226 protein-coding genes, 4 tRNA genes, 14 pseudogenes and 1 riboswitch (1 of these 245 only partly in view) are annotated in these 225724 nt (G+C 64.6%); of the genes and pseudogenes, 112 read left to right on the top strand and 132 right to left on the bottom strand.

Annotation, left to right across the window (positions count from 1 at the left end; translation table 11 throughout):
• Positions 1-56 precede the first annotated feature (56 nt).
• The 3 genes and pseudogenes from H7K34_RS13325 to H7K34_RS13320 all read left to right on the top strand — a co-directional run.
• The gene (locus H7K34_RS13325) at positions 57-1001 is read left to right on the top strand and encodes an IS481 family transposase (RefSeq protein WP_264062407.1); all 945 of its coding nucleotides are present in this window, start codon (positions 57-59) and stop codon (positions 999-1001) included.
• The gene (locus H7K34_RS26925; protein WP_372510760.1) at positions 905-1123 is read left to right on the top strand and encodes an integrase core domain-containing protein; all 219 of its coding nucleotides are present in this window, start codon (positions 905-907) and stop codon (positions 1121-1123) included. Before H7K34_RS13325 ends, H7K34_RS26925 begins: the two co-directional genes overlap by 97 nt.
• Positions 1124-1152: 29 nt before the next feature.
• Positions 1153-1605: pseudogene (locus H7K34_RS13320) on the top strand (hemin transporter); the annotation flags it as partial.
• A gap of 49 nt (positions 1606-1654) precedes the next feature.
• Here H7K34_RS13320 and H7K34_RS13315 read toward each other — a convergent pair.
• Both H7K34_RS13315 and H7K34_RS13310 read right to left on the bottom strand, forming a co-directional pair.
• Complete coding sequence (locus H7K34_RS13315; protein WP_264062406.1) at positions 1655-2494, bottom strand: MBL fold metallo-hydrolase; 840 nt, start codon at positions 2492-2494, stop codon at positions 1655-1657.
• A complete protein-coding gene (locus H7K34_RS13310) occupies positions 2491-3222 on the bottom strand; it encodes a cysteine hydrolase (protein ID WP_264062405.1) in 732 nt (243 codons plus the stop codon). The genes H7K34_RS13315 and H7K34_RS13310 overlap by 4 nt, the downstream gene beginning before the upstream one ends.
• 201 nt (positions 3223-3423) lie before the next feature.
• On the opposite strand from H7K34_RS13310, the gene H7K34_RS13305 reads away from it, so the two are divergent.
• Both H7K34_RS13305 and H7K34_RS13300 read left to right on the top strand, forming a co-directional pair.
• The gene (locus H7K34_RS13305) at positions 3424-4356 is read left to right on the top strand and encodes a LysR family transcriptional regulator (RefSeq protein WP_264062404.1); all 933 of its coding nucleotides are present in this window, start codon (positions 3424-3426) and stop codon (positions 4354-4356) included.
• A gap of 224 nt (positions 4357-4580) precedes the next feature.
• Positions 4581-5612 (top strand): helix-turn-helix domain-containing protein, encoded by a 1032-nt coding sequence (locus tag H7K34_RS13300; RefSeq protein ID WP_108924694.1) that lies wholly within the window; start codon positions 4581-4583, stop codon positions 5610-5612.
• Positions 5613-5674: 62 nt separating this feature from the next.
• Here the strand turns inward: H7K34_RS13300 and H7K34_RS13295 are convergent, their stop codons facing one another.
• The 3 genes from H7K34_RS13295 to H7K34_RS13285 all read right to left on the bottom strand — a co-directional run bounded on the left by H7K34_RS13295 (position 5675) and on the right by H7K34_RS13285 (position 9131).
• Positions 5675-6061, bottom strand: coding sequence for a group I truncated hemoglobin (locus H7K34_RS13295; protein WP_264062401.1), 387 nt, complete (start codon positions 6059-6061; stop codon positions 5675-5677).
• A gap of 160 nt (positions 6062-6221) precedes the next feature.
• On the bottom strand, positions 6222-7298 hold the full coding sequence (locus H7K34_RS13290) for a GGDEF domain-containing protein (RefSeq protein ID WP_264062399.1): 1077 nt from the start codon (positions 7296-7298) through the stop codon (positions 6222-6224).
• A gap of 336 nt (positions 7299-7634) precedes the next feature.
• Positions 7635-9131 carry a potassium/proton antiporter gene (locus tag H7K34_RS13285; RefSeq protein ID WP_264062398.1) on the bottom strand — a complete coding sequence of 499 codons (1497 nt, stop codon included), beginning with the start codon at positions 9129-9131 and terminating at the stop codon, positions 7635-7637.
• A 185-nt stretch (positions 9132-9316) separates the two neighbouring features.
• On the opposite strand from H7K34_RS13285, the gene H7K34_RS13280 reads away from it, so the two are divergent.
• Positions 9317-10051: a potassium channel family protein gene (locus tag H7K34_RS13280; RefSeq protein ID WP_264062397.1), complete on the top strand. Its 735-nt coding sequence runs from the start codon at positions 9317-9319 to the stop codon at positions 10049-10051.
• A 68-nt stretch (positions 10052-10119) separates the two neighbouring features.
• Here the strand turns inward: H7K34_RS13280 and H7K34_RS13275 are convergent, their stop codons facing one another.
• On the bottom strand, positions 10120-11601 hold the full coding sequence (locus tag H7K34_RS13275; RefSeq protein ID WP_264062396.1) for a DUF4185 domain-containing protein: 1482 nt from the start codon (positions 11599-11601) through the stop codon (positions 10120-10122).
• Positions 11602-12078: 477 nt separating this feature from the next.
• Positions 12079-12315, bottom strand: coding sequence for a hypothetical protein (locus H7K34_RS13270; protein ID WP_264062395.1), 237 nt, complete (start codon positions 12313-12315; stop codon positions 12079-12081).
• A gap of 238 nt (positions 12316-12553) precedes the next feature.
• Between H7K34_RS13270 and H7K34_RS13265 the strand changes: the two genes are divergently transcribed.
• From H7K34_RS13265 to H7K34_RS13250, 4 genes are all read left to right on the top strand, one after another.
• Positions 12554-13900 carry an MFS transporter gene (locus H7K34_RS13265; RefSeq protein WP_264062476.1) on the top strand — a complete coding sequence of 449 codons (1347 nt, stop codon included), beginning with the start codon at positions 12554-12556 and terminating at the stop codon, positions 13898-13900.
• A gap of 228 nt (positions 13901-14128) precedes the next feature.
• Positions 14129-15355, top strand: coding sequence for an acetyl-CoA acetyltransferase (locus H7K34_RS13260; RefSeq protein WP_264062394.1), 1227 nt, complete (start codon positions 14129-14131; stop codon positions 15353-15355).
• Between the two features lies 1 nt (position 15356).
• Complete coding sequence (locus H7K34_RS13255; protein WP_264062393.1) at positions 15357-16871, top strand: carotenoid oxygenase family protein; 1515 nt, start codon at positions 15357-15359, stop codon at positions 16869-16871.
• A gap of 31 nt (positions 16872-16902) precedes the next feature.
• The gene (locus tag H7K34_RS13250; RefSeq protein WP_264062391.1) at positions 16903-17394 is read left to right on the top strand and encodes a VOC family protein; all 492 of its coding nucleotides are present in this window, start codon (positions 16903-16905) and stop codon (positions 17392-17394) included.
• Positions 17395-17398: 4 nt separating this feature from the next.
• On the opposite strand, the gene H7K34_RS13245 is transcribed toward H7K34_RS13250, so the two are convergent.
• The 7 genes and pseudogenes from H7K34_RS13245 to H7K34_RS13215 form a co-directional block, all read right to left on the bottom strand.
• Positions 17399-17824, bottom strand: a complete 426-nt coding sequence (locus H7K34_RS13245; RefSeq protein ID WP_264062390.1) for a hypothetical protein — start codon at positions 17822-17824, stop codon at positions 17399-17401.
• A 78-nt stretch (positions 17825-17902) separates the two neighbouring features.
• Positions 17903-18988, bottom strand: a complete 1086-nt coding sequence (locus tag H7K34_RS13240; protein WP_264062389.1) for an SAM-dependent methyltransferase — start codon at positions 18986-18988, stop codon at positions 17903-17905.
• Between the two features lie 142 nt (positions 18989-19130).
• Entirely contained in the window at positions 19131-19604 is a 474-nt protein-coding gene (locus H7K34_RS13235) for a type II toxin-antitoxin system Rv0910 family toxin (RefSeq protein ID WP_264062388.1), read from the bottom strand.
• A gap of 3 nt (positions 19605-19607) precedes the next feature.
• Positions 19608-19796: an antitoxin gene (locus H7K34_RS13230; RefSeq protein WP_108924668.1), complete on the bottom strand. Its 189-nt coding sequence runs from the start codon at positions 19794-19796 to the stop codon at positions 19608-19610.
• A gap of 94 nt (positions 19797-19890) precedes the next feature.
• The gene (locus H7K34_RS13225; protein ID WP_264062387.1) at positions 19891-22284 is read right to left on the bottom strand and encodes a cation-translocating P-type ATPase; all 2394 of its coding nucleotides are present in this window, start codon (positions 22282-22284) and stop codon (positions 19891-19893) included.
• On the bottom strand, positions 22281-22604 hold the full coding sequence (locus tag H7K34_RS13220) for a DUF3471 domain-containing protein (protein ID WP_264062475.1): 324 nt from the start codon (positions 22602-22604) through the stop codon (positions 22281-22283). The genes H7K34_RS13225 and H7K34_RS13220 overlap by 4 nt, the downstream gene beginning before the upstream one ends.
• 153 nt (positions 22605-22757) lie before the next feature.
• A pseudogene (locus H7K34_RS13215) lies at positions 22758-23606 on the bottom strand (serine hydrolase domain-containing protein); the annotation flags it as partial.
• A 304-nt stretch (positions 23607-23910) separates the two neighbouring features.
• Here H7K34_RS13215 and mug point away from each other — a divergent pair.
• On the top strand, positions 23911-24444 hold the full coding sequence (gene mug / locus H7K34_RS13210; protein WP_264062386.1) for a G/U mismatch-specific DNA glycosylase: 534 nt from the start codon (positions 23911-23913) through the stop codon (positions 24442-24444).
• On the opposite strand, the gene H7K34_RS13205 is transcribed toward mug, so the two are convergent.
• Together H7K34_RS13205 and H7K34_RS13200 are read right to left on the bottom strand one after the other, a co-directional pair.
• A complete protein-coding gene (locus tag H7K34_RS13205) occupies positions 24422-25540 on the bottom strand; it encodes an MBL fold metallo-hydrolase (RefSeq protein WP_264062384.1) in 1119 nt (372 codons plus the stop codon). The two genes, mug and H7K34_RS13205, sit on opposite strands and share 23 nt — an antisense overlap.
• A 5-nt stretch (positions 25541-25545) precedes the next feature.
• Entirely contained in the window at positions 25546-26274 is a 729-nt protein-coding gene (locus tag H7K34_RS13200; RefSeq protein WP_264062382.1) for an enoyl-CoA hydratase, read from the bottom strand.
• Positions 26275-26301: 27 nt separating this feature from the next.
• Here H7K34_RS13200 and H7K34_RS13195 point away from each other — a divergent pair, with 27 nt between their 5' ends.
• Positions 26302-27774 (top strand): carboxyl transferase domain-containing protein, encoded by a 1473-nt coding sequence (locus H7K34_RS13195; protein ID WP_264062380.1) that lies wholly within the window; start codon positions 26302-26304, stop codon positions 27772-27774.
• 31 nt (positions 27775-27805) lie between these two features.
• Here H7K34_RS13195 and H7K34_RS13190 read toward each other — a convergent pair whose 3' ends face one another.
• The 3 genes from H7K34_RS13190 to H7K34_RS13180 all read right to left on the bottom strand — a co-directional run bounded on the left by H7K34_RS13190 (position 27806) and on the right by H7K34_RS13180 (position 32522).
• The gene (locus H7K34_RS13190) at positions 27806-28594 is read right to left on the bottom strand and encodes an SDR family NAD(P)-dependent oxidoreductase (RefSeq protein ID WP_264062378.1); all 789 of its coding nucleotides are present in this window, start codon (positions 28592-28594) and stop codon (positions 27806-27808) included.
• Between the two features lie 116 nt (positions 28595-28710).
• Entirely contained in the window at positions 28711-30651 is a 1941-nt protein-coding gene (locus H7K34_RS13185) for an ABC transporter ATP-binding protein (protein ID WP_264062376.1), read from the bottom strand.
• Complete coding sequence (locus H7K34_RS13180; RefSeq protein WP_264062474.1) at positions 30648-32522, bottom strand: ABC transporter ATP-binding protein; 1875 nt, start codon at positions 32520-32522, stop codon at positions 30648-30650. The genes H7K34_RS13185 and H7K34_RS13180 overlap by 4 nt, the downstream gene beginning before the upstream one ends.
• A gap of 230 nt (positions 32523-32752) precedes the next feature.
• Here H7K34_RS13180 and prrA point away from each other — a divergent pair, with 230 nt between their 5' ends.
• Together prrA and H7K34_RS13170 are read left to right on the top strand one after the other, a co-directional pair.
• Positions 32753-33463 carry a two-component system response regulator PrrA gene (prrA, locus tag H7K34_RS13175; protein WP_108924650.1) on the top strand — a complete coding sequence of 237 codons (711 nt, stop codon included), beginning with the start codon at positions 32753-32755 and terminating at the stop codon, positions 33461-33463.
• A gap of 24 nt (positions 33464-33487) precedes the next feature.
• Positions 33488-34828, top strand: coding sequence for a sensor histidine kinase (locus tag H7K34_RS13170; RefSeq protein ID WP_264062375.1), 1341 nt, complete (start codon positions 33488-33490; stop codon positions 34826-34828).
• 16 nt (positions 34829-34844) lie between these two features.
• Here H7K34_RS13170 and H7K34_RS27050 read toward each other — a convergent pair whose 3' ends face one another.
• The gene (locus H7K34_RS27050) at positions 34845-34991 is read right to left on the bottom strand and encodes a sunset domain-containing protein (RefSeq protein WP_264991793.1); all 147 of its coding nucleotides are present in this window, start codon (positions 34989-34991) and stop codon (positions 34845-34847) included.
• Positions 34992-35136: 145 nt separating this feature from the next.
• Positions 35137-35709 (bottom strand): channel-forming protein ArfA/OmpATb, encoded by a 573-nt coding sequence (gene arfA / locus H7K34_RS13165; protein ID WP_264062374.1) that lies wholly within the window; start codon positions 35707-35709, stop codon positions 35137-35139.
• Between the two features lie 108 nt (positions 35710-35817).
• Here arfA and H7K34_RS13160 point away from each other — a divergent pair, with 108 nt between their 5' ends.
• Together H7K34_RS13160 and H7K34_RS13155 are read left to right on the top strand one after the other, a co-directional pair.
• A complete protein-coding gene (locus tag H7K34_RS13160) occupies positions 35818-36081 on the top strand; it encodes a DUF2630 family protein (RefSeq protein WP_264062373.1) in 264 nt (87 codons plus the stop codon).
• 2 nt (positions 36082-36083) lie between these two features.
• A complete protein-coding gene (locus H7K34_RS13155) occupies positions 36084-37673 on the top strand; it encodes a phytoene desaturase family protein (RefSeq protein ID WP_264062372.1) in 1590 nt (529 codons plus the stop codon).
• Here the strand turns inward: H7K34_RS13155 and H7K34_RS13150 are convergent.
• The 3 genes and pseudogenes from H7K34_RS13150 to pdxH all read right to left on the bottom strand — a co-directional run bounded on the left by H7K34_RS13150 (position 37670) and on the right by pdxH (position 41095).
• The gene (locus H7K34_RS13150; RefSeq protein WP_264062370.1) at positions 37670-38962 is read right to left on the bottom strand and encodes a citrate synthase; all 1293 of its coding nucleotides are present in this window, start codon (positions 38960-38962) and stop codon (positions 37670-37672) included. The two genes, H7K34_RS13155 and H7K34_RS13150, sit on opposite strands and share 4 nt — an antisense overlap.
• Before the next feature lie 131 nt (positions 38963-39093).
• A pseudogene (locus tag H7K34_RS13145) lies at positions 39094-40345 on the bottom strand (MFS transporter).
• 78 nt (positions 40346-40423) lie between these two features.
• A complete protein-coding gene (gene pdxH, locus H7K34_RS13140; protein WP_264062369.1) occupies positions 40424-41095 on the bottom strand; it encodes a pyridoxamine 5'-phosphate oxidase in 672 nt (223 codons plus the stop codon).
• A 71-nt stretch (positions 41096-41166) separates the two neighbouring features.
• On the opposite strand from pdxH, the gene H7K34_RS13135 reads away from it, so the two are divergent.
• Together H7K34_RS13135 and H7K34_RS13130 are read left to right on the top strand one after the other, a co-directional pair.
• The gene (locus H7K34_RS13135; protein ID WP_264062368.1) at positions 41167-42288 is read left to right on the top strand and encodes a citrate synthase 2; all 1122 of its coding nucleotides are present in this window, start codon (positions 41167-41169) and stop codon (positions 42286-42288) included.
• Between the two features lie 128 nt (positions 42289-42416).
• Positions 42417-42875, top strand: coding sequence for a VOC family protein (locus H7K34_RS13130; RefSeq protein WP_264062367.1), 459 nt, complete (start codon positions 42417-42419; stop codon positions 42873-42875).
• On the opposite strand, the gene H7K34_RS13125 is transcribed toward H7K34_RS13130, so the two are convergent.
• Positions 42872-44560: an FAD-dependent oxidoreductase gene (locus H7K34_RS13125; RefSeq protein WP_264062366.1), complete on the bottom strand. Its 1689-nt coding sequence runs from the start codon at positions 44558-44560 to the stop codon at positions 42872-42874. The two genes, H7K34_RS13130 and H7K34_RS13125, sit on opposite strands and share 4 nt — an antisense overlap.
• A gap of 17 nt (positions 44561-44577) precedes the next feature.
• On the bottom strand, positions 44578-45603 hold the full coding sequence (locus tag H7K34_RS13120; protein ID WP_264062365.1) for an AurF N-oxygenase family protein: 1026 nt from the start codon (positions 45601-45603) through the stop codon (positions 44578-44580).
• A gap of 247 nt (positions 45604-45850) precedes the next feature.
• On the opposite strand from H7K34_RS13120, the gene serC reads away from it, so the two are divergent.
• Both serC and sepH read left to right on the top strand, forming a co-directional pair.
• Entirely contained in the window at positions 45851-46969 is a 1119-nt protein-coding gene (gene serC / locus H7K34_RS13115) for a phosphoserine transaminase (RefSeq protein ID WP_264062364.1), read from the top strand.
• Between the two features lie 123 nt (positions 46970-47092).
• On the top strand, positions 47093-47863 hold the full coding sequence (gene sepH, locus H7K34_RS13110) for a septation protein SepH (protein WP_264062363.1): 771 nt from the start codon (positions 47093-47095) through the stop codon (positions 47861-47863).
• Here the strand turns inward: sepH and H7K34_RS13105 are convergent, their stop codons facing one another.
• From H7K34_RS13105 to H7K34_RS13095, 3 genes and pseudogenes are all read right to left on the bottom strand, one after another.
• Positions 47864-48151, bottom strand: coding sequence for a DUF2537 domain-containing protein (locus H7K34_RS13105; protein ID WP_264062361.1), 288 nt, complete (start codon positions 48149-48151; stop codon positions 47864-47866).
• Positions 48148-48982, bottom strand: a pseudogene (locus H7K34_RS13100) (TrmH family RNA methyltransferase). Before H7K34_RS13100 ends, H7K34_RS13105 begins: the two are co-directional and overlap by 4 nt.
• Positions 48979-49410, bottom strand: a complete 432-nt coding sequence (locus H7K34_RS13095) for an Rv0880 family HTH-type transcriptional regulator (RefSeq protein WP_264062359.1) — start codon at positions 49408-49410, stop codon at positions 48979-48981. Before H7K34_RS13095 ends, H7K34_RS13100 begins: the two are co-directional and overlap by 4 nt.
• A 121-nt stretch (positions 49411-49531) precedes the next feature.
• Here H7K34_RS13095 and H7K34_RS13090 point away from each other — a divergent pair, with 121 nt between their 5' ends.
• Positions 49532-49807: a DUF2530 domain-containing protein gene (locus H7K34_RS13090; protein WP_264062357.1), complete on the top strand. Its 276-nt coding sequence runs from the start codon at positions 49532-49534 to the stop codon at positions 49805-49807.
• 267 nt (positions 49808-50074) lie between these two features.
• Here H7K34_RS13090 and H7K34_RS13085 read toward each other — a convergent pair.
• Positions 50075-50869 (bottom strand): annotated as a pseudogene (locus tag H7K34_RS13085) (DUF3027 domain-containing protein); the annotation flags it as partial.
• A 99-nt stretch (positions 50870-50968) separates the two neighbouring features.
• On the opposite strand from H7K34_RS13085, the gene H7K34_RS13080 reads away from it, so the two are divergent.
• From H7K34_RS13080 to H7K34_RS13065, 4 genes are all read left to right on the top strand, one after another.
• The gene (locus H7K34_RS13080; RefSeq protein ID WP_264062473.1) at positions 50969-52624 is read left to right on the top strand and encodes an MFS transporter; all 1656 of its coding nucleotides are present in this window, start codon (positions 50969-50971) and stop codon (positions 52622-52624) included.
• On the top strand, positions 52621-53109 hold the full coding sequence (locus H7K34_RS13075) for a DUF2771 domain-containing protein (protein WP_264062355.1): 489 nt from the start codon (positions 52621-52623) through the stop codon (positions 53107-53109). Before H7K34_RS13080 ends, H7K34_RS13075 begins: the two co-directional genes overlap by 4 nt.
• A 493-nt stretch (positions 53110-53602) precedes the next feature.
• Positions 53603-54787, top strand: coding sequence for an alkane 1-monooxygenase (locus tag H7K34_RS13070; protein ID WP_264062354.1), 1185 nt, complete (start codon positions 53603-53605; stop codon positions 54785-54787).
• Between the two features lie 523 nt (positions 54788-55310).
• The gene (locus tag H7K34_RS13065) at positions 55311-56477 is read left to right on the top strand and encodes a GMC oxidoreductase (RefSeq protein WP_264062352.1); all 1167 of its coding nucleotides are present in this window, start codon (positions 55311-55313) and stop codon (positions 56475-56477) included.
• Between the two features lie 47 nt (positions 56478-56524).
• On the opposite strand, the gene H7K34_RS13060 is transcribed toward H7K34_RS13065, so the two are convergent.
• The 3 genes from H7K34_RS13060 to H7K34_RS13050 all read right to left on the bottom strand — a co-directional run bounded on the left by H7K34_RS13060 (position 56525) and on the right by H7K34_RS13050 (position 59976).
• Positions 56525-57529, bottom strand: a complete 1005-nt coding sequence (locus tag H7K34_RS13060; protein ID WP_264062350.1) for a glutathione S-transferase family protein — start codon at positions 57527-57529, stop codon at positions 56525-56527.
• 13 nt (positions 57530-57542) lie between these two features.
• The gene (locus H7K34_RS13055) at positions 57543-59498 is read right to left on the bottom strand and encodes an acyl-CoA dehydrogenase family protein (RefSeq protein WP_264062348.1); all 1956 of its coding nucleotides are present in this window, start codon (positions 59496-59498) and stop codon (positions 57543-57545) included.
• 70 nt (positions 59499-59568) lie between these two features.
• Positions 59569-59976 (bottom strand): cold-shock protein, encoded by a 408-nt coding sequence (locus tag H7K34_RS13050; protein WP_108924611.1) that lies wholly within the window; start codon positions 59974-59976, stop codon positions 59569-59571.
• Between the two features lie 163 nt (positions 59977-60139).
• Between H7K34_RS13050 and H7K34_RS13045 the strand changes: the two genes are divergently transcribed.
• The 4 genes from H7K34_RS13045 (at position 60140) to H7K34_RS13030 (ending at position 63183) form a co-directional block, all read left to right on the top strand.
• Positions 60140-60544 (top strand): YccF domain-containing protein, encoded by a 405-nt coding sequence (locus tag H7K34_RS13045; protein ID WP_264062345.1) that lies wholly within the window; start codon positions 60140-60142, stop codon positions 60542-60544.
• Positions 60541-61629 (top strand): GTP 3',8-cyclase MoaA, encoded by a 1089-nt coding sequence (gene moaA, locus H7K34_RS13040; protein WP_264062342.1) that lies wholly within the window; start codon positions 60541-60543, stop codon positions 61627-61629. Before H7K34_RS13045 ends, moaA begins: the two co-directional genes overlap by 4 nt.
• Positions 61622-61900, top strand: a complete 279-nt coding sequence (locus H7K34_RS13035) for a MoaD/ThiS family protein (RefSeq protein ID WP_264062340.1) — start codon at positions 61622-61624, stop codon at positions 61898-61900. Before moaA ends, H7K34_RS13035 begins: the two co-directional genes overlap by 8 nt.
• 237 nt (positions 61901-62137) lie before the next feature.
• Positions 62138-62314: riboswitch (cyclic di-AMP (ydaO/yuaA leader) on the top strand.
• Between the two features lie 11 nt (positions 62315-62325).
• Positions 62326-63183 (top strand): transglycosylase family protein, encoded by an 858-nt coding sequence (locus H7K34_RS13030; protein WP_264062338.1) that lies wholly within the window; start codon positions 62326-62328, stop codon positions 63181-63183.
• Between the two features lie 28 nt (positions 63184-63211).
• Here the strand turns inward: H7K34_RS13030 and H7K34_RS13025 are convergent, their stop codons facing one another.
• From H7K34_RS13025 to H7K34_RS13010, 4 genes are read right to left on the bottom strand one after another with little or no spacing between them, the layout of a single operon-like run.
• Positions 63212-63637 (bottom strand): molybdenum cofactor biosynthesis protein MoaE, encoded by a 426-nt coding sequence (locus H7K34_RS13025; RefSeq protein ID WP_264062337.1) that lies wholly within the window; start codon positions 63635-63637, stop codon positions 63212-63214.
• The gene (locus tag H7K34_RS13020) at positions 63634-64116 is read right to left on the bottom strand and encodes a MogA/MoaB family molybdenum cofactor biosynthesis protein (protein ID WP_108925851.1); all 483 of its coding nucleotides are present in this window, start codon (positions 64114-64116) and stop codon (positions 63634-63636) included. The genes H7K34_RS13025 and H7K34_RS13020 overlap by 4 nt, the downstream gene beginning before the upstream one ends.
• Positions 64113-64643 carry a cyclic pyranopterin monophosphate synthase MoaC gene (gene moaC / locus H7K34_RS13015; RefSeq protein WP_264062334.1) on the bottom strand — a complete coding sequence of 177 codons (531 nt, stop codon included), beginning with the start codon at positions 64641-64643 and terminating at the stop codon, positions 64113-64115. Before moaC ends, H7K34_RS13020 begins: the two co-directional genes overlap by 4 nt.
• Before the next feature lie 11 nt (positions 64644-64654).
• Positions 64655-64855, bottom strand: coding sequence for a hypothetical protein (locus H7K34_RS13010; RefSeq protein WP_264062333.1), 201 nt, complete (start codon positions 64853-64855; stop codon positions 64655-64657).
• Positions 64856-64962: 107 nt separating this feature from the next.
• Here H7K34_RS13010 and H7K34_RS13005 point away from each other — a divergent pair, with 107 nt between their 5' ends.
• From H7K34_RS13005 to H7K34_RS12955, 11 genes are all read left to right on the top strand, one after another.
• Positions 64963-67215: a helicase-associated domain-containing protein gene (locus tag H7K34_RS13005; protein WP_264062332.1), complete on the top strand. Its 2253-nt coding sequence runs from the start codon at positions 64963-64965 to the stop codon at positions 67213-67215.
• Between the two features lie 8 nt (positions 67216-67223).
• Positions 67224-68873, top strand: coding sequence for a DNA repair helicase XPB (locus H7K34_RS13000; RefSeq protein ID WP_264062330.1), 1650 nt, complete (start codon positions 67224-67226; stop codon positions 68871-68873).
• Positions 68874-69081: 208 nt separating this feature from the next.
• Entirely contained in the window at positions 69082-69789 is a 708-nt protein-coding gene (locus H7K34_RS12995; protein WP_264062328.1) for a FadR/GntR family transcriptional regulator, read from the top strand.
• A complete protein-coding gene (locus H7K34_RS12990) occupies positions 69786-70694 on the top strand; it encodes a polysaccharide deacetylase family protein (protein ID WP_264062326.1) in 909 nt (302 codons plus the stop codon). The genes H7K34_RS12995 and H7K34_RS12990 overlap by 4 nt, the downstream gene beginning before the upstream one ends.
• Complete coding sequence (locus tag H7K34_RS12985) at positions 70691-70897, top strand: hypothetical protein (protein WP_264062324.1); 207 nt, start codon at positions 70691-70693, stop codon at positions 70895-70897. Before H7K34_RS12990 ends, H7K34_RS12985 begins: the two co-directional genes overlap by 4 nt.
• Positions 70894-72453, top strand: a complete 1560-nt coding sequence (locus H7K34_RS12980; protein WP_264062322.1) for an amidase — start codon at positions 70894-70896, stop codon at positions 72451-72453. Before H7K34_RS12985 ends, H7K34_RS12980 begins: the two co-directional genes overlap by 4 nt.
• Positions 72377-73132, top strand: a complete 756-nt coding sequence (locus tag H7K34_RS12975) for an aspartate dehydrogenase (protein WP_308203157.1) — start codon at positions 72377-72379, stop codon at positions 73130-73132. Before H7K34_RS12980 ends, H7K34_RS12975 begins: the two co-directional genes overlap by 77 nt.
• A 25-nt stretch (positions 73133-73157) precedes the next feature.
• On the top strand, positions 73158-73943 hold the full coding sequence (locus H7K34_RS12970) for an SDR family oxidoreductase (RefSeq protein WP_264062320.1): 786 nt from the start codon (positions 73158-73160) through the stop codon (positions 73941-73943).
• Between the two features lie 37 nt (positions 73944-73980).
• Positions 73981-74655 (top strand): RraA family protein, encoded by a 675-nt coding sequence (locus H7K34_RS12965; RefSeq protein WP_264062318.1) that lies wholly within the window; start codon positions 73981-73983, stop codon positions 74653-74655.
• 90 nt (positions 74656-74745) lie between these two features.
• Positions 74746-75456 carry an alpha/beta hydrolase gene (locus H7K34_RS12960; RefSeq protein WP_264062317.1) on the top strand — a complete coding sequence of 237 codons (711 nt, stop codon included), beginning with the start codon at positions 74746-74748 and terminating at the stop codon, positions 75454-75456.
• A 205-nt stretch (positions 75457-75661) separates the two neighbouring features.
• A complete protein-coding gene (locus H7K34_RS12955) occupies positions 75662-76117 on the top strand; it encodes a RidA family protein (RefSeq protein WP_264062315.1) in 456 nt (151 codons plus the stop codon).
• Between the two features lie 147 nt (positions 76118-76264).
• On the opposite strand, the gene H7K34_RS12950 is transcribed toward H7K34_RS12955, so the two are convergent.
• Both H7K34_RS12950 and H7K34_RS12945 read right to left on the bottom strand, forming a co-directional pair.
• Entirely contained in the window at positions 76265-77410 is a 1146-nt protein-coding gene (locus tag H7K34_RS12950; protein WP_264062313.1) for a thiolase family protein, read from the bottom strand.
• Between the two features lie 14 nt (positions 77411-77424).
• On the bottom strand, positions 77425-77850 hold the full coding sequence (locus H7K34_RS12945; RefSeq protein ID WP_264062311.1) for a Zn-ribbon domain-containing OB-fold protein: 426 nt from the start codon (positions 77848-77850) through the stop codon (positions 77425-77427).
• A gap of 242 nt (positions 77851-78092) precedes the next feature.
• Between H7K34_RS12945 and H7K34_RS12940 the strand changes: the two genes are divergently transcribed.
• From H7K34_RS12940 to H7K34_RS12925, 4 genes are read left to right on the top strand one after another with little or no spacing between them, the layout of a single operon-like run.
• Positions 78093-78893, top strand: a complete 801-nt coding sequence (locus H7K34_RS12940) for an ABC transporter permease (RefSeq protein WP_264062471.1) — start codon at positions 78093-78095, stop codon at positions 78891-78893.
• Positions 78890-79627, top strand: a complete 738-nt coding sequence (locus tag H7K34_RS12935) for an ABC transporter ATP-binding protein (protein WP_264062309.1) — start codon at positions 78890-78892, stop codon at positions 79625-79627. Before H7K34_RS12940 ends, H7K34_RS12935 begins: the two co-directional genes overlap by 4 nt.
• Positions 79624-80640, top strand: coding sequence for an ABC transporter substrate-binding protein (locus H7K34_RS12930; protein WP_372510757.1), 1017 nt, complete (start codon positions 79624-79626; stop codon positions 80638-80640). The genes H7K34_RS12935 and H7K34_RS12930 overlap by 4 nt, the downstream gene beginning before the upstream one ends.
• 18 nt (positions 80641-80658) lie before the next feature.
• Complete coding sequence (locus H7K34_RS12925; RefSeq protein WP_264062307.1) at positions 80659-80952, top strand: putative quinol monooxygenase; 294 nt, start codon at positions 80659-80661, stop codon at positions 80950-80952.
• A gap of 6 nt (positions 80953-80958) precedes the next feature.
• On the opposite strand, the gene H7K34_RS12920 is transcribed toward H7K34_RS12925, so the two are convergent.
• From H7K34_RS12920 to H7K34_RS12910, 3 genes are all read right to left on the bottom strand, one after another.
• Positions 80959-81942, bottom strand: coding sequence for an LLM class F420-dependent oxidoreductase (locus tag H7K34_RS12920; RefSeq protein WP_264062304.1), 984 nt, complete (start codon positions 81940-81942; stop codon positions 80959-80961).
• A 214-nt stretch (positions 81943-82156) separates the two neighbouring features.
• Positions 82157-83539 carry an amidase gene (locus tag H7K34_RS12915; protein ID WP_264062468.1) on the bottom strand — a complete coding sequence of 461 codons (1383 nt, stop codon included), beginning with the start codon at positions 83537-83539 and terminating at the stop codon, positions 82157-82159.
• A 252-nt stretch (positions 83540-83791) separates the two neighbouring features.
• Entirely contained in the window at positions 83792-84328 is a 537-nt protein-coding gene (locus H7K34_RS12910; protein ID WP_264062302.1) for a TetR/AcrR family transcriptional regulator, read from the bottom strand.
• Between the two features lie 70 nt (positions 84329-84398).
• On the opposite strand from H7K34_RS12910, the gene H7K34_RS12905 reads away from it, so the two are divergent.
• Entirely contained in the window at positions 84399-85601 is a 1203-nt protein-coding gene (locus tag H7K34_RS12905) for an FAD-dependent monooxygenase (RefSeq protein ID WP_264062300.1), read from the top strand.
• 53 nt (positions 85602-85654) lie between these two features.
• Positions 85655-86513 (top strand): annotated as a pseudogene (locus H7K34_RS12900) (LLM class F420-dependent oxidoreductase).
• Between the two features lie 44 nt (positions 86514-86557).
• Here the strand turns inward: H7K34_RS12900 and H7K34_RS12895 are convergent.
• The 3 genes from H7K34_RS12895 to H7K34_RS12885 form a co-directional block, all read right to left on the bottom strand.
• Positions 86558-87193: a DUF3159 domain-containing protein gene (locus H7K34_RS12895; RefSeq protein WP_264062298.1), complete on the bottom strand. Its 636-nt coding sequence runs from the start codon at positions 87191-87193 to the stop codon at positions 86558-86560.
• Positions 87194-87269: 76 nt separating this feature from the next.
• Entirely contained in the window at positions 87270-89414 is a 2145-nt protein-coding gene (locus tag H7K34_RS12890; protein ID WP_264062296.1) for a 3-hydroxyacyl-CoA dehydrogenase NAD-binding domain-containing protein, read from the bottom strand.
• A 4-nt stretch (positions 89415-89418) separates the two neighbouring features.
• Complete coding sequence (locus tag H7K34_RS12885) at positions 89419-90630, bottom strand: acetyl-CoA C-acetyltransferase (protein ID WP_264062295.1); 1212 nt, start codon at positions 90628-90630, stop codon at positions 89419-89421.
• A 204-nt stretch (positions 90631-90834) separates the two neighbouring features.
• On the opposite strand from H7K34_RS12885, the gene H7K34_RS12880 reads away from it, so the two are divergent.
• Positions 90835-92016, top strand: a complete 1182-nt coding sequence (locus tag H7K34_RS12880; RefSeq protein WP_264062293.1) for a pyridoxal phosphate-dependent aminotransferase — start codon at positions 90835-90837, stop codon at positions 92014-92016.
• Here the strand turns inward: H7K34_RS12880 and H7K34_RS12875 are convergent.
• From H7K34_RS12875 to H7K34_RS12860, 4 genes are read right to left on the bottom strand one after another with little or no spacing between them, the layout of a single operon-like run.
• Positions 92003-92455, bottom strand: a complete 453-nt coding sequence (locus tag H7K34_RS12875; RefSeq protein ID WP_264062292.1) for an SRPBCC family protein — start codon at positions 92453-92455, stop codon at positions 92003-92005. The genes H7K34_RS12880 and H7K34_RS12875 overlap by 14 nt on opposite strands.
• Before the next feature lie 42 nt (positions 92456-92497).
• Entirely contained in the window at positions 92498-92950 is a 453-nt protein-coding gene (locus H7K34_RS12870) for an SRPBCC family protein (protein WP_264062291.1), read from the bottom strand.
• Between the two features lie 57 nt (positions 92951-93007).
• Positions 93008-94087, bottom strand: a complete 1080-nt coding sequence (locus tag H7K34_RS12865) for a CaiB/BaiF CoA transferase family protein (RefSeq protein ID WP_264062290.1) — start codon at positions 94085-94087, stop codon at positions 93008-93010.
• Positions 94088-94092: 5 nt separating this feature from the next.
• Entirely contained in the window at positions 94093-94536 is a 444-nt protein-coding gene (locus H7K34_RS12860; protein ID WP_264062289.1) for an SRPBCC family protein, read from the bottom strand.
• 65 nt (positions 94537-94601) lie between these two features.
• Between H7K34_RS12860 and H7K34_RS12855 the strand changes: the two genes are divergently transcribed.
• On the top strand, positions 94602-96311 hold the full coding sequence (locus H7K34_RS12855) for an alpha-keto acid decarboxylase family protein (protein ID WP_372510755.1): 1710 nt from the start codon (positions 94602-94604) through the stop codon (positions 96309-96311).
• Between the two features lie 13 nt (positions 96312-96324).
• On the opposite strand, the gene H7K34_RS12850 is transcribed toward H7K34_RS12855, so the two are convergent.
• The 5 genes from H7K34_RS12850 to H7K34_RS12830 all read right to left on the bottom strand — a co-directional run bounded on the left by H7K34_RS12850 (position 96325) and on the right by H7K34_RS12830 (position 100269).
• Positions 96325-96498 carry a (2Fe-2S)-binding protein gene (locus H7K34_RS12850; RefSeq protein WP_264062287.1) on the bottom strand — a complete coding sequence of 58 codons (174 nt, stop codon included), beginning with the start codon at positions 96496-96498 and terminating at the stop codon, positions 96325-96327.
• A 16-nt stretch (positions 96499-96514) separates the two neighbouring features.
• Entirely contained in the window at positions 96515-97138 is a 624-nt protein-coding gene (locus H7K34_RS12845; RefSeq protein ID WP_264062286.1) for a fatty-acid--CoA ligase, read from the bottom strand.
• Positions 97135-98538, bottom strand: a complete 1404-nt coding sequence (locus tag H7K34_RS12840) for a FadD3 family acyl-CoA ligase (protein WP_264062464.1) — start codon at positions 98536-98538, stop codon at positions 97135-97137. Before H7K34_RS12840 ends, H7K34_RS12845 begins: the two co-directional genes overlap by 4 nt.
• Before the next feature lie 32 nt (positions 98539-98570).
• Entirely contained in the window at positions 98571-99761 is a 1191-nt protein-coding gene (locus tag H7K34_RS12835) for an amidohydrolase family protein (protein WP_108925820.1), read from the bottom strand.
• 88 nt (positions 99762-99849) lie between these two features.
• The gene (locus H7K34_RS12830) at positions 99850-100269 is read right to left on the bottom strand and encodes a lipoprotein LpqH (protein WP_264062285.1); all 420 of its coding nucleotides are present in this window, start codon (positions 100267-100269) and stop codon (positions 99850-99852) included.
• 108 nt (positions 100270-100377) lie between these two features.
• On the opposite strand from H7K34_RS12830, the gene H7K34_RS12825 reads away from it, so the two are divergent.
• Positions 100378-101121, top strand: a complete 744-nt coding sequence (locus H7K34_RS12825; protein ID WP_264062284.1) for an enoyl-CoA hydratase/isomerase family protein — start codon at positions 100378-100380, stop codon at positions 101119-101121.
• 71 nt (positions 101122-101192) lie between these two features.
• Positions 101193-101567 carry a hypothetical protein gene (locus tag H7K34_RS12820; RefSeq protein ID WP_264062463.1) on the top strand — a complete coding sequence of 125 codons (375 nt, stop codon included), beginning with the start codon at positions 101193-101195 and terminating at the stop codon, positions 101565-101567.
• On the opposite strand, the gene H7K34_RS12815 is transcribed toward H7K34_RS12820, so the two are convergent.
• Positions 101483-102184: a TetR/AcrR family transcriptional regulator gene (locus H7K34_RS12815; RefSeq protein WP_264062283.1), complete on the bottom strand. Its 702-nt coding sequence runs from the start codon at positions 102182-102184 to the stop codon at positions 101483-101485. The genes H7K34_RS12820 and H7K34_RS12815 overlap by 85 nt on opposite strands.
• A 186-nt stretch (positions 102185-102370) precedes the next feature.
• On the opposite strand from H7K34_RS12815, the gene H7K34_RS12810 reads away from it, so the two are divergent.
• The gene (locus H7K34_RS12810) at positions 102371-103666 is read left to right on the top strand and encodes a cytochrome P450 (protein WP_264062282.1); all 1296 of its coding nucleotides are present in this window, start codon (positions 102371-102373) and stop codon (positions 103664-103666) included.
• 17 nt (positions 103667-103683) lie between these two features.
• Here H7K34_RS12810 and H7K34_RS12805 read toward each other — a convergent pair whose 3' ends face one another.
• The 4 genes from H7K34_RS12805 to H7K34_RS12790 all read right to left on the bottom strand — a co-directional run bounded on the left by H7K34_RS12805 (position 103684) and on the right by H7K34_RS12790 (position 106150).
• On the bottom strand, positions 103684-103965 hold the full coding sequence (locus tag H7K34_RS12805; RefSeq protein WP_264062281.1) for a cytochrome C oxidase subunit IV family protein: 282 nt from the start codon (positions 103963-103965) through the stop codon (positions 103684-103686).
• A gap of 3 nt (positions 103966-103968) precedes the next feature.
• Positions 103969-104490, bottom strand: coding sequence for a cytochrome c oxidase subunit 3 family protein (locus H7K34_RS12800; protein ID WP_264062461.1), 522 nt, complete (start codon positions 104488-104490; stop codon positions 103969-103971).
• 65 nt (positions 104491-104555) lie between these two features.
• A complete protein-coding gene (locus H7K34_RS12795; protein WP_264062280.1) occupies positions 104556-105377 on the bottom strand; it encodes a hypothetical protein in 822 nt (273 codons plus the stop codon).
• Complete coding sequence (locus H7K34_RS12790) at positions 105374-106150, bottom strand: hypothetical protein (RefSeq protein WP_264062279.1); 777 nt, start codon at positions 106148-106150, stop codon at positions 105374-105376. The genes H7K34_RS12795 and H7K34_RS12790 overlap by 4 nt, the downstream gene beginning before the upstream one ends.
• A 105-nt stretch (positions 106151-106255) precedes the next feature.
• On the opposite strand from H7K34_RS12790, the gene H7K34_RS12785 reads away from it, so the two are divergent.
• Positions 106256-106867, top strand: a complete 612-nt coding sequence (locus H7K34_RS12785; protein ID WP_264062278.1) for a TetR/AcrR family transcriptional regulator — start codon at positions 106256-106258, stop codon at positions 106865-106867.
• 37 nt (positions 106868-106904) lie between these two features.
• On the opposite strand, the gene H7K34_RS26920 is transcribed toward H7K34_RS12785, so the two are convergent.
• Positions 106905-107183, bottom strand: coding sequence for a hypothetical protein (locus tag H7K34_RS26920; protein ID WP_372510768.1), 279 nt, complete (start codon positions 107181-107183; stop codon positions 106905-106907).
• Between the two features lie 117 nt (positions 107184-107300).
• Complete coding sequence (locus H7K34_RS12780) at positions 107301-107690, bottom strand: hypothetical protein (protein WP_264062460.1); 390 nt, start codon at positions 107688-107690, stop codon at positions 107301-107303.
• A gap of 211 nt (positions 107691-107901) precedes the next feature.
• Here H7K34_RS12780 and H7K34_RS12775 point away from each other — a divergent pair, with 211 nt between their 5' ends.
• The 3 genes from H7K34_RS12775 to H7K34_RS12765 all read left to right on the top strand — a co-directional run bounded on the left by H7K34_RS12775 (position 107902) and on the right by H7K34_RS12765 (position 109950).
• Positions 107902-108657, top strand: coding sequence for a hypothetical protein (locus tag H7K34_RS12775; protein ID WP_372510752.1), 756 nt, complete (start codon positions 107902-107904; stop codon positions 108655-108657).
• Positions 108654-109295, top strand: coding sequence for a hypothetical protein (locus H7K34_RS12770; protein WP_264062275.1), 642 nt, complete (start codon positions 108654-108656; stop codon positions 109293-109295). Before H7K34_RS12775 ends, H7K34_RS12770 begins: the two co-directional genes overlap by 4 nt.
• A gap of 133 nt (positions 109296-109428) precedes the next feature.
• On the top strand, positions 109429-109950 hold the full coding sequence (locus H7K34_RS12765) for an Rv2253/PknI dimerization domain-containing protein (protein ID WP_264062459.1): 522 nt from the start codon (positions 109429-109431) through the stop codon (positions 109948-109950).
• Between the two features lie 69 nt (positions 109951-110019).
• Here H7K34_RS12765 and H7K34_RS12760 read toward each other — a convergent pair whose 3' ends face one another.
• From H7K34_RS12760 to H7K34_RS12725, 8 genes are read right to left on the bottom strand one after another with little or no spacing between them, the layout of a single operon-like run.
• Positions 110020-111747, bottom strand: a complete 1728-nt coding sequence (locus H7K34_RS12760) for an MCE family protein (RefSeq protein ID WP_264062274.1) — start codon at positions 111745-111747, stop codon at positions 110020-110022.
• Complete coding sequence (locus H7K34_RS12755) at positions 111748-113031, bottom strand: MCE family protein (RefSeq protein ID WP_264062273.1); 1284 nt, start codon at positions 113029-113031, stop codon at positions 111748-111750.
• Complete coding sequence (locus tag H7K34_RS12750) at positions 113028-114449, bottom strand: MCE family protein (RefSeq protein ID WP_264062272.1); 1422 nt, start codon at positions 114447-114449, stop codon at positions 113028-113030. Before H7K34_RS12750 ends, H7K34_RS12755 begins: the two co-directional genes overlap by 4 nt.
• On the bottom strand, positions 114446-115564 hold the full coding sequence (locus tag H7K34_RS12745; RefSeq protein ID WP_264062271.1) for an MCE family protein: 1119 nt from the start codon (positions 115562-115564) through the stop codon (positions 114446-114448). The genes H7K34_RS12750 and H7K34_RS12745 overlap by 4 nt, the downstream gene beginning before the upstream one ends.
• Positions 115564-116586: an MCE family protein gene (locus tag H7K34_RS12740; protein WP_264062270.1), complete on the bottom strand. Its 1023-nt coding sequence runs from the start codon at positions 116584-116586 to the stop codon at positions 115564-115566. The genes H7K34_RS12745 and H7K34_RS12740 overlap by 1 nt, the downstream gene beginning before the upstream one ends.
• A complete protein-coding gene (locus tag H7K34_RS12735) occupies positions 116583-117845 on the bottom strand; it encodes an MCE family protein (RefSeq protein WP_264062269.1) in 1263 nt (420 codons plus the stop codon). Before H7K34_RS12735 ends, H7K34_RS12740 begins: the two co-directional genes overlap by 4 nt.
• Before the next feature lie 19 nt (positions 117846-117864).
• On the bottom strand, positions 117865-118710 hold the full coding sequence (locus H7K34_RS12730) for an ABC transporter permease (protein WP_264062267.1): 846 nt from the start codon (positions 118708-118710) through the stop codon (positions 117865-117867).
• Between the two features lie 7 nt (positions 118711-118717).
• Positions 118718-119536: an MlaE family ABC transporter permease gene (locus H7K34_RS12725; RefSeq protein ID WP_264062266.1), complete on the bottom strand. Its 819-nt coding sequence runs from the start codon at positions 119534-119536 to the stop codon at positions 118718-118720.
• A gap of 88 nt (positions 119537-119624) precedes the next feature.
• Between H7K34_RS12725 and H7K34_RS12720 the strand changes: the two genes are divergently transcribed.
• Complete coding sequence (locus H7K34_RS12720) at positions 119625-119888, top strand: hypothetical protein (protein WP_264062265.1); 264 nt, start codon at positions 119625-119627, stop codon at positions 119886-119888.
• Between the two features lie 21 nt (positions 119889-119909).
• Here the strand turns inward: H7K34_RS12720 and H7K34_RS12715 are convergent, their stop codons facing one another.
• Entirely contained in the window at positions 119910-121115 is a 1206-nt protein-coding gene (locus H7K34_RS12715) for a CaiB/BaiF CoA transferase family protein (RefSeq protein ID WP_264062264.1), read from the bottom strand.
• On the bottom strand, positions 121112-122614 hold the full coding sequence (locus H7K34_RS12710) for an aldehyde dehydrogenase family protein (RefSeq protein ID WP_264062262.1): 1503 nt from the start codon (positions 122612-122614) through the stop codon (positions 121112-121114). Before H7K34_RS12710 ends, H7K34_RS12715 begins: the two co-directional genes overlap by 4 nt.
• A 278-nt stretch (positions 122615-122892) precedes the next feature.
• On the opposite strand from H7K34_RS12710, the gene H7K34_RS12705 reads away from it, so the two are divergent.
• The 6 genes from H7K34_RS12705 to H7K34_RS12680 all read left to right on the top strand — a co-directional run bounded on the left by H7K34_RS12705 (position 122893) and on the right by H7K34_RS12680 (position 127292).
• Positions 122893-123594 carry an SDR family NAD(P)-dependent oxidoreductase gene (locus H7K34_RS12705; RefSeq protein ID WP_264062261.1) on the top strand — a complete coding sequence of 234 codons (702 nt, stop codon included), beginning with the start codon at positions 122893-122895 and terminating at the stop codon, positions 123592-123594.
• Between the two features lie 61 nt (positions 123595-123655).
• The gene (locus tag H7K34_RS12700; protein WP_264062260.1) at positions 123656-123856 is read left to right on the top strand and encodes a ferredoxin; all 201 of its coding nucleotides are present in this window, start codon (positions 123656-123658) and stop codon (positions 123854-123856) included.
• A gap of 14 nt (positions 123857-123870) precedes the next feature.
• Complete coding sequence (locus H7K34_RS12695; RefSeq protein ID WP_264062259.1) at positions 123871-125235, top strand: cytochrome P450; 1365 nt, start codon at positions 123871-123873, stop codon at positions 125233-125235.
• A 98-nt stretch (positions 125236-125333) separates the two neighbouring features.
• Entirely contained in the window at positions 125334-125777 is a 444-nt protein-coding gene (locus H7K34_RS12690; RefSeq protein WP_264062258.1) for a hypothetical protein, read from the top strand.
• A 55-nt stretch (positions 125778-125832) separates the two neighbouring features.
• Positions 125833-126723: a hypothetical protein gene (locus H7K34_RS12685; protein WP_264062257.1), complete on the top strand. Its 891-nt coding sequence runs from the start codon at positions 125833-125835 to the stop codon at positions 126721-126723.
• Positions 126720-127292: a hypothetical protein gene (locus tag H7K34_RS12680; RefSeq protein WP_264062256.1), complete on the top strand. Its 573-nt coding sequence runs from the start codon at positions 126720-126722 to the stop codon at positions 127290-127292. The genes H7K34_RS12685 and H7K34_RS12680 overlap by 4 nt, the downstream gene beginning before the upstream one ends.
• A 6-nt stretch (positions 127293-127298) precedes the next feature.
• Here the strand turns inward: H7K34_RS12680 and H7K34_RS12675 are convergent, their stop codons facing one another.
• The 7 genes from H7K34_RS12675 to H7K34_RS12645 form a co-directional block, all read right to left on the bottom strand.
• Positions 127299-128486: an acyl-CoA dehydrogenase family protein gene (locus H7K34_RS12675; protein ID WP_264062254.1), complete on the bottom strand. Its 1188-nt coding sequence runs from the start codon at positions 128484-128486 to the stop codon at positions 127299-127301.
• A complete protein-coding gene (locus H7K34_RS12670) occupies positions 128470-129468 on the bottom strand; it encodes an acyl-CoA dehydrogenase family protein (RefSeq protein ID WP_264062253.1) in 999 nt (332 codons plus the stop codon). Before H7K34_RS12670 ends, H7K34_RS12675 begins: the two co-directional genes overlap by 17 nt.
• A 127-nt stretch (positions 129469-129595) precedes the next feature.
• Positions 129596-130252, bottom strand: a complete 657-nt coding sequence (locus H7K34_RS12665; protein WP_264062252.1) for a nitroreductase family protein — start codon at positions 130250-130252, stop codon at positions 129596-129598.
• Positions 130253-130311: 59 nt separating this feature from the next.
• Positions 130312-131697: an acyl-CoA reductase gene (locus H7K34_RS12660; protein ID WP_264062251.1), complete on the bottom strand. Its 1386-nt coding sequence runs from the start codon at positions 131695-131697 to the stop codon at positions 130312-130314.
• Positions 131694-133040, bottom strand: coding sequence for a hypothetical protein (locus H7K34_RS12655; RefSeq protein WP_264062250.1), 1347 nt, complete (start codon positions 133038-133040; stop codon positions 131694-131696). Before H7K34_RS12655 ends, H7K34_RS12660 begins: the two co-directional genes overlap by 4 nt.
• A gap of 94 nt (positions 133041-133134) precedes the next feature.
• Positions 133135-133872: an alpha/beta fold hydrolase gene (locus tag H7K34_RS12650; RefSeq protein WP_264062249.1), complete on the bottom strand. Its 738-nt coding sequence runs from the start codon at positions 133870-133872 to the stop codon at positions 133135-133137.
• A 7-nt stretch (positions 133873-133879) separates the two neighbouring features.
• A complete protein-coding gene (locus H7K34_RS12645) occupies positions 133880-134512 on the bottom strand; it encodes a TetR/AcrR family transcriptional regulator (protein WP_264062248.1) in 633 nt (210 codons plus the stop codon).
• 60 nt (positions 134513-134572) lie between these two features.
• Between H7K34_RS12645 and H7K34_RS12640 the strand changes: the two genes are divergently transcribed.
• The 7 genes from H7K34_RS12640 (at position 134573) to H7K34_RS12610 (ending at position 141165) form a co-directional block, all read left to right on the top strand.
• Positions 134573-135997, top strand: a complete 1425-nt coding sequence (locus H7K34_RS12640) for an aldehyde dehydrogenase family protein (protein ID WP_264062247.1) — start codon at positions 134573-134575, stop codon at positions 135995-135997.
• Between the two features lie 30 nt (positions 135998-136027).
• Positions 136028-136420: a carboxymuconolactone decarboxylase family protein gene (locus tag H7K34_RS12635; protein WP_264062246.1), complete on the top strand. Its 393-nt coding sequence runs from the start codon at positions 136028-136030 to the stop codon at positions 136418-136420.
• A gap of 5 nt (positions 136421-136425) precedes the next feature.
• A complete protein-coding gene (locus H7K34_RS12630; protein ID WP_264062245.1) occupies positions 136426-137334 on the top strand; it encodes an NAD(P)-dependent oxidoreductase in 909 nt (302 codons plus the stop codon).
• Positions 137335-137616: 282 nt separating this feature from the next.
• On the top strand, positions 137617-138708 hold the full coding sequence (locus H7K34_RS12625; protein ID WP_264062244.1) for an amidohydrolase family protein: 1092 nt from the start codon (positions 137617-137619) through the stop codon (positions 138706-138708).
• Between the two features lie 29 nt (positions 138709-138737).
• On the top strand, positions 138738-139883 hold the full coding sequence (locus H7K34_RS12620; RefSeq protein ID WP_264062243.1) for an amidohydrolase family protein: 1146 nt from the start codon (positions 138738-138740) through the stop codon (positions 139881-139883).
• A gap of 1 nt (position 139884) precedes the next feature.
• The gene (locus H7K34_RS12615; RefSeq protein WP_108925785.1) at positions 139885-140283 is read left to right on the top strand and encodes a Rieske (2Fe-2S) protein; all 399 of its coding nucleotides are present in this window, start codon (positions 139885-139887) and stop codon (positions 140281-140283) included.
• Positions 140284-140298: 15 nt separating this feature from the next.
• Positions 140299-141165 (top strand): alpha/beta fold hydrolase, encoded by an 867-nt coding sequence (locus H7K34_RS12610; protein ID WP_264062241.1) that lies wholly within the window; start codon positions 140299-140301, stop codon positions 141163-141165.
• A gap of 5 nt (positions 141166-141170) precedes the next feature.
• Here the strand turns inward: H7K34_RS12610 and H7K34_RS12605 are convergent, their stop codons facing one another.
• Positions 141171-141644 carry a hypothetical protein gene (locus tag H7K34_RS12605; protein WP_264062240.1) on the bottom strand — a complete coding sequence of 158 codons (474 nt, stop codon included), beginning with the start codon at positions 141642-141644 and terminating at the stop codon, positions 141171-141173.
• 36 nt (positions 141645-141680) lie between these two features.
• Here H7K34_RS12605 and H7K34_RS12600 point away from each other — a divergent pair.
• Both H7K34_RS12600 and H7K34_RS12595 read left to right on the top strand, forming a co-directional pair.
• Positions 141681-142987, top strand: a pseudogene (locus H7K34_RS12600) (NADH-ubiquinone oxidoreductase-F iron-sulfur binding region domain-containing protein).
• Positions 142984-143280 carry a ferredoxin gene (locus tag H7K34_RS12595; RefSeq protein ID WP_264062239.1) on the top strand — a complete coding sequence of 99 codons (297 nt, stop codon included), beginning with the start codon at positions 142984-142986 and terminating at the stop codon, positions 143278-143280. Before H7K34_RS12600 ends, H7K34_RS12595 begins: the two are co-directional and overlap by 4 nt.
• A gap of 40 nt (positions 143281-143320) precedes the next feature.
• Here H7K34_RS12595 and H7K34_RS12590 read toward each other — a convergent pair whose 3' ends face one another.
• Positions 143321-144193, bottom strand: a complete 873-nt coding sequence (locus tag H7K34_RS12590; RefSeq protein ID WP_264062238.1) for an alpha/beta fold hydrolase — start codon at positions 144191-144193, stop codon at positions 143321-143323.
• Positions 144194-144342: 149 nt separating this feature from the next.
• Between H7K34_RS12590 and H7K34_RS12585 the strand changes: the two genes are divergently transcribed.
• On the top strand, positions 144343-145518 hold the full coding sequence (locus H7K34_RS12585; RefSeq protein ID WP_264062237.1) for an acyl-CoA dehydrogenase family protein: 1176 nt from the start codon (positions 144343-144345) through the stop codon (positions 145516-145518).
• Here the strand turns inward: H7K34_RS12585 and H7K34_RS12580 are convergent.
• From H7K34_RS12580 to H7K34_RS12570, 3 genes and pseudogenes are all read right to left on the bottom strand, one after another.
• Positions 145519-146474: pseudogene (locus tag H7K34_RS12580) on the bottom strand (LLM class F420-dependent oxidoreductase). It lies immediately after the preceding gene.
• 12 nt (positions 146475-146486) lie between these two features.
• Complete coding sequence (locus tag H7K34_RS12575; protein WP_264062236.1) at positions 146487-147230, bottom strand: hypothetical protein; 744 nt, start codon at positions 147228-147230, stop codon at positions 146487-146489.
• Positions 147231-147241: 11 nt separating this feature from the next.
• Positions 147242-148165, bottom strand: a complete 924-nt coding sequence (locus H7K34_RS12570; RefSeq protein ID WP_264062235.1) for an NAD-dependent epimerase/dehydratase family protein — start codon at positions 148163-148165, stop codon at positions 147242-147244.
• Positions 148166-148347: 182 nt separating this feature from the next.
• Between H7K34_RS12570 and H7K34_RS12565 the strand changes: the two genes are divergently transcribed.
• The 7 genes from H7K34_RS12565 to H7K34_RS12535 all read left to right on the top strand — a co-directional run bounded on the left by H7K34_RS12565 (position 148348) and on the right by H7K34_RS12535 (position 154069).
• A complete protein-coding gene (locus tag H7K34_RS12565; protein WP_264062234.1) occupies positions 148348-148668 on the top strand; it encodes a hypothetical protein in 321 nt (106 codons plus the stop codon).
• A gap of 140 nt (positions 148669-148808) precedes the next feature.
• Positions 148809-150467 (top strand): thiolase C-terminal domain-containing protein, encoded by a 1659-nt coding sequence (locus H7K34_RS12560; protein ID WP_264062233.1) that lies wholly within the window; start codon positions 148809-148811, stop codon positions 150465-150467.
• Between the two features lie 7 nt (positions 150468-150474).
• Positions 150475-151356 carry an alpha/beta hydrolase gene (locus H7K34_RS12555; RefSeq protein WP_264062232.1) on the top strand — a complete coding sequence of 294 codons (882 nt, stop codon included), beginning with the start codon at positions 150475-150477 and terminating at the stop codon, positions 151354-151356.
• Complete coding sequence (locus H7K34_RS12550; protein ID WP_264062230.1) at positions 151356-152171, top strand: NAD(P)-dependent oxidoreductase; 816 nt, start codon at positions 151356-151358, stop codon at positions 152169-152171. Before H7K34_RS12555 ends, H7K34_RS12550 begins: the two co-directional genes overlap by 1 nt.
• A gap of 7 nt (positions 152172-152178) precedes the next feature.
• A complete protein-coding gene (locus H7K34_RS12545) occupies positions 152179-152529 on the top strand; it encodes an NAD(P)-binding domain-containing protein (RefSeq protein WP_264062229.1) in 351 nt (116 codons plus the stop codon).
• A 120-nt stretch (positions 152530-152649) separates the two neighbouring features.
• Positions 152650-153855: a cytochrome P450 gene (locus H7K34_RS12540; protein WP_264062228.1), complete on the top strand. Its 1206-nt coding sequence runs from the start codon at positions 152650-152652 to the stop codon at positions 153853-153855.
• Between the two features lie 10 nt (positions 153856-153865).
• A complete protein-coding gene (locus tag H7K34_RS12535) occupies positions 153866-154069 on the top strand; it encodes a ferredoxin (protein WP_264062227.1) in 204 nt (67 codons plus the stop codon).
• 3 nt (positions 154070-154072) lie between these two features.
• Here the strand turns inward: H7K34_RS12535 and H7K34_RS12530 are convergent, their stop codons facing one another.
• The 9 genes from H7K34_RS12530 to H7K34_RS12490 form a co-directional block, all read right to left on the bottom strand.
• Positions 154073-154357 (bottom strand): DUF1330 domain-containing protein, encoded by a 285-nt coding sequence (locus H7K34_RS12530; RefSeq protein WP_372510747.1) that lies wholly within the window; start codon positions 154355-154357, stop codon positions 154073-154075.
• Between the two features lie 30 nt (positions 154358-154387).
• Positions 154388-154576, bottom strand: a complete 189-nt coding sequence (locus H7K34_RS12525; protein ID WP_264062226.1) for a ferredoxin — start codon at positions 154574-154576, stop codon at positions 154388-154390.
• The gene (locus tag H7K34_RS12520) at positions 154573-155856 is read right to left on the bottom strand and encodes a cytochrome P450 (protein WP_264062225.1); all 1284 of its coding nucleotides are present in this window, start codon (positions 155854-155856) and stop codon (positions 154573-154575) included. The genes H7K34_RS12525 and H7K34_RS12520 overlap by 4 nt, the downstream gene beginning before the upstream one ends.
• A gap of 145 nt (positions 155857-156001) precedes the next feature.
• Positions 156002-156517, bottom strand: coding sequence for a hypothetical protein (locus H7K34_RS12515; protein WP_264062224.1), 516 nt, complete (start codon positions 156515-156517; stop codon positions 156002-156004).
• Entirely contained in the window at positions 156514-157131 is a 618-nt protein-coding gene (locus tag H7K34_RS12510) for a TetR/AcrR family transcriptional regulator (protein ID WP_264062223.1), read from the bottom strand. Before H7K34_RS12510 ends, H7K34_RS12515 begins: the two co-directional genes overlap by 4 nt.
• A gap of 114 nt (positions 157132-157245) precedes the next feature.
• On the bottom strand, positions 157246-158394 hold the full coding sequence (locus H7K34_RS12505) for a thiolase family protein (protein ID WP_264062222.1): 1149 nt from the start codon (positions 158392-158394) through the stop codon (positions 157246-157248).
• Positions 158395-158398: 4 nt separating this feature from the next.
• On the bottom strand, positions 158399-159211 hold the full coding sequence (locus H7K34_RS12500; protein ID WP_264062221.1) for an enoyl-CoA hydratase/isomerase family protein: 813 nt from the start codon (positions 159209-159211) through the stop codon (positions 158399-158401).
• On the bottom strand, positions 159208-160374 hold the full coding sequence (locus H7K34_RS12495) for an acyl-CoA dehydrogenase family protein (RefSeq protein WP_264062456.1): 1167 nt from the start codon (positions 160372-160374) through the stop codon (positions 159208-159210). Before H7K34_RS12495 ends, H7K34_RS12500 begins: the two co-directional genes overlap by 4 nt.
• A 72-nt stretch (positions 160375-160446) precedes the next feature.
• Positions 160447-161745 (bottom strand): amidohydrolase family protein, encoded by a 1299-nt coding sequence (locus H7K34_RS12490; RefSeq protein ID WP_264062220.1) that lies wholly within the window; start codon positions 161743-161745, stop codon positions 160447-160449.
• A gap of 418 nt (positions 161746-162163) precedes the next feature.
• On the opposite strand from H7K34_RS12490, the gene H7K34_RS12485 reads away from it, so the two are divergent.
• The 8 genes from H7K34_RS12485 to H7K34_RS12450 are packed head-to-tail and all read left to right on the top strand — an operon-like array spanning position 162164 to position 168212.
• Positions 162164-162697, top strand: coding sequence for a carboxymuconolactone decarboxylase family protein (locus H7K34_RS12485; RefSeq protein WP_264062219.1), 534 nt, complete (start codon positions 162164-162166; stop codon positions 162695-162697).
• 17 nt (positions 162698-162714) lie between these two features.
• Entirely contained in the window at positions 162715-163992 is a 1278-nt protein-coding gene (locus tag H7K34_RS12480) for an aromatic ring-hydroxylating oxygenase subunit alpha (protein WP_264062218.1), read from the top strand.
• Positions 163976-164299 carry a hypothetical protein gene (locus H7K34_RS12475; protein WP_108925760.1) on the top strand — a complete coding sequence of 108 codons (324 nt, stop codon included), beginning with the start codon at positions 163976-163978 and terminating at the stop codon, positions 164297-164299. Before H7K34_RS12480 ends, H7K34_RS12475 begins: the two co-directional genes overlap by 17 nt.
• 3 nt (positions 164300-164302) lie before the next feature.
• Complete coding sequence (locus H7K34_RS12470) at positions 164303-165523, top strand: metal-dependent hydrolase family protein (protein WP_264062217.1); 1221 nt, start codon at positions 164303-164305, stop codon at positions 165521-165523.
• Positions 165501-165935: a nuclear transport factor 2 family protein gene (locus H7K34_RS12465; protein ID WP_108925758.1), complete on the top strand. Its 435-nt coding sequence runs from the start codon at positions 165501-165503 to the stop codon at positions 165933-165935. Before H7K34_RS12470 ends, H7K34_RS12465 begins: the two co-directional genes overlap by 23 nt.
• Positions 165932-167038 carry an acyl-CoA dehydrogenase family protein gene (locus H7K34_RS12460; RefSeq protein ID WP_264062216.1) on the top strand — a complete coding sequence of 369 codons (1107 nt, stop codon included), beginning with the start codon at positions 165932-165934 and terminating at the stop codon, positions 167036-167038. Before H7K34_RS12465 ends, H7K34_RS12460 begins: the two co-directional genes overlap by 4 nt.
• Positions 167039-167040: 2 nt before the next feature.
• Positions 167041-167862, top strand: a complete 822-nt coding sequence (locus H7K34_RS12455; RefSeq protein ID WP_264062215.1) for an acyl-CoA dehydrogenase family protein — start codon at positions 167041-167043, stop codon at positions 167860-167862.
• Between the two features lie 35 nt (positions 167863-167897).
• Positions 167898-168212, top strand: coding sequence for a DUF4190 domain-containing protein (locus tag H7K34_RS12450; RefSeq protein ID WP_264062213.1), 315 nt, complete (start codon positions 167898-167900; stop codon positions 168210-168212).
• Here the strand turns inward: H7K34_RS12450 and H7K34_RS27035 are convergent.
• A pseudogene (locus tag H7K34_RS27035) lies at positions 168209-168670 on the bottom strand (acyl-CoA dehydrogenase family protein); the annotation flags it as partial. The gene H7K34_RS12450 and the pseudogene H7K34_RS27035 sit on opposite strands and share 4 nt — an antisense overlap.
• Before the next feature lie 60 nt (positions 168671-168730).
• Positions 168731-169384: pseudogene (locus H7K34_RS27030) on the bottom strand (acyl-CoA dehydrogenase family protein); the annotation flags it as partial.
• Between the two features lie 242 nt (positions 169385-169626).
• Here H7K34_RS27030 and H7K34_RS12440 point away from each other — a divergent pair.
• A complete protein-coding gene (locus H7K34_RS12440; protein WP_108925753.1) occupies positions 169627-170277 on the top strand; it encodes a TetR/AcrR family transcriptional regulator in 651 nt (216 codons plus the stop codon).
• A 271-nt stretch (positions 170278-170548) separates the two neighbouring features.
• Positions 170549-171388: a mycofactocin-coupled SDR family oxidoreductase gene (locus tag H7K34_RS12435; protein WP_264062211.1), complete on the top strand. Its 840-nt coding sequence runs from the start codon at positions 170549-170551 to the stop codon at positions 171386-171388.
• A 3-nt stretch (positions 171389-171391) separates the two neighbouring features.
• Here the strand turns inward: H7K34_RS12435 and H7K34_RS12430 are convergent, their stop codons facing one another.
• Both H7K34_RS12430 and H7K34_RS12425 read right to left on the bottom strand, forming a co-directional pair.
• Positions 171392-171808 (bottom strand): DUF5313 domain-containing protein, encoded by a 417-nt coding sequence (locus H7K34_RS12430; RefSeq protein WP_108925862.1) that lies wholly within the window; start codon positions 171806-171808, stop codon positions 171392-171394.
• Positions 171809-171817: 9 nt separating this feature from the next.
• The gene (locus H7K34_RS12425) at positions 171818-172309 is read right to left on the bottom strand and encodes a MarR family winged helix-turn-helix transcriptional regulator (protein WP_264062210.1); all 492 of its coding nucleotides are present in this window, start codon (positions 172307-172309) and stop codon (positions 171818-171820) included.
• A gap of 116 nt (positions 172310-172425) precedes the next feature.
• Between H7K34_RS12425 and H7K34_RS12420 the strand changes: the two genes are divergently transcribed.
• Positions 172426-173265: an SDR family NAD(P)-dependent oxidoreductase gene (locus tag H7K34_RS12420; protein ID WP_264062209.1), complete on the top strand. Its 840-nt coding sequence runs from the start codon at positions 172426-172428 to the stop codon at positions 173263-173265.
• Positions 173266-173431: 166 nt separating this feature from the next.
• Complete coding sequence (locus H7K34_RS12415; protein ID WP_264062208.1) at positions 173432-173896, top strand: cupin domain-containing protein; 465 nt, start codon at positions 173432-173434, stop codon at positions 173894-173896.
• A gap of 54 nt (positions 173897-173950) precedes the next feature.
• On the opposite strand, the gene H7K34_RS12410 is transcribed toward H7K34_RS12415, so the two are convergent.
• The 8 genes and pseudogenes from H7K34_RS12410 to H7K34_RS12375 all read right to left on the bottom strand — a co-directional run bounded on the left by H7K34_RS12410 (position 173951) and on the right by H7K34_RS12375 (position 183091).
• A complete protein-coding gene (locus H7K34_RS12410) occupies positions 173951-176374 on the bottom strand; it encodes a CaiB/BaiF CoA transferase family protein (protein WP_264062207.1) in 2424 nt (807 codons plus the stop codon).
• Between the two features lie 61 nt (positions 176375-176435).
• Positions 176436-177563: a M24 family metallopeptidase gene (locus H7K34_RS12405; protein ID WP_264062206.1), complete on the bottom strand. Its 1128-nt coding sequence runs from the start codon at positions 177561-177563 to the stop codon at positions 176436-176438.
• Complete coding sequence (locus H7K34_RS12400; RefSeq protein ID WP_264062205.1) at positions 177553-178797, bottom strand: M24 family metallopeptidase; 1245 nt, start codon at positions 178795-178797, stop codon at positions 177553-177555. Before H7K34_RS12400 ends, H7K34_RS12405 begins: the two co-directional genes overlap by 11 nt.
• Complete coding sequence (locus H7K34_RS12395) at positions 178797-179858, bottom strand: amidohydrolase family protein (protein ID WP_264062453.1); 1062 nt, start codon at positions 179856-179858, stop codon at positions 178797-178799. Before H7K34_RS12395 ends, H7K34_RS12400 begins: the two co-directional genes overlap by 1 nt.
• Positions 179859-180032: 174 nt before the next feature.
• Entirely contained in the window at positions 180033-181277 is a 1245-nt protein-coding gene (locus tag H7K34_RS12390; protein ID WP_264062204.1) for a cytochrome P450, read from the bottom strand.
• Position 181278: 1 nt separating this feature from the next.
• Complete coding sequence (locus H7K34_RS12385) at positions 181279-181473, bottom strand: ferredoxin (RefSeq protein ID WP_108925860.1); 195 nt, start codon at positions 181471-181473, stop codon at positions 181279-181281.
• A gap of 11 nt (positions 181474-181484) precedes the next feature.
• Positions 181485-182150: a TetR family transcriptional regulator gene (locus tag H7K34_RS12380; RefSeq protein WP_264062203.1), complete on the bottom strand. Its 666-nt coding sequence runs from the start codon at positions 182148-182150 to the stop codon at positions 181485-181487.
• 132 nt (positions 182151-182282) lie between these two features.
• Positions 182283-183091 (bottom strand): annotated as a pseudogene (locus H7K34_RS12375) (SDR family NAD(P)-dependent oxidoreductase).
• Between the two features lie 137 nt (positions 183092-183228).
• On the opposite strand from H7K34_RS12375, the gene H7K34_RS12370 reads away from it, so the two are divergent.
• The 3 genes from H7K34_RS12370 to H7K34_RS12360 all read left to right on the top strand — a co-directional run bounded on the left by H7K34_RS12370 (position 183229) and on the right by H7K34_RS12360 (position 186705).
• Positions 183229-184104 (top strand): hypothetical protein, encoded by an 876-nt coding sequence (locus H7K34_RS12370; RefSeq protein ID WP_108925743.1) that lies wholly within the window; start codon positions 183229-183231, stop codon positions 184102-184104.
• A gap of 81 nt (positions 184105-184185) precedes the next feature.
• Positions 184186-184938 (top strand): SDR family oxidoreductase, encoded by a 753-nt coding sequence (locus tag H7K34_RS12365; protein ID WP_264062202.1) that lies wholly within the window; start codon positions 184186-184188, stop codon positions 184936-184938.
• 108 nt (positions 184939-185046) lie between these two features.
• Positions 185047-186705 (top strand): multicopper oxidase family protein, encoded by a 1659-nt coding sequence (locus tag H7K34_RS12360; RefSeq protein ID WP_264062200.1) that lies wholly within the window; start codon positions 185047-185049, stop codon positions 186703-186705.
• Here H7K34_RS12360 and H7K34_RS12355 read toward each other — a convergent pair.
• From H7K34_RS12355 to H7K34_RS12320, 8 genes and pseudogenes are all read right to left on the bottom strand, one after another.
• Positions 186702-187526 (bottom strand): alpha/beta fold hydrolase, encoded by an 825-nt coding sequence (locus tag H7K34_RS12355; protein ID WP_264062199.1) that lies wholly within the window; start codon positions 187524-187526, stop codon positions 186702-186704. The genes H7K34_RS12360 and H7K34_RS12355 overlap by 4 nt on opposite strands.
• The gene (locus H7K34_RS12350) at positions 187526-188518 is read right to left on the bottom strand and encodes a cyclase family protein (RefSeq protein ID WP_264062198.1); all 993 of its coding nucleotides are present in this window, start codon (positions 188516-188518) and stop codon (positions 187526-187528) included. The genes H7K34_RS12355 and H7K34_RS12350 overlap by 1 nt, the downstream gene beginning before the upstream one ends.
• A complete protein-coding gene (locus H7K34_RS12345) occupies positions 188502-189332 on the bottom strand; it encodes a coniferyl-alcohol dehydrogenase (RefSeq protein ID WP_264062197.1) in 831 nt (276 codons plus the stop codon). Before H7K34_RS12345 ends, H7K34_RS12350 begins: the two co-directional genes overlap by 17 nt.
• 6 nt (positions 189333-189338) lie before the next feature.
• Positions 189339-190646, bottom strand: a complete 1308-nt coding sequence (locus tag H7K34_RS12340) for an LLM class flavin-dependent oxidoreductase (protein WP_264062196.1) — start codon at positions 190644-190646, stop codon at positions 189339-189341.
• A gap of 18 nt (positions 190647-190664) precedes the next feature.
• Positions 190665-192361 (bottom strand): annotated as a pseudogene (locus tag H7K34_RS12335) (FAD-binding protein).
• Between the two features lie 11 nt (positions 192362-192372).
• Entirely contained in the window at positions 192373-193290 is a 918-nt protein-coding gene (locus H7K34_RS12330; RefSeq protein ID WP_264062195.1) for a 3-carboxyethylcatechol 2,3-dioxygenase, read from the bottom strand.
• Positions 193238-194950, bottom strand: a complete 1713-nt coding sequence (locus tag H7K34_RS12325; protein WP_264062194.1) for a bifunctional 3-(3-hydroxy-phenyl)propionate/3-hydroxycinnamic acid hydroxylase — start codon at positions 194948-194950, stop codon at positions 193238-193240. Before H7K34_RS12325 ends, H7K34_RS12330 begins: the two co-directional genes overlap by 53 nt.
• Entirely contained in the window at positions 194950-195813 is an 864-nt protein-coding gene (locus H7K34_RS12320) for an alpha/beta fold hydrolase (RefSeq protein WP_264062193.1), read from the bottom strand. Before H7K34_RS12320 ends, H7K34_RS12325 begins: the two co-directional genes overlap by 1 nt.
• 127 nt (positions 195814-195940) lie before the next feature.
• On the opposite strand from H7K34_RS12320, the gene H7K34_RS12315 reads away from it, so the two are divergent.
• Entirely contained in the window at positions 195941-196618 is a 678-nt protein-coding gene (locus H7K34_RS12315; RefSeq protein WP_264062192.1) for an IclR family transcriptional regulator, read from the top strand.
• 14 nt (positions 196619-196632) lie between these two features.
• Complete coding sequence (locus H7K34_RS12310; RefSeq protein WP_264062191.1) at positions 196633-198246, top strand: FAD-dependent oxidoreductase; 1614 nt, start codon at positions 196633-196635, stop codon at positions 198244-198246.
• A gap of 4 nt (positions 198247-198250) precedes the next feature.
• Here H7K34_RS12310 and H7K34_RS12305 read toward each other — a convergent pair whose 3' ends face one another.
• Entirely contained in the window at positions 198251-199453 is a 1203-nt protein-coding gene (locus H7K34_RS12305; protein WP_264062190.1) for a sensor histidine kinase, read from the bottom strand.
• 113 nt (positions 199454-199566) lie between these two features.
• On the opposite strand from H7K34_RS12305, the gene H7K34_RS12300 reads away from it, so the two are divergent.
• Entirely contained in the window at positions 199567-200220 is a 654-nt protein-coding gene (locus H7K34_RS12300) for a response regulator (RefSeq protein WP_108925731.1), read from the top strand.
• Here H7K34_RS12300 and H7K34_RS12295 read toward each other — a convergent pair.
• From H7K34_RS12295 to H7K34_RS12285, 3 genes and pseudogenes are all read right to left on the bottom strand, one after another.
• Positions 200213-201112 (bottom strand): thiamine pyrophosphate-dependent enzyme, encoded by a 900-nt coding sequence (locus H7K34_RS12295; RefSeq protein WP_264062188.1) that lies wholly within the window; start codon positions 201110-201112, stop codon positions 200213-200215. The two genes, H7K34_RS12300 and H7K34_RS12295, sit on opposite strands and share 8 nt — an antisense overlap.
• A 126-nt stretch (positions 201113-201238) precedes the next feature.
• Positions 201239-202126, bottom strand: coding sequence for a methylmalonyl Co-A mutase-associated GTPase MeaB (meaB, locus tag H7K34_RS12290; RefSeq protein ID WP_264062187.1), 888 nt, complete (start codon positions 202124-202126; stop codon positions 201239-201241).
• Between the two features lie 7 nt (positions 202127-202133).
• Positions 202134-202775: pseudogene (locus tag H7K34_RS12285) on the bottom strand (thiolase family protein).
• A 186-nt stretch (positions 202776-202961) separates the two neighbouring features.
• On the opposite strand from H7K34_RS12285, the gene H7K34_RS12280 reads away from it, so the two are divergent.
• Positions 202962-203834 (top strand): proline iminopeptidase-family hydrolase, encoded by an 873-nt coding sequence (locus H7K34_RS12280; protein WP_264062186.1) that lies wholly within the window; start codon positions 202962-202964, stop codon positions 203832-203834.
• Positions 203835-204052: 218 nt separating this feature from the next.
• Positions 204053-204295 (top strand): microaggregate-binding protein 1, encoded by a 243-nt coding sequence (gene mbp1 / locus H7K34_RS12275; RefSeq protein ID WP_108925728.1) that lies wholly within the window; start codon positions 204053-204055, stop codon positions 204293-204295.
• A 36-nt stretch (positions 204296-204331) separates the two neighbouring features.
• Here mbp1 and H7K34_RS12270 read toward each other — a convergent pair whose 3' ends face one another.
• The 4 genes from H7K34_RS12270 to H7K34_RS12255 are packed head-to-tail and all read right to left on the bottom strand — an operon-like array spanning position 204332 to position 208474.
• Positions 204332-205099, bottom strand: a complete 768-nt coding sequence (locus H7K34_RS12270; protein ID WP_264062185.1) for an enoyl-CoA hydratase/isomerase family protein — start codon at positions 205097-205099, stop codon at positions 204332-204334.
• 1 nt (position 205100) lies between these two features.
• Positions 205101-206189 (bottom strand): acyl-CoA dehydrogenase family protein, encoded by a 1089-nt coding sequence (locus H7K34_RS12265; protein ID WP_264062184.1) that lies wholly within the window; start codon positions 206187-206189, stop codon positions 205101-205103.
• On the bottom strand, positions 206176-207081 hold the full coding sequence (locus H7K34_RS12260) for an acyl-CoA dehydrogenase family protein (RefSeq protein ID WP_264062183.1): 906 nt from the start codon (positions 207079-207081) through the stop codon (positions 206176-206178). Before H7K34_RS12260 ends, H7K34_RS12265 begins: the two co-directional genes overlap by 14 nt.
• Positions 207059-208474: a class I adenylate-forming enzyme family protein gene (locus tag H7K34_RS12255; protein ID WP_264062182.1), complete on the bottom strand. Its 1416-nt coding sequence runs from the start codon at positions 208472-208474 to the stop codon at positions 207059-207061. Before H7K34_RS12255 ends, H7K34_RS12260 begins: the two co-directional genes overlap by 23 nt.
• Positions 208475-208643: 169 nt before the next feature.
• Between H7K34_RS12255 and H7K34_RS12250 the strand changes: the two genes are divergently transcribed.
• The 3 genes from H7K34_RS12250 to H7K34_RS12240 are packed head-to-tail and all read left to right on the top strand — an operon-like array spanning position 208644 to position 210597.
• Complete coding sequence (locus H7K34_RS12250) at positions 208644-208946, top strand: 2Fe-2S iron-sulfur cluster-binding protein (RefSeq protein WP_264062180.1); 303 nt, start codon at positions 208644-208646, stop codon at positions 208944-208946.
• 30 nt (positions 208947-208976) lie between these two features.
• Positions 208977-209291 carry a DUF4286 family protein gene (locus H7K34_RS12245; RefSeq protein WP_264062452.1) on the top strand — a complete coding sequence of 105 codons (315 nt, stop codon included), beginning with the start codon at positions 208977-208979 and terminating at the stop codon, positions 209289-209291.
• 40 nt (positions 209292-209331) lie between these two features.
• Positions 209332-210597 carry an amidohydrolase family protein gene (locus tag H7K34_RS12240; protein ID WP_264062179.1) on the top strand — a complete coding sequence of 422 codons (1266 nt, stop codon included), beginning with the start codon at positions 209332-209334 and terminating at the stop codon, positions 210595-210597.
• An 83-nt stretch (positions 210598-210680) separates the two neighbouring features.
• Here the strand turns inward: H7K34_RS12240 and H7K34_RS12235 are convergent, their stop codons facing one another.
• The 4 genes from H7K34_RS12235 to H7K34_RS12220 are packed head-to-tail and all read right to left on the bottom strand — an operon-like array spanning position 210681 to position 214671.
• Positions 210681-211715 carry a CaiB/BaiF CoA transferase family protein gene (locus tag H7K34_RS12235; RefSeq protein ID WP_264062178.1) on the bottom strand — a complete coding sequence of 345 codons (1035 nt, stop codon included), beginning with the start codon at positions 211713-211715 and terminating at the stop codon, positions 210681-210683.
• Entirely contained in the window at positions 211712-212668 is a 957-nt protein-coding gene (locus H7K34_RS12230) for an LLM class F420-dependent oxidoreductase (protein WP_264062177.1), read from the bottom strand. The genes H7K34_RS12235 and H7K34_RS12230 overlap by 4 nt, the downstream gene beginning before the upstream one ends.
• Positions 212653-213093: a cobalamin-dependent protein gene (locus tag H7K34_RS12225; RefSeq protein ID WP_108925719.1), complete on the bottom strand. Its 441-nt coding sequence runs from the start codon at positions 213091-213093 to the stop codon at positions 212653-212655. The genes H7K34_RS12230 and H7K34_RS12225 overlap by 16 nt, the downstream gene beginning before the upstream one ends.
• A complete protein-coding gene (locus tag H7K34_RS12220; protein ID WP_264062176.1) occupies positions 213094-214671 on the bottom strand; it encodes a methylmalonyl-CoA mutase family protein in 1578 nt (525 codons plus the stop codon). It lies immediately after the preceding gene.
• 92 nt (positions 214672-214763) lie between these two features.
• On the opposite strand from H7K34_RS12220, the gene H7K34_RS12215 reads away from it, so the two are divergent.
• The gene (locus tag H7K34_RS12215) at positions 214764-215588 is read left to right on the top strand and encodes an SDR family oxidoreductase (RefSeq protein WP_264062175.1); all 825 of its coding nucleotides are present in this window, start codon (positions 214764-214766) and stop codon (positions 215586-215588) included.
• A 9-nt stretch (positions 215589-215597) separates the two neighbouring features.
• Here H7K34_RS12215 and H7K34_RS12210 read toward each other — a convergent pair whose 3' ends face one another.
• The 3 genes from H7K34_RS12210 to H7K34_RS12200 are packed head-to-tail and all read right to left on the bottom strand — an operon-like array spanning position 215598 to position 218552.
• The gene (locus H7K34_RS12210) at positions 215598-216401 is read right to left on the bottom strand and encodes a methyltransferase domain-containing protein (protein WP_264062174.1); all 804 of its coding nucleotides are present in this window, start codon (positions 216399-216401) and stop codon (positions 215598-215600) included.
• 60 nt (positions 216402-216461) lie between these two features.
• Positions 216462-217151: a M15 family metallopeptidase gene (locus H7K34_RS12205; RefSeq protein WP_372510767.1), complete on the bottom strand. Its 690-nt coding sequence runs from the start codon at positions 217149-217151 to the stop codon at positions 216462-216464.
• Positions 217152-217187: 36 nt separating this feature from the next.
• Positions 217188-218552 carry an FAD-binding oxidoreductase gene (locus tag H7K34_RS12200; RefSeq protein WP_264062172.1) on the bottom strand — a complete coding sequence of 455 codons (1365 nt, stop codon included), beginning with the start codon at positions 218550-218552 and terminating at the stop codon, positions 217188-217190.
• A gap of 124 nt (positions 218553-218676) precedes the next feature.
• On the opposite strand from H7K34_RS12200, the gene H7K34_RS12195 reads away from it, so the two are divergent.
• The 5 genes from H7K34_RS12195 to H7K34_RS12175 all read left to right on the top strand — a co-directional run bounded on the left by H7K34_RS12195 (position 218677) and on the right by H7K34_RS12175 (position 222241).
• Positions 218677-219321: a TetR/AcrR family transcriptional regulator gene (locus tag H7K34_RS12195; protein WP_264062171.1), complete on the top strand. Its 645-nt coding sequence runs from the start codon at positions 218677-218679 to the stop codon at positions 219319-219321.
• A gap of 114 nt (positions 219322-219435) precedes the next feature.
• Positions 219436-220575: an LLM class flavin-dependent oxidoreductase gene (locus tag H7K34_RS12190; RefSeq protein WP_372510745.1), complete on the top strand. Its 1140-nt coding sequence runs from the start codon at positions 219436-219438 to the stop codon at positions 220573-220575.
• Positions 220576-220593: 18 nt separating this feature from the next.
• Positions 220594-221025 (top strand): tautomerase family protein, encoded by a 432-nt coding sequence (locus H7K34_RS12185; RefSeq protein ID WP_264062170.1) that lies wholly within the window; start codon positions 220594-220596, stop codon positions 221023-221025.
• A gap of 195 nt (positions 221026-221220) precedes the next feature.
• The gene (locus H7K34_RS12180) at positions 221221-221718 is read left to right on the top strand and encodes a hypothetical protein (RefSeq protein ID WP_264062169.1); all 498 of its coding nucleotides are present in this window, start codon (positions 221221-221223) and stop codon (positions 221716-221718) included.
• Between the two features lie 67 nt (positions 221719-221785).
• The gene (locus tag H7K34_RS12175) at positions 221786-222241 is read left to right on the top strand and encodes a PPOX class F420-dependent oxidoreductase (RefSeq protein WP_264062168.1); all 456 of its coding nucleotides are present in this window, start codon (positions 221786-221788) and stop codon (positions 222239-222241) included.
• Between the two features lie 15 nt (positions 222242-222256).
• Here the strand turns inward: H7K34_RS12175 and H7K34_RS12170 are convergent.
• The 3 genes from H7K34_RS12170 to H7K34_RS12160 form a co-directional block, all read right to left on the bottom strand.
• Positions 222257-222333: transfer RNA gene (locus tag H7K34_RS12170), tRNA-Phe, on the bottom strand.
• Between the two features lie 26 nt (positions 222334-222359).
• A tRNA-Asp gene (locus H7K34_RS12165) sits at positions 222360-222436 on the bottom strand.
• Between the two features lie 39 nt (positions 222437-222475).
• Positions 222476-222548: transfer RNA gene (locus H7K34_RS12160), tRNA-Glu, on the bottom strand.
• A 111-nt stretch (positions 222549-222659) separates the two neighbouring features.
• On the opposite strand from H7K34_RS12160, the gene H7K34_RS12155 reads away from it, so the two are divergent.
• A tRNA-Lys gene (locus tag H7K34_RS12155) sits at positions 222660-222732 on the top strand.
• 36 nt (positions 222733-222768) lie between these two features.
• On the opposite strand, the gene H7K34_RS12150 is transcribed toward H7K34_RS12155, so the two are convergent.
• The gene (locus tag H7K34_RS12150) at positions 222769-223365 is read right to left on the bottom strand and encodes a cadmium resistance transporter (protein WP_264062167.1); all 597 of its coding nucleotides are present in this window, start codon (positions 223363-223365) and stop codon (positions 222769-222771) included.
• A 55-nt stretch (positions 223366-223420) separates the two neighbouring features.
• On the opposite strand from H7K34_RS12150, the gene H7K34_RS12145 reads away from it, so the two are divergent.
• Positions 223421-223621, top strand: a complete 201-nt coding sequence (locus H7K34_RS12145; protein ID WP_264062166.1) for a hypothetical protein — start codon at positions 223421-223423, stop codon at positions 223619-223621.
• Positions 223622-223674: 53 nt separating this feature from the next.
• The gene (locus H7K34_RS12140) at positions 223675-224484 is read left to right on the top strand and encodes a TIGR04255 family protein (protein WP_372510744.1); all 810 of its coding nucleotides are present in this window, start codon (positions 223675-223677) and stop codon (positions 224482-224484) included.
• Positions 224485-224493: 9 nt separating this feature from the next.
• Here the strand turns inward: H7K34_RS12140 and H7K34_RS12135 are convergent, their stop codons facing one another.
• Positions 224494-225393, bottom strand: coding sequence for a class I SAM-dependent methyltransferase (locus tag H7K34_RS12135; protein ID WP_264062164.1), 900 nt, complete (start codon positions 225391-225393; stop codon positions 224494-224496).
• Positions 225394-225454: 61 nt separating this feature from the next.
• Between H7K34_RS12135 and H7K34_RS12130 the strand changes: the two are divergent.
• A pseudogene (locus H7K34_RS12130) lies at positions 225455-225724 on the top strand (nucleoside deaminase); it runs 291 nt beyond the window's last position.

Here is a 225724-nt window from a genome sequence, read left to right as displayed (position 1 = left end):
TCTAAAACTGACGGACATCGTTGACAGTCCGGGTCTCCGAGCACTAGGAGACCTGCATGAGCGAACCGCTGCTGCCCCGTGAAGTCCGTCGTCGGTTGGCGATCATCCAGCACGCCGAGGAAGTGAGTGGCAACGTCGCGATGACGTGCCGCTATTACGGGATTAGTCGGCCGACGTACTACACCTGGTTGCGGCGCTACCGTGAGCAGGGCATCGATGGGTTGCGGGATCTATCGCGACGACCACACCAGAGCCCTAATGCCACCCATGTCGATGTGGTCGGCAAGATCCTGTACCTACGTCAGAACTACGATTTCGGGCCCGGCAAGATCGCGATGTACCTCAAGCGCTACCACGACGTTGAGGTTTCCCAGTCCGGCGTCTGGCGCATCCTCAAGCGCCTAGACCTCAACCGGCTGCCGGCATCACAGCGCTACAAACGGCTCGACAAACGATGGCAACGCTACGAAAAACAGCTCCCCGGCCACCAGGTCCAAATCGACGTCAAATTCGTTGAGCCACTGAAGACCACACCCCGATCAACCACCCGCCGACGCTCCAAGTACTACCAATTCACCGCGATCGATGACTGCACCCGGCTCCGCGTGCTGCACATCTACCCACGCTGCGACCAGAAAACTGCGATCCAGTTCGTTGACTACGTACTAGAGCGGCTGCCATTCCCGGTGCAGGTCATCCAGACCGACAACGGCCCGGAATTCCAGTCAGCCCTCCACTACCACGTGCTAGATAAAGGGATCGGGCACCGCTACATCAAACCCCGCACTCCCCGCCTCAACGGCAAAGTCGAGCGCTCCCATCGCATCGACGCCGAAGAGTTCTACGCCCTACTCGACGGCATCGTCATCGACGACGCCAAAGTCTTCAACAACAAACTCAGAGAGTGGGAGGACTACTACAACTACCATCGCCCCCACGGCGGCCTCGGCGGCCAGACACCCTACGAACGACTACGCCAGAAAACCCAGACCCGGCCGTAATCGATGACCGTCAGTCGCACACNGAGTGGGAGGACTACTACAACTACCATCGCCCCCACGGCGGCCTCGGCGGCCAGACACCCTACGAACGACTACGCCAGAAAACCCAGACCCGGCCGTAATCGATGACCGTCAGTCGCACACCTTGGAGGTGAGTTACCCCTTCGGGGATGTCGTGCTCAGCGAGGGGCACGAGCCGCTGCTCCTGGTCTCAGCCGGCATCGGATGCACGCCGATCATCGGCATGCTTAATCATCTTGCGGCGACATCCAGTACCCGCAGCGTCGCCGTGCTGCACGCCGATCGGTCGGCTGCCGGTCACGCTCACCGGGCCGAACTGATCGAATTGGTCAAACAACTGCCACATGCACGGCTGCACCGGTTCTACGAGGACCTCGGTGAACGGCAGCCCGACGGCAGCGTGCGTCTAGGTCGGGTCGATCTCGACGCGTTGCCGATCGAGCCCGGCACACGCGCCTACCTATGTGGCCCTTTACCTTTCATGGCCGCCGTCCGCGACGCGCTGATCGCGCAGGGCGTACCGGGGGAAAACATCCACTACGAAGTGTTCGGCCCGAATACTGGGAGCCTCCAGCCGGCATAGCGAAGCCGGCGCTGTCTGCTGGAGGGGTCAGCCCGCAGATGACGGTCCTCTAGCCAGTGGGCGTGAACGTGTAAGTCTCACCATGGGAGAGATAGACGAATTGCGTACTTGCGGTTGAGGATTCGGCAGCCTTCTTGAAGTCGTCAAGTCCGGACATAAACACTGAGAAGTCGTTGTAGTGGATCGGGATCGCGGTGTGGGGCCGCGTGATCTCAACCGCTCGCACCGCCTGCTCGCCGGTCATCGTGACGACTGTGACAAGAAAGGTGGTGCCACCGGCGTGAATCAGTCCGAGGTCGATGTCGGGGTAGCGACGGGGGATGTCCTCGAGGTCGTCGACGAGCATGGTGTCGCCGGTGATGTAGAGACGGTAGAGATGATCGCCGCCACGGTTGAAATCGAGCAGATGCCCGTTAACGGGCATCAGTAGTTCGTCAACGGCGTCGTCTGTGGCGTGTTTGCCCGGCATGGCGGTTATCGTCAGCTCCGCCTCGCCCTTGCGGACCACCAGTGATTCCCAAGTTTCTAGCGGGTAGCCGTGCGTGAAGCCCAACGCAGTCAGCTTGTCGACTGCGTCAGCCGTCGACACGATGGGCAGAGTCTTGTCGAGTTCACGAGCGGCGACGTCATCGAAATGGTCACCGTGGTAATGGGACAAGACGACTAGGTCTATCGGGGGCAGGTCTGAGATCTGACACGCCGGCTCGACCTCGCGCCGGGCCCAAATCCCATGGCCCAAAAAGACGTGCTCACCCTTGTGTAGAAAGGCGGGATCAGTCAGCACAGTCAGTCCGCCGAAGCGGATCAAGGTGGTGGCGTTACCAATAAAATAAACTTCGCCCCGGCTGAAATCCGCAGTCTCACTACTAGTTAGATCCAAAGACTTCATCGCGGTCCTCTCATTTGGATGCAGCCCGGCTCGGCTCGCGTTGCTGAGGCCGCCGCGCCGTGCGGCGCACGTTGGCTCTCGTTTGCCATGGCAGCGACAGCCTCGGCGGTAGACGGAACGGCATGTGCGAGAAATGAGTAGTTGACTAAGGCAGCCCGGTAGCCGTCTCCGCGGGTCGGGTGCCGGGGGCCGGCGGTAGCATCGCGGACCACGGCTACTTCGAATCCCTGCTCGAGCAAGTCCCGTAGGTGCGATTCCACACAGATATTGGCGAGCATGCCGCACAGGACCACCTTGTTGATTCGCCGCTTGCGCAGTTGCAGCACCAAGTCGTTGGTTTGCGGTCCCCACACTTTGTGAGGACTGGCGACGACGGTCGCTGGGTCCTCGATGAACGGCTTGAACTGGTCGAGCCAATCGGCACCTGAATCAACGAAGCCGTCAAGGCGCAGCGGACCAACGCGTGCGAATGTGCTGGTGCGAAGTTCATCTGCCTCCAACGGACCGTTAAACAACCAACGGTGGTCGGTCGGATAGAAGTAGTGCGGAGAGATAAACACGGCGTAGCCGCCCGCCGCGGCGGCTACAAAGATTTCGACGAGGTTCTCGACAGTCCTATTCTCAGTTACACTGGCGCCCAATACATCCCAATTCCTGCCCGAAGGGGAGAGCACGTCGTTCTGCGGATCGATGACAACTACGGCGGTGTCGATGGGGTCGTATTTCACGGTATAGCTCCTTGGCTACATGGGCCTTCAGGGAGAAACGGACCATGCGGACGGTTATGCAACTTCCCTCGTCGCCGTCAATGGGTTTGGATACAGACTGCGATGCCTGGCCGATCGGATAAAGGGCCAATTTCGGATTGCTGTGATCGCCGCCGCCGATTAATCCAGAATGTTTACTTCTAGCGTGGTTAGTATTTGCGAGTGGAGCTGCGACAGCTTGAAGCCTTCGTTGCTGTGGCTACGGAGCTGCACTTCGGTCGCGCTGCACAAAAGCTGCACATCGGGCAACCAACGCTGAGCGATCTGATCCGGCGTTTAGAGCGCGAGCTGGGAGCGGCGCTGTTAACGCGCAACACCCGCCGAGTCGCCTTGACCCCCGCCGGAGCGGAGTTGCTCGACCGCGCCAAAGTCGTTCTCGATGAGGCCGCCGCTGCCACCGCCGCGGTACATCGATTGGCCCAGGGCGACGCCGGCACCGTGCAGTTGGGTATCACGCCGCCAGTCGGGCGGCTTCTCGCACCCCACCTTGCGCAAGCCTTGCGCTCCGAGGCACCCGACGTCGACCTTGCTATTCAGCGGATGTGGCTGACCGACCTCAACCGTGCTGTCGCCGAGGGGACAGTCGATGTCGCAATCACCTGCGGACTGGTGCCAGACCTCCCCGGAGTCGTAGCAGAAGTATTCTGCGGCGAGATCTTGCTAGTCGGACTGAGGACGAATCACCGCCTTGCCATCCGCGAGACGGTAGCTCTGGCCGAATTGGCGGGTGAGACGCTCGGCGTTCACAGTGCGGCACTGTTCCCGGCATGGGCGCTAGCCGAACGGCAGGCCCTTGAGGCTGCCGGGATATCACCGCACACTATCGAGCTCCTAGATTCCGATTTGTCCGCTTGCCAGTGGACGGCGCAGCCGGACGTCGACTGGATCCTTACGACGGGCTCTATTGCCGGGTCCGAGATGACCGCCCCGATGCGGCGCGTGATGCCCATCCAGCTCGTGCCGTACGTGTTGCGATGGAACCCTGAACGGGTCTCGACCGTCGCTGTGCACCGTTTAGTGCACTTGGCGCTTACCATCGATGTGCCCACCGGGTGGGCCACCCTGCCTGACCACTTGAGGCACAACCCACGCTGAATGCGCCGCGGAGCGACGGATCTTCCTGCGCACAATGCAACGGATGACCCCGCGAATGAGGATGACCGGTGTCGTCGGAAATATTTGCCGACGTGACGGCGCTAACACGAAACGCGGTTGCTCTGAGGGTGGTTGAGCTGCACCCACTATGGGTTGGGCTGCCGACGTCATACTGGTTGTCAGTTGGCTGCACGCACGTCGAGAGAGATGATTTAGGGCCTGCTATGAACATAGGGAATCAAGTCGACGTCAAGAAAAGGCGTCGGCCCACACTGACTACGTACGCAGTTGAGCGCAGCGACACCCGCAAAGCGCTCGACGATCCGGCCGGCTACTGGGTCGACCACGTCTGTGCAAATCACGGTTCATTGCACTTCCTCTTTCCCGACAAGGCGATGTTCAGAGCGGGCAGCATCGTTCAGCGCGACGGTGATTACCTACTGGTCGATTTCTGGTCAGAGGGCTTGCACTACGTAAAGACAGCCGCCGACGTGCGGGCCGACGGTGATCGCGGAAGCATGTTGTTCATCGCCCGCACCGGAGTCATCGACATCGAGCAGGACGGCGTCCAGGTACGTCTGCAGCCGGGCCAGGCACTTCTGCTCAGCAAGTCTCGCGCTCTTCGGATCCACCATCGTTCCTGGGCGCGGGGCTGGACGTTCGATGTCGCGGACGCCCGCAGACCCACCAACATGCCGCGCGGCCCGGTCGCCATGGACTTTCGAGGTGGGCTCGGCTCCGTGGTCAGCGCCATGATCTCGACCTTGAGCGGGCAGCATGAAACCCTCGACGACTACGAGTTCTCGCGTTCCTGCGCCACCATCAGTGACCTGCTATCGACTTGCATGCTCGGTCGCGGTGGAGGTCCGGACACTCTCGGTTCGGTCGAGCAGGCAGTACGTGAGCATGTCGCCCGGCACGCAAGCGATCCAGACCTCACGCCACGTAGCGTCGCCCACTCATTGGGATGGTCGGTCCGTCAAATCCAGCTGGCCCTTCAGCGGGCCGGGACCACGACCAGCGACCTGATCCGCTCAACACGGCTCACTCGCGCCGCGGACCTGCTGCGCCAGTCGCCGTCGAATACTTCGATCGACAGCGTCGCCATCGCTTGCGGCTTTCGTTCGAGAAGCACCTTCAACACTGTGTTCAAGAAAAATTTCGGCCACACCCCCAGCGAGGCACGCGCATACGGCGTACTGGAAGAGATTTCCGACCACCGTGCAGATCTCATGTTGCCCGCCACGCGGAATTGATCCACTGCAGATAGGCGTAACCGACTGCGGCTCTTGAGCGTTGCGAAGTAGATGTGCTCGACTCAGCTAATTTTTTCGGCGCCACCGGATGCGATTTCGCTGGCAAGCGGAGCAACGGCAGCGATGATCTGCCCCATTGTTCTCGGCGGAACTCCGGCGGTGGTCAGCGCGTGAACCAAATGCTGAACGACTAAATCGAAGTGGTGCATGGCAATTCCCCGCCCCTGATGCACTTGCTTCATCGATGCGCCCGTGTAGTCCGTGGGCCCGCCCAGCGCAGCAGCGAAAAACTCGACCTGTTTACCCTTCAGACGGCTCATGTTCGTTCCGGTGAAGAATGCTGAAAGTTGGTCGTCGGCAAGCACGCGGTCGTAGAAATCTTCGACCACGCACTCGATAGCCTCGTATCCGCCGATTTGCGTGTAGATGCTTGCTGCGCTCTGAGTCATCCGTTCATGATCTAGGCCCGCCCGAAGGCGCGCCACGACCCAATCACTTCGACGTGAAAGTCCTGACCTACCAGCCTGCTTCAGGGCGTGTATGGGCGGCGTGAACCTGCCGCAAAATGGAAAACCGTTGGACGACACGCCTTGGCATCGGAAGTCGAAGCTAGTGCGCGGCGCGTGGTTCCAATTCCGCGGAGTGAGATACCCGATTGCCCCCGGCACGTTTGGCCTCATACATCGCGGCGTCGGCGGTGCCGATCAAGTCGTCGATGACTTGCATGTCGGGTATCGCCGACAGCTCTGTCAGTGCGATCGCGGATGTCCCGATGCTGGCGGTAATCGGGAAGGGAACGTCGGCTACCGCCTGGCGGAGCCCTTCGGTCATATTCGCGTGCTGCGGCGTGGCGGCGGTATCGACGACGACGAATTCCTCGCCGCCGATACGAGCGATCACCGCAGCCGGCCGGCAGTTCTGCTCGAGAGCCGAGCCGACTGCCACCAACGCCTGATCACCGACGGCATGCCCCTGGGTGTCGTTGATCTGCTTGAAGTTGTCCAGGTCGATCACCGCCGTCACCAGATACGTTCCGGCTGGGCGGCCGTGCAGCGCCATCAGCTCGGACACGGCGTTGTAGAACGAGCGCCGGTTGTGCAAGCCGGTGAGTGAATCGCGGTCAGAACTTCGGAGGTCGTTGCGCAGCGTATGCATCAACGACAGAATGCCAAACGGGACACCGAGATTGAGCACCGCAACGGTTATCAGCCCGGCGCTGATCAAGGCGACATCGCCAGTCTCCACGATGAATCGATGCGCCAGGATCACCGCGCAAGTCGCCGCCACGGCGAAGTTGGTCAGCACGAGGCGAATCGAGTGGAAGTACGCGATGAAGCCACCGAGGACCGCAAAGATCGTGCATCCCATCAGACCGGTGTAGGGGTTGGACAAGAACAAGGACCCGACTGCGATGGCCGCCATTGCCGAAAACGCGAAGAGGATCGACTCTCGGCGGCTGGGCCAACGGATCAGCCACAGCGTTGCGCCGACCAGCCCCAGGGCCGATATCGCGACCGATACCGCCCGCGCGGCCGGCTGGGCAGGCCCGGTAGGGCTGGACAGCAGGATCGCCGGCAGCGCCGACTGCGCGGCAATGACAATGAAATTCGATCTTTGCCAGACGGTTTGCAGACCGCGGTTTTTTAAATAAGCAGTGAGCAGGTCGTAGTGATCGGATTGTTTCACTACCGACCCACCCGTGTGGAGCCAGCGGGAATTACCAGCTGGAGAATTTCGAGTCGCATATGTGAAATCACATTCGTCACTCAAAGAGCGCCACGTAGCGCAGTTGCCGGTGTGCGCTGACAAGTAAATAGGGACCGCGTCGCGGTCCACCCTACGAGGGGGTAGCGCGCTTACCACCCATTGGGGTAGCCGGCATCGAGAAATGGGGTGGCAGCCGCGCTGGTCTCAGCATTCCAGCAGGTTGTGGCCTTGCCGGGTGAGACTGTGGTCGCCTACGAGCACTGCGTCATCACCCCGTCATGACGGGTGCTGCTACGGGAGCAGCCATCGACGGCCTCATTCAACTTCTCCGTATTCGTCGAACCAATAGGCGAGTTTGCCGCGCCGGCTTACTGCACGAAGCCTGGATTCGGCCGCGGCCCGCGTTTTGCTGGTAGTGACGATCAGCAATTCGTCGCCGGTCTTGATCCGGGTGTCGGGAATTGGCACGAAGGTGTGGCCGTCGCGGATGATCAGCGTGATGACGGCAGGGTCGGGTAGCCGGAGTTCGACGATGGTGACACTGTGCAGCCGCGACGGCGCTTGCACCGTCATGGTCAGCAGTTCCGCGTCGAGCATGTCTAGAGGCGCAGCCTCGACTTGGATTTCCCGGGTGGATTCACGGGCGATCAGGCCCAGTCGCTGAGCCACCGGGCGAAAGCTGGGGCCCTGCACCAAGGTGAACACCACGACGAGCACAAACACGATGTTCAGCAAGCGATAGCTGTCGGCCACTCCGGCGACTACCGGAAAGGTCGCCAACACGATGGGGACTGCGCCCCGCAGGCCGGCCCACGAGAGGAATACCTGCTCGCGCCAGGGAACGCGAAACCATACGAGCGAAACCACGACCGACAGCGGCCGGGCGACGAGCAGCAGGACGAGTCCGACGACGACCGCGGCGACCATGTCACCCGCCAGCGCGCTGGGGTTCACCAACAGTCCGAGCAGCACGAACAGCCCGATCTGCGCCAACCAGCCGACTCCTTCGGCGAACGACCGGGTCGCCGACTTGTGTGGCAAGCCTGAGTTAGCCAACACCACCGCGGACAGGTAGGCGGCGATGAATCCGCTCGCATGCGTCTCGCCGGCGGCGGCGAACGCGACAAGCCCCAATCCGAAGGTCGCGATCGGGTACAGACCCGAGGCCGGCAACGCGATGCGTCGCAGCCCGAAGGAACCCAGGTACCCAATGGCCACCCCGATCGCGACACCACCGAGGAGTTCACCGGCCAGGTCGGTGACCGCGCCCTCCGGCTCGAACACGAAGGGCGTGACACTGAACATCAGCACCAGAATCACACCGGGCGCATCGTTGAAACCGGACTCGGCCTCGAGCAGTCCGGCCACCCGCCGGGGCAACGGGAGCACCCGCAGGACCGAGAACACCGCGGCGGCGTCCGTCGAGGAAACAATGGCTCCGAGCAACAAGGCGAGCTGCCAGTCGATGTGAAGGAGTAGGTGCGCCCCCAGGGCAGTGATCACCGTGCTGATGACGACGCCGATTGTGGCCAATGCGGTCGCGGGTGCCAGCACCTTCCGAATGTCGGCGAACCGGGTGGTCAGACCGCCTTCGACGAGGATCACGGCCAGCGCCGCTGTGCCCATGTTCCTGGCTAGTTCCACGTCGTCGAACTGAAGACCGAGCGCGTCCTCGCCCAGCACGACACCGACCAACAGGAAGAAAAGGAGGCTGGGAAACCCGACGCGACTTGCCACCCGAGTGCCGACAATGCTGGCCAGCAGCACGAGGCCACCGATCAGCAACGCCAGATACAGCTGTTGCAAGCTCATTACATTCCCGTCCGGATATGTCCCGGCAGCCGGTGCCGGGTCGGCACTCATCTGCGACGAAGGCACTGCCCTTGGCGTGCTGCCAGTAAATCAGCACCAGGCCGCGCAGCGCTCGGTGTGGTTGGTGAAGTATCCGGACCCTGCCACCCTCGATGAGACAAGATGGCTGAGTGGTGAAGCGAAAAATGCGAATCGCGATTGCCGGCGCGGGCAAGATCGGCCGTTCGATCGCGGGCGAGTTGCTGGAAAGCGGCCACAAGATTCTGTTGATTGAACGCGAACGCAGCAACTTTGAACCAAACACGGTTCCCGATGCGGACTGGCTGAATGCGGACGCTTGCGAGCTGACAGCATTGCAAGAGGCGGGCCTTCAGACGTGCGACGTCGTGATTGCCGCAACTGGAGATGACAAGTCCAATCTGGTGGTGGGCCTGCTGGCCAAGGTCGAATTCGGGGTGCCCAGGGTGGTGGCACGGATCAACGATGTCCGCAACGAGTGGCTCTTCACCCAGACATGGGGTATCGACGTGGCCGTCTCGACGCCGGAGGCCATGGTTGCAGGAATCGAGGGCGCCATCGACGTTGGCCACTTGGTGCGATTGATGGCCCTTCACGAAGGACGAGCAGCACTAACGAAACTGACGCTGCCCGAACGTGACCCACTCGTTGGGCAGCAAGTGCGCGAATTGGATTTGCCTGAGGCCACCGTTTTGGTCACCGTGCTCCGAGGAGACAACGTGATAGTTCCTCAGCCCGGCGAGGTGCTCGAAGCCGGCGACGAGATGTTGTTCGTCAGTAACAACTTCCCGGACCTATCGAGCAAGGCCGACACAGGCGGGCCCCTGTGGGAGACGATCCGAAAAGTCTGGCGCAGGGACGCCCAGCGCGGCCTCGGCTCCGGATCATCGAACGCGAAGTAGTTACCGGCCGGCATACGTTTTGTGCGGCAACTCAATTCACGTTCTGCCGTGCGCAACCCAGGACATGACTACGGCAGCACCGTGTGCATCAGCATCACGTCGTACGCCGACCACAGCGATAGGTTGAAGTAGAGGTCCCGACCCGACGACCAGGGATGGATCATAGGCGCGTAGATACCGCCGGGCATCTGGAACGACGAGACGAGCGGCTGCTCTGGACTCCACGGCCCTTGCGGCGTCGGCGCGGTCCGTGCCACCACGTCGTTACTGCCACCGTTGGTGTACAGCACCAGGTACTGCTTCAAGTAGCTGTTGTACTGGGCCGACATCTCGCCGACCGGCCCGGGCCAAAGCGGCGTCGCCGCGCCCGGGTTGGCCGGGACCCAGTGCCCGCCGTTGTCGCCGTTCCAGTACTGGTACTTGCTCAAGTCCGGCAGCTGACCCGGGGGAACGCGCGACAGGAATGCCGCACCACCACGTCCCGACGGCGTCCCGAAGTTGTAGATATAGCCGTCGTTGCCCTTCATGAAGGCGCCCATTTGAAAGTTCTCATTGCCCGGGGTGAACCCGGCGCCCGGCACGGTGTCGGCGCCGGCAGTGCGGATGCTACCGGGGAATATCCCCCAGTTCTGGCCGTTGTCGTTGGACCTCGCGATGGCCGAATAGTTCGTCGACCATTCGCCGTCATGTCCCCATTGCCGAATCGACATGTAGCTCATGTACTGCGTTCGGCCCAGCGACATGGCCGACGTCGGGATGATTCCCGTTTCGTGACTCGCCTTGTGAATGGTGTTCACGACCTGCTTGGAGAGGCCGTTGGTCCACACCGGGGAGCCGGAGTAGTTGTTGTTGGGCACACCGTCCGCGATGTGGATTCCCTGAGACAAGTCATGGTCATTGCTGCGGAACAGCACGTTGTACCGCCATTGCTGGCCGCGGACCTTGCAGTAGCCGAAGGTGTCACCAAAAGCCATCAGGGCCTGGCGGTTCGTAGGATCGCCGTTGTCCCAGACGATTCCGAGGTCCGTCCCGGAAATGCCGAAACGTTGCAGCGTCTTGTTCGGGCCGTTGGGGCCGGTCACCCAGTCAACCAACGACGTCGGCGCTCCCGCGATCTGGGCCGGAGGCGGGGGTGCCGCCTCGGGAGCCGGCTGTGCCGCCGGCTGCTGACCCGGGGCCGCGTTCGGCCGCAACGGTGTGACGTTGGGTGACTGCGGGCCCCCCGGCGCGGGCGGGTTCGGCCCCGGCGGTGGCACTACACCCGCCTGCGGGACCATCGGAGCCGAGTATCGCTGGCCGGGAGCCGTCGGCGTAAGCAACGAAGCTATCAGCGGCCCCAACTTCGGCAGCGGCGCCTGGTCATTCGCGTGCGAAGGCCTTCGCCCAGTCGGCGGTTGAACAACCGGCTGCGGCGCGGGCATGGCCGGCGGCGCAGCCGGAGGTTCGACGTTCGCCTCGGGTGCACCACATGGCGTGGCGTTTGCTGATGGCGCGGGTCCTGCCGCAACGATGTATGCGATAGCGGCCACCGGCACCAGCGCTAGCGACATAGTCCGAAGAATCCCCGACAAAGTCACACCTTTCCAGGAGCGAGACGCCACATTGACGTTCGCAGTTGGCGTATGTGACAATAGTGACTTAAGGGGCTTCTGTGACTAGCCAGCAGCTAATAGGTATCCATCCGTGACCGGGTCGCAACCCTGGTTTCCAGCGCTCCCTCCGCACGTTTGCTAGCCGACTTCGTCAGGCGCACTCCCGGTGCTTGACGTGGCCGATCGAGCAGCCGCCCCACCAACACACCTCGAAGCGCCGACGAACGGTGCCTGCTCTGCGCATTGTGCTGTTATCCGCGCTACCCGCGGTGCTAACATCACCACATCTGATCCGTATATCGGATTGCAATGGACCGTTATACGGATAATGCTGCCACATCACGAGTAAGGCTCTGACATGACAAGTTCGGATATCCGGCTCATTGCTTTGTTGCCCGCCGCAGGCATCGCCATCACAGCGGCGGTGTGGATCGGTCACAGCCCCGGCGGGATCGTGAGCGCGACGCCCACCACGACGACGCCCTCCGACTCGACAACAACGGCGACGACAACTACGACCACGACACTGACTCCGCCCGAGCCGCCACCGCTGCCGTCGTCTGCGCCCTCGTTGCCGTCCGAGGCGCCGCCGCTACCGTCCTCGGCTCCCCAGGTTCCCCCACCTCCTTCTGCGGCCCCCGCGCTACCACCGGCGCCGCGGTAGCGCCGCACGGCGGGTACGCGCCCGTCAGCCGGCCTGTCGAAATCCGATGGGCCGTCAGGGAATCCTGAGACACCGCCGACAACCTGCGTTGCCAGGTCAGGACGGGTACGCTCCCATCCGCAGCACACCCGGACTCTCGGGTGCGCGCTTCGCCAAGGAGGGCGAGCGGTGAGCACAGGTGATGGTTTGCAGCCCAAACGATTTGGAACCGGACGCGCTTACCTTCGGCGAGTGGTGGCTGCCTCCATGGCTGGCACCGTCGTCGAATGGTACGAATTCTTTCTCTACGGCACCGCGGCCACGCTGGTGTTCGGCAAAGTCTTCTTTGCCCAGGGGGGCAACGACCTTGACGCCATTTTCGCCGCCTTCGTGACTTACGCCGTCGGCTTCGCCGCCCGCCCGCTGGGCGGCATCGTGTTCGGCCAACTCGGGGATCGGCACGGACGCAAGAAGTTGCTGCAGCTGAGCCTGCTGCTAGTGGGTGTCGCCACCTTCGGAATGGGATGCCTGCCAACGTTCGCTCAGATCGGGTACTGGGCCCCGGCCCTGCTGGTGACGCTGCGGTTCGTCCAGGGCTTTGCCGTTGGCGGCGAATGGGGCGGGGCCGTTCTGCTTGTCGCCGAGCACAGTCCGAATGCCAGCCGCGGTTTCTGGGCGAGTTGGCCGCAGGCCGGCGTGCCGGGCGGGAACATGCTGGCCACCGCGGTGCTCCTGATTCTCACCTCGACGCTGTCGAATGCGGAGTTCCTCAGCTGGGGCTGGCGAGTGGCTTTCTGGCTGTCCGCGATCGTCGTTCTGATCGGTTACTACATCCGCACCAAGGTCACTGACGCCCCAATCTTCCTCGAAGCGCAGCGACGAGCAACGCATTCCGAATCGACTCGAGCCGGCGTGCTCGAGGTGTTAAAGCGTTACCCGCGTGGCATTTTCACTGCTATGGGACTACGCGTGGGCGAGAACATCATGTACTACCTGGTGGTCACCTTCTCGATCACCTATCTCAAGGTGCAGGTCCACGCCAACACCAAGGCGATCTTGTGGTGGCTACTGGTCGCGCATGCTGTGCATTTCGCGGTCATTCCCCTATTCGGGCAACTCAGTGACCGAATAGGCAGGCGCCCAGTCTATTTCGCGGGTGCCGTCGCTGCCGGCACCTGGGGATTCTTCGCATTCCCAATGATGAACAGCGGCAACAACGCGATCATCATGTCGGCGGTGGTGACCGGTTTGGTGTTCCACGGAGTGATGTACGCGGTTCAGCCGTCGACCATGGCCGAGATGTTCCCGACCCGGATGCGGTATTCAGGAGTGTCGCTGGGTTATCAGGTCACGTCGATAGTGGCCGGGTCGCTGGCGCCGATAATCGCCGTGCAACTGCTCAAGACCTATAACTCATCGGTGCCCATCGCCTGGTATTTGGCGGCAGCCGCGGCGGTGAGCGCCCTGGCCGCTCTGGCAGCCCACGAGACCAACGGCATCGATCTCGCCGACGTTGATCTTGCCGACTCCCGGCACGCGGCCGCGCTGTCGGATCCCTTTCCCCGGCCTCCGGATGAACCCGAACCGACCGAGCTCGTCGGAGGCGCTGTCTAGTCGCCACCCGCCGCTGAGCAGGGCAATCGTCGTTAGCTCAGGTCAGAGCGGCGTCAGCGAATGATGAGGCAAGTTGTTCTGCCATGTTTGCCCGCGCCCAGGGATGGTAATGCCCCAACAGGGTGTGCGCGTTGGCCGGCCTACGCGCACATCTAGGTCCCGTCGGTTCAGCCCGAGAGCCGACGGGTCCGCCATTTTCCGGGTCATCCAGGAGTACCGTGCGCTGGTATGGATGGCTCGGCAAACGTATGGATTCTGGGCGGCTATCAGAGTGACTTCGCCCGCAATCTCACCAAAGAGAATCGCGACTTCGCCGCACTGACCGCCGAGGTCGTCGACGCCACTTTGGCCGCGGCCAAGGTCGACGCCACAGACATCGGAGTGGTCCACGTCGGAAATGCGTTCGGCGAGATGTTCGCCAGCCAGGGCCACCTTGGCGCCATGCCAGCGACGGTGTGCGACGGGCTCTGGGACACCCCGGCCTCCCGACATGAGGCCGCGTGCGCGTCCGGCAGCATCGCTGCGCTGTCGGCGATCGCGGACCTGCGTTCAGGCGCCTACGACACCGCCCTGGTGATCGGCATCGAGCTGGAGAAGCCCGTGCCCGGGGACATCGCCGCCGTGTATCTCGGCGCCGCCGCCTGGACCGGACACGAGGGTGCCGGCGCTCGCTACCTATGGCCGTCGATGTTCGCCCAAGTCGCCGACGAGTACGACCGGCGCTACGGCTTGGACGACACCCATCTGCGGGCGATCGCACATCTCAACTTCACCAACGCGCGGCGCAACCCCAACGCCCAAACCCGCGGCTGGACTGTCCCCGACCCGATCCCCGACGACGACGCGACCAACCCGATCACCGAAGGCCGGCTGCGGCGATTCGACTGCAGTCAAATGACCGACGGCGGTGCGGGATTGGTCCTGGTGAACGACGCCTATCTGCGGGACCATCCCGATGCCCGCCCGATCGGCCGTATCGACGGCTGGGGGCACCGCACCGTCGGGTTGGGCCTGCAGCAAAAACTGGACCGGTCCGCCGACGACCCCTACGTACTCCCCCACGTGCGGTCCGCGGTGCTCGACGCGTTGCGCCGCGCCCAGGTAACGCTCGACGACATCGACGGGTTCGAGGTGCATGACTGCTTCACCCCCAGCGAGTACCTGGCCATCGACCACATCGGGCTGACCGGCCCGGGCGAATCCTGGAAGGCCATCGAAAACGGGGAGATCGAAATAGGCGGCCGGCTCCCGATCAACCCCAGCGGCGGGCTGATCGGCGGCGGACACCCGGTCGGGGCGTCCGGCGTGCGGATGCTTCTTGATGCGGCTAAGCAAGTCAGCGGCGGGGCCGGTGACTATCAAGTCGAGGATGCAAACACCTTCGGAACGCTGAATTTCGGCGGCAGCACCGCCACGACGGTCAGTTTCGTGGTCAGTACAACCAAAGGCGCGTGACATGGATGTCGAGATCGTCGGCAAGTTCCTGTCGACCCTGCCCGAAGACGACGACCACCCCTACCGCACCGGCCCGTGGCGACCCCAGACCACCGAATGGGACGCCAACGACCTCGTCCCGATGGAAGGGGAAATCCCCAACGACCTCGACGGCATCTACCTGCGCAACACCGAGAACCCGCTGCATCCGGCGTTGAAGACCTATCACCCTTTCGACGGCGACGGCATGGTGCATGTGGTCGGCTTTCGCGATGGAAAAGCCTTCTACCGCAACCGTTTTATCCGCACCGACGGCTTCCTGGCCGAGAACGACGCCGGCGAGCCGCTGTGGCCGGGGCTGGCGGAGCCGGTGCAGTTGGCCCAGCGCGAGGAAGGCTGGGGCGCGCGTACCAAGATGAAGGACGCCTCGAGCACCGACGTCATCGTGCACCGCGGCATCGCGCTGACCAGCTTCTACCAGTGCGGGGATCTGTACCGGATCGATCCGTACTCGGCCAACACACTCGGCAAGGAAAACTGGAACGGGCACTTCCCTTTCCAGTGGGGCGTGTCCGCGCATCCAAAGGTGGACAACAAAACCGGAGAACTGCTCTTCTTCAACTACAGCAAGCAGGACCCGTTCATGCGCTACGGCGTCGTGGACGAAAGCAACGAACTCGCCCACTACGTCGACATCCCGCTGCCGGATCCGCGGCTTCCCCACGACATGGCGTTTACCGAAAACTACGCCATCCTTAACGATTTCCCGTTGTTCTGGGATCCGCGGCTGCTCGAACACGATGTTCACCTGCCGCGCTTCTACCCGGACATCCCGTCGCGCTTCGCGGTGATCCCGCGCCGCGGCTCGACCGCGGACATCCGATGGTTCGAGGCGGACCCGACGTTCGTGCTGCACTTCACCAACGCCTACGAGGACGGCGACGAGATCGTGCTGGACGGCTTTTTCGAAGGCGATCCCCAGCCGCTCGACACCGGAGGAACGAAGCAGGAGAAGCTATTTCGCTTCCTCGCGCTGGATCGCCTGCAGGCCCGGCTACACCGGTGGCGCTTCAATCTGGTCACCGGCGCAGTGAAAGAGGAGCAGTTGTCGGACTCCATCACCGAGTTCGGGACCATCAACTCCGACTACGCGGGCGGCACTTACCGCTACACCTACGCCGCCACCGGGAAGCCGGGCTGGTTCCTGTTCGACGGGTTGATCAAACATGACCTGCGCACCGGAGGCCAGGAAGGCATCTCATTCGGCGACGGTGTGTACGGCAGCGAGACCGCGATGGCGCCGCGGGTGGGTGCCGCCGCTGAAGACGACGGCTACCTGATCACTCTCACCACCGACATGAACACCGACGCGTCCTATTGCGTGGTGTTCGACGCTGCCCGGATAGCCGACGGGCCGGTGTGCAAACTGCAACTGCCGGAACGTATTTCCAGCGGTACCCATTCGACGTGGGCACCCGGGTCCCAGCTGCGACGCTGGGACAGCGCCGAGTCCGCGGCATCGGCCGTGGGGCTCTGAACCCCGCGCCCCTGCGACACGTCACCATAAGATGGCACAGAACAACCAACAGCCCCGTCGGACAACGCACTGGCCCATCCAGCTGGCGCCGATCGGCGCCATTCGCTTCGCCCGCCGGTCGTCGAACTTCGAAGAGACCGTGCGGTTCTACCGCGACCTGGTCGGGCTGCCACTGTTCGAGACATTCGAGGACAGCTATGGCAGCAACGGAGCGATTTTCGGTATGCCCAGCTGGAACCTGACGATGGAGATCGTGCAGGCCCTCGACGGCGACGTCGTGGTCGACCACCACGAGCAACTGTGCCTGTACTTTCCTGACCAGCCGTCGCAGCAGGCGGCGGTCGCGCGATTGCGGGAGGCGGGGCTCGAAGCCGAGCCGCAGCATCCGTACTGGGAGGCGACGGGCGCGGTCACCTACCGCGATCCCGACGGCCGCGAGGTCGTGTTCGCGCCCTTTGTGTTCGGCGTCAACGAGCCCGGCGACAGCTCCGTCTCAGGCAAACACGAGTTCCCGTCGGTCTGACGTCTCACCGCCTGGAGCGACCGGAGACGATGGCGGCGAGCAGCGACGCAACCGAACACACGACCGCGGCGACCCCGCCGACATAGAGTCCGTACTCCGCATTCACCGGCGGATTGACATTGAGCTTGTAGTACCATGCCACCAGCGCCGCGATAAGCAGCGAAATGACCAGCGCAGCAATCGAAGCAAGCCGCACTGACAAGCCACGACCCACCATCGCCCCGGTCACCAACAGGGCCGAGGACAGCAGCACAATGAGCTGGCCCGCGCCGAATCCCGGCGGAAGCTGCAGGCTGCCGTGCTTGCCGCCGATCGCACTGGCCCAGCCACCGCCGCCGACCGACGTCGTCAGCCAGGGCAACCAGGCGCTGGCCGAAACGACCAGGGCAAACAACGCCACCAGCCATCCGGGACGCAGGCGGCGGGTCATGGGTGCGACCTTAATAGGGCGCCGGACCGGCCGCCGCTCGCCACGCGCTACGCCGCGGGTGCGACGGTCACGCCCGGTTCATCCGGCGGGTTTGACGGCGAGGACCTGATCCACGCCCATCCGGCCTTCCTCGAACGCCAGCATGCCGCCGGCCAGATACAACCGCCAGACGCGGGCGACCTCATCGCCCAGCAGGTCCACAAACTCGTCGAAGCGCTCTTCCAGCGTCGCGATCCAGCACTGCGCGGTGCGGGCGTAGTGCTCACGCATCGCCTGGACGGATGCCACCTCGAAGTCCGCATCCTGCAGGTAACGCAACGTCTGCCAGAGCGGTCGCATGTGCATGTCGGCGGCGATGTAGGCCTCGATGAACGCTCCCCCGCCCGGCGCCGCGTCGGCCCGACGCGACATCTGCTGCAGCAACAGCTTCGCGCCGGGTTTGAGCGCGCGGCCAAGGATCCGCAGGTAGACCGGATACCAGTGCTCGCCGACGTGTTCGCCCATCTCGATGGAAGCGACGGCATCAAAGACCCCCGCCGACTCCGGGTCATTGCCGAAGTCGCGGTAATCCTGCAACCGAACCTCGACGCTATCGGCCAGCCCGCGCTCGGCAGCCCGGTCTTCGATGAACTGGCGCTGCTGGCCCGAGAGCGTGATGCCGGTGGCGCGCACGCCGTAGTGCCGCACCGCGTACAGGATCAGCGACCCCCAGCCGCAGCCCACATCGAGGAGCCGCATGCCCGGTTCGAGTTCGAGTTTGCGGCAAATCAGATCCAGCTTCGCGGTCTGTGCGTCGTGCAGCGATTGGCTTTCATCGGTGAAATACGCCGCCGAGTAAGCCATGTGGTCGTCGAGCAGCAGCCGGTAGAAGTCGTTGGACAGGTCGTAGTGATGAGCGATCACCGCTCGATCGCGTCGGCGGCTGTGCCGCCGGCCGGATAGCCGCGCTTCGCTGGCCGGGATTGCAGGCGGCCCTCCAATGGCCCCGAGCCGCGCCGCGCGCGCCGCCGCCACCATCGCGCCCCGGGCGGAGACCGAGGCGACGGGGTGCGAGCGGGTCAGCCGCCAGGCCCGGCGCAGGCCGTCGGCCAGATCGCCCTCGACGTCGATATCACCGGTCACGTAGGCGCGGGCCAGGCCTAGTTCGCCTGGGCGCCAAAGCAATCGGCGCAATGCGCGTCGGGAACGGACTATCAGAACCGGACCCTCTGGCTCGTTTAGCGGGCCGGCTTCACTTCCGTCCCAGGCGCGTAGCCGAACCGGCAGTTCGAGACCGACGGTGGTTGCAAGCAGGTCCGCCAGGCGGTCAGCGGCCGACGCCACGATCTCCGTTGCGGTTGGGATCTGGAGTGGTGAACACGGTGACGAATCTTTCCAGGGATTCGTCGATGTCGCTTCTCAACGCCGCCGCGACGATCATGCCGATCGGCCCGAACAGCGCCGGGCCACCGAGGTGCACGTCAAAGCTGACGACCGAACCGTCGGCTTTCGGCTTGACCTTGGCTATCAGCTTGACCTTGACGCCGCCGACGCCGGCACCGTTGAGCGTCATGCCTTCCGGCGGCTTGTAATGCACGATCGTCCACTTGATCCGATTGAGCATGCCCTTGACCTCGACGATCGATTCGATGACCGTGCCCTTTCGCAGGTCGTCGGGCAGCTTGCTGCGCCACACCCGGTGGATGCTCAGCCAGTCCTTGAAGCGGGACAGATCGGAGGCGTGCTTCCAGGCCTCGTCCGGCGGCAGCGGTACGTCGATCGATCCGGACAGTTTCGCCATGCGCTAGCCCTGCTGGCCGTCCGGGGCATCCGGGTTAGCGGCCTTCTTGGCTTCTTCGGCCACCTTGTGGATGGTGTCGGAGTACTTGCCCTGCGTCTTGTCGTCGACGAACTCGCCGGCCTTGTCGATCGCCGTCTCCACCTTGTCGGCGTTCTGCGCCAACAGGTCCTTCGCCTTGTCCAGGAATCCCATGCGCTGTCCCTTCCCCGCCAATCCCCGGGGCTGCCGGGGATCCTTCTTTGCTGGTAGAACCCTACTGGCCGGAGTCAGGACCATCCTCATCGCCCTAGTCGGCTTCGGCCTGGTCGGCCCGCCACAACCGCGGCTCGATCCCGAGCATCCTGGCCCGGATCCACCAAGTCGCCTCGACCGCCGCGGCGCCCAACACCCCGATCCCTAACGCGGTCGAGGTGATCACCAGATTCGACGGGTCGAGCAGAAACTTCCGCTGCGCCAGCGGGACACTGAAGATCGCGACATAGGCCAGCCCGCAGGTAGCCACCAGCGCGACCCGCCACCACTGGTAGGGACGCGCCACCACCGCGAGCACCCACAGCGCGGTCACCAGCAGCGTGATCAGCGCGGCGGTCGACGCTTGGTCCTGTTCGGCGAAGGTGGCATGGCGGCCCCGGTAGGCCACCAGGTAGGAGACGAAAGTCGCGGTGCCAACGACCAATCCGGACGGCAGCGCCGAGGTCAGCACACGCCGGACGAAGCCGGGATAAGCACGTTCGTTGTTGGGAGCCAGCGACAAGACGAACGACGGGATACCGATGGTGAACCACGCGGCGATCGTGACGTGGATCGGCTGGAACGGATAGAGCAGCGGATCTGCTCGCAGGGTTTTGGACAGCAGACACTCGATACCGACGAACAACGCGAGCAGCACTGAATACACCGTTTTGGTGAGAAACAGGTTGGCCACCCGCTCGATGTTGCCGATCACTCTGCGACCCTCGCCGACGACATAGGGAAGCGTGGCAAACTTGTTGTCCAGCAACACTATCTGTGCTACCGCACGCGACGCCGGGCTACCTGCGCCCATCGCCACGCCGATGTCGGCGTCCTTGAGGGCCAGCACGTCGTTGACGCCGTCGCCCGTCATCGCAACGGTGTGTCCGTGCGCCTGCAAAGCGTGCACGATGGCGCGTTTCTGATCGGGCCGCACCCGGCCAAAGGTCGTGTAGGCGTCCAGTGTGTCGGCAAGTTCGCCGGGGTCGGTGGGTAGTTGGCGTGCGTCCAGCGCCTCACCGGGCAGCCCAAGATTGGCGGCCACCGCACCGACTGAGACCGCGTTGTCGCCGGAGATCACCTTCACCGAAACATCTTGGGCGGCAAAATACTCCACTGTCTCGCGGGCGTCCGGGCGCACCTTCTGTTCCAGCACCACCAGCGCGGCCGGCGTAACTCGACCCGGCGCGCCGGGGTCGTCCATCGCTACCTCGGCCGCGCCGAGCAGCAGTACCCGCATTCCTCGCGCCCCGATCCGTTCGGCCTGCGCAGCCGCCGCCGAAGCCGGGTCGAGCAACACGTCTGGCGCACCGATGACCCAGTTGCCGTGATCGCAGTAGGACACGCCGCTCCATTTGGTCGCAGACTTGAAAGGCGCTGTGGCCGTGGCTACCCAGCCGGGCGGCTGGTCAAAGGTTTCGGCGATCGCCTGCATGCTGGCGTTGGGACGCGGGTCGGCCGCGGCCAGCGCGGCCAGCGCATCCGCGATGGCCGCCGACTGCTGCGCGGCGAGTTCGGCGACATCGCAGACCCGCATCCCGCTTTCGGTCAAGGTGCCCGTCTTGTCGGCGCAGACCACGTCCACGCGAGCCAACCCCTCGATCGCGGGCAATTCCTGCACCAGGCAGCGACGCTGCCCCAGCCTGATCACGCCGACCGCGAACGCGATCGATGTCATCAGCACCAGACCTTCGGGCACCATCGGCACCAGCGCACCCACCGTCCGCAGCACCGACTGCTGCCACCCCGCATGCGTGGTGAACAACTGCGTGTAGATCGTCAGCAGGCCGGCCGGCACCAACAGGTAGGTGATGAACTGCAGAATGCGGTTAATGCCATTGCGCAGTTCGGATTTCACTAGTGTGAATTTGCTGGCCTCGTCGGCGAGCTTGGCGGCGTAGGCCGCCGGGCCGACCTTGGTGGCCCGGTAGGCGCCGGTGCCGGCGACGACGAAGCTGCCCGACATGACCACGTCACCGGCATCCTTGCCGATCGGGTCGGCCTCACCGGTCAGCAGCGATTCGTCGACCTCCAGGTTCTCCTCCTCGAGAACCTCGCCGTCGACCACAATTTGATCGCCCGGGCCGAGCTCGATGACGTCGTCGAGCACCACCTCGCTGGGCGACAGCGTGTGAGTCCCGGATTGCCTGCGCACCAAAGGTTTCGCCTGTCCGACGATCGCGAGGGCGTCCAGTGTCTGCTTGGCCCGAATCTCCTGCACCATCCCGATGACGCTGTTGGCGATGATGAGTAGGCCGAACAGCCCGTTGATCAGCGAACCGGTTGCCAGCACGATCGCCAGCAGCACGCCCAGGATTGCGTTGATCCGGGTGAAGACGTTGGCGCGAACGATGTCCGCGGTGCTGCGGGCGGCGCGGGCTGCAATCGCGTTGGTATTACCTTCGGCTACCCGTTGCGCCACCTCGGCGGCGGTTAGCCCGCCGTTCATCGGGTGAACGTTCCCAGCTTGTCGGTGTCGTAATACTCCAGATTCAGTGTGTTCGGGGAAAACACAGCCTTGGAAATCGTTCCTGGAGGCGCATTTTCGTCCGTTATCGAGAAGGTGAACGTATCGCCATCCCAGTGCGACAGGGCGAACACCTGATTCTTCGGACCCAATGCCAGCTGCAGTTGCCCGTTATTTTGGGTCACGACTGCCGGACCCCAGTAATCGCTGGCGTAGACGCCGAGGTAGTCGGTGAGCGGTCTGGCCGGCGCGGGATTGGCCGGGGGCTGCTTGCCGACCAGCGAGCCCTGCGGGTTGTTCATCCAACCGAGCGCGTGGTTGTACAGACTCACCCAGTTCTCCCGAACTTGGCCGTACTGCACGAGATGCATGAATTGCGCGGTCAGCGCTTCCGGAATCCCATACGGTGCACCATTGGTCAGCGCGATAATGCCGACATCCTCCGACGGCATCACCACAAAGTTGGTCGCCGCGCCCGACGAAAAGCCTCCGGAGTGGCTGTACTCGGTGCGCCCCGACGAGCTCACCGTGGCGTTGAAACCTTGACCATAGGTGCCGGCTCGCGCTTTCGGCGATGACGCGGGCATCGAGATCACCTGCGGCGTGATGGCGGACAGCAACGCCTCGGGCGAGGTGATCTGCTGTCCGTTGTAGGTTCCGTTGGCCATCACCATCGTGAGCCAGCGCGCCATGTCGTTGATCGACGAGCTCACTCCGCCGGCGGGCGTCTGCGCGTCGGCGTCGCGCTGGAAGCGTGGCTCCCACTTGTCCCCGGCCTTGACGTGCAGCACCGCACGGTTGGGCCTGGCCAGATAATCGGCGTACTTGGAACTCGTCAACGCCATACCCAGAGGCCGGTAGAGCGCCTCGTCGGACAGGTCCTCCCAGGACTTGCCCGCCGCGGCCGCCACCGCCTCGGCGGCCGCGGTCAAGCCAAAGTTGGTGTAGGCGTAGCTGCTTCGAAACGGCGCCAGCGGTAGATATTTCAGCCGCTCCAGCACCTGCCGGCGGTCATAGCCGAGATCTTCCAGTTTGTCGCCGGCGTGGTCGGGCAGCCCGGAGCGGTGCGAGTACATGTCAGCGACGGTCACGTGACCGGTGACGTAGGGATCCGACAGCGCGAACCATGGCAGCTTGGCCGCCACTGGCGTGTCCCAGGTGACGACGTTGTTGGTCACCTCGTGTGCCACCACGGTCGCGCCCACCGATTTCGACACCGAGGCAAGCTGGAAAACGGTGTCAGCGTCGACCTCGTTGTCTTGACCCGTGCCTTTACTGGCATCCTTGCGCCGAAGCCCTTGGCGTACACGGCTTTTCCGCCGCGGACAATGGCAACGGACATGCCCGGAACGCCGGTGCTGTGCATCAGGTCGTTGACCAGGCCGTCGACCTTCGAAATGGCCTCGTCGATGCGGCCGGGCGGAATGTCGGTACCCGACACCTCGTTGGGAGGCGCGTCAGACAACGCCGGCGGCGGGCTCGACACGGGTTGCCCAGATCCGCATCCGACCAATGCGAGCAACACCATCACCACAACAGCGGCACGTGCCGCGCGTTTCGTCATGCCCGCAGACTTTAGCGTGCCGGTCCGATGGGAGTATCGGCATTATGGCGTACGAACCAGACATCCTCGCCCCAGCTCTCGACATCGTCTTCTGCGGCATGAACCCCGCGACAACCGCGGCCGTCGACGGCCATAACTTCTCGAACCGGAGCAACCGTTTTTGGTCCGTACTGCACCTGGCCGGATTTACCGATACGCGATTGCGGCCCGAAGATGAGCGCCGGCTACTCGACTACGGCTGCGGTATCACCGCGGTTGTCAGTCGGCCGACTCGACAGGCCAGCGATGTCTCGACGGAAGAGTTCCGGCGGGCCCGACCCGAATTCGAGGCGAAGATGCGCCGCTACGCGCCGCGAGCGATCGGATTCCTCGGGAAACGCGCCCTGGCGGCGATGACCGGCCGACCGAAAATCGGCTGGGGCCCCTACAGTCCCGGGTTTGCCAACACCACGGCATGGGTGCTGCCCAATCCAAGCGGCCTCAACAGAGGATTCACGCTGAACGATCTCGTTAGCGCTTACACCGAACTACGTTGTGCGCTTGGCGAATCCGGTTTTACAACCGCCACCACGGGTTGAATCGCAGGGGCCCGGCGGGGTCAATGCGTTGTCCGGGCGCGGGAATCGCGACCGTGACTTCGGCGGCTTGCGCAGCCGCCAACATCCGCTCCACCGGTCCTGCCCAGGGGTGCGGCGCCAGCCGGAAGGTGCACCAGTGGATGGGCACCAGAAGCCCGGATCCGGCGGCGGTGAGATCCAGGTGGGCTCGCACCGCCTCCTCGGGATTCATGTGCACGTCCGGCAATCCCGGCATATAGGCGCCGATGGGCAATAGTGTCAGATCGAACGGTCCGTGATCGGCGCCGATCTGCTCGTAGCTTTTCGTGTAGCCGCTGTCCCCGCCGAAATAGGCGCGGTGGCTGGGGCCGATGATTCCCCACGATGCCCACAGCGTGGTGTTGCGGTCCAGGAACCGGCCCGAAAAGTGCCGTGCCGGCAGGCAAATCAGGTTCAGTTCGTCGACGTGACCGGTTTCATTCCAGTCGAGTTCGACGACGCGATGACCGGGTATGCCCCACGAGCGCAGGTGAGCGCCCACGCCGAGCGGCACGAAGAACGGCGCCCGCTGAGTGCGGGCGAGTGCGAGGACGGTGTCGATGTCGAGGTGGTCGTAGTGGTCATGGCTGATCACCACGGCGTCGATCGCAGGCAGCGCTTCGAGCTCCAGTGGCGCCGGATGCAGGCGCTCCGGTCCGATCACGTCCGACGGCGAGCAGCGCTGACTCCACACCGGATCGGTAAGCACCCGGTAACCGTCGATCTCCAGCAGGGCAGTGGAATGGCCCAGCCAGCTGACGGCCAATCCGCTGGGGTCGGCGTCGAACGCCCCGGGCGCCGCCAACGGGATTGGCGCGGCCGGCCGGCCCCTGCCGCGTGTACCCACGAACTCCCTCGCAATCAGCGCGAGCTGCTCGCGATCCAAGTTGGGATTCGAGGCGGCTTCGAGGTTGGCGAAGACGCCGTCGCGGACATTCGGCGAGTGCTGCGTCACCGCCCGGATCGACGACGGGTCGGCTCCGAGTGCAGCCGGAGCGCCGTGCAGCGCGCGCAACATCCACCCGCCTGCGGCGAGCGTGACTGTGCCGGCGGCAAGGCGCAGCGCGGCGGGGACCATGACCGTCAGGCCCCCTGGAACCTAGGCGCCCGCTTCTCTATCCGGGCGACCTGCGCTTCGATGACGTCCTGACTGCCCCAGGCCTTGTCGAAGAGCTCCTTGTGCACTTGCCCTGCCTCCTCGATAGCGTCGTCGTTGAGTACCCGCTTGGCGTGCTGGATCGCCAGCGGCGCCAATCCGGCGATCTCTTGCGCCCAGGCCTGCGCATCTTCGAGAGTGCCAAGGCGGTTGGCCATCCCGGTCTGCAGCGCTGTCTCGGCGCTCAGCTTCTCCGCGGTCAGCAGCATCGCCCGGGCCCGGCCGTGACCGACCAACGACGACAGCCGCCGGATGCTCCAGTTATCAAGGGCAAGACCGTATTTCGAAGTCGGAAACTGGAAGAACGCATCCGGGGCGACGACCCGCAGATCACATTGCATGGCCAGCTGCAGGCCCGCGCCGATAGCCGGCCCGTTGATGGCGCCGATCACCGTGATGGGAGCCGCGTCCAGGGCCTTGTGCAGTTCGATGAGCCGGTCCGGGTAGTCGGCGGCGAACGCGTCGCCGCTCAGGTCAGCACCGGCGCAGAACACCGTGCCCTGGCCGGTCAGCACGATCGCGCGGGTGGATCCGTCAGCGGCCTTCAGCACCGCCTCCCGCAGCTCCTCGACCAGCTGCGAGTTCAGGGCGTTGCGACGCTCAGGACGCTGCAACTCGATGGTCATTACGGCTTCGACCTGCGTGATACCGATCATGGGCGCCAGCCTATATAGCCTCAACCCGTGAGTCGCATCACGACCGACCAACTGCAGGATGCGGTGCTGGACGAGGGCTCCTTCGTGAGCTGGGACAGCGAACCGCTGGCGATACCGATTAGCGACGCCTACGCGCGAGAACTGGCCGACGCCCGGGCCGCCACCGGCCGCGACGAAGCGGTGCTGACCGGCGAAGGACGAATATTCGGCCGCCGGGTGGCGGTGGTGGTGTGTGAGTTCAGCTTCCTCGGCGGGTCGATCGGGGTCGCAGCGGCCGAACGCATCACCGATGCCGTGCAGCGCGCCACGGCCGAGCGGCTCCCGCTGCTGGCCTCGCCAAGCTCCGGCGGCACCCGCATGCAAGAGGGCACCGTCGCGTTTCTGCAGATGGTGAAGATCGCCGCGGCTGTCCGGCTGCACAAGCAGGCGCACCTGCCCTACCTCGTCTACCTGCGGAACCCCACCACCGGCGGGGTTTTCGCGTCATGGGGATCGCTCGGTCACATCACCGTCGCCGAGCCGGGCGCGCTGATCGGGTTCCTCGGACCGCGGGTGTACGAGCAGCTCTACGGCGAACCGTTCCCGCCCGGCATCCAGACCGCGGAGAACTTGCAGCGGCATGGGGTGATCGACGGCGTCGTCGCCATCGACGAGCTGCGCCGAACCGTGGATCGCGCGCTGACGGTCATCGCCGACCCGCCCGGGCCGCTGCCCGCCGCGGGGCCCGCCGAATCGATACCCGATGTGCCGGCATGGGATTCGGTGCTGGCGTCGCGGCGGCCGGACCGACCGGGTGTCGGCCATCTGCTGCGACACGGCGCCACCGACCTGGTGCTGTTGTCCGGCACCGGCAGCGGAGAGGCCGCGACCACGCTGTTGGCGTTGGCCCGATTCGCCGGCCAGCCCACGGTGGTCCTCGGCCAGCAGCGCCTCACCGGGGGGCTCGTCGGGCCCGCGTCGTTGCGGGAAGCGCGTCGCGGCATGGCGTTGGCCGCTGAGCTGCGGCTGCCGCTGGTGCTGGTGATCGACACCGCCGGTCCCGCGCTGTCGGCCGAGGCGGAGCAGGGCGGGTTGGCCGGTCAGATCGCCCAATGTGTGGCCGAGCTGGTGACGCTGGATACCCCGACGGTGTCGGTGCTGCTGGGCCAGGGCAGCGGCGGGCCGGCGCTGTCGATGGTGCCCGCCGACCGGGTGCTGGCCGCGCTGCACGGCTGGCTGGCCCCGCTGCCACCCGAGGGCGCCAGCGCGATTGTCTTCCGCGACACCGAGCACGCTCCTGAACTTGCTGCGGCCCAAGGCATCCGGTCCGCAGACCTGCTGCGCTCCGGGATCGTCGACGCGATCGTGCCGGAGCTTCCCGACGCCGCCGACGAACCGATCGAGTTCTCCCAGCGACTGTCGGGTGCCATCGCCGCGGAAGTACATGCACTGCGCGACATCCCGGGCTCCGAGCGCATCAGCGAACGGCTGCGGCGCTACCGCGGCATCGGATTGCCGTGAAGCACTTGGGCGCAGCCAGGTGGCCGACGAATCATACTGTCGAGGATGCGTCGAGGTCCGGCGCCCAGGCGACACCGTTGATGTGCGATCCTCCATCAACGAAAAGGGTGTTGCCGGTCAGGTAGCTGCTGGCGTCGGAGGCGAGGAACACCGCGACCGGGGCAATGTCGTCGTAAGGGTCACCCATCCGGCCCATCGGGTTCGCCATGTCGGCCAGCGCCACAATGTCCGGATTGTCGCCAACGACCTTGAGGAAGGCCGGCGTCTTCGCTGCCGGCGCGATCGCGTTGACGGTCACTCCGGTTGGCGCCCACTCGCGGGCGGCGGTACGGGTCAGTGCGCGCAGCGCTTCCTTTGCGGAGTTGTACTCCAACGAGCCCATGTGGGCGTTGACGCCATTGAGACTTACCATGTTGATGATTCGGCCCCAGCCCCGTTCCCGCATGTGCGGGTAGGCGGCCTGCATCGCCCAAAACGGGGCCAGGTAGCCCATTTCGATGCCGTCGCGCAGCGCTTGGTCCGTCTTGTGTTCAACGCGCCCGATAGCTCCGCCGCTCCACGCGTTGTTGACGACGATGTCGATCGACCCATACCGCTCGACAGCGGTCCGCACGGCCGTCACCACCTGCTCTTTGACTGTGACATCGACGCGTACGTAGAACCCGCAAATCTGGTCGGCCACCCGCTGCCCGGAGTTGGGATCGAATTCGGCGACGACGACACGCGCGCCTTCGTCGGCGAATCTGCGCGCGACCCCCTCGCCGATTCCCGCGCCGCCACCAGTGACCAACGCGACACGTCCGTCCAGTTGCCCTGCCATCACGCCGACATTAGCAACTTGCGGGCATCCTGCGACTCGTTAAGAACATGGGTTGTCGATGGACTATCGCCCAGTCACCTGCCTTCCTGGCCAATTCGAAGCGATCGGCTGCGCCGCTACCGCGGCATCGGATTACCCTGAGGCCCTTGGACGTAACGGCTGTGCGACGGCAGCTGGTGTTGCAGTTGGGCGGCACGAGGTACCGCCGATCGGCCGCCACAACCACAGCGACGCGGCGTTTGCCCGCCGTGGTGGATCAGTTCGGCCGGGGTGCCGTCGGCGACGATCTCGCCGTGCTCGCCCAGCACCAGCACCCGGTCGGCGCTGTCGACCACGTCAAGCCGGTGGGCGATGATAAGGGCGGTGCGGTCGGCCAGCACGGTCTCCAGCGCGTGCTGCACCATCCGCTCGCCGGGGACGTCCAGCGCCGACGTCACCTCGTCGACAATCAGCACCGCCGAGTCGGCCACGAACGCGCGAGACAGGGCAATGAGCTGACGCTGACCAGCCGACAGCGCTACCCCGCCGTTGCTGACCTCGGTCTGATACCCCTCGGGCAGCGCGGCAATGAACAGGTCCGCGCCGATCGCGGCGGCCGCATCCCGGACCTCCGCATCGGTTGCGTCGGGCCGGCCAAACCGAATGTTGTCGGCGATCGTGCCAGTGAACAGGAAGCCCTCCTGCGCAACCAGCACCACATTGCGGCGCAAATCGGTGTGCGCGAGATCGCGAAGGTCGACGTCGTCCAGCGTGATCGATCCCGAGGTCGGGTCGTAGAACCTGGCCAGCAGCTTGGCGATGGTGGACTTTCCCGTGCCGCTGCGTCCGACCAGCGCCACCGTCTGACCGGCCGGTATCGTCACCGACAGACCCGAGAGAACCGGACGTCCCGGCACATAGCTGAAATGTACGTTGTCGAAAATGACTGTGCCAGAAGCAAAGTCTGTTGCCCGCGCGTCACCGGAGCGCGCCAAGGGCATCTCCGGTTCCGCGATCGCCGGGCGCCGGTTGAGCGCGACGGCGAGCTTCTCCAACGCCGACGTCGCGGCTTGAAATGCATTGAAGAAATGCGTGATCTCATGCAGCGGCTCGAAGAACATCCGCAGGTAGAGCAGGAAGGCAGCGAAAGTGCCGATCGTCATATCACCACCCAGCACCCGGCTGCCGCCGTAAAGGATCACTACTGCGGTGGTGACGTTGCCGATCACCTTGACACCGGGGGTGAAGACAGCCATCAGCTTGAACGCCTTCTCCAGGATCGCCCGGTACTGGTGGGCGATGTCCTCGAAAACCACCTGGGCCCGCGACTCGCGCCGGTATGCCTGCAATGCCTTGATGCCCGACATCGTCTCGATGAACTGCATGATGACCAGCGCGGTGCTTTCGCGCACCTCCCCGTAGGTCCTGGCCGAATGGCGACGGAACCACGCGCCCATAACCAACAGGATCGGGAATACCGCCAGGCACATCAGCCCGAGCCGCCAGTCCAGGACGACCAGTAGGACCGCTATGCCCAGCGGGGTGAGCGCAGCGGTGATCAAACAGTCGAATCCCGCGAACAGCATGTCGTCAACGGCTTCGACGTCGTTGGTCAGCCGGGTCACCACCCGGCCGGTGGTGTAGCGCTCGTGAAAGGCGATGTCGAGCCGCTGGAAGTGCCGGAACAGCCGACGGCGTAAGTCCAGCAACACTTTCTGACGGAGCCGTCCGGCCCGGTTCAGGAAAAGCCAGCGGCTGATGCCGTGCACCACCACCACCGCGCACAGCGCGCCGACGACGAGCACCAGTCCGCGCGCCGAGCCACCGTGCGTGACCGCTGGAATTCCATCGTCGATACCCCGCCGCACCAGCATTGGAACCGAAAGCCGCGCAGCATTTTCCACCAAGGCGACGCCCAGCAGCAGCACCAGGGTCAGCACGTGCGGCCGCATCAGCGCACCCAACAGGGCTCGCGCATCCCGGCCGCGAACCTGAGTCGCGTCGAGGGCTGGGTCGTGGTGGTCGTGGTCGGTTTGGTCGGTAACGATCAAAATGGGCCTGGTATCCAGCGTGGTCATTGATGCTCCGTCATCTTCAGTGCGAAATCTCTTGTAGTGCAATCGATGACGTCATTGTCAGAACTCTGGCGGGCGGTCAATAGGTAGCGGTAGCGCGGCACCCGGGCGAAAAGCTCCCGATGCCTGCCGACGTGGGTGATGGTTGGACCGGATTCGCCGTCTTCCAGTAACGCCACTCGATCCGCAAGCAGCACAGTGGACAGCCGGCGCGCGACGATGATGCCGGTGACCCCCTTGAGCGCCACCCGCAGTGCCGCGGTGATCTCGGTCTCGGTATGCGCGTCGAGCCCCGACAGGGCGTCGTCGATCACCAGCAGTTGCGGCGCCGCGACGATGGCCCGGGCCAGGCACAACCGCTGGCGCTGCCCACCGGAGAGCCGCATGCCCTGTTCGCCGATGCGGGTATCGATCCCAAACGGCAGCTCGTAGACAAACCGCGCCGCCGCGATGTCGACGGCCGCGGCCAGCTCCGCATCGGTGGCGTCCGGCCGGCCCATCCGCAGGTTCTCGGCCACCGACATCGAAAACACCGTCGGATCCTCGAAGGCCGTACACACCGAGCCACGCAGCGACGGCAGCGACATCTGGCGAATGTCCTGCCCGTCCAGCAGTATTTGCCCCTCCGAGGCGTCGTAGATTCGGGAAAGCAACGCTGTCAGAAGGGTTTTGCCCGCACCGGTGGCGCCGACGAGGGCCAGCGTCTCGCCGGGCTCGACGGCCAGCGTCACATGGCGGAGCAACCAGCTGTGGCCCGCCGTCGGGTCGGGCACCCGAAAGCCCACATCGCGCAGCTCGAGTCGCCCAGCGCGGACCGGTTCGAGGTTGGGATTGGGCCCGTCGGTGATAGTGCAGGGTGCGTCGAAGATTTCGGCGATCCGGTTTGCCGCCGTCATCGCCTCCTGAGTCATCGAGAGGAGAAAGCCCATCGATGCGACCGGCCAGACCAGCGACAGCGTCATTGTGATGAATGCGGCCAGCGTGCCGATGGTCACCAAACCGTGGCCCGCCGCGTATGCACCGAAGCCCAGCAGCGCAACCAGCGCCACGTTGGGGATGACCTCGAGGATGGTCCAAAACTTCGCCGCCACCGACACTTTGGCGCGGCCGATTTCGTACATCCGGCTGGCTTGCGCGTCGAAGCGCTCGAACACATACTCCTCGCGGCCGAATGCCAGAACCACGCCGCGGCCCAGTGCCGACTCCTCGACATGCGTTGCGAGATGGCCGGATTGATCCTGCGCCTGTCGCGATAGTCGGGTGAACTCGCCCTGGTAATGCAGCACGGTGACCATGATCGGCACGATCGAGGCCAGCACCACGAGGCCCAACGGCCAGTACATCACCAACAGACACACCGTCACCACGGTGATCTGCAGGACGTTGAGCAGCATGAACACCGCTCCGAACGACATCAGATCGCGGATCGTGGCCAGATCATTCATGATCCGCGACACCAGTTGGCCGGTTTGCCACCGATGGTGAAACGACATGGGCATCATCTGCAGGCGGGCGTACAGGTCCCTGCGGATATCCGTTTCGACGCCCATCGTGGCGTGCGCGGTGAACCAGCGGCGGATGAACAACATCACCGCGTCGCCCAGACCAAGGGCTGTCACCCCGATGCCCAGCATCCACAAGCCGCTCTGGTCATGGTGGCGTACCGGCCCGTCGATCACCGCTCGGGTCATGATCGGGATGCCCACCGTGGCAACGAGACTGGCGATCGCCACCGATACGATGACGATCCAGCGCGCGCGGTGCGGAATAAGGTAGGGAAGGAGCCGCTTTAGGTCCGACGCCGCACCCGGGCGTTTGGGCGCAGCGGCGATCGCAGACGATGAGCGAAGGGCAGGTGCATCCAGCGGGCCCATGGCCTTAGTCACAACGATTCCGCCTGTAGAAGTTCCTGTGCGGCAGTGGCACCGAAATCGAAGGCCCGCAACATCAACGCTGACCAAGAACCCCAATGTCTTGGCCTGCCACCTGGATTCGATCATGGCACGGCGTCATTGGTCGGCAGTCGCGGCCGAGACTCGAAAACGTAACCATTTAGCCACTGTGGTGCTCCCCTGTGACCCGTTGTGGGCGACAATCCGGCAAAATGGGCGGCATGGACTCTGGCGTCAGCTCACCTCGCGTCTTGGTCGTCGACGACGACTCCGATGTGCTTGCCTCGCTGGAACGCGGCCTGCGACTTTCCGGCTTCGAAGTTTCCACCGCTGTTGACGGCGCCGAGGCGCTGCGTAGCGCCACCGAGACCCGCCCGGACGCGATCGTGCTCGATATCAACATGCCCGTGCTGGACGGCGTCAGCGTCGTCACCGCCCTGCGCGCCATGGACAACGATGTGCCGGTCTGTGTGCTGTCGGCGCGCAGCTCGGTTGACGACCGGGTGGCCGGCCTGGAGGCCGGTGCCGACGATTACCTGGTCAAGCCGTTCGTCCTGGCCGAGTTGGTCGCTCGGGTGAAGGCACTGCTGCGCCGCCGCGGCGCCACCGCCTCGACCTCCTCGGAGACCATCACGGTGGGCCCGCTGGAAGTGGACATCCCCGGCCGGCGGGCGCGGGTCAACGGCGTCGACGTCGATTTGACCAAGCGCGAGTTCGACCTGCTGGCGGTGCTGGCCGAGCACAAGACGGCGGTGCTGTCCCGCGCCCAGCTGCTCGAGCTGGTGTGGGGCTACGACTTCGCCGCCGACACGAACGTCGTCGACGTCTTCATCGGGTATCTGCGCCGCAAGCTGGAGGCCAACGGCGGCCCGAGGTTACTGCACACCGTCCGTGGGGTTGGGTTCGTACTGCGGATGCAGTAACGGCGCGGTAGGCAGCAGCAGCCAATGAATTTCCTGTCGCGGATCTTGGCCCGTACGCCCTCGCTGCGGACCCGGGTGGTGCTCGCAACAGCTATCGGCGCCGCGATCCCGGTGCTCATCGTCGGGGCGGTCGTCTGGGTCGGGATCACCAACGACCGCAAGGAACGGCTGGACCGCCGCCTCGACGAGGCCGCGGGTTTCGCGATTCCCTTCTTGCCGCGCGGCCTGGACGAAATTCCGCATTCGCCCAACGACCGGGACGCGATCATGACGATCCGGCGCGGGGACCAGGTCAAGTCGAATTCCGACGTGACGCTGCCCCGCCTCGACGTCGACTATGCCGACACCTACGTTTACGGCGTGCGCTACCGGGTGCGCACGGTAGAGATCCCGGGACCGCTGCCCACCACGCTGGCCGTCGGCGCGACATATGACGCCACCCTGGCCGAGACCAACAATCTGCACCGCAGGGTGCTGCTGATCTGCGGGTTTGCCATCTTCGCGTCGACGGTGTTTGCGTGGCTGCTGGCTTCGTTCGCGGTGCGCCCGTTCAAACAGCTTGCGCAGCAAACCCGGTTGATCGATGCGGGCGACGAGGCGCCGCAGGTCGAAGTGCACGGCGCCACCGAGGCCGTCGAGATCGCCGAGGCCATGCGCGGCATGCTGCAACGCATCTGGAATGAGCAGAACCGAACCAAGGAGGCGCTTTCCTCGGCGCGCGATTTCGCCGCCGTGTCCTCGCACGAACTGCGCACTCCGCTGACCGCGATGCGCACCAATCTCGAGGTCTTGTCGACCCTTGATCTCCCCGATGACCAGCGCAATGAGGTGATCAGCGACGTCATCCGCACCCAGTCCCGGATTGAGGCGACCCTGAGCGCGCTGGAGCGGTTGGCGCAGGGCGAGCTGTCCACCTCCGACGATCACGTGCCGGTCGACATCACCGAGCTGCTGGACCGCGCCGCCCACGACGCGACGCGGGTCTACGCGGACCTCGACGTATCGCTGGTACCGTCGCCCACCTGCATCATCGTGGGGCTGCCGGCCGGGTTGCGGCTCGCGGTCGACAACGCGATCGCCAACGCCGTCAAACATGGCGGCGCTACCCGGGTCCAGCTCTCGGCGGTCAGCTCGCGTGCCGGAGTGGATATCGCCGTCGACGACAACGGCACCGGCGTGCCCGAAGGCGAGCGCCAAGTGGTGTTCGAGCGGTTCTCCCGGGGCTCGACGGCTTCGCACTCGGGGTCGGGTCTCGGTCTGGCGTTGGTGGCCCAGCAAGCGCACTTGCACGGTGGGACGGCGTCGCTGCAAGACAGCCCGCTGGGCGGTGCCCGGCTGCTGCTGCGCCTGCCCGCCCCCAGTTAAAGCCCGCCGCCCCTTGTCATTTCCCCGAGTTGTTGTGCCACGGCGTAAAACCGGCTCGTAACCCGGATAGCTCATCGGAAAACCACACCTGGGCAACCGTCGCGTCGTAGCCGACGTTGTCCGGGGTGTAGTAATGCCGGGTATCGGTACTCGCCTTGACCAACCATCACGGCGGGCCGCGCCCATCGGGGTTGGCCTGCGCCGAGCGGGGTCCGTACGGCGCGGGCGTCCATGCCGGATCGTCCTCAGCCAACTACGATTTCGACGCGGCGATTCTTAGCGCGACCATCGGCGGTCATCCACCCGGGTCAGGCTAAATCCGGCATTCCCAAAGGAAATCGGACCAGATTCGACCAGGTGTGCGTGGCCTCGCGCGCGATGGTGTTCTTCTGATCTTGCGTCGCGGCGGTTCCGGTCAGCGTGATGGTGTCCCCGCCGACCGTGAGATTGAAGTCGGCGACCGAAGCGCTGTTCTTGAAAATCGTTCCGGCGTTTGAGATATCGAGCGCATCGACATTCGGGTTGATATGGATCTGGTCGATGATATTGACGCCGGCAGGGACGGCGCTTTTCAGCACCTTCGTCAGCACGGACTTGGCCGAATCGCAGGGGAAATTTCCGGTGAGGGTTATGTTGTTGCCGTTGCGGGCAATTGAAAGTGGCGCCAGGGATAGCGGCGGCTTACCGGGCTTGCCCGATACCGCGATCGGTGGTGGCGCACCGGTGGCCCCGGCCCGGTCGAAAGCACCATGGCCGATTACAGCTATCAACAACGGGATAACCACCAAGCCAAGCAGCCAGGGCAGGCCCTGCGAGCGCCGGGCGGAGATCGGGCCCCGCCGCGAGTCGGCCGCTCGGCCGAAACGCGCCCGTAGGCCCACGACTGCCCCCGCCTCGATGAACTTGAGCAGGACGCGTCCGTCCTGCGGGCGATATGCAGCCTACCGACGCGGCCCAGCGATACCGCTTGCGTCGGGCACACTGGAGCAATGGCCGATGGTAGGAAACCGACCGACAGCGACACCCTGGCGCACATTCGCAACCTTGTCGCCGAGGAGAAGGACCTGCGGGCACAGCTGCAGCACCGCGACATCAGCGAGTCCGAGGAGCACGAACGGCTGCGCCGGGTCGAGGTCGAACTCGACCAGTGCTGGGACCTGCTGCGTCAGCGGCGCGCTTTGCGCGAAACCGGTGGCGATCCGCGCGAGGCCGCGGTGCGTCCCGGCGACCAGGTCGAGGGCTACCTGGGCTAGCGATGTCCCTCGATGGCGCGCCGGGTTGTGACCCGGATTCAGACGTAGTTGTCGTGGGCGGGGGCCATAACGGCCTGGTGGCGGCGGGCTACCTGGCCCGGGCCGGCCTTCGGGTGCGGTTGCTGGAGCGGCTGGGGCACATCGGTGGGGCCGCGGTGTCGGCGCAGGCTTTCGATGGCGTCGACGTCCGGGTGTCGCGGTACTCCTACCTGGTCAGCCTGCTGCCACCACGAATTCTCAAGGACTTGGGCGCCGACGTGCGGCTGGCGCGGCGGCGATTCTCCTCGTACACGCCCCAACCGGAGACGGGCGGGCGCAGCGGCCTGCTGCTCGGGTCGCACCACGAGCGCGATTCGTTTTATGCGGTCGGCGCCGCCAGGGACGAACACGGTTTCGCCGAGTTCTACCGGCGCGTCCGCCTGGTGACCGACCGGCTCTGGCCGACGCTGACCGAACCGCTGCGCACCCGCAAGCAGGCGCGCCGCCACGTCCTGACCGCCGGCGATCCCGAAGCCGCCGCCACCTGGCGGGCCATCGTCGATGAGCCGATCGGGCAGGCGATCGCCGACGCGGTGCGCGACGATCTGGTCCGCGGTGTGATCGCGACCGATGCGCTGATCGGCACCTTCGCCCGTCTCGACGAACGGTCGCTGCGGCAGAACATCTGCTTCCTCTATCACGTGGTCGGCGGGGATTGGCACGTCCCGATCGGCGGGATGGGCTCGGTGACCGCGGCCCTGGCCGCCGCCGCGGTCCGCCACGGCGCCGAAATCACCACTGGTGCAGAGGTTTACAGCGTGTCACCGGACGGCTGGGTGCGCTACCGTCGCGACGGCGAGGAGCACCGGATTCAAGCGCGCTTCATTCTTGCCGGCGTCACTCCGGCGGTGCTGGCCGAACTGCTCGGTGAGCCGCCGGCGCCGCTGGCTCCGGGGGCACAGGTGAAGGTCAACATGGCGCTACGGCGGCTGCCCCGGCTGCGCGATGACAGCGTCACCCCCGAACAAGCCTTCGCCGGCACGTTTCACGTCAACGAGACGTGGAGCCAACTGGATTCGGCCTACACACAGGCCGCCGCCGGGAAGCTACCGGATCCGTTGCCGTGCGAGGCGTACTGCCATTCGCTGAGCGATCCCAGCATTCTGTCGGCCGGGTTGCGCGACTCGGGCGCTCACACCATGACGGTGTTCGGTTTGCACACACCACACTCGTTGCTGGACGGCGACTCCGCCGTCTCCCGCGACCAGCTGACCGAAGCGGTGCTGGCGTCACTGAATTCTGTTCTGGCCGAACCGATTCAGGAGGTACTGATGAGTGACGCGCAGGGCCGGCCATGCATCGAGACGACCACCACCCTGGACTTGCAGCGCACCCTGGGGATGACGGCAGGCAACATCTTCCACGGCACGCTGTCCTGGCCGTTCGCGGACGATGACGAGGCGCTCGACAGCCCCGCCCGCCAATGGGGAGTGGCCACCGCGCACGAACGAATCATGCTGTGCGGCTCCGGTGCTCGCCGCGGCGGTGCCGTATCCGGCATCGGAGGACACAACGCGGCGATGGCGGTGCTGGCCTCGCCCAGGGCCGACTAGCGCCCGTCGATACCGGCGTAGTCGCGTTCGGTGTAGCCGGTGTAGATCTGGCGCGGACGGCCGATCTTGCTGTCGCCCTCGTCGTGCATCTCACGCCAGTGCGCGATCCAGCCGGGTAGCCGGCCCAATGCGAACAACACGGTGAACATCCGGACCGGGAACCCGAGGGCCCGGTAGATCAGCCCGGTGTAGAAGTCGACGTTGGGATACAGCTTGCGCTCGATGAAGTAGTCGTCGGTCAGCGCGGCCTCTTCGAGCTGCTTGGCGATGTCCAGCAGCGGATCCCCGCCGAGTTTGGCCAGGATCTTGTCGGCCTGCTCCTTGACGATCCGGGCGCGCGGGTCGTAGTTCTTGTAGACCCGGTGACCGAAGCCCATCAGCTTGACGCCCTCGTCGCGGTTCTTCACCTTGCGGACGAATTCGCTGACGTCGTCCCCGCTTTCGCGGATCTGTTCGAGCATCTCGAGCACGGCCTGATTGGCGCCGCCGTGCAGCGGCCCCCACAGCGCATTGATGCCACCGGAGATCGAGGTGAACAGGTTGGCCTGCGACGAGCCCACCAACCGCACCGTCGACGTCGAGCAGTTCTGCTCGTGGTCGGCGTGCAGGATCAGCAGCATGTCCAGCGCGCGGACTACCTCGGGGTCGGCCTGGTAGGGCTCGGCGGGCAGCCCGAACGTCATGCGCAGGAAGTTCTCCACCAGCGACAGCGAGTTGTCCGGGTAGAGGAACGGCTGTCCGACAGACTTCTTGTAGGCGTAGGCGGCGATCGTCGGCAGCTTGGCCAGCAACCGGATCGTCGACAGCTCGACGTCCTCGGTGTCCATCGGGTCCAGCGAGTCGGGGTAGTACGCCGACAGCGCGTTGACGGCGCTGGACAACACCGGCATCGGGTGCGCGTTGCGTGGGAACCCGTCGAAGAACCGCTTCAGGTCCTCATGCAGCATCGTGTGCAGCTGAATCCGCTTGGTGAAGTCGGCCAGCTGGACGGTGGTGGGCAGTTCGCCGTAGATCAGCAAGTAGGAGACCTCGAGGAAGGTCGACTTCTCGGCGAGCTGGTCGATCGGGTAGCCGCGGTAGCGCAGGATTCCCGCGTCGCCATCGATGTAGGTGATCGAGCTCTTGCACGCGGACGTATTGACGAAGCCGTTGTCGAACGTCGTGTAGCCGGTCTTGGACAGCAGCGGGCCGAGAGCAATACCGTCAGCGCCTTCGGTGGCTTTGACGATCTGTAGGTCGATCTCACCGCCCGGGTACTTCAGACTTGCGGTGTCGTCCGTGTCGGCCACGAGAACCCCTTTGCGCTCTGGCTGGTATGGCTGCGCCTGACTAGGTGCGTACAGCTGAAGGTAGTCGTTATCGCGGCGACGCGCCCGCCCGGGGTCTGCTCCGCCGAGCTCACGGTTTTCCTCCAGCTGAACTATTGCTTACCTTGCGGAGTAGATGGTCGCGGCGCCTGGTATCGGACGAATACCGGCGCCACCAGTGCGGCGATTGTCACGCCCAGGACCACCAGCACGCCGCCCCCGGCCGCAGCGGCGGTCGTCCCCACCGCCGTCGCCGCGGTTCCGTGGGCGAAATCGGCGAGCCGGGGCCCGCCGGCGACGAGGACGGTGAACACGCCCTGTAGCCGTCCGACCACGTCGTCGGAGGCCACCTGCTGCAGGATGGTCACCTACAAGGCGGCCGCCACCATTTCCACCGCACCCCCACAGGCCAGGGCGGCCCAGAGCATCGGGCCCGCTCGGCCGTGCGACAGTCCGCTGGCCACGCCGAACCCCACCATCGAGACGCCCCAGGCGATGATGGAGACGACGATGGCCAGACCTTGACGCCGGATCCGCGGCAACCAGCCGGACAGCACGCCGGTCACCACCGCCCCGACCGGCACCGCCGCCGACAGCAGCGCCATCGCCGAGCCGCCGTCGATGGGACCTCCGAAGCTCTCGTGGGCCAGCTGCGGGAACAACGCCCTGGGCATGCCGAAAATCCACGCGATCAGGTCGATGACGAAAGACATCAGCATCACGGTGTTACCGGCCAGGTAGCGGAAGCCCTCGAGCACCGCGCCGAAGCCCCAGCGGCCCGGTCCCGCGGTGGTATTGGCGACCGGCATGGGCCTCAGCCGAAACGTCGCCCAGATGGGCGCGCCACACAGGTCAGCGTGTCAATTAGGTACAGCGTCGGCAGGCTGACCCAGTTCAGCAGGACGCCGGCCAGCAGCAGGCCGGCAATCGCGCCGAACTCGGCGACGATCATGTTCAGCGCGTTGCCGGCGGCTAGCTGGTCGTCCGGCAGCATCCGCGGGATCGCCGCCAACCGCGCAGGCTGGTTCACGCCGAACAGCGCCTGCTGAAATGCCAGCAGGTACAACACCACCCACACGTCGTTGCACGCCAGCACCGCCTGCAGCCACAGCAGCAGCGACGTCGCGGCCAGCCCACCGGAGGTGACGATTAATAGCACCGCCGGTCCAGGGCGTCGGCCCAGGATCCACCCAGCAGGCCGAAAACCACCAGAGGCACCAGCCCGAACAAGCCAGCCATGCCGACGTAGGCCGAAGTCTGGGTAAGGGTGTAGATCTGAACGGGAACCGCGAAAAGGGTGAGGTTGGCGCCGATGACCGTCGGAATGCCCGCGACCCAAAGCCGGCGAAAATCAGCCGAACGCAGCGGGGTGGTATCCGCGAGCAGCCGCGCTCTGGATTTTATTTCCGCCTCCTCGTAACGCGGCGCATCCGTCACCCCGAGCTAGGGCTGCAGGCGCTCGACGCGACTACCGATGACGCGAATGCGGTTATGCAGCCGGTTTTCGCGCCCCTGCCAGAATTCGACCACGTCGGGGGTGATCAGGTACCCGCCCCAGCCGGGCGGCACCGGAACCTGCTCGGAATCGGCGAAGCGAGCCGTTACCTCGGCCGCCTGCTCGAGCAGCGCGGCGCGGGACGCGATCGGCTGCGACTGGTTCGACGCCCACGCGCCCAGCTGTGAGCCGCGCGGCCGCTTGGACCAGTAGTCCTGCGTGACCTGCGGGTCGACCCTGGTCACCGCGCCCCGGATGTGCACCTGCCGGCCCAGCAAGTACCAGGGAAAGGTCGCCGACGCGTGCGGCGTCTGTGCCAACTCGATCCCCTTAGCTGAGTCGTAGTTCGTGAAAAAGGTGATCCCCGTCTCGTCGACGCTCTTGCACAGCACCGAACGGCTCACTGGCTTGCCGTCCGCGACGGTCGCCAGCACCATCGCGTTTGGCTCGGAGACACCGAAACTTTGGGCGTCATCAATCCATTTCCGCAACAACGCAAGCCAACCGTCGTCCAGCCAGGAAACGTCCAGATCCGGGCAGGCATCGCGCTCTGCTGACCCGTACTCAACACGCATCCGCTGCAGGTGATCTTGGTCAGTTACGGGGTCGGGCCCTGCCATCGGACCAACGCTACCGGCGGTTGCTACCGGCCGGTAGCGTCGACTCAAGGCCGAGGTGCGAGAATTTTCCTATGACTGTGGTACCGGATGATTTTGTCCCCGGCCTCGAAGGCGTAGTCGCCTTCACCACCGAGATCGCCGAACCCGACAAGGACGGCGGTGCGCTGCGCTACCGCGGCGTCGACATCGAGGACCTGGTGAATCAGCAGGTCACCTTCGGCGATGTCTGGGGCCTGCTGGTCGACGGTAGGTTCGGCCACGGTTTGCCGCCCGCTGAGCCGTTCCCGCTGCCGATCCACACCGGGGATGTTCGAGTCGACGTGCAGGCGGGCCTGGCGATGCTCGCGCCGATCTGGGGCTACCAGCCCCTGCTCGACACCGAGGAGGCCACTGCCCGCGACCAGCTGGCCCGGGCGTCGGTGATGGCACTGTCCTATGTCGCGCAATCCGCGCGCGGCATCTACCAGCCGGCCGTGCCGCAACGCGTTATCGATGAATGCCAAACCGTTACAGCGCGTTTCATGACCCGCTGGCAGGGCGAGCCCGACCCCAAGCACGTTGAGGCCATCGACGCCTACTGGGTGTCGGCCGCCGAGCACGGCATGAACGCCTCGACCTTCACCGCGCGGGTGATCGCGTCCACCGGCGCCGACGTCGCGGCGGCATTGTCGGGAGCGATCGGGGCGATGAGCGGTCCGCTGCACGGTGGCGCGCCGGCGCGGGTTCTCCCGATGCTCGAAGAGGTCGAGCGCACCGGCGACGCGCGTGGCCTGGTCAAGAAGATCCTGGACAGCGGCGACAAGCTGATGGGATTCGGGCACCGGGTCTACCGCGCGGAAGACCCGCGGGCTCGAGTACTGCGTGCGACCGCGGGGCGCCTGGGCGCGCCGCGCCACGAGGTCGCGGTCGCATTGGAGCAGGCCGCCCTGGCCGAGCTACGGGAGCGCCGCCCGGACCGGGCCATCGAGACCAACGTCGAGTTCTGGGCCGCGGTCATGCTGGACTTTGCCGAGGTGCCAGCCAACATGATGCCGGCGATGTTCACCTGCGGGCGTACCGCGGGCTGGTGTGCCCACATCCTCGAGCAGAAGCGGCTCGGCAAGCTGGTGCGCCCGTCGGCCATTTATGTGGGGCCCGGCCCGCGCAGCCCGGAGGCCGTCGAGGGTTGGGACCGGGTTCTCACCGACGCTTAACCTTCTTGTCAGTGCCCAGCGTTTGAATGGGTCTCGCCGCGATGATTTTGTGTCGCGGGCGCAGTCAATAACCGTGAGCAGGTCCCCAGCCGGGGCCGGCCGCGATACCGACAGCAAGGAGACCCACAATGGCGATCAAAATCGAACCCGCAGTATCTCCCCACCTCGTGGTGGACGACGCCGCCGCTGCGATCGACTTCTACGTCAAGGCTTTTGGAGCCGAGGAGCTGGGCCGAGTCCCCGGCCCCGACGGCAAGCTGGTGCACGCGGCGGTGCGCATCAACGGCTTCCTGGTGATGCTCAACGACGACTTCCCGGAAATGTGCGGCGGCAAGTCGATGACCCCGAAGGCACTGGGCGGCACCCCGGTGACCATCCACCTGACCGTCACCGATGTCGACGCCAAATTCCAGCAGGCGTTGGACGCCGGCGCCACCGTCGTGATGCCGTTGGAGGACCAATTCTGGGGTGACCGCTACGGCGCGGTCGCCGACCCGTTCGGCCACCACTGGTCGCTGGGACAGCCGGTGCGCGAGGTCAGCACGGAGGAGATCCAGGCCGCGATGTCTGCGCAGGCTGGCAGCTAGCCGAGCAACCGTGCCAACAGCCGGCGTCGCGGGGGCGGCGCCGGTGGTGCGGTCGCGGCGGCCGCGAGCATGTCGGCGACATCGGTGAACTTGTTGCGCGGGCGGCCGTCGTCAATGCCACGGGCGATCTCCGCGGCATCGATGGCGGCCCATCCCGCGGAGTCGACCACATCGGGCTGGCGGGCGTGCACCAGCTGATCCAACTCGTCCGGCTTGGCCTCCGGACAAGGCAAGGCGCCGGAGTTGTAGTCGGCGACCAACGCCTGGACGGTCTGCAGCGAGCAGGACTTGTTGGTGCCGATGAATCCCGTCGGGCCGCGCTTGATCCACCCCGCGACGTAGGCGCCGGACACCGGCCGCCCAGAGCCCGGGTCGACCACGCGGCCGCCGTCATTCGGAACGACGGACGCCGATTCGTCGAACGGGATATCACGAATTAGCTTGCCGCGGTAGCCAATCGACGTCAGCACCAAGCCCGCATCGAGCCGGCGAACCTCGTCGGTGCCGGTAATCGAGAACTCGACGCCGGTGGCGCGCTGCTCACCCAGCACGCGCGAGGGCGTGAGCTGGTAGGCCAGCCGGATACGTGGGCGGGTGGCGAAGACCGACGCGTCGCCAAGCCGGCTCAGGATCTCCAGCTTGTTGCGGGTCAACGCGTCGGAGGCGGTGGCGAGATCGCGTGCCACCAGTTTGCGGTCGTCGGCGTCGAGCACGACGTCGGATACGCCGGTGAGCCCGATCAATTCCGGCAACGTGAAGGCCGAATGGGCAGGGCCACGCCGGGCGGCGATGACGACCTCGCGGACCTCGGAGCCGCGCAAAGCCGCGAGTGCACGGTCGGAGATGTCGGTGCTGGCCAGGTCGTCCGGATCAGTGGTGAGCATGCGCGCCACGTCGAGGGCGACGTTACCGTTGCCGATGATCGCTACCCGTTCGTGGCTGAGATCGACTGGTAGATCGGAGAAGTCGGGATGCCCGTTTATCCAGGCGACCAGCTCGGTCGCGGTGCCGGTGCCCGCAAGGCCCATGCCGTCGATCTCGAGCCGACGGTCGTCGGGCGCACCCACCGCGTACAGCACGGCGTGATGGTGTGCCAGTAACTCGGCATGACTGAGATGCTTGCCGACCTCGACGTTGAGGTAAAAGCGGAAGCGACGATCACGCGAGACCCGGTCGAAGAGCTGGGTCACCCTCTTCGTGTTCTGGTGATCGGGCGCAACCCCCGCACGCACCAAACCGTAAGGCGTGGGCAGCTTCTCGAAGATATTGACCCGCACACCGTGCTGGGTCAGCAGTTCATCGGCGGCATACATCGCCGCGGGCCCGGACCCGACGATCGCGACGGTCAGCGGCTGACGACGGGCATGCACCTGGGCGGCCGGGATCACCGGGGCCAGCTTCGACGTCGGCGGCAGCCGCACGTCGGCCGGTCGCTCGGGGTAGAACGAGGCGTTGATCTCGACGAATGGCAGCTGTTTGCTTTCCAGCCGACTGTCGGGCGCGATCGCTCCCACCGGGCAGGCGCTCACGCATGCGCCGCAGTCCACGCAAGCGACCGGATCGATGTAGAGCATCTCGGTCGTCGCGAACCCCGGTTCATCCGGCGACGGGTGAATGCAGTTCACCGGGCAGGCGAACACACAGGAACCGTCGTTACAGCACGACTGGGTAATAACGTGCGGCATAAAGGAACTCGCAGTGGCTACGCGGCCGGGACAGCGGCCAGGTGCTGGCGCTGTGGCTCACTGCGGTAACGCGACGGCTTGCCATTGATCCTGCAGATCCGCCACATCAGCCGCGCGGAGCGGTTTTCCATCAGGCCGGTGTCGTAGGCCAGCATCCGCACATCACCGAACATGTCGCGGAGCCACTTGCGCGATTGCGGCGACCGGAAGAACAGTTCCTTCTTGACCTCACGTGGAATGTCGAACTCGCGCCAGAAAGCCTTGGGCGGCACCACAATTGCCCGGCACAACAACTTCATGGCCAGCGGCAAGTACAGCGCGGTCCAGAACCGCTGCCTCTTGGTCAGATGCGGCAACCGCTTGCGCAGGAACTCATGCGCGAACGAGATGTGCCGCGCTTCCTCGGCCACATGGATAGCCATCACCCGTTCCATGATCGGATGCAGCGACTTGCCTTCGCGCAGAACGTTTTTCTGCGTGTGATCGATGGGCTCCTCGCCGGCCAGTACTCCGATGAAGAACGCCACCGGCAGCGGCCCAGCCGCTAGCGGGACAAACGGCGACAACCACTTAAGCCGCCGCGGCATGCCCGGGACGTCGGCGCCGATCCGGTTGACCATCTCCTGGAACATCATGGTGTGGTTGCACTCTTCGACCGATTCGTGCAAGCAGTACCGATACTCCGGGGAACCGTTGGGCACCCAGAATGTGTAGTTCATCAGGCCGCGGATCAGGATCGATTCGAAGTGCAGCCCCACCTTGGCCACGTTGGCCTGGCGCCACATGCCGATCTCGATCTTGCGCGCTTCGGACTGGGCCTGGTACCAGGGGTGCCGGCCCAACGGGTCGGTCGCCGGCAGAATCCACCGCGGGTCGTTCTCGGTGACGGCGAATTCCGGTGATTCCCAATCGATATCGACGTACGGGTCGAAGTTTCGCCGCACTGACCCCTCAGACAGTGTGGCAAGCATCTGCACGTACTCCGCGTCGTCGCGTACTTCCATCTTGCTGCGCCAACGTCGGACCATTCGGGTCCTAGCCATATCCAAGCCCTCCCCAATGAGGTTTACATTTGGACGTCTTTGTCTAAGGACGGTACCGCAGGTACCGGGAATTATCCAGAGCCGTGATAACCACTGTTGCCTGACCAGTGGTCACCGGTGCGGTGTGGCCTGGCTCATATCCGATCGTCACCCTGGCTGGCCCGGCCAGGCACTATGCGGCCCCGGCGCCGGCCGACGACCGGGCCACCGCGCCGACCGGTCAGGTCCGCTCACTACCCTGAGGGGCATGGCTGACCAGCTCCAGATCCCCGCTGACATCAAACCCCGTGACGGCCGCTTCGGGTGCGGCCCTTCCAAGGTCCGACCCGAACAATTACAGGCGCTGACCACCACCGCGGCGGCTCTGTTCGGCACCTCGCACCGGCAGGCTCCGGTCAAGAACCTGGTGGGCCGGGTGCGTAAGGGGGTGTCGGAGCTCTTCTCGGTGCCGGACGGGTACGAGGTCATTTTGGGCAATGGCGGTGCGACCGCGTTCTGGGACTCGGCCGCGTTCGGGCTGATCGACAAGCGCTCGCTGCACCTGACCTATGGCGAGTTCAGCTCGAAATTCGCCTCGGCGGTCGCCAACAACCCGTTCGTCGGGGATCCGATCATCGTCAAAGCCGACGCCGGTAGCGCACCGGAGCCGCAAACCGACCCATCGGTCGACGTGATCGCCTGGGCGCACAACGAGACGTCGACCGGCGTCGCGGTCGGAATCCGGCGCCCGGCCGGCTCGGGCGATGCCCTCGTCGTCATCGACGCGACATCCGGCGCCGGCGGGCTCCCCGTCGACATCAGCGACACCGATGCCTACTACTTCTCGCCGCAGAAGAACTTCGCCAGCGACGGCGGGTTGTGGCTGGCCATCATGAGCCCCGCGGCGCTGGCCCGGGTTGAGGCCATCGCCGGGTCCGGCCGCTGGGTTCCCGACTTCCTGTCGCTGCCGATCGCGATCGACAACAGCCTCAAGGACCAGACGTACAACACACCCGCGATCGGCACACTGGCGCTGATGGCCGAACAGCTCGACTGGATGCTGGGCAACGGCGGACTGGACTGGGCGGTCAAGCGCACGGCGGACTCGTCACAGCGGCTGTACTCGTGGGCGCAGGAGCGGCCCTACACGACGCCGTTCGTCACCGACCCGGCGCTGCGCTCGGCGGTGGTGGGCACGATTGACTTCGTCAACGACGTCGACGCGGCGGCAGTTGCCAAGGTTTTGCGGGCTAACGGGATCGTCGACACCGAGCCGTACCGCAAACTCGGCCGCAACCAGTTGCGGGTCGCGATGTTCCCCGCGGTCGACCCCGATGACGTCACCGCCCTGACGCAGTGCGTCGACTGGATCGTCGAACGGCTTTAACTTCCCGGCCATCATCGCGCAAACCGCCCAGCGTGTCAGCACAAGTTGTGGGCGTTAGCTGGACTAAAGTGCGGCACAGTGACGGGTCGTCGCTGACCTGCACGAAGCCTGCGAGGAGATGCCATGCGGGAACTCAAGATGGTTGGGCTCGACGCCGACAGCAAATACGTCATCTGCGAGGGTAATGATCCCGCGGAGCGGTTCAAGCTGCCGGCCGACGATCGACTGCGGGACCTGCTGCGCAAGGAAGCGGTGTCGCCGGAGCAACCGCACCTCGACATCGAAGTCACCAACATGCTGAGCCCCAAAGAGATTCAGGCCAAGATCCGGGCCGGTGCCTCCGTCGAGCAGGTCGCCGCGGCATCGGGCTCGGACATCTCACGGATCCGGCGGTTCGCCCACCCAGTGTTGCTGGAGCGCTACCGCGCCGCCGAGCTGGCAACCGCCGCGCATCCCATCCTTGCCGATGGTCCCGCGGTGATGACGCTACTGGAGACCATCAGTGCCGCGATGATCACCCGCGGACTGGACCCCAGCGGGCTCAGCTGGGACGCATGGCGCAACGAGGACAACCGCTGGACCGTGCAGTTGGCGTGGAAGGTAGGGCGTTCCGACAACCTGGCACATTTCTGCTTCATGCCCGGTGCCCACGGCGGAACGGTCACCGCGATCGACGATGGGGCCACTGAGCTGATCGACCCCACCTTCGAGCGTCCGCTGCGGCCGCTTGCCCGAGTGGCACACGTCGAGTTCGAAGAGCCCGCAGCGCCGGCGCCCGCGCAGGTGGCACCCGCCCCGACGCCGGAACCGCCGGTACACAGCCGCCGGGGCAAGCCGGTCATCCCGGCCTGGGAGGACGTGCTGCTCGGGGTGCGCTCGGGCGGACAGCGCTAGCTAGGACAGGGTGAGCGCGAGCACCGCCACCCACGCGATCGTCACGCCCACTCCCGCGCCCAGTACAAACCAGCGCAAAACCGGTGTGCGCCGCCATCCCCACAGCGTCGGTGCCAGTCCACCGGCGGCAACCACATTGAGCCCGACGGCCAACAGCGGGTGCACCCGGACCAGCCCGAGACTGAGCACCACAATGGCGGCGCCGGTCACCGTGGCGACAAACCCCGCCACCGTCAAACCCGTTGCCCAGGGCACAGACTGGGTGCGTTGGCCGAGTTTGTCGCTCACCCGCCGAGCCTAACCCGCTCGTAGAACGCCAACGCCGCGGCGGTTGCGACGTTGAGCGAGTCCGTGCCACGCGACATCGGGATGCGTACCCGCACATCGCTCAAGCGCAGGGTGGCCGGGGTCAGCCCCGGCCCTTCGGCACCCACCAGCACCGCAACCCGGTCGTCGCGCGCCGTCGCCATCGCCTCGGCCAGCGCGCACGCCCCGCCGTCCGGTGTCATCGCCAGCAGCCGGAATCCGCTCTCCTTGAGCGTCTTGAGATCGGCGGGCCAGTTCGCGCAGCGGGCATACGGCACCAGCAGCGCGTGCCCCATGGACACCCGAACTGCGCGCCCGGTAGAGCGGATCGGCGCAGCCGCTGCCGAACACCACCGCGTCCACGCCTAGGCCCGCGGCGTTGCGGAATATCGAGCCCAAGTTCTCGTGGTCGTTGACGCCTTCGAGCACAGCGATGGTTCGCGCGCCGTCGACCAATTGGGCAACGCCCGGCTCCGGCACCCGCCGCGCGGCGGCCAGCACCCCGCGGTTCAGGTGGAAGCCGACCACCTGCGCCATGACGTCGGCAGTTGTCCGGTAGAAGGGTGCCGCCTGATCCTTCGGGCCGGCCAGGTCGTCTTTGAGCTCGTCGAGCCGCCGCTCGGTGCCGAGCAGGGCATGCGGGGTGAAGCGGGACGCCAGCATGCGCTGCACGACGAGCACACCCTCGGCGATCACCAGCCCTTTCCCGGTGGGCAGATCGGGACGCCGGTCGATGCTGTTCAGGTCGCGGAAATCGTCGAGCCGCGGGTCGTCGGGGTCGTCGACGTCCTGGACATCCAGGCCCGGGCTCACGGGCTTTCGTCGACCAGCGCCAACATCAAGTCGGCCGCCTCGCGAAGGGTGGCGCGCTTATCGCCGTCCATCGTCGCGAGCTGCTCAGCCAGCCATTCCTGGCGGGCGCGCCGGGCCGCTTTGACTAATTCGGCCCCGGACTCAGAGACCGACACCAGTACCTGCCGGCCGTCGACGGGGTGTGGGGTGCGGTCCACGAAGCCCTCGTCGGCCAGCGAAGCGATCACCCTGGTCATCGACGGGGGCCGGACACGTTCGCGAATCGCCAAGGCACCCGGCGTCATCGCGCCCTCGTTGGCCAACGTCGTCAATGCCGACAGCTGAGAAAGCGACACCGGGGAGGACGGATTCCGAAACCGCAGTTGCCGTGCAAGCCGCATCACCGCCAAAGACAGGTCAGCCGCCAGTCGCGCATCGCTGTCAGGCATGGCGCGAGGTTACATCGGAACACCAGAATTCGGGCTGAGAAACGTCGAACGGTGGCCTAGGACGCATAAGCTCATACGGCCAGCGCCGCGGTGACATCGGCTGCGGGCTAGATTGATCGCGATGAGTGCCGAACCTGGCCACAGTCCCGAGCCGCCACCACTGCCGCCCGCGCTGCTGCAAGCGTGGCCGTTCATCGCGATCGGCGCCGTCGGCTGGCTGATCGCCGTGGCCGCCGCGTTTCTTGTTCCCGCCCTAGAGAGTTGGCGTCCGATCACACTGGCCGGGCTGGGAACGGGCGTGGTGGGGACGTCGGTCTTCTTGCTGCAGCTCGCGGGTGCTCGGCGTGGCGTGCGTGGCGCGCAGACAGCTCTGGACCCGTTCCTTGACCACAAGTAGCGTCCGCCAAGCGGGGTCGTGAAGAGCGTTGGTAACGAAAGGCTAGTCGGGCGAGTCCGTCGCGGCTTCCGCAGAGTCCGTCGCGGCCTCCGGTGACGCTGCGACCGCCTCCGCCGGTTCTGCGGGCTTCTCTAGCGACTCGGCAGCAGCCTCCGGCGATTCGGCCACAACCTCGGGCTCCGCTGCCGGTTGCTGCGCCGGCTCCGCCGACGCTTCGGGCGATTCTTCGGGCTGGTCGGCTACCACTACCGGTGACTCGGGTGGCTCCGGCGCAACCATGACGTCGAGGACACCGTCGTCGTACGGCTCGTACATCGGCGATCCGCTGCCCGCCGGAGCAGGCGTGTCGGAATGGGCGCCGCAGCCGTACTGCTTGTCGACGATGTGTCCGTCGGCCGACAGTTCGTTGCCGCAGACCCCGAACATCGCGCCCAGCGATCCCGCCAGCGGCAGGAAGAAGCCGCAGTCGCGGCAGAGGCGTTTGGTGGACCGCGCCATCGTCGAGTCGGGACCGTAGTCCCCGGTGTGCCATCGCTCGGCAGCGTCGGCGCGGCCCCACAGCCCCATTACCCAACGCCGGCCCAGCCCGACTTCGGCGGCGGTCTCGTCGACCTGCGGGTCGCCGCTAGAGGTGAAACCGGGGACCAGTCGCTCGTCGTTCGCGGCCGGCGGCAACAGATCGCCGGGGCTCAGGTCCCCCTGCCGCACCCGCTGGTCCCAGGGCACCCAGTCGGGTGCCAGCAGCGACGTCGGTCCCGGGACCAGCACAACTTCACTGATCGTGACCTGGTCGGCGCCGGGGTAGGCGGCTACGACGGCGGCCCACTGCCACCCGGTGTAACCGGGCAGGTGAGCCAAGAATCGATGGGTGGCGGCAGTCGGGTCCTCGAAACTGACGCCCAGGTAATCCCCGACCGCGTCTGGTCCACTGAACTCCACAACGGCCGCCCTGGCCTGGTCAACGGCACCCCTGAGCAACGCCGCCAACCCCTCGGGCCACTCGGCCACGGTTGCCACGGCGGATTCCTCGATGGGCCCGGTCGCGCTTTCTTTTCCATACATTGCGTCTCCAATACTAGGTTGGCGAGCCACGCCCGGTTGACCCTCGGCATAAGACAGAATTGATTTGTGTCTGGACAGCGGCGTGATGATCCGGGCCGTGTGGGCTCTAACCCGGGCCGACGGGCCCGCAACGGGTCGGCAAGTCCGCATCCGGGCATGGCCAACTACCCCACCGACGACGCGGACCATCGACGCACGCGCCGCCCACCGCCGCCGCCCAGCGCCAATCGCTACCTCCCGCCGCTGGGTCGCCAGAAACCGCCGAACCGCGACACCCCACCTCCGCGTCAACCTTCGCCCGGCGAACGGATCACCGTCACCCGCGCCGCGGCCCTGCGCAGCCGCGAGATGGGCTCCCGGATGTACTGGATGGTCCAGCGTGCGGCCACCGCCGATGGCGCCGACAAGTCCGGCCTGACGGCGCTGACGTGGCCGGTGGTCGCGAACTCCGCGGTCGACTCCGCGATGGCCGTCGCGCTGGCCAACACGCTGTTCTTTGCCGCGGCCAGCGGCGAGAGTAAGTCCAAAGTTGCGCTGTACCTGTTGATTACCATCGCGCCCTTCGCGGTGATCGCGCCGCTCATCGGTCCGGCGCTGGACCGTTTGCAGCACGGCCGACGCGTCGCGCTGGCTCTCTCATTCGCGCTGCGCACCGCGTTGGCAGTGCTGCTGATCATGAACTACGACGGTGCCAGCGGCAGTTTTCCGTCGTGGGTGCTCTATCCGTGCGCACTCGCAATGATGGTGTTCTCGAAGTCGTTCAGCGTGCTGCGCAGCGCGGTGACCCCGCGGGTGATGCCTCCGACCATCGACCTGGTGCGGGTCAACGCCCGGCTGACCATGTTCGCGCTGCTCGGCGGCACCATCGTCGGCGGCGCGATCGCCGGCGGCCTCGAGTTCGCCGGCACACACCTGTTGAAGCTGCCCGGAGCATTGTTCGTCGTCGTGGCGGTGACGGTGGCGGGCGCCTTCCTGTCTATGCGGATTCCGCGATGGGTCGAGGTGACCGCGGGCGAGGTCCCGGCCACCTTGAGCTATCACCAGGACAGCGAACCACCGCGACGCAGTTGGCACCACGAAGTCAAGAAGGTCAGCGGGACACTTCGACAGCCGTTGGGCCGCAACATCATTACCTCGTTATGGGGTAACTGCACCATCAAGGTAATGGTGGGCTTCTTGTTCCTGTATCCGGCGTTTGTCGCCAAAGCACACCAGGCCGACGGCTGGGCTCAGCTCGCGATGCTGGGCATCATCGGCGCCGCGGCCGGAATCGGCAACTTCGTCGGCAACTTCACCAGCGCACGGCTGAAACTCGGCAGGCCCGCTGTGCTGGTGGTGCGCTGCACCGTGGCGGTGTGCGCGGTTGCCTGGGCCGCCGCGGTGGCCGGCACCCTGGTGGCGGCCGCGATCGCCACCCTGGTCACATCCGGCGCCAGTGCAATCGCGAAGGCGTCGCTGGACGCGTCGCTGCAAGACGACCTGCCCGAGGAATCCCGGGCGTCCGGATTCGGGCGTTCGGAGTCGACGCTGCAGCTGGCCTGGGTGCTGGGCGGCGCGGTGGGCGTGATGGTCTACACCGAGCTGTGGGTAGGCTTCACGGCCGTCAGTGCGATTTTGATCCTGGGACTGGCGCAGACGGTCGTCAGCTTCCGCGGCAACTCGTTGATCCCGGGCCTCGGAGGTAACCGGCCGGTGATGGTCGAGCAGGAAGGCATCCGCCGCGACAGCGGCATGTCCGCGGCGGTGCCGGAGTGAAACGTGGCATGGTCGTGCTGCTTGCGGTCATGGTGACGCTGCTTGCGGCGGGAGCCGGAGTTGGCACCTGGTGGCTCCTGCGCAAGCCCGGCCCGCAGCGGCCGGAGATCAGCGCATATTCGCACGGACAGTTGATCCGGGTCGGACCCTACCTGTATTGCAACGTGCTCAATCTCGACGACTGTCAGCAACCGCAGGCTCAGGGCGAGCTGCGAGTCAGCGATAACTACCCGGTGCAACTCTCGGTCCCCGAAGCGATTTCGCGGGCGCCGTGGCGGCTGCTGCAGGTGTATGAGGACCCCGCCAACACCGCGACCACGATGTTTCGTCCGGGCACCCGGCTCGCCGTCACGATCCCGTCGGTCGACCCACAACGGGGACGGCTCACCGGAATAGTGGTGCAACTGCTGACCTTGGTGGTCGACCCGGCAGGTGAACTGCATGATGTCCCGCACGCGGAATGGTCCGTGCGGATGACGCACTAGCGCCGGCAACTTAAACGGCTGGTCGAGACCCTGCCCTGCAGCGATTTAGGCATGACTCCGGCTTGCCTGCGCGGCCACTGCTGAGGCAAAGTCATATACAATCATCATAATTTGATACAATCGATACGGTTCATCGGTGAGACCGTCACTGCCCCCTTTGCCGGTTGCGAGCACCGCGCGGGGCTGATGTCACCCGTCGACTGCAGCATGCGTTCGAACACAGATTGTTGGTATGGCGATATCCGTTCTCCGATGGTTAGAGGCGTGAATCTGCGAATTTATGGATGAGTTTTGACGAATCCCGTTGATTGCCTTGGTATTACCATCGTTTCGCCCGCCAGATATGGCGAGTGGTGGGCGCGCGACTGTGGTTTCGCAGTCAACACAACGATAAGGAGGTAATGCGTCGAGTTACGGAGGCCTTAACGGCCCACATATCCCTTGGTCAGGAATACGACGGTTGAATTTGACGAAAGTGAACTGCGTAGACGATATGAACTTCCAATCATCATGCGGCACAACAGGATTGCCACGTCAATCACACCATTCGGCCACCAGCTGGCATGACCCCAAGCGGTTCCTCTGGCTGCTCCCATCGGCTGTCCCACTACTTGTCTTTGTGTCATGGCTAGCCGTGCGGGCTACGGGATTCGGGACATTCTGGTGGGGCGCACCACTGTTGGCTTTCGTGGTCGTTCCGATTATCGATCACCTGGTCGGGCCGGATCGATCCAATGCTCCGGAGAACGTCGTCGCCCGCCTACAGAGCGACCGGTTTTACCGCTGGGCCACTTACCTGTATGTGCCAAATCAGTACCTAGCGCTGGTATTTGCCTGCTGGCTATGGGCCGGTGGCGGCTGGGTCACGATGAATTTCGTCGACAAAGTAGGCCTGATGACGACTGTCGGTCTCATCGGAGGCCTAGCGATCAACGCCGCCCACGAATTAGGCCACACAAGACTCCAGGCCGAACGGCAGCTGAGCAAAATCACGCTCGCCCAAACGTGGTACGGCCACTTTCTGGTTGAGCACAACCGTGGACACCATGTCCGAGTAGCCACTCCCGAAGACCCCGCCAGTGCGCGCTTACATGAGAGCGTTTACGCCTTCATTCCTCGGTCGGTGGGAGGCGGACTGCGCTCTGCGTGGAAACTGGAGGCGAGCCGCTTAGCCAAGACCGGAAGACCTTTTTGGACACCAAACAACAACTTGCTCACCGCCTGGCTGCTCAGCGCCGCACTGTTTAGCGGGCTCGCCCTATGGTTTCGCCCGGTGGTGCTGCCCTGGCTGGTAGGACAGGCGATCATCGGATTTTGTCTCCTGGAAACAGTCAACTACATCGAGCACTACGGGCTGCGGCGAAGGAAGAAACCCAGCGGGCGCTACGAACGAGTGACACCCTCCCATAGCTGGAACAGTAGTTCGCTTATCGCCAACATCTTGCTGTTCCACTTGCAACGGCACGCCGATCACCACAGCAATCCGCTGCGTAACTACCAGGTATTGCGAGATGTCGACAAAGCACCCCAGCTGCCCGGGGGGTACGCCAACATGCTGCTACTGGCCCTGTTGCCACCACTGTGGCGACGAGTGATGGATCGACGGGTACTCGACTGCTACGGCGGCGACATCCGGTTGGCTGCACTCAAGCCCGGCCTCATCACGCCGCCAGGTTAGCCAACCGATGGGCAAACATCATAAGTGCGAACCTCGTCGACATCCCGAAGTGCGCCGTTCAACACGCTCGCCGGCCTTATCGCGAAGACATTTTCTTGGTGCCGCCACCGGAATTGCCGGAGCAGCTCTCGGAGCCGACATACTTGAACTTCAAAAGCGAAGCGAGTCAAGCGTTCTGCGGCCACACTACCGAGCCATCGTGGTAGGCAGCGGCTATGGCGGCGGGGTCTCAGCGCTAAGGCTCGCCCAAGCCGGGATCGAGACCCTTATCCTGGAAAAGGGTAGATGGTGGACCTCGCCCGATCCCGATGGCAGACGCTTCTCACGAATGTTGCCGGCCGATAATCGTGCTGGCTGGTTCACGAACGTCCCGCCGAGTCTGGTGTCGTCGTACAACGGCGTTTCGGTAGAGGACGTGGCTAGACGGATTCCGTCACCGCAGCGTGTTCAGGCTGGAATCTGCCAAAAGGTCACTCAAGGGGCCCACACGATATACCGCGGAATTGCCGTTGGCGGTGGATCGATGATCAACGCGGCAATTGCCGCAATCCCGACACACGCTCAGGTTAGTCAGGCGTTCCCAGATATCGACTCCAATCTCTTCTTGGGTAAGTACACCGAACGCGCCAAGAGGATGCTGCGGATCAGCTATCGCGACATGGACTGGTTTGAGCAGACGCCTTGGTTCCAATACGCCCGAGTGGGACGCCAGTACGCGGCGAATGCCGGCTACCGCGTCGACTACAACGGCAGCGCCTACTCGTTCGACTACATGAAAAAGGAAGAGGCGGGCGAGGTTCCACGCTCAGCCTTCGATTTTGAACAACAATTCGGGAACAACTATGGCAGGTCCGGCAGTGTTGACCAGACCTACATCGCAGCCGCGTTGGCGACCGGCAAGGCCACTTTGAAGCCGCTGACCGAGGTAATCCGCATCCGGCGTGAGCGGTCGGGTCGATACGTGATCTCCATCCGCGAAATCGGCCGATACGGGGAACATGTCGGCCAGTCCGAAATCAGCTGCAACGAATTGCACCTCAACGCCGGAGTGCTCGGTACAACGGAGTTGCTACTCCGTGCGCGGGACACCGGGACTCTGCCCAATCTGAACGAAGAGATCGGCCGCGGATACGGGAACAACGGTGACACCATGGTCGCCCACGCACTTGCGCCCACCGATCCTGCGGGTACTCAGCAGTCCTTGATGGGACTGATCAATCTGGACGGGCGCGACGATCCGGATAATCCGGTATACGCCAGTATGTTCTCCATCCCGCTTCCCGTCGAGACATTCGCGTTGGGTTACTACGTCATGGTGCGGACCGGCGACCGCGCTGAGGCGGTCTATAACCCGGATTCCGACTCGATCGCTATCAACTGGCCGCGGGGTCACACCGATCACTTGCACGACAAGGCACAGGTAGTTTTCGACAAGGTCACACAAGCCAACGGCGTGGAGTATCGAGACGACCTATTCCAGGGAAATGCCTTCGCGGCCAACACTGTTCATCCGCTGGGCGGAGTTGTTCGAGGCAAAGCCACCGATGCTTACGGCAGGGTTAAAGGCTACGACAGGCTCTATGTCAACGACGCATCCCTGTTGCCGGGTTACCTGGGTTGCAACCCGTTCATGTCCATCACGGCGCTCGCAGAGCGCAACATCGAAGGAATCCTCTTAGGTCGCACTTGAGTCCGTCCACCTGTGTTGACCAGCTTCCGATCATCCTCGGGTCTCAGTCATGCGCTGTGGCCGGCCGGCACCCGCTCGCCGTCGACCGGCGGTCCGGGAGGCGTTCCGTCTCCGAAAGGATTTCCTCCCAACGTTTCCCGGCCGTGTGCGGTGAGCCAGTTGGTCAGGTAGGGGCCCTTGGGCACGATTCGGGTCGGGTTGATGTCGGCGTGCACGATGTAGTAGTGCTGTTTGATCTGGACGAAGTCGGTGGTGTCGCCGAAACCCGGCGTCTGGAATAGGTCACGCGCGTAGGCCCACAGCACCGGCATCTCGCTCAACTTGCTTCGGTTGCATTTGAAGTGCCCGTGGTAGACCGGGTCGAAGCGCGCTAGGGTGGTTAACAGTCGCACATCGGCCTCGGTGATGCTGTCGCCCAACAGGTATCGCTGGTTGGCCAGGCGATCGCTTACCCAATCCAGCGCGGTGAACAGCCGATCGTAGGCAGCCTCGTAGGCCTCCTGCGAGCCGGAGAAGCCGCACCGGTACACCCCGTTGTTGATTTCGGTATAGATCCGGTTGCTCACCTCGTCGATCTCGCCGCGCAGCCGCTCGGGGTATAGCTCGGGCGCACCGTCGCGGTGGTAGGCGGTCCACTCGGTGGACAAGTCCAGGGTCATCTGAGCGAAATCGTTGGTGACGACCGCACCGGTTCCGACGTCGACGATCGCAGGGACGGTGATCCCTTTGGGGTAGTCGGGGAAGCGCTTGAAGTAGGCGTCCTGCAGTCGCGGGATCTTCAGTACCGGGTCGACCCCACCAGGGTCGAGGTCGAATGTCCAACTGCGCTGGTCATGCGTGGGGCCGCAAAATCCAATGGAGAGAACATCTTCCAGCCCCATCAATCGCCTGACGATGATCGCGCGGTTTGCCCACGGGCAGGCACGGGCGACAACGAGCCGATACCGCCCCGGCTCCACGGGATAGCCGTCGCGCCCGTCGGCGGTGATGCGAGTGGCGATGTAGTTGGTGTCGCGGCTGTATTCGCCGGCACCGGCAACGTAGCTGGCCATGGCGACAATTCTGCTACTTGGCGACCGAGCCCGTCGACGCGGACACCTCCAGATACCGCCGAGCCAGGTTGGTCTCGGTCGACTCGCCTGCTTCCCAGTGCGCGATCCACGGCCCGGTGCCCTCCGACTGATCCACAATGCCGTCCTCCAGCCAGCTGTACCGGCCCTGGATCACCTCGCGGGTCAGCTGCACATCGCTGCTGTCGGTGTTGGTCCACAACGCGTCGAACAGCGCCTCGACTCGCAAGGTCGCTTGCTGACAGAACGCTTCGGCCAGCTGGTAAGCCTGTTGCCCCAGGACGGGGTCCGCGACACGCTGCCCCTCGGCACGCACGCATGCCGCCGACATCGCGAACAGCTCGGCGCCGATATCGACGATCCGTCCCAGGAATCCCTGCTTCTGCTCGAGTTTGGCCTGCCAGCGTGCCATCCCGTAGAAGGTGTTGCGGGCCAGCTTGCGGGTGGCGCGTTCGACAAACCGCAGATATGACGCCAGCGCACCGAACTCGCTGTATGCCCTGGGCCGCTGCCCTTCACCAAATACCAGCTGCGGCAACCACTTTGCATAGAACCCGCTGGCGCCGACCGCGGCGGCAGCCTTCTCCCGCAATTTCGTGTCAGGTTTTGCGAGGTCACCGGCGGCGCTCAAGTGGGCGTCGACGGCTTCCCGGGCGATAAGCAGCTTCATGATCTCGCTGGATCCCTCGAAGATGCGGTTGATCCGCAGGTCGCGCAGCGCCTGCTCGGCCGGTACCGCGCGCTCGCCGCGCGCCGCCAGGGATTCGGCGGTTTCGTAGCCGCGGCCACCGCGGATCTGCAGCAGCTCGTCGGCGATGACGCACGCCATTTCACTGGACCACAACTTGGCCAGCGCTGCCTCGATGCGGATGTCGTTGCGCCCTTCGTCGGCCATCTGGGCAGACAGTTCGAGCACGGCGTCGAGCGCATAGTTGGTGGCCGCGATGAACGAGATCTTGTGCGCCACCGCTTCATGTCTGGCCAACGGCTTGCCCCACTGAACCCGCTCGCCGGACCATTCGCGTGCGATCTTGAGCGCCCACTTGGACGACCCCGTCGCGTTCGCGGGGATCGAAAGCCGTCCGGCGTTGAGCGTGGTCAGCGCGATCTTCAGGCCATCACCTTCCCGCCCGATCAGGTTCTCGCTGGGTACCCGGACTGCGTGCAGTCGGGTCACACCGTTCTCGATGCCGCGCAATCCCATGAACTTGTTGCGTCGCTCCACGGTGATCCCGGGCGAGTCCGCTTCCACCACGAAAGCACTGATGCCGCCGCGATGCCCGCCGCTCTTGGGCACCCGGGCCATCACCACGAGCAGTTCGGCGACCACGCCGTTGGTGGTCCACAACTTCACGCCCTCGAGTTCGTAGGCCTGCCCGTCGTCCACCGGCGTCGCCGTAGCGGCCAGCCGCGCGGGGTCGGAACCCACGTCCGGTTCGGTGAGTAGAAATGCCGAGATGGCGCCAGCGGCACAGCGCGGCAGGAATTTCCGCTTCTGCTCGTCGGTGCCGGCGAGCTTCAGCGGCTCAGGCACCCCGATCGACTGGTGCGCCGACAGCAGCGCACCGAGACTGGGATGGACCGACGAAATCATCATCAACGCCCGGTTATAGGCGACTTGCGACATGTTCAGTCCGCCGTATTCGGACGGAATCTTCATGCCGAAACAACCCAATTCGGCCAAGCCCTTGACGTATTCATCGGGAATCTGCGCATCGCGCTCGATGACACTGCCGTCAACGGTGTTCAGGAATTCCCGTACTTGGGCCAGAAACGCGCGGGTGCGTGCCTCATCGGCTTCAGACGGTTTGGGGAACGGGTGTATCAGCTCCAATGGAAAATGACCGAGAAACAGCTCTTTGGCGAAGGACGGTTTATCCCAACCACTTTCGCGAGACTCTTCGGCGAGAGCTCTCGCCTGTTCCTCGGTGACCTGCGCCTGCTGTGCCATCGCAGCCTCCTCGCTACATGATTATCGCGAGGATGGAGTACCCAAACTTAGACGCGGTACTCGGTCCGAGTTAGGCGTCGAGCTCCCGGGCCACCGCCTTGACAACCTCGGAGACGCGACGCGCCACCTTGCGATCGGGGTAACGCCCCTTCCGCAATTCGGGCTGCACCGCACTCTCCAGCAGCGTGATCATGTCCTCGACCATGCCGTGCAGCTCATCGGGCCCGTGTTTGTGCTCGACCGGCGTCTCGCGGCGCGTCTTGGCAAGGGTGGGCGGCGGATCGATCAGCTTGAGACTCAACGCCTGCGGTCCGCGCCGGCCAGAAGCCAAGCCGAACTCCACCTTCTGTCCTGCCTTGAGGCCCTCCACACCCTCGGGCAACGCCGACGAGCGGACGTAAACGTCCTCGCCCTCTTCCTGCGACAGGAAGCCGAACCCTTTTTCGGCGTCGTACCACTTAACCTTGCCGGTCGGCACTGGTCTCACCTGCTTGTCTGAAGGAATAACTAGGAATGGACACACAAGAAGCGTCCCGCCTGTGCAGGACGCGATGCGGATTCAGATCCTACTCGGGTGGTTGGGCGGCAAGCACGCCAGTTTCGGTGTTACTCGCTAGGCTGGCAGTACTGCTGGAGGAGATATGCGCCTGATTCTGAACATAATCTGGCTTGTATTCGGCGGCCTCTGGATGGCCGTCGGATACCTCGTTGCGGCGCTCGTCAGCTTCTTGCTCATCATCACGGTTCCGTTCGGGTTTGCGTCGCTGCGCATCGCCTCGTACGCGTTATGGCCATTCGGCCGGACGATCGTCGACAAGCCGACCGCCGGAACCGGCGCACTGATCGGGAATGTCATCTGGATACTGCTGTTCGGCGTCTGGCTGGCGATCGGTCATCTGGTGAGCGCGGCGGCCATGGCGGCGACGATCATCGGGATTCCGCTGGCGCTGGCCAACCTCAAATTGATCCCGGTATCGCTGATGCCGCTGGGCAAGGAGATCGTTCCGGTTGGTTCGCCGGCTCCACTCGCACGGGTGCCCGCATGACGCTGACCGCACTGGGTGTGCCGACGGTGCGGAGCCCGACGGGCGGCCCACCGCTGGACGCCTCGGATGTACCGACCGAAGGCCCGCTGCTCGACACCTACGGCAGGGCCGCCACCGATCTGCGCGTGTCGCTGACCGATCGCTGCAACCTGCGGTGCAGCTACTGCATGCCGGCCGAAGGCCTGGACTGGCTGCCCGGCCAGGCGCTGCTGCGACCCGATGAGCTGGCCCGCCTGATGCATATCGCCGTGACCCGACTCGGTGTAACCAGCGTGCGTTTTACCGGAGGTGAGCCGCTGTTGGCCCGCCACCTCGAAGAGGTGGTCGCTGCGGCAGCCGGATTGCGGCCTCGTCCCGAGATCTCGGTGACCACCAACGCCGTCGGGCTCGCGCGCCGGGCCGCCGGGCTGGCCGCGGCGGGACTGGATCGGGTCAACATTTCGCTGGACAGCGTGAATCGGGATCGCTTCGCGGCGATCACCCGCCGGGACCGGCTCGCGGACGTGCTGGCCGGTCTGGCCGCCGCCAAGGCAGCGGGGCTGACGCCGGTCAAAGTCAACGCCGTGCTGGATCCCGCCACCGGCCGCGAGGATGTCGTTGAGCTGCTGGGGTTCTGCCTCGAGCACGACTACCAGCAGTTGCGCGTCATCGAACAGATGCCGCTCGACGCCGGGCACCGATGGCGCCGCGATGCGGCGCTGACGGCCGACGACGTGCTGGCGGCGCTGCTGCCGCACTTCCGGCTGCGTCGGGACCCGGCGCCGCGTGGTTCAGCGCCGGCCGAGCTCTGGCTGGCCGATACCGGCCCGAATACACCGGCCGGAAAGTTCGGCGTCATCGCCTCGGTGTCGCACGCCTTCTGCTCGACCTGTGATCGCACCCGCCTGACGGCCGACGGCCAGATCCGCAGCTGCCTGTTCTCCACCGACGAGACCGACCTGCGAGGCCTGCTGCGCGGCGGGGCGTCCGACGACGCGATCGAGGCCGCCTGGCGCACCGCGATGTGGGGCAAGCCCGCCGGCCATGGAATCAACGATCCGAACTTCGTCCAGCCCGCCCGCCCGATGAGCGCGATCGGTGGCTGAGCTCCCCGTCGATGCGGACGGCATCGAGGTGACGATCCGCTACTTCGCGGCCGCCCGCGCTGCGGCCGGAGCCGAATCGCAAATGGTGGTGCTGCGTGAGGGCGCCACGATGGCCGAGTTGGTTGAAGGACTCGCGGTTCCGGGTACCCAGCTCGCAACCGTGTTGAGCCGATGCTCGTATCTCTGCGACGGCATCGCGGTTCGCGACGAGACCAAAGCGTTGCGGTCAGGTAACACGATTGACGTGTTACCACCGTTCGCTGGCGGTTGATTTTGTGAGATAGCTCACGTAACGGAATGATAACGGCGCGGACACGGCCCGATATCGGGCTGCGTTGACCTGCGCAGATTCTAGATGCTCCTGCAGCTTTCGAAGATGTCCGGACGGGCAACGCCGGGTAGCGCAGAAGGTGACGGGGCCAACAGAACCGGTTACCGTCTCCGGAGGCTCGCCCAGCTAAACCGAGTGGCGTTCCTCCCCTGCCCGTCGCGCCGAGCTCCATCCAATGGGCGGGGGACACCGAAATGTGGATGGAGACGGGGGACCCACCGGTCCGCCGGACTGGAGTCGCTTGCGACTCCTTGGGGTGAAGCCGACGTCGGCTCTTGGGAGATGACGTTGGCCGGGTGGCCTCTCTAACCCGAACCCGACAGCTGACCTCGCAGGCGCGTGAAGAGAGGAAACTTTCGGCGCGTATGGGACGTCACCGCAAGCCCACGACATCCAACATCAGCGTCGCCAAGATCGCCTTTACCGGGGCGGTACTTGGGGGCGGCAGCATCGCAATGGCTGGTCAAGCAGCCGCTGCCACGGATGGCGAATGGGACCAGGTAGCCCGATGCGAATCGGGTGGTAACTGGGGAATCAACACCGGCAACGGCTATTTCGGCGGCGTGCAGTTCAACGCCGGCACCTGGGCCTCGCATGGCGGCCGCGAGTACGCCCCGTCGGCTCAGCTGGCCACCAAGGAACAGCAGATCGCGGTCGCTGAACGAGTACTCGCGACGCAGGGCCGGGGCGCCTGGCCCGTGTGCGGTGGCGGGCTGTCGGCTCCCACTCCGCGCGATGTCGTTCCCGCACCGGCCGGTCTCGACGTGCCGGGCCTCAACGGCGACCCGGGCCCACTGGCTCCGCCTCCGCCAGACGCGCCTCCGCCGGACGCTCCTCCCCCGCCCGCTGACTCACCCGCGCCGGTGCAGCTGGCGTCCTTCGACCAACCGGCGCCCCCCGCGGATCTGCCGCCGGCCCCGCCCGCGGACGCACCACCACCGGCAGACGCCATGCCGCCCGCGCCTCCCGCAGACGCACCACCACCGGCAGACGCCATGCCGCCCGCGCCTCCCGCAGACGCACCACCACCGGCAGACGCCATGCCGCCCGCGCCGCCCGCAGACGTGCCCCCGGCTCCCGGCGACGCCAACGGGGCGCCCGCCGCACCGCAGCAGGCCGCCGGGGTCGGCTACACCCAGAAAGTGTGGGACGCGATCCGCGGCGAGGACGTCAACGGCAACGATGCGCTGGACGCGCTGGCGCTGTCGGCTCCCGCCAACTGACCACACTGACGCTGGATCGGATTTGGCGCTAAGCCGAACCCACCCATTCCTCGGTTCCGTCATCGAAGAACTGGTGCTTCCACACCGGTAACCGCGCCTTGATGGTGTCGACCAGCTGGGCGCAGGTGGTGAATGCCGCTTGTCGGTGGTCGGCGGCGACCGCGACCACCAGTGCTGCCTCTCCGATCTGCAGCGCGCCAATCCGGTGGCTGGCCGCGACCGCGCGCACGCCGCCGGATGCCTCGGCGACCTCGGCCACCACCTCCGCCATCACCTGGGCGGCCGACGGATGCGCGGAGTACTCCAGCCGCACCACCCGACGTCCCTCGTCGTGGTCGCGAATCATGCCGACGAACCCGACGATGGCCCCGGCCGAGCGATGGCCTACCAGCTCTTCATGCTGGTCCAAAGAAATGGGCTGCTCGGTCATCGCGGCCCGCAGGACGATGGTCATCGCTCGTGGTCTTTGCCGGCGATCTGATCGAGGGCATGGTCGAGCACGTCGGCAAGCACCCCCAGCCCATCGCGTACGCCGCCGGGCGATCCCGGGAGGTTGACGATCAAGGTCGCACCGGCCACACCGCACACACCGCGCGACAGCACCGAGGTCGGCACTTTGGGGAGTCCGGAGTGGCGAATCGCATCGGCCAAGCCGGGAATCATGTAGTCCACCACAGCCACGGTCTGATCCGGGGTGGTGTCGGTGGGCGAGATACCCGTGCCACCGGTCGTGAGGATGACGTCGACATCGTCGTCGAGTGCACCGCGCAGTGCCTCGCCAACCGGGTTCCCGTCGGCGACCACTTCCGGGTCTGCAGCCGAAAATCCATGCTGCTCAAGCCATTCAGCAATGATTGGCCCGCACTTGTCGGTGTAAACACCGCCTGAGGCCCGAGTCGAGGCGACAATGATGCGCGCGGATCGAGGACTCATGACCGCACCCAATTTCCGGTCTTGCCACCCTCCTTGCGGAGCACACGGACGTCATCGATACGGGCCGCCGGGTCAACCGCTTTGATCATGTCGTAAAGCGTAAGCGCGGCCACGCTGACGGCGGTCAGCGCCTCCATCTCCACGCCCGTACGGTCGGTGCTGCGCACCGTTGCGACGATCTCGATATCCGACTCGGCAACGGTGAAGTTCACGTCGACTCCGGTAAGCGCGAGCTGGTGACACAACGGGATCAGGTCGCTGGTGCGTTTGGCCGCCAGGATGCCCGCCACCCGGGCCGTCGCCAGAGCATCACCTTTTGGCAGCCCGCCGCTGGAGACCAGCGCCACCACCTGACGGGAGGTCCGCAAAGAGCCCGCGGCAACGGCGGTGCGCTTGGTGGCTCCCTTTTCGGTGACGTCGACCATGTGTGCCGCTCCCCGTTCGTCGAGGTGCGACAGTGCGTCCGGGCGGGATTCCTCCGACTGCCTGGCCTTCGCAGGCCTGGACGCTCCGGATGCCCCAGCCATCCCGGTGCTACCTACCGGTTGATGACCGTGACCGGGTGGACGTAGGGCAGATGGTCGGACTCCACGGGGAACACCAAGTCGCCAAACGGCGACAGTGCACCGGTGCGGTCGGTCACCAGCTCGCTTACCGCATGGTCGTCGGGGTCCGTCGTCGGCCAGCCGTTGTCGACGTACTGGGCTTTACCCGCGTTACCCTCAGCAATGTCAGCCACGCCGTCCATTCTGACAGGTCGCGTACGCGCGCGTGTCGCTAGTCGGAATGCCCGGTCCGCCATCGGCGCCGCCTGGGGATCCGCGAGCTGCTTTACGCTGGTCAGCGATGACCGACAACACCCCGGATATCCCGCTGGGGTCCTGGCTGGCCGACTTGCCTGACGAGCGGCTGATCCGACTGCTGGAACTACGGCCAGACCTTGCCCAGCCGCCACCCGGCAGCATCGCGGCCCTAGCCGCGCGCGCCGGGGCTCGACAGTCGGTCAAAGCTGCCACCGACGAGCTCGACTTCCTGCGGCTGGCAGTACTCGACGCGCTGCTGGTGCTGCATGCGGACACCGCTGCGGTGCCGACGGCGAAGCTGCTGGCGCTGATCGGCGACCGGGCCCCCGCCGCCGACGTGATCGACGCGTTGAACGATCTACGGCAGCGTGCCCTGGTGTGGGGCGATACCGCGACGCGGTTGGCCGCCGACGCCGGCATCGCGTTGCCGTGGCATCCGGGCCAGGTGACGCTCGAGGACACGTCGCGCACCGGCGAACAGATTTCGGAGCTGATCGACGGCCTCGACCACGCGCAGCAGGAGGTGCTGGACAAGCTGCTCGAAGGATCTCCGATGGGGCGCACCCGCGACGCCGCGCCCGGCGCCCCCGTGGATCGGCCGGTGCCGCAATTGCTGGCGATGGGACTGCTGCGCCGGGTCGACGCCGAGACGGTGATCTTGCCGCGCCACGTCGCGCAGGTGCTGCGCGGCGAGCAGCCCGGCCCGATGCAGCTGACCGCCCCCGACCCGGTGGTGTCCACCACCACGTCCGGCGACGTGGACGCCGCGGCCGCCGGGGCCGTCATCGACCTGCTGCGTGAATTCGACGTGCTGCTGGAAAGCGTTGGCACCACACCGGTTTCCGAGCTGCGCAGCGGCGGCCTGGGAGTTCGCGAAGTCAAGCGGCTGGCCAAAGCAACCGGCATTGACGAACAGCGGCTGGGCCTGGTTCTCGAGGTCGCGGCCGCGGCCGGTCTGATCGCCAGCGGCACGCCCGATCCCGAACCGGAAAACAGCGACGGCCTGTACTGGGCGCCGACGGTGGCCGCCGACCGCTTCGCCGCGATGTCCGCGGCCGAACGGTGGCACCAGGTGGCCAGCGCATGGCTTGACCTTCCGGGCCGCCCCGCGCTGATCGGCGGGCGCGGCCCGGACGGCAAACCGTATGCGGCCCTGTCCGAATCGCTGTACTCGACGGCGGCTCCGCTGGATCGGCACTTGCTGCTGAGCACGCTCGCCGACCTGCCCACTGGCTCCGGCGTGAACGCGGCCACCGTGTCGGCGGCGCTGATCTGGCGGCGCCCGCGCTGGACCAGGCGGCTGCAGCCGGGCCCCGTGGCCGATCTGCTGGCCGAAGGCCACGCTATGGGTCTGGTGGGCCGCGGCGCGATCAGCACGCCCGGCCGCGCGCTGCTGACCGAAACCGTCGACTTCTCCGCCACGGTGGATGCGATGGCGCGGGCACTGCCCAAGCCGATCGATCACTTCCTGATGCAGGCCGACTTGACTGTTGTGGTGCCCGGCCCGCTGCAACGCGATCTTGCCGATGAACTGGCGACGGTGGCCAACGTCGAATCGGCAGGGGCGGCGATGGTGTACCGCATCAGCGAGCAGTCGATCCGGCACGCACTCGATGTGGGGAAGACCCGCGACTGGATGCACACATTTTTCGCGGACCACTCCAAAACATCAGTACCGCAAGGACTTACGTACCTCATCGACGACGTCGCACGCCGGCACGGTCAGCTGCGCATCGGCATGGCCGCGTCTTTCGTGCGCTGCGAGGACCCAGCGCTGCTGGCTCAGGCGGTGGCGGCCGGCGAGGATATGCAGCTGCGAGCCCTGGCCCCGACGGTGGCGGTGTCCCCCGCACCGATCGCCGAGATGCTCGCGGTGCTTCGGGCCGCGGGCTTCGTCCCGGCCGCCGAAGACTCCACCGGCGCCATCGTCGACGTTCGCCCGCTGCGGGCTCGGGTGCCCACGCCGCAGCAACGTCGGCCCTACCGCACGTCGCCGCGGCCGAACAACGAGACACTGAACGCGGTCGTCTCGGTGCTTCGCAAGGTGACCACCGCACCGTTCGGCAACAGCCGCGTCGACCCGGCGGTGGCGATGTCGCTGCTGGCCGATGCGGCCAAGAATCAGGACACGCTGGTGATCGGCTACCTCGACGCCGCGGGGGTGGCCAGCCAGCGGATGGTGTCGCCGATCGCCATACGAGGCGGGCAGTTGGTGGCCTTCGATTCGGCGTTGGGACGGCTGCGTGACTTCGCTATCCACCGCATCACTTCGGTGGTGTCGGCCGACAACCGATAATGGGTGATATGACCGACGGACCATTGATCGTGCAGTCCGACAAGACGGTGCTGCTGGAAGTGGACCATGAGCAGGCCGACGGTGCCCGCGCCGCCATCGCGCCGTTCGCCGAGCTCGAGCGCGCACCCGAGCACGTGCACACCTATCGCATCACTCCCCTGGCGCTGTGGAACGCCCGCGCCGCCGGCCACGATGCCGAGCAGGTCGTCGATGCCCTGGTCAGTTTCTCCCGCTACGCGGTACCGCAGCCGTTGTTGGTCGACATCGTCGACACCATGGCCCGGTACGGCCGGCTGCAACTGGTCAAGCACCCGGCGCATGGCCTGACCCTGGTGAGCCTGGACCGTGCGGTGCTCGAGGAAGTACTGCGCAATAAGAAGATCGCACCGATGCTGGGTGCCCGGATCGACGACGACACCGTCATCGTCCACGGCAGTGAGCGCGGTCGGGTCAAGCAGATGCTGCTTAAAATCGGTTGGCCCGCAGAGGATCTCGCCGGCTACGTCGATGGCGAAGCGCATCCCATCAAGCTGGACCTGGATGACTGGGAGCTACGCGATTACCAGCGGCTGGCCACGGACTCGTTTTGGGCCGGCGGCTCCGGGGTGGTGGTGCTTCCGTGCGGCGCCGGCAAGACGCTGGTCGGTGCGGCCGCAATGGCGAAAGCCAGTGCGACGACACTGATTTTGGTGACCAACATCGTGGCCGCCCGGCAATGGAAACGAGAACTCGTCGCACGCACCTCGCTGAGCGAGGAGGAAATCGGCGAATACTCCGGCGAACGCAAGGAAATCCGGCCCGTCACCATCTCGACCTACCAGATGATCACCCGCCGGAGTAAAGGCGAATACCGCCACCTGGAACTCTTCGACAGTCGCGACTGGGGGCTGATCATCTACGACGAGGTGCACTTGCTGCCCGCACCGGTGTTCCGGATGACCGCCGATCTGCAATCGAAACGCCGGCTTGGCCTCACCGCCACGTTGATCCGCGAAGACGGCCGCGAGGGTGACGTGTTCTCTCTGATCGGCCCGAAACGCTATGACGCTCCATGGAAGGACATCGAGGCGCAAGGCTGGATCGCGCCGGCGGAGTGCGTCGAAGTCCGGGTCACTATGACCGACAACGAGCGAATGATGTACGCCACCGCCGAACCCGAAGAGCGCTACAAGCTCTGCTCGACGGTGCACACCAAAATCGCGGTGGTCAAGTCGATTCTGAATAAACACCCCGGCGAGCAGACCCTGGTGATCGGCGCCTGCCTGGATCAGCTCGACAAGCTCGGTGCCGAGCTGAACGCCCCGGTGATCCAGGGGTCCACCAAAACCAAGGAACGCGAGGCATTGTTCGACGCATTCCGCACCGGCGAGATATCGACGCTGGTCGTGTCCAAAGTCGCCAACTTCTCCATCGACTTACCCGAAGCATCCGTGGCGGTGCAGGTTTCGGGCACGTTCGGTTCGCGCCAGGAGGAGGCGCAACGACTGGGGCGGCTACTGCGCCCGAAGGCCGACGGCGGCGGCGCCATCTTCTACTCGGTGGTGGCCCGCGACAGCCTGGACGCCGAATACGCCGCGCACCGGCAGCGCTTCCTGGCCGAGCAGGGCTACGGCTACATCATTCGCGACGCGGATGACCTTCTGGGACCGGCGATTTAGGGAGCGAAACGATACTCCGGCGGCGGCGGAGCATCGGGGTTTAACCACCGTGACCGCGCCAGCACCGCCCACCTGAATTCGGCAAGCACCCAAGCCGCGTATCCGGGGCAACAGAGATGTGTCACCGGTGACGAAAGCGCGTATGCGTTCGCGGCCGCCGCTGCGGCACGTTTTGCGATCCTGGCAAAGCTGTAATACAGTTTGACAGATGCAGGACAGATCGCCGGCCACCACAGGGCCCATTCTTCGGACGACGTCGGCGACCGCGGTAAGAGACGAACTGGTCACGCTGATTCGGTCGGGCCACTTCCCGGTGGGAAATCGGTTGCCCGGGGAGATCGCGTTGGCTCGGTCGTTCGGCGTGTCTCGCCCGGTGCTCCGCGAAGCCCTCGGCGGGCTGCGTGCGGCAGGAATGATCGAGAGCCGTTCGGGAGCAGGGACATTCGTTATCAGTGCAACCGGTACCGACGCAGGGTTGTCCCTACTTGGTACGACGAACTCAACCGAGTTCTTCGAGGTGCGATCGATGCTGGAGGTCCCAGGCGCCGGCCTGGCCGCCCAGCGCAGAAGCACGATTCAGCTGGATCAGCTGCTCGAATTAGCGGCGACCAACAGCGAGGACGCCGACGTCGTGACGTGGGTGCGCAACGACCTCCGCTTTCACACAGCGATCGCGGAGATGACCGGGAATTCGCTGCACGTGCGATTGATCAGTCAGCTTCGCGAGCTTCAGTTCGAGCAGACAGTCCAGACAGCCAGACGGCTGGGCGGGCTGGGCGCGCCTACCGCTGAGCACGCAGCCATCGTTGACGCGATCGCCGCGGCGGACGCCGAAGGGGCCAAAGCGGCAATGGCTGCACATTTACGCGCGATCCAAGAACGCGCTCAAATCGCCCAAGCATACGGAGAACGATGATGTCTGCGCTGCCTGCCCACGGCCGCTTCGAATACTCGGCAATAGTTGAACGGCCGGACTTCTGCTGGCCGGACGGCAAACGCCTGGCGGTGTATGTGGCCGTAAATGCAGAACACTTCTCGTACAACCAGGATGGGTTGGGGTTGTCCTACTCTCCCGGACTCGATCACCCCAATACCTACAACTGGGCATGGCGAGAGTACGGGAACAGAGTGGGCGGCTTTCGAATCGCAGACCTTCTCGACCAGTACGGAATTGCGCCGACTGTGCTACTCAACACCGCAACCTACGAGCATGCTCCGGCACTGATAGACCGGTTCCGCGGACAAAGGACCGAGTTCGTTGCGCATGGCCACACGAATTCAATCCATCCAAACGGACTGGATGAAGATGCCGAAAGAGCCATCATCGATGAAACCTTCACAAAGATAACAGATTACGAGGGGCACCCACCCCAAGGATGGATGAGTCCAGGTGCCAATCCGAGTGCGGTTACCGAGGACCTCCTGGCAGAGCGCGGATTTCGATACACGTTGGATTGGCCGATGGATGACCAACCAGTATGGCTCAGCACCCGTACCGGTCCACTTCTGAGCGTTCCCTACCCCCACGAAGTCAACGACGTACCGATGGTCGTCCTGCACCATGGCAGCGCGGACAAGTTCGCGGACATGGTCGTCGCATCATTCGACGAGATGCTGCAACAATCCTCGGAACAGCCTCTGGTACTTGGTATCTCGATACATACTTTCATCGTCGGCCAGCCGTTTCGGTTGCGTCACTTCCGACGGGCTTTGGACCATATACAGCGCCAACGAGAATCCGTGTGGTTCACCACACCCGGCGGAATCGCCGATTACTACCGTACCCACGTCTGTCCGCCCACAGGTGCCGAGCGTTCATGAATGACTACGACGCATCGGCATCCGCTAGCATCCGTCCGATCCTGCTAGGGCATGGCGTGGCAATCGATGACTCTGAAGCCGCCCGAATTGGCTCGACAATCCGATCCGTTCGCTCAACCGTGGATTCGATGATCAAAGACGAAACAGCCCTGCTGGAGATCGGGCAATTCCGGGAACTCCTCAGGCGTGAGGCGAGCGTATGAGCCCACAACCATTGACTGCCGTAGAAATCAGCGCCGGCCTGCGCTCCCGATCACTAAGCGCCACCGAGGTGGTCGAGTCCGCTCTAGAAGCCAGCCAGCTAGCACAGCTGTCGACGAACTGTTTCGTTTGCCTCGATGAGCAGCGAGCGCGTCAACTGGCGGCTCAGGTGGACCACGTCATGAAAATTGCTATTCCGCAACCATTGCCGCTAGCCGGGGTCCCCTATGCGTATAAGGACATGTTCACGCGCAAAGGCAAACCAGCAGGTCTGGGAGTGAGCCGTTCATCGCTGCGAGCAGCAGACGACGACACACCATGTCTCGACCAGCTCGACAGTGCAGGCGCAATCACACTGGGCCGGCTCAACCTCGACCCCTACGGCTACTCGGCAACGGGGCTCAACAGCCACCACGGCCACGTGCGCAATCCTTTCAACCCACTTCGCATTGCCGGTGGATCATCGAGCGGGTCGGCCGCAGCCGTCGCCAGCGGTGCGGTACCCATCGCGATCGGCAGCGACACCGGGGGGTCAGTCAGAATTCCCGCGGCTCTGTGTGGCGTTGTCGGTTTCAAACCCACATTTGGTCGCATCTCACGGCGAGGTGCGATCTCGTTGTCACAGTCCCAAGACACCATCGGCATCATCGCCCGGACGGTGCAGGATGTAGCACTCGCGCTAGCGGTGATGGCCGGGCACGATCCGACCGATCCGGCATCCATCGACTGCCGACCAGTGCAGCCGTTGGGACAAATAGATATCAACCTGCACAACACAAGAATCGGCATCGATTCTGGCTACCTGCGCGAGAAGTCGAGTCCGGACATAGTCACGAACATCGAAGCGTCCTGGGAGCTCCTGGAGACCATGGGTGCACAACTCGTCGAAGTAGATCTAAGCCCGCTCCGAGACTACGACCGAGCCGGATCACTACTAACCTGGTGCGAAGCAGCAGCGGTTCATGGGGATCATTTTAGTAATGCCGCCAACGATTATCCCCCGGCAATACGATCCCGCCTGCATCATGCCTTCGTCACCAGCAGCGCGGATCACGTGCGGGCCGTGTGCGCCCAGGGCGCTTCGCTTGCACGATTCCTCGACACCATCCTTGACGAGTGCGATGTCCTGGCAACCAATACGACGTTGGACACCGCCCCTACCATCGCCGCCGCGACCGAGGATGCCGCACAGACGACGGCACGCCTGCTGCGCACTACCCGCCCGTTTAGTTTTCTAGGACTTCCGGCCATCACTGTCCCAGCGGGCACCGACGCCGATGGCTTGCCCGTAGGCCTTCAACTTGCCGGAAGACCATTTGCCGACCAAACAGTCCTCACCGTGGCAGCAGCCTTCCAAAAGTGTTCGACCTCAATTCTTCCCCCCCTGCTCCCGTCCTCGAAAGCAGTAAATGACTGCCTCCGTCACCACCCCGAATCAAATCCGCGTCGGAATCGTCGGGCTCGGGCCTGTCGGAAGCGTTGTGGCCCAAGCTCTCGACAAAGGCATCACCGGCTATCGTCTATCGGCGGTGAGCGCCCGCCGCACGAAGCTCGCTGAAGACTTCTCCCGGACGCTCACCTCACCAGTCCCCGTCGTGGATGCCGACCAGATCGAACCCTGCTCTGACCTAGTAATCGAATGCGCGCCGGCAGCCCTGTTCGCCACCATCGCCACTCCAACTATCGAAGCAGGCAAACATCTTATCGTCCTGAGTTCGAGTGCGTTGCTACAACATTGGAGCCTGGTCGAGCGCGCTCACCAAACCGGAGCCGTTATCAGCGTGCCCTCTGGAGCGATCGCGGGATTGGACGCAGTCCAGGCGGCAGCTCGCGGCACCATCTTCGAAATCACGATGACCACGCGCAAACCGATCGCAAGCCTGATCGGCGCCCCCTACGTACGTGGTCGCGACGACGAGCTGCGCTCATTGCGTGAACCGCTGCTGCTTTTCGAGGGAAGCGCTCGCCAAGCAGCCACCGGCTTTCCGGCCAATCTCAATGTCGCTGTGGCACTTTCCCTCGCCGGGATAGGGCCGGATAACACCACCTTGCGGGTGTGGGCCGATCCCACGGTTGACCGCAATACCCATATCGTCGATATGCGCTCGGATTCCGCTGATCTACACATCCATATTGCGAACATTCCCACCGAGAACCCCAAAACAGGGCGGATCACCGCGCAAAGCGTGGTAGCCCACCTCGCCAAAACAGCGGGCACGCTGCGCCTGGCAACCTAACTCTCCCGATTATTGAAGGCATACTATGGATTTCGGAATAAACGACAAAGTCGCCCTTGTCACCGGCGCCGGGGGCGGACTCGGCGGCGCCATCGCATTGGCGCTGGCGCGTGAAGGTGCCCGCGTACTCGGCGCCGATCGAAACGCCGAATCTCTTACCGCAGTTGCCAAGTCGATAAGCGACGAGAAGCTCGACTTCACTCCCCTAGTCGTCGACTTCACCGACGCCACAAGCTTGGCCGAGATGTTCGCTGACCTACCGCACCGGTACGGAAACGTAGACATCCTGGTCAACAGGACCGGCGGTCCTCCGCCGATAGCGGCTACTGAGATCGCCGGCGCCGACTGGCACACCTGGTTCAATGCTCTGGTAATCCCGGTCGTTACCACTACCGCCGCCGTATTACCCGCTATGCGCCAACGCCGTTGGGGCCGCATCATCACCAGCACGTCGTCGGGAATCACCTGCCCAATTCCCAACCTCGCGCTATCGAACTCGTTGCGCGCATCCCTGGCGGGGTGGTCAAAGACTCTTGCCGCAGAGATTGGTCGTGACGGTGTCACCAGCAATATTGTCGTCCCGGGTCGTATCGCTACTGGCCGAATCACCGCACTTGACGAAGCCAAAGCGGCCCGTGACGGCACCACGGTCGAACACGTCGCTGCGGCAAGTACCGCCGCTATTCCCTTAGGCCGCTACGGGGATCCCGCCGAATACGGTTCTGCCGTAGCCTTTTTGGCCAGCGCTCGAGCCTCTTACATCACCGGATCGGTCGTGCGCGTCGATGGCGGACTCATTCCCAGTATCTGACCGACCACCCCCGAACCATGGAAGGACCCACTCATCGATGAACACCACCGCTGAAGAACGCGAAACAATCCGAACACGGTTCCTGGCAATCGATACGTCGAACGTGGGGGATGTCCTCGATGAACTCGGTTACCACGACCAAGGTCTCGACCCAGCGTTGGGCGCATTGGCGGGAGACTCGCTTGCCGGATGGGCATTCACGATTTCGGGTGCGATGTTGCCCTACACCGGCGATGGCGACCCCACCAAAATGGCGGCATGTGCCGACATATGCCCGGGTGACATCACCGTATGGTCGGGAGCGGGCGTTGGTATCTGCTACTTCGGAGAACTGATTGCCCTAGGCATGGCCGAACGTGGCGCTGTCGGAGCAATCGTCGACGGCGGCGTACGTGATCTCAAATGGCTACGGAAACATAACTTTCCCGTGTTTGGTCGCTACCGATCGCCCATTCAGTCAATCGGACGATGGAAAGTCACCCACTACAACCAGCCCGTCTACCTGCCCGGGGCAACCACCCGTCACGTCGCTGTGAATCCTGGTGACTTCATTCACGCAGACGCCGACGGCGCGTTAGTCATCCCGGCAAAGCTGATCGACCCCGTACTTGTCCGAGCCGAGGAGCTCACTAACACCGAAGTGCTTGTGCGACAAGCAATCGCCAAGGGTTACTCTCTGCAGGATTGCCTCACCAGATTCGGACATGTTTGATCCGAACATTCGGTAGGAGTTACCCGAAAGTAGCCACATCCCCAGCGGACCGTCAACGCCCGACGGTCGGAATCTCAAAGGAGTACAACCATGATCCCCTCAAAACCGGCAATCCTTCTACTACACGGACTCACCGGGAACCCCAGAGTTTTCGGTGAGCTGCCCGAATACCTGTCGAGGCTCGGCTATTTCTGCTCGACACCAACACTGCCCGGCCACGGCACGGTCCTTGCCGATATGTATGGCAGCACGTGGGACGACTGGTTCACCAAAGCTCAATGTGCCGCAGCAGAGACGCTTGAGAGATCAAAAACTCTGGTAGTGATCGGACTCTCGATGGGCGCCACTCTCGCTCTAACACTTGCTACACCATTGCGAGAACAGATTCGCGGCCTCGTCCTCATCAACCCTCTGATTTGCCCCACACCAGATTTGAAGCAGCAGCTTCGACAGGCGGCAGCCATGGGCGAGACTCTGCTTTCGCCTTTCGGGGGAGATATCAAGGATCCCCAAGTCTCAGCCGCGGATTACGGAGCCGTTCCCATTGAGTCCTTCCTCTCAGCGCTCGACGCTGTCGACGAAGTTCAGCCCTCGCTATCCGCCATCGAGATGCCCACTCTCATTTTGGCAAGCCGCAACGACGACGTTCTCGACGCGACTGCCGCGGCGGACCATCTTTGCGCGACCATGCCTGACACGTCGACAGTACTTCTCAACAAGGGAGGGCATCTCGCGACCATCGACTATGACAAGAACGAAGTAGCCTCCGCTATAAGCGCTTTCATTCACGGACTGATATAGCAACGCATAGCCACCGCGAAGCCGTCTGCGGCTCCCAAGGACGGCGGCCCGGCCGCCTAGTCCGAACCTTCGTTGCTGCCGCGTTGCCCAATGCGCGGAACTGCAGAAATCAATCGGCGCCGGCGCCGTCGTTCCCGTAAACATGGATTCGGAATGGATAGGGTGAAATATGTTGCGGTGCAATGTAATTCACATCAATCAACGATTGACAGCGCCAAACGGTATTGGTACCAATGATGTTATGAAAAACGTTCCAACACAGCATTTCATCCACGCCGCCGATGCACCCGACAACACGGGCATCAACATCGGCAACTTCTCGCAAGCCGTGCGGGTCGGCCACATTGTTTACATTGGGGGCACACTCGCCACCAATCAGCACGAGCAACGTGTCATCGACGAGAGCCCCGAAGTGGCAATCCGCCAAGCCTTCCGCAACCTCGAGGCGATTTGCCTGGAGGCTGGTGCCAGCCTCAAGGACATCGTCATGCTCACTGCCATGCTGACAGACTTGGGCGACCTCCGAACCCTCAATGCGGTACAAGCCGAGTTCTTTGCGGCGCCGTTTCCACCGCGGTCGACATACCAGGTGGTAGCGCTGCCGCATGGCCGCATCGAACTCGTGGCCGTTGCATACATCGGCTCCGGTCTGGACGAATAACGACGCATATCGACACCATAGATTTCGAGATGCGCTGAACACTAAAGCTATTCGATTTCAGCTCGCCGCGCGCCGGTAGCGCTGTCCGGCCGGGTAGGTTTACGGCAGCATCATCGGCGACGCGGATAGGCTTCTAGAACAGGCGATTTAGAGCGACAGGATCGTCGCCGTCGCGGTGCCGGGAGCGCCGTACACCTGCGCCAATCCAACCCGCGGGTTGCCGGGAACCTGGCGATCGCCGGCCTCGCCGCGCAGTTGACGCACCAGTTCGTGCATCTGACGCAGCCCCGACGCGCCGATCGGCTCGCCGTTGGCGATCAGCCCGCCATCGGTGTTCACCGGCATCGAGCCATGGATCTCGGTGGCACCGTCGGCCAGCAGCTGCTCCTGCTCACCGTCGGCGCACAGGCCCGTCTCGGCCATGTGAATGACCTCGTTGCCGGCGTCGGTGTCCTGCAGTTGAGCGACGTCAACGTCCTCGGGCCCGATGCCCGCGGCCTCGTAGGCCGCCTTGGACGCGTAAACCGTCGGTGAGACGTCCTCGTCCAACGGCGCGAAGGTGGCATGCACCTCGTACGCGCCGAACGTGCGGGTGCGGATCTCGCAGGCGCGCACGTACACCGGCTTGTCGGTGAACTTGTGCGCGATGTCAGCGCGGCACATGATGACGGCCGCGGCACCCTCGTCGGGTGCGCAGAACATGTACTGCGTCAACGGATAGTTGAGCACCGTCGAGTTGAGGATCTCTTCTTCAGGAATTGGCTTGCGACGAAACGCATTCGGGTTCAGCGCGCCATTGCGTAAGTTCTTGGCGGCAACCTTGGCCAAGGTGGCCTGAGAGATGTTGTGATCATGCAGGTACTTGTTGGCCTTCATCCCGAAAAACTTGGTCGTGACGAACTGCCCATTCTGCGCGTACCACTGCGGCAGTGCCAGCTTGGCGGGGTCGTCGGTGAAGGCGCCACGCGGATGCTTGTCTAAGCCGATGGCGATACCGATGTCGTACTTGCCCAACCGGATGGTGTCGGCGGTCTGCTGAATGGCACTGGCAGCGGTAGCACAGGCGTTGAAGACGTTGGTGAAGGTGATACCGGTCAGCCCGACCAAACGGGTCACCGCGTCCGGGTTGGACACCTCGTGACTGCCGCCGAAGCCGAACTGGATGTCTTTCCACTGGACACCGGCATCGGTGAGCGCGAACTGGATGGCGTCGGCGCCCATCTCCATGGCGGTCTTGTCGAACCTGCCGAAGGGGTGCAGGCCCACGCCGATGATGGCTACGTCGTTAGTCATCTCGAGACTCCTTGCTAGACCGGCTGGAAAGCAAACGTGATGATCTCGTTGCCATCCGCGTCGGTGGTGAACGGCACCATGGTGAGCTCGACCTGTTGGCCGAATTGGAGTTTGGCCGGGTCATTCTCGGTCAGCCGGCCCTCGACGCGGATCACCGCGTCCTCTCCTAAGCCGAGCTGGACCAGGCCCACGCCGAACGGCACGAAGTCGTTGCCGGTCGGGCCGGCGTAGGGGGCCCCGGGCGGGAAGCCCTGGGTGGTCCACGCCACCACGGTGCCGGTCCGCGGCAACAGCACGTCGCTCATCGATCCGCCGCTGCACCGCGGGCACCGCTGCTGCACCGGAAAAGTCGTGGCACCGCAATCGCCGCACCGACTGCCGATCAGCTGCGGGTTCTCATCGGGCCAGGTCGAGATCTCGGGAGCGAGTGCCTTCTGCATTGAGGGATCCTCCAGGAACGTCCACGGTGCGTCAAAGAACAATTCTGACTGAACCGTATAACAGCTTTCCGAAAAGTGGAAATGGCATTCTCATCCGTATGCCCGGTGGTGGCCATTCCCGTCACCCGGAGCCAAACCCTTCAGGTGCAAGCCGGGCCCGCTTAGCGTTTGACCGGGCGCCACCGCTGCCGTCCTATTCGCGAATCTCCGCAAAGGTCCTTCCAATAATCGTGAGCACACCCATCGAGACGGGCGCCGAAGCACTGCCGGCAGCCGCGGTCGCCAGGCCGCGCAGGCAGCGCCGGTGGGCCATCATCCGGATCTCGTCCCCGTTGGTTTTGGTGGTGTTGTGGCAGCTCTTCAGCGCGACCGGCCTGATCCCTGCGGACGTGCTGCCGGCCCCACAGCTCATCTTCGATGCCGGCCTGCAACTGATCCGCAACGGAAAGCTCGCCGAGGCCCTCGAGGTGTCCGGGCTTCGCGTAATCGAAGGCCTGCTGCTCGGCGGCGTGGTCGGCGTTGCCTTCGGGGTGGCCGTCGGGTTGTCGCGGTGGTTCGAGGCGACCGTCGACCCGCCCCTACAGATGGTGCGCGCGCTGCCGCACCTGGGCTTGATCCCGTTGTTCATTCTGTGGTTCGGCATCGGCGAGCTACCCAAGGTACTGCTGGTCGCGCTCGGAGTCAGCTTCCCGCTCTACCTCAATACCGTGTCCGCGATCAAGCAGGTCGACCCCAAGATGCTGGAAACCGCTGATGTACTTGGCTTTTCGCTATGGAAGCGACTGTGCGTCATCATCCTGCCGAGTGCGGCACCACAGGTGCTAGTCGGGCTGCGGCAGTCGCTGGCGATCGCGTGGCTGACGCTGATCGTCGCCGAACAGATCAACGCGGACAAGGGCATTGGGTTCTTGATCAACAACGCCCGCGACTTCTTGCGCATCGACATCATCATTTTCTGCTTGGTTGTCTACGCGCTGCTCGGCATCGGAACCGATGCCATCGTTCGAGCTCTCGAACATCGAGCCCTGAGGTATCGCACATGACAGTGACATCGGAACGACAGACCGCCGTGGTGGGCAGGCTCACCAACATCGACAAGTGGTACGGCAATCGGAAAGTTCTCGACGGCATCTCCTTCGAGATCCGCACACATGAGATCGTCGCGCTGGTTGGCCGCAGCGGATGTGGCAAATCGACCGTATTGCGGGTGTTGGCAGGGCTTTCCGCCGATCACACCGGTGACCGCGAGGTCGTCGGCGCGCCGGCCGTCGCCTTCCAGGAGCCGCGGCTGTTCCCGTGGCGCGACGTGTTGACCAATGTGCGCTACGGCCTCAACCGCACCAGCCTGTCGCACCACGCGGCCCGGAGTCGGTCGCAGCGGGCGCTGGACGAGATCGGCCTGGCCGACCATGCGAGCGCATGGCCGCTGACGCTGTCTGGCGGTCAGGCACAACGTGTTTCGCTGGCACGGGCACTAGTGGCCGAGCCCCAGCTGCTGCTGCTCGACGAGCCGTTCGGCGCGCTGGATGCACTCACCCGGCTTTCCATGCGGGCGCTACTACTCGACCTGTGGCGCGATCACGGGTTCGGCGTGCTGCTGGTCACACACGACGTCGACGAGGCCATCGAGCTGGCCGACCGGGTGCTGGTGCTCGAGGACGGCCGGGTTGCCCACACCATCGAAATCGGAACACCGCGGCCCACTGCGTCGGAGCGCACCGCGCAGCACGACCAATACCGCGCCCACCTTCTCGACAAGCTCGGCGTTCGGCTTTGACGGCCACACACCGCATCGGCATTCGCGCCGCCCTGGTGCTGCTGCTCGTCTCGAGCGTGCCGGCATGTGTGTCACGGTCTTTGGGACCGCAGTTGATCGCATCGCCGCCGCCGGTCCCAGTGTCGGAGCTCGCCGGGGTGACCCTGCAAGTGGGTGATCAAAAAGGCGGCACCGAAGCGCTGTTGCGCGCGGCTGGTGCTCTAGACGAGCTGCCCTACAAGATCGCGTTCTCGACATTCACCTCGGGACCGCCGCAGATCGAGGCACTGACCGCCGGCAAGATCGACTTCGCGATCACCGGCAACACCCCACCCGTCTTCGGTGCCGCGGCCAACTCTAAGACCCGGGTGGTTTCGGTGTGGGACGGCGCCGAGACCGGCGAACAGATCCTGGTGCGCGCCGGTTCCCCGATTGCCAGCGTTCCCGATCTAAGGGGCAAGACAATCCTGGTGACCAAGGGCAGCTCAGCGCACGCCAACGTGCTTGAACACCTTGCCGATACGAGCCTGAAGCCAAAAGACGTGAAGCTGGTGTTCCTGCAGCCCGCCGATGCGCTGTCGGCATTCGCCAACGGACAAGGCGACGCCTGGGTCATCTGGGAGCCCTACACGTCGCAAGCCACTCTCACGCTGAAGGTGCGCAATATCGGGACCGCCGAAAACGGCTACCAGTTCGCAAGTGCCTCCATTCGGGCACTCACCGATCCCAAACGCAACACCGCGCTGGCCGATCTGTTGATCCGCTACAACAGGGCGGCGCAGTGGGCGCGGGAGAGTCCGCCGGAGTGGGCCAGCAAGTACGCCAACGCGGTGGGCCTGGACATCAAAATCGCCGAACTCGCTCAGAGTCACCAGCTGCGACTACCCATCCCCCTCGACGACAAGGTGGTCGCCGCCGAACAACGCCTGGCCGATTTGTTCGCCGCCGCCGACCAGATTCCGGAGGCGCCGCAGTTCGCCAAATGGGTCGACCGTAGGTTCAACAGTGTGCTCGCGGCGAGCGGCGCACAGTGACGATACGAGGAGACGACGATGACGGTCACGGTAATACTCGAGCTCAAATTCAAACCCGAAGAGGTCGGCGCGGGACGTGAACTGATGGGCCGGACGCTGCAAGTCACCCGCGGGTTCGCGGGTAACGTCCGCACCGACGTGCTGGTAAACGAGGACGACGAAGCGCACTGGCTGGTCTACGAAATCTGGGAGTCGGTCGAGCACGACGAGGCCTACCGCGCGTTTCGCGCCGGCGAAGGCAAGGTAACCCAGCTACCGCCCCTGCTGGCCGCACCTCCGGTCAAGACGAGATACATCAGCACCGACGTCTGAGCGCCGCTAGCTCAGCGCGGGAATGACTTCGCGCTCGAACAACTCGATGCCGGAGCGGTCGTAGGCGGCTTCGGGGAAGTAGACGATCGCATACTCGCAGCCGAGGTCGCGGATCTTGGTCAGCCGCTCGATCACTTGTTCCGTCGTGCCCATCGCCGAGTCCGGAAGGCTGGTGGTCATCGAATCCACCAGGGCCTCAGGCACATAGTTGACCAGCCGGTCACGCACCCGCTGCCGGCGGTCTTTGACCTCGGCTTCCGAGGTGCCGACGATGGCGGCGAAGTTTGCCGAGCGCACGATGGCGTCGAAGTCGGTGCCCAGGTCGCGGCAATGCCCGGCGAGCACGTCGGACTTGTGGGCGAACGCCTCGGGCTCCGGCGTGAAGTTGGTGTACTGCGCGTACTTCGCCGCGATACGCAGCGTCACCTTCTCACCACCGCCGGCAATCCATAGCGGAATACCGTTGTCCTGCAATGGCTTCGGCTCTACGATCGCACCGTCTACCTGGTAGTGCTTGCCGTCGATGCTGACCTTGCCGTCGCGCCAGGCATCGCGCATGATCTGCACGCCTTCGTCCAACCGGCCCAACCGCACGCCGGCCGACGGGAACCCATAACCGTAAGCGCGCCATTCGTGTTCGTACCAGCCGCCGCCGATACCCATCTGGATGCGGCCGCCGGAGATGGTGTCGGCGGTGGCCGCCACCTTGGCCAGGTAAACCGGGTTGCGGTAGCTCATCGCCGTGCACATTTGGCCGAGCTTGATCCGCGAAGTGGTCGCGGCGTAGGCCGACATCAAGGACCAAGCCTCGTGCGTCGCTTCGGCGCTCGGCATCGGGACGGTGTGGAAATGGTCGTAGACCCACACCGAGTCCCAGGCGCTGCCGTCGGCGTAGGTCGCCAAGTCCCGCATCACCGCCCAGTGTTTCGCGGGGTCGATGCCTACCAGATCCATCCGCCAGCCCTGCGGGATGAAGAAACCAAAGCGCATGGTTAGCGACTCTAGCGTCGGTCGACCATGCGAGCCGGAACCTCATAGCGGATAGATAACAAGCGCCCAGCTGTGCATGACAATCGGGCGGCAAATGAATGCGTGGCAAACAAGTGCAGGCACCAGCGCGACTTCGACCGAGGCCCGAAGGTTCACCTTGTGCGCCAACGGATATCACGATGACCGCCAGTCGGCGACCTCACTATCAACGGCCTCAGAAGGTACGGGGACGTCGATGGACCCATGGGCGGGCCGCCTCGATCTGTGTGCTGAGGGCGAGCAGCGTCGCCTCATCGGAGGGTCTGCCCACGAGTTGCACGGATAGCGGCAAACCGTCGCCGTCCGGTCCCCACGGCACGGTTGCCGCCGGCTGGCCGGTCACATTGAAGATTGGCTGGAAGGGCACCCGCGCCGAGGACGCCGCCAATGTGCCGATGGCCCCGTGGCGCTGGTAGGCACCGATGCGAGAGGGGCCGGCCGCAGTACTCGGCGTGATGAGTACATCCACGTCGTCGAAGATCGCCTGAACGCGCGCAGCTATGCATGCTTCTGCGGCCCGCACTGCCGCCATTCGTCGGTCGGAAAACAGCCCGCCGAGTCGGCCCATACCGCGGGTCCGGGCCTCGAGACGATCCGGGTACAGCATCTTGTGAACGTTGTCGTGAATTCCGCGCAGGAAGCGTGGGATGAAGTTCGCGACGATCGCCGCCGGCGGGTAGTCGGGGTCTCGGGCGATAACCTGGTGGCCGAGCTCGCGCAGTAACTTGCCGGCTTCATCGACCGCCGCGTACTGCGCCCGCCCGAGGCTGGCGAAAAGTGGTGGTGGAACCTTCGTGCTCAAGGCGATCCGCAATCGCCCCGGGGAGCGGGCTGCAGCGGCGACGAAGCCACCGGCAGGTGCGGGGAGGGTCGTTGTGGTGTCGAGGAATAGCGCTGCGTCCTCGACGGTCCGGCTCAGTGGCCCGAACTCGATGAGGCCGGGCCACACGTCGTCGTGCGGGGATGTTGGAACCCGGTGGCGTTGCGGCTTGATGCCGAACAGGCCACACCAAGTTGCCGGGATGCGGATGGAGCCGCCGGTGTCGGAGCCCAGCGCGATTGGGGCGAGCCCGGCAGCCACTGCGGCGGCGGACCCACCGCTGCTGCCCGGCGTACGCCTCGGGTCCCAGGGGTTACGCGTCGTCCCGAACGTGAGCGTCTCTGTGAAGGGCCAGATGCACAACTCGGGCACGGAGGTCTTCCCGATGATGATTGCCCCGGCCGCCCGAAGCCGGCCGACCACTTCGGCATCTCGTGTTTTCGCCGGGCCGTGAGCATTCGTTCCTATGGCCATGACCTCACCCGCGACGTCGACATCATCCTTGATTGCCACTGGCACTCCGAGAAGAGCTACCCGCTCGCCCGCGTCGAGCCGTTGCTGCGCGGTTGCGGCCTCGACGCGGGCGGCATCCCGGCGCACCACTCGGTAGGCGTTCAGCTGCGGATTCAGCCGCGCAATGCGTTCGAGGTAGAACTCAAGCAGCGCCGGCGCGGTGATCACGCCGTCGGCGAGCATCCGTGCCTGCTCCGCAGCACCGGCGAAAACGATATCGTCGATGACATCCACGTCTGGCAATTCTCTAACTCGTTCGCGCACGGGGTATTCCAACGGTCGCCTGCTGACGGCTTGTCGGTTGGATCATGTCCGCAATCATGGCGCTGGTCGACGCCCAGTTTCCAGACCATTTGGGGCTCAATAGATGTCCGTTAGGCCACTGTTTCGAAGCAACTTTCGATGCGCAGCCATTGTCTCGCGCCAGCACGATCACGAAAGCTCGAATCGGTGCCAAGGCGTGTTTCACGCCGGAGCTCACACGCCCAGCGCGGCGAGCGCCGCTTCGACCGAGGTCGCGCGCAACGCCTCATAAGGGGTGTCCGGAAACTGTAGGCAGCAGTCCTGCAGGCCGCCGAAAGCCACCACCGCGCGGGTGGATTGCGCCAGCGTTGGCCGCGGCCCAAACACCAGCTTGCCCAGCCGATCGCGCCACGCCAGCACCTTGTCGATGAGGCCGAGGTCGGCCAGCATCGTCAGTTCGGTGAGCACCAGCACGATGTATTGACGGTGCCGGTAGTGGAAATCGAAGTAGCCCTCCAGCAATTCGCGGGCGTCGATGTCGCGGCGGCCCTCCTGCTCGTCGACGAATTGTTCGCCGTCCTCGATCAACGGCATCACGATGCTGCGCACCAGTTCTTCGCGGGAAGTGAAGTGGTAGTACAACGCGGGTTTGGTGATCCCCAGCCGGTCCGCGATGTCCTGCAGGCTGGTCCGCTGCACGCCATGTTGAAGGAACAGCTCCCGGGCGACCTCCTGGATGCGCTGGCGGGTATCTGACCGCGGTCTCGTCACTCGAAAATTTTAGCTGACTTACCGATAGGTAAGTGTTATGTTAGGGTCACCTAATTCCTAGGAGGTCGACATGCGGATTCTCATCTCGGGGGCGAGCATCTCTGGCCCCGTACTGGCGTACTGGCTTACCCGGCACGGATTCGATGTCACGATCGTCGAGCGCGCGACTCAACTGCGGAAGACGGGCGGCCATGCCGTCGATCTGTTCCGCCCAGCCATGGAAATCTCGGCAAAGATGGGCGTGCTGCCACAAATCGAGGCACTCGCCACCGGGACGAACGAGCTGACCATGTATCGCGAGGGCGTCGCGCGCCCCGCGCACGTCGATCTGGCGAAAGTCTTCGGCGCGTCATCCGACCGGCACGTCGAGATCATGCGCGACGACCTCAGCGAGGCTTACTACCTCGCGGGTCGCAGTGACGTCGAGTACCTCTTCGGCGACTCGATCACGTCCATCTCGCCCGACGGTGACGTCACCTTCGAGCACAACAAGCCACGCACGTTCGACATCGTGATCGGCGCCGACGGTCTGCACTCCAACGTCCGGCGCCTGGTCTTCGGCGAGGACGCCGGGCGCACCAGGTTCCTCGGCGGCTATCTCGCGGTGGAGTCGGTGCCGAAATCGCTTGCCCACGACGGGGAAATGGCCGTGCACATGGGCGCCGGCCGGATGGCGGGGATCTACACGGCGCAACCGCTGGATGATGCACGGGCACTGTTCATGTTCCGCAGCAAGGAGGAACTGCAGTATGGCTACCGAGATGTCGTGTGGCAGAAGGAGTTATTGCGGACAACCTTTGCCGGCATGGATACGGCGGTAGACGGTTGGCTCGCCGAGCTCGACCACGCACCGACGTTCTACTTCGACTCGATCATCCAGCTGGAGTTGGACACCTGGTCGCGTGGGCGGGTGGCACTGGTGGGCGACGCCGGGTACTGCCCGGGGCCGGCGGTCGGCGGCAGCACCAGCATCGCGGTGCTGGGCGCCTATGTGCTGGCCGGTGAATTGGCAGAAGCCAAAGGCGATTACACGCGAGCGTTCCCCGCCTACGAACGGGCCATGGCCGACGCGGTCCGGCGCAGCCGCGCCTTTGCACGCACGGCCGCCAAGACCATCGTCCCGGGCTCGCGAGCCGGAGTCTGGGCGCTGACCCGCGCCGCTCGGCTGATCTCGGCACACCCCGCCGGTGTCAGCAAAGCCATCGCCAAGATGAACACCAACGGCGCCCGTCTGTACGACTCGATGGAGTACAAAGAGTACGCCGTCGTTTGACGCCAATGGCGGCGGCGAACCCCAGGTGCCTGCCACGAAAGGAACGATCTGCGATGGAGCTTGCCGGTGTCGGGATTTGGAGCAGTCAACTGCGCTACGGTGACCCGGCCGAATCCGCCGACGCGGCAGCAGAACTAGACGAGCTGGGATTCAAAGCACTGTGGATTCCGGATATCGGCGGGCAGGTGTTCGACGCGATCGCCCGGCTACTTGGCGCGACCAAGAGCACCGTCATCGCCACCGGGATCCTGAACCTCTGGATGCACTCGCCCGGCGACGTGGCCGAAAGCTACGCCGCGCTGACCGGCGAGCACCCGGACCGCTTCCTGTTGGGGATCGGCGTCAGCCACGCACCGCTGATCGACGCCGGTGAGCCCGGGCGATACCGCAAACCGCTGGCCGCGACGGCCGCGTTCCTGGACGGACTGGACGCCGCGCCGGAACCGGTTCCCACCGAGAACCGGGTGCTCGCCGCGCTCGGTCCGAAGATGCTGGACTTGTCGGCCACCCCGTGCCCGCGGTGCACACCCGTACCTGGTCACACCCAAGCACACCGCAAGTGCCCGTTCGACTTTGGGCGAGGGACCGTTGCTACTACCCGAACAGACGGTCATCCTCACCGACAGCGAGGAGGAGGCTCGCCGCGTCGGAACCGACTGGCTGCGTTCCTATTTGGCGCTTCCCAACTACGCCAACAATCTGCTGCGCAGCGGGTTCTCCGAAGATGATCTGACACAGGTCAGCGATCGGCTGTTCAACGCGCTCATCGCGTGGGGCGACGAAGACGCCATCGTTCGCAGGGTCGACGAGCATCGCGCTGCCGGCGCCGACCACGTCTGCGTCCAGGTACTGCTGGCCGATCCGCAGGCCTTCCCCCGCGAACAATGGCGCCGGATTGCCGCCGCGGTTTAAACGCTGACGAACGGCGCCAATAGACGCAAGGCACCCGGGGTCCGTTAGCTGCCGGACGCGCGAGCCCGCACCCGATCCGGGTAGCTCGCGGTGATTTTGAAGGCGGTGACCAGCAACACGGTAGGGATAACCCAGGCGGTCCAGTCGCCGGTGTCCGGCGCCTTGACCGAGACGAACGCCAACACCGAGTTGGCCGCGAACGTCAAACCCCAGACCAACGTCAGCACCCGATTGGTGCGCTTGAATGCGGGGTGATCCCACACCTCGCGCGGGGTGGACTCGCGCGCGTATTGCTCGGTAAATGGCACGAACGCCAGCGAGCCCAACGCCACGGCCGCGAGGATCCCACTCGAGAGGGTGGCCGACCAGGTGTCCATCCAGTCGTCGTTCTTGGCACCCGTCGCGATCCCGGCGATGGTGAGCCCCACAAAGAATGCGATTGTTACCAGGTCGAGCATCTTGTGGCTGCCGCGAAGGATCGACGGACCCGCCAAGATGATCGCGGCTACCGCCGCGGCGAGCGCACCGTAGAGCCAGGTGCTCTTGCCACTGGCGACCACCCCGTAGATGATCCACGGGGCAAAACCCGCGATGGGGCTCTGCCCAATTCGTGCCAGCGCACCAGGCTGGCGAGCCGGCTGTGGCGCACTCCCGTCGGCGACCTCATGACCATTGGGCATGCGCACACCCTCCTCGTCGGAGCCCCACCCGACGAGGACGTTAACTGAGATCGCTCGCTACCGCAGCAAACCCGGGTCAGGTCAGCGAGTCAGGCGGCAGGAAACGGTCGCCGTATTTGGCGGCCAGTTCTTTGGCCCGGGCCACGAAGGCTTCCTTGCCGGTGCCGCCCGCGCCGGAGTAGCCGACGATGAACTGAGCGCTACCACCGGTGTACGGCGGGAACCCGATGCCCATGATCGATCCGATGTTGGCGTCGGCCGTCGACGTCAACACGTTCTCGTCAAGACACTTCTGGGTTTCCAGCGCCTCGGCGAACAACATCCGGTCGATCATGTCCTGCAGCGGCGGCTGCGAGGAGCCGGACTTGAACGTCTCCCGCAGGCCGGGCCACAGGCTGGTGCGCTTGCCGTCGACGTACTCGTAGAAGCCCGCGCCCTTCAACCGCGACGGCCGGCCGAGCTCGATCATCTTCTCGACGACGGCCTCCGCGGGGTGCGGCTCGTACTTGCCGCCCGCGTCCTCGACGCCCTTGCGGCTCGCGGTCGCGATCTTGTGCATCAGCTCCAGGTTGAGCTCGTCGGACAGCTGCAGCGGCGGCGCCGGGTAGCCGGCCTGCGAGCCCGCGTGCTCGATGCTGGCGGGCTCGACACCCTCACCCAGCATCGCCAGCGCCTCGTTCACGAAGGTGCCGATCACCCGGCTGGTGAAGAATCCGCGGCTGTCGTTGACGACGATCGGGGTCTTGCCGATCGCCAGCGTGTAGTCGAACACGCGGGCCAGCGCCTCGTCAGAAGTCTTCTCGCCTTTGATGATTTCGACCAACGGCATCTTGTCGACCGGCGAGAAGAAGTGGATCCCGATGAAGTCTTCCTGCCGCTTGACGCCGGTCGCCAGACCGGTGATCGGCAGCGTCGAGGTGTTCGACCCGAGCAGCGCGTTCGGCTCGACGATGTCTTCGATCTCCTGGAACACCTTGTGCTTGAGGTCCTGGTTCTCGAAGACGGCCTCGACGACGAAGTCGACACCCTTCAGGTCGGCGGGGTCGGCGGCCGGCGTGATACGGGCCAGCAGCGCCTTGGACTTCTCCTCGGTGGTCTTGCCACGCTCAAGTGCTTTGGCCTCAAGCTTTTCCGCGTAGCCCTTGCCCTTCTTGGCGGCCTCGATGTCGACGTCCTTGAGCACCACGTCGAAGCCGGCCTTGGCCGAGACGTAGGCGATGCCGGCGCCCATCATGCCGGCACCCAGCACGCCGATCTTGGTGATCGGGGTCTTGCCGATGCCGTCGGGGCGGGAGCCACCGGAGTTGATGTACTGCAGGTCGAAGAAGAACGCCTGGATCATGTTCTTGGCGACCTGGCCGGTGACCAATTGGGTGAAGTAACGGCTCTCGATGCGGCTGGCCGTGTCGAAGTCCACCTGCGCGCCCTCGACGACCGCGTCCAGGATGGCCCGCGGTGCCGGCATCGGCGCACCCTTGAGTTGCTTCTTCAGCAACGCGGGGAACGACGGCAGGATGCCCGCCAATGCCGGGCTGGACGGCGTGCCGCCGGGCATCTTGTAACCCTTGGCATCCCACGGCTGGGTGTGCGAGTCGGGGTTGGCCTTGATCCACGCCTTGGCGGCGGGCACCAGCTCCTCGACCGTTCCGACCAGCTCGTCCACCAGGCCGATCTCCTTAGCCTTCGCCGGCTTGAAGCGGGTGCCCTGCGACAGGATGTTCATGAAGGCGTTCTGGATGCCGAACATCCGGGTGGTGCGGGTCACGCCGCCGCCACCGGGCAGCAGGCCCAACGTCACCTCGGGCAGCCCGAGCTGGCTGCCCTTCACATCGGCGGCGATGCGGTGGTGACAGGCCAGCGCGATCTCCAGCCCACCGCCGAGGGCGGCGCCGTTGATGGCGGCCACCACCGGCTTGCCCAGGGTCTCCAGGGCACGCAAGTCACGCTTGACCGACTCGACGGTGTCGAACGCCTCCCCGGCGTTTTCGGGACCGAGGTTGATCATCGCCTTCAGGTCACCACCGGCGAAGAAGGTCTTCTTCGCGCTGGTGATGACCACACCGGTAACCGAATCTTTCTCTGCGACAAGGCGTTCGACGGTGTTATGCATGGACTCGGCGTAGTGCTCGTTCATCACGTTGGCCGACCCGGTCGGGTCGTCCAACGTCAGCGTGACGATACCGTCGGCGTCCTTGTCCCAAGCAATGGTGTTCTCTGGCATGGCCTTAAACCCTCTCGATGATGGTGGCGACACCCATGCCGCCGCCGATGCACAGCGTGATCAGCGCGCGTCGCGCATTGCGGCGCTCAAGCTCGTCGACCATGGTGCCGGTGATCATGGCGCCGGTGGCGCCCAGCGGGTGGCCCATCGCGATGGCGCCACCGTTGACGTTGAGCTTCTCGTCCGGGATGTTGAGGTCCTTCTGGAACTTCAGCACCACCGACGCGAACGCCTCGTTGAGCTCGAACAGGTCGATGTCGTCGACCGTCAGGCCCGCGCGGTCGAGCACCTTGCGGGTTGCCGGGGTCGGGCCGGTGAGCATGATGACCGGGTCCGAGCCACTGGTGGCGGTGGCCACGATGCGGGCTCGCGGGGTCAGGCCCTGCGACTTGCCCGCGGCCTCGGAACCGACCAGCACCAGCGCGGCGCCGTCAACGATGCCGGAGCTGTTACCACCGGTATGGACGTGGTTGATCTTCTCGATGTAGTGATACTTCTGCAGCGCCACGTCGTTGAAGCCGCCCATCTCACCGACACCGTCGAACGCGGTCTTCAGCTTGCCGAGGCTCTCGACAGTGGAACCGGGCCGCATGTGCTCGTCGTGATCGAGGATGACCAGACCGTTCTGGTCCGTCACCGGCACGACCGACTTGGCGAAGTAACCACCCGACCACGCCGCGGCGGCCTTGTCCTGCGAGCGGGCCGCATAGGCGTCGACATCCTCACGCGAGAAGCCCTCGATGGTGGCGATCAGGTCGGCACCAATGCCCTGCGGCACGAAGCCGAGACGGTAGTTGGTCTCGGGGTCGGTCGCCCAGGCGCCGCCGTCGGAGCCCATCGGGACGCGGCTCATCGACTCGACACCACCGGCCAGCACCAGGTCGTCCCACCCGGACCGGACCTTCTGCGCGGCGGTGTTGACGGCCTCGAGCCCCGAGGCGCAGAAGCGGTTGAGCTGGAACCCGCCCGTGGTTTCGGGCAACTTGGCAACCAGCGCGGCCGTGCGGGCGATGTCACCGCCCTGGTCACCGACTGGCGACACGACGCCGAGGATGACGTCGCTGATCAGGTTCTCGTCCAGGTCGGGAAACCGGGTGCGCAGTTCGTCGATCAGCCCGACGACCAGGTTGACGGGCTTGACCTCGTTCAACGAGCCGTTGCGTTGCTTGCCGCGCGGTGTGCGGATGGCCTCGTAGATGAAGGCTTCTTCGGACATGTCGATTCCTCTTCACAAAATGGGGGTTCGGATCGTCTACCAGCACCCTAACAGGGGCTCCCGGCCAACCTGTTGGTTGACCAAGCCTACGCTGGTCGAAGCGTTGAGCGTGACGCCGCAGTCACGCTCGGGTGGCATTGGGCAACGAGTGTTGCACAGGCACGACGCTCGAGCACCCACCGCGCACCCCTAAGCTCGACGACCATGACGGTGTCGCGATTGCGGCCCTACGCGACCACGGTGTTCGCCGAAATGTCGGCGCTGGCCGCGCGGATCGGCGCGGTGAACCTGGGCCAGGGCTTTCCCGACGAAGACGGGCCCCCGGCGTTGCTGAAGGCGGCGCAAGAAGCGATCGCCGACGGTGCCAACCAGTACCCGCCGGGGATCGGCATCGCGCCGCTGCGCCACGCCATCGCGGCACAGCGCAAGCGCCACTTCGGCCTCGAGTACGACCCCGACTCCGAGGTCTTGGTGACGGTCGGCGCGACCGAGGCCATCGCGGCGGCCGTCATCGGCCTGGTCGAGCCAGGCTCGGAGGTATTGCTCATCGAGCCCTTCTACGACTCCTACTCTCCGGTAGTCGCGATGGCCGGCGCGCTCCGTGTCGCCGTGCCGCTGGTCGCCGACGGCCGCGGCTTCGCGCTGGACACCGACGCCTTGCAGCGGGCGGTGACACCGGCGACCCGGGCGCTCATCGTCAACACGCCACACAACCCCACCGGCGCCGTGCTGAGCGCAAGCGAACTGCAGGCAATCGCCGAGATCGCGGTGGCGGCGGACCTTTTGGTGATCACCGATGAGGTGTACGAGCACTTGGTGTTCGACGGCCCCGAGGGTAGGAAGCACCTGCCGCTGGCCGGTTTCGACGGCATGGCGCAGCGCACCATCACCATCTCGAGCGCGGCCAAGATGTTCAACTGCACCGGATGGAAGATCGGATGGGCCTGCGGCCCAGCGGAACTCATTGCCGGGGTGCGTGCAGCCAAACAGTATCTGAGCTACGTCGGCGGCGCGCCGTTCCAGCCCGCGGTGGCACTGGCGCTGGACACCGAGGACGCGTGGGTGGCCGAACTCCGGTGCTCGCTGCAATCCCGGCGCGATCGGCTGGCCGCGGGCCTCGCCCACATCGGCTTCGCGGTGCACGACAGCTGCGGCACTTATTTCCTCTGCGCAGACCCGCGCCCACTCGGGTACGACGACAGCACGACGTTCTGCGCGGCACTACCGGAAAAGGTTGGCGTGGCTGCCATTCCGATGACGGCATTCTGCGACCCCGCGGCACCGCATGCGGAGCTGTGGAATCACCTGGTGCGCTTCACTTTCTGCAAGCGCGACGACACTCTCGACGAGGCGATCAAAAGACTGTCCGCACTCAAGACCGCTTAGAATCCTCATCACCCAGCACGCGCTTTCGCAAGCCCACCAGCGCGGCAGAGAGAATTTTGTCGCCGGCTGAGCGCACCCAGAACGCGGGCAGCGGCGCCCTGAGCTCGATGGTGAGGCTGAATCGCACCCGGGTCTTGTCGTCGCCCTCACGGTGCAGGTTGTATTCGCCATGCTGAGCGTGTTGCTGGGCGGTCTTCTGGGCATCCCACACCATCCAGTCGGAGCCCCAGTGATATTCGACAATTTCGGTATCGGCGATGCCGCTCACTCTGATCGTCATTCTCACGTGGTGCGGCAGTCCGTCGGGATATCGGTCGACGACTTCGACCCGCTTGTGCAACGGCGACCACGAGGGCACGGCGTCCATGTCGGCCAGCGCCTCCATGATTACTTCCGGGGGCGCCTCAATAACGATCTCCGACGATGCGCGTATGGCCACTGTCTACAAATTAGCAATCGGCCGGCTCCCGTGAACCGAAAATTACGGTGCCTTATCCGAACCGCCGCGCATTATCAGGTCACGCAACCCCTTCACCGAGGCGTTGAGGACATTTTCCATCGCGCGCCGGACGACAAATCCGGGAATGGGCCCCGCCGGTTCGACGGTGATATCGAAGCGCACCCGCGTCTTGTCGACACCCTCAGGTTTGAGGTTGTACTCGACGTGCTGACCGTGCTGCTGGAAGGTGCCTTTGGCGTCGTACACCACCCAGTCCGGGCCCCAGTGATATTCCAGAACCTCTTTATCGACAAGGCCGAAAATCCGGATGGTGGTTTTCACGTGGTGTGCGCGGCCGTCGGGATAACGGTCGATTACTTCGATCCTTTTATGCAGCGGCGACCAGGATTCCAACACGTTGACATCCTCGAGCGCCCCCATGACCACGTCAAGCGGCGCATCAACGACGAATTCACGTGATGCTTTTACAGCCACTGAGTTCAACCTAGCAACCCCACCCCACGCACGGAACGTGTTCGGAGTAGTTATTAGCTACCAGTTGATTTCGTTGATCGAGGTGGTTGCGGCCGGTGGCGGCCCGACCGGGCCGGCCGGCGTTCGGGAGAAACGCGGCGCGGGCGCGGCCTGCTCTACGCCGTGAGCGGTGATCACCGTCGACCGCGCGCTCAAATGGTCATTGGTGGCGGCCTCGCTCCACGTCAGCACCGGCGTCACGCAGGCATCGGTGCCGGCGAAAACCTGGGTCCACTGGTCACGCGTCCGACTGGCGAACCGCTGCGCGAAGACGTCATACATCTGCTGATACGAACCGATTTCGAGCTGACCCGGCACGTCGTCCGGCGACAAGCCGAGTCCGCCCAGCAGCGCCGCGAAGAATTGCGGCTCGATGGCGCCGACGGCCATGTACTTGCCATCGGAGGTCTCATAACAGCGGTAGAACGGGGCGCCGCCGTCGAGCAGAAACGATTCCCGCTTGTCGCGCAGGCTGCCGATTCCCTTCATGGTCCACATCATTTGGGCCAGCACACTGACCCCGTCGACCATCGCGGCGTCGACGACCTGACCCTTGCCCGACTTTTCCCGCTCATACAGCGCGACGGCGATACCGAGTAACACCAGCATCGAACCGCCACCGAAATCGGCGACCAGGTTCAGCGGCGGCATCGGCGGCCGGTCGGCGTAGCCAAGCGCCGACAACGCGCCGGTCTGCGACAGATAGTTGATGTCGTGACCCGCGGTCGAGGCCAGCGGCCCGTCTTGTCCCCAGCCGGTAATCCGGGCATAGATCAGCCGCGAATTGACGGCCGCGCAGTCGTCGGGTCCGATGCCGAGTCGCTCGCAGGTGCCGGGCCGGAAGCAGTCCAGCAGCACATCGGCTTTGGCGGCCAACTCCAAGAGGACGCCGGGCTGCGTCTTGACGTCTAAGTCGACAATCCGTTTGCCGCGGTGCAACAAGTCGCGGTCCTCGGCCGGCATCGTCAGGCCGCCGGGCCGGCGCACCCGCACCACGTCGGCACCCAAGTCGGCGAGCACCATCCCCGTGTGCGGCCCGGGTCCAATGCCGCCGAGTTCGATGACTTTGACGCCGGCCAACGGCCCGGCACTGGCCACGGCGGCTACTTACCCTTCTTCACCTGCAGCACCCGCTTGCGCAGGCCCTCCGTCCCGGTGTCGACCGTGCCTTTGATGGCGCGTTTCAACACAAAGCCAGGCAGCGGGACCACCGGGTCGACGCTGAGCTGAAACTTGACTTTGGTGCGCTCGCCGTCCGGAATCAGCGTGTAGGACGCATCCTGTGACCGCTGCTGACCCGAGCTGATCAGTGTCCAGCTCACCTTGTTGTCGCCCCAGGTGTACTCGATCACCTGCTCGTCGGTGATGCCCGCGGCTTTGACTTTCATCTTGACCTTGATGGGCCGCCCGTTGTCGTTGCGGTCGAGGATTTCTACGCTCTGATGCGGCGGCGACCACTCGGGCGCCGACTCCAGATCGGCAATGACATCGAGGATCTCTTCCGGGCTGGCTTCGATAACAACTTCGCGGGTTTCGTTGATCGCCATGGCCCGCACGATAGCGAAACGGCGTCCGGGCGGGGGCGAATTCGACCGAGCGTACCGTCGACTTCGTGACTGATAACACGCCCGATGTGAGTTCCGCGGAATCCGACTACACCATCGGTGACTACCTTTTAGACCGTCTTGCCGAGCTTGGCGTCTCGGAGATCTTCGGCGTTCCGGGCGACTACAACCTGGAATTCCTCGACCACATCGTCGCGCATCGCAGAATTCGGTGGGTCGGCAACGCCAACGAGTTGAACGCCGGCTACGCCGCCGACGGGTATGGACGACTGCGCGGAATGTCGGCCGTGGTAACGACATTCGGCGTGGGCGAACTCTCGGCGACCAATGCGATCGCCGGCAGCTATGCCGAACATGTGCCCGTCGTACACATCGTCGGCGGCCCCTCTAAGGACGCCCAGGGAACCCGGCGGGCGCTGCACCATTCGCTCGGCGACGGCGACTTCGAGCACTTCCTCCGCATCAGTCGCGAAATCACCTGCGCACAAGCCAATCTCATGCCGGCAACGGCTCGCCGCGAGATTGACCGGGTGCTGTCCGAGGTGCGCGAGCAAAAGCGGCCCGGCTACATCCTGCTGTCCACCGACGTGGCGCGGTTTGCCACCGAGCCGCCCGCAGCGCCGCTGCCCCGCTACACCGGCGGCACCAGTCCCCGCGCGCTGTCGATGTTCGTCGACGCGGCCCGTGAACTCATCGGCGACAACCGGTTGACAGTGCTGGCCGATCTGCTGGTTCATCGCTTGCAGGCGGTCAAAGAGCTTGAGGCACTGCTGGCCGCCGACGTGGTGCCCTACGCCACGCTGATGTGGGGAAAGAGCCTGCTGGACGAGAGCTCACCCAACTTCCTGGGGATCTACGCGGGCGCGGCCAGCGCGCCGCCGGTACGCACCGCGATTGAGGACGCACCCGTGTTGGTCACCGCCGGCGTGGTCTTCACCGACATGGTCAGCGGCTTCTTCAGCCAGCACATCGACCCGGCCCGGACCATCGACGTCGGGCAATATGAGAGCAGTGTGGCCGGCCACGTGTTCGCGCCGCTGGAAATGGATGCCGCGCTCGGCGCGCTCGCGGAGATCCTGGCGCAGCGCGGAATCAGTTCACCGCCGGTGACGTCGGCCGGTGACCAAGAACCCGAAGCCGGAGCGCAACCACCGGCCCGTGATCAGCCCCTCACCCAGGAGATGGTGTGGAACCGGCTGTGCGACGCACTCACACCCGGAAATGTGGTGCTCGCCGATCAGGGCACCTCCTTCTATGGCATGGCCGACCACCGACTACCGAAGGGAGTCAGCTTCATCGGCCAACCCCTTTGGGGCTCAATCGGTTACACATTGCCTGCGGCGCTCGGCGCGGCGGTCGCGCACCCAGACCGCAGGACGGTGTTGTTGATCGGTGACGGCGCCGCGCAGCTGACCGTGCAGGAGCTCGGCACCTTCTTTCGCGAAGGGTTGTCCCCCGTCGTCGTGGTGGTCAACAACGACGGCTACACCGTCGAGCGGGCGATCCACGGAGAGACGGCGCCCTACAACGACATCGCAAGCTGGAGTTGGACCGACATTCCCAATGCGCTGGGGGTGGTCAATCACCTCGCGTTCAGCGCGCGAACCTATGGCGAACTCGACGACGCGCTGACCGCGGCGGCCGGACATCAGGACCGCATGGTGCTCGTCGAGGTGGTCTTGCCGCGCATGGAGATTCCGCCATTGCTGGTCGAACTCGTTGCGCCCATGTCGCCGGACGGCAGCAAGCGCCGCTGATAGCAGACCGGGCCTAGGCCGGGTCTGGCTTCGACGATTTGAGTATCGCCTGGACGGTTTGCCGACAACGTCCGCAGTCGGCGCCTGCCCCGCAGGCGTGGGCGACCGCCTTTGTTGTCGAGGCCCCGGCGTCGACCGCGTCGGTGACCGCCTGGCTGGTGACTCCGTTACACAGGCAGACAAACATCGAGCGCTCGGCTCAATTAACTCTCGATGCGCATGATGTCGGAGAACTGACCAACGAACAGCGGCGGGTAAGGCCCCACTCCCGCGCCCGACATCCATTGGGCGGCAGCGTCAGGGTGTTCGATCCACTCCCGCGCGCTCTCCTCGTCGGGGAACTCCTGCAGAATCAATACCTCGTGATTGTCGTCGAAAGCCCGGAATACCCAGGTCTTTCGGATGCCCGCCGCGGTAAACCTGTTCATCGCAGAGTCAACGCCCGCGATCAGTGCCGGCACATCGACGACCGATGCGATGGCGGCCACCACGACCCCGGGAACCGCTGAAGACGACAGGGGCGCCGGGACGAATCTGTCGATGATCTCTCCGGCGAACACCGCGGGGATGTCCTCGACACCCGCCTCGTCGAACCAGTCGAAGAAAACCCGCGATCGCAGCAATTCCACAATCGGCTCACGACTGTGCACGCCGATCATCACCAGCACGCGGCCGTAGTCATGCGTCGACGTGTAGACCAGAACGTGGTGCGCTCCGATATCGGAGAGTGCCTTCTTGTTGTGCTCAAGGAAGGGCTTCACCCGGGACGGGTCGGGCAAACGATAGTCCGACGCGATCACCATTGAATGAATCTCACCGTTGTTCATCGAAGTTGGTCCTTCATCACCTTTCCCGTCGCGTTGAGTGGAAGTGAATCAAGGAACTGTACCGCGCGCGGCACCTTGAATCCGGCCATGCGATCGCGGCACCAGTCGATTAATTCGTCGGCGGCGGCCACACCGTTGAGAACGACGAACGCCTTGCCCACCTGCCCGAGTCGCTCGTCGGGAACGCCGATCACTGCCGCCTGCGCGACGGCCGGATGGCTCAGCAAGAAGCCCTCGATCTCGGCCGGGTAGGCGTTGAAGCCGCCCACGATGAACATGTCCTTTTTGCGGCCGACGACGCGCAGGCGCCCCGTCTCGGTGAATTCTCCCAGGTCTCCGGTGTGCAGCCAGCCGTCGCCGTCGATCGCCTCAGCGGTGGCTGCGGGGTCGTCCAGGTAGCCCTGCATTACGCCGTACCCGCGGGCCAGCACCTCACCGTCATCGGCGATGCGCACCTCAACGCCCTCACACGGCACGCCCGCCGTGGTAGCGACATCCTCGAAAGAATCGCCGGGCAGGGACAGCGTGACGTTGCCGGCCTCGGTGAGCCCGTAACCGGTCATCAGCGTCTGGAATGGCAGTTCGTCATGGATACGACGGACCAGCTCGACAGGAATGTCGGCGGCGCCGGTCACGCCGGCCCGCAATGTCGACAGCTTGGACTTGTCCCCCACTGTGAGCAACGAGTGGTACAACGTCGGCGGCCCGGGCAGCATCGTGATGCGTTCGCGCGCAATGAGTTCCACGACCGTATCGACGTCGAACACCGCCACCGGCAGCATCGTCGCGCCGCGCAGGAATGACGTGATGAGTCCCGCTTTGAGGCCGAACGTGTGGAAATACGGATTGATCTGCAAGTAGCGGTCACCGCGGCGAAGATCCGCCAGCGTCGCCCACTCCTCGTACATTCGCAGCGTTTGGCGATGATTCATCATCGCGCCCTTCGGGCGGCCGGTGGTGCCCGAGGTGAAGATGATGTCCGAAATGTCGCCGCCGCTCACCGGCCGCTCGAACGGGGAACCGCTGGAAAGGAAGTCGGACTTCAGATCGATGACCGGCGTCCCCGCGGGCACGGTGTAGTCCTGGCTCAGAAATCCCTTCTGAACCAGGACGGCCTTTACTTCACTTCGGGCGATGATGTCGCCCGCTTCTCCGGTCTTGAACCGCGTATTGACCGGCACCAGCACCCCGCCCGCGGTGAGCAAGCCGAAAGCCGCGACGATCCACTCCGCGGAGTTGGGCGCCCAGATGGCGACCCGGTCACCCTTATCGATACCGAGTTCTGCGAATGCGCCTGCGGCGCAACGGATTCGCCCGATAAGTTCGACAAAAGTGAAGCGCAGCGGACCGTCGACGACTGCTTCCGCGTCGCCGAAGCGATCCGCCGCGCTCAAGACCATCTCGGGGATGGTCTCCCAGAGTGGGGTGTGTGTCACACCGTGACGAGCCGGGCGAGGTTACCGCCCATGATCTTCGCCTGGTCGTCGGCCGACAGGTGCGACAGCGCATTGATGTAGAAGGTCGGCTCCGCCAGCCCTTCCGGGTGCGGCCAGTCCGAGCCGTACAACACCTGATCCACACCGACGAGGTTGACCAGATCGTCGATGCCGTCCTCGAAGAACGGGCTGACGTGGATGCGGCTCTTGACCATCTCGACCGGATCGCTCGGGAAGGCTTCCGGGGCTTTGCGGAAGACCTCGGCCAGGCCGTCCAGCAGCGGCGTCATCCACTTCGAACCCGCCTCGACGATCGCCACCTTCAGCTTGGGGTGGCGGTAGAGCGCGCCGTGAATCACCCACGATCCCACCGAGTCCTGGATCGGCCGCCATTCGTTGAGGATGCCCATCGCGTTGGTCTGGAACGGCAGCATCTCTGCGCTGGCGCCGTCCCACTCCGAGGTGTACCGGGAGTAGCCGCTGTCGCTGGAGTGCATGCCGACCAGCACGTCGTACTCGACGACCCGCTCCCAGAACGGATCGAACTCGGGCAGTGCGAAGGATCGCGGGCCACGGAAGCCGGGGACCGGCGCCGGTCGGACCAGGATGCAGCGCGCCCCACGTTTGACCGCCCACTCCAGCTCCTCGATCGCCTTCTCGACGATCGGCAGGGTGATGACCGGGGTGGTGAAGATCCGGTTCTGGTAGTTGAAGCCCCAGACCTCGTCGAGCCATTCGTTCAGCGCGTGAACCAGGACGTGGATGGCGAGCGGATCGTCGGACAGCCGCTCCTCGAGCAGGCTGGCCAGCGTTGGGAACATCAGGGTGCGGTCCAGACCCAGCTCGTTCATCACCTCGAGGCGCGGGCCGGGCTCGAAGAACGCCGGGATCGCGCGCATCGGCTCACCGAACAGCTCGCGCTTGCTCTTGCCCTCCGGGTTGCCGTACTTGAAGTACTCCTCCCAAGCACCCGGCCGGGCGACGACCTCGAAGGTCGGGTTGGGAATGTAGTTGCTGATCTGGCCGCGGATCGCGATTTTCGTCCGCCCGTTGATCTGCACGTACTGGACGTAGTCCTTGTACGCCTTGGGCAGGAACTTGGTCAGCGCCTCCGGCGGCTCGTAGAGGTGGTTATCGGCGTCAAAGATTGGAAACGGGACGTCTTCCCGGTGAGACAGTTGACCCATGAGATCCTCCTTCGCAATTTGCGAGAATACTATTCTCTCGAAGGCGGTCGCCGCAACACGCCCCCTGTCGGTGGACGGCACCCCGCGGTCAGCAGGTGGCGATGATTTTGAATTCGGCAGACGCCGCTTCATTCGGCTTGTCGGTTTTGAAACCGTTGGCGGTGCCGGTGATCGTGAACTTGTCCCCAGTCATGCTCATGTCGGCGCTGCTACTGCCGCCCCGGGAGTACATCCCGGTGAACCCACCAAGATTCTGGATGCGCACAGACTGGGCTGTCGCCGGTTGCGCCCCCTCGTCGATAATCACCTTGGCTCCGGCAAAGTTGCCGCCGATGTCGATCGTCCGAGTCCACCCCAATTGGCTGCACTTCACGACGTGGAAGTTCGCGTCGTTGCCGTTGACGGCCACCGATGCCGTGCTGGCGATTTGGCTTGGCCGCGATGTGCAGGCCCCGACGCCGGCCACGGCAAGCACCGCAGCGGTCGCCGCGACGATTCGGTTCTGCACCGGGCCACCTCTATCCTTGATGAGCAAACCCATTCAGCCTGCATCGATGATGCTATTCTCGCCGCACGAGAATGCCAATATCGACGGCTCTTCGAGGAGCAAATACGCATGCTGGATTTGGAGCTCGACAATGGGTTGGCGGTACTCACGATCGACCGTCCCCACGCGCGCAACGCGATCGCGCTCGACACCATGGACCAGTTGGAGAAGGCACTCGATGCAGCAACGGGCGCCCATGCCCTGGTGATCAGGGGTGCCGGCGACAGGGCATTCGTGTCGGGCGGCGACCTCAAGGAGCTCAGCGCGCTGCGCACCGTTGAGGACGCTGCCGCAATGGCAAAGCGGATGCGGACCATCTGCGATCAACTGGCGAACTTTCCCGCACCGGTGATCGCCGCGCTCAACGGCCACGCCTTCGGCGGTGGTGCCGAAGTGGCTGTTGCCGCGGACATCCGGGTTGCCGCAAGCGACATCAAGATTGCGTTCAATCAGGTGACGCTGGAAATCATGCCGGCTTGGGGCGGTGCCGAGAGGCTGGCAGCCCTGGTCGGAAAGAGCAAAGCCTTGCTGCTCGCGGGCAGTGGGAAAACCGTTGACGCCGCCGAGGCCGAGCGGATGGGGTTGGTGGACGTGGTGTTGCCGCGCGCCTCCTTCGAGGAGGGCTGGCGCTCGCTTGCCACCTCACTGACCCGCCAGCCGGCCGCGGAGATAAAACGACTAATCAGCGGCGTTTCACCTGATGAGGCGATAGCATCCTTTGCACGTTTGTGGGTTGCCGATGCCCATTGGCAGGCCGCAGAGCAGGTAATGAACCGAAACGCTAAGCCGCGCCCGGCCGGAGGAGCGACATGAGTACCAGCGTGAAGAAGCTACTAGGCATCGGATCGGCGATGACCGTGGCGGGGCTCTTGGCGGGCGCGGGTTTGGTTGTGAGCCCCGGACGGGCTCATGCCGACCCAACTGCCGGGCCGATCATGCATCACGTCAAGTACGCCGTCACCGCTGAGAATCCGATCTACACCGATATTTATTACCTGGACCACCAGCCGGCAAGATTCTCCGATTACAGCCACAACCCTTACTCATTCACACCGCACATCGACGTCGATCTCGCCCCCGGTAAGCCGTGGACCTTCGATCTGGACATGTCGAACCCCGACGACTACGCGATGGTCGTGGCGAGCACGGGTACCGAGCCCGGCACGCCGGGGCTTCACTGTGTTCTGGCGGTGGACGGAGCCGTCGTCGTATCCAAGGATGGCCTCAAAGGCGTGCTTTGCTCGCTGCGGAACTGGTGAACCATCCAGGTCGGCGGGACACCCTCGATTGGTTGCGGTTCGCCTTCCAGGCGACGCAAGTGACTTTCGACTAGTTCCACGGTTTCGGCGTGACCGGAGGAGATACCGACCGCCTGCTCGAGCACTAGGAATCTCGACAGGCTGGACATCAGCACGGCGACCACCACCGGCGGCAGCTCTTCGGAGGCCACGCCATATTCCTGTAGCGCGGTCGTCACCGCTTGGCGTTGCTCCTCGCGGAATCGTTCTGCGTAATATGCGATTTCGGCCCGCATCTCCTTGCGGTGATTGGCCAGCGCCATGAATTCCATGGAAATGCGCGTGAATGCGGGATCGGTGCCGAATCGCCACACCGCCCACAGCGGCTGCGCTGACTTCATCAGCTGCGCGTGCACCTCGAGCGATTCTTCACCGCGGCGGCGGAAGACCTCGAGGAACAGCTCCTCCATGGTGCGGAAGTAATAGTGCACCAGCTGAGGTTTCAGCCCCGCCTTGTTGGCCAGTCGGCGCGAGGTGACAGCGGCGTAGCCCTCTTCGATCATCAACTGTTCGGCAGCGTCGAGCAGCAGGCCACGGTTCTTGGCGTCGGGCGCACCGATCCTGCGAGCCGATGTCATGCCGCTCTCCGTCCTGTCCGCGCTCGCCTGCCAACCACGGGAATCCTAGCGCGGCACGGCGTCGTGTCCTTGACCACGACATTACTGCCGTGCTAAGCAGGTGCTCAGCAGATTCTCGAAATCGGGCGGCGGTACCGCATGCCGCCGGACATCACCGGTAAACCCAGCCCAGGGAGAAACAATCCGATGAGCAACTACGACTCGATCGACTTCTTCACCGATCAGTCTCTGGTCCCAGATCCGCACCCCTATTTCGACTACCTACGCAGCCAAAACCCGGTGCTGCGGTTGCCGCACTATGGGGTCGTCGCGATCACCGGCTACGCGGAAGCCACCGAGATCTACAAGGACCCGGAAACGTTCTCCAACATCGTCGCGCTGGGCGGGCCGTTCCCCCCGCTGCCGTTCCAGACCGACGGCGGCGACATCAGCGCCCTGATCAACGAGCACCGCAGCTACTTTCCGATGAACGAGCACATGGTCACCATGGACCCCCCGGACCACACCAAGGCTCGCTCGGTGCTCAGCAAGCTGTTGACCCCGAGCCGGCTGAAGCAGAACGAGGAGTTCATGTGGCGGCTGGCCGACCGCCAGCTTGACGAGTTCTTGCACAACGGCGAGTGCGAGTTCATCGCCGAATACTCCAAGCCGTTCGCCACGTTGGTGATCGCCGACCTGCTCGGCGTCCCCGAGGACGACCACAAGGAATTCCGCGTCGTCTTGGGCGCCGACCGGCCCGAGGCACGGGTGGGTGCCCTGGACCACGAGTCGGTCGGCATCAACCCACTCGAGTGGCTCGACGAGAAGTTCTGCAACTACATCGAGGCCCGGCGGCACGAGCCACGCGGCGACGTGCTGACTTTCCTGGCGGAAGCGAAGTATCCGGACGGTTCCACCCCCGAGGTGATCGACGTGGTCCGTTCGGCCACGTTCCTTTTCGCCGCCGGCCAGGAGACCACGGCCAAATTGCTGAGCGCAGCCCTGCAAGCCCTGGGCGACCGGCCGGAGATACAGCAACAGATTCGCGACGACCGGAGCCTGATTCCTGGATTCATCGAAGAATCACTGCGCATGGAGAGCCCGGTCAAAAGCGACTCACGATTGGTCGTGCGGGACACCAACATCGGTGGTGTCGACCTACCCGCCGGGACCGTCGTGATGGTGCTGCCGGGGGCGGCGAATCGCGATCCACGCCGGTTCGAGAACCCGCACGAGTTCGATGTCCGCCGCAAGAACGTTCGCGAGCACATGGCGTTTGCCCGCGGGGTGCACTCCTGCCCCGGCGGACCGCTCGCGCGCGTGGTGGGCCGCGTCTCCATCGAACGCATCCTGGACCGGATGCCGCACATCGAGATCAACGAAGCCCACCACGGGCCGGCCTCCGAGCGTCGTTACACCTACGAGCCGACCTATATCTTGCGGGGTTTGAGCGAGCTGCATCTGTCGTTCACAACCGCGGATGCGGTCGCGCCCGTGGGCTGACCGCTTGCGGGCTCGGACTAGCGGATCTGCATTCCGACGAAATAGCAGCTGAGCATCGCGACGGCCATCACCACCACCCAGGCGTCGGTTAGCCGGCAGAGCAGAGCCGGAGCGCTTCTCACCTCCATGAACTCTCGAAAGATGATGCGCACCTTGATAAGTGCGATCACGATGACCATCGTCGTCACCACCGCACTGGATTTCATCGACCCGTCGACCGAGTGGTCTATCCACAAATAAGCCAACGTCAGCGCGGCCAGGATGACCCAGACCAACAACAGCCTCTTGTTGAATTTCACTGCTCACCTCACCACGTACAACAGCGCAAAGATGAGCACCCATAGGAAATCGACGGTGTGCCAATACGTTGCGGCGGTTTCGATAAGTTCCTGGGAGCGCCGCGCCGGACTTCGGAGTTGGTACACGATGATGCCGAGGACGACGAAGCCGATCAGCAGATGAACGAAGTGGATCCCGGTCAGGAAGAAGTAGTAGGTGAAGAAGTCGTTGCTGTCGAACCCATTGCCCGTGTGGACCAGCCGCGCCCACTCAAACACCTTGAAGAACAGGAACACCGCGGCGAATCCGGCCGTGATGAAGACGTCCCGCAGCGCCGCCCGGTAGGCGCCGGCGCGGGCTGACTGGACACACCGCGCCACCGACCACGAGCTCAGCAGCAAGACCAGGGTGTTGAAAACGCCGATACGCAGGTCCAGGTGCGCCTGGGCATGCAAGAACAACTCGGGGTTTCTGGCGCGAGAGAACAGGTAGAAGCCGAAATACCCTGTGAAGACCAAGGTCTCGAACAACACGAAGGCCCACATGTCGGGCTGACCGGGCACGAATCTAGCGCGTGTGTCCTTATCGGTCAGGTCGGCCTTGAGGTCGGTCACAGCGCAACCGCCTCTTTCCGCTTACGCGGGAAATCCGGCAACTGTCCGGTACCGAAGTCTTCGCGCCGGATCATCCGGTACAGCATGACAACGAATGTGACTTGGTAGACGCCGAATACAACCATGTCCAGCCACCAGGCGATCTCGCCGTCCCAGGCGAACACGCCACGCCGGAAGATCCAGCAGGGCGCCACGACGACCTCGGTCAGCGCGTTGCAGAGGTTGAGATAGCCGAACCACTTGGGGAACACCCGATTCTTGTCGAGCAGAATCGCGACCATCCAGATCAGCGAACCGATCAGGAAGACCCCCATCGTTCCGTCGAAAGACAAGAAGGCGAAGTCGTAGAGCCAGCCGATCACTTCAGGGTTGCGCTCTGGTCGCATCGTCCCGACGATCAGCGCGATGTTGAGCAGAATCATGCCGGGCACCGCACTGAGCGAGTAGATGACCAGATAGGAGTAACCGAACGCGCGGCTGACCGACATACGTCGCATCGAATACGCAATCAGGGCATTGTTTGTCGCGATCGCGCCGCTGATCGCGAAGATGATGCCGAAGCCAAGAGGTATGCCGAGGTGCCGTTCGGAGAACCAGTGGACCTGCGTCGCGAGGTCCCAGGTGGGTTCCGGCGGGGGCTGAACTTGCGCGATCATGAAGAACACCGGGAAGAACAGGTTGTAAAACACGACAAGCACCCACCACGCCAACCAGAGTTCGCGCTTGGGGTTGTGCCGTATGTGCCAGGCGATCCGGTGATGCAGCGGGCCGGAGGGAGGCGTGGCCGGCGACGTCGGCGGTGTAATCACCGCACTCATGCGTCGACCAGTTCATCTGGACGCCGGCGGTTTTCGGCTCGCTCGCGATAAATGGCTTGCCCCAATGCAACGCCCATCACGACGATCCAGACGGCGATGGCAATGTTTTTCACCCAGAACGACAGGAAGCCGTCCCACGCCAGCGGGCCGGTCAATGACACTCCGACAAAGGCTGCCGGCACCAGCGCTAAAGCCACGAGAAGGTTGAAGTGGGCCACCCAGCGGGGGAGAACGGGGCTCGGCTGATCATCGAAATAGATTGCGACGGCAAGGATCACGCTTTGCCCGATCAGGAACGGGACCAGGATGGTGAAGGTCATCCAGCCGAAATCATTGAGCAGCTGCGTCAGTTCCGGACTGCGCTCGGGACGAAAGGCGGCCAGCAGCCAGCAGACGTTGGCGACGAGAAACAATGTGGGACCACCGGCCACGCAACCCAACATCGCATAGGAGAAGATCGGCGTCCGATGTGCCATTCGGCGGATCTGCAGCACGATCAGGGCCAGGATCGGGACGAGGCACACGCCGAACCAGTTGAACACGATCATGCTGTACCGGATCTGCGGGACGTGGGCCGGATCGGAAAAGAACGCGGCAACCTGCTCCGCCGGCATCGACGGTGACATCGGCGGATTGAAGCCCGGAAACAGAAGGAAGCCGGCGATCCAGAGGATCACCGTGACTGGCAATGTCCAGAGCAGAATGACCTCGCCGTCGGTGGACCGCAGCGTCGCTCGCCGATCGGCCGTATCTCCCCCGCCGGTGTCTGTCATCGGTGACTCCCTTCAGCACGAAATCGACGTGCTACATTCGGCTCGCCCCCGAAGCTAGCCGATCGGCTAGCCTCGGGTCAATAGCCGGTCGTCTAGGCTCGTTGCGTGGGAACAGCAGGGCAGCCGGTCAGCGATGAAGAGCTGAGAGTTGTTCAATACAGCCCTGCCCGAACGCGGGTGCTCGATGCCGCGCTCGACCTGTTCGCGCAGCATGGCGTCAGCGGCACCTCGCTGCAGATGATCGCCGATGCCGTCGGGATCACGAAAGCTGCTGTCTACCACCAATTCCGAACCAAGGATCAGATCGTGATCGCGGTTACCGAGCGCGAGCTCGGGCGGCTGCTTCCCGCGCTGGAGGCAGCCGAGGCGCACGGCAACGGACCCCAAGCCCGGGATGCGCTGCTGGAGAGCGTCGTCGAGATGGCGGTCCGCGACCGCCGGTTGGTGCGCACGTTGCAGTTCGATCCCGTTGTGGTTCGGCTGCTGGCCGAACACAAGCCGTTTCAACGCTTTATGGACCGGTTGTATGAAGGACTGCTGAGCGATGCCGGCCTGGACGGTCGGATCGAGGCGGCCATGTTCTCCGGCGCGATCAGCACCGCGGTCATGCACCCGCTGCTGGCCGACATCGACGACGACACACTGCTCGTGCGGCTTACCGACATGATCAAGCGCCTGCTCGGTTTGCACCAGGAAGCACCCAAGTCATCCAGCTGAAGGAAAAACAGGGAGTCGGGTCAGTTTCCTGACCGCGTCAATGCGCTTGTCCGCGGGGTTGATTGGCTTGGAAGCAACGCACTCGGGTAGCGGCAACATCCGGCTTGACTCCCATACCCACTAAAATCTGAACTACTTGGGCAGAGGGAATCCCAGAATCGAGATCGTTCTCAATCACATGAACGCTGGGAAACCAAACTTCAGCACTCACCCCCGGCGGTGGGAGTTTCGCGTCGCCGCCCAGGCAACTCACGTAGCCATCGATGCCTGTGTCGGCGCGAGCGGACGGTGCGAGGAGTAGGACGGCGATGAACATGCTCGCCGCCACCGCGACATGGCTGCAACGGCCTTGGCAGCCCGGGCGACTAACGCGCTCGCTGCTGAAATTAACGATCTGCATAGCGATCGGCTCCCTCGTGTTGCCTCGTGAAGGCTACGTGTCGGCGCGGATCCAGCTCACTATGCCGTCGTGGGCATAACAGATAAGGAACAGGCCATCCGGCGCCTGCGCGACGTAGTTCTGGTAATTCTGGCAGCTGGCATTTTCTTCCTTGACTCCCGCCATTGGCGGTGACCGGAACCATCGCGGCTGATATCTCCTCGGCGAGCCGCAGAACATCAGCCGTCCGGGCTGCGAGGCGAAGGAGACATAACCGTCGGCAACACCGAAGGCGTAGTAGCTGGTGTTGTCACACGGCGCACCCAAAACCTGATGCGGCATGATGCCGGGAGTGCAGTCGGGGTAGTCGCACACGGTCGGCCCGGCGTAGGACGGCGGCGCGGCTAGCAGACCGGCGCCGAGCAACGCGGCAAATAGGGCCACGATTAATCGCACCCGATTACTTTGCCACACCTGAAAAGAAAATTCTCCTGTTTGGAGAAGATCTCTCGAGCGATAACGGTCGTCCGCGCAAGGCTGCGCGAACGCTAGTGAGCCCGCTCGCTGACGATCGAGATTTGCGCATGTAAGAGCCGCAATGGCCGCCGTTCGATGGAAGCATTGAGCACACGCCGAAGTGATAAGCTGCTTCTCCGTGCACAATTCGGAGGGGCCTGACGTCGACCGTTGTGATAACCCGGCGGACGTGAACGACCCCGACGGAACTACGGAAGTCTCAGAAGAGGAAGTTGCCGAGGCTGAAGCGCGCGCTGAGGCCGCGCGGGCGCGCCTGGCACGCCTGCGCGGGTCAGCAGAAGCCGGGGACCCGGGCGACGCCGCATCCCGAGATGACGAGCAACGCCAGGCGACGCGGATCCGGAATCGGCTGCGGTTGCCGCGTCCCGGGCTTCCCAGGCGGCTCCGCCGTCCAGCGCGGAAAACGGCAGCTGTTGTCATTGGCACCGTGCTCGTCTCCGCTTCGGTCGGCGCGAGCGGGTACATACTGTGGCAGCACCACGCCATAGTTCATAACCGGCAGCTGGCCGCGGAGTTCGCCGCAGCCGCCCGGCAAGGGGTCACGGCGCTGATGTCGATCGACCCCGCTCACGCCAAAGAGAGCGTCCAGGCCATGATCGATTCGTCTACGGGCGACCAGAAGAACCAACTGTCAGTGCTGTCAGTCCTCATAGTCAAGAAGGCGGAGGAGACGAAGGTCGGCAGCACGGCGACCGTGGAAGCCACCGCCGTCCAGTCGTTCAGTGACAATTCAGGAATCGTGCTTGTGGCAGCGAAAACCGTTCCCGTCGGGCCGGATAACGCCAAACCGCCGCCGGCCCTGTTTCGACTCAGTGTCGACATGAACCGCGACGGCGGTCAGCTCAAGATGTCGAGAGTTGAATTCCTGTCATGAGTGTCGAGCGCGGCTCGTCGCTGGACGGTACCGAAACTGCGATTGAGAGCTCGGAGCATTCCCCCGCCGACGAGGACGGGCGGCCACCTGCTAGCGGGGGGTCGGCGCGCTTCCGTCGGCTGGCAGCGGTCCGGCCCTGGGCCCGCCGGTGTCTGGCGAAGTGGCGTTCCATAGTCGCGGCGACGTTGGTCGTTGCCGCCTTGGGATTCACCGGCGGCACATACTTCATTGTGTATCGGCCGGATCAGCAGGTCGGCGATGCCGCCGCACACCAGGTAGTCCAGGCGGCGTCGGATGGTGCCGTAGCGGTGCTGTCGTATTCGTACGAGCATTTGCATCGTGATCTCGCGAATGCGAAATCGCATCTCACCGGCGACTTTTTGGCCTTCTACGACAAATTCGCCGAAGATGTCGTGGCGCCGACGGCGCAGCAGGGGCAATTGACGGCCACCGCCAAGGTGATCCGGGCCGCAGTTTCGGATTTACATTCTGATTCGGCCATCGTGCTGGTTTTTGTCGACCAGGCCACGACCAGCGTGCAAAAGAAAGATCCCGAGAAGACGCAGAGCGCCGTCCAGGTCACGCTGACAAAGGTCAACGATTCCTGGCTGATCGCGAAATTCGACCCGGTTGCATGAGTGCGGAAAATCTTCTTCGCAACCATTACCTTGGTCGACCGAAGCGGTGTAACGTCATCGCTCGAGAAGGCCGCAACCGATGGCGAATAGCCGTCAGAGGCACTGTCGGATAATGCGCTTCGAGGAGCACCTGATGCGTTCAGCTAAACCACTTATCACCGCAACGGCGGTGGCCGCCACCGTCGTTGTCGGTCTAGCCGCCGCACCGACTGCCCGGGCGACCACCAAGGAAGAAGTGGCCGTCAACGGGACATTCCGCGTCACGTCGATCGGCGACTATGCCCAACGCAATGATCAATACTTCGGCGAACCGACGGTGTACCAAACCTGGACCATCAACTCGACGTGCGCCAATTTCCAGGAATGTCAGGGCACGGTGACGAGCGACCAGGGATGGACGGCGCCCGCCTATTTGCTTGATGGGGAGATGTGGAAGGTAAGGCGCGAAGTGTCGAATTGGGAGCGGTGCGAGGACGGTACCGCGTTCAACGGGCAGCAGACCTTCTTTTTCTACCCGGTGAACGACAATGGTGGATTCCAAATCGGCTCGCCGACTTTCTCGGGCAAGGACAAGACGGTCGGCCCAAGCGGTGCCTGTGGGCAAAACCAGTGGCTCGATATTACGATGCCAATGCGCATGGACCGGCTCTCCTGACCGGCGGTTGTAGCCCGGTTAACCCGCCAGCCCGGGTCGCATCGCGGCTCGGATCGTGTCACGGTGGCGTCAGGTCGGAAGCATGTCCTTCCACGTCTTAGGCGCTTTCGGAGCAACGAGATCCGACTGCTGGTACAGCTTGCCGTCCGGACCGACATAGCGCCCGGTGTGTGGATCGTATTTTGCCACCACGACCGACGGCGCGGGCTTAGAAGCGTTGCCCCCGAACGAACTTGGCGCCGCCTGAGGCTGCCCGCCGTCGACCTGATCCGGTGGGGCGGGGGCCGGTGGTGGCGGCGGAGGTGCGGGATGCTCGCCCGGTGCGGGGACGTCGAGTGGCGCAAAAGCCGGGATATCAGCCGACATCGGCGATATCGGCGCCAGCCGTGGTCCCAACGACGGCACTGGGGGAACAGCGGCCCCAACAGTGTCCGGTGGGGGATTTTCTCCCCGGGGCCCCGCGGGTGCACCGCGCGGCACCGCTCCCGGCGGCAGCGGCGTTCCCTGGAGCGGGCCGAACATTCGGTTGTCGGCGGTAATCCGGTCGTCGGGCGGAACGCCCTGGGCGAGTAGGTTCGGATCCAGTGGATACGGGCCGGTGGTGTGCTGGCGCATCGCCAACGGCATGTACGGCTTGTCGCTGTTGCAGATCTCGACGGTCGGCGCGCGCTTACCCGGGTGGCCCATGCAGGGATAGTTGCGGGCACCACGAACCGCGATCGGCGAATCCTGCGGAAGTTTGCAATACAACCCGTCTGGTGTGTCGATGTCGGTGAGGTCGTCCGGAGATCGCCAGGTGTTGGGTGGCATGAAGCCAACCGTGCAAATCGGCGGATCGTCGACCGTAGCTGCGAAGTCGCCGTAAGCCCTACCGTCGGGATGGTTTTCGCCCGAAGCGGCCTGCTCGATAGCGACCCCCGACGGCAGCAGAACCAGCAACTGCTCTATCGAAGGGTGGTACGTGACGCCGATCTGTCCAATGGTGGTCAGGTTGGCAAGCAATACCGGCAGCGTCGGTTTGATTTGTTCGAGGAGCCTGGACGCCTCGTCCGCAGCGTCAGGACCCTTCTGCAGGATGGTACGGAAGTGGGAATCGTTGTTCGCCAACGTATCCGAAATGCCGGCGAAGCTGCGTGCCCATGTCCGAATCGATTCGGTGGTGCGCGCTTGCGTATCCAAAAACGGCCCAGTGTCTTCGGTTAGGGCTATGGTGCGATCGACGACGCCGTTGGCGTCGCGGGACAGTGTCTTCGAGGAATCGATCAGTGACCCCAGGTCGTAACCGGATCCGTTGAAGCCCTGGAAAGTCTCGTCGAGCAATTGGCCGAGTTTGTTCTTCGGGATGCTGCCGACCAACGCATTGAGCTGCTCGAGCATCGGCCCGACCGCCTGCGGAATCGTCGAGTTGCGCGCGGAGATTACCGAACCGTCGTGCAAGTACGGCGGCGAATCGGTTTTGGGCTGTAGGTCCACGTACTGTTCACCTACCGCGGAGACACTGAGCACCGCTGCTGTCAGGTCTGCGGGGACCTTGGGTGAAGTGTCAAGGGACAGCGTCGCTTTCGCGCCGGTCGGCGTCAAACCCACTGACGTCACCTTGCCGAGCTGAACCCCACGGTAAGTCACATTGGAAAACTGGTACAGGCCGCCGGTAGCCGGAAGCTCCAGTGTCACCGTCATCTTGCCAATGCCCAGCAGGGTGGGCGCTTGGATGTAGAACAGCACCATCGAGATCACGCCAATGGTCCCGACGATCGTGAAAATCCACAGCTGGATCCGAACGAAGCGCGTCAGCATCTATCCGCCACCTTCCGTCGGTGCCGTTGCCGGTGACTGCGTCTGACCGAGACCCGCGTCAGGTGTCGAAGCCGACGCAGGCCCGGGCGGGGGCCCGTAGCCCGATGACGGCCCCGGCAGCGGGACCCCGTTTGGCGGCGGCGGCAACGGAAGCGCATTGGGATCGACCCACGGTGGCCGGATGGGGTTATGCAAGGGATCGAGTGTGTAATTCATGCGATATGGGTCTCCGGGCACCGGTGGCACGGGCATGTCCAGCTGCCCCCAGTGGGTTCCCAGCAACAATCCCTTCTTGAGCCGTGGGATCGTCAGGTCGAAATCGAAATGCAGGTTGAAGAAGTCGCCTCGAACGGCTCGGTCGACGAAGTTCTGGGTGAACGGGAACACGAAGCCCGCCGCGATAGCCGCGCCGAACTCGGGTCCGACGTCGGCGAGCGCTTTGATGGTCGGCTCCAGGTTCTGGAGGTTCTTCACCAGATCGGCTTCGGAGTCGTTGACCAACCTGTTGGCCGTATTGCTGAACGCGCGAAGGTGATCCAGGGCCTCGGTCAGCCGCGGCCGCTCCTTGATCAACACATCGAGCGCCGGCGGTATCTTGTGCAGCGCCTCGGTGACAACGTCGCGTTGCTCGGCGAAGGTGACTGACAGCCGATTCAGCGCCTGGATCGAGGCGACGATGTTTTCCCGCTGGTCGTCCAAAGTCCCCACGAACGTGTCCAGGCGGGTAAGCAGATCACGCACCGCACCCTCGTGCCCCGACAGCGAGGCCGAGAAATTGTGGATGACCTCCCCGATCTGTCCCAGTCCACCGCCATCGACGACCGCGCCCAGCGACGACAGCGTCTGCTCGGTCGACGGGTAGGCCGACGACCGGCTCAGCGGGATCGTGGCGCCCGGCTGCAGCCGTCCAGTTCCCGACTGCCCCAACGGAGTGTTGAGTTCCACATGCATGGAGCCCAGCAGGCTGGTCTGACCGACGCTGGCCACCACGTTGGCCGGGACCACCACATCGCGCTTGACCGAGATCTCGACGTCGGCGTGCCAGCCTTGCACCTTCATCGCACCGACACTGCCGACGACGACGTCGTCGATCATCACCGGCGAATTCGACTCCATCGTACCGACATTCGGGAGCTCGACGTGGTAGATGTTGGCCCCCGGCCCGCGTCCGACCGCACCCGGTAGCGGTAGTGAATTCAGGCCGTGGAATGCGCACCCCGACACCGACAACGCCACGCAACAGCCGGCGGTGAACATCCGCCGAGCCGCAATCCGGGCGATCACTGTTGTGGCCCTTCGGCCGGCAGCAGCATGTCCGACACGGTCGGCGCCGGTGGTGGTGGCATCGGTGTCGACGGTGGCGGTGGCAGCGGCATCGCCGCGCCCGGTATCCGCTCCGGCGGCACCGCCCCCGGCGGTCCCACCGGATCACCCGGCAGGCCCGTATAGGCCGATACCGCGGGCGGGATCTCAGGTGCAGCGGGTTTCGGGCCCTCGCCGCCGGGCGCCAAGCGCGGTTCGGTGTAGAGGACCCTGGCCGGGTCAATCGACTTGGAGATGAACGGGTTGAGGGGAAGTGGCGAGTTGTTGTAGCTGGTTTGGCGCAATCCTGGTCCGATGAACAGGGCGCACAGCTTGCCCGTTTCGACCGCGGTGATGTTCTCGATGGCGCCGATTTGCGTGCAGCCCGGAACGGACAGCAGAACCTGACCGCCCCAGGTGGGATTCGCCATATTCATGAGCCCGAACCCTCCGACGATGGTTCCGGTGTCGGCGTTGTAGTCGTTGAAGAAGTTGCCCAGCGCATTCGGAGCGCCGTGCAAAATGTTTTCCAGCGCCATGTGGTGATCGACCAGGTTCTGTGTGACGTCGGCCAATCTGGCAATCTGCTCGCTGGTCTGGTTGCGAGTGCCGGCGATGAATCGCTGTACTTCGCCGACCGCCGTCGACAGGTCTGTCAGCGCCGCGTCCAGGTCGGATTTGCTGTCGTTGACCACGCTGGTAAGCGTGGCCAGGCGGTCGTTGAACTGGACGAGCTGAACGTTGCTGTCACGCAGCGCACCGACGAAGGTCGACAGGTTTTTGATGATGTCGACGATGTTGCCGCTGCCGTTGGCGAGGATCCGGGCCACACCCGACAATTGACCGAGTGTTTGCCGCAGCTTGTCGCCGTTACCACCGTCGAGTGCACTGGCGGCGCTATCGATGAACCGGCCCACGGATGTGCCCGATACCCCGCTCTTGGGTCCCAAATCCGTTGCCAGCCGCATCAACTGGGTCTTAACCTCGTCCCACTCGACCGGCACCGCGGTGCGTTCGACCGGTATGACTGCCCCGTCGTGCATGACCGGACCTTTATCGCGATAGGCCGGTGAGAGCTGGACGTAGCGGGCGGCGACCAAGTTCGGGGCGACGATAACCGCCTTGGCGTCGGCCGGAATCGACACGCCACGGTCGACCTCGAGGATCATCTTGGCCTGTTTACCCTGCGGCTCAATCGATTTGATGTTCCCGACCTTGACACCCGAAACCCGCACCTCGTCATGGGGGTAGATCGCGGTGGCGGTGGTGAAATAAGCGGTAATCGTCCGTGGGCCGAAGACCACGTTACGGACGACTACGGCGACGCCGGCGACGAACAGCACGACCAGGACAACCGCCGCCACGGCCGTAAGCCGGTTGCGCGGGATGCGGGAGGTCATTGTGATCCTCCGATCCGTCCACCCAACGTGCAGCCAGGACACTGCGGAATCGAGTTGTACGGCCAGGGAGTCAGCGCCCGAGGTACCGGCGATGGGAAGCCAGGACCCTTCGAAGTGTCGAAGGTACGGAAGCCCCAGAGGTAGTCGAACAACTCCTGGAAGAGTTGCGGGACAAGGAAGTTCGGGGCGAACGCCTGATAGGCGTACATACCCGAGATGGCCTCGCCGACCGTGATCTCGAATTTGGCGAGGCCCGGCAGCGCTTTGGCGATGTTGTCGCGGTTCTTCTCCAGCACCTCGGTCACCCGGTTCAGCCTCTCCAGCGTCGGTGCCAATGTCGCTTCGTTGTCGTGCACCAACCCCGTCAGCTGTTTGGCCACCACCGACGTGTTGGCCAGCAGGTCCACGATCTCTTGTCGCCGTGCCACCAGGACTTGCAGCAACGAGTCGGAATTGAGGATGAGCTTGTTGACCTGCTGGCTGCGTTCGGAGAGTATGCCGGTGACGTCACCGGCATACTTGAAAAGCTCGCTCAGGTTCTTGTTACGGCTGTTCAGGGTGCGCGATAGCCGGGTGAGTGCGTCGAAGGCCGGCCCCATTTGCGGCGCGATCTGGTCGAGTGTCGCCGCCAGCGTGTCCAACGACTGATTCAGCGCTGTCGTGTCGGTACCGGCGGTGTCCGAGGTCAGATCGCTGACCGCTTCGGTCAACGAGTAGGGCGAGGACGTGCGCGAGATGGGGATGAGAGCCAGCGGATGCAGCGTGCCACCGCCGGCGGACTCCAGCGTCAGCATCCGCTCACCCAACAGCGACCCGGTGCGAATATGCGCGGTGGACTCTGACCCGAGCAGAACGCTGCCCTTGGTTGTGAACGTCACCAGAGCATCGCCGTGGCTCAGCGACACATCCGACACCGTGCCGACCTTCATCCCCGACACAATGACGGGGTTGCCCGGCGCAATACCGCCGCCTTCCGTGAACAGTGCTTGGTAGCGGACCATCGTCGCCCAGGAAATGAACCGGTCGGGCGACAGGCCCACCAGGATGACCATTACCGCCAGGGCGACGCCGATGAACCCCGCCTTGACCCGACCACCTCCGCGATATTTGAGCATTAGGGTTCTGTGCACCTTCCTGCTTCTGACCTAAAGATATTGGCGCGCACGGTCTTACCCTGAAGGTCCGTGCCGCGGAGACCGAACTGGCAGAGGTAGTACGGGATGGTGGCGCCGTTCACGCCGAGTCGGACCAGCTTGCGGTAGTTCTTGGGCGCCTTTTGGATGGCGGCGTCGAGGCGGTCCTTGTCGCCATCGAGTATCGGGGCCAGCCGATTCAACTGAGCTATGGTGCCGGACAGCGGCGGGCGGGCCTCGGCAAGCAGATCCGCCAGCGAGGCGGTTCCCTTATCCAAGGCGTCAATGGCGGACCCGATCGTGTCACGGTCATTCGACAGGCCGCTGACAAGCTGCTCGAGGCGATCGATCGCACCCGAGAACTGGGTGCCGTCCTTGGAAACCGTGCCGATCACGATGTTGAGGTTGTCGATGAGTTGCTGCACGGTTTGATCGTTGTCGGCCAAGGCGTTCGAGAACGACGTCGTCTTGGCGAACAGCGACTCGAGGGTGCCGCCCTGACCCTGGAAGACTTGCAACAACCCTGAGGTGAGCGCGTTGACGTCGCGCGCATTCAAGCCCTGGGTAACGGGTTTGAGTCCGCCGAGCAGGAGGTCGAGGTCAAGCGCCGGCTGGGTGCGGTTGACGGGGATCTGACCGCCGGCCGACAGATGCTTGGTCGAGCCCGGACCATCGACGAGTTCGAGGTAGCGATCGCCCACCAGGTTGAGGTAGCGGACCGCCGCCCTGGTGCCCTCGGTGAGCACGACGTTGCGGTCGGCGTCGAACTTCACCACAACTTTCTTATCCGGTTGCAGCGACACGCTATCGACCGTGCCCACCCGGATCCCGGCGACTCGTACCGACTGGCCCGGCTTAAGACGCGACACGTCGGTGAAGACCGCCGAATACCCGTTCGTCGAACCCGTTCGGTACTGGCCGAAGATGAAGAACAGGAACGACGTAAGGATCGCCATCACCACCACGAAGACGCCGAATTTGATTAGCGTTGCGCGCGTTCTCATCCGGGTTGTCCGATCTGAGCGGGGTTGCGTGGTGGGCCCGCGATCGGCCCGTACAACAGCTGTTTGAGGAGGTCGGAGTTGATCAACAGCTGTGGGTTTCCGAATCCCACCGGGTTCGCGCCGATATCGGCGATCAATTGCGGCGGGGACGTGTTGAACGGCAGCTTCGGCAGACCCACGCACTGCGGGCCGCCCGTCGCCGCGACCTTGGGCAGGTTCGTCGGATACCGGTAGCGTTCGGCACCCCACGTGAGACTCGCCGAGATGTTGATGCTCGGTTCCGACAAGGGCGCACCGTGCGATAACTGTACGAGTCCGCCGAAAGCGCAGGTGAGCGCCGGGCCGTACTCATTGGTCAGATTGGTGGTCGGCACCAGCAGATGCATCACATCCGTCAACGGTTGGCGGTTCGCCGACAACACGTCGTTGCCGATGTCCGCCAAGCCGATCGCGCTGATCAGCAACGCATCCAGGTTCTGCTGCTCCTCCACAATCGTCTTACTGATCCGGGTCGCGTTGGAAGCGGTCTTCACCAGGTCTGGTGCCGCGTCGGCGTAGGCGTTGGACACAGCAGGCAGGACCGCGAGGTCATGGCGGAATGCGGGAAGGCTCGGCTCCAGCCTGGCCAGAAACGAATCCAGGTCACTCAGGGATTGGCCGAGCCGTGGGCCCCGCCCGCTGAACGCTTGTGCCAGTGCGCCCAGTGACTCGTTGAGCTTCGGTGGGTCGATCTGGGACAGGACCGATACCAATTGCTGGAACACCGTATTGATTTCGACCATGACGTGCTGGCCCTGCAGCGTCTGGCCACCGTGTAGCCGCTGCGCCGAGGGTTGGTCGGGTTCGACCAGCAGGACGGACTTCGCGCCGAACACCGTCGACGACGCGATATCGACGAGCACATTGCTGGGAATGAAGTGCATCTGCGATGGGTCCATCGCCAAGTGAATGGCCGCTTTGCCGTCGGGCAGCGCGTCGATCGAAGCGACCTTGCCCACTTGGACGCCGCGCATCTTGACCTTGGCGTCCGCGTTCATCACCAGGCCGGCTCGTTGCGAAATCACGGTCACCGGAACGGATTCGGTGAAAGAGCCCTGAAACAGCCCTACCGCAAAGGCGAAAATCAGGCAGATGCTGATGACGGTGATCAGCCCGAGCAGGGGTGGCAGGTAATTTCGTCCGGCCGGCGGCCGGGCATGGCCGGCGCGCGGGGGTCGGCCGGCGACCGCGCCGCGACCCGCTGGCACATTCTGCGTCACTTCCTTTGCACCTCCTCTGCTAGCCGGACAGGTTGAAGTTGCCGTTAGTACCGTAAATAGACAGCGAGACCAACAGCGTTACCGACACCACGACGATCAGCGAGGTGCGCACGGCGTTACCGGTCGCATTGCCCACGCCAGCCGGCCCGCCCGAAGCGAAATAGCCGTAGTAGGTGTGGATCAGCAGGATGGTGAGCGCCATCAGGATGGCCTGCAGGAACGACCACAACAGGTCGATCGGATTCAGGAACGTGTTGAAGTAGTGCTGGTACAAGCCCTGCGACTGTCCGAGTAAGAACGTCGTGGTGAACTGGCTGGCGACGAACGACAGGATTACGGCGATGCTGTACAACGGGGTGATAGCCAGCATTCCCGCCAGGATCCTGGTGCTCACTAAATAGGAAACCGGGCGAATGGCCATGGCCTCCAACGCATCGATTTCTTCGTTGATCCGCATGGCACCCAGCTGAGCCGTGACCCCGGCGCCGAAGGTGGCCGCCAGACCGATCCCAGCGACTACCGGTGCCGCGATGCGCACATTGATGAACGCGGACAAAAAGCCCGTCAGTGCCTCGATGCCGATATTGCCCAGCGAGGTGTAGCCCTGAATGGCCAGCGTGCCGCCCGCCGCCAGCGTCAGGAAGCCGACGATCACGACGGTCCCGCCGATCATCGCCAAAGTGCCTGCGCCCATGCTGATCTCGGCAACCAGCCGTACGACTTCGTGCCTGTAGTGGGTCGCTGCGAAAGGTATTCCGGCGAGCGACTTCCCGTAAAACTGGGTGTGGTCGCCGATCCGGCCCAGCGCGGCGACGGGCCTCTCGAACTGGCGGCTCAATCGCGGATATACGCCCCTCAGCGCCATGGCAGCCCTACTCCGCCGTCATCTTGATGCCGATCGCGGTGACGACCACGTTGACGACGAACAGGGACATGAACGCATAGACCACGGTTTCGTTCACCGCGTTGCCCACGGCCTTTGCGCCCCCACCGGTGATCGACAGGCCCCGATAGCAGGCGACCAAACCTGCGATGAGGCCGAAAAGCGCTGCCTTGACGCACGAAATGGCTACCTCGGGCACACCGGTGAGCAAGGTGATACCCGCGGCGAACGCGCCGGGATTGACGTCTTGCACGAATACCGAAAAGACGTAGCCGCCAAGGACGCCGATGATCACCACGAGGCTGTTGAGCAAGAAGGCAACCAATCCGGAAGCCAACATGCGCGGTGTGACCAACCGTTGCACTGGGTTGATGCCCAGCACCTCCATCGCGTCGATTTCTTCGCGAATTGTTCGCGATCCCAGGTCCGCACACATCGCCGTAGCACCCGCACCCGCCACGATCAAAACCGTGACCAGCGGGCCGAGCTGGGTGACGGCACCGAACGCGGCACCCGCACCGGACAAATCCGCCGCGCCCAGTTCGCGCAACAGGATGTTGAGCGTGAAGCTGACGAGGACGGTAAACGGGATCGCTACCAGCAAGGTGGGAGCCAGCGACACGCGCGCGACAAACCAGGACTGCTCCAAAAACTCCCGCCACTGGAACGGCCGGCGGAACGCGAACTTCACCGCGTCGGCCGACATTGCGAACAGCGCCCCGACCGCCTGCATGGGACCCGAGAGGTCCCACTTCAGTTTCAGCGCAGGCAATCCCGTTGACCAGTGGTCAGCGCCCTTAGTCGCCATCGGCGTCGACCCCTTCCCAAGCTACGAGACCGACAGTCTTGTTGTTGTGCAACGGCTGAGGTAGATTCGGCTCAACCAACAATCCCGAGTGAATGCTGCCGGCAATGAAATGCACGGTGGGCAGTCGAAATTCAGCGTCTATCGCTGGCGGGGCAGCATTTCCCTTCCTCACGCCTGTGTCTCCGTTCAGTCGCGCGAGTGGGCGCATCAAAACGAAGAGCCCGGCGTCTTGAAGCGTTCCGAGATTATGACTCATGCCGAGTCCAAGGTGGAGCAAAAACGCAGAATCGTTATTGCACAACCTGTAACCGCAGCGCGCGAACAGGAAGCGTCACTTTTGTTGGTGGGCTGAGACATTAAGGCTGCTCCGGTTCTACGTGACGACACCGGCCGTCTTGAGCTCGATAATGCGGTCCCAATCGAGTCCCAATTCCAGCAGGATTTCGTCGGTTTGTTCCGCGAATCCGGGTGCAGGCCCGGTTTGCGGTGCGGTGACGTCGAACTGGACGGGGTTAGCGACCAGGTCGAGTTCGCCTGCCCGAACGACATATTCGTTGGCCCGGATCTGCGAGTCATCGGCTGCCTGCAACGTGTCCTGGACCGGGGCCCATGGCCCGGCCAACGTGGCAAAGCGTTCGCTCCACTCGGCAAGCGTGCGGGTTGCGATGGCCTTGGTCAAGATCTCGACGGCTTCCGCCGTGTTGGCAGTGATCTGGTCGATCGTGGCGAACCGGGGATCGTCGGCCAGCTCGGGCAGCTCGACGTGCCGGCAAACGTCGGCCCAGAACTTCGTCGGCTGCATCATCACGAAGGAGATGTAGCGGCCGTCCGATGTCGTGTACAGCCCTACCAACGGGTTGTTGGGTGCGCCGTGCACACCGGGTGGCGGTGCCTCGAGTCGCTGGTTCAGGTGCTTGGTCAATGCGACGGTGTGTCCCATCGACCACAGTCCGCTGCCCAGCAGCGACACGTCGACGACGGATGGTTCACCAGTGCGCTCGCGCTTGAGTAACGCCGCCGCAATGCCTCCCGCCAAGTTCGTCCCAGAGATGGTGTCGCCGTAGGCGGGTCCGGGCGCCGCGATCATTCCGGGCATCCCCATCGGGGTGATGGTGGCCGCCGTTCCGGCCCGACACCAGAAGGCGGTCATGTCGTAGCCGCCCTTGGTCGCTTCTTCACCGCGCGGGCCGAGCGCGCTGCCCCGCGCGTAGATGATCGACGGGTTCACCGCCCGAATGTCGTCGACGTCGATGCCGAACTTCTGCCGGGCGCCGGGCAGGAAGCTGGTCAAGAACACGTCCGAGCGGCGGGCCAACTCGTAAAGCACTTCCTTGCCCTCGGGAACCGACATGTCGAGGCCGACACTGCGCTTGCCGCGGTTGGCGTGCTCGATGTTGGGATTCGGATCGCCTTCGACGCGCAACATGCCGGTCTGCCGAAGTCCACGCTGCGGGTCGCCCGTCACCGCGTGCTCGACTTTGACCACATCGGCGCCCCATTCGCCCAGCACGGCGCCCGCCGACGGGACAAACCCGTACATGGCGACCTCGAGAACGCGAATGCCTTCCAACGGCCTCATTTGTTGCCTCCCATGACCGGAACGGCAAACGTCTTGCGCTCCAAGAACTCTTCGAGTCCGGCGACACCCATCTCGCGACCGACACCGGACTGTTTGAAGCCCCCGAACGGACTGTCCGCCCCAAAGTAATTGCCGCCGTTGATCGAAAACGATCCGGTCCGGATCCGGCGCGCCACGGCAAGGGCTCGATCCTGGTCGCGACTGAACACCGCACCCGCCAAGCCATACACCGAGTTGTTGGCGATGCGCACCGCGTCGTCGTCATCGTCGAACGCGATCACGACGAGCACCGGCCCGAAGACCTCGTCCTGCGCGATCTCGCTGTCGGGGTCGACATTGGTGAGCAACGTCGGCGCATAGAAGAAGCCGGGATCCAGCCGCTTGCCGCCGGCGATCAGAGTCGCCCCGGCGGCCACGGCGCGCTGCACCATGCCGTCGACCTTGTCCCGCTGACGCTCATTAATCAACGGGCCCATCAACGTCTTTGGATCGGCCGGATCTCCGTGACGCACCTTGGCGAAGTTGCCCGCGATGATTTCGACGATCTCGTCGTGGTGCGACCTGGGCACCAGAAGCCGTGACGTCAGTGCGCAACCCTGCCCCGCGTGGGTGACCATGCTGAACGCCGCGAACATGCCGGCGGCAGTGAAGTCGGCGTCATCGAGCATGATCGCCGCCGACTTGCCACCCAGTTCCAGGAAGACGCGCTTTACCGTCGCACTTGCCGCGGCCATGATCTGGCGGCCAACGGGCGTCGACCCGGTGAAGGTGACCACGTCGACATCGGGGCTCGTGGTGAGTGCCTCTCCGGAGGCGGCGTCCGACGAACTCAGCACGTTGACGACGCCGTCGGGGATGTCGGTGTGGTTGGCGATCAGCTCACCGAGCGCGAGGGTGACCAGTGGTGTGTCCGGCGCAGCCTTGAGGATTACGGTGCAACCCGCCGCCAGCGCCGGCGCCAGCTTGGCCAGCGCGAGCTGATTCGGGTAGTTGTAGGCGATGATCGCCGCGACAACGCCGGCGGCCTCTTTCTCGACCCAGCGGTGGTGCTGCATGCCTCGCGATTCTCTTTCGCCGAGGTCTTCGGAGAATGCGTAGCTGCGGAGCAAGTCGGCATAGAAACGCACGATGTTGATCGGTTCGTCGAGCTGCGCGCCTTGGGTGAGGGCGCGGGTGGCCCCAACCTCCGCGATGGTGATCTCGCGCAACTCGTCGGCGTGCTCGACCAGTGCCCGGTGCAGCTGATCGAGGCAGCGGATCCGCGACTCGACATCGGTTGACCAGTTCGTGGTGTCGAAGGCGCGGCGCGCGGCCGCGATCGCCGCCTCGGCCTCGTCGACGCCGGCGTCCGGAGCATGGCCGATGACCTCGCCGGTCGCCGGATTGATCGAGGGGAATGCCCTGTCGCATGTGACGAGCCGGCCATCGATCAACAGTCGGCGGTCGACCCCCGAGCCTGCGGTTTTCCCGATCTCCGACACTGTGACCTGCGCTGGCATTCGGCTCCTCTTGTGGTGACGGTCACGAAAATTTCATTCTCTTCCCGGGCGAATCTTACATTCGACTCTCGAGAATTCAAGAAAGTCATAGGAATGGGACAGGGGCACTGACCAGCGCCGCGATGACCGGAACGACGGCGTGCGACTGGCCTCAGCCCAGGCAGCAGCCCGTTTCCTCGGCATGTTGCACGCCACTTCGGCGTGAGAGTAATGTTCTCATAATTGCGAAGGAGATTCTTTGTGACTGAGATGGCCGGATTTAGCCCAGGGGCCTTGGCGTGAAGACCGCGGTGGTCACCGGTGGCGGATCAGGGATTGGCCTGGCGGTCGCGCATCGGCTGCGTGCCGACGGCCTTGACGTCGCGACCATCGATCTGCGGCCGTCGGACGCCGAATTGTCTTTCACCGCCGACGTGACGGACAGGTCCCAGGTGGATGCCGCGCTGTCGGCAATCCGCGCGCAATTGGGACCGGTGGCGATTCTGGTCAACGCCGCGGGTCTGGATGGATTCAAGCGGTTCAGCAACATCACGTTCGAGGACTGGCAGCGTGTCGTCGACGTCAACCTGCACGGGGTTTTCCACACGATTCAGGCGGTGCTGCCCGACATGGTCGAGGCGGGGTGGGGACGAATCGTCAACATCTCGTCGTCGAGCACACATTCCGGCGCTCCCTATATGTCTCACTACGTCGCGGCCAAATCGGCGGTCAATGGGCTCACCAAATCGCTGGCCCTCGAGTACGGCCCCAGCGGGATCACGGTCAATGCGGTGCCGCCCGGCTTCATCGACACCCCAATGCTGCGCAGCGCCGAGCAACGCGGCTATCTCGGCGACATCGACGAGACCATCGCGCGGACCCCGGTGCGCCGGATCGGCAAGCCCGAAGACATCGCGGCCGCCTGCGCGTTCCTGGTATCCGAGGAAGCCGGCTACATCACCGGCCAGATATTAGGCGTGAACGGCGGCCGAAACACCTGAGCAACGTCGTCGGCGGGACTACCGTAACGCCAGCCACACCGCAGCCCCAGGAGGAGACATCGTGAAGGTCTGGGTTGATTCAGATCGCTGCCAGGGCCACACCCTGTGCGCCATGATTGCGCCGGATTCATTCGAGCTCAGCGACATTGACGGCAGTTCGTCGGCGGTCAACGAGGTGGTGCCCGCCGACCAGGAAGACCAGGTTCGTGAGGCCGCGCAATCGTGTCCGGAGCAGGCGATCATGATCACCGACGAGACCTAAAGGGAGACAGCACGTTGAGTGTCGACGACGTCGCGAGCGATAGCAACGGTCAAAAGCCGACGTACCACTTCGACCGAAACGCGCCGGAGTACCGGTCGCAGTTCAAGCAGATCACCGAGGAGATGCACGCCAAGTGCCCGATGGCGTGGTCCGAGACCTACGGTGGACACTGGGTCGCGGCAGGTAGCCACGAGGTTTTCGAGCTAGCCCGCTGCCCCGTGGTCTCCAACGACCACGACATCCACAACGAACGTAGCGGCTACAAAGGGATTTCGATCCCGACCGCCAGCCGCGTCAGCGCCGTGCGCGGCGGCATCCTCGAGATGGACGAGCCCGACCACCGCACCTACCGCAACGTGTTGAACCCCTACCTGTCGCCGGCGGCGGTCAAGCGCTGGGAACCATTTATCCACGACATCACCCGCGCCTGCCTCGACGAGAAGATCGAAGGCGGCAGCATCGACTTCGTCGATGACCTGGCCAACATCGTGCCCGCCGTTCTGACACTGGCGATGCTGGGCATTCCGCTGAAGGAGTGGAACCTCTACAGCGAGCCGGTTCACGCGGCCGTCTACACCCCGGAGCACTCCCCCGACATCGAGAAGGTCACCGCGATGCACCGGGAGATGGGCCTGGACATGGTCAACACCATGCTCGAGATTCGCGAGAACCCGCGGCCCGGCATCGTGAATGGATTGCTGCAGATGCGAATTGACGGCGAACCCGCCCCGGATCTGGAAATTCTCGGCAACCTCGGCCTGGTTATCGGCGGGGGCTTCGACACCACTACGGCGCTGACGGCCCACACACTGGAATGGCTTTCCGAACATCCCGACGAGCGCGACCGGCTGTCGCAGAATCGCGACACCCTGCTCGACCCCGCAACGGAAGAGTTCCTGCGCTATTTCACCCCGGCCGCCGGCGACGGCAGGACCTTTGCCGAAGACGTCGAACTCGACGGCAATCAGTTCAAAGAGGGTGAACGGCTGTGGATTTCGTGGGCGATGGCCAACCGCGACCCAGCACTGTTCGCCGACCCGGACGACATCGTCCTTGATCGTAAAGGCAACCGGCACTTCAGCTTCGGCCTCGGGTTGCATCGGTGCAAGGGGTCAAATGTGGCGCGTACGGTGTTCAAGTCGATGGTGACGGCGGTGCTGGACCGGGTGCCCGACTACCGCTGCGACCCCGAAGGCACCGTCCACTACGAGACCATCGGCGTGATCCAGGGCATGCGCAAACTTCCGGCGACCTTCACCCCCGGCACCAAGGTCGGGGCGGGACTCGACGAGACGCTCGAGAAATTGCAACGCATCTGCGACGAGCAGCAGCTGGCTCTGCCCGTCACCGAGCGTACGGAAATCGCCGTTATCGACTAGGAGGGCTGGACGAACCGGCCGTTGACTGCTCCGATTTTTCCGAGTAGCGCTTGTTTCTGCACGGTCGCGCTCTATATTCAGGCCAAGCTGGTGCAGAGATGGGAGACGAATCGGTGAAGACTTTCGCAGCAAGCGTTGCGCTTGCCACGGCTGCGCTGACTGTCACTCCGACCGCCCATGCGGACATGCTGTTTAGCAATTACAGGGTGGACACCAACCGGGATCCCGGCCATAGCTGGATCTGGTCGATCAACCCGTGCACTCCCACAGCGTCCGGATGCGTGAATGTGTACGCGACTCCGCAGCCCAACGGGCAAGCGGCGCCTTGGAGGGGGGACGCTCACCTGGCCAACGGCCGCTACACGGTGGCCGTTGACGTGCCCGACGGTGTGCGCTGCGTGGTCCAATTCTTTCCCTCGCACGATGTTTATTCGTGGGACGCGGTGACGCTGGCGGGTCAGGTCGACTCCACATTCGACACGGGCTGCGGCGGCGGACCGGGAGGCACCAACACCTACCCGTTCTCGCTCGTGCGATGGTAGCCGCGTGAGAAGTACTGGAGTCAGTCGCCGGCGAGGGCGACGGGAAGTAAGCAGGATGGCTGAGGCCAAGGAACCACCGCAGGATTCGGCCGCATCGAAAGCCGACACCATGGCGTTGATCGCCGAAGCCGAGGCCGAAGCCGCCGAGGCCGAAGCACTAGCGGCCGCTGCCCGCGCCCGCGCCCGCGCAGCCCGACTTCGGCGCGAAGCGCTGGCTCAGGATGAGGCGGAGACCGAGGCCGAGGCCACCGAAACCACCGAAGAGGCCGCGGTAGCCGAAGAGGACGAAACCGGCACCGCCGAGGCGAAGACCGACGACGTCACCGAAACCGACGAGGACACAACCGACGAGGGCGTAGCGGAGACCGACGACGACGCAACCGAGGCCGACGCGGAAGTCTCCGATGAAGCGCTCGAAGATGCAGAAGCAGAACCCGCCCGCTCCCGGCGACGCGTGTGGTTGCCATCGTTGTCCGTGGCATGGAAAGCGGCCGTGATCGTCCTCATCTGCGCCTTCGTTGGAGCCAGCGGATACATGGTGTGGCAGCGTCACGAATCCAACGAGCGCAGCGAGCGGACCGCGAACTTCATCGCGGGGGCCAGACAAGGCGTCATCAACATGTTTTCCCTGGACTTCAACAGGAGCAAGGAAGACGTTCAGCGAGTACTCGACAGCTCCACCGGCCAATTCAGAGATGATCTGCAGCAGCGCGCAAAGGATTTCACGACCGTCGTTGAACAGTCCAAGGTGGTGACCCAGGGGGCCGTGAATGCGGCAGCCGTGCAATCCATCGACGGAAATTCCGCGTTGGTCCTCGTCGCGGCGACATCGCGAATCACCAACGCGGCGGGCGCCAAAGACGAACCGCGCAACTGGCGGCTCAAGGTGACCGTCACCGAAGAGGGTGGGCAATACAAGATGTCGAAGCTGGAGTTCGTTCCATGACCGAGGACGACCGCAGCACCGACGCCGAAGATGTATCTTCCGAAGAGACGGAAGTCAGTGGGCCCAGCGAGTCGCGCGCGCGTCGCAAGGTGAAAGTCGTTCCCGTTGTTCTGATTTTGCTCCTGCTGGCGTCCGCTGGCGCGGCAGCGTGGCTGTACTTCAAGCAGTACCGGCCTGATCAGCAAACCGACGCCAGCGTCGCGAACGCGGTGGTCAATTCGGCGTCCGACGGAACGGTCGCGTTGCTGTCCTACTCGCCCGACTCACTGGACAAGGACTTCGCCGCCGCCAAGTCTCACCTGTCCGGGGACTTCTTGTCCTACTACAACCAGTTCACCGAACAGATCGTTGCTCCGGCAGCCAAACAGAAGGCACTGAAAACCAATGCTCGGGTGTTGGGGGCCGCGGTTCAGGACCTACACCCGGACTCGGCCGTCGTGCTGGTGTTGGTCGACCAGAGCACCACGAGTAAGGACAATCCCGACCCCTCAATGACTTCCAGTAGCGTGCTGGTGAGTTTGGCCCGTGTCAACGGGACCTGGCTGATCACCAAATTCGACCCGGTCTAGCAGACCTCAGCCGCGCGGCAAACCGAGTACGCGCTGGGCGATGATGTTGCGCTGGATTTCCGACGTTCCGCCGGCGATGGTGCCGGAAAAGCTTCGGGCATAACGCTCGAACCAGCTGGCGAAGTAGTGGTCGAGGTTCATGTGCGCGTACGGCCCGGTCAGACCGGGGTGCACGAGCCCGTCAGATCCCGCGGACGTCAGCGCAAGATCCATGCCACGCAACTCGGCCTCGGACCCGAGCAGCTTGAGCACCGAGATCGCGGCCACGTCGTCTTCGCCGCGCGACGCGCGGGCCAAAGCCACCGAACCCAGCAGGCGCAGCGCCTGCTTGTCCATGATCGTGGACGCGTACTGGTCGCGCTCGACCTCGCTGCTGGGGTGGAAGTCGTCGATCATGTTGTCGAGTCGATCGGCGAAACCCAACCACATCATCGTGCGTTCATGCCCCAACGATCCGTTGGCCACCCGCCAGCCCTGGTCGATCTCGCCGACCAGATTCTCCGCCGGCACCCGCACATCGGTGAAGAACACCTCGTTGAAGTCCAGATCGTCGACGCCACAGATCGAGGGGAAAGGCCGGCGCACCAGACCCGGGGTGTCGGTAGGGACGATCAGGACGCTGATCCCCTTGTGCTTCGGCGCATCTGGATTCGTCCGGACGAACGTCAACAAGACGTCGGCATCGTGGGCGCCCGAGGTCCACACCTTCTGCCCGTTGACCACGAAGCAGTCGCCTTCTGAATCAGACGTGCGCACCGCGCGAGTGCGCAATGACGCGAGATCGGAACCGGCGCTGGGTTCGCTCATCCCGAGTGACGCGGTGATCTCGGCCCGCAGGATCGGCACCGCCCAGCGCCGCTTCTGCTCGTCGGTGCCGAACGACAACAGCGAGGCGCCAACGATATTCACACCCTGCGGGTTGAAGCTGTGGTAGATCCGGCGGCGGCTGAGCTCCTCCAAGTACACGAACTGCTGAATGACCGTCGCATTGCGTCCACCGAATTCCGGTGGCTGGCTGGGCAGCAGCCAGCCGTTGTCGAACAGCAGCCGCTGCCAGTCGCGCGCCCACTGCGGCATGTGCGAGACCGACCGCGGACGCTCGAGCGTTTCGCTTGCGGGAGGCAGATTCTCGTCGAGAAACGCCGAGAACTCGGCCCGGAACTCCTCGGCGTCGGAATCAAAAGTCAGCTGCACGGTATTCCTCCGCGATCCGCGCCCGGTGCTCGGCGGCGCCGCCAAGCAACAGTTCGCCCGCTTTGGCCCGTTTCAGCGCGAACTGCAGGTCGTTCTCCCACGTGAAGCCCATCGCGCCGTGCAGCTGTAGGCCGTGCCGGAATACCAGCGACTGGCACTCTCCTGCCGACGCTTTGGCCATCGCGGCCGCCAGCCGGCGACGGGGATCGTCGGTGGCGATCGTCAACGCGGCGAAGTAGGCCAGTGCGCGAGCGCGTTCCACCGCGACGTGCATGTCGGCGGCCTTGTGCTGCACGGCCTGGAAGGAACCGATCGGCACACCGAATTGCTGGCGGCTGCGGACGTGTTCGAGCACCAGGTCGAGGATGCGTTGGCAGGCACCGACCATCGTGATGGCCATTCCGGTCAGCGCAAAATGATGTGCGCGCTCCGCGTCGACGGTCAGCCGCTCGCTGTCGGGCACCCGGACTTCGACGAACGACAAGTCGGCGACATGCAATACCGGGTCGAACACCGACGCGCGCCGGGCCGACACCTGACTGGACGCGACGAGGAACACCCCGGCGTCGGTCACCACGGCGAGCCGGTCCGCGCGATCACCGTCCAAAACGTGGCGCGCCGTTCCATCCAGCACCCAGCCCTGCGCGTCGCGGTGCGCAGCGACCCCGCTGTACACCGCGGTACCCGACTGGTGTGGATCGAACCGGTCGCCCGCAAGCGGTGCGAATTGGCTCAGCGTCGCCAGGAACGGCGTGGGATCGGTTGCGCGGCCGAGCTCTTCGAGCACGATGGCCAGCTCCACAGCGCTGTCCGAATCGTTCAGCTCGGTCCAGCCCTGATCGACATACGATTTCCACAGCGGGCTCGGGTCTACGCCATCCTCGGCCACGCTTCGCACCAGCGAGGGCGGGCACTGCTTTGCGACGGCGTCCCGCACCGTGTCCTGCCACAGTCGCTGATCAGCATCGAACTCCAACAGCATCGGGGCCGCCTCCTGTCGTCACCGCCCTCGCGAGAATACCATTCTCCCTTCCGGAAGTGATAATCTCGAATTCGGCGTATGACGTATCGATACGGGTTGACGGTGACGTGCCGGCCTTGTTCGCCACTCAGCCCGCGGGAGCTGCAAAAAGACCGCTGGCGGACTCGTCCCAGTGGTCCAGATTGACGAACTCGGCAAGCGGGCGGCGACGAAGCGGACCGTGCTTACCCTCCGGCCACCCGATGACGATGTGGCCCGCAATCAACCAGCCCTCGGGCACCCCGATGGCTTCCCGCAGCAGCTGCTCGCCACCATAGGAGGCCCAGCTGGTCATGCAAGCCCCGAGGCCCTGGGCACGAGCGGCCAGCAGGAAGTTCTGCATGGCCGGAAATATCGAACCGCCGAGCAGCAGTTCGGATGCCGTCGGATAGTGCTGCTGCGCGAACAGGACCGAGGTGAATTCCCCAGCCCGGTCGTGCAATTCGTAGGTTGCCCGGTAAGTACGGGCACGCCGGGTGTTGTCGTGAGCCGCGGGCCGCGCCATTCCGTAGACCGGCTCGATCACTTCCAGGGCGTGAGCAGCGGCCTTGGCCACGACCGCCCGCTGTTCCGGCGAGCGCAACACGACGAAGCGCCAGCCTTGCGCGTTGGCGCCCGACGGAGCCCACCTAGCGGCTTCCAGACACTGCGCCAGCGTGAAGTCGTCGACCGGTGCGTCGGTGAAGCGCCGGATCGTCCGGGCCGTCGACATCACTTCCCAGACGTCGGTGCTCGCTCCCGTCATGGTCACTCCCTTTCGGTGGGGCCATCAGATGCAACCTAGCGCGCGCAGGGTAGCGCCCATCACTGGGTGATGTCGTCGTCACCCATCCAGTGGACGAATCGCTGCAGCGGATACATCGCGTCGTGTGAGCTTCCCAGCACATGTGCGTTCGCGGTTCCCAAGCGGCACAATCGTTGCGCCCCTTGGCTGGCCAAGCGGTCGCGTAATTGTGCCTTGCGCTTGTCCGGATAGACCCCGATGGTTTGAGTCGCGACGTTGACGTGGCAGACGGCGTCGTCGAGCGATTCCACCAACACGACGTTGGAGGTCTTGTGGCTGGGCGCAAACTCGACCGGCCGGTCCGACAGGATCACCAAGCCGCGGCCGTCGAAGCCGCCCCACACTTTGAGATCGCCCATCGCTTCGGCCACCTGGATCTCTTCGCGCACCTCCGCCGGCAGCGCCGGGCCGACGGCCGAGGCGAAATCGCGATCCACATTCAGCCGCTCCGCGAGTGCGACGCAGAGCGATTCGACTTGGGGCCGTTGACCTTCCACGAAGGCGTAGCGGCTGGCCAGGCAGGCCTCCTGGTTGAACACGGTGGTGTCGGCGGCCAACCGATCAGCGACGTCGGCGATGATCTGCCGCGACTCGAAAACTTCACGGCCGATCATCGAGATCGATGATTTCGGGTCGAACGAGATCAGCTGAATGCCGGGCCCGAGATACTGGATCACGTTGTTGATCGCATCGCCGCCACCCCAGGCGACGATCTTGTCGAAGTACTGCGGGCGATACAAGGTGCGCTCGATCACCGTGTCCCCACCTGGCCAGTACACCGCCGACATTGACTGCACCACTGGATGTTTCGAGTCGATCTCGGCCATGGTGCGCAGCACCGCTACCGTGGTGAACGGGTCACTCGAGGGCATCTTGAACAGATTGACCGCCTTGACCAATGCCCCCTGCGCGATCGATGACACACATCCCGACGGGGCATTGCCCGCCAGCATGTGCACCATGCGCGGCGGGAAGGCCCGAACCGCCCCCTTGTTGCCGTTTCCGTCCACCCGCTCGACCCAGCCGTCGAGCGCTTCGCGGTTGGCGAAGTTCGAATCGACGATGCTCTCCAGCAGCTGCCTGTTCAAGAAGTACGGGGCCTGGCGGTACAGGTTCTCCATCACGCGCCGGGGCAAGGGATTGGTGGCCGCGATCAACTCCAGGCATTCCTGCAGGTGCGGGTTGCGATCCAGCTGTAGGCGTTCGCCGGTCTCGACCAGGAAGTCGATGATCTCGGCCAGCTTCACCTCGAGCAGCGGCGGCAGCTGCGAGCGCGGCAGCACGAGTGCATCGAGATCGATTGACGGAGTGACGAAGTCAGCACCGAGATCGCGTGACCGATAACGTACGGCGTCCCCTTCGACCAACACGCCCTGCACGAAATGAGGCGCCGGCAAGGCGGTCATGCGACACCCCGCACATAGGCATCGATGCTGCCGGCGCAGGTGATCTTGTCGCCACCCGGCAGGTCTGCGTACCGCGTGATGTCACGACCCACGGTCGGCCCCTGGTGCCCGCATGGACATTTCGCGTAACTGACACTGACCCGGTCCCCGCTGATCACCCCACCCCAGCGGCCTTCGATCGACGCATCGAAAAAGGCGGCCCGAGCTTCGATCTCGCCATCACCGGGATCCACCAAGTTCTCACCCGCGGTATCCAGTGGCAACAGCATCACCCAGGGCGAGACGTGATATCGCTCGGCACGACACAACGGGAACACCGTGTTGAGCTCGCGCATGCTGTACGCGTGGAAAAGCCGCTCTTCGGCGACGTTGAACGTCTCCAGCACGTACTCGCGGTAATCGTCCGGTAGCGCAGAGCCTTTGAGTCCACCGGCGACCATCATCACGTTGTCGGGGTTGAAGTCGTCGCCGCGGTGACCCTTCGCGCGAATTCCTTCGGCGATCTGGTAGAGAGTGGCGAACATTCCGGCGCCCAGCAGGGGCAGGTCGCGAGCCTCGATCACGGCGTCGATCGCCTTGCGGGCCGAGGTGTCCATGTCCGCGGCGCGCTGGGTGGCGATGCGTTCGAATTCCGCGACCTCGCTGGGGCGCGCGGTGCCGTCGGCGAGCTTGCGCCGCAGCGTGATGATGTCCACCATGGACCCGACCGTGATCGGTTCACCGTCGCCGAACTGGTAGGGCGGGTATCGCGACGAGAAGCAGTCGACCATGGCTTGGCGGATCGCGTCCTCGCGCGGAGCGGCGAATTGTGGCCCCAGACCAAGGAATTTGCGATCCTCGCCGCGCGTCAGGCCCGTCGCCCACAGCAGCGCCTCAATGTTGATGCGTGCCGACAGTTCGATGTCGCCCTCGGTACAGGACAGCATGGCCGGCTTGCCGGTGGTGCCGCTGGAACAGGACAAATAGTGGCCGACCGTCTCCAGCTGCTTGATCCAGTCGTCGAGAGTCTGCACGCCGGCAGTGTCCAGACCGTCCCCCGCGCGGGTGGATACGGTGGCCAGCCACTTGCCCATCCGGTCCCACTGCCCCTCGTTGAGCCAAGCTTGCGCGTAGGTCTTGTGAGTGGTGTGCGCGAAAAGCAGTGGCACCAGATCGTTGGGCCGCTTGATCTCCCGGACACCACCCGATTCGGCGCGGTTGGCTAACAGCGGAATGCACTCGGCCTGCTGCTGCAGCCGCTCGTCGGCAGCTTTCAGTTGCACCGGCAGCAGGTCGGCGGGCGCGATATCGAAACAGTCCTTCGCCGCAATCAGCCCGACCAGCCGTTGGGTCGCAGATGTCATCAGTGACTCCTCTCTGACCTCAGCGTCATTAAGTACACGTAACTGTATATTAATGCCGCCGGGCGGTCGAGACGCTGGCCATGCCGAACGTGACTTAGCTGTGCGACCGGCAGCGGTCGGCCAAGGTGGTGGCCAGCCATCCTGGGCGAGAGAACATCACGTCATGGCAGGCATCGACACAGATCATCGTGTCGACGCCGCCGAGGGATCCGATCGCGCCGAGCTGTTGGCGCGGCGACAGTGCTCGATCGGCCAGCGTCATGATCCACGTCCGCGGCACCTCGCCGGGCAAGTCGCTGCGGTCGGCCGGTTCGAAAATAACGTTCGGCGATTCCAGGCACAGTCGCGACATCGTCAGCGCGCGTTGCTCGCGGGTCATGCCATTGCAGAAGGCGAAACGTGCTATGGCCCTTGGCATTGGAAACGACCTACGAATCCGGCCCGCCGATCGCGCCAACGGGACCAGGGGTCCACGCAGCGTCTGGACCACCGATGACCCCTGCGGCGGCACGAACGCCGCCAACAGGATCATCTCGCGTACTCGCGCGGCCCCTAGCTTCGCCACGATGCCCGGTACGGTCAGTCCGCCCATCGAATGCCCCACGATCACAACATCGCGGAGGCCGGCGTCGTCGATATCGGCGACCGCGGAGTTCACCCAGTCGGTGACGGTGACGGTCGTCAGATCCGCCGGCCTGCTGCCACGGCCGGGCAAATCGACCGCGAGGACCGGCAATTCTGGCTCCTGCCGGGATAATTCGGCAATCGTAAGATCCCAGCAATCGGCGGCATGCGCTCCGCCGTGCACCAGTACCAACCCAGGCCGCGCCATCACAAGCTCAATCGCGCCGCGCGATGCCGCGCAGGAAAAGGTCCACGGCGTGTTGCAAGTGGCGCTCCTCCTCCTCCGGACTGCGGTAAATACCGCTGTCCGCCAACCGCGCGGGCAAGTGTTCGACCGCGGCGATGAAATGGCCCGCGGCCAACTCGAGATCGTCCACCTCGATGACTCCGGCGTCCTGGTGGTGGCGAAGCAAATCCATCACCTGTCGGTGGCGCGGCGACCAAGTCATCGAGTGCGCGCTGACCGCGAATTCGGGAAACCGTGCCGACTCGTTCATCGCGATCCGTTTCAAACGCACGATGTCAGGATCGATCGCCCGCGCAAGACCGGCCCGACCGACGGTGACCAGGGCGGCACGCAGGTCGCCGCCATCGATTTCTGGTGCGGCTTCGCGTTCGGTCCTGCGAGTGAGCGCCCAGGGAATCACATCAAGGAAAACCGCACGTTTGTCGGGATAGCGCGCATAGAGCGTGCGCCGCGTGATGCCGGCCGCTTTGGCGATCGCGTCCATGCTGGTGCCGTCGTAGCCGTGCTTGACGAACGTCGCGACGGCCGCAGTGCGCAACTTTTGTTGCAGCTTTTTGGATTCGGCCTGAGTCGGCCGCCCACGCCGGGTCGTCGTGACCATGGAAATATACATTAACGTGTAGATAACCGTTGGCACGACGAATCAAGTCAAGGGGTCACCGTGACCATCACACAGTCCTTCATCGACGGCGCATCGGTGGCCTCGGCTGACGTGTACGACAACATCGACCCGGCCACCGGCCGATCGCTCGGGGCGGTGGCACGCGGCGGTGGTGACGAGGTCGATCGCGCCGTCCGGGCCGCCGCGGCGGCATCCAAACGATGGCGGGCCACATCGCCGGAGCAGCGAGCCACGCTGTTGACGCGGATCGCCGATCTGATCGAAGAACACCGCGACCGGTTAGCTCGAATCGAAAGCGAAGATACCGGAAAGCCGCTGACCCAGGCGGCCGCCGATGCGACGGTCGCCGCGCGCTATTTCCGCTTTTACGGCCACGCGATCGACTCCTACTATGGCCAAACCATCCCGCTGACAACGGATCTGCACGTTTACACCCGACGGGAGCCGTTCGGAGTAACCGGGCATATTGTCGCCTGGAACTACCCGATGCAGCTACTGGCCCGGGCCGTAGCCCCCGCGATCGCGGTGGGTAACTGCTCGGTGGCCAAGCCTGCCGACGAAACACCGCGCACCACAGTTGAATTAGCGCGGCTCGCGATCGAAGGGGGCTTGCCAGCTGGCGTATTCAACGTGGTGACCGGCATCGGCGCCGAGGCCGGCGCCCAATTGGCGGCGCACCCCGATGTCGACCACGTAGGCTTCGTCGGATCCACCCAGATCGGCTCGTTGATCGCCCACGCGGCCGCCGACCGGGTCGCGCCCACCACCCTGGAGTTGGGTGGTAAATCGCCGCAGATCGTGTTCCCCGACGCGCAGTTGGAGCGCGCCGCGGAATCGGTCGCGAAGGCGATCCTGCAGAACGCCGGTCAAACCTGCTCGGCCGGATCGCGGCTGCTGGTGCATGACTCCGTTCACGACACATTGGTCGAAATGGTTTGCCATCGGCTGCAGTTGGCGACGATCGGGCCGGGGCTCGACGACCCCGATCTGGGGCCGCTGGTATCCCGCAAGCAACAGCAGCGGGTGGCATCGATGGTCGCCGGCAACGTCAAGGGCGAAATACTGTGCGGCGGTGCACCACCGCAGGACCCGAAACTGGCCGACGGTGCCTATTTCGCACCCACGGTGATCACCGACGTCGATCCCGCGGAGACCATCGCCCAAGAAGAGATCTTCGGCCCGGTGCTGACCGTGAACAGATTCGTCGACGAGGACGAGGCGATCAGCTTGGCCAACGGGACACCTTACGGGCTGCTCGGCGCGGTGTGGACGAACGACCTTTCCCGCGCACATCGGCTCGCCGCGGAGATCCGGGCGGGTCAGGTCTACGTCAATACCTACGGCGCCGGCGGCGGAGTGGAATTGCCGTTTGGAGGTTTCAAGAAATCCGGGTACGGCCGGGAGAAGGGCTATGAGGCCCTGGACATGTTCACCGCCACCAAGACCGTAGTCGTGCGCCTCTAACGCGCAGACCTCAGACACAAAGGAGAAGCCTTGGATCGCGAAATATACCAGCGGGGACTAGAGATCCGCTCTGCTGTGCTGGGGGAGGCATACGTCAACCGGGCACTGGCCGACGCCGACGACTTCACCAAGCCACTGCAGGATCTCGTTACCGAGTACTGCTGGGGCGGGGTGTGGGGCCGAGAAGGGTTGCCCCGCAAGACACACAGCATGCTCAACTTAGCGATGATCCCGATCCTCAACCGGCCGAATGAATTACGCACGCATATCAAGGGGGCGCTGACCAACGGCGTCAGTCGCGAAGAGATCTGCGAGATCTTTCTACAAGTGGCCATTTATGCCGGTGTCCCGGCCGCTGTCGACAGCTTCCGGATCGCGCGTGAGGTGTTCGCCGAATTGGACCAGACCGCGGACGAGGGCTAGTAGCCGTGACCGAAATCGGGTTCATCGGGTTGGTAAACATGGGCTTTCCCATAGCATCCCACCTTATCAGCGAAGGAAATAATGTCATCGCCTTCGACATGAGCAGCACGGCAATCGAGCGCATCGTCTCGCTCGGCGGGCACGCCGCGTCGTCGGCCAAAGAGGTCGCCGATCGCACGGAAACGGTGCTGGCCAGTCTTCCGTCGCCGGCGGTGTCACTCGAGGTCGCCACCGGGGCCGCGGGCGTGATCGGCGGCTCGCGGGTCAAGCGCTATGTCGACTTGTCAACCGTCGGCAGCCGAACGGCCGCGCAGATCCATGACCTGCTGTCGCAACGAGGCATCGCCGCGCTCGACAGCCCAGTCAGCGGCGGTGTCGGAGGGGCCGAAAAGGGCGCGCTCGCCGTCATGGTTTCCGGCCCGCGCAACGAATTCGACGTCATACGACCGGTACTCGAGGCGATCGGCCGCCCGTTCTACATCGGCGAGAAGCCCGGGTCGGCGCAAACGATGAAGCTCGCCAACAACATCCTCGCGGCCAACGTCTTGGCCGCGACATCAGAAGTCGTCGTGATGGGCGTCAAGGCCGGTCTCGACCCGGCCGTGATGGTCGAAGTTCTCAATGCGGGCTCGGGCGCAACGAGCGCCAGTCGGGACAAGTTTCCGCGCGCGATATTGCCTCGCACTTTCGACTACGGCTTTGCCACCGGGTTGATGGTCAAAGATGTCCGGCTCTATCTCGACGAGGCCAAAGCGCTCGGCGTGCCGGTCGACGTCGCCGAGACGATCGGCCGGCTCTGGGAGACCGCCGCACTCGACGAAGGCGCCGACGCGGATTTCACGACCGTCATCAAGCCGTTCGAAAAGGCGGCCGGTGTCACCGTCGACGGCCGGGGCCCGAATCAACCGGCGTGACATTGATCGGCGACTCTGTAACGCCTACGCGGTGAGCCCGGCCGCGGCGAGGCAATCGCGCCACTACGGCAGCCACCCTCCAACAAGCGTGGAGAATGGTATTATCCGGATTGAAGAACGACGATTGCTCTGATGATGGCAATACCAGCGATTACCAGGGAATATCGTTAACCGAGACGCTTACCGGAAATCCATTGATCGACAGCCGACAAGAATGTTAGATTATCTATCTTATGATCGGGCCTGGCTCACCTCGGCTACCGGAAACGAAGGGTGGCTGCCGTGATCGAACACGCTGACGGGACCAGCACGCCACTCATCGACGCGAGCGTGCATATCTTCTTCCCATCCAACAAAGCGCTCCGGCAGACCCTGCGCGAGCCGTTCAAGAGCCGCGGGTTCCCCGACTACGAGATGGACTGGTATGGCGCACCGGGTGGCGAGTACGCGCCCAACACCGAGGGCCCTAATCGCCAGTACCCCGGCTCGGATCCGGAATTCGTTGGCAATGAGCTGTTTTCGAAGCGCGGAGTCGACATTGCGGTGCTGCATCCGGCGGCCCGGGGCATCATGCCGGACCGGCACCTGGGTAGCGCGCTGCACGCCGCGCACAACGAGATGATGGTGTCGAACTGGCTGGAATCTGCTCAGTACGGTGACCGGTTCCGCGGCACCATCCGGGTGAATCCCGACGACATCACCGGAGCGCTGCGCGAGATCGAGAAATGGCGTAACCATCCGCGCGTGGTTCAGATCGGCGTCCCGCTGCAATCCCGCGAGGTCTACGGCAAACCGCAGTTCTGGCCCCTGTGGGAGGCCGCGGCCGACGCCGGCCTTCCGGTGGCCGCGCACATCGAAGTCGGCTCAGGCATCGCCTTTCCGCCGACGCCCAACGGCAACACCCGGACCTACGAGCAGTACGTCAGCTTCATGGCGCTGAATTACCTGTACCACCTGATGAACCTGATCGCCGAGGGAGTGTTCGAACGCTTCGACGGCCTCAAGTTCGTCTGGGGCGATGGCGCCGCGGACTTCATCACGCCCTTCATGTGGCGGATGGACACGTTCGGCCGGCCACACCTCGAGCAAACGCCCTGGGCGCCGCGGATCCCCAGCGACTACCTGCCCGGTCACGTGTATTTCGTGCAGGGCAGCCTCGACGGTCCCGGCGACACCGAGTTCGCCGGCGAATGGTTCGGCTTCACCGGCAAGGACGACATGGTGATGTTCGGCTCGAGTTACCCACACTGGCAGTGCGGTGATGTCTTGAAGCTGCCCAGCGCCCTGTGCGCCGAACAGCGCGAAAAGCTGTGCTGGCGCAACGCGGCGCAGCTCTACGGCATAGACATCCCTGCCGGGGTGGGCGCACAGTAGATGTAACGCGGCAGACTGAGGAGACCCAGATGACGTTGACCCATTCGCAGGAGCGGGTTCCCGCTACCGAGCGTATCTCCGTCCGATGCGTCGATTCGGATGTCCACCCGGCACCCAAGCGCGGCGAGCTCGTCCCGTACATCCCCGAGCCCTGGCGCAGTAAGTATTTCCTCACCCGCACTGTCGGTGAACAGATCTACTACGACGCCCCCGACTACGCGCACTCCTATGCGATGCGCGTGGACGCCTTCCCCGCCGATGGCGAATTCCCTTGCAGCGACCCGGACATGGCGTTTCGCCAGCTGATCATGGAGGCCGGCTCCGACATCGCGATCCTGGAACCGGCCGCCTACCCGGCGCGTCTGCCCGAAGCGCAGCACGCGATGTCGGCCGCCTTGAACGAATGGCAGGCCAATCACTGGCTGGACAGTCACAACAACTGGCACGAGCGCTGGCGCGGTTCGATTTGTGCCGCCATCGAGGAGCCGGAAGAGTCCGGGCGCGAGATCGAAAAATGGGCCGGGCACCCATTCATGGCTCAGATTCTGATCAAGGCCGAGCCGCGGCCGTCCTGGGGCCACCCGAAATACGACCCGATCTGGGCGGCCGCCACCAAGCACGACATCACCGTGAGCTGCCACCTGTCGCGCAGCCAGTTCGACGAGCTACCGATCCCGCCGGTCGGATTCCCCAGCTATAACCACGACTTCATGGTGACCTACTCGCTGCTCGCCGCGAACCAGGTGATGAGCCTGATCTTCGACGGCGTCTTCGACCGGTTCCCCACGCTGCGGATCGTCTTCGTCGAGCACGCGTTCAGCTGGATCCTGCCGCTGATGTGGCGGATGGACGCGATCTACCAGGCACGCAAGTCCTGGGTCGACATCAAGCGCAAGCCGTCCGACTACGTCAAGGACCACATCAAGTTCACCACCCAGCCGCTGGACTATCCCGAAGACAAGACCGAGCTGACCCGCGCGCTGGAATGGATGGAGTGCGAGAAGATCCTGCTGTTCTCGTCGGACTACCCGCACTGGACATTCGATGACCCGCGCTGGTTGGTCAAGCACCTGCCCAAGCACGCCCGCGACGCGGTGATGTACAAAAACGGCATCGCCACCTATCACCTGCCCGAGACCGTCCCGCTGCTCGAGGGTCAGACCCGGGTGCTCTGAGTTGACGGAAGAAACCAAACGGCCCGAGCCACGCCTCGCCCAGGGCCGCGAGCACATTGTCGCCACCGTAGATGAGATTCCGCCGGGCACACACAAGTTGGTGCCGATCGGACGCCACGGCGTGGGTGTGTACAACGTCAACGGCGCCTTCTACGCGATCGCGAATTACTGCCCCCACCAAGGCGGACCGCTGTGTTCGGGACGCGCCCGGGGACGCACGATCGTCGACGAGACGGCGCCGGGTGACGCGGTGATGGTGCGCGATCTGGAATACATCTACTGCCCCTGGCACCAATGGGGTTTCGAGCTGGCGACCGGCACCACAGCGGTCAAGCCGGAGTGGAGCATCCGCACCTATCCGGTGCGTGTCGTCGGCGACGACGTTCTGGTTCAGGCCTAACTACAGGAGAATCGCGTGCCTTCAATTGAGATCAACGGGGGAAATGTCGTCTACGAAATCCTCGGGGATGCAGGCGATCTCATTGCCCTGACGCCGGGCGGACGGTTCAGTAAGGAAATCGAAGGCCTACGTCCGCTCGCGGAGGCACTTGCCGCGGGCGGCTATCGGGTGCTGCTATGGGACCGGCCCAATTGCGGAGCATCCGATGTGCAGTTCTACGGGCAGAGCGAATCGCACATGCGCGCCGAGACGCTGCACGAGCTGGTGACGGGGCTCGGGTTCGAACGCTGCATCCTCGCCGGGGGATCTGGCGGCGCAAGGGATTCCATGTTGACCACGATGCTCTACCCCGAGATGGTCACCAAGCTCGTGGTGTGGAACATCGTCGGCGGCATTTACGGCAGCTTTGTGCTCGGTTCCTTCTACATCATCCCCAGCATTCTCGCGGTGCGAGGCACCGGAATGGACGGCGTGGTCGGAGTGCAGGAATGGCGCGACCGGATCGCGGAGAACCCGAAAAACAAGCAACGGTTCCTCGACTTCGAATCCGCCGACTTCCTCAAGATCATGCTGCGCTGGCTCAACGCCTTCGTATCCAAGCCGGGGCAGACGATCCCCGGTGTCGAGGACGAAATGTTCGATCGGATCAAGGTTCCCACGTTGATCATTCGCGGCGGCGAGAACGACATGGATCACCCCAAGCGGACGTCGTTGGAAGTCAGCTGCCTGATCAAGGGATCAAAACTGATCGACCCGCCGTGGCCCGAGGACGCCTGGGAGCGTGCATCCGAGGACCGCGCGGCGGGCCGGGTGAAGCACTTCAACATGTTCGACACCTGGGTGCAGGCGGCGCCCTCGATTCTTGAGTTCCTGGACTCGTAATGGCGCTACACGGTGCGAATGTGGACCTCACAGTTGAGCGACGCTTCCAGCGCCGTATGGACTCGGCTTTCCGGAATGCGTTCGAGGTCGGACTCCCGCAGCGTCACATGAACGATGTCGAACCCGTCGTCGCCGGGTGTGCGCACGATGTCACCGGTGAGGCCGAAGGCGGACAACACGCCGTGCGCGTCGTCGTCGGTTCCCCTGCTGACAAACGTGATCACACCAGGAACCGGCGCAGCGCCGAACACTTTGGTGCACAACCCGATTGCGGCCTCTGTGGCCGTGTCGCTGTCGTCGGCGGCGATGAGCAGCTCGATTTCACGACGGCTGACCGGCATGGACGCGAGGTCGTTGCAGACCACGTCGGCTTCGGCCTTAGCCGCGAACTCCAGGAGTGCTGCCATGCCGTCACGTAGTTGCGCGGGCGTGAGCACGCCTTCCGGGTCGACGTTGACACGGACCACCGCAGTTCGCATGTGCGCAAGCCTAACTAAGACGATGGCAGGCCAGCTTTGAACACCACCCAGACCACGACCATCACCACCGCCACCTATCCCGGGTGCACGCCGCGGCTGCTGAGTCAGCAAGCCGGTCGCGAAGACCTGGCTGCATATCTACAGCTCGGCGGCTACCGCCCGCTCCCCGACACCGATGCGTTGCTGAGTGAAGTCGAAGCCAGCGGACTCGTCGACCGCGGCGGCGCGGCGTTTCCGCTTGCGGTGAAGTTGCGCACGGTGCGCGACAACGGGCGCTTGATATCCGACAGCGGCGGCCCCGTCCTCATCGCGAATGGCGAAGAGGGAGAGCCGGCTTCGATCAAGGACCGCTGGCTGCTGCGCAACCGCCCCCACCTGGTGCTAGACGGATTGCGGTTGGCCGCGGCGATCGTGGCAGCTGACCGCGCCTACGTGTATGTATCCGACCCGGAGTCGGCACACAGCGTCGAAACCGCGCTCGGCGAGCTCGATCCCGAAACCCAACGCGTCGCGGTCCACCTGCTGACTGTCCAGCCGGGATATGTGGCCGGCGAGGAGACTGCCGCAGTTCGGGTGATCAACGGCGGCCCGGCCAAGCCGACGGACAAACCGCCACGCCCGTTCGAAGCGGGCGTGGCGGTTGACCAACGTTGGTGAGCAATGTCGAGACGCTGGCCAATCTGCCCTACTTACAGTGCAACGGCTCGGCGGCGTTCCGATCACAAGGCACGGCGCTGTCGACGGGCACCTTTTTGGCCACCATCACCGGGGGCGGTAAGCCGCCGGTTCTTTACGAGCTCCCCCACGGCCTGGCATTCACCGAATTGCTTGCATTGCACGGTATTTCTCCTGAGCAGGTGCGGGGCGCGTTGATGGGCGGGTACTTCGCGGGCTTACTCAACCGCACCGTACTGGAGGCCACCCTGGACCACGAGACGATGCGACGCCTCGGCAGCGGCCTGGGCTGCGGCGCGGTCTCGGTGATCACCGACGATTGTCCGGTCGCGGTCGCGGCATCGGTGCTGGCCTACTTCGACCTTGAAAATGCCGGGCAATGTGGATCGTGCTTCAACGGGACGGCGGCGATGGCCGCCGCCGCTGGAGCCCTACGCGACGGCGTCGCGACGAACGAAGATGTCGACCGATTGCGCCGCTGGTCGGTGCTGCTACGTGGACGTGGCGCCTGCGCGACGCTGGATGCCGCCACCAATGTGGCCGCCAGCCTGCTCGATCAGTTTCCCGCCGAAGTCGTCGCGCATCTCGACGGCACCTGCCCGGACTGCAGCGGTGGCACCTTCCGCGCCGACCGGCCCTACGAGGCGGAAGCGATGAGCCAAGCATGAAAATCCGCCTGGACCGCACCATTTGCGACGGCTTCGGCATCTGCGCCAAGCACGCGCCCGGATACTTCTCACTGGACGACTGGGGATACGCGGCTCTGATCGGTGACGGCACCGTGGCCGAAGCGGATCACGACGACGTCATGCGCGCGCTGTTCGACTGCCCGGTGCACGCGATTACCGAGATCGGTGACCGCAGAACCCGTGCCCCCCAGCCACCTCTTGCCGACGCGGACGACCCGGCCGAACATCTCAAAACCGAAGAGAACGAAGCCGAATGGGGATTCACCCGCTGAGCTCAGCTGCCCGGGTAGCCACGCCGCGTTCCAGGTCTTGTCACCCGCATAGCGATTCGATGATGTCCCGGTAGTACAGCTGGGCGAGGAAGTGTCCGCCGGCTTTCCGGTAGAGCGTCGCGTGCGGTATCCGGCGGGCAAGTTCGTCGGGCCAGGACCGGTCCAGGAGTTGGTCGTCTGTCCCCGCCCAAATACCCACCGGCACTTGGATATCCTCGGGCGCGAAGCCCCAGGGGCGCATCATAGCGCGGTACTCTTCGACAACGCCTTGGGGTTGGCGCATTGCCTCACGTGACATCTGCGCAAACGTCGTGAAACCATCGGCGCCCAGTACCGCAGCGTCGGCAGTTCCGAGTTCACGTGCGGCAAGCCAGCCGTAGAGCCGCGGAGCGCTTACGGCGGCCAGGCCCATCACGCGGAAGCACAATCGCGCCAACCATGGTGTGCGGCAAGACATGCGGATGTAGCCGCGATCGATGGCCGGAAGATCATCGATCGCGCCTGATTCGGTCAGTGGTATCGCGCCCGCAATGATCGCACTTCGGGTTACCCGCTGCGGTAGCGCGTGACTTACTGCCGCGGCGTACTGCCCGCCAAGAGACCAGCCCATCACGGCAAATCGATTCACGTCGAGTCTGTCGAGCAATTCGGTGACGTCACGCGCCCAGTCCAGAATGGTTCGGCCCGGTTGCGGGTCCGACCGGCCGACGCCTGGTCGGTCGGGGGAAATAACGCGAACTTTGCACACCTTGGCGACCGGTGCGGCGGCAGCCACGTCGAGACGACAGGCCAATCCGCCGTGCGCGTAGAGCACCGGGAAACCGCTCGGGTCGCCGTATTGGGCGTAACTCAGCTGCCGCCCATCCCGCAACCGGACAACCTGATATCCCCGATTGGCGACATACTCGGACACTCATCCACCTTCACGTTGATGGCCACGCTTCGACGGCTCCGTATAGATCGTGCCCCCTCGCAGGTGATAACGTAATTCTCTGATTTGTATAACGTCCCTACCGAATGGGTTTTCCCGTTGAGTTGTCCCGGCTCTGATTCGTAGCGTTCATGCAACTGACCTTTGACGCCGAGGTGGAAGCCTTCCGCGCGGAGTTCGTCGCCTTTCTCGACGAACATCTGCCGACGCAAGCGCAGGCCGCCCAACGACCTACCTCGACCTCACACGTGCCCGAATGGTCGCGCCGCTGGCAGCGGCTCCAGTTCGAGCACGGCTGGCTGCTGCCCGGAAACCGACCCGAATTCGGCGGCCGCAACGCCGATATCGTTCAGCAGTTCGTGCATCGCGAGGAGCTGTCGCGCCGCCGGATCTATCATTGCTTCAATCCCCAGGGCGTCGGCATCATCGCGGCATCGCTGCTGTCCTTCGGCAACGACGAGCAGAAGCAGAACTGGGCGGTGCCGATTCTGCGCGCCGATATGACCGCGTCATTGGGGATGAGCGAACCGGGAGCCGGTTCCGACCTGGCGGGGCTTTCGACAAAGGCAGAGTTGATCGGCGATCACTTCGTGGTCAACGGGCAGAAGGTCTGGACCTCGGGCGCCCACGACGCCGATGTCATCCTGACCTTCGTCCGCACCGACCCAAACGCGCCGAGGCACAAGGGAATCAGTGCGCTGCTGATTCCCACCGACGCTCCCGGGGTGGTGTGTCGTCCCTTCGCCTCGGTCTACGACCGCGACGATCTTGACTTCAACGAAGTGTTCTTCAACGACGTCCGGGTACCCGCGGAAAACCTTGTCGGACCACTGCACGGCGGCTGGCAGGTCGCGAACGGCTCGCTGGGTCACGAACGCACCCTGATGTGGCTGGCCTTCGCGAACCGGCTCGAGCAGCTTCTCGAGGACTACCGTCCGGCGGACGAGGTGAACGCGGACCACTACGCCACCATCGCGATGGACTACTACGCACTGCGGCTGCTCGGCTCGAGAGCGCTGGGTCGCGCGGCCCGCGGTGAGGTAGACGTGGCGGGCTTGTCCGTGCTGAAAGTCTTAGGTTCGGAGGCAGAACAGAGCGCACTGCGGCACGCGCTGGACGCGGCCGGCATCGATGGGTTGCGCGACAACGCGATCACCGCGCCGTACAACCCCCGCGCCCCAGGCCTTTTCACCGCCAGCTGGTTCAGCCGCTACATCAGCAGTTACGCGGGCACCATCGCGGGCGGCACCTCGGAGATTCAGCGCAATATCATCGCCCAGCGGGTGCTGGGTCTGCCATCGCGTTGATTACAGGGCGGGACACGCCGCCGAAAGAAACTCCTGGGTCCGGCAACGCGATTCGGTTCGCTGGGTTGCGTCCTTGCCCAACGGCACAATTCGCGCCGCCAGGTCGGTGACACCCGCGTCGCGATAGCGGCGCAGCCGATTGAGGATGGCCGACTCGTCGCCTGCCGCCATCGTGTCACCGACGTCCCGAGCCTCGCCGTGTTCCAGCAGTCGCACATAGTTCGGCGAGAAATCGGCGTGCCCCAGTACGTCGCTCGCGTAGCCGCGGGCATCGTCCGCCTGCCTGTCAGGGCACAGTGCGACGGGCACACCGGCCACGATCCGCGGCGTGGGCCGCCCAGCCCCGGTGGCAGCCGCGGTGATACGGGGTACGACGTGGTCGCTGATCGCCCGCTCGTCCGCCATCCACAGCAGCGTGCCGTCGGCTTGTTCGCCTGCGAGTCTCAGCATCGTCGGACCAATGCGGACAACAGAATCCGAACCTCGTAGCAGTCAGTGACATCCACCGGCGAGTGGACGGAGAAGCTGCCGTTGTCGACGTCGACCGTCCCCGGTCCGGCGAACGACGCGTCGAGCACCTCGAGGTAATCGCGCATCAGGCGCACCGGGTGCTCGTAGTCCAATCCGAGCTGACCGTTGACGATCCAATGATGCGACGGCCCGATCCCGAGCGTGAACCGCCCACCGCAACTGATCTGGGTTGTCAACGCTTGCTGCGCCATGATCATCGGGTGACGGGTCTGAATCGGGACAACTGCCGTGCCGATTTCGAAGCGATCGGTTGCCTGCCCGGTCAGTGTGACAGCCGTCATCGCATCGAGGTAGCCCGGCACCTGGGGCATCCAAAACGAGGTGAACCCGCCGCTTTCGGCCGCGGCGGCACCGGCGATCAGCCCGGCCAGCCGGTCGGCACGCGGGCGCTCCTTGTCGGAGCCAACCATCAGGCCGATGCGCATCTGGCCCACTGCTTACGGAACATATCGATCCCATTCATAGGGAACCACCGCGAAAAATGGCGCGGCAAACAAGGGTTCGATGGCCCACTGCGCCCAACGCGCCGCCAGTACCGGCCGCAGGCGCTCCGCGGTGGCGACCGGGTCGGCATCGAGAAAGCAATACGTGATCGACTGATCCCCTTGGGCGCTAGCTAAATTGGCGTCCACCTGGCGCGATAATGCGGACCAGACACCGGCGACACCCTCGACTTCGACCAACGCTTCGACCGGTGCCGCACCCCGCTCGACCAAGATAACGGCGCCTCGTACTGGCAGCCAGGGAAGCACGTCCGATCCGACCTTGACCCGCGGCGCGGCCACACGGCTTGCGACCTCGTACACCCCGCGCTCCACCGGTGGCAGCAAGGAGAGTTTGCGGCCGGCAGTTCCGAGCGCCGTTGACAGTTGGTTGAAATCACCAAGTCCGTCCACGTCGGTGAAGAAGTACGTCATCACGTGGTCGACCGCGTCCAGCGGCCCGTCGCCGACCGCGCGGACGGCGCGGCATGCCGGGGTGGACACCAGCCGCAACGAAGCACGCACCGCGGCCAGCCGGTGTTGCTCAGGACGGTGGTCCAGCGTGTGCCAGCGCAGGTAGTCGGCGTCCGTTCCGGCGGGATGACGAGTCGCCATGGAGACGAACAGCGTGGTGATCGCTCCACGCCCGGCGGCGAGGATCTCGGTGACCTCGTCCGATGGCGTGCCGGGCAGCTGCATCGCGTACGTCCTTAGGTCTTTGTTGAATCATGCTGGGGCAGTGAAATTTCCGGGTGGCGGGCCGCGACCATGCGCCGGAAGCCGTCGCGCCAGGGCACCTTCGTACGGCCAAGCACCTCGTGCATGTGGGTGACGTCTGGCCACAGCGGCGTGTGCGCCTCGGCGGAGTATTCGAAGATCGGCTCGACACCGACCAGCTCACCCATGAACGTGCAGTAATCCTCGACGCTGACCGTCTCGCTGCCGGCCCAGTTCACCACGACGGGCGGTACCGCGGCGACTTCCATGGCACGGATGCCGTGGTCCACATAGTCGTCTTCGTAGATCGGGTTGTAGTTGTTCGGCTTGTCGGGATGCAGCCGAATTGGCTTGCCCGCCAGCATCGCATCGAGACGGTCCGCGGGTGCGCCGCCCTGCGGACCATACGTCGAACAGATCCGGATGATGGTGAGCGGAATCCGGTACCGCCGGGCGATCCAGGTGCATACCGCCTCCGCGGCAACCTTGGACATGCTGTAGTTCGCCCGCAGTGGCACCCCGGGTGGGTCACCCTCGGCCAGCGGCCGCCGGCCCTGGTAGGCGTAGATAGATCCGGTGGAGCAGAAGACGAAACCCTTGGCGGCGCGGCAGTGGTAAAGCAATTCGCCGGAGGACTGCGCATTGGTTTCGATGCACCGGTTCCAGTCACCCGAGCCGGGGTCCACGGCCGCATGGAAGACGTAGCTGAAATCGTCGGGCAGACCGGAGAAGTCGCCGGTGCCGATGTCCAGTGCGACGGGTTTGACGCCGGCTTCGGCCAGCTTTTCCCGGGCCGCGCGGTCTTTCAGGCGGGCGGCGCCCCATACCTCGTTTCCCGAGGCGGCCAGGGTGCGCGCGATGGGGAACGCGATCTTGCCCGTCGCCCCGGTGATCAGGATCTTCTCGGCGTCGAGCAACAAGCCCTCCCAATGTGAAGTACTTGATATTTTGTTCGGAGCATAACGCTCGGCGATCGGAAATCGCACGGCTGGGCGGGCCTCGATGTTGCGCCGCCCGCCGATGTCGTTTACCTGGTCGTGGCGGTATCAACGGAATAAGCTGAAGAATCGAGGTCGGGACGGCCAATGAGAGGCCCATCATGAGGTGGTTTGTTCGTCGTTCGGCTGCCGCAATCGCGGTCGTCTTCGTGGCGATGGCAGTTGCGGTGATCGCGACGCCGGGTATCAGCGCAGCGCAGTGCGACCCCAACATGTCGTGGAATCAAGCGACCGGCGAGTGCAAACGGCCAACCGCACCTCCGTTGTGGTACACGGCTCCGCCGGCATATGCGCCGTCGTTCGCCGGGCAGGACGTGCCACCGCCTCCCCCGCAACCCTGGTGGTCACCGAACGCCCCAATGTGGAGTGTCGGCTTTCACCAATGGGGCGCCTATTTCGACGGCGCCTGGGTGCCGTACTGACGGCAGGCGCCCCACCTGAGCCGGGTACACGGCACCAGCACGGCCAACGCGCCTGGATCGCGCCTGTTTGGAGTGATAACGTAATTCTCCAATTTGCATAATGGCCCTACCGGGCCGGCCGTGCGACACTCGGAGGTGACGTGTCAGCAGCACCGCGCCGCCCGCTGCCCCAGCTCACGCAGGAGAACGAATTCTTCTGGACCTCGGGTGCCGACGGAAAGCTACGGCTGCAGGAATGTAAATCCTGCGCAGCCTTGATCCATCCGCCGGCGCCGGTGTGCCGTTATTGCCGCTCCCTGGACGTGGGGGTGCGCGCGGTTTCGGGCAAGGCGACGCTGGCCGGATTCACCATCAACGAGCGATTCAGTCTGCCCGGGCTGGCGGCGCCCTACGTGATCGCGCAAGTGGCGATCGTCGAAGACCCACGCGTGCGATTGACCACCAACATCGTGGAGTGCGATCCCGACAGGCTGGAACTCGGCCAGCAGGTCGAGGTCGTCTTCGAGCAGGTCGAGGACGTGTGGTTTCCGCTGTTCCGACCGGTACCAGACGCCGCCGAGCCCGGTGAGCTGCCGATCGACGAGATCGCGCCGGAGCGCTTCGGCGAACATGTCCGGCCGATGCTTACCGCGGAGAAGTTCGAAGACAAGGTCGCGCTGACCGGGATCGGCATGTCAGCGATCGGGCGGCGGCTGATGGCACTGCCGCTGTCACTCACGGTGCAGGCGTGCCAGGCCGCCATCGCCGACGCCGGCCTGACGTACGCCGACATCGACGGCCTGTCCACCTACCCCGGCGCGATCAATGTCGGCGGATTCGGGGAGGGCGGCACCACCGCTCTCGAGTCGGCGCTGGGCATTCGGCCGACCTGGCACAACGGCGCCATGGAGACGTTTGGCCCGGGCGGTTCGGTGATCGCCGCGATGCAAGCGGTCGCCTGCGGGCTGGCGCGCCATGTGCTGTGCTTCCGGACGCTGTGGGAAGCCACCCACGGCGAGCTGATGAAGCAGGGCAAGATCACCGGATCGATGGGCCGGATGTCGGGCTGGCAGATGCCATTTGGCGCCACGTCCGCGGCACATACGTTGGCGATGAACGCGCAGCGGCACTTTCACCGTTACGGCACCACCAAAGAAACGCTGGGCTGGATCGCATTGAGTCAGCGAGCCAACGCCGAACTGAACCCGACGGCCATCTACCGGACGCCGATGAACATGGACGACTATCTGAAGGCACGGCCCATCACCACGCCGTTCGGCCTGTACGACTGCGACGTGCCCTGCGACGGCGCGATAGCCGTGATCGTCTCCGCCGTCGACGCCGCGCGCGACCTGGCCAAGCCGCCGGTTCTGGTGGAGGCGATCGGGACGCAGATCGTCGAGCGGCTCGACTGGGACCAGAGCACGCTGACCCACGAGCCGCAGGTGCTGGGCCAGGCGGCGCACGTGTGGACCCGCACCTCGCTGCTGCCGGCTGACGTCGATGTCGCCGAGCTGTACGACGGGTTTTCCTTCAACTGCCTTTCCTGGATCGAGGCGCTGGGCTTCTGCGGAATCGGTGAGGCGAAGGAATTCCTGGACGGCGGCAAGAACATCGCCCGCGACGGCCAGCTCCCGCTCAACACCCACGGCGGTCAGCTCTCCCACGGCCGCACCCACGGTATGGGCCTGCTGCACGAGGCCCTCACCCAGCTGCGCGGCGAGGCCGGCGACCGCCAGGTCGCCGGGGCCCGGGTCGGCGTGGTCAGCAGCGGCGGTTTGACACCGAGCGGCGTGCTGCTGCTGCGGGCCGCGGAATGAGGCGAGCATGACTGCCCAGCCGCATCCCCGATTGGTGATCGTCGCCGGGGTGCCGATGTCGGCGATCGTCGCCGAAGCTCCAGACCCCAAGGCCGTGATCGTGGCCATCCACGGCGGCGGCACCACCGCGGTCTATTTCGACTGCCCCGGCCACCCGTCGTATTCACTGTTACGGGCCGGTCCGACAGCGGGATTCACCGTGGTGGCCCTCGACCGGCCGGGCTACGGCAGTTCGGCGCCTTATCCCGAGGCGATGGTCTCCGGCGACCAACGCGTCAACCTGGCTTACGGGGCGGTCGATCGCATCATCGGCGAACGACCAAGCGGTGCAGGACTATTCGTGATGGGCCATTCGGGCGGATGCGAACTGACGATGCGGATGGCTGCCGACGAGCGCGGCGCCGATCTGCTCGGCATCGAATTGGCCGGGACCGGCCGGCACTATCACCCCGCGGCCAAGGAAATACTCAAAACAGCGACCCGCGAACGCCGCCCGTCGGGCATGCGCGACCTGCTGTGGAGCCCGGAGCACCTGTATCCCCCCGAGGTCCTCGGCGGTGCGACGGTTTCCCCATCGGCTCCCTCCTACGAGGACCAGATGGTGTCGGACTGGGCACGCCAGACCTTCCCGACGCTGGCACCGGCCGTGCGGGTGCCGGTGCACTTCAGCATCGCCGAGCACGAAAAGGTCTGGCAGGCTGACGATTCGGCGGTAGCCGAGATCACCGCGATGTTCTCCGCCGCGCCGCGCTTCACCCTGCACCGGCAACTGGGGGCGGGGCACAACATCAGCCTCGGCCACACCGCCGCGGATTATCATGCGCAAATTCTCTCGTTCGCCGACGAGTGTGTAGCCGCGCGTCCGGCGGACGAAGAGGAGGCCGGCTGATGCGGGTGGGATTCATCGGGTTGGGCAGTCAGGGCGGACCCATGGCACGGCGGATCATCGAGTGCGGGTTTTCCACCACGCTGTGGGCACGCCGGCCCGCATCGGTTGAGCCATTCGCCGACATCCCGGTGAAAATCGCGCAGTCACCGGCCGAACTCGCCGCGGCCAGCGATCTGGTCTGCCTCTGTGTTGTCGGCGAAGCGGACATCGAAGAAATCACCAGCGGCGAGCACGGGCTGCTAGCGGGGATCGCGCCGGGCGCCGTGATCGCGGTGCACAGCACGGTGCACCCCGACACTTGCAAAGCGCTCGCGAAAAGGGCTAGCAGCAAGCGTGTTTCGGTCATCGACGCACCAGTCAGCGGCGGCGGTCCGGCGGCCGCCAAGGGCCATCTGATGGTGATGGTCGGTGGGCAGACCGATGTCGTCGAGAGCTGCCGTCCGGTCTTCGAGACCTATGGCGATCCGATAGTCCACCTCGGCGAACTAGGCACCGGACAGACCACCAAACTGCTCAACAACTTGCTGTTCACCGCCAACCTCGGTACCGCAGCCACCGCCCTGGCACTGGCGCAGTCCCTCGGTGTCGCACCGGACCGGCTCGTCGAAGTCGTCTCGCGCGGCAGCGGAAACAGCTTCGCGCTCAACGCACTTGGCGGTGTCGGCGGTCTGGACCGGCTGGCTCCCCTGGCGGGACCGCTGCTGCAGAAGGGCGTCCGGCTGATCGTCGACCTCGCCGAGGCGGCCGCCGCGCGCGGGGGCGCTGTCCTCGATGCCGCCGACGTCGCGCTGGCGATGATGGGTAATCCCCGATGAAGGCGCAGTGAAAGTCGGGTTCGTCGGCGCCGGTCGGATGGGCGGCCCGATGGTCGCGCGTCTCGCGGCCCCCGGCCACGACGTCCGGGTGCAGGTTCGCGATCCGGCCGACCACGCGCAGGCCGGCGCCGTCGACGTCGTCGATCCCCCGGTCAGCGGCGGCCCGCACGACAGCGCCACCAGCCGGGTACGCGACATTGTCGCTGCACGAGGCTCCGTCGCAGGGTTCATCGAGGTTGCCGGAGAACTCGTCGGCAAGGACGTCGCGGTCGTCCGCAGCATCGCCGAAGGCCTCGGAATAAGCCTCGGTGCCCTGCAAGACGTCCTCGAAGCCCTCGATGTCAGCGGAAAGGTCTGACATGACGCCACTTCGGTTCTTTCCGGTTCGCCTTGAAAGCGCTACCGTTAGCGTTACAGTCAGGCATTCAATCGTAACGGTTCCAGCCCGCCCCAACCCTCGCCGCTGAGGAGCATGTCAGTGACCAAGCCGAAGCTCATCTTCGACCCGTACTCCGAGGACTACTACAACAACCCGTTCGACATATATCGGCGGATGCGCGAGGACGCGCCGCTGTACTACGACGAGAAGGAAGACTTCTACGCGCTGACCCGCCATGAAGACGTGGCGGCGGCGTTCAAAGACTTCGAGACGTATTCCTCGGCGCGCGGCTGCGACCTGGCGATGGTGCGCAGGGGTATCTCTCCCGAGCAGAAATCGATCATCTTCATGGATCCGCCGGACCACCGGCACATGCGCAGCTTGCTCAACAAGGCCTTCACCCCGCGGGCGATTCAATCGCAGCTCGAGACGATCATCGAAGTGATCGACAAGTACCTGGGCGCCGTCGACGCCGTCAATTTCGACGTCGTGCAGGACTTCTCCGGACCGTTCCCGGTCGAGGTCATCACCCGGATGGCCGGGGTGCCAGAGGAATACCGCCAGCAGGTGCGCCACTGGATCGACACCAGCCTGCATCACGAACCGGGGCAGATCGAGGTCAGCGAAGCCGGCATGCAGGCCAACATCGACACGGCGATGTACTACTTCGGCCTTATTCAGGAGCGGCGCGCGGACCCGCAGGACGACATGATCAGCAGGCTGATCGCGGCCGAGATTCCGGGCGAGGACGGTCAGTCCCGCCAACTCGACGACATCGAAATCACCGGCTTCGCGACCCTTTTGGGCGGGGCGGGCGCCGAGACCGTCACCAAGCTGCTCGGCAACGCGGCGGTCATCTTCGCCCGTCATCCAGACCAGTGGCAGAAGTTGCAGGACGACCCCGGCAAGATCCCCGGGGCGGTGGAAGAACTACTGCGCTACGAGGGACCGGTCCAATACAACGTCCGCTACACCCTTAAGGAAGCACACGTCAGCGGCGGCGTGATTCCGCCATTCAAGCCGGTGTTCCTCTGCGGCGCCGCGGCCAACCGCGACCCGGAGGCCTTCACCGACGCCGATACATTCGATATCGAGCGCGACCAGACCGAGGCGCAACACCTCGGCCTCGGGTACGGAATTCACAGCTGCCTGGGCGCGGCGCTGGCCCGGCTGGAAAGCAGGATCGCGCTGGAGCGGCTGGTCGCGTTCATGCCGCGCTACGAGGTGGACTGGTCCGGGTGCAAACGGGTGAACATGCAAAACGTCGCGGGCTGGAAGAGCGTGCCCGTCAAAGTGCTTCGATAAGGGGGCCGCGATGACGAGGAAAATTGAAGTCGATTGGGGACTCTGCGAAAGCAACGGCGTCTGCATGGGCATCAATCCGGACATCTTCGAACTCGGCGACGACGACATGCTGACCGTCCACACCGAAGAAGTCACCCCGGAGAACGAGGCGGACGTGCGCGAGGCGGTCCGTCAATGCCCCCGGCAGGCAATCGCGATCGTCGGCGACGAGTAGCGATCAGAATCCGGAAAGGATGACCGCGTTGCAGTCGGCGGCCGCTTGGCGCAGTTTCGCCGCCTGCTGGTAGCCCTCGGATTCGTACCATGCGCGCGCGGCGTCGACCGACTCGAACTCCAGCACCACGGTCTGGTCGCCGTGCCAGTTGCCCTCAATGACTGTGGGCGCGGTGTCCACCGCGAGAATGGTGGCACCGCTCATCGCCGAACCGGCGGCCTTGCCGTAGGCCTTCATGCCCGCTGGGTCCTTGATGGCCTCGGTGAGGATGACATAGCCTTTTGGCACTCGAATCTCCCTACTCGCCGGTGTATTTCGTTACTTCTCGCGGATGGCCTGCTCCGGACAGCACTCGATGGCCTCCGCAGTCGCGGCTTCCAATTCCGTTGGGATATCTGAATCTATCGCCTCGGCGTAACCGTCGTCGGTCAAGCTGAACACGTCGGGACACAACGTGAGACACATGCCGTGACCGCGACACCGCTGATCGTCTACCCAGACCTTCATGCCAGCGTGAACTCCAAATGCAATTCGGTCAGGCCTCGCAGTATGTACGTCGGAACATATTGGTAGCGACGATCATTCGCCGGGCCATGCATGTCCTCGTTGATCCTGATGTCGGTGGTGCGGTCCAACAGCCGCTCGATCGCCACCCGGGTTTCGGCGCGCGCCAGCGGCGCGCCGGGGCAGCTGTGAATGCCGCGGCCGAACGAGATGTGCTGGCGGGCGTTCTTGCGTTCCGGGTCGAAGGTGGTGGGGTCGTCGAACCGGCGTGGATCACGGTTGGCCGCCGCCTGCACGATCATCACGGTGGTGCCGGCCGGCAGGTCGACGCCCCCGACGCTGACCGGCTTACGGTTCATCCGGAAATCACCCTTCACCGGGCTCTCGTGACGCAGCGACTCTTCGATGAAGTTCGGGAGCAGGCTGCGGTCCTTGCGTAACTGCGCCTGAATATCGGGGCGCTCGCCGAGCGTTTGCAACGCGGCGCCGAGCAGCCGCACGGTGGTCTCCTGGCCCGCCGAGAAGACGTTGGCCGCGACGCGGGCGACGTCTGCGACGTCCGGTGTGGAGCCGTCGGGGAAAGTAGCGGTCGCCAGGCCGGTGAGCACGTCGTCGCGGGGCCGGGCGCGACGGTCGGCGACATAGTCGGAGAACAGTCCGTAAAGGAATTCCAGCGGACTGTGTGACAGCGACTCCTTACCGGTGCCGCCAATGCCGCCGCCCGCATGCTCGGCAATGCCCTTGACGAACTTGTCGCGATCTTCCATGGGCACGCCCAGCAGGTCGGCAATGACCAGCAGGGTGAACGGGCCGGAGAAGCCCTTGATCCATTCGCCGTAACCGGGCGCCAGGAAATCGTCGAGTGCCTGGTCGGCGAGCGCCCACATGGCGTCCTCGTTCTCCTTGAGGCGCTTGGGGGTGATCAGGCGCATCAGCAGGGAGCGGTGGTTGGTGTGGGTCGGCGGATCGAGCGTGGGCAGCTGGTCGCTGAACGGCAGTTCGTCGCGATGCTCTTCGATCAGGTCGGTGATGTCACTTTTTTCCAGACCTTCGAGGCTTACCGGGAAGCCGGGAAACGGTCCGGTCACCGAGATACAGGACGACCAGGTCTCGGCGTCGTTGAGGACGGCGCACGCCTCTTCCCAGCCGGTCACCATGGTGACCCCGTGGTGGTCTTCCCGGGTCACCGGACACTGTTCCCGTAGCGACTCGTAGTAGGGGTACGGGTCCGCGATGAGCTCCTTGCCGCGGAAGAAGTCCAACTTGGAGAAGTCGTTCGCCATCTTGCTCCGTTCCAATCTCAGCAGTGAGAATGATCCTGTCAGAGATGAGTATTAGATTTCCACACGGCGTGTTCGTCGTCAACGAGAGGTGCCGCTGTTCGGGGTGCGGGGCGGGCGGTGACGTGTTGGCCGGAGACCGCGTGATTTAGCTGGCCGGGACCAGATCGGCAGCCACCGACGGGCATGCCAGCAGCCCGCTCCGAAAGTTTTCGGCCTGACCGATCGAGTACGCCGGGACGGCGGCGGCGGCCAGCGCCTTGCCCTTGAACATCTGCGCGGCCATGCTCAGCCGGTGCTGGACCAAGCCGACGCTGCCGTCGAGCTCGGCGGGCCAGGTGTCCCCCCACAGCGTGACCTCGGTGACGCCGTGATCGAGGGCCTGCAACACCCCCTGCCGCACCCGCGAATCGCACCCCACCAGATCCGCCGCGGCCGCCAGGGCCTGCGGGCGGGGACGATCCTCGACCGACACGATGGCGTATTCGAGGTCGAGGGTGCGGGCTCCAATGATCTGCAGTGGCCGAATATCCGGGTGGTCGGCCAGGTCGGTGAGCAGCACGGTGACGTCCCAGCCGGCCATCGACCGGTCGAACAGCCACCCTCCGGCGAACCGCACCACGTCGACCACGCTGGAGGCGACGACGTCGAGCCGATACCTCATGTCGTGCTCAGCGGCTTGTGGGGCGGCGTGAAGTCCCGCGCCAGCGTCTCGGCGTACTGCTTGAACACCTCGGTCAGCGGTATCGAAGGATCGAGCAACCATGTGGTTTCCATTCCGTGGACGAAGGCGAGTATCTCCACTGCCTTGATGGTGGGGTCTATGTCCGAGCGATAGCGGCCATCGGCCTGACCGTTGCGGATGAGCTGGGCGACGATGTCGACCGCTTGCCGGTGCCGGTCGAGCATGCGGTCGTGCAGCGGGGCGTCGGGCAGGATGTTCTCGACGAGCAGCACCGTGAACGTGCCGACCAATTCGGGCGCCCGGTGGAACCGATCGGCGACCGCAGAGATCTGGGCCATCAGGTCGCCGGCGCGGTCAGCATGGGAATCGTCGTCTTGATCGCGGGCGTCCAGGACCGCGTGCAGCAGCTGTTCCTTGGACTCGAAGTGGTGCAGCAGCCCCGCGGGGGTGACGCCGGCCTCGCCGGCGATCTGAGCCAGTGTGGTGTTGCGCCAGCCGTTGCGCGTGAGGAGCCGTTGCGCGACCGCGAGGATCCGCTGCTTGCGGTCCTCACCTTTGGCGAGAAGCGTGTCATAACGCCGTGCGTCGGGCACCGGACTCCTTTGACCGATTGGCGGGCTAAACCAACCTAGTGAATACACAGTAGGTAGGTTTGGCCGCTGTGACAAGGGTCTCAGGCGGACTCTTAAAGAGCTCTTCGCCCGGTGTTACGCGACCAATTCGACCAGGGTGGCGTTGGCGGTGCCACCGCCTTCGCACATGGTCTGCAGCCCGTAGCGAATGCCGTTATCGCGCATGTGGTGGGCCAATCGGGTCATCAGCACCGCACCGGAGGCGCCGAGCGGGTGCCCCAGCGCGATCGCGCCGCCCAACGGATTGACCAAGCCCGGGTCCGGACCAGTCTCGGCAATCCATGCCATCGGAACCGGCGCAAAGGCCTCGTTCACCTCGAAGGCGCCCACTTCAGCGAGCGAGACGCCCGCCTTGCGCAGCACCTTTTCGGTCGCCGGAATGGGGCCGGTCAGCATCAGCACCGGATCCGCCCCGGTGACCGCGCCGGCCCGGTACCGCACGATCGGGGTCAGCCCCAGCTCGATCGCCATTTCCGAGGTCGTCACCAGTAGCGCTGCCGCGCCGTCGGAGATCTGCGAGGAGTTGCCCGCGTGGATGACGCCGTCTTCGGCGAACGCGGGCTTGAGCGCGCCCAGCTTCTCCACCGTGCTCCCCCGCCGCACGCCCTCGTCGGCGGTGACGACGGCTTCGTCGTCGGTGAAGACGGGGACCATCTGGTCGGTGAAGGCGCCACTGTCCTGGGCCGCGGCGGCCCGTTCGTGGGATTGGACGGAGAATTCGTCGAGCTGGCTGCGGGATAAGCCCCACTTCTTGGCGATCATCTCCGCCGACAGGCCCTGGTTGAAGGAGAAGTCGTCGTAGCGGGCCAGCACCTTCGGACCGTAGGGCATGCCGATCGCCCGGGCAGACCCCAGCGGAACGCGGCTCATCACCTCGACGCCACCGGCCACGACGACGTCTTGCTGGCCCGACATCACCGCCTGCACCGCGAAGTCGAGGGCCTGCTGGCTGGAACCGCAGGCCCGGTTCACCGTGGTCCCGGGAATGCTCTCGGGCCAGCCGGCAGCCAGCACCGCGTAGCGCCCGATGTTGCTGGACTGATCGCCGACCTGCGACACGCAGCCCCAGATGACGTCGTCGACGATCTCGGGCCCCACACCGGCGCGTTCCAGCACTTCGTTGAGCACGATCGCGGACAGGTCCGCGGCGTGCATGCCCGAGAGCCCGCCATTGCGTTTCCCGACCGGCGTACGCACCGCCTCGACGATGACCGTCTCCCGCATATCCCTACTCCGAATCCTCGTCAGATTTTGATAGCGCCCACCGGCCAGTAAACGACGGCTCCCGTCGCTCGCTGAAGGCGGCATAGGCGGCGGCCGCATCCGCGGTCGCGAAGTTACCGATCTGAGCTCGCGACTCGTTAGCCAGCGCGTCGCGCAGCGTGCGGTCGGCACCCTCGTTCAACAGCGCCTTGGTTTGGGCCAGCGCGACGGGTGGACCCGCCGCGAGCCGGCCGGCCAGATCCTTGACGAAGGCGTCGATCTCCGCGGCGGACACCACCCAGGTGACCAGGTTCAGCGCGAGCGCTTCCGCGGCATCGATCGTCTCGGCAAGCAGCGCCAGCCGCTTAGCTTGTTGCAGGCCAACGAGTTTCGGCAACAGCCAGGAACCACCGAGGTCGATCGACAGACCACGCTTGGAAAAGATCTGGGAGAACGTCGATTCCGGCGTCGCGACCACCAGGTCGCAGCCCAGCGCCAGGTTCCATCCGGCGCCGACCGCGACGCCCGTCACCTTGGCCACCGTCGGGATCGGAAGTTCGTGCAACGCCAGTGCCACATCGGTCAGCCGCGCCAGCTTGTACTTCGGATGGATGTCGTCCGGAATCCCGATGTCGGCACCGGAGCAGAAGGCCCCGCCCGCACCGGTGATTACCAGTGCCCGCACGCCGCGGTCGCGACCGGCGTCGTGCAGCGCGTCGCGCAAGGCGATCCACAGCTGGGGGCTGATGGCGTTTTTGCGCCGCGGCCGATTCAGGGTCAGCGTGCGTACCCCTTCGCTGTCGTCGAACAGCAGCACGGGGTCTTCGGTCGTGGTCAATAGCTCCTCGGCAGTTTCAGGACGTTGGCTCCCAGGAAGTTCAAAATCATCTCTTGGCTGACGGGTGCGATCTTCATCAGCCGGGCCTCACGGAAGTAGCGCGTAATGTGGTATTCCTCCGCGTAGCCCATCCCGCCGTGAGTTTGCAATGCCCGATCCGCGGCGGTGAAGCCGGCATCGGCACACAGATATTTTGCGGTATTTGCCTCGCGCCCACAGGATTTGCCGTTGTCATAGAGCCAGGTGGCTTTGCGCAACATCAGTTCAGCGGCGTCAAGCCGGGCCAGCGAATCCGCGAGCGGGAACTGCAGGCCCTGGTTCATGCCGATCGGCCGGCCGAAGACTTCGCGCTCATTGCCGTACTTCACCGCTTTTTCCAGCGCTACCCTGCCGATACCGAGCGCCTCGGCGGCGATCAGCATTCGCTCCGGATTCAGGCCGTCGAGGATGTACTGAAATCCCTTGCCCTCCTCCCCAATTCGGTCCTCAACGGGCACTTCGAGATCGTCGATGAACAATTCGTTGGAGCTGACGGCGTTGCGGCCCATCTTGCGAATCGGGCGGACGTCGACACGGCCGCGGTCGAGGTCGGTGAGGAAGAGCGTCATCCCATCGGTCTTCTTGGCCACCTCGTCGAGGCTCTTGGTGCGGGTGAGCAGCAGGATCTTGTCGGACTCCATCGCTTTGGAGATCCACACCTTGCGGCCATTGACGATGTAGCGGTCGCCGTCGCGCTTGGCGAATGTGGTGATCCGCGAAGTATCCAGCCCGGCACCGGGTTCGGTCACTCCGAAGCACACATGCACGTCGCCCTTCGCCACCGGGGGCAATGTGCGCGCCTTGAGTTCGTCGGACCCGTGCACCACGACCGGCTGCATGCCGAAGATCGAGAGGTGGATTGCGCTGGCCGCGTTCATCGCGCCACCGGACTTGGCGACCTCTTCGAGTAGCAGTGTGGCTTCGGTGATTCCGAGGCCGTGACCGCCGTACTCGGTCGGAATCGTCATACCGAGCCAGCCGCCGTCGGCTATGGCGCGATAAAACTCGGTCGGAAACTCGTGCGCCAGGTCCTTTTCCATCCAGTACTGGTCGTCGAATTTCCGTGCCAGCTCGGCGACCGACCTGCGGATCAGCTCCTGGTCATCGGTCAGCGAAAAATTCATTCCATCGCCGGGCACTGCTAGTTCTCCTTCATCAGTTAATGCACCGGCGCTCAGGCTGGTCCGATGGTGTGGTCAGTCCTTGTTGCCGGTAAGGGCTTTCGCGTTGGCTGCGAAATCCGCGAAGGACGCGCCGCCTCGGCTGTCCTTTTCGTGGCCCGCCGCCTTGATGGACACGTCGTGTCCCTCGGCGGCCTTGCGCAGTGCACCGACCGTCGCCTGTTCGCGAGAGATGTGGGTGAACGGGTCGAACGAGTACCACCGCATGGCGTTCTCGTAGGTCATCTTGTTGATCTCGTCGCCGGGAACGTTGTTCAGCGACAGCACTTCCCATAGTTCTTCGGGCGCACCCGGCCACATCGAGTCGCTGTGCGGGTAGTCGGCTTCCCAACAGATGTTGTCGATGCCGATCATGTTCCGCAACGCCACACCGACCTTGTCGCTGATGAAGCAGGTCAGGAAGTGGTCGCGGAAGACATCGCTGGGCAGCTTGCCCTTGAAATCCTGGTGCGTCCAGGTGGAGTGCATCTCGTAGGTACGGTCGGCGCGCTCCAGGAAGTAGGGAATCCAGCCGGTGCCGCCCTCGGAGAGCCCGATTTTGAGGTCGGGGTACTCCTTGATCGGCCGCGACCACAGCAAGTCGGCGGCGGCCTGCACGATGTTCATCGGCTGCAGCGTGATCATCACGTCCATCGGCGCGTCGGGCGCGGTGATCGCCAGCCTGCCCGAGGAGCCGATGTGCACGTTCATCACGGTGTCGGTGTCGCACAGGGCTTTCCACAGCGGGTTCCAGTACTCGTCGTGGAAGCTGGGGTAGCCCATGGCGGCCGGGTTCTCGGTGAAGGTGAGCGCGTGCACGCCCTTCTTGGACACCCGGCGCACCTCGGCGGCACACGCCTCGGCATCCCAGATCACCGGGATCGCCATCGGGATGAACCGCGCGGGGTAGGCGCCGCACCACTCGTCGATGTGCCAGTCGTTGTAGGCCTGCACCAGCGCAATCGAGAAATCGTGGTCGTCGGTGGCGAACAGCCGACCCGCAAAACCGGGGAACGACGGGAAGCAGATGGAGGCCAGGATGCCGCCCGCGTTCATGTCCTTGACCCGCTCGTCCACGTTGTAGCAACCCGGCCGGATCTCGTCGAGCCCGGTTGGCTCGATGCCGTACTCCTCCTTCGGCCGGCCGGCGACCGCGTTCAGCGCCACGTTGGGAATGACGGTGTCGCGGAACTTCCACATGTCCGAGCCGTCATCGTTGTGCACCAGCCGGGGCGCGTCGTCCTGGTACTTCTTCGGCAGGTTGTTCTTGAACATGTCGGGTGGCTCGACAGTGTGGTCGTCGACGCTGATCAGCATCATGTCTTCTTTGTTCATGAGCGTCCCTCTCCATCGGATCCACTTGCAGTCTGCGCCCAGTGCGCCCAGGCCGTCATCTCGCCCCGCTACCTCTGAAAACTAGCTTCTCGCCATTTGAGAATCAACATCCACAGCGCCGCCCGGGTAATTCCGGACACTGTTCCGGTATACCTCATCTTGCCGCGGATGGCCCTCTCACGTGCGACTACGCGATCACCGAAATGCCAGCACCCGGCATTCGGCCCGTGAAAACCAAAAATTTGTTACGCATCGGGGCGATGCGCTCGCCCGCACTGCGGACAAACCCCCGCGCAACCGCGCACGATTCGGCCGGCGGCGGCTCACTACCCGCTGGCATTGACCCGCAGAGCGAATCGTGCAAGTCTGTTAGTTGTAAATGAGAATCTGATTCTCTTTCGCCGAGAGGACTCCGTCGATGCGCTTGAAGCCGCTGCCGGCTGATCAGTGGGACGAGGCTACTCAGCAAGCGCTCTCAGCAATGCGCGGCGCGGACACCAACAATGCGCTTTCCACGCTGGCTCACCACCCGGCGTTGGCCAAGGCGTTCCTCCGATTCAACGTCCACCTGTTGATGTCGTCCACGCTGCCGCCACGCATACGCGAGCTGGCCATCCTGCGGGTCGCCCACCGTCGCGAATGCCCCTACGAGTGGTCTCACCACGTCAGCATGGCCAAGGCGGAAGGAATCACCGACGACCAGATCGCCGCGGTGCAGTGTCCTGCCGGCGAGGACGCCGGCCGCTTCGACGCGTTCGATCGCGCGGTGATCGCCGGGGTCGATGAACTGGACGAGCAATCGCAGTTGTCGGATGCGACCTGGGCGGCACTCGGCGAGCGGCTGAACGACCAGCAGCGCATGGACTTCGTCTTCACGGTCGGTTGCTACACCCTGCTGGCTATGGCTTTCAACACTTTCGGCATTCAGCTCGAGCACGCCGAACAGCACTGACAAGAGGAGCAAGAACGTTGCCGCACTTCCCGAAGCCAGCCGCCGGCAGCTGGACAGAAAATTACCCCGAGTTGGGGACCGCGCCGGTTGATTACACCGACTCGATCGATCCGGCATTCTTCGAAGCCGAACGTGAGGCGGTCTTCAAGAAGACCTGGCTCAACGTCGGCCGGGTCGAGCGACTCCCCCGCACCGGCAGCTACTTCACCAGAGAGCTGCCGTCGGCCGGCAAGGGCACATCGGTGATCATCACCAAGACTAAGGACGGATCGGTCAAGGCGTATCACAACGTCTGCCGGCACCGCGGAAACAAGTTGGTGTGGAACGACTTTCCCAACGAGGAGACTTCCGGTACCTGCCGGCAGTTCACCTGCAAATACCACGCATGGCGCTACAGCCTCGACGGTGACCTGACCTTCGTCCAGCAGAAAGAAGAGTTCTTCAACCTCGACAAGGGCAACTTCGGCCTGGCATCCGTCCGGTGCGAGGTGTGGGAAGGCTTCATTTTCATCAACTTCGACGACAACGCGGCACCCTTGATCGACTACCTTGGGCCGTTGGCCAAGAGCATCGAGGGCTACCCGTTCGGAGAGATGACGGAGACCTACTCCTACCGGGCCGAGGTTGGCAGCAACTGGAAATTGTTCATCGACGCCTTCGTCGAGTTCTACCACGCGCCGATCCTGCACCAGGGGCAGTACACCAAGGAAGAAGCCGCCAAGATCCAGAAGTTTGGCTATGAAGCGCTGCACTACGAGGTGGCCGGCCCGCACAACCTGCAGTCGACCTGGGGTGGTCAGGCACCACCGCCGGACATGTCCATGGTCAAGCCGTTGGACCAGGTGTTGCGCAGCGGGCTGTTCGGCCCGTGGGACAAGCCGGAGATCATCCAGAAGCTGGAACTGCCCCCGGGCGTCAACGTGAAGCGGGTACCGCAGTGGGGCATCGACTCGTGGCTGTTCTACCCGAACTTCATGCTGCTGATCTGGGAGCCGGGCTGGTACTTGACCTACCACTACTGGCCGACCGCGGTGGACAAACACATCTTCGAGTCGTCGCTGTATTTCGTCCCACCGCGCAATGCGCGGGAACGCCTGGCGCAGGAACTGGCCGCGGTGACGTTCAAGGAGTACGCGCTGCAGGACGCCAATACGCTGGAAGCGACCCAGACCATGATCGGCACCCGGGCCGTCAAAGAGTTCCTGCTGTGCGACCAGGAAATCTTGATCCGTCATCTGCACAAGACGACCGGTGACTACGTGAAGGAGTACCAGCGCAATGTCGCTACCGTCTGAGTTCGCGGCTCTGCAGCCCCATTTGGATTGGGATCTGGCCACCGAGCCTGAGCGCTACGCCAAGCGGCTGGCCTCGACGATGCCCGAGATGCAGGCTTTCTACGACGTCGCGTTTCCGCTGCTGCCCGAGGTCATCGAGTACTGCGACAAATACTCGCTAGACGACTTGCCGGACGACGCCAAGACCTTGATGCACATCATGCAATCGTTAGTCATGGTGTCGTTCCCGATCGAAGCATGGAAGCAGCCGCGGGTCCCCGACAGCGGCGCGGCATGGGTCGAGGTGCTCCGGGAGCCGGTGATCTAAGCGGTGCTGACGCTCAAGGCCGCCGGGCTGCTCGACGTCGACTCCGGTGAGATCATTCGGCCCGGCAACGTGGCGATCGAGGAAGACCGGATCGTCGGCGTCGGCGCAGATCCCGAAGGCGAGATCATCGATCTCGGCGACGCGATCCTGCTGCCCGGCTTGATGGACATGGAGGTCAACCTCCTGATGGGCGGGCGCGGCGAGACGCCCGGGCTGTCTCAGGTGCAGGACGACCCCCCGACGCGGGTGCTGCGCGCGGTCGGCAATGCCAGACGCACGCTGCACGCCGGTTTCACCACCGTGCGCAATCTGGGTCTATTCGTGAAGACCGGCGGCTACCTGCTCGACGTCGCCCTGGGCAAGGCAATCGACGCGGGGTGGATCGAGGGGCCGCGGGTGGTCCCGGCCGGCCACGCGATCACGCCCACCGGCGGGCACCTGGATCCGACGATGTTCGCCGCGTTCATGCCGGGCGCACTCGAGCTCACGGTCGAAGAGGGCATCGCCAACGGAATCGATGAGATCCGCAAAGCCGTGCGATACCAGATCAAGCACGGCGCCCAATTGATCAAGGTGTGCGTTTCCGGCGGCGTGATGTCCTTAACCGGCGAGGCTGGCGCACAACACTATTCAGACGAGGAACTGCGCGCAATCGTCGACGAGGCGCACCGTCGCGGCCTACGCGTCGCGGCGCACACGCACGGAGCGGAAGCGGTCAAGCACGCGGTCGCGTGCGGGATCGACTGCATCGAACACGGCTTCCTGATGGACGACGAGGCCATCCAGATGCTGGTCGATAACGACCGCTTCCTGGTGACCACCCGCAGGCTCGCCGAGGCGATCGATGTGTCCCGCGCTCCGAAGGAGTTGCAGGACAAGGCCGCCGAGATGTTCCCCAAGGCGAAGACCTCGATCAAGGCCGCCTATGAAGCCGGCGTGAAGATCGCCGTCGGCACGGACGCGCCGGCGATCCCGCATGGCCGCAACGCAGACGAACTCGTCACCCTGGTCGACTGGGGCATGCCGCCGCTGGCGGTGCTGCGGGCGGCGACCATTACCGCGGCCGAACTGATCAACTCGACCGACCGGGGGCGGCTCGCGGCCGGTCAGCTTGCCGATATCATCGCGGTACCGGGAAACCCATTGGAAGACATCACCGTTACCCGCAACGTCAGCTTCGTGATGAAAGGCGGCAAGGTCTATGTCAACTCCTCAGCCGAGTAGAACTGACGATCTGGTCGAGATCCAGCAGCTGCTCGCCCGCTACGCCGTCACCATCACCCAGGAAGACATCGACGGGCTCATCGGCGTGTTCACACCCGACGGAACCTACAGCGCCTTCGGCTCCACCTACCGCCTGGACAGGTTTCCGGAGCTGGTGGCCGCCGCACCAAAAGGCTTATTCCTCACCGGAACTGCCTTGGTCGACAACATTGACGGCGATTCGGCGAGCGGCACCCAGCCGTTGTGCTTCATCGACGGCTCCACGCATGACATGCGGATCGGCTACTACCGCGACACCTACTCGCGGACCGCGGACGGATGGCGATTGAAAACTCGCGCCATGACGTTCATTCGCCGCAGCGGCGTGCACGACTCCGGGCGTCCGCACGCCATCGGCCGCCCCACGCCGTGAACGTCGAGGAGTTCCGGTCGGGTCTGCGTAAGTGGCTCGACGAGAACGACTTAACGCCAGGACCCGACCACTCGCTGCAGGGCCACATGCAGCAGTTCCTGCGGGTCAGCCGAGCGCTATACGACGCCGATTGGATGCGCTACGGGTGGCCTGTCGAGGTTGGCGGCTTGGGCGGCCCCGCGCTGCTGCGCGCGATCGTCGGCGAAGAAGTGGTGGGCCGGCGACTGGCCGAGCCCGGCCCGTATTCCATGCTCGAGGTGCTCACACCCACGATGATCGATTACGCCCCCGCAGAACTCGCCGCGGAGATGGTCCCGCGGCTGCTGCGCGGCGAGGAGCAATGGTGCCAGGGCTTTTCCGAGCCGGGGTCGGGCAGCGACCTCGCGTCGCTGAGCACTCGTGCCACCCAGCAGGGCGATGACTGGATAGTCAACGGGCAGAAGGTCTGGACTAGCTTCGCCCAGTTCTGCACCCGCTGTATCCTGCTCACTCGCACCGGACCCGACCACAACGGAATTACCGCGTTCTTCGTCGACCTCGACACCCCAGGCATCACCGTCCGCCCGCTGCGCACGATGCACGGCGTCGACGAGTTCTGCGAGGTGTACTACGACGATGTGGTAATCCCCGGGAGCCGGATGCTTGGCCAGCCGGGCGACGGCTGGCGGCTCGCGATGGACCTACTCCCCTTCGAACGCTCCACCTGTTTTTGGCAGCGGATCGCCTATCTCTACGCCCGGTTCGATGCGCTCATCGCGGAGGTTTCCGGTGGCAGCCGGCACGGCGGCCACGACGAATACGAGCTTGGCGCAGCGTATCTCGCTCTGCACACGCTGCGCTGCCGGTCCCGCGCTACGCAGTATCGGCTGCGCGACGGAGCACGCCTGGGCCCCGATACCTCGATCGACAAGGTGCTGCTGGCCTCGGCCGAACAGCGGTTGTACGACACCGTCCGCGACCTGCTGTCCGGCGACCTCGAACTTGACGACACACCCTGGCGCTCGGAGTACCTGTACTCGCGCGCGTCGACCATTTATGGTGGCACCGCCGAGATTCAGCGCAACATCATCGCCCGCCGGCTTCTCGATCTCGGGAAGGAGTGATCATGGACCTGACCACAGACTCCGAGGAACTTCAACTGCTGGCCGACTCAATACGCACCGCGATGGGCACGACTTCCGGCGCCAGGCTCGATACGGCGCTGACCGACCTCGGCTGGCACGACATGCTGGACGAAATCCCGCATTTTGCAATCCCTCTGGTGTTTCGGCTACTCGGCGAGACCGGTGCGCACGCGCCAGTGCTCAACGACGTGGTGCTGCGTGCGGCCGGCAAGACACCGGGCGGTGTCACCCCGCTTCCGTTCGCCGGCGGCTCCTGGGTGGTGTGGAAACGTGAAGACGCTCCAAGTTCGGCGATAGACGATCAGCTGCCGATACATCCGGTGGCAGAGGGGGATTCAGCTTCTGAGGCCGGACTTGCCGCCGGGCGGCGGGCATTGGGCTGGTGGCTGGTCGGCGCCGGCCGCGCGATGCTGACGCTAGCGCGCCAGCACGCCCTGGATCGTGTCCAGTTCGGCCGCCATATCAGCTCGTTTCAGGCGATCCGGCACCGACTGGCCGAGACGCTGGTCGCGATCGAGGGCGCCGAGGCGACCCTGCACGCCGCCGGCACGGCATCCGATGATCCGGACGACCTGGCCAGCTTGCTGGCCAAGGCGGCGGCCGGCCAGGCGGCACTGACCGCGGCGCGTCACTGCCAGCAGGTGCTCGGTGGTATCGGGTTCACCGCCGAACATCAGTTGCACTGCCACGTCAAACGGTCGCTGATTCTGGACAGCCTGCTCGGCAGCGCACGAGAACTGACCGGGCAGGCCGGAGCGGCGTTGCGGGCCAACGGATCTGCACCACGGCTGGTGCAGCTGTAGCAGCTGCGGAAGCGGACTGCCTAGAATTGGCGCACATGCGCTACCCCGTAGAACCCCGAAATCAGGCCGGCGCCGCGTCGGTGATCCTGGGCGGGTTGGCAGTGGCCACCTGCTGGCTGCTGCTGGGAGTGCCCTTGGGTATCGCGGCCCTGCTGACAGGCGACATCGCCCGGCGGCGAGTCAGCCGCGGTGAAGCGACGAATCACCGGGCCGCAATAGCCGGCATGGTGTTAGGGACGGTGGCGATCGTGGCCGGGCTCATCGCCATCGGCTACTACTCCTGGCTGGACTCCCAGGATCCGGGCCGTCTGCAGCGGTGCCTGGACAACCCCGCCACCACCAACTGCTAACCGCGGGGCAGCCCCAGGACGCGCTCGGCAATGATGTTGCGCTGAACTTCGGAAGTGCCTCCCGCGATGGTCGCGGCGAAGGTGCGTGTGTAGCGGTCGAACCAGCTGCCGTAGTGGCTGTCCAGGTTGAGTGGCGCGAACGGGGCGGTGACCCCACGCAATACCAGGCCGTCGCCCCCCTTGGCGCCCAGAGCGTCCTCACAGGCACGTTGCATCGCCTCCGAACCCAGCAGCTTGAGCACCGATTGGGCGGGTACGTCCTCTTCACCGCGTGCGGCCTTGGCCAGGGTCGCCGACCCCAGTAGCCGCATCGCGTAAAAATCCATCACCAGCGTCGCGTAGCGATCCCGCTGCACGGAACCCGATGGGCTGGACTCGACGGTCATCGCGTGCAGCATGTCCTCGTAATCCAGCCAGAGCATGGCGCGCTCGTGACCGAGCGAACCGGTAGCGACGCGCCAACCCGCGTTGAGCTCCCCCACCAAATTCTCGGCCGATACCCGCGCATCGGTGAAAAAGACCTCGTTGAAGTCGACGTCCTCGATGTCACCCACCGAGGCGAACGGCCGGCAGACCACACCGGGAGTGTCGGTCGGAATCAGTAAAGCGCTGATGCCCTTGTGTTTTGGTGCGTCCGGGTCGGTGCGCACGAATGTCAGCAGCACATCGGCGTGATGGGCACCCGACGTCCACACCTTCTGTCCGTTGACGACGAAGTGGTCGCCGTCAAGTACCGCCCGGGTTTTCAACGACGCTAGATCCGAACCGGCTCCGGGCTCGCTCATACCCAGCGATGCGGTCATCTCCGCGCGCAGAATCGGCACCGCCCAGCGCTGCTTTTGCTCCGGCGTGCCGAATGACAGCAGCGAGGCTGCGATGATGCCCACTCCCTGTGGATTGAAACTCTGATAGATCCGCCGTCGCGACAACTCCTCGAGGTACACGTATTGCTGCAACAGCGTGGCGTTGCGCCCACCGAACTCCGGCGGGTTGCTAGGCAGCAGCCATCCGTTGTCGAATAGCAGCCGTTGCCAGCGGCGGGCCCACTCCGGAATGTCCGAACTCGACCGCGGCCGCTCGCCTGTCACCGCCGCGTCGAGAGGATTCGCGTCGAGGAAAGCCGCAAATTCCGCACGGAACTCCTCGACATCGGAGTCAAAGGTCAGCTGCACAGCACTCCCTGAGATATTCGCTAAGCGCGTGGGACATCGGTAGATCCGGGTTTCCGCCGACGGCGCGGTTCACTCTTGCTAATCCGCTTCTATACACACGTGTAGGAGAATAGTATTCTCGTGGCAAGGAAGTTACAATCTCCGACATATGTTCCGTGAGGGGGTCGAGCGCACCGATGTCACGGCGTTCTCCGGTAGAGTCCAACCATGTTCTCCCCTCGCGGCAACCGTCCGAGTCCTCGGTGACCAATCCAAGCGAAGAGCCGGCCTGGAAGCAGCGCGCCGTCGAGCGATCCATAAAGACTGCGAAACTGCGCGCGGCACAGCGCGTTCAGCGCTTCCTCGATGCGGCTCAGGCGATCATCATCGAGAAGGGCAGCACGGACTTTACCGTCCAGGAGGTCGTGGACCGCTCGCGCCAGTCGCTGCGGAGCTTCTACCTGCAGTTTGACGGTAAGCACGAACTGCTGCTCGCATTGTTCGAAGATGCGCTGAGCCGCTCGGCCGACCAGATCCGGGCCGCGACTGAAAGCCATTCCGACCCGCTCGAGCGGCTCCAGGTTGCCATCGAGCTGTTGTACGAGGCCTCCCGACCGGACCCCGAAGCCAAGCGGCCGCTGTTTACCGACTTTGCACCGCGGTTGCTGGTAACACACCCGGCCGAGGTCAAGATCGCACACGCACCACTGCTTGCGTTGCTGACCGAGCTCATGGAAGCCGCCTACGATGCCGGCAAGTTGCGCGACGGACTCAATCCCCGCCGCATTGCCGCGATGGCGATGCAAACGGTCATGTTCATCGCGCAGTCCAGCGGCGGCCCCGACGACGCGACGATCCACCCGATCACCGCCGACGAGGTATGGGATTTCTGCTCGGCCGGATTCGTCGGCTAGCACTCACCAGCGCGGACCCCGAGAGGCCCGCCTCGCCCCCTTTGACCTGAGCAAATAACGCACGCGATTTGCTTGATGAGAATATGATTCTCTAATATTTAGAATTACAAATAGCCAAAACGGATTCGCCGTTGACACCTATTGCCGGGTGATGACAGAGTTCAGTGGCGGCACCCGCCCCACTCCCCTGGGAACGTGGCGCACGCGGTTCCTGCGAGCGCGGCAGTTCTGAGCGCAGACGTGCCGGTGCGATCAACGAATTGAGGTAGTGATGACTGGACGTGTTGAAGGCAAAGTTGCTTTCGTCACCGGCGCGGCGCGTGGTCAGGGGCGTGCACATGCGGTGCGGTTGGCCCAGGAGGGCGCCGACATCATCGCAGTCGACATCTGCAAGAAGATCGACACCGTGGATCTCATCGCCGCCTCCACGCCGGAGGATCTGGCCGAGACCGCAGATCTGGTGAAGGCACACAACCGTCGGATCTACACCGCCGAGGTCGACGTCCGGGACTACGACGCGCTCAAGTCCGCTGTGGACACCGGCGTCGAGCAGCTCGGCAAGCTCGACATCATCGTCGCCAACGCGGGCATCGGCAACGGCGGCCAGACGCTGGACAAGACCAGCGAGACCGACTGGACCGCCATGATCGACATCAACCTCGCCGGCGTATGGAAGACCGTGAAAGCCGGTGTGCCGCATATCCTCGCGGGCGGCAACGGCGGCTCGATCATCCTCACCAGCTCGGTCGGCGGCCTCAAGGCATATCCGCACACCGGCCACTACGTCGCCGCTAAGCACGGTGTGGTGGGCTTGATGCGCACCTTCGCCGTCGAACTCGGCGCGCAGAACATCCGCGTCAACTCCGTGCACCCGACCAACGTCAACACCCCGCTGTTCATGAACGAGGGGACCATGAAGCTGTTCCGTCCCGATCTGGAGAACCCGGGACCCGATGACATGAAGGTCGTCGGCCAGCTGATGCACACCCTGCCGATCGGCTGGGTCGAGCCCGAGTACATCGCGAACGCGGTGCTGTTCCTGGCATCCGACGAGGCGCGTTACATTACCGGCGTAACGCTGCCCGTCGACGGTGGCAGCTGCCTGAAGTAGCCGCTAGAACGGGCTGCTGTTGGACTGCCATTCGGCCTCTTCCGGCCGCGGCCCGTAACGGCGGGCGTAGTCCTCGTGCATCCGTGCCTGTTTCTGGCGGTTGATCACATCGACCAAGTTCGGGTCCAGTCCATGGACTGCCAGTCGGTGCCGGCGCCAAACCTTGTTCAGCGCAAAGGTTATCACCAGCGCCCAGGCGTAGAGCGGTACCGTCATCTCGGTGTGCACGTAGAGCGAGGCGGGTAGCAGCCAGAACGGGGCGAGGACGAACAGGGGCGGTATTGCCCACCTGATCATGTGCCGGCGGATGGCTCCCTCGCCGGCCAGGTCGTGGGCGACCCAGCTGTGCATCGAGTCGGGTAGGCGCCGGCCGTAAGCATAGCCGATGCGCTGCCAGAGACTCGGTTTCGCGGCGGTCATGATGACTCCTCAGTATTGCAGTGCGCCCGCCGCCACGGCGGCGGCGTTGATTCGGGTCAGGACCTGATGCAGGTTCTCGAGTTCAGTCAGCTCGACACCCAGCCGTGCGACGACGGCGGGTGGAATCTCAAGTGCGTGCTCGCGCAAAGCAATTCCGCGTTTGGTGAGCATGACGTCGGTGCTGCGCTCGTCGGAGACATTCTTGGCGCGGTTGATCAGGCCAAGTCCGTCCAAGCGTTTGAGCATCGGCGAGAGCGTGGCCGAGTCCAACTGCAACGCGGCCGCGATCTGCTTGACCGACAGCGGCGACTGGTCAGCCCCGGGAGTCTTGCGGTGATCCCACAGCGCCAGCATCACCAGATATTGCGGATGAGTCAGGCCAAGCGGCTCCAGTAGAGGTCGGTACACCGCCAAAACCGCCCGGTTGGTCGTCGCCAGCGCGAAGCACACCTGGTGCTCGAGTGCCAGCGGATCGATCTCACGTGCGGTCAGCCTCGCCACGCTTACATCGTGCCCTAATAGTTCGTGTCCTATCAATATGGGTTCTCTCACATTGGTCAGGCGCAGGGTTGGACCGCGGTCAGGGCGTCGGGTCTGGAGTAATACTCTCGCATTCCATGGACGGATTTGTTGGGCGCGGGGCAGTCATCACCGGCGGTGCAAGCGGAATCGGCTTCGCTACCGCCACCGAGTTCGCCCGCCGCGGAGCCCGCGTGATGCTGGCCGACGTCGACAAGGCAACGCTGGAGCGTGCCGTGGCACACCTAAAAGGCGAGGGCGTCGAGGCCTACGGCGTGGAGTGCGACGTGCGGAATCTCGACGAGATGGTTCACCTCGCGGACGAGGCGTTCCGCCTGCTCGGTCAGGTCGACATCGTTTTCAGCAACGCCGGCATCGTTGTCGCGGGCCCGCTCGTGGCGATGACGCACGAGGACTGGCGCTGGGTGATCGACATCGATTTGTGGGGCTCAATCCACGCCGTCGAGGCGTTCCTGCCGAAGTTGATCGAGCAGGGCAAGGGCGGACACATCGCCTTTACCGCGTCGTTTGCCGGGCTGGTGCCCAATGCCGGCCTCGGGGCGTACGGCGTTGCCAAGTATGGCGTTGTCGGCTTGGCCGAGACGTTGGCCCGCGAGGTCAAGGACAACGGCATCGGCGTCTCAGTGCTCTGCCCGATGGTCGTGGAAACCAAACTGGTCTCCAACTCCGAACGTATCCGCGGCGCGGATTACGGTCTCGCCTCGGCACCCGACCTGACAGAGGGGTTCGGCCCGCTCCCGCCGACGCAGGACGAGGCAGTGTCGGCGGACGACGTGGCGCGGCTGACCGCGGACGCGATTGCGGCCAATCGGTTGTACATCCTGCCGCACGAGGCGGCCCGGGCCTCGGTCAAGCGCCGGTTCGAACGCATCGACCAAGCCTTCGACGACCAGGCCGCCCAGGGGTGGAAGCGCTAGTCCCCTTGGGCCATATTGCCCTTGAACTCGTCAACACAGCGCCTCGTTCAGTAGGTATCGGCTGCGTCGTGCGAACGCGCCGGAAGGGGCGAGCATGCATTCTCATTCGGCAAACAGCGAACTACTGCACCGAATCGCAGCAGGAACCGCCAGAGAGGCGTTCGAGGTGTTCGGTCCCAGCGTCGAGTTCGTAACTTGGTCCGACGATGAGCACGGTCAGTTCTGCGTCATGCGCGGCGTCATTCCGCCCGGCACAACCGTGCCAATCCACAGCCATCCCGACGCCGAGGATTTCCTTATCCTTTCCGGTACCCAGCAGGTACTGATCCAGACCGACCATGGACTCGAGTGGCACGATGCCCAAGCCGGGGATTACGTGCGGATACCCGGCGGAGTGCTACATGCGCACCGCAATGTGTCGGACGAGCCGGTAGTGGATCTTGTTGTGACCACCTTGCGACTGGGCAATTTCTTCAAAGAGGTCGGCAAAGCGGCGACGGGCGAACCCGTTCCCGTCACGGCCGAGCGCCTCGAGCATTTCATCGCCACCACAGAGAAATACGGCTACGTGCTCGCCAGCGCAGCGGAGAATGCGGCGGCGGGAATTGACCTGCCAGTGTTTTCTGGCTGACGGCGCCAAACGCCGGCGGCATTGATTCAGATTGACGCACTACTGAATCGCCGGTCAGCTCCCCGTACGCATCGCCGGTGCGCTACCGATCACGCCGTCAGCTTCAAGGTGCGCGATCTCTGCGGGGCTCAGGCCTAACTCGGCCAGCAGCTCGTGGTTGTGCTGCCCCAGGGTGGGTGCGGGATTGGCGTGAAACAGCTCCGGCCCGCCCGAGAACCTCATCGGGATGGTGCCCAGGCGGGCTCGGCCGCTCACCGGATGCTCGACTTCTTCGAAGAAGCCGCGAGACGCCAACTGCTCCAGCTCGGTCTGCCGATGCGGTTGCAGGACTTTGGCCACCGGCACGCCGGCCTCCCAGAGGACCGCGACGATGTCGTCGCGGCTGCGGCTTGCGCACCAGGCGCTGAGGTGTTCGTCGATCAAATCGTGTTGTGTGCTCCGGCCGGCCTCGGTGCACAGATCGGGATTGGTTGCCCAGGAAGGTGATCCGAGTGCCTGGCATAACTTATGCCACTGCTCGTCGGTTGCCACGGCGACGGCGACCCAGCTGTCGAGCCGGCCGAATTCGTCGATGTCGGCGCTGCGGTACAAATTCTGGGGCGCGGCCGTTGGTCCCCGGTTACCGTCGCGCTCCAGCAGCGCCCCGTACGCCGAGTACTCGATGATCTGCTCGGCGGAGATACTCAGTGCCGCATCGACCATCGCGGCTTCGACGAACACGCCCTCGCCGGTGCGCCGACGGTGTTCCAGCGCCAGCAGTATCGCGTTGAGCACATGCACACCCGCGTTCGGATCACCGATCGAATAGGGGTCATACGGTGTGCGGTCCGGATAGCCGGTGAGCCAAGTCACGCCGGCCGCAGATTCGATGACGTAGGCGAATGCCGGGTTGTCGCGCCATGGCCCTTCGAGACCGAAACCGGGCATCCGCACCATCACCACGTCCGGCCGAATCGCTTGAATGGCAGCGAAATCCAGGCCCATCTGGTCCAGTACCCGCGGCGTGAAATTCTCCACGACCACGTCGCACGTTGCGATGAGCTGAAGTAGCAGCTCTCGGCCGCGGGGACTCTGCAGGTCGAGTGTCAGGCCCTTCTTATTGGTGTTCAGTGCCTCGAAGATGGGCGACTTTTCCCACCACTGGTCCTCGGTGACCGGTATGCCGGCGATCAGCCGAGTGCCATCCGGGCGACGGGTGGATTCGACGTGGATCACCTCGGCACCAAGCATCGCCAGAAAGTGGGTTCCGCAGGGGCCGGCCCAGAACGTCGTCATGTCCAACACGCGAAGATCGCTGAACGGCAATGCTTTTGCAGCCCCGGCCGGTTCGTGCCGCGGCGGCAGATTCGCGGTGCGATAGTGCTGGGTGTGCTCCCCCAACCGCGGCGCCGGATGTGGCTGGCGCAATTGCGCGGGCCACATCCGATAGGGGTGACTCGGCTGCTGGAAGCCGTAGCGCGGATTGCGGACGAACGAACCGCGCTCGGCGAACTGATCGAACGACGTCACATTGGCACCGTTGGCGACGGGCGCGTTGGGAATCCGGAACGCCGTCGCCAGTTCCCGGATTTCGTCGACCGGCGTGGCGGCCAGCCAGGCGAAGACCTCGTCGGCGTAGACGTTGGCCAGTTCGGTGATCGACAGCGGCGACTCCTCGTCGATCCACTCCGGGTGACCGACCATCGCACACAAGTCAAACCACTGCTGCGCAGTTCCACACCCGAGATCCACCAGGCCGTCCTTCGCCTGAGCCACTCCGGGCACCGTCGGCCGCCGGGCATCTCGCCATGGCCGCCCGAGCAGTTCGAAGTAGGTGACCGGGTAATACGTCAGGCACAGGATCTGGGTTTCGAGCATCGACAGATCCAGCAGTTCGCCTGTCCCGCCGCCGATTCGGCGGTACCGAGACGTCAAGGTGGCCACGCTTGCGTAGGCGCCGGCCAGGTACTCGCCGACCTGACCACCGATGAAGACGGGCGCCCGCTCCTGCTCGCCACGGCCGAGCCCGACAATTCCGCCCGACCACGCCTGCAGCGTGAACTCGGTCGCGGCGCGGTCGCGCCAGGGGCCGTCGAGCCCGAAGGGCGTAATCGCGGTGACGGTGAGATAAGGATGGCGGCCGCGGACGGCGCGCGGCGTAAAGTCCGGGTGCTCAGTGACTTTCGAACCGACAGACCAGACCACCGCGTCCGCCGACGCCAGCAGACGGTTCACGAGTTCGGCATCCTCGTTGGGATCGGCGACCACGCTGTGTTTTGCGCCGGACAGGAAACTGAATAAGGCGCCGTCACTGCCGGGCGGGATTGCGGCACCCGAAGCCGACCACGCGCGCAGCGGATCACCTTCTGGTGATTCGACTTTGATGACATCGGCGCCGCCGTCGGCGAGCAGCTTGGTGCAGTACGCGCCCGCGATACCGGTGGACAGATCGATCACCCGGTATCCGGTCAGTGGCGGCTCGACGTGGTGGGCCGCCACTATTTCCTTCTCTTCGCTTTGGCGTCCCTGCCGGCCGCCGGCTGGACGGGGTCGGGCATGGTCAGGGCTGCCAGAACGGGCTCGCGGTGAGCACTTCGGAGCCGTCAGCGGTGATCAGGACCGCTTCCCGGCCGAACACCGCGCCGACTCCCTCTTCCCACACGTAGCCCGTCACTGCGAGCACCATCCCCGGCTCCAGACGTTCCCGCACCGCGGTTGCGGGTAGGTGCTTGGAGACCACCGGCGGGTCGAATCCCATGCCCAAGCCGCGGGCCACCGGCATCGGCGGCTCCGGCTCTCCGGCTGCCTGGTAGGCGGCAAGGAGTTCGGCGGCTCCCGCACCAGGGAGGCAGGCGGCGATCAGCTTGCCCCACAGGCTCTCCCAGCGACCGTACAGCGCCGCGGCGCCGTTGGGGACGTGCCTGCGGTCCGCCGGCCAGGTCCGGCCGACCTCACCGACATAGCCGCCCGCCAGGACTCCGGCGGAGAATGCCACCAGATCGCCATCCTGGATACGACCGTCACCATCGGCACGTCGCCAGGGGTGCGTCCGTGAAGTCACCCATGCCACATCTTGATTCGACGGGGTGCTCACGCCGCCGGCCGCCGAGGCCTCCAGTAAGACACCGGCCAGCGCCGGTTCGCGTACGCCGGGCCGCAACTCGCAGACCGCGGCCGCCAGAGCCGCTTCGGCCACCGCGACGGATTCCCGCAGCGCCGCGATCTCCTCGGCCGTCTTAATCCGGCGGGCGGACCGCATGGCCAGCTCCCCGTCGACCAGTTGTGCATTGGGAAACGCTGTTGGCAGCAGCTGAGCCATCACCGGTGAAAACGCATCGGTTCCGACCCGCCAGGCGGTTACCGCACCGTCGATGCGGCTCAGCGCCGCCATGGTGTTCACCGGATTCCACGAGATGCCGTAAAGGTTCTCGTGCGGGATGTCGTCGGGAACGCCCTCGTCCCAGGTGCTGAGGAGGTGCACGGCGCCGGTCTCGCGCACCAGCACACAGGTCGGCCCGAACGGCCGGGTACCGGCGACCCACAGTTGCGGCGCCCCCGTCACGTAACGGACGTTGGCCTGCCGGCCGAGGACCAAGACATCGAGATCGTGTGCCGCCATTTGGTCTAGCGCCCGCTGGCGACGCCCCAAGCGCAGCGTGCGCTCGTCGGGCAGGACTTCAGTTCCCATAAGGGTCATAGGGGTAGTTGGTCAAACGAATCCAGCCTTCCTCGGTAATCACCAGCACCTCTTCGCTGCGATAGCCGCCGGTTCCGTCTTCCCAGACCACCGGCTCGAGAACCAGCACCATCCCGGCTTGCAGAACGAAATTCTCGTCGAAGTCCTGGCCGAGATCTGTTCCGATCATCGGCATTTCGGCGGCGTTGACTCCGATGCCATGACCCAGATAAAAGTGCGGCAGCCACGGCTTGGTGCCGCCGTTGGCCACGATGGCGGCCCGGCCCAGATCTGCGGCGGTGGCACCGGCCTTGGCGACACCGAGCACCGCGCTGACGATCTCGAACCATTTGTCGAATTGCGCCTGCTGACGCGGCGACGGGTCACGGCCAACGATCCAGGTGCGCCCGAAGTCGGAGCAGTAACCCTGGTAGGTGATGCTGACGTCGGTCCACAGCACGTCACCTTCGGCCAGCTCACGCTCGGTGGTCAACAGTGGTAGCGCCAGATCGCCGTGCGTGGTCCACACGCCCTCGGCCTTGCTCGACGGCATCACCTGCCAGATTGGTTCGAGCATGCTGGCCGTTGCCCCCAACTCGAAGGCGCGGCGCAAAAAGCGTGCCGACAAATCGATCTGGCGGATTCCTGGGGCCAGCTGCTTCTGGACTTCGACCATGGCTTCGTCGGTGATCCGGATCGCGGTGCGCATGCACGACAATTCATCCGGAGTCTTGACCGACTTGGCCGCACTGACGATGGCCGCGGCATCGACGGGAGCACCGCCCGGGAACAACAGATTCGCGGCACGACACATCGCACCGGTGCACTCGTCGACCGCGATCACCGCTGCGGGCGGAATCAGGCCGGCGATCGTGCGTGCGAAATTGGCTACGCCTTCTTCGAATTCGAGATAGACCGGCCCGTGCAAGTGATCGGCGGGCAAGTCGGACTCCTGTGACGCTCCCGCGCGGAACGGCAGGAACAGGTGTGGCCACTCGTCATTGGCGACCACCACGGCCACCGGTCGCTCGACGTACGACAGGCCGGCGTCGCCGAGGGGCCAGCTGGCACCGGTGGCGTAGACCACGGCGTTGTTGCCCAGCAGGATCATCGCGTCAACGCCACGGGCGGCCATGGCCGCCCGCAACCGCGCCCCGGTCTCGCGACGTAGGCGAGGAAGGTCTGGTGTTTCGGGAATCACCAGGCCGTTACCGGTGCTGGTGTCCAGTCGCGCGAATGTCGTCACTACAGACCCAAGAACTTCGTGATGTTGTCGCTGACGATTTTCTTCGCGTTCGCCGAACCGACCGCGTCGACAACGGCTGTCAGCGACTTCTCGGAATAGCCGTAAGTGCTTTCGTTGTGCGGATAGTCGCTGGACCACATCACCCTGTCCACCCCGATCTGGTCGATCAGTTGCAGGCCCAGCGGGTCAACCATGAACGATGCGCTCATGTGGGTGTCCCAGTAGTAGCGCACATCGTGCTCGAGCGGCCGGTTGAACATATGCTGGTAGGACGCGACCAGATGCTCGGCATCTTGCAAAGCCCAAGGCACCCAGGCGATCCCACCTTCGAACCAGCCGATACGCAGGCTGGGATGGTCATCGAGAATTCCGGTGAAGAGATACTTGGCGAACTGCTCGCGGAAGCCGTCGACGTTGATCATCATGCCGACCACCACGCTGTTGAACTGGCATGGAGTTTTCGGCGGCGTCTCGCCGATGTGGTGCGTGATGGGCAGGCCGGCGGCTTCGATCTCGTCCCACACCGGCTTCATCGCGGTGCAGCCGTAGTCGATCACGTTGCCGTCGTCATCCTTGCCCGGATTGAGCGGCAGCAGGAAAGTCTTGAGCCCCAAAGACTTCAGCTCTTCCAGCGTCTTCCTGGTGCCCTGCGGGTCCCACCAGTTGATCAGGCCGGCTCCGTAGAAGTGGCCGTTCGAGCGTTCCTGCAGCTCGGCGATGTACTCGTTGTAGATGCGGAACGCGAGTTCGCGAAGTTGCTTGTCGGGGTAGTGAAACAGCGCAAGTATCGCGTTGGGGAAGGCCAGTTCCTTCTCGACGCCGTCCTCGCGAAGCTCTTGGATCCGGGCCTCGATGTTGGTGCTCGCGGCACCGGGCAGGTCGTCATACTGCATCAGCACGGCGCTGAAGTCGCCAGGCAGGAACGATTGCCCCTTACGGCCGACTTGGTAGGCACCGTCCTCGTACCAGATCCGCGGCGCCTTGTCCTTCAGGTCTTCCGGGAAGCGCTCGTAGAAGATGTCGTCGGCCAGCGAAATGTGGTTGTCGGCAGAGAAGACCACGGTCCCCTGCGGCAGCCCGACATCGCTGTCTGCGGCATGACCGCGGCGATCCTTCGGGGCGCCATAACCTCCGGGCGGGTAAAGCGAAGCGGTGGTTGTCGGCGTTGACATTATTGACCCTCCATTTGGATCGGCATTTCAGAAGTGATCATCGGGCTGTTCAATGGATTTCGCTCACCAGGTAATTGGGAGCTCGTAGACGCCGTAGGCGAGTCGATCGTGTTTGAAGGGGACGTCTTCGAACGGCACGGCCAGTTTCATGGTCGGGACGCGCCGCACGAGTGTCTGGAACACGATCTGCAGTTCCGCCCGCGCGAGTTGCTGACCCACGCATTGGTGACGGCCGTAACCGAATGCGACATTGCGGTCGGCCCCGGCGCGGTGCACATACAGCCGGTCGGGCTCGGGGAAGGCGTCGGCATCCCAGTTGGCGGGGGCGAGGTCGATGATGATGCCTTCGCCAGCACGAATGGTCTCGCCGGCGATGTGGATGTCGTCGACCGCGACGCGACGCTGACCGTTCTGGATGATGCTGAGGTAGCGCAGCAACTCCTCCACCGCGCTGGCAAGGACTTTCGGGTCTTCGGCGTCACGGATCACCGCGAGCTGAGTGGGATTCTCCAGTAGGGCAAGCACTCCGAGACCGATCATGTTGGCGGTGGTCTCGTGCCCGGCGATCAGCAATCCGGTGCCGAGCTGCGCGGCTTCTTTGACGCTGAGCTCGCCGGCCTTGACGCGTTCGGCCAGGTCGGAGATCGCATCCTCGGCGGGGTTCTCCATCTTTGTTTCGACCAACTGAGCCAGGTACTTGTGCAGGCTCATCGCACCTTTCATGGTGTCCTCTGCAGCGGCGAAGCGCGCGAGGCCAACATTGGCGTGGTGCTGGAACATCTCGGCATCCTCGTAGGGCACGCCGAGCATCTGGCTGATCACCAGGGATGGGACCGGAAGCGCAATGCCGGCAACGATATCCGCGGGCTGTGGGCCGGCCAGCATCGTGTCGATGTGGTCGTCGGTGATCTGCTGGATCGTCGGCCGCAGGCCTTCCACCCGCCGGAAGGTGAACGGTTTCGACAGCATCCGCCGATAGCGGGTGTGCTCGTCGCCGTCGGCGGTGAACACCGATCGGGGCCGCTTGTGCACGGTCGACAACATGCCTTCGTTCCAGTGCGGGAAGCCGGACACCCGGTCATCGACGCTGACCCGGGAATCGGAAAACAGCTCGCGCACTTGCTCGTAACCCGTGATGAGCCACGGCGTGCTGCCGTCCCAGATGCGAACCCGGGACAGTGGCCGCTCTTGTGCCAGGGCCATGACATCCGGGGGCGGGGCAAACGGGCAGCCCTCGTTGCGGGCCATCGGGTAGTCCGGAATCTCGGAAACGGCCGCGGCGGTCGTGCTTGTCAGTGCATCTGACATTTCATTCCTCGATGTAGATGGCCTGCGCAGGGCACGCCGCGGCGGCCTGGCGCACCCCGTCGGTCTGGTCGGCGGACGGCTGCTCAGTGAGCAGCTCGACGACACCGTCCTCGTCACGCTGGTCGAACACCTCGGGTGCATTCATCACGCAATTGCCCGAGGAGGCGCAAATGTTCTGGTCGACAGTCACTTTCATCTGAATGCTCTTCACTTGTACGGAGTTACCGGCGCCAGCCACAGGCCCACGATCGCGTCGATGAGGCCGAATGCGGCTGCGCGCCAGGAGGGCTGGGCCATCGCAGAGCCCGCGGCAAGCGCACGTTCGCGGTCGGCGCAGGTGTGCATCAACAGGTTTCGGGCCATGATGTTGCGTTCGAAGTGCACATCGGCCGGCAGGTTGGGCAGGCAGCGGTTGAAGCCATCGACCACCTGAACCAGCGATGGTGAGCTCAGCGCACCCTTGACGACGATGTTGTAGTAGGCCGGATCCGTCATCGCCTGCGCGGCGAAGCGCGCGTACCAGGTGGGGTTGCCGAGGTCGTCCAGGTGGTCGGTGAGTGGGCGCACCAGGCAAGCCACCCAAGCTCGAAGTTCGCCCGACCCGCCCGACGCCTCCAGCTCGGTCACCATCTGCTCACGCAGTTCCTCGACGGGCCCGCGGTGCTTCTCCTCGATGGCGCGCACCAGATCGGCCTTGGTGCCGAAGTGATAGCCCACCGCGGCGTTGTTGCCCTGCCCCGCGGCCTCGCTGACCTGCCTATTCGATACCGCGAACATGCCGTGCTCGGCGTAGAGGCATTCGGCCGCGACCAGGATCGCCTCCTGGGTGGAGCTGGCCCGTTCGGTCCGAACGGCCCTGCCTACCGCGGTCATTGGCCCAGTCAACCCCACGGGCTCGTTTAAGTCAAGCGATTGATTTAAATGTTTCGGCCGCGGCCTCGAGCGTGACGCTGCAGTCACGCTGGGCGCCGAACGTGACTGCAGCGTCACGCTCGAGCCGTTCGGTCATCCCTCGCGCTTCCTGGACTGGACGACCTTGCCCGCGACCGTCCCTCCGTCCACCGGCAGCACCGTTCCGGTGACGTAGCGCGACCGGTCGGTGGCGAAGTACAGGGCCGCCTCGGCGACGTCATCGGGCGTGCCGTCGCGCTTCAGCGGACGGTCGTCGCGCATGCCCTGGCGAATCCGCGCCTCGAATTCCTTCAGCTGCTCCGGGTCCATACCGGCGGCCGACTTGCCCAAAATCGGCGTGGGAATGCTGCCCGGTGCAATGGCATTGACCCGAATCTCGTGGCGCGCCAGCTCAATTGCCGCGGACTTGGTGAACTGAACGACCGCCGCCTTGGATGCGCGATAGATCATCACGCCGCCGCCGGCCTGGATGCCGCCGATCGAGGTGATGTTGATGATGGATCCCCCGCCGTGTTCGGCCATGTGCCGCGCGGCATCTCGGGTGCCCGCCATCACGCCCAGCACGTTGACGCCCATGATGCGGTGGAAATCGGCGAGGTCGTCGTCGATTTCCACCGCAGGGCGCTGGACACCCCGGCATTGTTCACCATCACGTGCAAGCCTCCGAGTTTCTCGACGGCAGCGCCCACCAGCGCCCCCACCTGGTCGGGATCGGAGACATCCGTCGCCTGGAACACAGCGTTGGCGCCAAGGTCCGCGACAAGAGCCGCACCCCGGTCGGTGTCGACATCGGCGATCACGACCCGAGCGCCCTCGGCCACAAACCGCTCCACGAGGCCGCGACCGATGCCCGACGCCCCGCCGGTCACGATGGCAACCTTGCCGTCCAATTCATTAACCACACGACGAGTTAATCGGCGCCCACAGCTTTAAGTCAAGCAGTTGATTTAAGCATGCGATCGTTACGGTAAAACAGCAAACTTTTGGCATCGTCGGCTCCAGGTCTGGCTAAGGTTTGGCGCATGAGTGAGCGGCGTCGATGAATCCCGATACCTCCTGCAGCTCCGATCAATGGAGCATGATCGCGTCGGCGTCGTCGACGTCGCAGCTCGCCGGTGTGCTCGGCGGCTTCCTGATCACCGCAATCGCCTTGCTGTTCGACCGCAACAGCCGAGAAGGCGTACACACGCTGGCATTGTTCTCGTCGGCGGTGCTGATCCTGATGCTCGACAGCTATCTGTTCAGCTTGATCAGCGGCACCCACCCGCCCGACAACGGTGATCGGCAGGCCATCTGCGCGATCGCCTGGACCCAGGGCAATTTGGCGACCGGGATGCTCGCGGCAGGCACCACCGCACTGTTCGGGGGGCTGGGCTGGATGCTCGCCAGTCACGCGGTAAACAAGGTGCCTACCGATGACCCCGCCGACATCCGCGCCTCCTGCTTCCTCGCCGACCTCGGCGGGTGGCTGACCTTCGGCGCCGCGATGGCGACAACGTTGATCATGAGCGAGACCAGCATCGACTACCTGCATTTTGTTCTCGGCCACCCGCCCGCGCTCTGGCTGACGGGAACGATAGTGACGTTCTGCGCGCTGGCCATCCTGCTCGATCTCGCGGTGGTCTACATCCGCACGAAAAACCTCAACCGCTCGCTGGCCGACACCACCGAGCCGACGCAGTTGGCGCTGCGGTCGATCAAGGTCGCCACGGTGGGAACCCTGTTCCTCGCCGTCGCAGCGTCCTGGCTTGCCGTGAGCCTGGCCCGCTTTCCGATCGGCTGGCTGACGACACCTAACCGTGCGTTCGTCATGTTCGTTTTCGTACTCTCACTTCTCGTGCCGACGATCGTTTCGACCGCGGCCTGCTACTCGGTCGCCAGCACCGACGACGGGCTCGCCCGGCGCTTCGCCTAGCGGCTGTCGGGGGTTTCGCGCAGACGGCACAGACGCCATGCTGAACAGACCAGTTCATCGGGAAACTCGAAAGGCGCACTCATGAAGGTTTTGGTGGTCGGTGGCAGCGGGCTGATCGGATCGCAGGTTGTCGCCATGCTGACCGAGCAGGGCCATGAAGCTGTCCCGGCATCGCCGAGCTCGGGTGTCAACGCCATCACCGGGGAAGGCGTCGCAGAGGCCGTCGCCGGTGTCCACACGGTGGTGGATGTGTCCAACTCACCGTCCTGGGCCGACGACGACGTGTTGGAATTTTTCACCACCTCCACCCGCAACCTCCTCGAGGCAGAGCGCGCAGCAGGCGTAGCGCACCACGTCGCGCTCTCGATCGTCGGAGCCGAACGGTTGCCCGACAGCGGCTACATGCGGGCCAAGGTCGCCCAGGAGAAGGTGCTCAGGGAATCGGGATCTCCGCATTCGATCGTGCGGGCGACGCAGTTCTTCGAATTCGTTGGCGGCATCGCCGATTCGCTGGCCGACGGCGACACGGTCCGCGCGCCGCACGGGGCATTCCAGCCCATTTCGTCCGCGGATGTCGCCACGGCCGTCACCAGCGCGGCGACCGGCGATCCGACCAACGGGGTGATCAACATCGCCGGTCCCGAAAAGCAAGGCATGGACGACTTCATCCGGACCTGGTTTGCCGCAACTGGCGATGCCCGGCAGGTGGTCACCGACCCCGATGCCCGCTATTACGGTGCGGTGCTGGACAACCGCAGCATCGTTCCCATCGAGGGCGAAAAAGTGACCGTCTACCCCACCAACTTCAGCGATTGGATACCTTCGCGGGCTTGAACCGGCGCAGGCAGGCCAACACTGGCATGTCAATGGTTGCGTTCTGGCTAACTCCCTAGCACGGTATAACTCGCCAGGCACGTATCGACCGACGACAAGGAGCCATCAATGCCGCTACCCACCAGTTGGGGTCCCATCGACGGGGGGCGGCTTACCCGGCGCGGCTTCATGGCAGCCGGTATCGCGGGTGGATTGACGCTGGCGGCCTGCGACCACTCCAAGCCTCAGGCACCCAGCAGTGCCAACAAGATGGCGGACGCGATCGCTGCCGCGGAAGCGGCGCGCCCGCACCGCGGCCGCACGGTGACCGCTAGTTTGACTCCGCAACTGACACAGATCGACCTGGGCGGGCCAGTCGTCCGAACGCTGGCCTTCGGCGACAAGCTGCCCGGGCCGCTGATCAGGGCCACCGTCGGCGACGAGCTTGTGGTCAAGGTCTCCAACAAACTCGACCATCCGACATCGGTGCATTGGCACGGTATCGCGTTGCGCAACAACATGGATGGTGCGGAGCCGGCCACCCCGAATATCGAGGCCGGTCAAGAATTCACTTACCAGTTCTCGGTACCGAATTCGGGCACCTACTGGGCTCATCCGCACACCGGCCTCGACGAAGACATGGGCCTGTACCTACCGGTCGTCATCGAGGATCCGACTGAGGGCGACTACGACGTCGAATGGGTTGTGGTCCTTGATGACTGGACCGACGGTGTCGGGAAGAGCCCGCAGCAGCTCTACCAGGAGCTCACCAACCCGAACAAATCCGGCATGCCCGGTATGCCCGGTATGTCCAACATGCCGGCCGCACCCGAGACGACGCCGACGTCCCCGACCACCTCGACAAGCCCGACCACCTCGACGACGTCCACGTCCGAGACGACGTCGACAACCGCGACCACCTCGACGAGCCCGCCCACGTCGGCAGCCGCGATGCCGCCGGCCAGGGTCGGTAGCAGCGAGCTACTTGGCGGCGACGCCGGCGACATCCCCTATCCCTACTATCTGATCAACGGCCGCATTCCTGCGGCTCCCACCACGTTCAACGCGAAACCGGGCCAGCGAATCCGGATCCGTTTCATCAACACCGGCTCCGACACCGCATTTCGCGTCGCGTTGGCCGGCCACACCATGACGGTCACCCACACCGATGGTTTCCGCGTCGTGCCCAGGCAGGTCGACGCCCTACTCATCGGGATGGCCGAACGGTACGACGTGATCGTGACCGCCGCCGACGGTGTCTTCCCACTGGTCGCGCTCGCGGAGGGCAAAGGTTCGCTGGCGCGCGCACTGCTGTCCACCGGACAAGGCAGCGTGCCCGATCCACTATTCCAGCCGGCCGAACTCACCAAACGCGTGGGAACCATCGAGATGTTCACCGCCGCAACGTCGGCCATGTTGGGCCGACCCGAACCGGGTGTCAACCTACCGGTCGTCCTGGGCGGCAACATGGCCCAATACGACTGGACGATCAACGGCGAGGCCTACAGCCGGACTAATCCGCTACACGTCCAGCAGGGGCAACGGCCCACCATCACGTTCGACAACACCACGATGATGTATCACCCAATCCACCTGCACGGGCACACATTCCAGCTGATCAACGCCGACGGATCTCTCGGCGCCCGCAAGGACACCGTGATCGTGCTACCTAAACAGAAGCTCCTCGCGGTTCTGGTGGCCGACAACCCTGGCGTGTGGCAGATGCACTGCCACAACACCTACCACCAAGTCGCGGGAATGATGACCCGATTGGAATACGTCTTCTAGGATGCGGCGCGGAGAAACTCCAGCAGCAAATCGTTGGTCGTCGACGCCTGCTCGATCTGCGGACAATGACCGGCGTCGGAGACCACCGCCGAGCGGGCGCCGTCAATCTGCTTGGCGATCTGCGCGGCCCAGCCCGACGGAAGCAGTTTGTCCTCTCCGCCTTCGATGACAAGTGTTGGCACACTGATGCGTTCGTAGGCTCGCGTGGCCGACGGTGCCGGGGGCCGCGACGAGCCGGGACGGCGGAATCGAGCCGCGGACACCGCTTCCCACGCCCCCGGCGCGGTGCTCGACTCATAGCGCCGGCTCACGTATTCCTCATCGTCCGGATACCCGGCGTCGTGGAAGAGCGCCTCGACTATGCGCCGCATCCCCGAACGCGTCGCGTCGTACTCCTGCAGCGCTTCAAAGTGTTTGTTCTGCTGGATATCTCCGCCTCCGCAGATGATCATCAAGCTGCGGACGGGCAGTCGCGGCGCCTCCGACGTGGCATCGTTGAGCAGGTTGATGGCGCCCATCGAGTTGCCGGCGAAATGCGCCGAGTCGACGCCGAGGGCCTCGCAGAAGCGAGCCACATGCCGAATCCGCATCCCCCGACCGTCGACGAAGTCGATCACCTTCGCCGAATTGCCATACCCCAGCATGTCCGGGGCCAGCACTCGATAGTGCGCGGCCAGTGCGGAAATGTTGTGCTCCCAACCGAGTTCAGCGCTGGCTCCGAACTCGCCGCCGTGCAACAGCACCACCGGATCGCCTTCACCGGCCTCTAGGTAGCCGGTGGTCAGGCCGTCAACCAGCATGCTCCTGCGCTCAAAGTCCATCACTTGATCGCGATCGGATTGACCGGGGAGCCCACGGCCCCGACGACTCTCAGCGGCGGTGCGATGAGCTGGAATTCGTAGACGCCGTCGGCAGCACAGTCCTGCGCCAGCGCGGTGAGATCCCAGTATTCGCCGAAGATCATCCCCATGTCGCGCAGGCAGAGCAGGTGCAGCGGGAATGTGATCCCGTCGACCCCGGATTCCAGGTCTTCGACCTGAAGGTTGTCTGCGGCCACGGCGGCGATCTGGTGATCGTGTAGCCACTGGGCACACCGCCAGTCCAGTCCCGAATAGCCTTCCATGTTGTTCCCGGTCATGAGAAACCTTGTCCACCAACCGGTCCTGATCAGAACAATATCGCCTGGCCCGATGGTGACGCCCTGCGCACGGACCACGTCGTCGAGTTCTTCCGGGGATATCGGGTTGCCGGCCTCGAGGAAGACGTCGGCCCCCCGATGGCGAACCAAGTCCAGCAGCACACCTCGGGAAGTGATGCCCTTGACGTCGACCTTGTCGATGCCGCAGTGGTAGGCGCCCAGGCTGGTCACCGAATCCGCCGGGAACCCGTTGTAGAGGTGATCGTCGTAGTAGACGTGGGACAGTGCATCCCACTGGCTTGCCGCCTGCAACGGCATGATGATGATGTCATCGTTGAACCGGAACGGGTTGTCGGCAGTCATGTAGCTACTGAGCTGCTGGGCCACCGGATTACTCGGCCAGCTCGTCCCGTACTTGGCCAGCGTGTTCACATCTCCGCCGTCGACGGTCATGACGTGCACCGGGTTGTGCCGGAACTCGAAGGCGCCCTGCGGCCCGGAGGCGCCGAAGTCGACCCCGAGCGGAAACACCTTGCCGTGCTTGACCAGGCTCGCCGCTTGGGCGACCTTGTCCGCGGTGATGAAGTTCAGCGTGCCAAGCTCGTCGTCGTTCCCCCAGCGCCCCCAATTGGAGACGTCACTCGCGACCCGCCGGAAATCAGTCAAGTCGGCCATCGGCCCGTCCTTCCTCGAGTTCACGGGCGATCGCGGCACCCACGTTTCCGCCGTCGACCCAGAGGACCTGTCCCGTGATGTAGCTGGCTGCACGACTATTCAAAAAGAGCAACACCGCGGCCTGCTCGGCGGGGCCGGAAACACGGCCCAGGGGCTTGGGAATACCGTCGAGGAAGCCCTGCCCATATGCGGCTCGCAGCTGATCGAGGATCGGGGTCTCGGTGACCCCGGGGCCGGAGCAATTGATGCGGATACCGTTGGCGCCCAACGGCGTGGCGCTGCGCATGGTGTAAAAGATGATCGCTTCTTTGGACAGTTGGTAGCCGTTGCCCAGCTCGTCGGGATGGGCGTGACACCAGTCGATGCCCTGTTGCATCGTCGCGGTATCCAGCAACGGCACCACCGCGTCGGCATGCTCCCGATAGCCGGCCGCCGCGAGCGAGGAGACGCTCACGATTGAAGATCCCGCGCCCATCTTGGGCACCAGCGCCTCGGTGACGCGCCGCAGGCCCAGGAAGTTGATCGTGGCGACCAGGGTCGGATCGCCGATCCCCGACGAGACTCCGGCGACGTTGAAAAGCGCGTCGACCCGCCCGCCGATGGATGCTACGGCACCTTCGATCGACTCCGGGTCGGCCAGGTCGACCTGATGAAACTCGTTGACCTCGAACGGCGGTCGGCGTATATCCAGCCCGATGACTTCGGCGCCGAGGTCGGTGAGCTGTCGCCCCACATGTTCGCCGATGCCCGACGCACACCCGGTGACCACGGCACGGCGGCCGTCATAGCGCCACAGCTCGTCGATGTCTGCCAAGGCCGTCTACTTCTTGTTCTGTTCTTCCTTTGCCCGCTGCGCTGCCTGGACGCGACCCTCGTTGATCTCCGCCATGGCCTCGGGGATCTCGCTGGCAGTGAACTTACCGCCACGACCGGTGGGCAGGCCGCCAAAGGAGTAGTTCTCATCGAATTTCGGTGCGGTCGACTTGGGCCGCCGCGCCTCGACCTTCTCGATGACGGGCGCCAGGCGCTTGGCTTTCTCCGCCACCGCCTTCTTGTCGCGCTCGATGAACTCGGGCAGCACCTCTTTGCCCATCAGCTCGATGGACTCCATGCTGCCCTCGTGGCTGCGCGGATTGAGCAGCAGGATGATCTCGTCGACGCCGCTCTCCTCGTAGCCGCGCAGGAACTCGCGCACGGTGGCCGGGGATCCGATCGCGCCACGGCCGGGCCCATAGGCCAACGTCGGGTCTTTTTCCACCTCTTCGAGGTAGCGCTTCCACACTCCGGTCCGCCCGGGGGTGTGCACGCCGGTCATGTAGTAGTGCATGATGCCGAACGAAAAGAATCCGCCACCCTGGCCGAGGCGTTGCAGAGCCTGCTCGTCGGTCCTGGCGACCATCATCGACAGGTCACCGCCGATGGCCAGGATGTTCGGGTTGATCTGCGGCGTGACCGGCACGCCGTTTTCCTCGAATTCCTTGTAGTAACCGTTGACCCGCTCGGTCAGCGGACCGGGGCCGGTGTAAGCGAAACTCAAAGCACCGATGGCTTTTTGGGCAGCCATCTGCACGCTGGCCGGCCTGGTGCAGGCAACCCAGACGGGGGGATGCGGCTTCTGTAGCGGCTTGGGCACCACGTTGCGGGCCGGCATCTGGACGTGTTGGCCTTCGAACCCGGAAAAGGGCTCTTCGACCATGCAGCGGATCGAGACCTCGAGCGCCTCTTCCCACTGCGCGCGTTTGTCAGCGGGATCGATGTTGAACCCGCCCAGCTCACCGACGGAGGAGGATTCGCCGGTGCCGAACTCGACGCGTCCGTTGGACAGCAAGTCAAGGGTGGCAATGCGTTCGGCTACCCGCGCGGGGTGATTCACCAACGGCGGCAGGTGCATGATGCCGAATCCGAGCCGGATGTTCTTGGTCCGCTGGCTGGCCGCGGCCAGGAATATCTCCGGCGCGGTGGAATGGCAGTACTCCTCGAGGAAGTGATGCTCGGTCAGCCAGACGGTGGAGAATCCCGCCTTGTCGGCGGCTTCCACCTCGTCCAGGCAGTCCTGCAACATGACGTGCTCGTCCTCCGGTACCCACGGGCGTGGCAGGGCGAACTCGTAGAACAGTGAAATTTTCATTGTTACCTCCTCAAGAGATTAGGCCTGGCTGGCAAGGTGTTTCGCGGCGACAAAGCCGAAGGTCATGGCGGGACCGATGGTCGCTCCGGCGCCCGCGTAGCTGCGGCCCATCACCGGCGCGGAGGTGTTTCCCACCGCATACAGGCCGGGGACGACGGTGCCGTCGGGACGTACCACTCGGGCGTATTCGTCGGTCAGCAGGCCACCCGAGGTTCCGAGATCGCCGAGAACGATTCGGAACGCGTAGTAGGGCGGGTCACCCAGCGGATACAGATTGGGGTTGGGCAGGGTCGGATCGCCGTAATAGTTGTCGTAAACGCTGTCCCCTCGGTTGAAATCGTCGTCGTGACCCTTGCGCGCGAGTTCGTTGAAACGAGCCGCGGTTGCCCGAAGTTCGGTTGCCGGGACGCCGATCTTTGCGGCCATTTCGTCCCAACTGGTCGCCGCCTTCACCACGCCGGATTCCAGCCAGGCCGACGGAACCTTGCGGCCGGTGGGCACCGGGGCGCCGGGGATTTTCGGGATCGGCAGGTGGCCGCCGACGACGTAGCGGTTGAAGGATCGGTGATCGGTGATCAGCCAGCACGGGATGTGGGTGACCCCGGATTGCTGCCCGTCGATCATGGCGTGGCCGAAGTCCATGTACGGGGCGGCCTCGTTGATGAAGCGCTTGCCGTCGCCGTTGACGATGAATTGGGCCGGCATCATCCGCTCGTTCAGCATGAATTGCATTCGGCCGTCCGGCCATTGGATGGCCGGGAACCACCATGCCTCGTCCAGAAGATCGGTTGCGGCGCCCACCTTTTGGCCCGCACGGATGCCGTCGCCCATCGCGGCCGGATTGCCGAAGCTCCAGTCCTGGTCCACGACTGGGAGCTGCTCTTTGCGCCAGGCAAGGTCATGATCGAAGCCGCCAGAAGCCAGGATGACACCTCGGCGCGCGCCGATGCGCTGCTTGGCACCGTCGCGTTCGAGCACCGCTCCGGTCACCGATCCTCCTGCGTCGGTGACTAACTCGGTCATCGGCGCGTCCAGCCACAGCGGGATGTCGCTCTCGCGCATCGCCAGCCGCAGCCGGGCGGCCAGCGACTGCCCGATTGCGGCCATCCGCTCATCGAGGACTCTCGCCTTGACCATTCGCCAGATCAGTTTCAGTAGTACGCCCTTACCGGCCCACGACTGCCTGATCCGATAGAAGATCCGAAGGTCTTTGGGGCCCAGCCAGATTCCCCGCGGAGCAAGCGCCAGTGGCGCCAGCAACGTCTTCTCGTCGGCGCCCAGCTTCCGCAGATCGATGGCCGGCACGTTGATGGTGCTACCGAGTTCCGAGCCGCCGGGCAGCTCCGGGTAGTAATCGGCATAGCCGGGCTTCCAGACGAATTCGAACCATCCCGAAAGCTCTTCGAGAAACTCCAGCATCTGGGGGGCCGACTCGACGTACTGCCGGATGCGCGCCTCGCTGACCAGACCCTGGTGATCTTGAGCAGGTATTCGACCACGCCCTCGGGATCCGGACAGTAGCCGCCCCGGCGTTGCGAGGGCGCGCCAGGTACCCAGATGCCGCCCCCGGACAAGGCGGTGGAACCGCCGAAGTGGGAGGACTTTTCGACCACCAACGTGTCCAGCCCGGACGCATGCGCCGTCAGGGCCGCAGCCATGCCGCCACCGCCGGACCCGACGACCAACACGTCGACGACGTGATCGAAGCCGTTCATCTCCGCGCCGGTCATGTCGGCATCGCGGTCCTGATCGCGAAGCCGGCGATCAATTCTTCGGCCGGCTTGTAGTAGCGCAACGCCGTCTGATACTCGCCTGCGGTTTCCAGCGCGGCGAAAGCCGCTATCCACGTACGCACTTCGTGCGCGGAGGTACCGCCCTCGTAGAGCACGAACGAGTTCGACCAGAGGTCGAACGCGGTGAGTCGGCCGTTGTCGATGATCTCCAGGAAGCGGTGGTCCCACGCCGGGTTGAGAGGTTGCAGGTCACTCTCGCCACCGGCGAAGGCCTTGGCCGCCTCGATGACAGCGGCCTGCCTGGCCTGCCGCTGCTCGCGCGTCATCGGCCGGCCCTGCACGATCCGCTCCAGGACCGCTTCAGGCGCGGTCGCCAATGTCGGCACCGGAGGGCTATGCGAGAGTCCACCGGATCCGATCACCAGGACCCGCTTATCCAACGTGGCCAGAAAGGTGCCCACGGCCGCACCCAGCGCCCGGCACCGATGCAGCGGTCCCAGCGGCACCGCGACCGCATTGATGAAGACCGGTATCACCGGCCGCGAGAGTGCGTCCCCGAACAGCTTCTCCAGCGGCTGGACGGTCCCGTGGTCCACGTCCATGCTGGCCGACACCGCAATGTCGATGCCCGCCTCGAGCACGGCTTCCGCACACTGCGAGGCCACGTCCGTCGGAACATCCAGCGGACCGGCATGCGTCCCGTAATCACCAACTCCGTTGGCGTTCAAGCCGATACAGAAAGGAGGCATCGCCTTGTAGAAGAACCCGTTGTAATGATCCGGAGAAAAGATGGCCACGAGCTCGGGATCGTAATCGCGAACGAATTCCCGAGCCTGCGCGATCGCGCCTTCGATATCGTCAAGCAGGTCCGGCGACGGCCCCGGAAGATTCAGGAGCGGGCTGTGGGACATACAGCACAGAGCCATTGCCACTGTCGACATCACCCCCTCCCGGGATGAGCGTGAGGGCGTCCAGCAGTGATGCGCTGAGCTCGGGGGAGAGCTGGGCGATACAGGCACCCGCGATGCAGCGATCGGGACGCAGGAACACCACCGATTCGGAGTGCACATCGAACCAGGACTTGAGCCCGCCGGTGCGATCGCCCACGACGATGACATCCGGATCGTCGTGCCCAGGCCAGTTCAGCTGAGTCAGCGGCCGCAGCGCGACAAACCGTGCGCCCAGCGCTTTCCACTTCCCAAAGGCCTCGTCGCCGAGAATCTTGCGCGGGTTGTTGTTCCAGCACAGCACGGCGAACCACGGGCCCAGCACATCGTCCAACAGGACATCTTGCTGAGCGCGGGTATCGACCCGTGGCTGAATGAACAGGGTGCCGACGGGCGATTCGGTCCGCTGCCCAGCCGAGTGCACGACTGCCCCGTGCTCGTAGCGGGGCATCGGCTTGAACCGCATCTCGAGCACGTATCGCTTGAGCGTGGGCACAATTGAGGCCGACCGCACCAGCAGGTCGCGTGCGGTGGCGACTCGACGGTTGGTCGGCGAGATGACCCGGCCCACCATGGTGGATAGGTCGATCATGGCCCGCGCGTGCTTACGGCGCTCCATGTCGTAGCTGTCCAGCAATTTGTCGCCGGCCCGGCCGTTGACCACGGCGGCCAGCTTCCAGCCCAGGTTCGCCGCATCCCGGATACCGCTGTTGTAGCCCTGCCCCTGCCACACCGGCATCAGGTGCGCGGCATCGCCGGCCAGCAGCAGCCGGCCGCTGCGGAACGCCCCGGCGATTCGCGAGTGGTGGGTGTACACGCGGCGCCGGATCACGTCGACCCGGTCGGGACGGGGCACCATGCGGGCCAGCATCCGCTCCAGGAAGGCGGGGTCCTCTGCCTGCTCGTCGGTCTCGTCGGCGTGAATCATGAACTCGAAGCGGCGAATTCCGTGCGCGATCGAAATCGACGCGTACGGACGTTCGGGGTCGGCACCGACCTCACTGTTCGGATGGCCCAGCGGATCATTTGCGATGTCGACCACCAGCCAGCGCGTCGACGACGTCGTCCCGTCGAAAGACACCCCCATCATCCGGCGCGTCATGCTGCGGCCGCCGTCGCAGCCGACGACGTAGCGGGCCCGCACCGTGCTGGGATCCGCCTTGCCGCCAAGCTCGACCGTGACCGCGTCGGCGGTTTCCTCGCAAGTCGTCATCGGGTGGCCCCAGCGCACCTCGACGCAGTCGAATCTGTCTAGACCGGCCAGTAATTCGGCGTCGACGAGCGGTTGGACGAATCCGTTGCGCTTCGGCCAACCGAAACGCGCATCGGGCGGGGCCATTTCGGCAAGCACCCGGCGCTTGCCGTCGAAGAAACGCAGAATCTGGTTAGGAACCGTGTGCGGCAGGACGCGCTCGACCAGGCCGATCGACTGGAAGGTGCGCAACGACTCGTCGTCCAGGCCGACCCCGCGCGGGTAGTCGATCAGCGTGTCTCTTTCGTCGACCAATAGCGTTCGGACACCTTGCTGGCCAAGGATATTGGCCAGGGTCAGACCGACCGGACCGGCGCCGACGATGACTACGTCGACATCGAGTCCTGGTGTCTGGTGCCCGTCGGTTCCCATCAGCGGCCTAGCAGGAAGTCGAGATGCAGTTGGTTGAAGGTCTTGGCGTCCTCGTACTGCGGCCAGTGGCCGCAACCGGGCATCACCTCGAACCGGGCGCCCGGAATCATCGACGCCATGCGGCGTCCCTCGGTCACGTCGGCGGTGGGGTCGTCACTGGTCCACAACACCAGCGTCGGCGCGACGATCGACCCGTATTCGTCCGGGCCGAGGATGTTGCGGGCCCGAATCTCGGGGTCCTGCAATGCCATGATGTCGCTCATCGCGGAGACGAATCCCGGTTGGCGATACACCCGTTGGCGACTGGCGACCAGGTCGTCGTAGCCCCTGGACTTGTCGGCCATCAGCCACTTGATCCGCGCCTGCACGGTCTCCCAGGTCGGGTCCTCGGCGGCGGCCATGGACAGCGTGATGATCCGTTGCATCACCACTGGATCGGCCTGGGAGCCGCCGGCGGTGTTAAGGACCAGTCGCTCAACCACATCCGGGTGGTCGACCGCGGTACGGGCGGCCACCCAGCCGCCGAGCGATTCGCCGCTGATGAATGCGCGCTCGACCCCGATGGTGCGCAGCACAGCCATCAGGTGCTCGACGTAGTGGCTGACTTCCAGCGGGTGGCCCGGCTTGTCGGTGTACCCATGCCCCAGCATGTCGATCGACCAGGTCCAGAAATGCTCGGCGTGCGCGCCTAGATTGCGCACGTAAGCCTCGGCGTGGCCGCCGGATCCGTGCAGCAGCATCAGTACCGGCTTACCGGGATCGCCGGCGCGCAGGTAACGGGTCTTGACTCCCCCGGCGTTGAGATAGCCCTGCTCAAACGCGACACCCTGAAGATCGCTCCAGATGCTCTCGAACTCGGCCACGGTTCCTCTCTGCCTACTACTGGTGGAAATCTTGTTCTCGTTTTAGACTTACCTGATTTGCGAATATCGCACACTAGCGTGCGTTATATATTAGAGCTTCGCTCTCGCTTGGAGGTATGTCAAGGCTGTGACGGGTTCGGGCACCGGCTCGCAGACGCTGGCCAGGGGAATCACCGCGCTGCAAATGGTGGCGGACTCCCCCACCGGGTTGACCGTGCAGCAGCTCGCCGACCAGGTCGGGGTGCACCGCACCATCGCCTATCGGCTGCTGTCGACGTTGGCCCAGTTCCGCTTGGTGGCCAAGGGCGAAGACGGGCGTTACCGGCCGGCCGCCGGGCTCGCGGTGCTCGGCGCGTCGTTCGACCGCAATGTGCGCCAACTGAGTCTGCCGACGTTGCGCACCCTGGCCGACGATCTGGGCACCACGGTGTCGTTGCTCATCGCCGAGGGCGATCAACAGGTCGCGATCGCGGTGATTGTGCCGAGCCACGTCGCCTACCAACTGTCCTTCCACGAAGGCAGCCGGTACCCGCTGGACCGCGGCGCCGCCGGAATCGCCCTGCTCGCAAGCCTTCCGCCACGCCCGGGCGAGCGGGACCTGGTGTCGCGAGCACGCGAGCGCGGCTGGGTGACGACCTACGGAGAGATCGAACCGAATACCTACGGCCTGGCTGTGTCGGTCCACCGCCCGGCACCGTCTCCGCCGACATGCATCAACCTCATCTCCCACCGGGAAGACGTCGTGCTGCGCGGCAGGGATGCGGTCGTCAAAGCCGCGAACCAGTTGTCCGAGCTGCTGAGCTGAAGGGATAGCCGTTGATGTCTTGGGACTCCGAGGCCGATGTCGTCGTGCTCGGCACCGGCGGGGCCGGCCTGACCGCCGCACTGTCCGCGGTGTCTGCCGGCGCCTCCGTCGAGGTGTTTGAGAAGGCCCCGACCGTCGGCGGCACCACCGCGGTGTCGGGTGGCGTCGTGTGGATCCCCGCCCATAATCGTTCTCCCGACGGCGAATTGACTCAAGACGCCGCGCTGCAGTACCTTCGCGCGCAGTCCGTGGGCACCATGGACGACGCGCTGGTCGAAACGTTCGTGCGGACCGGCCCGGCCATGCTGGAATTCGTCGAGGGGCATAGCGGCCTACATTTCGGGATCGCGGCCGGCTTCCCCGACTACCGGCCAGAGCTGCCGGGCGGCCAGCCGACCGGAGGCCGGTCGCTGAGCGCGGGGCCGTTCGACCTGAACCAAATCGGTGAGTGGGGCGACCGGATCACCTCATTTCCCGCCGACTGGTCCAACGTCGGTTTCGATGCCGAAACCCGGGCACGCCTGCACGCGGCGATCGAGGAGGGCAGCGACCTGTGCGTCGCAGGCACCGCGCTAATTGCGGGGCTACTCAAGGGATTACTCGACGCCGGGGTGACACCGCACACCAACGCCCGGGCCGAGGAACTCGTTGCCGAAGACGGCGAAATCGTCGGGGTGCGCATCGCGATGTCCGGACAGCGCATCAACGTGCGAGCGCGCCGTGGAGTCGTTTTGGGTGTCGGCGGATTCGAATGGGATCCGGGCTTGGCACAGGCGTTCCTTCGCGGGCCGATGCACGGTGCGGTCTCGCCGCCGAACAACACCGGTGACGGGCTGCGCATGGCGATGGCGCACGGTGCTGATCTGGCGAACATGAGCGAAGCGTGGTGGGTGCCGGTCGTACAAATCCCCGGCGACACCATCGAAGGCCAACAGCGCAGCCGCAGCGTGCGGTTGGAGCGAACTCGGCCGCGGAGCATTATTGTCAACCTGGCCGGGCACCGATTCGTCAACGAGGCCTGCGATTACAACTCGATGGCCGGCGCGTTCCACTACCTGGATCCTCGGGGCGGATACGTCAACGATCGCGGATGGATGGTCTTCGATTCAGTTCACTTGCAGCGCTATGGATTTCTGGGCATCGCGCCCGGTGAGCCGGTTCCGGACTGGTTCTGCGAGTCCGCGGACCTGAGCGAACTGGGTGCCAAGACCGGTATCGATGCCGAAGGCCTGATCCGCACGATCGACGAGTGGAACCGCCACGTGGCGAAGGACGCCGACCCCGACTTCGGCCGCGGTTCCAGTGCGTACGACGGCTATTGGGGCGACGACAGCGCCAGCACCACGGCCGGGAAGACACTCGGCCCAATTGACACCGCGCCGTATTACGCGGTTCCAGTGTGTATCGGCGCGATGGGCACCAAGGGCGGGCCGCGCACCGACCACGACGGCCGGGTGCTCCACGTCAGCGGGGAACCTATTCCGGGCCTGTTCGCTGCGGGCAACACGATGGCCGGCGCGACCGGACGTGCCTATGGCGGTGCAGGTGGAACCATTGGTCCGGCAATGGTTTTCGGATATCGTGCGGGTTACGCTGCCGCCACCGGTAAGTCGGTCGACCTGCAATAGCTGTTCACGACTTCAGCGGCACTTCCACGCAGATGTGGGTGCCCACCGCGGTGTCGAGGAAAACGAACACGCCGCCGGCGGCGTCCACCCGGGCGCGATGCGACGCCAGACCGATGTGGCCCTCCCCCAACCGGCGTGCCATGGTCTCGGTATTGAATCCCGCCCCGTCGTCGATCACATGCAAAACACATCTGTGGTCGGTGACCCCCAGCTTGATCGATGCCCGGCGGGCGTGCGAGTGCTGCACGACGTTCGACACCAATTCCCGAACCACACCGAACACGATCGGGTCGATCTCATCGCGGTTCGGGTAATCGATCTCGGTGGAGATCTGGATGCCCGAGCGCTGTGCCGAATCCGAGGCCAACTGATGCACCGCTGCCGCCAGCCCAACCTGTTCGAGCACGGCCGGGTGTAGCTCGAAAGTCGCCTGCCGCAGGCTGTGTGACGCGACTTGCAGACCGGCCAGCGCGCGCTCGACGCGCTCGTCACCCGGGAGCGTGGTCTCCAACTCGACGAGTTCGTGACGCACCGCCAGGATGTCTTGCAGCGGTCCGTCGTGAATGGACTCCGAAATCCGGCGCTGCAACACATCCGACGCCGTCATCGTCTGAGCAAGCAATTCCTCGCGCAGCACGCTCAGGCCGGCGACCGAGCGCGTATGCCGATCTGCGATACGGACCGCCATGTATGCAGTGGCACATAGGAACCCGTACAGCACAAAGCGAAAAGCGGCCTCGAACACCCCGATCGAGCGCAGCATCTCCGGGTCCTGGAGCACCGCGATCGCGAACCCCACCATGGAGAAGATCAGCACCAGCGCGGCGCGGCGCGAAGAGACGTCAAGGCCCAACAGGATGGGCAGCATGGTCATGATCAACAAGGGATAGACCGCACCAGTGGACAGCAGCTGGAAGACGGTCAAGGCAATGACGTCGATGATGGTGAAAGCAACTGGTTCCAGCGCCCCCAGCGCAACCCATTGACGAAACGGGAAAAATGCGAGCGCCGCGGCGCACAGTGCGATGACCGCGTACACCGCGATCAGTACACTCTGCTGCAGCCACTCGGACCGGCTGGTGCCGATCATCATGGCGGCGACCATCAACCCAACTACGCCGATCCGAACCACAGACGCGATTCGATACGAGCGCAGTTGGTGAATCCCGCGTACCCGATGCAACTCTGCATCGCTGGTATCCGCCACGCGAACACAGTATTCATCTGTACTCGCCACTCTGGGGCTAAATGGCAAAACCCGCATCAGGTTGTCCCCAATAGCAATCTGCGCAGGTACGGCGAACCGCTAGACTGTCCGCCATGGCCGGCGCAGCAACGCCCGAGAAGGTCCGCGTCGTTGTCGGCGATGATCACCCGCTGTTCCGGGAAGGCGTGGTACGAGCCCTGGCTCTCAGCGGCGAGGTAAACGTCGTCGGCGAGGCGGATGACGGCACCCAAGCGCTGGAACTGATCAAGGAGCACCTTCCCGACGTCGCATTGCTCGACTTCCGGATGCCCGGCATGGATGGCGCTCAGGTAGCCGCGGCGGTGCGAAGTAACGATCTGCCCACCCGCGTCCTGCTGCTGTCGGCGCATGACGAGGCCGCGATCGTGTATCAAGCGCTGCAGCAAGGTGCAGCCGGCTTTCTGCTCAAGGACTCGACGCGCACCGAGATCGTCAAAGCGGTGCTCGATTGCGCGAACGGAAACGACGTGGTGGCACCCTCGCTTGCCGGCGGGCTTGCCGCACAGATTCGGCAGCGAGCGGAGCCGACGGCTCCTGTCCTCAGCGCCCGGGAGCGCGAGGTGCTCAATCGGATCGCTCGCGGTCAAAGCATCCCCGCGATCGCAGGCGAGCTGTTCGTCGCACCCTCCACGGTCAAAACGCATGTCCAGCGGTTATACGAGAAACTCGGAGTCAGCGATCGCGCAGCTGCTGTCGCCGAGGCAATGCGGCAAGGTCTACTCAGCTAGCGGCAGGCCACACCTCCGGCTCCCGAATCGGCGCCGGCTGGTCATCCCACAGGATGACCTTCGCGAAGACCTCAGCCTCGGCGACCAGGTGACGGGCTCGGCGCTCCACCTCGTAGAGGTGGGCGGCACTGACGCCGGCGTCAATCAGCCGCTCCCTTTCCAGAACCAGTGGGCCCACCCAGACGACACCATCCTCGCGCTGGGTCATCGCGTGAACCAGAACCGGACCTCCGCCCGCGCTCGCGCATCGCACGGCGCCGGCGACCGAATCACGAACCACCGCAACGTCGTTGCCATCGATAGAAATCACTGGCAACCCGTGACACTCGCTTACGTTGGCTTCCTCACGCGCATTCTCGACAACGAACACCACCGGAAGCTGCCAGGACAGGGCGATGTGCGCGGCCTCGGCGAAGTCTGCCGATTTCGCGTCACGACTTTCCATGACACACACCGTGACCCCGCCATCGTCCATCAGTTGCTTACCGTAGGCGTGCCCGACGGCCAGCAGCGGTGACTGCTGCAAAGTACTTGAGAGAGAACACAACCCACGAACAGAAGCCACGAACGGGGCTTCCTCGTCGCCGTCAGGACCGAAATCCGGGCTGCTGAGCGCCGCGATGGCCGGGCCCAGCGGCAGCGCGCAACTGATCTGCTGGGCGTGCTGCATGTGGATGATGGCGGTGGTCATGAAGTCGCCGGGACGAAGTGCCGCGGCGGTGCCGATTGCCACCGCCTCTTGGCCGAGCGCGGCCTGAACGGGTTGGTTGAGCCGACCGTCGATACGCATCTCCTCCACTGCCATGTCGAGCAGGCGCAAGACCCACATTTGGCGGTACAGCTCCAGTTGCTCACGCAACCATGCCGCTGACAGTTCGGGTGTGCGAGTCATGTTCGGTGGCTCCTAACTCGTCGTGGATACGAGAGTTAAGTTATGCGGGTGGCGCTGGGCCAACCTCCGCCGATCGGGTCGCAATCCAGATGAATTCCGTTCCCCCCGATTGGGGGACAAGCGACCTCAATCCCTGCCCTGACCTGCGCCTAACAGCAGCTGCGCGGCCGCCGAATACGGGTCGGCCTGGCCGTCGACCACCGATTCCGCGAGCCGGTCAAGATCCGGCTGGCTGCGCAGCTGGGTTTGGGCCAGCGAAAGGATTTGCGCGCGGGCGCGAGTCACCCGGCGCTCACGGCTGTCGGTGCGGTGATGGTCGTCGATGGCGGCGACGAGATCGGCGACACCATCGCCCCGCGCGGCGATGAGGCTGACGATCGGGGCCTTGGTCTCGGCGCGCAGGTCCCGCACGGTCTGTTCGGCACCGTCCCGGTCGGCCTTGTTGACCGCCACGATGTCGGCAACCTCCAGCACGCCCGCTTTGGCGGCCTGGATCGCATCACCCGCACCGGGGTTGAGGATGACGATGGTGGGGTCGGCTACCGCGGCAATCTCGATCTCCGACTGCCCCACCCCGACGGTTTCCAGCAGCACCATGTCGTAACCGATCGCACCCAGCAAACGGATGGCCGCAGGCACCGCGGCGGCCAGACCCCCGAGATGACCGCGGCTTGCCACCGAACGAATCAGCACGTCAGAGTCGTTGATATGGGCGGCCATTCGAATTCGGTCACCCAGCAGCGCGCCGCCGCTGAATGGCGACGACGGGTCCACGGCCAGCACGGCCACCCGGCAGCCACGCTCGCGGTAGGCACCGACGAGCGCCGCGACCGTTGTCGACTTTCCTGCGCCGGGCGGTCCGGTGACACCGACGACACGCACCCGCAGCGCGCTTGCGGGACCAATGCTGGCCAGCACCTCGTCGCGACGTTCGCCTTCGACGAGGCTGAGCAGCCGACCCGCCGCGCGCGGAGATCCGTTGCGCGCTCCGGCAATTAGGTCGGCGATCGTCATGGACACATTATGGAGCCGGGACCTCGATGACCGTTGCGGAACCCATGCCGCCGCCGGCACACATGGCGGCGACACCGATTCCGCCGCCACGCCGCCGCAGTTCGTGCACCAGGGTGACCAGCATCCTGGCTCCGGTGGCCGCCACCGGATGTCCGAGACCGCAGCCGCTACCGCTGACGTTCACCTTCTCGGGATCGAGTTCGAGCATCTTGATGGTCGCCACGCACATCGCCGCGAACGCCTCGTTGATTTCGAACAGGTCCACATCGGAGATCGAAATACCGGCACGGACAAGGGCTTTCGGTATCGCATCGACGGGCGCCAGACCGGTGATCGCCGGGTCGACGCCGACCGACGCCCAGGACCGTACGGTGGCCAGCGCGGCGCGCACGCTGGCCGCCGCGCTCTGCACCGCCGCCTGCCCGGCCGCGCAATGCCGATTGTTGGCCAGACCGGGTACGTGGGACAGCCCCGCCGTAGAGCCCCTCACCCAGGATCACGTCGTCGACCTGCGCCGGATCCAGGTCTGTGGCCGCCTCGGAAACGACGTGGTGTGCGAGGTCGAACGCGCTGGTGTCGCGCAGCGTTCCCTTCCGGGCGGTGCCGATCGGGGTGCGCGCAGCGCGGACACGATGACAGCTTCAGGCACGGGTTTCTCCAGTTCAGCCAGCGCGGTGCGAAACGTCGAGAGTCTGCCCCACGTTCATGAGAACACTATTCTCTCATTTCGAGAGTCTCAGTTGCAAGATGATCCGCCGCCGCCCGGCTCAACGCCGGACTCACCGACTACGATTTCGTGCCACTGCTCATCAGAGGTAGGAGGCGGCGACCAGCCATGACTCAGTCGGAGGGGACCATCGCGGTCCCGGGCGGGAATGTTTGGTTCAAGCGCGTCGGCGGTGGGCCTGGTCGTCCGCTGCTTGCCATTCACGGCGGGCCCGGCGTACCGCACAACTACTTGCTTTCGCTTGAACGTTTGGCCAACGAGCGCGAAGTCATCTTCTGGGATCAGCTTGGCTGCGGAAATTCCGAGTGCCCGTCGAACCCTGACCTTTGGACGATCCAGCGTTCGGTCGCCGAAATGGACACCGTCATTCAGGCTCTTGGCTTACAGCGCTTCCATCTGTTCGGCAACTCGTGGGGTGGCATGCTGGCGCAGCAGTACGTACTCGACATCCCGTCGACCGCGGCCAGCGTGACCATCTCCAACAGCATCGCGTCCATACCCGCGTTTGCCGGCATGGTGGAACGGCTGAAGCGCGATCTCGACCCGGCCACCCAGTCCGCCATTGACCGCCATGAAGCCGCCGGTACGACGTACTCACCCGAATACCACGACGCGATCCGCACCTGGAACGAGACGTATCTGTGCCGGGTACGCCCGTGGCCGCGCGATCTCGAGGAGGCATTCATGCGCATGGGAGCCGAGAGTTTCGAAACGTTGTTCGGCCCCAGCGACTTTCACATCGTCGGGACCATTCGCAGCTGGGATGTGTTCGACCGATTGAGCGAGATCGCACTGCCCACCCTCGTGATCGCGGGCAGGTACGACGAATGCGCCCACGAGCACATGTGGGAAATGCATCAGCGGATCGCGGACTCGCGGTTCGAGTTGTTCGAGTCGAGTTCGCACATGCCTTTCATCGAGGAGCCGCAGCGCTTCGACGACGTGATGCGGGACTTCTTGCGGCACCACGACGACGGCTGAACTTCCTGGATTTCACCCGGCGATCGTCGCGGCTGCCGCGACACACCCACCCGACACGCCGAGCGCCGGGGAGTCACGGCCAGTCACACGGCCGCAGCGGTGCAGGCAGACGCCCACAGTGACCGACCCCACACCGGTGTCATCGGTTTAGACGTTGCTGCGCCGGACTCGTTGGGTACGGGTCAAAGGACCGACAACTTCACGATAGGAGTTCCAGCATGAGTGAGCGCGACAATGGACTCGTGGAAGGCATCAAGGGCGTCATCGAGGACGCGATCGGGAAGACCAAAGAGATCGTCGGCATCCTGATCAATCACGAGAGTCTCCGCAAGGAAGGCCGCGCCCAGCAGGACAAGGCGAAGGCACAACGCGATGTGGCCAAAAAAGAGGCTCAGGCCGAGGCAGCGCGCGGTGCCGCGAAGACAGCCGAGGCCCGCGAGAAGGCCGCGGCAAAGAGCTAGTCACTCCCCGTCGAAGAACTGGGCCGCGAGTGCGGCTCAGTTCTTCGACGCGTTGAACTTGGCGACGTTGGCCCGGAAGTCCTCGGTCATAAACGACTGACTCTCGGCCGAGAGGGCGTAGTCGAGGCTGGCGAGTACCGCGCGCTCGAGATGAATGTTGAGCACCCGCTTGGTGCTCTCGACAGCCTGCTGAGGTAGCTCCAAAATCCTTTTGGCGCAGGCGATTGCCTCGGCCACGGGGTGGGCCGCCACGTGGTTGGCCAGTCCCAGTTCGACGGCGCGAGGGGCTTTGATCCGGGCACCGGTCAGCGCGTATTCCTTGGCCAGCAGCAGGCTGATGTGCAGCGGCCAGGTCAGCGGCCCGCCGTCGGCGGCCACCAAGCCCACCTGTACATGCGGATCGGCTAGGTAGGCGTCTTCGGCGATGTAGACGATGTCGCTCAGCGCAACCAGGCTGCAGCCCAGACCGACCGCGGGGCCATTCACGGCTGCTACCACCGGAATTCGGCACCGCGCCATGCCCAGCACGATCTCGCGCCCATCCCGGATGGTCTTGGCCCGCAGGTCGGCGTCGTTCGCAAGTTCCTCGAGATAGCCGAAATCGCCGCCGGCCGAGAATGCTCTGCCGGCACCGGTGATCACCGCCGCGCGGGCGGTGGGATCATCGGTCAACCGCTGCCAGATCCGTGCCAACCCGGAGTGCAGATCGTCGTTGACCGAGTTCAGCGAATCCGGCCGGTTCAGCGTGATGATCCGTAGTGCACCGTCGGCACGCACGTCGATTTCAGCAGGCATGTCGTACACGTCAGACTCCCAATCCCAGGATTCGCGAAGCGATGATGTTCTTCTGTATCTGTGATGTCCCACCCATGACGCTCTGCGCACGGCTGTACAGGTAGGCGCTGAGCAGATCTGGATCACGGGTCCCGGTGACCGCCAATGCGGCGTGCCCCACCGATTGTTCGACCCAGGTCATCAGCAACTTGTCCAGCGAGCCTTCCGACCCGTGCGACACCCCATCCAGCTGTTCGGACAACCGCCGACGCACGTGATGCGTCAGCATGTCCGACTGAACCGCGGCCCAGGCCAGATCTTCGGACACCTCGCCGTCGTTGCGTGCCAACAGTTCTCGGACAAGCTTGCCGTATCGCGCGGCGTAGCCGAGGGTGGAGGGCTCGCGTTCGTGTCCGACGACGGTCATCGCCACGGCCCAACCGTCACCGGGTGCACCCACCATCCGGTCGGCCGGCACCGTGGCGCCGTCGAAGAATACTTGGCCGAATTCATTGGTGACGCCGTTCATCATCTGTAGCGGATGTTGTTGCACCCCAGTCTGTTTCATGTCGAGCACGAATGCCGACAGGCCACGATGCCGCTTGGCATCGGGATCGGTGCGGGCCAGCAGCAGACAGTAATCGGCGACGTCGGAGTAGCTGGTCCAGATCTTGTGTCCGTGCACGACGTAGTTGTCGCCGTCCCGGGTGGCGGTGGTGGTCAGCGACGCCAGATCCGAGCCGGCACCTGGTTCGCTGAAGCCCTGGCACCAGCGTTCGGTGCCGTTGATAATGCCGGGCAGGAAGCGTTTCCGGAGCTCGTCGCCGCCATGCGCGCCGATGCCGTACACCAGATAGCCGACGCTGGGGCGCGGCGGGGCGCCGGCGCGTACCAGCTCCTCGTCGACGATGACGTCGTACACCGGCGCCAGGTCCTGGCCACCCCAATCGCGTGGCCAGGACAAGCCGGAAAAGCCGTTCTCGTACAGGGCTCGATGCCAGTCGGCCATGCGCGCCCAGTACTCGTCGCCGGAGCCGGAGAATTCCTTGGCATGCTCCGAAAGCCAGGTGCGCAGCCGCTCCCGGAACGCCGCCTCGTCAGGTGAGTCACGAAAGTCCAAGATCGATCTCCTTCAACGTGACGGGCCACAGCTCTGTCGATGTCAGGGCGCGGCGCAAGTAGACATGCGCGATGCACTCCCAGGTATTGCCGATACCGCCGTGTACCTGAACCGAGGTCTCGCACACGGTTCGGGTGGCACGTGCGCAGTAGACCTTGGCGATTTGGGCGGCTCGGATGGCGTGCGCGGCTTCAAGTTCGTCGACACCCCACGCGGCATGCCGCAGCACGCTGACCGAACCTTCAATCAGGGCAAGGCTTTCGGCCAGCAGGTGAGCGATGGCTTGATACGAACCGATCTGCTTGCCGTACTGCTCGCGGATCTTCGCGTAGTCGCAGGCGACGGCCTGTGCGCCCCGGGCGATTCCGACCAGGTCCGCCGATGTGGTGACCAGCGCCAGCGCGTACCACCGGGCCGCCGCCTCGTCGGGCAGCTCTCCGAGTGTCTCAGGAGATCCCCCCAATTCGGCTTCGGCTCTGGTTAAGTCGGCACCGTCGCGCACGGCCCCCAGCTCCGTGGCCAGCGCCGTGTTGCCGGACAGCGACAAGGCACGCCGGGCACCGCGCGCGTCGACCGCGCGGTCATCCACAGCAACCGTCGCCGCGTCGGCATCGGCACCGACGCGGTGTGCCAGGTCGTCGGCCAGCACCGGGCCGAGGAACGGCGTATCGACAAGCCGGCGGCCGAATTCCTCGGCGACGATCGCGACTTCGACGCCGGATGCCCCGTCCGAGCGCAGCGACCTGAAGCCCGTCGCCGCAATCTGCTTGTCCAGACGTGCGATTCGACTGTCGTCGGCGAGGTCCGCAACCGTGGCTGGACCCAGATCATCGGCCAGCTTCGCAGCGGCATCACGCAACTGTTGCTGTTCAGCTGTCAGACGTACATCCATAGCGCTCCTTCAGCACTCGGCGCACCACCTTGCCCGACGGCAGGCGAGGAATATCAGACACGAACACGACCCGGCTCAGGTGTTTGTAGGAGGCCAGCCTCTCGTCCACCCGGGCGGTGAGGTCGGCGGCGACCGCTTCCATATCGCCGGGAGCCTCAGTGGCGACCGCGGCAACGACGGCTTCACCGTTGATCCCGTCCGGAACTCCAAACACAGCACAGTCTTTGACGGCAGGATGACCGTGCAACACCGTCTCGATTTCGGCTGGCGCGACTTGAAACCCGCGCACCTTGATCATCTCTTTGAGGCGGTCGGTGATCCGCAGCCAATTGTCGGCGTCGAGGCACCCGACGTCACCGGTGCGATACCAGCCGTCGCACATCGCCTCACCGGTCGCCTCGGCCGGGAGATAACCGGCCATCAGCGAGGTCGACCGTGCCTGGATCTCGCCGACCTCCCCCGGGCCGACCGGCCGGCCGGTCTGCAGCGAGATGACCCGCAGCTGGACCCCCGGCACCGGGCGCCCAACAGTATCGAGCCGCGGCTTGTCCGGCGGATTGCAGGCGATCACAGGCAGTTCCGTGGTGCCGTAGGCCGGAACCCAGCCGACGCCGGTGCGCCGGGTGACGGTCTCGGCGACGCTGGCGCTGACCGGCGTCGCTCCCCACATGATGAAGCGCAGCGACGACAGATCGTATGACTCCAGCGTCGGGTGTGCGGCGATAGCCATCGCGATGGGTGCGACCGCCATTTCGATTGTGATGCGGTCTTTTTCGATGTGATGCAGCATCCGGTCGATGTCGAAGCGTGGATGTAGCCGCAGCCGGGCGCCGGTGCGCAGCGCCGTCACGATGTTGAGCAGGCCCAGGATGTGCGACGGCGGAGTGGCGACCTGAATCCGGTCTCGCCGGGTGAGTTGCAGCGCGCCGCGCCAGTGCCGCACGGCATCGGCCAGGGCGGCGTGGGTGTGCCGGACGGCCTTCGGTAAACCGGTGGTGCCCGAGCTGAACACCAGCACCGCATCGGCGCGCGGCAACCGCGACATCGGAATCTGCTCCACGGGAGCGACCGGGTCGTCGAGGTGCAGCATCGGCATCAGCCCGGCCAGCACCGGATGGTCCCCGACCGCGTGGCTGGCGCTGGTCAGCGCCAGCGCGTGGTCGACCTCGTCGTGCTTCCAGGCGGGGCTGATCAGCACTGCCGTGGCACCGAGGCGCCAGATACCCAGCAGGACGGCGACGAACTCCGGACGGTTGGAGGACATGATGGCAACCCGCTGGCCCGCGACGACGCCGCTTTTGCGCAGGGCCGCGGCCAGACTGTTGGCTAGCGTGTCGAGCTGAGGCAGGCTGAATTGCCGTTCCTCGAACACGAGCGCAGCCGGCTCGGTCACGTCCTGTCCTTCCCCGCAGGCCAGGCTGACCCGACATCGGCGCAGTAGAGAAGATGCTATCGCTTAGTGAGAAGAGTATTCTCTATACTGAAGAACGCAAGTACGGGCGGGGCGCCCACGATGGGACCAGCGCGCGGCGGTCACCGCGACAATCGAGGAGACTCCAAGGGTGGCAGATCCCACATCAAACGGTGCCGAACCCGGCACGGTGACGATTTACCTGGACCGCAAGAAGGCAACGGTGCCCCTGGTTGCCGGCGAGACGCTCCTGGAGTGTGCCCGCCGGGCGGGGCTGGATCCGCCGTTCAACTGCGAGGCCGGCAACTGTGGCACGTGCATGGCCCGCCTTGAGAGCGGGCACGCGACGATGCGAATTAACGACGCTCTCGACGACGACGAAGTGGAAGACGGCTACATTCTGACGTGCCAGGGCGTACCCGATACGGATTCCGTCACGGTGCGCTACGAATAGTCACGAAAGAGGTGGCTCCAAATGTCCAAGATGGCCAAGGGCATCATCCTCGTGGAGAGTCGGCCCAGTTCGCCCGAACGCGACCAGGAGTACAACACCTGGTACGACGAAGTCCATTTGCCTGAACTTGTGGCCCTCGACGGATTCGTCTCGGCGCGACGGCTGCGTCCGGTCAACGGCGAGGGGCCATACGTCGCCATCTACGAAATCGAAGGCGACAACCTGCAGGCCGTGCTGGACAACATGATCGCCAACGCCGGCCAGCTGACCATGTCCGATGCATTGCTGCTGGATCCCGCGCCGATCCCCCGACTGCTGGAAACGACGACCGAGTGCGACGGGTAGCCGAATTCGGCTGCGCCGCTGTGTGGGAGAGGAAAGCTTGATGGATGTCGACGACCTGATCCTGGTAAGCATTGACGACCACGTGGTCGAGCCGCCGGACATGTTCCTGCGTCACGTGCCCGCCAAGTACAAGCCCGAGGCCCCGATCGTCGTGGTTGACGACAAGGGCGTCGACCAGTGGATGTACCAGGGCAGGCCGCAGGGCGTGAGTGGACTGAACGCCGTGGTGTCGTGGCCGGCCGAGGAATGGGGCCGCGATCCCGCCGGTTTCGCCGAAATGCGGCCTGGCGTCTACGACGTTCACGAACGCGTTCGCGATATGGACCGCAACGGCATCCTCGCGTCGATGTGCTTCCCGACGTTCACCGGGTTCTCGGCTCGTCACCTCAATATGCACCGCGAGGAGGCGACGCTGGTGATGGTGTCGGCCTACAACGACTGGCACATCGACGAGTGGGCCGGTTCCTACCCAGACCGGTTCATCCCCATCGCCATTCTGCCGACGTGGAATCCGGAGGCCATGAGCGCCGAGATCCGCCGGGTAGCCGCCAAGGGCTGCCGGGCGGTCACCATGCCGGAACTACCTCACCTGGAAGGACTTCCGAGCTACCACGACGACGACTACTGGGGCCCGGTATTCCGCACCCTGTCCGAAGAGAACGTGGTGATGTGTCTGCACATCGGCACCGGATTCGGCGCGATCAGCATGGCCCCCAACGCACCGATCGACAACATGATCATTCTGGCGACACAGGTGTCGGCAATGTGTGCGCAGGATCTGCTGTGGGGCCCCGCGATGCGCAGCTACCCCGATCTGAAGTTCGCCTTCTCCGAAGGCGGCATCGGCTGGATTCCGTTCTACCTGGACCGCAGCGACCGCCACTACACGAACCAGAAGTGGCTGCGCCGCGACTTCGGCGACAAGCTGCCCAGCGACGTCTTCCGCGAGCACTCGCTGGCCTGCTACGTCACCGACAAGACTTCGTTGAAGCTGCGCCACGAGATCGGCATCGACATCATCGCCTGGGAGTGCGACTACCCGCACTCGGACTGCTTCTGGCCCGACGCGCCCGAGCAGGTGCTGGCCGAGCTGAACGGCGCCGGCGCCGACGACTCCGACATCAACAAGATCACCTGGGGCAACGCCTGCCGATTCTTCGGCTGGGATCCGTTCGCACGCACACCGCGTGAGCAAGCAACCGTTAAAGCCCTGCGTGCCAACGCGACTGACGTGGATGTATCCATCCGGCCGCGTGCCGAGTGGCCACAGCTCTACCAGCAGAAGCAAGCCGCCGCAGTGCGGTAGCGGCCGCCTGACGCCGAACGTGACGGTGCAGTCACGTTGGCGGCCGAATGTGACTGCACCGTCACACTCGGCGGCAATGGGGGCTAGGCGTGCGGCAGATCCGGGGGCGGTCGGTACTCGGGCTGATATCCGGAGACGTGGATCGGAGAGCCGACTAGGCGGAAATCGCCGGCCGTGACAATCACTTCCGGCGTTGCTTTGAGGGCCTCGGGCAACGTCCGCACCGCCGCGGCGGGCACGCCCAGGGGGCACAGCCGTCGTTCCCAGCTCGCCGCGGTGTCGGTCGCCAGCATCGCGGTGACGACGGCGAGCACCTCGTCGCGGCGGGCCACCCGCTCGGCCATGGTGTCGAAGCCGCCGATACCCGCTTCGGTGGCGAAGGATTTCCAGAATCCATCGTGGGTGATGAACAGCGCCAGATATCCATCGGAGGTCGGAAAAAGCTGGGCTGGAACGTAATACGAGTGTGCACCGTTCGGTCTGCGCTGTGGCTCGACGCCGCTGTTCAGGTAGGCCGACGCGTGATAGTTCAGCTGCGAGAGCATGACGTCGCGCAGCGACACATCGACTTGCCCGCCGGTTCCCGAAACGACCTTGGCTAAAAGTCCCAGTGCCGCGGTCATTCCGGTGGAGTTGTCGGCTGACGAGTAGCCCGGCAGCGTCGGCGGGCCGTCCGGATCGCCGGTCAGAGCGGCGATACCGTAGCCGGCCTGAACCACATAGTCGAACGCCGGGTCGTCGCCGCCGTGCAGGCCGAAGCCGGTGATTGCGACGCAGACGATCCGTTCGTTGTGCCGCCGCAACTGGTCGTAGGTGAGCCCCAGACGACGGATGGCCGACGGTTTCAGGTTCACCAGCAACGCATGGTTTTCCGATACCAGCTCGCCCAGGCGCTGCTGTCCCGCATCGGAATTCAGGTCTAGGCAGATGCTGGACTTGTTTCGGTTGAGGCTGGCGAAATAAGGGGGCCCGACACCGCGCGAGATCTCGCCTCCGCGGGGTTCGATCTTGGTGACCTCGGCACCAAGATCGGCGAGCAGCATCGTGGCATAAGGTCCGGCCAGCATAGTGCCGACCTCAAGGATCCGTATTCCCGCGAGCGGCCCCAGGGAAGTCACCGCAGTTCCGTTGCGAGCGCTGCGATCATCTCACGCGTCCGGCGCTTGGAGGCGATCAGTTCATCCCGGTTTTCCCCGATGGGCAGCAGGCGCACCGACAGGTCGGTCACGCCGGCGTCGGCGAAAGAGCGGAATCGCGACAGAATCTGTTCCGAGTCGCCGGCCGCACACAGATCGCCGACGTCGCGCGCATCCCCACGGTCGAGCAAGCGCTGGTAGTTGGGCGACACCTCGGCCTCACCCAAGATACGGTTGGCCCGCTCCTTGGCTGCATCGACTTGTGCAGGCGCACAAAGGCATACCGGTATACCCGCGACGATCCGCGGCGCAGGCCGACCGGCATCCGCGGCGGCCTTGGTGATCTTCGGCGCGATATGATCGCCGATCGCGCGCTCGTCAGCCATCCACAACACCGTGCCGTCGGCGAGTTCACCGGCAATCTGCAGCATCATCGGTCCCAGCGCCGCGATCAGCACCGGCATCGGGGTATCGGCGCCGATCGCCATCGGGTTATGCACCGTGAACGAATCGTTCTCGACGTCAACCGACCCCGGACCGGCAATCGCGCTGTTGAGCACCTTCAGGTAGTCACGGGTGTAAGCGGCAGGCTTCTCGTATGGCAAGCCGAGCATGTCCCGGATGATCCAATGGTGTGACGGCCCAACGCCCAGCGCCAACCGCCCGGCGGCCACCGCATGCGCCGAGAGTGCTTGGCGGGCAAGGGCGATCGGATGCTGAGCCTGCAACGGCACCACCGCGGTCCCCAGCTCGATGCGCGAGCTGTGCGCGGCCATCAACGACACCATGGTCAGGCAGTCGAAGTCGTTGGGCACCTGCGGCATCCACGCGGTGTCCAGGCCCGCAGCTTCGGCCCATTTGATATCGGAGGCCAGTTTGTCCACCTTGCGGGCCATATCGCCACGCTCGGCGCCGATCATCACTCCGACGCGCATGGTTCCTCCGTGGCGGGTTGCATCGGTTCAACTTCCTCCGTGCCGGTGAGTGCGCGGATTTCGCGCACCAGGTTGTCCAGCGGTGTCCCGGTGGGGAATACCGCAGCGGCACCGGCGGAGAGCAGTTTGGACACGTCGGCGTGCGGGATGGTTCCACCGACGACGACGGCGATGTCCGCGGCGTCGGCGGCGCGCAACGCTTCGACGGTCCGGGCGGTGAGCGCCAGATGCGCGCCAGACAGGATGCTCAGGCCGACGACGGCGACGTCTTCCTGGACCGCGATGGAGGCGATGTCCTCGATGCGCTGCCGGATGCCGGTGTAGATGACCTCGAATCCGGCGTCGCGCAACGTGCGTGCGACGATCTTGGCGCCGCGGTCGTGTCCGTCGAGGCCGGGTTTGGCCACCAGAACTCGCACCGCCATTTAGAACACCACCGGTTGCTGGAATTCGCCCCACACTGCTTTGAGTGCGGAGGCCATTTCCCCTACCGTGCAGTAGGCGTTGGCGCAGTCGATCAGCTTGTGCATCAGGTTGTCGTCTCCCTCGGCAGAGCGCGACAGTGCCGCAAGGCAGGATTGCACTGCAGCCGAATCTCTTTCGGCCTTTACCTTGGACAATCGCTTGAGCTGCAGGTCGCGTCCCTCGGCGTCGAGCTCGTAGCTGACGACGTCGTGTGCCGGCTCCTCGGTCACGAACCGGTTGACCCCGACGACCGGTCGGCTGCCGGCTTCGACGTCCTGATGCATCTTGAAGGCTTCGTCGGCGATCAAACCCTGCAAGTAGCCGTCCTCGATGGCATGGACCATTCCGCCGTGCCGGTCGAGGTCGGACATGATCTCGATGATGCGAGCCTCGGTGGCGTCGGTGAGCGCCTCGACGAAATACGATCCGCCCAGCGGGTCGGCGACGCTGCCCACGCCGGTTTCGTGCGCCAGGATCTGCTGGGTGCGCAGCGCCAGCGTGGTGGTTTCCTCGGTGGGCAGGGCGAACGGCTCGTCCCAGGCCGCGGTGAACATCGACTGGACACCGCCCAGCACCGCGGCCATCGCCTCGTAGGCCACCCGGACGATGTTGTTATGGGCCTGCGGCGCGTACAGCGATGCGCCGCCACAGACACAGCCAAAGCGAAACATTGCCGCCTTGGCCGTCGTCGCCCCGTAGCGCTCCTGCACGATGGTCGCCCAACGCCGGCGCCCCGCACGGTATTTGGCGATCTCCTCGAAGAAGTCTCCGTGCGTGTAGAAGAAGAAGGAGATCTGCGGTGCGAATTGGTCGATCGTCATGCGGCCGCGCTCCACCACGGTGTCGCAATAGGTCACCCCGTCGGCCAGGGTGAACGCCATCTCCTGTACCGCGTTGGCTCCTGCATCGCGGAAATGCGCACCGGCCACCGAAATAGCGTTGAACTTCGGCACTTCGGCCGCGCAGAACTCGATGGTGTCGGCGATCAATCGCAGCGACGGCTCCGGCGGCCAGATCCAGGTGCCGCGCGAGGCGTACTCCTTGAGGATGTCGTTCTGGATGGTTCCGGTGAGCTTCGCCCGCGGTATGCCTTTCTTCTCGGCGGCGGCGACGTAGAACGCCAGCAGGATCGCCGCCGTTCCGTTGATCGTCATGCTGGTGCTGAGCTTGTCCAGCGGAATGCCGTCGAACAAGATCTCGAAGTCGGCCAGGGTGTCGACCGCGACACCGACCCGGCCGACCTCCTCGCCGAACTCCGGATCGTCGGAGTCGTACCCGCACTGGGTGGGCAGGTCGAGCGCGACTGACAGCCCTGTTCCACCCTGGTCGAGCAGGTACCGGTAGCGGCGGTTGGATTCCTCGGCGGTGCCGAAGCCGGAGTACTGCCGGAACGTCCACAGCTTGCCGCGATAGCCGGATGCGAAGTTGCCCCGCGTGAAGGGGAACTCCCCGGGCGCCGGAGGCTCCGCGCTCCTATCTGCCGGCCCGTATACGGGCTGCAGCGGGATACCGGAGGGAGTGTGGGCCGTATTATCCATCGATGAATAACGTACTTGCAAAAAAAGAGAATGCCAATACCACGTGGTTGACCAGGCTAAACATGTGACTGGTCTGGACAAAGGAGACTCCAATGGCCGTCAACAAGCTCGCCGACCGCACGGTCGTGATCTCCGGCGGCAGCCGGGGCATCGGACTCGCGATCGGACTCGGCGCCGCCCGCCACGGCGCCAACGTGGTGCTGCTGGCCAAGACCGACACCCCGCATCCCCGACTGCCCGGAACGGTGCACACCGCGGCCGCCGAGGTCGAAGCCGCCGGCGGCAAGGCGCTGGCGGTCGTCGGCGACGTGCGCCGCGAAGAGGACATGCAGCGGGTGGTCGACGCCGCGATGCAGCGGTTCGGCCGGATCGACGTCTGCGTCAACAACGCCAGCGCGATCGCGGTGGAACCGACGGCCGTGCTGGCGGCCAAGAAGTACGACCTGATGCAGGAGGTCAACCTGCGCGGCACGTTCCTGCTGACCAAGGCGTGTGTGCCGCACTTAAAGAAATCGGCCAACCCGCACGTGCTCACCATCTCGCCGCCGGTGAATATGAACCCGCGCTGGCTGGGCGCCCACCCGGCCTACACGCTGTCCAAGTATGGGATGACGCTGCTGTCGCTGGGCTGGGCCGCAGAATTCGCCGACGACGGGATCGGCGTGAATTGCCTATGGCCACAGACCTATATCGCTACGGCCGCGGTAGCGAACATGGCCGACGGTGACCGGTTGGCCGAGTCGTCGCGCAACCCCGAGATCATGGCCGACGCCGCCGTCGAAATCATCTCTCGGCCCGCCCGGGAAGCCACCGGTGAATGCCACATCGACGCCGACGTTCTGCAGTCGGCCGGGGCCACGGATCTGTCCCGGTACGGCGGCGGAGATCAGCCGATTCCGGACCTGTTCTTGGACTGAAGCGTCAAATCATGTGCGGCAGATGATTTCGCCGTGCGGAATCGCTAGCCAACCGTCTTTCGCAGCGGCCCACTGCCCCCATGCCTGCGAGATCTCCTCGAGCTGCACGGTGGTGGCCAGGCCAAACCGCAGAATGTCGCGGGCGATCCCGGAATGCAGGATTCGGTCGGCCCACATGCCTCCCCACCATTCACGGGTCTCGGGCGTGGCATAACACCAGAGGCTTCCGGTGGGTGTGACGTCGTCGAACCCCGCTTCCAGCGCCCACGACAGCAGCCGCCGGCCGGCGTCCGGTTCGCCGCCATTGGAGCGCGCGGCCTGTTGGTAGATGTCACGCCAAAAGTCCAGTGCCGCAACGTGTGGATGCCAGACGAAGCCCGCGTAATCGGCGTCGCGAGCCGCCACGATTCCGCCGGGCTTACACACTCGGCGCATTTCCCGCAGCGCCTGCACCGGATTCGCGACGTGCTGCAGCACCTGGTGTGCGTGCACGACGTCGAAGGTGTCGTCGGGAAACTCGAGCCGCTCCACATCGGCGGTCACGAATGAGACGTTGGACAGATTGTGCTGCTGAGCCTCTTCGCGTGCCACGTCGAGCACATCGGCGAACTGATCGATGGCCGTGACCGATCCGGGCGCGACCCTGGCGGCTCGGTCCACGGTGATCGTCCCGGGACCACACCCCACGTCGAGCAGCGTGCACCCCGGCTTCAGATACGGCAGTAGATAGCCCGCGGAGTCCGCAGCGGTGCGCCGCTGATGACTGCGCAGCACCGACTCGTGATGTCCATGCGTGTACTTGACGTCGCTCATGACGCAGAGCCTACTTGCGTCTGGCCACAATATGAAACTAGTGTCTCACTATATGAGATATTAGTTGACCGGGACGTTGAGAATCGGACGGTCGACACCGGCCCCGGGGCCGTCGAAATGCCACCACTCACCGGAATACGGGGACAATCCGCCGTACTTCATCGCGTCGCGCAACCGAGCCCGGTTCGCCTGCGCATCGGCACTGACACCTTGCGTTGCGAATGCCGTTGCGCGCGGGGAGAAATCGTCGAAGTCGGTACCCATGTCGGCTAGGCAGAGCCCGCCCGCGTGACTTTCCGGCGGGCACTGCGGGGGCACGCTGGTGAACGTGACATCGACCGACCGCCCCGACTCGTGGCTGTGTGCAAACGATCCGGGCCGTGCCACCCAGGCCGGATTGGGGACGACGTTGAACATCCTGACCTGAATATCGTGCGGCCGGTAGCAATCCCAGAACACCAATAGGTGCCCCTGCGCGCGCAGCGCCGACGCGGCATTCGCGAGGCCTTGGGACATGGATTGGTGCACCAGGCACCGGGCGTCGGAGGGATACAGCTGCGTGCCGGTGAAGTTGTTGGTCGTCGCGTAACGCAGGTCGACGATCGCGTCGGGAACGACGGTGCGGATGTCGACGAATCCGGCCGCGCGCGCCGCGTCGCTGACGGGCGGCACGTCGGGACTGGCCGGCGCGACGGCCACTTCGGACAGCGCGACGAAAGCAGCCAGCAGCAGCGGGAGAACCAGGCACATGCGACGCATCCAGCCATTGTCGCGGCTAACCGCCGGTTAGCCCGGTAAGGCAATGGCCGAAAACACGCCCTCGGGGTCGAACTGCTCCTTTGCGGCGCACAATCGCGCGGCGTTGCTGCCGTAGGCATGTGCTATCTGTTCGCGCTCGCCCGGCCCCAGCATGTTCGGATAGCCCCCGGGCAGGGCGTGCGGAGCCAGATCCGCGTCGAGGCGACCTGCCCAGCCGATGTGTGCGGCGGCGTCATCGCCGGGCTCCCAGGCCGCCACGATCTCGATCATGCGGTGCGGTACGCGCAGGCCGAACGCCGTGCTCGCGAGGGGCACCCGAGTGGCGGCGCCGTGAAAGTGATGCACTACAACGCCTGAGTACCTTGATGTTTGACGTTGACCCGCGTCGATCAGCGCCGCGATGACTTCCGGCGTGAAGTGGCTGACGTTTCGGGTCCGTGCTGCGTAGTGGCGCCCGTCGGTGACAAACGAGTCGAACTGCCGCAGCCTTGCCAGGTAGCTGGTCGGTGCGACGCTTGTCGCCAGCGGTGTACCCAGCGATCGCAGCGGCGCGATGGCGCGCTCGCCGTCGGGCCGCTCGCCGCACCAGACCGGCGACAAGAAGACCGTCGGACCCCCGTCGGGGCCGGGCAGGATGCCGGTCTGCACGGTGAGCGCGTCCGGCGCCTCGGCGAGGATATCGTCCAACCGCGCCCACACCCCGGCGGCGGCAGACCACGGATACACGATGAGGCCCGCCAGAAGTTCGGGAACTGGATGCAGCCGCAGGCTTACCGACGTGACTACGCCGAAATTGCCACCGCCGCCGCGCAGGGCCCAGTACAGCTCGGGCTCCTCCGACGGCGTGGCCGTGACCGCGCGGCCGTCGGCGAGCACCACCTCGGCGCCGAGCAGGTTGTCAAGCGCCAGGCCGTAACGGCCCAGCAGCGGCCCGTAACCACCGCCCAGGGTCAATCCGGCCATGCCGACTCCGCCGACGGTGCCCGCCGCGGCGGTCAATCCATCAGGCGCCGCCGCGCTGATCACGTCGCCGGCGGTGGCGCCGCCCTGCAAGGTCGCGACCCGGCTTTGCGAGTCCACGATGACGTGCGCCATCGCGGACAGGTCGATGACCAGCCCGCCGTGGCGCAGCGCCCGGCCTGCCCAGTCGTGTCCGCCACCGCGGACCGACAACGGCAGATTGTGCTGCCGCGCCGCAAGGACTGCGATTTGCACCTCGGCGCGGGTGCGCGGACGCACTATCAATGCGGGCACGTGATCGATGGCGCCGTTCCAGATCCGGCAGCTCTGGTCGTAGGCGGGACCGGTTAGCAGGCGATCGCCGGGGAGCCGGCGATTGAGTTCGTCGGCGACGGCCGCTGCAGCCGCAGTCGTCGAAGGGCATGTCGACATGGGGCTTCCTTTCCTCGCCCAACCGCAGGTTGGAGCACTACTTCAAATATTAGAGTGTGACTCTAATTAGCCAGGTTAGTGCTAGTCTCACTGGAGTGCAACTCCAACGAAGGGGCCACTGAACGTGACGGATCGCAAGGCCACAGCGACGTCGAGCCGGGTCGTCAGCCGACGAGCGGAGTACGCCGAAGCGACCCGCCAAGCAGCCGTCGACGCCGCCCGTCGCCTGTTTCGCGACAAGGGTTACTTCGCCACCACTGTCAACGAAATCGCGGCCGAGGCAAGGGTTTCCCCGGCCACCGTGTATGCCGTCAACGGCGGCAAGCAGGGGCTCCTGCGCACGCTGATCGACGTGTGGTCGGCCGCGCCGGTGGTCGCGGTGGCGGCCGAACACATCGCGGGCCTCGACGACCCCGCGGAGATTCTGCGCTACCTCACCGCGCTGACCAGGCAGATGCGGCAGGACTATGGCGACATCATGCGTGTCGTCATCGCCGCCGCCCCGCACGACAGCACCGCTGCCGAGGGGCTCGCCCTGGGCACGCGCCGTTACCGGGAAGGCAATGGGATCGCCGCCCGGCGCATCGCCGAATTGGGCGGCCTGCGCGACGGCATGGACGCCGCGGCGGCGCTCGACATTATGTGGTTCTACCTCGGCTATGCCGGGTTTTTCACCCTCGTCGACGACAACGGATGGAGCTATGCCAAAGCCGAAGAATGGCTTTGCCACACCGTCAGCCAGGCGGTGCTGAAGCCCCACGACGACTGAGACAACGCCGCCACCGGGCGACGCGGCAGCCATTGATGAACCGCCGCCGATCACTTATCGTCCTGGATCGCCGATCGGCTAGCCTGTGGTCGACGGCTCGGAGGAGCTGTGGCGATGGCGAAGTTCGGCGTGGGTGTCATGCACAACACGATCAATTCGCGTTTCGGCCCAAAGCCTTTGATCCATGCCGATTACCTGACCGGACTAGCATGCGGAGCCGACTCGTTCTGGGTCGCCGACCATCTGAATTCGGTGCTGCCGCCGTCGATGTGGAAGCCCAAGCACGTCGGCGCCGCTCGCGTCATCCCGAAGATGGACGCGCACCTGGAGCCCTGGACGATGCTCGGCTACCTCGCCGGGCGCAACAAGGCCCGGATGCGACTCGGCGTCGCCGTCACCGACACCGGCCGCCGCAACCCCGCCGTCACCGCGCAGGCCGTGGCGTCGTTGCACCTGTTGACCAAGGGCCGGGCGGTGCTGGGCATCGGAACAGGCGAGCGCGAAAGCAACGCACCCTACGGCGTCGACTGGTCGAAACCAGTGGCACGCTTCGAGGAAGCGGTGGCCACCATCCGAGCGCTCTGGGACTCCGGCGGTGAATTGGTCACCCGCGACTCGCCGTTCTTCCCTTTGCACAACGCGACTTTCGCGCTTCCGCCGTACCAGGGCAAGTGGCCCGAGATCTGGATTGCCGCCCACGGGCCTCGCATGATGCGCGCCACCGGCAGATACGCCGACGGCTGGTTTCCCGGTACCACGCGCGCGACCGAATACGGTGAGCAACTCGAGATCGTGCGCGCCGCGGCGTCGGATGCCGGGCGCGACCCACAGGCCATCACCCCAGCCCTCATTCGGTTCATCGTGACCGGACGGTCCCGCGACGAAATCGATGAGGTCGTCGATTCCGATATCGCCAAGGTGTTCACCCTCAACTCCCCCGCCAAAGACTGGGAACGCCACGGCGCGCAGCATCCGCTGGGGGCAGACTTCACCGGAGTCCAAGACCTGATTCCACAGTTGATCGACGAGCAGACCGCGCTGTCCTACGCGGCGAAGGTGCCGCGGTCGCTGGTCCAGGAATTGTTCGCGGTGGGCACACCCGATGAGGTCATCGAACAGATCGCGGAGTTCCGCGACCATGGGCTGCGCTACCTCGTGGTGGGCAATGCCGGTGCGATTCAACCGAGTATGCGCAAAAGCGCGTCCACGACCACGCCGTACGTCAAGGTCGTGCGAGGCCTGCGGAAGCTCTGAGCAAGGAGGCGGTTGGCAATGCCGATGATCGACCTGACGTTCGTGCGTGACTCCGTCGACGAGCCTGCGCTGCGCCGGCTCACCGACGAGTTGGTCACCGCGCTGCTACGCGCCGAACGTGCCCCTGACACACCGTTTCTGCGCGACAACACCTTGGTGTACCTGCATCCGATGGAGCCCGCCCAGCTCTCGGTCGGTGGCCGCGGCACCGGCGAGCCCCGGTTCCGAGTCGACCTGACCGTATTCGCGGGCGCACTCGACAAGGACCATAAGGAACAACTCACCGCCGATGTGCACACCGCGGTGTGTGTCGCGGCCGAAATCGAGCCGAAGGGTCCGCGGGCATTTCACGTCTGGACGCTGATTCACGAAATCCCCGAAGGCAATTGGGGTGGCGGCGGCAAAGTCATCTACTACCAACAAGTGAAAGGCCTTGCCGCCGAGGACTAATGCCCGAGTGAACGGTTGACCTGGGCAATGATTTGATTATCAGTAAAAGCTCGCACCCACGCCGTGTGTGAGCTGGATTGCATCCTGCCGGACATGTGATTTGCCTAACTGTCGGCTCAATTATAGGCGTCGACGTTCACTACCTTTGGTACGTTCGCGGCCTTAGCTTTCGCCTAAACAATGGGTCAGGAAAAAATGCAAAGAATCATCGCGCTGTTGTTCGTTGGCGCCAATATGCTTGCGACGGCGACATTCTGGGGCGCAACGGGCGTCGCCACGGCAGATGCCAGTTCCGCGGGCTCAGTCGTCCCGCTGACTCCAAAGTTTCGAGCCTGCGACTTCACCTGGTCGGAAAATGTGCCGACCATGGGTAAGGGCAGCGGCCAGGCCGTCATTAGCAAGGCGGCATCCAACAGGGTGGTCGCGCAGGTGCAATTAATCGCGGCCGAACCGCAAGCCCACTACAACGTCAGGCTGATTCAGTCGCCCCGAAATTCCGCGGGCTGCGGGGCCGGAGATATCGGGGTCACCGCCGGCGGTATCGATACCGACGGCACCGGTGCGGGCACGATGACGCTCGAAGGCGCAATCTCTGCGAATTCCACCGGCGTCTGGGTTTTCGTTGACCGTCCGTCGGCGCACTCGCAAACACCGATTGATTTCTACACATCAGAAATCATCACGCCGATCTAGTTGTGCCAGAAGGCATTGCGCTACAACGCCTAATCGATCCACTGCGCGGATCGCTACCATGGATTTCATGGCTCCCAAAGCGGCGACCGCGGACACGGTCAGTCTTTCCCAACTTCTCGAGTTCATCCGGCCGCGACACAAGATGCTGCTGACCACTTTTCGTTCGGACGGTTCGCTGCACAGTTCGCCGGTGACCGGAGGCGTGGACGAGCAGGGCCGCCTAGTGATCGCGACCTATCCCCAACGCGCCAAATGCGGGAATCTGCGCCGCAACCCGTCGGCGAGCGTGCTGGTTCTCTCCGATGAGTTCAACGGAGCCTACGTGCAAGTCGATGGGGAGGCCGAGGTAATCGACCTGCCCGACGCGGTGGAACTGCTGGTCGACTACTACCGGGTGATCGCCGGCGAGCACCCCGACTGGGCGGAATACCGCCGGGCCATGGTGGACCAAGGCAAGTGTTTGATTCGCGTGACGCCGCGCCGCTGGGGGCCGGTTGCCACCGGCGGTTTCCCGCCGAAGTAGGCGCGCAATTCAGCGTGGTGGCCAGGGGCGGGATCGAACCGCCGACCTTCCGCTTTTCAGGCGGACGCTCGTACCGACTGAGCTACCTGGCCGGAAGGCAATATGTGCCTCGCCGTTTTGGCGACCCTGACGGGACTCGAACCCGCGACCTCCGCCGTGACAGGGCGGCGCGCTAACCAACTGCGCCACAGGGCCTTGCTCTACTGCTCGCTCCGACGTTGCCGCCGCTGCGCGTACCCCCAACGGGATTCGAACCCGTGCTACCGCCGTGAAAGGGCGGCGTCCTAGGCCACTAGACGATGGGGGCCAAAGTCCAACTACCGTTGGGAGCCACGCCAGCTTAGGTCACCGCGGGCCTAATCCTCAAACGAGCGCCGTTCGAGCCGCGTTTGGAGCCCAAGTATCCTGAACGTTCGCCGCCCCTATAGCTCAGTTGGTAGAGCTACGGACTTTTAATCCGCAGGTCCTAGGTTCGAGTCCTAGTGGGGGCACAGACCGGGGGGCACAGACCAGACGTGTGGGGTGTGTCAGAGGCCGAAGGCCCCACCCTCAATCAGGATCGTTGATCCGATCCCGATCAGAACGACGGGCAGGATGATGTGGCTCCACCGCGCCAGCAGCGCGGCGACGGCCTGTCTTGTCGCGAAGAACCACCCGGCGACACACCACAGGCCAACCCCGAGCAGGAACACCCCCATATAGGTAGCCGCTCCAAGCACATCAGCTAGCGCAAACACCGGCACGTACAGACTGATGTTGTCGCCACCGTTGGCGAAGGTCACCGCCGCTACCTGCATGCCGCCCGCACCACGCGCGGATCCCTCAGCCGCGGGATCGTCCTGCGCGCGCTCGCGCCACAATCTCCGTGCAGCTCGCAGACCCAACAGCAGCGGAACGAGGCCAAGGTAAGGAATTGCCGACGCGGGCAGCAGATTCGCACCGAAGGCGCCAATCACCGATACCGCCAGGATTGCCGCGAAGCCTAGGTACTGGCCAACGATGACGCGCGCAACTCCCGATCGGGTCCTCGACGCCGGGCCGAAGAAGACCGCCAGCACCACCAAGTCGTCGATATTGGTTACGGCGAATATTGCCGCCGCTTTGCCGACCGTTGCCCAATCCACTGGTGCGAGCTCTCCTCAAGATCCGTGTCTGGCGTGCCCGCCGTGCAGTGGACGCATGGCCGCGCGCGGTGTCGCCGAGATCGAAGGCAGTCAGGAGATCGCCGCCGCCCTAGTCTGCCGCACTGCACGGCGATGGGTCAGCGTGGTCGCCGCCGAGGCTAGTCTGCTGGCCGAATTCACCGCACCAGGGCTCGTTTGGCGCCAAGGGCTCGGCAGGTGCCAGGGACGCTGGGGGCATCTGCGCAGGGCGGCCTAGGTCCGAGATCGCGGGCGGATGCCACTAGGACGGCCTGCCGGGCGACGTTGGCTATGCTTCGCCACGTGAGTGTCGATCCGGCCTGGCAAAACGCGCCCGCAGCCCTGGTAACGATGGAGATCCGTCACCCCGCAACGGACTCCCTCACCGAGGAGTCGAGCCGAGAGCTCAAACACCTCCTCAGCGACGACCTGCCCATCGAACGCCAAGCCCAGGACGTGGCCTGGGGAGTGGGCCCGGGGGGCAGCCCGGCTCCGGCGGGGGGTGAGCAGTTCGCCCGCTACGTCAACCGCGACGGCACGCAGGCCGCCTCGATCAAAAGCCAAGCCATCGTCATCGAGACCACCGCCCCCTACAGCTTCGAGGAGTTGTCCGACATCACGATGCGCGTCGTCGACGCGCGCTCACAGGTGTCGTCGATCGTCGGGGTGGAGCGCATCGGTCTGCGCTACCTCCTGGAGATCCGCGTTCCGTTGGATGCCGACGGTCGCGTCGACTGGGCTGAATGGATCGCGGAGTCCCTGCTTGGGCCCCAGCGCATCGCACCCGGCGGGTTGGCCCTGACCGAATGGCAGGGTGCCGCCGTCTACCGCGAAGAGCAACCGGGCAACTCGATGATCGTGCGCTACGGGCCGGGCATCGGCCAAGCGCTAGACCCCAACTACTACCTGCGCCGGACCCTGCCGGCGCAGCCGGGGCCGTATTTCCAGTTGGACATCGACAGCTTTTGGACCCCGGTCGCATCGATCCCCGAATACGACCGGGACACGGTTCGTGCGACTTTTCACAATCTCTACGAACCCGCTAGCGCAGTGTTCCAGGAAATACTCACCAACCGCCTCAGGGACAGCCTGCTCGGCTAAGGCCGACTGCTATCGCGCGAGCACCGCGCTGCTGTAGGTCACATCGGCGAAGGCCTGCGCGACCTCGTCGTCGGGGTAGTGAAATCCATTGGCCGCGTGCAGCTCCTTGACCGTGTGCGATGACACTTCCCAGCCACGCTGCTTGATGTGGTCGACGAGGTGGCTGCGGTGGCCGTGGTAGACCAGGTCGTTGAAGTCAACTTCGAAGCCGAGTTCGCTCATCCGGTCGTGGTGTGCACGCCATCGGGGGTCGGCGAAAATCGCTGTGTCGGGCACGAATTCGAAGGCCAGCTGGCTGCCGGGAGCGCTGAGCTCGGTGATGTTGTCGAACAACGCGTCCTGAGCGTCGTCCGGGAGGTACACCAGCAGGCCCTCCGCACTCCACACCGAAGGCGCCTTCGGGTCGAATCCCGCGGCCACCAGCGCGGTGGCCCAGTCGTCGCGCAGATCGATCGCGACGGTGCGCCGCTCGGCGGTCGGGTCCGCGTCGAGATCGGCCAGGGTCAAGGTCTTGAACTCGATCACGTCGGGCATGTCGACCTCGTAAACGACGGTGCCCGCCGGCCACGGCAAGCGGTAGGCACGTGCATCCAGACCCGAGGCGAGAATCACCGCCTGCGTGACGCCGCTGCGGGCGGCGGACAGGAAGAACTGGTCGTAGAACCTGGTGCGACACGCCATCCCCTCGGCCATCCGGCGGGGGTCGAATTCGGTATCCCCACCGACGGGAATCTCGCCATTGACCAACCGGACGTACACATCTATTCCGACCGCCCGCACCAACGGCGCCGCATACGGGTCGTCGATCAGCTTCTCGTCGTTGGACAACGCCCGCTGAGCGGCGATCATGGTTGCCGTCGCCCCGACGCTCGTCGCGAGATCCCAGCGATCGCTATCGGCGCGCGCCATGGTCCTCCACTACTCCGAATTCCAAACAAACATAGATAAGCTAGTTAATACCACAGCACCGATGCCCGAAACTGCCGGGACTACCCTCCGAATTATCAGCTGCTCACGCGCCGGAGGACCCGTGACCGATTTTGCCCAACGGACCATCGACCTGGCCCGCCGAAACGTCGCCGAAGGTGGCCGCCCGTTCGCGACGGTGATCGTCAAAGACGGCGAAGTGCTCGCCGAGAGCGCCAACAAAGTCGCCCAGACCAACGATCCGACCGCCCACGCCGAGATCCTGGCGATCCGAGAGGCGTGCATGAAGCTGGGCACCGAGCACCTCATCGAC

It is taken from the genome of Mycobacterium montefiorense (assembly GCF_025823255.1).
Classification (GTDB): domain Bacteria; phylum Actinomycetota; class Actinomycetes; order Mycobacteriales; family Mycobacteriaceae; genus Mycobacterium; species Mycobacterium montefiorense.
Note: the sequence above shows the minus strand (reverse complement) of the source record. Positions and strands in the feature narration are given on the sequence as shown.

Excerpts from the sequence above, each read along its gene's own strand:
- H7K34_RS13325 (WP_264062407.1), top strand. The coding sequence starts at position 57 with ATGAGCGAACCGCTGCTGCCCCGTGAAGTCCGTCGTCGGTTGGCGATC.
- H7K34_RS13315 (WP_264062406.1), bottom strand. The coding sequence starts at position 2,494 with ATGAAGTCTTTGGATCTAACTAGTAGTGAGACTGCGGATTTCAGCCGG.
- H7K34_RS13300 (WP_108924694.1), top strand. The coding sequence starts at position 4,581 with ATGAACATAGGGAATCAAGTCGACGTCAAGAAAAGGCGTCGGCCCACA.
- H7K34_RS13295 (WP_264062401.1), bottom strand. The coding sequence starts at position 6,061 with ATGACTCAGAGCGCAGCAAGCATCTACACGCAAATCGGCGGATACGAG.
- H7K34_RS13285 (WP_264062398.1), bottom strand. The coding sequence starts at position 9,131 with ATGAGCTTGCAACAGCTGTATCTGGCGTTGCTGATCGGTGGCCTCGTG.
- H7K34_RS13280 (WP_264062397.1), top strand. The coding sequence starts at position 9,317 with ATGCGAATCGCGATTGCCGGCGCGGGCAAGATCGGCCGTTCGATCGCG.
- H7K34_RS13275 (WP_264062396.1), bottom strand. The coding sequence starts at position 11,601 with ATGTCGCTAGCGCTGGTGCCGGTGGCCGCTATCGCATACATCGTTGCG.
- H7K34_RS13265 (WP_264062476.1), top strand. The coding sequence starts at position 12,554 with ATGGCTGGCACCGTCGTCGAATGGTACGAATTCTTTCTCTACGGCACC.
- H7K34_RS13260 (WP_264062394.1), top strand. The coding sequence starts at position 14,129 with ATGGATGGCTCGGCAAACGTATGGATTCTGGGCGGCTATCAGAGTGAC.
- H7K34_RS13255 (WP_264062393.1), top strand. The coding sequence starts at position 15,357 with ATGGATGTCGAGATCGTCGGCAAGTTCCTGTCGACCCTGCCCGAAGAC.
- H7K34_RS13250 (WP_264062391.1), top strand. The coding sequence starts at position 16,903 with ATGGCACAGAACAACCAACAGCCCCGTCGGACAACGCACTGGCCCATC.
- H7K34_RS13245 (WP_264062390.1), bottom strand. The coding sequence starts at position 17,824 with ATGACCCGCCGCCTGCGTCCCGGATGGCTGGTGGCGTTGTTTGCCCTG.
- H7K34_RS13235 (WP_264062388.1), bottom strand. The coding sequence starts at position 19,604 with ATGGCGAAACTGTCCGGATCGATCGACGTACCGCTGCCGCCGGACGAG.
- H7K34_RS13230 (WP_108924668.1), bottom strand. The coding sequence starts at position 19,796 with ATGGGATTCCTGGACAAGGCGAAGGACCTGTTGGCGCAGAACGCCGAC.
- H7K34_RS13225 (WP_264062387.1), bottom strand. The coding sequence starts at position 22,284 with ATGAACGGCGGGCTAACCGCCGCCGAGGTGGCGCAACGGGTAGCCGAA.
- H7K34_RS13220 (WP_264062475.1), bottom strand. The coding sequence starts at position 22,604 with ATGAACAACCCGCAGGGCTCGCTGGTCGGCAAGCAGCCCCCGGCCAAT.
- mug (WP_264062386.1), top strand. The coding sequence starts at position 23,911 with ATGGCGTACGAACCAGACATCCTCGCCCCAGCTCTCGACATCGTCTTC.
- H7K34_RS13205 (WP_264062384.1), bottom strand. The coding sequence starts at position 25,540 with ATGGTCCCCGCCGCGCTGCGCCTTGCCGCCGGCACAGTCACGCTCGCC.
- H7K34_RS13200 (WP_264062382.1), bottom strand. The coding sequence starts at position 26,274 with ATGATCGGTATCACGCAGGTCGAAGCCGTAATGACCATCGAGTTGCAG.
- H7K34_RS13190 (WP_264062378.1), bottom strand. The coding sequence starts at position 28,594 with ATGGCAGGGCAACTGGACGGACGTGTCGCGTTGGTCACTGGTGGCGGC.
- H7K34_RS13185 (WP_264062376.1), bottom strand. The coding sequence starts at position 30,651 with ATGACCACGCTGGATACCAGGCCCATTTTGATCGTTACCGACCAAACC.
- H7K34_RS13180 (WP_264062474.1), bottom strand. The coding sequence starts at position 32,522 with ATGGGCCCGCTGGATGCACCTGCCCTTCGCTCATCGTCTGCGATCGCC.
- prrA (WP_108924650.1), top strand. The coding sequence starts at position 32,753 with ATGGGCGGCATGGACTCTGGCGTCAGCTCACCTCGCGTCTTGGTCGTC.
- H7K34_RS13170 (WP_264062375.1), top strand. The coding sequence starts at position 33,488 with ATGAATTTCCTGTCGCGGATCTTGGCCCGTACGCCCTCGCTGCGGACC.
- H7K34_RS13160 (WP_264062373.1), top strand. The coding sequence starts at position 35,818 with ATGGCCGATGGTAGGAAACCGACCGACAGCGACACCCTGGCGCACATT.
- H7K34_RS13155 (WP_264062372.1), top strand. The coding sequence starts at position 36,084 with ATGTCCCTCGATGGCGCGCCGGGTTGTGACCCGGATTCAGACGTAGTT.
- pdxH (WP_264062369.1), bottom strand. The coding sequence starts at position 41,095 with ATGGCAGGGCCCGACCCCGTAACTGACCAAGATCACCTGCAGCGGATG.
- H7K34_RS13135 (WP_264062368.1), top strand. The coding sequence starts at position 41,167 with ATGACTGTGGTACCGGATGATTTTGTCCCCGGCCTCGAAGGCGTAGTC.
- H7K34_RS13130 (WP_264062367.1), top strand. The coding sequence starts at position 42,417 with ATGGCGATCAAAATCGAACCCGCAGTATCTCCCCACCTCGTGGTGGAC.
- H7K34_RS13125 (WP_264062366.1), bottom strand. The coding sequence starts at position 44,560 with ATGCCGCACGTTATTACCCAGTCGTGCTGTAACGACGGTTCCTGTGTG.
- H7K34_RS13120 (WP_264062365.1), bottom strand. The coding sequence starts at position 45,603 with ATGGCTAGGACCCGAATGGTCCGACGTTGGCGCAGCAAGATGGAAGTA.
- serC (WP_264062364.1), top strand. The coding sequence starts at position 45,851 with ATGGCTGACCAGCTCCAGATCCCCGCTGACATCAAACCCCGTGACGGC.
- sepH (WP_264062363.1), top strand. The coding sequence starts at position 47,093 with ATGCGGGAACTCAAGATGGTTGGGCTCGACGCCGACAGCAAATACGTC.
- H7K34_RS13095 (WP_264062359.1), bottom strand. The coding sequence starts at position 49,410 with ATGCCTGACAGCGATGCGCGACTGGCGGCTGACCTGTCTTTGGCGGTG.
- H7K34_RS13090 (WP_264062357.1), top strand. The coding sequence starts at position 49,532 with ATGAGTGCCGAACCTGGCCACAGTCCCGAGCCGCCACCACTGCCGCCC.
- H7K34_RS13070 (WP_264062354.1), top strand. The coding sequence starts at position 53,603 with ATGAACTTCCAATCATCATGCGGCACAACAGGATTGCCACGTCAATCA.
- H7K34_RS13065 (WP_264062352.1), top strand. The coding sequence starts at position 55,311 with ATGATCAACGCGGCAATTGCCGCAATCCCGACACACGCTCAGGTTAGT.
- H7K34_RS13060 (WP_264062350.1), bottom strand. The coding sequence starts at position 57,529 with ATGGCCAGCTACGTTGCCGGTGCCGGCGAATACAGCCGCGACACCAAC.
- H7K34_RS13055 (WP_264062348.1), bottom strand. The coding sequence starts at position 59,498 with ATGGCACAGCAGGCGCAGGTCACCGAGGAACAGGCGAGAGCTCTCGCC.
- H7K34_RS13045 (WP_264062345.1), top strand. The coding sequence starts at position 60,140 with ATGCGCCTGATTCTGAACATAATCTGGCTTGTATTCGGCGGCCTCTGG.
- moaA (WP_264062342.1), top strand. The coding sequence starts at position 60,541 with ATGACGCTGACCGCACTGGGTGTGCCGACGGTGCGGAGCCCGACGGGC.
- H7K34_RS13030 (WP_264062338.1), top strand. The coding sequence starts at position 62,326 with ATGGGACGTCACCGCAAGCCCACGACATCCAACATCAGCGTCGCCAAG.
- H7K34_RS13025 (WP_264062337.1), bottom strand. The coding sequence starts at position 63,637 with ATGACCATCGTCCTGCGGGCCGCGATGACCGAGCAGCCCATTTCTTTG.
- H7K34_RS13020 (WP_108925851.1), bottom strand. The coding sequence starts at position 64,116 with ATGAGTCCTCGATCCGCGCGCATCATTGTCGCCTCGACTCGGGCCTCA.
- moaC (WP_264062334.1), bottom strand. The coding sequence starts at position 64,643 with ATGGCTGGGGCATCCGGAGCGTCCAGGCCTGCGAAGGCCAGGCAGTCG.
- H7K34_RS13005 (WP_264062332.1), top strand. The coding sequence starts at position 64,963 with ATGACCGACAACACCCCGGATATCCCGCTGGGGTCCTGGCTGGCCGAC.
- H7K34_RS13000 (WP_264062330.1), top strand. The coding sequence starts at position 67,224 with ATGACCGACGGACCATTGATCGTGCAGTCCGACAAGACGGTGCTGCTG.
- H7K34_RS12995 (WP_264062328.1), top strand. The coding sequence starts at position 69,082 with ATGCAGGACAGATCGCCGGCCACCACAGGGCCCATTCTTCGGACGACG.
- H7K34_RS12990 (WP_264062326.1), top strand. The coding sequence starts at position 69,786 with ATGATGTCTGCGCTGCCTGCCCACGGCCGCTTCGAATACTCGGCAATA.
- H7K34_RS12985 (WP_264062324.1), top strand. The coding sequence starts at position 70,691 with ATGAATGACTACGACGCATCGGCATCCGCTAGCATCCGTCCGATCCTG.
- H7K34_RS12980 (WP_264062322.1), top strand. The coding sequence starts at position 70,894 with ATGAGCCCACAACCATTGACTGCCGTAGAAATCAGCGCCGGCCTGCGC.
- H7K34_RS12970 (WP_264062320.1), top strand. The coding sequence starts at position 73,158 with ATGGATTTCGGAATAAACGACAAAGTCGCCCTTGTCACCGGCGCCGGG.
- H7K34_RS12965 (WP_264062318.1), top strand. The coding sequence starts at position 73,981 with ATGAACACCACCGCTGAAGAACGCGAAACAATCCGAACACGGTTCCTG.
- H7K34_RS12960 (WP_264062317.1), top strand. The coding sequence starts at position 74,746 with ATGATCCCCTCAAAACCGGCAATCCTTCTACTACACGGACTCACCGGG.
- H7K34_RS12950 (WP_264062313.1), bottom strand. The coding sequence starts at position 77,410 with ATGACTAACGACGTAGCCATCATCGGCGTGGGCCTGCACCCCTTCGGC.
- H7K34_RS12945 (WP_264062311.1), bottom strand. The coding sequence starts at position 77,850 with ATGCAGAAGGCACTCGCTCCCGAGATCTCGACCTGGCCCGATGAGAAC.
- H7K34_RS12935 (WP_264062309.1), top strand. The coding sequence starts at position 78,890 with ATGACAGTGACATCGGAACGACAGACCGCCGTGGTGGGCAGGCTCACC.
- H7K34_RS12925 (WP_264062307.1), top strand. The coding sequence starts at position 80,659 with ATGACGGTCACGGTAATACTCGAGCTCAAATTCAAACCCGAAGAGGTC.
- H7K34_RS12920 (WP_264062304.1), bottom strand. The coding sequence starts at position 81,942 with ATGCGCTTTGGTTTCTTCATCCCGCAGGGCTGGCGGATGGATCTGGTA.
- H7K34_RS12905 (WP_264062300.1), top strand. The coding sequence starts at position 84,399 with ATGCGGATTCTCATCTCGGGGGCGAGCATCTCTGGCCCCGTACTGGCG.
- H7K34_RS12895 (WP_264062298.1), bottom strand. The coding sequence starts at position 87,193 with ATGCCCAATGGTCATGAGGTCGCCGACGGGAGTGCGCCACAGCCGGCT.
- H7K34_RS12890 (WP_264062296.1), bottom strand. The coding sequence starts at position 89,414 with ATGCCAGAGAACACCATTGCTTGGGACAAGGACGCCGACGGTATCGTC.
- H7K34_RS12885 (WP_264062295.1), bottom strand. The coding sequence starts at position 90,630 with ATGTCCGAAGAAGCCTTCATCTACGAGGCCATCCGCACACCGCGCGGC.
- H7K34_RS12880 (WP_264062293.1), top strand. The coding sequence starts at position 90,835 with ATGACGGTGTCGCGATTGCGGCCCTACGCGACCACGGTGTTCGCCGAA.
- H7K34_RS12860 (WP_264062289.1), bottom strand. The coding sequence starts at position 94,536 with ATGGCGATCAACGAAACCCGCGAAGTTGTTATCGAAGCCAGCCCGGAA.
- H7K34_RS12850 (WP_264062287.1), bottom strand. The coding sequence starts at position 96,498 with ATGTTTGTCTGCCTGTGTAACGGAGTCACCAGCCAGGCGGTCACCGAC.
- H7K34_RS12845 (WP_264062286.1), bottom strand. The coding sequence starts at position 97,138 with ATGAACAACGGTGAGATTCATTCAATGGTGATCGCGTCGGACTATCGT.
- H7K34_RS12840 (WP_264062464.1), bottom strand. The coding sequence starts at position 98,538 with ATGGTCTTGAGCGCGGCGGATCGCTTCGGCGACGCGGAAGCAGTCGTC.
- H7K34_RS12835 (WP_108925820.1), bottom strand. The coding sequence starts at position 99,761 with ATGGGTCAACTGTCTCACCGGGAAGACGTCCCGTTTCCAATCTTTGAC.
- H7K34_RS12825 (WP_264062284.1), top strand. The coding sequence starts at position 100,378 with ATGCTGGATTTGGAGCTCGACAATGGGTTGGCGGTACTCACGATCGAC.
- H7K34_RS12815 (WP_264062283.1), bottom strand. The coding sequence starts at position 102,184 with ATGACATCGGCTCGCAGGATCGGTGCGCCCGACGCCAAGAACCGTGGC.
- H7K34_RS12810 (WP_264062282.1), top strand. The coding sequence starts at position 102,371 with ATGAGCAACTACGACTCGATCGACTTCTTCACCGATCAGTCTCTGGTC.
- H7K34_RS12800 (WP_264062461.1), bottom strand. The coding sequence starts at position 104,490 with ATGTGGGCCTTCGTGTTGTTCGAGACCTTGGTCTTCACAGGGTATTTC.
- H7K34_RS12795 (WP_264062280.1), bottom strand. The coding sequence starts at position 105,377 with ATGAGTGCGGTGATTACACCGCCGACGTCGCCGGCCACGCCTCCCTCC.
- H7K34_RS12790 (WP_264062279.1), bottom strand. The coding sequence starts at position 106,150 with ATGACAGACACCGGCGGGGGAGATACGGCCGATCGGCGAGCGACGCTG.
- H7K34_RS26920 (WP_372510768.1), bottom strand. The coding sequence starts at position 107,183 with ATGTTCATCGCCGTCCTACTCCTCGCACCGTCCGCTCGCGCCGACACA.
- H7K34_RS12770 (WP_264062275.1), top strand. The coding sequence starts at position 108,654 with ATGAGTGTCGAGCGCGGCTCGTCGCTGGACGGTACCGAAACTGCGATT.
- H7K34_RS12765 (WP_264062459.1), top strand. The coding sequence starts at position 109,429 with ATGCGTTCAGCTAAACCACTTATCACCGCAACGGCGGTGGCCGCCACC.
- H7K34_RS12760 (WP_264062274.1), bottom strand. The coding sequence starts at position 111,747 with ATGCTGACGCGCTTCGTTCGGATCCAGCTGTGGATTTTCACGATCGTC.
- H7K34_RS12750 (WP_264062272.1), bottom strand. The coding sequence starts at position 114,449 with ATGACCTCCCGCATCCCGCGCAACCGGCTTACGGCCGTGGCGGCGGTT.
- H7K34_RS12745 (WP_264062271.1), bottom strand. The coding sequence starts at position 115,564 with ATGCTCAAATATCGCGGAGGTGGTCGGGTCAAGGCGGGGTTCATCGGC.
- H7K34_RS12740 (WP_264062270.1), bottom strand. The coding sequence starts at position 116,586 with ATGAGAACGCGCGCAACGCTAATCAAATTCGGCGTCTTCGTGGTGGTG.
- H7K34_RS12730 (WP_264062267.1), bottom strand. The coding sequence starts at position 118,710 with ATGGCGCTGAGGGGCGTATATCCGCGATTGAGCCGCCAGTTCGAGAGG.
- H7K34_RS12725 (WP_264062266.1), bottom strand. The coding sequence starts at position 119,536 with ATGGCGACTAAGGGCGCTGACCACTGGTCAACGGGATTGCCTGCGCTG.
- H7K34_RS12715 (WP_264062264.1), bottom strand. The coding sequence starts at position 121,115 with ATGAGGCCGTTGGAAGGCATTCGCGTTCTCGAGGTCGCCATGTACGGG.
- H7K34_RS12710 (WP_264062262.1), bottom strand. The coding sequence starts at position 122,614 with ATGCCAGCGCAGGTCACAGTGTCGGAGATCGGGAAAACCGCAGGCTCG.
- H7K34_RS12690 (WP_264062258.1), top strand. The coding sequence starts at position 125,334 with ATGGGAGACGAATCGGTGAAGACTTTCGCAGCAAGCGTTGCGCTTGCC.
- H7K34_RS12685 (WP_264062257.1), top strand. The coding sequence starts at position 125,833 with ATGGCTGAGGCCAAGGAACCACCGCAGGATTCGGCCGCATCGAAAGCC.
- H7K34_RS12680 (WP_264062256.1), top strand. The coding sequence starts at position 126,720 with ATGACCGAGGACGACCGCAGCACCGACGCCGAAGATGTATCTTCCGAA.
- H7K34_RS12670 (WP_264062253.1), bottom strand. The coding sequence starts at position 129,468 with ATGCTGTTGGAGTTCGATGCTGATCAGCGACTGTGGCAGGACACGGTG.
- H7K34_RS12665 (WP_264062252.1), bottom strand. The coding sequence starts at position 130,252 with ATGACGGGAGCGAGCACCGACGTCTGGGAAGTGATGTCGACGGCCCGG.
- H7K34_RS12660 (WP_264062251.1), bottom strand. The coding sequence starts at position 131,697 with ATGACCGCCTTGCCGGCGCCTCATTTCGTGCAGGGCGTGTTGGTCGAA.
- H7K34_RS12655 (WP_264062250.1), bottom strand. The coding sequence starts at position 133,040 with ATGACATCTGCGACCCAACGGCTGGTCGGGCTGATTGCGGCGAAGGAC.
- H7K34_RS12650 (WP_264062249.1), bottom strand. The coding sequence starts at position 133,872 with ATGGCGCGGCCTGGGTTGGTACTGGTGCACGGCGGAGCGCATGCCGCC.
- H7K34_RS12645 (WP_264062248.1), bottom strand. The coding sequence starts at position 134,512 with ATGGTCACGACGACCCGGCGTGGGCGGCCGACTCAGGCCGAATCCAAA.
- H7K34_RS12620 (WP_264062243.1), top strand. The coding sequence starts at position 138,738 with ATGACGTTGACCCATTCGCAGGAGCGGGTTCCCGCTACCGAGCGTATC.
- H7K34_RS12605 (WP_264062240.1), bottom strand. The coding sequence starts at position 141,644 with ATGCGAACTGCGGTGGTCCGTGTCAACGTCGACCCGGAAGGCGTGCTC.
- H7K34_RS12595 (WP_264062239.1), top strand. The coding sequence starts at position 142,984 with ATGAAAATCCGCCTGGACCGCACCATTTGCGACGGCTTCGGCATCTGC.
- H7K34_RS12585 (WP_264062237.1), top strand. The coding sequence starts at position 144,343 with ATGCAACTGACCTTTGACGCCGAGGTGGAAGCCTTCCGCGCGGAGTTC.
- H7K34_RS12575 (WP_264062236.1), bottom strand. The coding sequence starts at position 147,230 with ATGCAGCTGCCCGGCACGCCATCGGACGAGGTCACCGAGATCCTCGCC.
- H7K34_RS12565 (WP_264062234.1), top strand. The coding sequence starts at position 148,348 with ATGAGGTGGTTTGTTCGTCGTTCGGCTGCCGCAATCGCGGTCGTCTTC.
- H7K34_RS12555 (WP_264062232.1), top strand. The coding sequence starts at position 150,475 with ATGACTGCCCAGCCGCATCCCCGATTGGTGATCGTCGCCGGGGTGCCG.
- H7K34_RS12550 (WP_264062230.1), top strand. The coding sequence starts at position 151,356 with ATGCGGGTGGGATTCATCGGGTTGGGCAGTCAGGGCGGACCCATGGCA.
- H7K34_RS12535 (WP_264062227.1), top strand. The coding sequence starts at position 153,866 with ATGACGAGGAAAATTGAAGTCGATTGGGGACTCTGCGAAAGCAACGGC.
- H7K34_RS12525 (WP_264062226.1), bottom strand. The coding sequence starts at position 154,576 with ATGAAGGTCTGGGTAGACGATCAGCGGTGTCGCGGTCACGGCATGTGT.
- H7K34_RS12520 (WP_264062225.1), bottom strand. The coding sequence starts at position 155,856 with ATGGCGAACGACTTCTCCAAGTTGGACTTCTTCCGCGGCAAGGAGCTC.
- H7K34_RS12515 (WP_264062224.1), bottom strand. The coding sequence starts at position 156,517 with ATGAGGTATCGGCTCGACGTCGTCGCCTCCAGCGTGGTCGACGTGGTG.
- H7K34_RS12505 (WP_264062222.1), bottom strand. The coding sequence starts at position 158,394 with ATGCGGGAGACGGTCATCGTCGAGGCGGTGCGTACGCCGGTCGGGAAA.
- H7K34_RS12495 (WP_264062456.1), bottom strand. The coding sequence starts at position 160,374 with ATGAATTTTTCGCTGACCGATGACCAGGAGCTGATCCGCAGGTCGGTC.
- H7K34_RS12490 (WP_264062220.1), bottom strand. The coding sequence starts at position 161,745 with ATGAACAAAGAAGACATGATGCTGATCAGCGTCGACGACCACACTGTC.
- H7K34_RS12485 (WP_264062219.1), top strand. The coding sequence starts at position 162,164 with ATGCGCTTGAAGCCGCTGCCGGCTGATCAGTGGGACGAGGCTACTCAG.
- H7K34_RS12475 (WP_108925760.1), top strand. The coding sequence starts at position 163,976 with ATGTCGCTACCGTCTGAGTTCGCGGCTCTGCAGCCCCATTTGGATTGG.
- H7K34_RS12465 (WP_108925758.1), top strand. The coding sequence starts at position 165,501 with ATGTCAACTCCTCAGCCGAGTAGAACTGACGATCTGGTCGAGATCCAG.
- H7K34_RS12455 (WP_264062215.1), top strand. The coding sequence starts at position 167,041 with ATGGACCTGACCACAGACTCCGAGGAACTTCAACTGCTGGCCGACTCA.
- H7K34_RS12450 (WP_264062213.1), top strand. The coding sequence starts at position 167,898 with ATGCGCTACCCCGTAGAACCCCGAAATCAGGCCGGCGCCGCGTCGGTG.
- H7K34_RS12435 (WP_264062211.1), top strand. The coding sequence starts at position 170,549 with ATGACTGGACGTGTTGAAGGCAAAGTTGCTTTCGTCACCGGCGCGGCG.
- H7K34_RS12430 (WP_108925862.1), bottom strand. The coding sequence starts at position 171,808 with ATGACCGCCGCGAAACCGAGTCTCTGGCAGCGCATCGGCTATGCTTAC.
- H7K34_RS12420 (WP_264062209.1), top strand. The coding sequence starts at position 172,426 with ATGGACGGATTTGTTGGGCGCGGGGCAGTCATCACCGGCGGTGCAAGC.
- H7K34_RS12405 (WP_264062206.1), bottom strand. The coding sequence starts at position 177,563 with ATGGGAACTGAAGTCCTGCCCGACGAGCGCACGCTGCGCTTGGGGCGT.
- H7K34_RS12390 (WP_264062204.1), bottom strand. The coding sequence starts at position 181,277 with ATGTCAGATGCACTGACAAGCACGACCGCCGCGGCCGTTTCCGAGATT.
- H7K34_RS12385 (WP_108925860.1), bottom strand. The coding sequence starts at position 181,473 with ATGAAAGTGACTGTCGACCAGAACATTTGCGCCTCCTCGGGCAATTGC.
- H7K34_RS12380 (WP_264062203.1), bottom strand. The coding sequence starts at position 182,150 with ATGACCGCGGTAGGCAGGGCCGTTCGGACCGAACGGGCCAGCTCCACC.
- H7K34_RS12370 (WP_108925743.1), top strand. The coding sequence starts at position 183,229 with ATGAATCCCGATACCTCCTGCAGCTCCGATCAATGGAGCATGATCGCG.
- H7K34_RS12365 (WP_264062202.1), top strand. The coding sequence starts at position 184,186 with ATGAAGGTTTTGGTGGTCGGTGGCAGCGGGCTGATCGGATCGCAGGTT.
- H7K34_RS12360 (WP_264062200.1), top strand. The coding sequence starts at position 185,047 with ATGCCGCTACCCACCAGTTGGGGTCCCATCGACGGGGGGCGGCTTACC.
- H7K34_RS12355 (WP_264062199.1), bottom strand. The coding sequence starts at position 187,526 with ATGGACTTTGAGCGCAGGAGCATGCTGGTTGACGGCCTGACCACCGGC.
- H7K34_RS12350 (WP_264062198.1), bottom strand. The coding sequence starts at position 188,518 with ATGGCCGACTTGACTGATTTCCGGCGGGTCGCGAGTGACGTCTCCAAT.
- H7K34_RS12340 (WP_264062196.1), bottom strand. The coding sequence starts at position 190,646 with ATGAAAATTTCACTGTTCTACGAGTTCGCCCTGCCACGCCCGTGGGTA.
- H7K34_RS12330 (WP_264062195.1), bottom strand. The coding sequence starts at position 193,290 with ATGTCCCACAGCCCGCTCCTGAATCTTCCGGGGCCGTCGCCGGACCTG.
- H7K34_RS12325 (WP_264062194.1), bottom strand. The coding sequence starts at position 194,950 with ATGGGAACCGACGGGCACCAGACACCAGGACTCGATGTCGACGTAGTC.
- H7K34_RS12310 (WP_264062191.1), top strand. The coding sequence starts at position 196,633 with ATGTCTTGGGACTCCGAGGCCGATGTCGTCGTGCTCGGCACCGGCGGG.
- H7K34_RS12300 (WP_108925731.1), top strand. The coding sequence starts at position 199,567 with ATGGCCGGCGCAGCAACGCCCGAGAAGGTCCGCGTCGTTGTCGGCGAT.
- H7K34_RS12295 (WP_264062188.1), bottom strand. The coding sequence starts at position 201,112 with ATGACTCGCACACCCGAACTGTCAGCGGCATGGTTGCGTGAGCAACTG.
- meaB (WP_264062187.1), bottom strand. The coding sequence starts at position 202,126 with ATGACGATCGCCGACCTAATTGCCGGAGCGCGCAACGGATCTCCGCGC.
- H7K34_RS12280 (WP_264062186.1), top strand. The coding sequence starts at position 202,962 with ATGACTCAGTCGGAGGGGACCATCGCGGTCCCGGGCGGGAATGTTTGG.
- mbp1 (WP_108925728.1), top strand. The coding sequence starts at position 204,053 with ATGAGTGAGCGCGACAATGGACTCGTGGAAGGCATCAAGGGCGTCATC.
- H7K34_RS12260 (WP_264062183.1), bottom strand. The coding sequence starts at position 207,081 with ATGGATGTACGTCTGACAGCTGAACAGCAACAGTTGCGTGATGCCGCT.
- H7K34_RS12245 (WP_264062452.1), top strand. The coding sequence starts at position 208,977 with ATGGCCAAGGGCATCATCCTCGTGGAGAGTCGGCCCAGTTCGCCCGAA.
- H7K34_RS12240 (WP_264062179.1), top strand. The coding sequence starts at position 209,332 with ATGGATGTCGACGACCTGATCCTGGTAAGCATTGACGACCACGTGGTC.
- H7K34_RS12230 (WP_264062177.1), bottom strand. The coding sequence starts at position 212,668 with ATGCGCGTCGGAGTGATGATCGGCGCCGAGCGTGGCGATATGGCCCGC.
- H7K34_RS12225 (WP_108925719.1), bottom strand. The coding sequence starts at position 213,093 with ATGGCGGTGCGAGTTCTGGTGGCCAAACCCGGCCTCGACGGACACGAC.
- H7K34_RS12220 (WP_264062176.1), bottom strand. The coding sequence starts at position 214,671 with ATGGATAATACGGCCCACACTCCCTCCGGTATCCCGCTGCAGCCCGTA.
- H7K34_RS12215 (WP_264062175.1), top strand. The coding sequence starts at position 214,764 with ATGGCCGTCAACAAGCTCGCCGACCGCACGGTCGTGATCTCCGGCGGC.
- H7K34_RS12210 (WP_264062174.1), bottom strand. The coding sequence starts at position 216,401 with ATGAGCGACGTCAAGTACACGCATGGACATCACGAGTCGGTGCTGCGC.
- H7K34_RS12205 (WP_372510767.1), bottom strand. The coding sequence starts at position 217,151 with ATGTGCCTGGTTCTCCCGCTGCTGCTGGCTGCTTTCGTCGCGCTGTCC.
- H7K34_RS12200 (WP_264062172.1), bottom strand. The coding sequence starts at position 218,552 with ATGTCGACATGCCCTTCGACGACTGCGGCTGCAGCGGCCGTCGCCGAC.
- H7K34_RS12190 (WP_372510745.1), top strand. The coding sequence starts at position 219,436 with ATGGCGAAGTTCGGCGTGGGTGTCATGCACAACACGATCAATTCGCGT.
- H7K34_RS12185 (WP_264062170.1), top strand. The coding sequence starts at position 220,594 with ATGCCGATGATCGACCTGACGTTCGTGCGTGACTCCGTCGACGAGCCT.
- H7K34_RS12180 (WP_264062169.1), top strand. The coding sequence starts at position 221,221 with ATGCAAAGAATCATCGCGCTGTTGTTCGTTGGCGCCAATATGCTTGCG.
- H7K34_RS12175 (WP_264062168.1), top strand. The coding sequence starts at position 221,786 with ATGGCTCCCAAAGCGGCGACCGCGGACACGGTCAGTCTTTCCCAACTT.
- H7K34_RS12145 (WP_264062166.1), top strand. The coding sequence starts at position 223,421 with ATGGCCGCGCGCGGTGTCGCCGAGATCGAAGGCAGTCAGGAGATCGCC.
- H7K34_RS12140 (WP_372510744.1), top strand. The coding sequence starts at position 223,675 with ATGCTTCGCCACGTGAGTGTCGATCCGGCCTGGCAAAACGCGCCCGCA.
- H7K34_RS12135 (WP_264062164.1), bottom strand. The coding sequence starts at position 225,393 with ATGGCGCGCGCCGATAGCGATCGCTGGGATCTCGCGACGAGCGTCGGG.